Raw genomic sequence first — 227,471 nt, 5'->3', positions numbered from 1 at the left:
GCACTCAGGTGGTTCGGAGCAGCTCGGGAATCGTGGCCGGGCTCACCGCGGCGGCGCTCGCCGTGATCGGCTTCCTCACCTACCGGGCGTCGGCGTACGCGCCCGAGGGCCTGTCCGCCCCGCGGGCCGGCGCGTCCTCGCCCGCCACGGCGTCGAAGGCCCCGCGGGACAAGAACCACCCGACCGCTCTGCCCGCGGGTTCGGGTACCGGCCGGCGGGTCGTGTACTCGCTGGACGACGACCGGGTGTGGCTGGTGGACGAGGGCGAGCGGGTCAGGTACACGTTCCGGGTCAGCCCCGGTTCGGTCGATCCGCTGCCCGCGCGGTATGCCGTGACGTCACGCTCCGGGACGATCGTGGGCTCCGACGGTGTGGCCGTCGAACACGTCGTCCGCTTCGCCGGTCTGAACGGCGTCGCGATCGGCTTCAGCGCGGCGGTCGACGGGTCGGTGACGCCTCCGGACCCCGGCCGGAAGCTGGGGGGTATCCGCGAGCCGCGGGAGGCGGGGGCGGAGATGTGGACGTTCGCCACGATCGGCACGCCTGTCACGGTGATCAAGTAACACCACGACCCCGCATACCCACCCACCCGCCCCGTCGAGGCGCAGCGCTAAGGGGCGCGGGGAACTGCGCGGCCGGCCACGACCCACCCGCACCCGCTAAGCCGCCCGCCGCTCTCCCCGCCCAGCCGCCGCGGGCCCGACCGCAGGCCCAGTCACAGGCGCAGGCATCGGCGCCGGCACGGGCGGAGGCACAGACACCGCCCGCACCATCGCGTCCACCGCGAGCAACTCCCCCACGGACACCCCACCACTCCAAGAAGGAACGCGTCCCGACGCAGACGCTGACGCAGACGCAGGCATCGCGACCTCCTGAAGGGCTCCGGGAGCAGGCGTGGTTAGGTAGACCTAACCAACTACTCCGCCCATGTGAACACGCCGAAGCCCTACCCCGCAACATCTTCCCGACGCCCTGTCGGAATGTTGGGGCGAACGTACAAACGGAGCCCGCGCTCAGGCGGAGGGGCTCAGGCGGAGAGCACGCCCAGATCCACCGGGGCCCACCGCTCCCCGACGCCGGTGACCGCCACCCGCCGCACCTCGTCCGTCGTGTCCCCGGCCGCCCGGTGGATCAGCAGATGCAGCCGGTCGTCGGTCAGCTCCTCGACCTTCCCCTCGCCCCACTCCACGACGATCACGGAGTCGGACAGCGACACGTCGAGGTCGAGGTCCTCCATCTCGTCGAGCCCGCCGCCCAGGCGGTACGCGTCGACGTGGACGAGTGGCGGCCCGTCCCCGAGCGAGGGGTGCACACGGGCGATCACGAACGTCGGCGAGGTGACCGCGCCCCGGACGCCGAGCCCTTCCCCGAGCCCCCGCGTCATCGTGGTCTTGCCCGCGCCCAGTTCGCCGGTGAGCATCACGAGGTCGCCGGCCCGCAGCAGCTTGGCGAGCCTGCGGCCCAACTCCACCATCTGATCGGGCGAGTTGACGACGATCTCCGCGGTCACGACACCGGGGTCAGCCGGGTTGCGCGGTGCTGCTGGTGCTTCCATAGCCACCAACGGTAGCCCCTGCGGGCACGGCGCCCACGCGGGTGAGCAGGTCCGCGAGCCGGTCTATGACGACCTCCGGATGCTCCAGCATCACCAGGTGCCCGGCGTCCGGCACGAGCACCAGCTCGGCGTCCGGCAGCAGATCGGCGATGGACTCGCTGTGCTCGCTCGGCGTCACCAGGTCCTTGACCCCGGCCAGTACCAGCACGGGCAGATCGGCGAAGTACGCGAGCGCCTCGGTCTTGTCGTGGTCGGTGAAGGCCGGATAGAACTCGGCGACCACATCGATCGGCGTGGCCTCGATCAGCCGCTCCGCGAACCGCGCGACCGCCGGGTCGATGTCCCGGGACGCGAACGAGTACCGCTTGATGATCCCCGCGAACAGATCGGCCGTGGCCCGTCGCCCGCGCTCCACCAGCTCGGCCCGCTGCCCGAGCGCCTTCAGCACGCCGGGCAGGATCCGCCGCACCGCGTTGACGCCCGCGACGGGCAGCCCGAAGTTGACCTCGCCGAGCCGCCCGGACGACGTACCGACGAGCGCCACGCCGACGACGCGGTCGCGGATCAGGCCGGGGTACTGGTCGGCCAGGGCCATCATCGTCATGCCGCCCATCGAGTGGCCGACGAGCACGAGCGGGCCCTCGGGCGCCGCCGCGTCGATGACGGCCTTCAGGTCCCGGCCCAGCTGGTCGATGGTGAGCGGCTGGCCGTCCCGGACCTGGGCCACGCCCCGCCCGGACCGCCCGTGGCTGCGCTGGTCCCAGTGGACGGTCCGTACGACACCGCGCAGCGCGGCCCGCTGGAAGTGCCAGGAGTCCTGGCTGAGGCAGTAGCCGTGGCTGAAGACGACGGTGACGGGGGCGGGCGACTTGCGGCCGAAGAGCCGGCGGCGGCGCGGGGCCAGCGCGGTGTCGGTCTCCACCTCGTCGACCTCGTAGTACAGCTCGGTGCCGTCGTCCGCGGCGGCCTTGCCCGGCGTGCCGCGCAACGCCCCGTACGGACCGGCCGAGTCGAGGGCGAGCCGCGCCTTCCTGCGCATGCCGCGGCCGACCGTGAGCCGTTCTATGGCGACTCCGGCGGCGGCGCCCGCCGCGACGACGCCTATCGCGGCGCCGGCGACGCCTGCCCTGCGCCAGTTCGCGGGCCCGGCCGCGGAGAGCGCCGAGGCCGCGGCCGTGGCCGCGTCCACCGCTGTCTCCGCACTGCTCTCGCTCACGAACCGCTCCTCTTCGTCTGCTCCGGTTGCCGTGCCCTGCCGTGCCGTGCGCTGCCGTGCCTTGCCCTGCTGTGCTCCGCACCGCCGTTCCACGCGCCGCCGTGTTCTGCGCCGCCGTGCTCGCACTTGTGCGTTTACCCCGCTTGTTACTCGTTCACGTAGTCATCGTCATCCACGTACGCGCGCGGCACGCGGGTTCCGATGCGGGTGACGATTTCGTACGCGATCGTGCCCGCGGCCCGGGCCCAGTCCTCGGCGGTCGGCTCGCCGTGGTCGCCGGGCCCGAAGAGGACCGCGCGCTCGCCGACCCGCGGCTCGTCCCCGCCGAGGTCGACCGCGAACTGGTCCATCGCGACCCGTCCCGCGACCGTCCGCCACTTGCCGCCCACCAGGACGGGCCCGGTGCCGGAGGCGTGACGGGGGATGCCGTCCGCGTACCCGACGGGCACGAGACCGAGGGTCGTGTCGCCGTCGGTGACGTAGTGGTGCCCGTAACTGACGCCGTGGCCCGCCGGCACGTGCTTCACCAGCGCGAGCGACGCCCAGAGCGTCATCACGGGCCGCAGCCCGAGGTCGCCGGAGGTGCCCAGTTCGGGGCTGGGCGAGATGCCGTACGTGGCGATCCCGGTCCGTACGAGGTCGAAGTGGGACTCGGGCAGTGTGAGCGTGGCGGGCGAGTTGGCGATGTGCCGCACCTCCGGGCGCAGCCCCGCTGTCTCCGCGTGGGCCAGCATCTCGCGGAAGACGGTGAGCTGGGCCGCGATGGAGGGATGCCCCGGCTCGTCGGCGCAGGCGAAGTGCGACCACAGGCCGGTGACGGTGACCAGGCCGTCGGTCTCGGCCCGCCGCGCCTCGGCGACCAGTTCGGCCCAGTCGGCGGGCTGGCAGCCGTTGCGCCCGAGGCCGGTGTCGGCCTTGAGCTGGACGCGGGCGGTACGCCCCGCGGCCCGCGCGGCCTCCACCGCCTCGCGAAGGGCCCACAGCCCGCTGATCCCGAGGTCCAGGTCGGCCTCGACGGCCTCCCGCCACGGCCCGCCCGGTGTCCACAGCCAGCACATGATCCGCCCCGGCAGTCCGGCCGCGCGCAGGGCGAGGGCTTCCTCAGGGGTGGCCGTGCCCAGCCAGGTCGCTCCCGCGTCCAGGGCCGCGCGGGCGCACGGCACGGCCCCGTGTCCGTACGCGTCGGACTTGACCACCGCCATGAGGGCGGCGGCCGGCGCCTGGGCGCGCAGGGTCCGCACATTGGCCCTCAGGGCGGCCAGGTCGATCTCGGCGCGGGCACGCGCGGGTGCTGTCTCAGTCATCGCCGACCAGTGTCTCAGAGGGGTCCGACACCGCTCTCGGGCACCGGGTCCCGGCCACCCCGCTTGTCGTGTGCCGGTCTCAGGTACCCGGCTTGCGGCCCCACACGTACACACGGTCGCCCGTGGAGAGCCTGCTCCACAGGGTGCGGGCGTCCGCGAGCCGCATGTTGACGCAGCCCCGCGAGCCGGGCGGGCTGTAGACGCTGCCGTAGATGGCGTGGAAGGCCTGGCCGCCGCTGAAGAACTGGCTGTACGGCATGGGGGTGTTGTACAGCGTCGACCAGTGGTTCTTGTGCTTCCAGTAGACCTTGAACCACCCGGTCCTGGTCCGGTACCCGGCCTTGCCGCTGCGGACCGGCACGGGCCCGAACACCACCCGTTTCCCCTTCTGCACCCAGAGCAGTTGCCGACGGAGGTCGACGCAGGCGACGCGACCGGTCCGTACGGGGCATCGCCCGGCCGCGTTCGGCTTTTTCGCGGCGGACAGGAGCCGCATCCGGCCCCAGGTCACGGGCCCGGCGAACCCGCTGTCGGGCCGGATCCCCTGCTCGCTCTGAAAGGCCCGGACGGCCCGGCAGTCCGCCACCGACTGCTTCCCGTCCACGTGCCGCCGCAGCCACCGTTCGACCTGCCGTTGGTAGGGCCCGGTGTGCCGACTGCACGCCGTCGCCCCGGCCTCCCGTGCGACGGCCTCGCTCAGCGGTACGTACTCGATCAGCGCGTCGCTCCCCTCGGCGGGGCTCGGCGGCTCGACGGCGTTCTCCGCGGCGGAGGGGGTGTAGACCTGCGGGGCGAGCACCTGGTCGGGGGTGTCCGACTGCCAGGGCTGGTACGGGCCCGGGTGCACGCCGGGCACGAGTTCCTGCCGCGGTGCGGGTGCGCCCGGGGCGCCGGGGGCGGGCGGTGGTGCGGCGACGGCGCCCGGACCGGACAGCACGGCGAAGAGGGCGACCAGGGCGGTGACCGACGCGACGACGGTTCTCTTAAGGACTTTAAGGACTTTAAGGACTTTAAGGACTTTAAGGGCTCTACGGACCCTACGGACTCTCTTGCGGACCATGTGCTCAGCGAAACCCGGGAGGGTGCCGGGGCCCGGTCAGCCGCGCGGCAGGGTCGCCCGTTGTGCCGCACGCCCGCGTGCGCCCGCGCACGCAGGCGCTCAGTGCGCGACGTCCCGCCAGGCCTCGCGCACCGCCTCGGCCACGTCGTGCGCCCCCACGGGCGCGCCGTCCGCGGCGAGGCGCCCGGCCAGCCCGTGCAGGTACGCGCCCACGCTGCCGGCGTCCAGTGCGTCGAGCCCGGCGGCGAGCAGCGACCCGGTCAGCCCGGACAGCACGTCACCGCTGCCGGCGGTGGCGAGCCAGCCGGTCCCGGTGGAGTTCACCCGCACGGGTCCACCGCCCGGGGAGGCGACGAGGGTCGTGGACCCCTTCAGCAGCACGGTGGCTCCGTACCGCTCGGCAAGCTCTCGTACGGAAGCCAGCCGGGCGCTCTCGACCTCCTCGCGGGGGACGCCGAGCAGCGCGGCGACCTCTCCGGCGTGCGGGGTGAGCAGGGTGGGCGCGCGGCGGGCCCGTACGGCGTCCCGGTCGGCGAGCCGCAGCCCGTCGGCGTCGACGAGGACGGGCACGTCCGCCTTGAGCACGGCCGCGACGACGTCGCCGTCGTCACCGGCGCCGGGGCCGACGACCCACGCCTGTACGCGCCCGGCCTGCTCCGGCGAGCCGGTGGACACGAGGGTCTCGGGGAACCGTGCGATGACGGCGTCGCCGGCGGGCCCGACGTACCGTACGGCGCCGGCACCGGCCCGCAGGGCACCGGAGACGGCGAGCACGGCCGCGCCCGGATAGCGGGCGGATCCGGCGGCGATGCCCACGACCCCGCGCCGGTACTTGTCGCTCTCGGCGCCGGGTACGGGCAGCAGGGCGGCGACGTCGGCGTGCTGGAGCGCTTCGAGCTCGGGCTCGCCGGGGAGCGCGAGCCCGATGTCGACGAGTCGCACGGACCCGGCGTACGCCCTCGCGGGATCCACGAGGAGTCCCGGCTTGTGGGTCCCGAAGGTGACGGTCAGATCGGCGCGTACGGCTGCTCCGCGGACCTCGCCGGTGTCGGCCTCGACGCCGCTGGGCAGGTCGACGGCGACGACGACGGCGCGGATCTCGCCCAGCACGTCGAGGAGCGGGGCGGCGTCGGGGCGCAGGCCGCCCTTGCCGCCGATCCCGACGATGCCGTCCACGACGAGATCGGCGCGCCGCAGCGGCTCTTCCGCGGCCTCGACCCCCTTCACCACTCTCCCGCCGGCGCGACGGAGGGCGGCGAGGCCGCCGGGATGGGCGCGGTCGGGGGCGAGCAGGACGGCGACGACTCCGGCGCCGCGCTTCGCGAGCCGGGCGCCTGCGTAGAGGGCGTCGCCCCCGTTGTCCCCGCTGCCGACGAGCAGCACGACGCGCCGGCCGTAGACCCGCCCCAGCAACTCGGCGCAGGCGGCCGTGAGCCCGGCCACGGCCCGCTGCATCAGTGCCCCGTCCGGCAGCCGAGCCATCAGCTCCTGCTCGGCGGCCCTGACCGTCTCCACGCTGTAAGCAGTACGCATGCGTTCGAGTCTCCCCTACGTTGCGCTCCTCGGCTGCGGACGGCGGGTGGCTGGGTGCGCAGTTCCCCGCGCCCCTGGGTGGGTGGGGCGAGGGTCGGTTCCTCGGGGTCGGGGGCGCGTCGGGACATGCGTCCGCAGCCGGAAACGTACGGGTGTCCCACCTGAGGGACCGGTGGGTGGGAGTCGTCGTACGCTGCGGCCACACATCCCGCCACGCCCCCTGAGGCCCGCTCCCCCACGAGGCGTCACCCCTCGGCGATCACCACGGCCGACGCCACGCCCGCGTCATGGCTGAGCGAAACGTGCCAGGACTTGACCCCCAACTCCGCCGCCCGCGCAGCCACGGTCCCGGTCACCCTCAGCCGGGGCTGACCGCTGGCCTCCACATACACCTCGGCATCGGTCCACCGAAGCCCCCCCGGCGCCCCCAGCGCCTTGGCCAGCGCCTCCTTCGCGGCGAAGCGGGCGGCAAGGGAGGCAACCCCCCGCCGCTGCCCACTGCCCAGCAGCAACTCACTCTCCAGGAACAGCCGCTCGGCCATCCCCGGCGTTCGCTCCAGCGACACCGCGAACCGCTCGATCTCGGCCACATCAATACCGACCCCGATGATGCTCATCAGGGCACCTTATGGCCCCTGACCGACTGCGCCTCGGAATGCGGCGTTCACGCCGTCGAGGCCAGTTCGCACCACACGTACTTGCCGCCGTTGCCGCCGCTCGTCAGGGGGTGCCAGCCCCACGTGTCGGCACAGGACTTGACCAGGGCCAGGCCGCGGCCCTCCTCCGCCAGGTCCAGCAGGTCGCCCGCCGAGCAGGGCGGTTCCGGCGGGCCGGGGTCCGCGTCCCAGGCGCCGATCCGCAGCACGCCGGCCGACCAGCGCACGCGGAGGGCGGCGGGCCCTTTGGTGTGCCGTACGGCGTTGCCGACCAGCTCGGCGGCGAGGAGTTCAGCGACGTCGACGTGGCGGATCAGGCCGTGCATGGTCAGGATCAGGCGGAGGGTACGGCGGCTGACCGTGACCGCTCGCAGGTCGTTGGGGATGTAGAGGGAGTACTCCCAGGGCACGTCGGTCTCGATTTCAGGCATGCGTCAACTCCGGTTCGGTGGTGGGGTTTCGGAGATCTGCGTCCGATCACGGGCGGTGGGCATGCCTCAGCCGTCCCGGCAGGACGGAGTGGTGCACTTCCGGAGCCCCGGAGTGGCGCAGAGTGTGCGTCGCATCACTGACGGTAGGGGTTAATGTTTCGGTTGAGCAAGTCGCTCGCGTAATCTGACGCCGAAAGAGTCCGCACCGAGGAGCAGTTGATGACAACCAGGCGCGAACCAACGGCACGCCAGATGCGCCTGGCGGTCGAACTGCGCAGACTCCGCGAGGCGGCGGGCCTCAGCGGTCGCCAAGCAGCAGCCCTGCTGGGAGTGAGCCCCGTCCAGCTCAGCCACATCGAGTCCGGCCTCACGGGCGTGAGCGAGGAACGCCTGCGACGACTGGCGTCCCACTACGCATGCACGGACACGGATTTCATCGACGCCCTGGTCGCGATGGCCACGGACCGGACACGCGGCTGGTGGGAGGAGTACAGGGGCCGGCTTCCAGCCTCTTTCCTGGATCTGTCCGAGCTGGATCACCACAGCTCGTTCCGGCGCGACGTGGCAATCCTGTACGTGCCGGGCCCGCTGCAGACCGAGGCCTACGCCCGCGGCGTCTTTTCCTCAAGAGTCCCCGAACTCACCCAGGAAGAGATCGAGTTGCGGATCCAGCACCGCATGGCACGTCAGAACTTCACCTTCCCGTACGAGCTGGTGATCCACGAGGCAGCCCTGCGCATCAGGGTCGGCGACCGCGCCGCCACCCGGGCACAACTCGCCCAGCTCCTGGAGCTCTCCGACGCGGACCGCGTCACAGTGCGCGCCATCCCCTTCGACCTGGACGGCTTCGGCACGGCCGCCAACACCATGACGTATCTGGGTGGCCCTGTACCCAAGTTGGACACTGTGGTGCGCGATGTTCCGCACGGCTCGGCCTTCATCGATTCCGAGGCTCAACTCAGAGCCTTTCGCACGCGCTTCCGTAAAATGGAAGCCGTATCGCTGGGCTCCGAGCGGTCACGTAACTTCATCCATCAACTCGCGAAAGAGCTGTGAGGCACCCATGGACAACTGGCGGAAGTCGTCCTACTCAGGCCCCGATGACGGCAACGACTGCGTAGAGATCGCGAACTCGCGCTCCCAAGTCGCCGTCCGCGACTCAAAAGCTCCTGCCAAAGCCGCCCTCACCTTCCCGACCGAGACCTTCCTCGCCTTCGTCAACGCCCTGAAGAACGCATGACCACCCCTAGCAACTGGCGGAAGTCGTCCCACTCGGGCGAGGGCGACGGCAACGAGTGCGTGGAAATCGCCATCACCCCCACCCTCATAGCCGTCCGCGACTCCAAAACCCCGGCCAGGGCCCCCCTCACCTTCCCGGCCGGAGCCTTCGCCCCCTTCGTCGACGCCCTCAAAGGCGTCGACTACTCCACCGTCACCGACTTCGCCAAGTTGCGCGGCTGATCCACCTCGTTGCCCCGGGCGGTAGCCAGTTCGCAGGCGAACACCTGCAGCGGCACCGTCGCCACCAGCGGCTGCAGCAGCACCGGCGTCGCGGGGATCCTGATCAGGTGGTCCGCGTAGGGGACCACCGTCTCGTCCCCCTCCTCCGCGATCACGATCGTCCGCGCCCCCCGCGCCCGGATCTCCTGGATGTTGGAGACGATCTTGTCGTGGAGCACCGAACGCCCCTTCGGCGACGGCACGACCACGACCACCGGCAGGTCCTCCTCGATCAGCGCGATCGGCCCATGCTTCAACTCGCCCGCCGCGAAGCCCTCGGCGTGCATGTACGCCAGCTCCTTCAGCTTCAGCGCGCCTTCCAGGGCGACCGGATAGCCCACGTGCCGGCCCAGGAACAGCACGGTGTTCTTCGAGGCCAGGGAGCGCGCCAACTCCCGTACCGGCTCCATCGTCTCCAGGACCTGTTCGACGTCCTCCGCGATCCGGGACAGGTCGCGTACGACGGCCCGGATCTCGTCGCCCCACTTCGTGCCGCGCACCTGCCCCAGGTACAGGGCGACCAGGTAGCAGGCGACGAGCTGCGTCAGGAACGCCTTCGTGGAGGCGACCGCCACCTCAGGACCCGCGTGCGTGTAGAGGACCGCGTCCGACTCGCGCGGGATCGTCGAACCGTTCGTGTTGCAGACGGCCAGGACCTTGGCGCCCTGCTCCCGCGCGTGCCGCAGCGCCATCAGCGTGTCCATGGTCTCCCCGGACTGCGAGATGGCGATGACCAGCGTCTGCGCGTCCAGGATCGGGTCCCGGTAGCGGAACTCGCTCGCGAGCTCGACCTCGCAGGGGATCCGGGTCCAGTGCTCGATGGCGTACTTGGCGATCAGGCCCGCGTGGAAGGCCGTCCCGCAGGCCACCACCACGACCTTGTCGACCTCGCGCAGCGCGCCGGGCGCGATCCGTACCTCGTCGAGCGTCAGCGAGCCGCTCGCGTCGACACGGCCGAGCAGCGTGTCCGCGACCGCCTTCGGCTGCTCGGCGATCTCCTTGAGCATGAAGTAGTCGTAGCCGCCCTTCTCCGCGGCGGACACGTCCCAGTCGACGTGGTACGAGCGGGTCTCGGCGGGCGAACCGTCGAACCCGATGACGTGCACCCCGTCGCGCCGCAGCTCGACCACCTGATCCTGCCCCAGCTCGATCGCGGACCGGGTGTGCGCGATGAACGCGGCGACGTCCGAGGCGAGGAAGGCCTCGCCCTCACCGACGCCCACGACGAGCGGCGAGTTCCGCCGGGCGCCGACCACCACGTCCGGCTCGTCGGCGTGCGCGGCCACCAGCGTGAAGGCCCCTTCGAGCCGCCCGCACACCAGCCGCATGGCCTCCGCCAGATCGGCGCACGCGGAGAACTCCTCGGCGAGCAGATGGGCGACGACCTCGGTGTCCGTCTCGGAGGAGAGCGCGTGTCCCCGCTCGGTCAGCTCGGCCCGCAGCACGGCGAAGTTCTCGATGATGCCGTTGTGGACGACCGCGACCCGTCCAGCGTTGTCCAGGTGTGGATGCGCGTTCGTGTCCGTCGGCCCGCCGTGGGTGGCCCAGCGCGTGTGCCCGATCCCCGTCGAACCGGCCGGCAACGGCCGCTCCAGCAGCTCCTTCTCCAGGTTGGCGAGCTTGCCGGCCTTCTTCGCCGCGGCCATCCCGCCGTCCGCGAGCACCGCGATGCCCGCCGAGTCGTACCCCCGGTACTCCAGCCGCTTCAGTCCGGCGACCACCACATCGAGCGCCGACTGCGACCCCACGTAACCCACGATTCCGCACATGGCCGCAGCCTAAATGCCGCCGCCCGCCCCACCGGGGCACCGCGTGCCCGATATCGGAAATTCCCGCGCCGTGAGCCGGTTACCGCTCCCCGCGCTCGATGCGGTCGATCGCGTCCTGCACCATCCCCAGGTACTCGGCCTCCTCGCAGCGCGGCTTGCTGCCCATCCGGTAGAGGTCGACGCAGTCGTAGAGGTACTCCCCCAGGTCCTCGTCCGGCAGATCGAGCGCCAGCTCGCTGCACACCTGCCCCGCCACGTCGGCCGGACCGGGCCGGCCTCGGCGCCCGGTTCCTGCCCCCACCAGGCCACGCACTCGGAAACGTACGGTCATGACGACCATCCCCATCACCGGCGTCCCGGAAGGCGGCTCGCTCCCGGGTGGGCGGCACGCTATGCCCGCACGCCGTGCCGGTCCAGGGTCCGGACGCGCCCGGATGCGGGCCCGGCGTGACGGACTCCACCCGACGCTTCGTTCAAACTCCCGTAACAATGGACTGTGATCTCATCGGTCCCACCGTTGCCGCGGAGCGCCCACCGGCCCAGGCCGGAGGCGACTCCCTACGTCGACCTCACCCGCGCCCAGTGGAGCGCGCTGCGTGAGAAGACACCTCTTCCGCTGACCGCCGAGGAGGTGGAGAGACTGCGGGGTCTCGGCGACGTCATCGACCTCGACGAGGTACGGGACATCTATCTGCCGCTGTCCCGGCTCCTCAACCTCTACGTGGGCGCGACCGACGGCCTGCGCGGCGCCCTGAACACCTTCCTCGGCGAGAAGGGGTCGCAGTCCGGTACGCCGTTCGTGATAGGCGTGGCGGGCTCGGTCGCCGTCGGCAAGTCCACCGTCGCCCGCCTCCTCCAGGCCCTGCTGTCCCGCTGGCCGGAGCATCCGCGCGTCGAGCGGGTCACCACGGACGGTTTCCTGCTGCCCACGAAGGAACTGCAGGCCCGCGGGCTGATGTCCAGGAAGGGGTTCCCGGAGTCGTACGACCGCCGGGCGCTGACCCGGTTCGTCGCCGACATCAAGGCGGGCAAGGACGAGGTGACGGCCCCGGTCTACTCCCACCTCATCTACGACATCGTCCCGGACGAACGCCTCACCGTCCGCCGCCCGGACATCCTGATCGTCGAGGGCCTGAACGTCCTGCAGCCCGCCCTGCCCGGCAAGGACGGCCGCACCCGCGTCGGCCTCGCCGACTACTTCGACTTCAGCGTGTACGTGGACGCGCGCGCCGAGGACGTCGAGCGCTGGTACCTGAACCGCTTCCGCCGGCTGCGCGAGACGGCGTTCCAGAACCCGTCCTCGTACTTCCGCAAGTACACCCAGGTCTCCGAGGAGGAGGCCCTCGACTACGCCCGTACTACCTGGCGGACCGTCAACAAGGTCAACCTCCTGGAGAACGTGGCCCCGACCCGGGGGCGCGCCACCCTCGTGGTCCGCAAGGGCCAGGACCACAAGGTCCAGAAGCTCAGCCTGCGCAAGCTCTGACCGTCACCCGGCCGCCGTCCCACGGTGACCGCCGCCGCCCGCCGTCAACCGCCCGACTACCCTGCCTCCATGCTGCACCTACGCCTGATCACCCCGTCCGACCGGACCGAGGCGGTGATCCGCCTGATCGGGGCGACCGTCGGTACGACCCATCTGGCGGTCGTACCGGGCGCCGCCCGCGATCCCGCCGGCGACCTCGTCATGGTCGACGTGGCCCGCGAGGCGGGCGACGAACTGATCGGCGGGCTGTGCGAGCTGAAGATCGACACGGATGGCTCGATCGCCGTCGAGGACATCGACCTGTCGCTGTCGAAGCGGGCGGACCAGGCGGAGGAGGACGCACCCGGCGAGGGCGCCGACGCGGTCCTGTGGGAGCAGCTGACGGAGGCGACCCACGAGGAGTCGACGCTCTCGGTCACCTACCTGGCCTTCATCACGCTCGCCACGATGATCGCGGCCTGCGGTGTGGTCCTCGACAACGCGATCCTGATCGTGGGCGCGATGGCGGTGGGCCCGGAGTTCGGCCCGCTGGCGGGGTTCAGCACGGCGGTCGTCCGCCGCCGCCCGCGCCTGGCACTGCGCTCGCTCATCGCACTGCTCGTGGGCTTCGCGGTGGCGATGGCGGTGACCGTGCTGTTCAGCCTGCTGATGGACGGCCTGGGTCTGTTCACCGAGGACATGCTGGAGGGCGACCGGCCCAACACGGCCTTCGTCTACGCCCCCGACCCGTTCTCGTTCGTCGTGGCGGTCCTCGCGGGCATCGCCGGCACGCTCTCCCTGACCTCGGCCAAGTCGGGCCTGCTGGTGGGGGTGGCGATCTCCGTCACGACGGTCCCGGCCGCCGCCAACGCGGCGGTCGCCCTCAGCTACGGAGACACGTCCCAGACGATCGGCTCCACCAACCAACTGCTCCTGAACCTGGCAGGCATCACCCTGGCAGGCACCCTCACCCTCCTGACCCAGAAACACCTCTGGAAAAGCCAGAAAGGCCGCTCCCCAGCCCCCTGAGGGGCGCGGGGAACGGCGCAATCTTTTGTCTTTCAGGGGCGCGGGGAACGGCGCAAGCTTTTAGCTTGCAAGGGGCGCGGGGAACGGCGCAATCTTTTGGCTTTCAAGGGGCGCGGGGAACGGCGCAACCACCCACACCGCACCCGCAATCGCACCCGCACCCGCACCCCCACCCCCACCTCACCCCAGCGCGGACTTCACCGCATCAGCAAGCCGCCCCGCCACAGACCGAGCCTGATCGATATCAGCCGCCTCGACCATGACCCGCACAAGCGGCTCGGTCCCGGACGGCCGCAACAGCACCCGCCCCGTGGCCCCCAGCTCCCGCTCGGCCTCCGCCACGGCGGACGCGAGCTCCGCGGACGTGGACACCCGCGACCGATCGACATCGGGCACATTGATGAGCACCTGCGGCAACCGCTCCATCACGGACGCGAGATCCCGCAACGTACGCCCGGTCTGCGCGACCCGGGCCGCGAGCAGCAGCCCCGTCAGCGTCCCGTCGCCGGTTGTCGCGTGATCCAGGATGATCACGTGCCCCGACTGCTCGCCGCCGAGCGCGTAGTCGTGGCTCTTCATCTCCTCCAGCACATACCGGTCACCCACCCCGGTCTGCACGAGGGACACCCCTTCACGCTCCATGGCCAGCTTGAACCCGAGGTTCGACATGACCGTGGCGACGACGGTGTCGGACCGCAGCTCGGACCGCTCCCGCATCGCGAGCGCGAGGACGGCCAGGATCTGGTCCCCGTCGACCTCCGCACCGGTGTGGTCCACGGCGAGGCACCGGTCCGCGTCACCGTCGTGCGCGATGCCGAGGTCGGCGCCGTGCTCGAGGACGGCGGCCTTCAGCAGACCGAGATGCGTGGAGCCGCAGCCGTCGTTGATGTTGAGGCCGTCGGGCTCGGCGCCGATCGTGACGATCTCGGCGCCCGCGCGCGTGAAGGCCTCGGGCGAGACCCGCGCGGCAGCGCCGTGCGCCTCGTCGAGGACGACCTTGAGCCCGTCCAGCCGGTTCGGAACGGCGGCGAGGAGGTGGGCGGCGTACTTCTCGAAGCCCTCCTCGTACGAGCGGACGCGGCCGACGCCGGAGCCGGTCGGCCGGTCCCAGGGCGCGCCGGTCCGGTGCTCCTCGTAGACGGACTCGATCCGGTCCTCCAGCTCGTCGGCGAGCTTGTGCCCGCCGCGGGCGAAGAACTTGACTCCGTTGTCCGGCATGGCGTTGTGGCTCGCGGAGAGCATCACACCGAGGTCGGCACCGAGCGCACCCGTGAGATACGCCACCGCGGGGGTCGGCAGGACGCCGACGCGCAGCACGTCCACACCGGCGCTGGCGAGGCCCGCGACCACGGCGGCCTCCAGGAACTCCCCGGACGCACGCGGGTCCCGTCCGACCACCGCCGTCGGCCGGTGGCCTTCGAAGGTTCCCGCTTCGGCCAGTACGTGCGCCGCCGCCACGGAGAGGCCGAGCGTGAGCTCCGCCGTCAGATCCGCGTTGGCGACACCGCGTACGCCGTCCGTCCCGAAGAGTCGTCCCACTGGTGTCCTCCGAACTTGCTCAGGCTGTGATCAGGCTTTGATCAGCTCTGATGAGAATGTGCGGCTCAGCATGCGAGGGTCCGGCTCCGACCCATGTCAGGTATATCCCCCGGGCCTGTCTGTCTCCCACACCTGTTCCGAGGCCATGGCCGAAAGGCCGTACCGCGCGGCCGTACCGCCCGGCCGCGCGGTATACGCGTACCCCGCACCTTGTGACACACGGGCGGCCCCACAGGTTGTGCCACAGATCGTGATGTGTGCGCAGATCCTGACGTGTGCGCAGATCGCGATAAACGAACGCCCCGGCGGCACAGAACGTGCCGCCGGGGCGATTCGTGCGGAACAGCGCGCGAAATCGAGCGAGATTTAGCGCTTGCTGTACTGCGGAGCCTTACGGGCCTTCTTGAGACCGGCCTTCTTGCGCTCGACCGCACGGTCGTCACGCTTGAGGTAACCGGCCTTCTTGAGGGCGCCGCGGTTGTTGTCCACGTCGGCCTCGTTCAGCGCGCGGGCCACGCCGAGGCGCAGGGCACCGGCCTGACCGGAGACGCCGCCACCCGAGATACGGGCGACCACGTCGTAGCGGCCGTCGAGCTCGAGCACCTTGAAGGGCTCGTTGACTTCCTGCTGGTGCACCTTGTTCGGGAAGTAGTCCTCGAGCGTGCGCCCGTTGACCTTCCACTTGCCGGTGCCCGGGACGATCCGGACGCGGGCGATGGCGTTCTTGCGACGGCCCAGGCCTGCGGCCGGCTGCGGGTCGCCGAAGCGGCCTGCGAGCGACTCCGAGGTGTACTCGCCCTCGACGGCGGGGGCCTCGGACTCGGTGGTGTAGCTCTCTACGTCAACAGCCTCGGTCTCTTCGACCGGCTGCTCAACGGTGGTCTCGGCCACGGTTCTCCTCAGATTCTGTTCAGTCTTAGGGGGGTGGTGGCCGGAACTACTGCGCGACCTGGGTGATCTCGAACGGCACCGGCTGCTGTGCAGCGTGCGGGTGCTGGTCGCCCGAGTAGATCTTCAGCTTCGAGAGCACCTGACGGCCCAGGGTGTTCTTGGGGATCATGCCCTTGATGGCCTTCTCGACAGCCTTCTCGGGGTTCTTCGCCAGCAGCTCGTCGTAACGGACGGAGCGCAGACCACCCGGGTAACCGGAGTGGCGGTACGCCAGCTTCTGGGTCTTCTTGTTGCCGGAGAGGTGCACCTTGTCGGCGTTGATGATGATGACGAAGTCACCAGCGTCGACGTGCGGGGCGTAAATCGGCTTGTGCTTGCCCCGCAGAATGTTCGCGGCAGTGGTGGCCAGACGACCCAGGACGACATCCTGGGCGTCGATGACGTACCACTGGCGAGTGATGTCGCCGGGCTTGGGGCTGAACGTACGCACGGTCATGCCTTCGCTTCTTCAGTGAGTGGGTCCTGACAATGGGCCACCACGGACGATGTACGACAGCCCTGGCGGACCTCGGGACGCAACCGAGTCCTGCCGCTGGTCATCGGCCCGGTGGACCGGTGTAAGGGCCCCTCACGTGAGAATGAGCAAGCCAATACACATAACGAACCGCAAGAATACCTTCGGTGGCCCGTACGGGTCAAAACGCGTGCCGGAGGGCGTCCGCTCGGCGGGTCCGAGCCCGCCCGGCACCCGCCCGGCACCTCTGAGATGCCCCCTTGCTCTCACTTTGCTCTCTTTCGGGCTTGACATATCCGTGCTTCGAGTGCTGTGGGAGAGGACCAGCGGATCCCTTGTCCCCTTGTCCCGTCTAAGATGCGGCCCATGAGCTTTGGGCAGGGGGGACCCCAGTGGGGTTCCGGGGGATCGGGTTCTCAGCCGCCGCAGTGGAGCAGTCGGTCTCCCGACTGGGCGGCGCTGGCCGAGGCGTCCGAAACACGCAACCGGCGTCGCAGGTGGATGCTGGTCGGCGGCGGCGCCCTGGCCACCATCGCCGTGGGCGCGGCCGTCGCGGTGGCCGTGGTCTCGGCGGACGGCAAGGACCCGGCGGCGAACAAACCCGCCTCCGAGCTGCCCGCCTCCGCGGACATCCCGTCGGACAGCGCCGGGACCGGCCCGTCCTTCGAGGCGACCTCCGCGCCGCCGCCGCTGGACCCGAAGGACTTCATATCCGATGTGAAGAAGGACACCGCGACGCTCGCGCCGGGCATCCTCTTCCCGGGCACCCAGCTGACGATGGGCGAGACGGTCTACAAGAAGGGCGCGACGGCGTCCACGAAGAACTGCGCGTCGGCCGCCCAGGGCACGCTCGGCAAGGTCCTCACCGACAACGACTGCACCCGCCTCATGCGCGTCACGTACGCGAAGGACGGGGTGGCCGTCACCGTCGGTGTGGCGGTCTTCGACAACGAGGCCAAGGCACTCAGGGCGAAGACCGACGCCGACAAGCAGAGCGTCGTCCAGTCCCTCCCCGGTAAGGGCGTCCCCGTCTTCTGCCGCTCGGCGATCTGCCGCTCGACGACCAACTCGTACGGCCGCTACGCCTACTTCACGGTCGCCGGCTTCACCAACGGCAAGGACGTGACGGAGAAGGACGCCAAGGTCTTCACCACAGGCGACGACCTGGCCGAATTCACCTTCCGCCAAATCCGCCGCAGAGGCGAGGCCCAGGCCTCAGCCGCAGCCAACCAGTAACCCCCGCCCCCGCCCCGAGGGGCGCGGGGAACGGCGCAATCTTTTGCCCTTGCCCTCAGGAGCGCAAGGAACGACGCAGTCTCTCGCCCCCACCCTCCAGGGGCGCGGGGAACAGCGCAATCTTTCGCCTTTTCTCTTGAAGGACAAGGCTCCGGACAGCGACGCTCGGATCTGCGGGCGATGCGCCGACCGCCGATGGCGCTATGCCAACCCATGCGCCATCCGCGACCGGCCCGAAGTACGGACTCGCGACCGCCAGGGTTTGGCCGTGTTCGCCGCGGGTGTGCCGGAGGTGCTCACCTGATGCCGCCGGGGACGGTGTGGATGATCTCGGCCTGGTCGCGCTTGGTGTAGGCGTCCCAGTAGTGCTCGGCGATGGTCTCGGGCTCGGTGCCGGGACCGCTGCCGATGTACACCCCGATCGCCACGTGCGCGGCGTGCACCCCCCGCTCGGCGAGGTCGATGCCCAGGGCCATGGCGTAGTTGCGCAGCGCCGCCGCCGCGACGCCGATGCTGCCGAACGCGCCGCCGCTCGGCCGGATGGAGGAGGCGCCCGTGGTGAACAGCAGGGTGCCACTGCGGCGTTCGAGCATGGCGGGCAGCACCTGACGGACCGCGGCGACCGCTCCGTACAGGTAGTAGTCGAGTTGCTTGTGGAGGTCCTGCGCCGTGGCGTCGACGGCGGCGGCGCCGGCGAAGGCGGGGTCGGCGGGCGAGTACTCCAGTACGTCGACGGCCCCGAACCGGTCGGTGACCGCGGCGAGCGCCGACTGCAGCGAGTCGGGACGCGTCACGTCCGCGGCGAAGCCTGCGGCCTCGATGCCGTCCTCGGCGAGCTGTGCGGCGAGCGCGTCGAGCTTGTCCTGGGTCCGGGAGACCAGGGCGACCTGGAAACCCTCCCTTCCGAAGCGGCGGGCGATGGACAGGCCCAGGCCGGGGCCTGCCCCGATGACGGCGATGACGGGCATGGGTGGTGCTCCTGTGGTCGGACGGGCTGGACGGATGAGGGGCACCTCCCGCCCCGACAGCGGCCAGGACGGAAAGTCGAGGCTTGCCTCATGTTCTGGAGCGTAGCAGAGAATATGAGGCACCCCTCCGGTTGGTAGCCTGAGCGACATGGCCATCGACCCCCTGTCCGCCTCCGCCGGGAACCCGGCCCCCGACCGCCCCCTGCGGCGCGACGCGCAGCGCAATCGCGACGCCCTGCTCAGCGCGGCCCGCTCCTGCTTCGCCGAGCAGGGCATGGAGGCACCCCTGGAGCAGGTGGCCAAGCGGGCCGGCCTGGCCATCGGCACGCTGTACCGGCACTTCCCCACCCGGCTGGACCTGGTGCAGGCGACCTTCGCCGGGAAGCTGGCCGTCTGGCGGGAGGCGGCCGAGAAGGCCGTCACCATGGATGACGCCTGGGCGGGGCTGTGCCACTTCCTGGAGACCATGTGCGAACTCCAGTCACAGGACCGGGGGTTCAACGACCTGGCCTCCATACGGCTGCCGGAGAGCGCCTGCCTGGCGGGCGCCCAGACCCGCATCCGCGAACTCGGTGTACACATCGTCGAGCGTGCGCAGGAGCAGGGCAGCCTGCGCCCCGACCTCACCCCCGAGGACCTTGCCTTCGTCATCTGGTCGCACAGCCGCGTCACCGAGGCCACCCACGCCATCGCCCCGGACGCCTGGCGTCGCCACCTCTACCTTCTGCTCGACGGCTTCCGAACCGACCGCGCCCACCCGCTACCGGCGCCGCCGCTCACAGAGGAGCAGCTGTACCGCGCCATGACCAGCCTCGGAGGAAACGGGGCCTGCGGCGCCTGACCGCCGGCATGCGTCGTTGTTCCAAGGCGCCGCGGGGAACCCCCTCCCGGCGACCAGGCCGAGCCGGTACCCCTCCGTCCCCGCGACGCAGAGTTCGCGGAGGCGTTCGGTGACCTCCGCGTGCACCGGCGACACGACGTGCGTCTCGAAGGCCGCGTGCCGGTCTCCCTGCCGGCCATGCTGGTGGCCGCCCCCGCGGACCGGGCGGGCCACAAGCGGGTCTCGCGGCGCGGGCCGGTCGACGGCGGATCCGGCGTGCAGCAGACGCCAGCCCGCCGACCAGGCGCGGGGGCGGTTTTCGATCCGCTGCTCCGCAACCAGGCGAGGGCGGACGTGGAGGGGCTGAGGTCGACCACCGGGATGCCGGAGAGCTGGGCCAAGGTAAGGCGGTTCTGGCTCGCCAAGGGGTGATCGGCACAGAAGCAGGCCACTCGCGGCTCGGTGGCCAGGTGGCGCAGTTCGATGTCATCCGTCGTCTAACCTGCCGCGATAACGCGCACGTTATCAACCAGCAGGCATCATGCACCCCTTGGATCGATGACATGCCTGCGCGGGTCATGTGATATTCAACGGGCCGTCACTTGATCTCCCTCCCGACCAAGGGCCCCGAAAGGCACAGCATGAGCTTGCGGAAGATGCCGTCGGGCGCGGGCCTCCTGTGCATCGCATCAGACGTCCAGTCGAGCAAGTACCTCAACGTCAACGGAACTTTCACCTCGCCCTGATGTGGGCAACCGCGCTTCCGCGTCCGAGCCATGGACACCCAGAGCTGCGTCCCGGACAAGGCCCACCCTGCGGCAGCCCCGACCGGCCCACCAGTGACGGAACTCAAAGATCACCGGTCCTGAATCGACTTCTGCTACCTGCTCGCCGCGAGTGCAAGCCATTGACCGCCTCGCACAACACCGAATCCAAACTCCATCAGGGAGAAGACAGTGCGCAAAACCGTACTCGGCTTGCTCGTGGCACTGGCAGCGGTGCTCGCGGTAGCACCGCTCGCCAATGCCAACGCCGACCAGACCCAGACCACCGCCTGCTGCGGAGGAGGCCCCGGCCACCCGTAAAGGGCGTCCGCCGGTGAAAGAGCTCCCTTGGATCCCCTTTCAACACGGAGATGCGATGCGCAAAACCGCACTCGCACTAGGAGAAGACATGAACAGCATTCGGCGGATCTTCAGCATGGGAACGGCCGCGCTCGTGCTCGGGGCCGGGCTCCTGGCCGGTTCTTCCGGTGCGGCGCAGGCGGCGCCGTCGGACTGCGTGGGAGGCGCGAAGGGTTTCACCGACATCCCGGACAGTCTCAGCGGTCGCGGTGTGGGAGGCGCGGGAGCCGTGATAGCCAACTTCGGCGGCACCCCGTGGGCCGTCGCCTCGTACCAGATGCACACCGGCAACGTCGGCGGTACATCAATGGGTTGGGGCGTCTTGAGCACCAGCTCCAGCACTTGGGGCCCCGGTGCCGTCGGATGGGTCTGGATGGATGTCACCAACGACAACAAGGTTTCGTGGATCCAGTGCGGCCCGTTCACAACGAGCGCGAGCGGCGCCAGGATCACGACCCCGGCCTACCCGACCAGCAACTCGGCGAGTCGGGCCTTCCGTGTCTGCGCACAGGTGACCAGCCCCTCTCCCGTCAGCGGCATCACCTGCACCCCCTGGTGGTAGCCACCCGCTCTTGGGAACAAGACCCGTCCGCAAGCCCGCTTGACCGGACGTCCAATCTCGAATCCTTCCGTCAGACGGGAGCGGGGCCGGTCTGTCCGGTCCTGCGCCCGGCCAACGGAGGTGGTGTTGTCGAGGGCATCGGTGTGGCGGCTGCCGACAGGCCGACTCGATCACCGCCCACAACTCGTCACTGACCTCCCGCACCCCCACCACCGTGCCGCACGAAGATCATTTTGCAAGGACCCCTCAGGGGCGCGGGGAACGGCGCAGTCTTTCGCCCTTTGCCCTCAGGGGCGCGGGGAACTGCGCGGCCAGCACCCACCGACCCGCACCCCACGACCCGCCCCCGCCCGGACCTCACCCCCGCAACCGCAACCGCACCGGCACCAACGCCGACTCAAGCTGCGTACGAAGAGTCATCTTCGACACCCCCTCCGTCCGCTCCTCGAACCGGATCGGAATCTCCACCGCGCTGTGCCCGGCCCGTACGGCCTTGTACTTCAGCTCGACCTGGAAGCTGTACCCCGCGCTGTCCAGCGACCGCAGGTCCACATCCTCCAGGGCCCGCGCGGACCACAGGTTGAACCCCGCCGTGATGTCCCGGATCTTCGTGCCGAGCACGGTCCGCGCGTACCGGTTCGCGAACCGCGACAGCAGCACCCGATGCGCGCCCCAGTCCTCGTCGAGCGAACCCCCCTCGACGTACCGGCTCCCGATGACCAGCCCGACCCCCGAGGCCACGGCGGTACCCAGCATCCGCGGCACCGCCTCCACGGGGTGGCTCCCGTCGGCGTCCATCTGCACCACGTACGCGGCGCCCTCGTCGACCGCCGCGGTCATGCCCGCCACGTACGCGCGCCCGAGGCCGTCCTTCTCCGTGCGGTGCAGCACGCTCATCCGGTGCCGCCCGTCCGCGTTGTACTTCTCGGCCAGCTCCTCGGCGATCCGTCCGGTGCCGTCCGGACTGGAGTCGTCCACCACCTTCAGGTGCAGCCCGTTCAGCGGCAGTTGAAGCACCGCCTCCGCCATTCTCGGCAGATTGGCGGCCTCGTTGTACGTGGGCATCACGATCGTGACGCGCACGTCCACGTCGTCGAATGTCTCGTACGTCATGTCCTTACCCCTCCCCACCGGGCGCGGGTCTGCCCAGCGCCCGGAACTCCCAGCCCGCCGCGGCCCAGGTGGCCCCGTCGAGCGTCCCCCGGCCGTCCACGATCCGTGGACGGGAGACCAAGGTGCGGGCCCGCTCGGGAGCGAGCTCGCGGAACTGCGGCCATTCGGTCAGGTGCAGCACGAGATCGGCTCCGCGCAGCGCCTCCTCGGCCGACAGCGCGTACCCGAGCAGCGGGAACGCCTTGCGGGCGTTGTCCATCGCCTCGGGGTCGTAGACCGTGACATCGGCGCCGTCGAGACGCAAGCGCGCGGACACGTTCAGCGCGGGGGAGTCACGGATGTCGTCGGAGTCCGGCTTGAAGGCGGCGCCCAGCACGGCGATCCGCGCCCCGAGGACCGAGCCTCCGCACAGTTCGCGGGCCAGCTCGACCACCCGGTCGCGGCGCCGCATGTTGATCGCGTCGACCTCGCGCAGGAACGCCAGGGACACCCCCAGCTCGTCGGCGCGGTGCGCGAAGGCCCGGATGTCCTTGGGCAGGCAGCCCCCGCCGAAGCCGACGCCGGCCCGCAGGAACTTCTTCCCGATCCGGTCGTCGTGGCCGATCGCCTCCGCCAGTACGGAGACGTCGCCGCCCGTGGCCTCGCACACCTCCGCCATGGCGTTGATGAACGAGATCTTGGTGGCGAGGAACGCGTTCGCGGCCGTCTTGACCAGCTCGGCGGTCGGGAAGTCCGCGGTGACGACCGGGGTCCCGGCGCCGATGACGGGCGCGTACACCTCGCGCAGCAACGTCTCGGCCCGCTCGGATCCGATGCCGAGGACCAGCCGGTCCGGGCGCAGGGTGTCCTCGACGGCGAAGCCCTCGCGCAGGAACTCCGGGTTCCAGGCGATCTCCACGCCGGTGTGGGTGTCCGCGAGCCGCCGGGCCGTGCCCACGGGCACGGTCGACTTGCCCACCAGGAGCGCGCCCTCGCCCGCGTACCGTGCCAGTGACGCGAACGCCGCGTCCACGTACCGCAGGTCGGCACCCTCGGAGTCCTTGCGCTGCGGGGTGCCCACGCAGAGGAAGTGCACCTCGCCGAAGGCCGCGGCCTCCTCGTAGGACGTGGTGAACCGCAGGCGTCCGCTCGCGGTGTGCCGGGCGAGCAGCTCCGGCAGTACGGGTTCGTGGAACGGCACCCGCCCCGCCTGCAGCGCGGCGACCTTGTCGGGGTCGACGTCGACCCCGAGCACCTCGTGGCCGAGTTCCGCCATACAGGCGGCGTGGGTGGCACCGAGGTAGCCGGTGCCGATGACAGTGAGCCGCATGGCACTGCCTTTCGTACGGAAGAGTCAGCTGGTGGACCCAGCGCGGAAAAGCGGAAAAGCGAACTGGGGACAGGGGACAGCCCGGTTCAGGACGTCTTGATCCAGATGCGGTAGGTCCCCGTGCCGCTGGAGTTGCGCCACGGCACGTCGGCGAGCAGCCGGTAGTGCGGGTTGCCCCTGACGGCCCCGGCGATGACGTCGTCGACCCGCGGGTTGGTGATCCCGTCCAGGACGATCAGGTCGAACTCGCCGTCGCGCAGCGCCGCGCGATAGGCCTCGTCACCGGTGTAGTACGTGCCCTTCTTCGCCTTGTACTCCATGCCGAAGACGCTCTGCCACTGACTGTGGTCGGTCTTCTCGCGCAGGTAGTAGACGGGCACCTCGGGCGTGGAGCTGAGGTAATGGCCCTCGGAGTCCACGTGGGACTGGATGGTGCGGATCATCTTCGACGAGTCCGGCCAGACGCCGAAACGCCAGTCCGCCTGCGAGATGCCCAGGCACAGCACGGCCGTCCACAGCATGATGCCGAGCTGGGGGTAGCGGAAGTGCGCGCCGACGAGGCGGGTGACCCCGACCCCGGCCATCGGGGCGGCGAAGAGCAGCCCGAAGCCGACGTGCTTGAACAGGGAGACCACGGTGCCCAGATGGATCTGGTACGCCGAGGCCAGGACGGCCGTGCCGCACAGGAGCAGCCCCATCAGGGCGCGCCAGCGCCAGCCGGGGTTGCCGAGCCGCTGCGCCAGCGGCGATTCGTTCATGCGGCTGCGCCGGACGTACGAGATCGCGCCGCCGACCGCCGCCAGGAACATCAGCCCGCCCCACTCGGCGGAGCGCTGCAGCAGGAATGCCGCGCTGTCGGTGCCGTGCGCACGGTTGGTGGTGGTCTGCTGGATGCCCGCGAGCAGATCGGTGGTGTAGATCCCGATCCCGGCCAGCGCGCCCATGCCGAGGCCGAGCAGCAGCATCCGCAGGACGGCCGACCTGGCACCGCGGTAGGGCCAGGCGGTCAGCAGCGCCAGCACGACGAGGGTCGGCAGGTAGAGCGCGGCGGCGTACTTCACCCCGACCGCGAGGACCGCGACGGGTGCGGCGAGCAGGACCGCGTAGGCCGGCGCCCGGTTCGTGCGGACGACGATCCAGACGGCGAGGGCCAGCAGGAACAGGGCAGCCGCGTCGTAGGTCGCGAAGAAACCCATGACAACGGTCGACTGGACCACCGAGAAGAGCGCGGCGGCGGCGAGCGCGGCCCGCTCGTTGAACATCCGCCGCGAGAACGAGTACAGCAGGCCGGTGGTGAAGAGCATGAGAACCAGGCTGAGCACACGCGCGCCGGTGAGCCCGAACCAGCCGTCCACCACTGCCGCGAGCACCGGGTAGAGCTGGGGCGATCCCGAGAAGTACGCGGCGTAGTCGATGGGCAGCGGGGTGCCGTTGAGCAGGTGGTCGAGCTCGGCGTGCCCGGCCGCCAGATACAGCGCCTCGTCCTGGAACGCCGTGTTGGACAGCCGCAGCGACAGCACCGTCTGGATCAGCAGGATGCACAGCAGCACGGCCCGGCTGACCCAGGCCCGCCGCCGGCTCGCCGCCATGTCCCAGCCCGCCTCGGGCGTGACGGGGATGTGGTACGAGGGCTCGGCGGGGGTCGCCTCGACGGTGTGCAGCGCGTACGTCGGCTGGTCCTCGCGCTGCCGCTGCTCGGGAATCCCCGGCGCGTACCGCTGCTGGTCCCGCTCCTGCTCCTGCGGGTAGGCCGTCCGCGTGCCGTAGCCCTGCGCGGGCCGCCCGTTGGAGTTGAACCAGGAGGACGGGTCCCGCTCCCCGTAGGGATCCCCGTACGGGTCGCCGTACTGCTCCCCGAACTGGTCCCCGTACTGCTGGTCGCCGTATGCACGCTCGCCGTGCGACCGCTCGCCGTACGGATCCTGCGGCTGCGACGGGTGCTGGTTCTGGCTGCGATTCATCACGGCTTCCGAACGTCGAAGCCGAACAGATCGTCGGCGGCCAGTCGCTTGAACTCCTTGAGGGCCAGCGGGCTGACCTTCAGCCGCCAGTCGGCGCGCTTCTTGTGGTCGAACCACACGAACCCGAGCATGTCGTCGTCCGCCTCGACCCCGGCGAACAAGTTCCGGACGTCGGCCCGGCGGCGCTCGCCCGGCTCGGCGGCCGTCTCCAGGATCAGCGTCGGCTTCTTCGTGAATGTCCGGATCTCGTCCAGGGTCGGCCCGAAGACGCTCTGGTAGGCGTTGTCCTCCTCATGCGTGAAGTAGCCGATCACGCCCACCCAGTCGACATAGCCGTCGCCCGGGTAGTACGGCTCCAGCTCGACGCTCTTGACCGGGTTGACGATGTTGGGCGACCAGGCCCAGATCACGTTGGAGGCGCCGGCGTCCGTGAACGTGTCGTGGATGTGCTTCCACGCGGCCACGTACTGCTTGGGCGTGACGTTCCTGGTGCCCCACTTCTCCCAGTGGCCGTTCATCTCGTCGGCGAAGGAGATCACGACGGGCAGGTTCAGCCTGCGCACCGAGGCGGCGTACTTCTTGAGGTACGCGTCCTTCTCGCCCGCCGCGATGTCGGCGAGCGTGATGTCGAACGGCTCCCAGGAGACCAGGGTCAGCGCGCCCTCGTCCCAGGCGTTGCGCACACCCGCGGCGTCGAAGCCGTCGCCCCAGGCCGCGTAGTACTCGATGAGGTTCGGCTTCTTGCCGGTCATCGCGGTGTAGGTGTCGACGCCCTTCATCGAGTTCGGCGCCCCGTCGACGGCCGCGCCGAAGTACTTCTTCCCGGGCTTGAGCAGGGGTGTCACGTCGTAGGGGATGTCGGCGTCCGCGCCCGGTGAGTCGTCGCCCGCGCCTTGCGAGCCGCCGCCCTCGGACGCCGCCGACGTACCGGAGTCGTCCAGCAGGGAGCAGCCGCTCAGCGTGAACAGCGCGGACAGGGCCAGCGCACCGGCCGCCGCGGTGGTACGTACACGTGTCAGGAACATCAGACGGCGCTCTCCGCTCGGGGCTGCACCAGAACACGGCCCACGACGAGGGCGTAGAAGAGTCCGGTGGAAAGGATGAGGGCGAAGTCGGGGGCGTTCATCGTGAACAGCCGCCACACCGCGGCGCCCACCCAGATCGCGGCGGTGCCGCCGCCCCAGACCCACATGCCGATCCAGAAGCGGCGGGTCTTGTTCTTCTTCGCGCCGGCGGATCCGGTGGGCTGCCAGCCCATGCGGTTCTTGCGCAGGATGTCGTAGATCGCGAAGAAGTGCGCCCAGCCGTACATCATGCGGGCCGCCCACGCCTCCAGGCGGTAGGGGGCCTTGTGCCACATCGGGAAGATGATCGTGGTGTAGACGATGCTCGGCAGCACCAGGAGCAGATGCTCGACCTTCAGCTTGTCCGGCATCATCAGCAGCAGCACGATGGGGATCACGGGCGCCGCGAACGTGAACAGCGCCGTGTGGATGTAGTAGAAGAAGCCCGACATGTAGCAGAGCCGGCTGGAGAACTTGATCTTCCGCTGCCAGAACTTCCTGCTGCCCAGCAGGCTCATCGACCCCGAGCACCAGCGGTACTGCTGGTTGAAGAAGGCGCCCGCGCTGTCCGGGCACACACCCGTGGACACGGCGACGGGAATGTACCGCAGGTCCCAGCCGAGGCCGCGCAGATCGAAGCCCGTGTGGACGTCCTCGGAGTGCTCGATCAGCGTCGTACCGCCGTTGTCGTTCAGGGCCGCCCGCCGGTAGATGGCGCACGAGCCGACGCAGATCGCGCCGTCGCTGCCCTGCCGGGAGACCTGCACGGAGCGGTAGAACAGCTCCTGCACCGCGCCCGCGCCGCGCTCGATCCAGTTCTGCGAGTCGAGGACGCGGAAGTACTGCGGCGACTGGACGATCCCGGTCCTCGGGTTCTCGTCCATGTACGGCAGCATCTCTTCGAGCAGGTCCGCGCGCGGCGTGAAGTCGGCGTCGAGGATGAGGATGAACTCCCCGTCCGACTGCTCGAAGCCGAAGTGCATGTTGCCGGCCTTCTTGAACCAGCCGCGGTTCTCCCGGGTCCCGTAGCGGAAACCGAAATCGTGGGCCATCGCCTCAAGGTCGGCGCTCGCGCCGTCGTCGAGCACGAAGGGCACACAGACCCCGGGGTAGCGGTCGGCCATCGCCCGCACATGGGTCCAGGTGTTGTGCAGGACCTCGATGGGCTCGCCGCACACCGGCAGGAAGACGTCCACGGACGGGTAGGTCCCGGGCCGCCAGTTCGCCACCAGCGACCGGTGGTGCTTGATGTCGAAGTCCCTGGTGAACCCGTTCACCCGCAGCGAGATCAGGTAGTAGATCACCGTGAAGACCAGCAGCGGCGTGTAGATCCACAGCACGGGAGTCGACTGCGCGAGCTTGAACTGGCTCATGATCAGGCAGCAGAAACTGATCAGCGAGCTGATCGTCAGGATCCACAGACGCCGTCTGGCGTAGGAGTACTTCTCCCTCTCCGTCGGCGGCAGAGGCAGCAGCCCGAGCGATGCCTGACCGCCGCGCCCCGCTCTCCGTCTCCCGGTCTGGCGCGTGCCGCGCCGCCCCCCGGTCCGCACAGGACCTACTGATGTCATGAAAAAACCTGCCCCCGGGCATGCAGAAGCCCGATGATCCCCGCCCCTTGCCCGGCCACCCCATTCGAACTACTGGCCGGGCCGCGAAATCATAACCGAGTTTCATGAGCTACGTAAGATTCGCGTGAGGAAGTAAGTCAGACATGACGCCTTACGTCCGTTATAAGGATGCATGATCCGCGTTACATGTGGATGTCCTCCAGCCACATGAGAGACATCGAAGACATACCGCGCCTCAGCAGCAGACCGCCCCCGGCAGGGTCCGCCGGTTGCGCGCCTCCTTGTTCCGCGCGGCCAGCAGCTCGTCGGCGGGGTAGCCCACCTCTTCGAGGGTCAGCCCGTGCGGGCGCACCACGTGCACGGCGGAGTCCCGCACCCCCGCGGCCAGCACCTTCGCCGGCCAGTCGGCGCCCCGGTGCCCGTCCCCCACGAACAGCAGCGCGCCGATCAGTGAACGCACCATGTTGTGGCAGAAGGCGTCGGCCCGCACGGTGGCGGTGATCACCCCGTCGCTCCCCCGCTCAAGACGCAGCTCCTGGAGCGTACGGATGGTCGTCGCGCCCTCCCGCTTCTTGCAGTAGGCGGCGAAGTCGTACTCGCCGAGCAGCCCCCGGGCCGCCTCGTTCATGGCGTCGACGTCGAGCGGCCAGTCGTGCCACAGCACATGGCCGCGCAGCAGCGGGTCGACCCCGCCGGGGTTGTCGGTGACGCGATACGCGTATCGCCGCCACATCGCCGAGAACCGCGCGTTGAACCCGCTCGGCGCCTCGCTCAGGGCCCAGATCCGCACGTCCTTCGGCAGCCGCCCGGCCATCCGCTTGAGCAGCTTCTCCTGATGCTCGGCCCACACCTCCTCGGGCAGATCGACATGCGCCACCTGCCCGCGGGCGTGCACGCCGGCATCGGTCCGCCCGGCCACGGTCAGCTCGTAGTTCGTGCCGCCCGACCGCGTGACGGTCCGCAGCGCGTCCTCGATCTCCCCCTGCACGGTCCTGCGACCGCTGGCCTGCTTGGCCCAGCCGGAGAACTCGCTCCCGTCGTACGAGACGTCCATCCGGACACGGACATGACCGGCCGCTACTTCGTCACTCACCTGGAAATCCTCTCAGGAACACGAAAGCGGGCCCGCTCCCAGAAGGAACGGACCCACTCAAGCACGCCGCCGAAGGGGCGCGGGGAACTGCGCGACGCTTACGCGTCCTTGGACTCCTCGGCGGCCTCGTCGGCCGGCTTGGCGTCCTCGACGGCCTCGTCCTTGGGCGCGTCGTCCTTCTTCAGGGTGTCTTCCTTGACGGCACGCTTCGTCGCCGCCTCGGCCTCACCGGTGGCCTGCTGGGCCACGGTCAGGGCCTCCACCAGCTCGATGACGGCCATGGGCGCGTTGTCGCCACGACGGTTACCGATCTTGGTGATACGGGTGTAGCCACCCGGGCGGTTCTCGTAGCGCGGGCCGATCTCGGTGAAGAGCGTGTGCACGATGCTCTTGTCCGTGATGACCGACAGCACCTGACGGCGGTTGTGAAGGTCGCCCTTCTTCGCCTTGGTGACCAGACGCTCGGCGTAGGGCCGCAGGCGGCGGGCCTTCGCCTCGGTGGTCGTGATCTTGCCGTGCTCGAAGAGCGACTTCGCGAGGTTCGCGAGAAGCAGCTTCTCGTGCGCGGCGCTGCCGCCCATACGGGCACCCTTGGTGGGCTTCGGCATGATGTTTCTCCTAGGTGTCTGCCCCGGCCGTATCAGGTACCGAGGTCAGTATCCGAGCAGACGGTTGTCTGTCGAAGATCCAGGGCGGCCTCGAAGAGGCGCCCTGGAAGGGGCGCGGGGAACTGCGCGGCCGGCCACAGCGCACCCGCACCCTGAAACCGGCAGTCAGCCCCGAGCTGTCAGTACTGCTCGGTCTCGACGAAGCCCGCGTCCGCGTCGTCGTCCGCACCGAACGCGTCGGCCGCGGCGGTGGGGTCGAACCCGGGAGGCGAGTCCTTGAGCGCGAGACCCATGCCGGCCAGCTTCGCCTTGACCTCGTCGATCGACTTCGCACCGAAGTTGCGGATGTCGAGCAGGTCGGCCTCGGAGCGGGCGACGAGCTCACCCACGGAGTGGATGCCCTCACGCTTGAGGCAGTTGTACGACCGAACGGTGAGCTCGAGCTCCTCGATCGGCAGGGCGAGATCGGCGGCGAGGGCGGCGTCCGTCGGGGACGGGCCCATGTCGATGCCCTCGGCGTCGATGTTGAGCTCGCGCGCCAGACCGAACAGCTCGACCAGGGTCTTACCGGCCGACGCCATGGCGTCACGGGGACGCATGGCCTGCTTGGTCTCGACGTCGACGATCAGCTTGTCGAAGTCGGTGCGCTGCTCGACACGAGTCGCCTCGACCTTGTACGTGACCTTGAGAACGGGCGAGTAGATCGAGTCGACCGGGATGCGCCCGATCTCCTGACCGACCTGCTTGTTCTGCACGGCGGAGACGTAACCGCGACCGCGCTCGACGGTCAGCTCCATCTCCAGCTTGCCCTTGCCGTTGAGCGTGGCGAGGACGAGGTCGGGGTTGTGCACCTCGACACCGGCGGGCGGGGCGATGTCGGCGGCGGTGACGAGACCGGGTCCCTGCTTGCGCAGGTACATGACGACGGGCTCGTCGTGCTCGCTGGAGACGACCAGCTGCTTGATGTTGAGGATGAGGTCGGTTACGTCCTCCTTGACACCCGGCACGGTGGTGAACTCGTGCAGGACGCCGTCGATCCGGATGCTGGTGACAGCGGCACCGGGGATCGAGGAGAGGAGCGTGCGGCGGAGGGAGTTGCCGAGGGTGTAGCCGAAGCCCGGCTCCAGCGGCTCGATCACGAACCGGGAGCGGAATTCGTCGACGACCTCTTCGGTCAGCGACGGACGCTGAGCAATAAGCATGGTGCGATCCTTCAGTCAGGGGCATCCGCTATTTGACGCCCTACTGGTACTGCAAGGGTACGGGCGGCACGCCTCCGAAGAGCCGTACCGCCCGAACCCAGGAAAAACTAAGACAACCGTGCGTCAGACGCGACGGCGCTTGGGCGGACGGCAGCCGTTGTGCGGCGTGGGCGTCACGTCCTGGATCGAGCCGACCTCGAGGCCGGTCGCCTGCAGCGAACGGATGGCGGTCTCACGACCGGAACCCGGACCCTTGACGAAGACGTCGACCTTGCGCATGCCGTGCTCCTGCGCGCGGCGGGCGGCCGACTCGGCGGCCATCTGCGCGGCGAAGGGGGTGGACTTGCGCGAGCCCTTGAAGCCGACGTGGCCGGCGGAGGCCCAGGAGATCACGTTGCCCGAGGGGTCCGTGATCGAGACGATGGTGTTGTTGAACGTGCTCTTGATGTGGGCGTGCCCATGAGCGACGTTCTTCTTTTCCTTGCGGCGCACCTTCTTGGCAGCGCCCTGACGACCCTTGGGGGGCATCTATAACTCCTACGGGGAGGTGGTCGGTCCTACAGCGAAGACCGCTGATGAAGCGTTGTCCGCTGAGGACTACTTCTTGCCCGGCTTCTTCTTGCCGGCGATGGCGCGACGCGGGCCCTTGCGGGTACGGGCGTTCGTGCTGGTGCGCTGGCCGTGGACGGGCAGGCCACGACGGTGGCGCAGACCCTGGTAGCAGCCGATCTCGACCTTGCGGCGGATGTCGGCCTGAACCTCACGGCGGAGGTCACCCTCGGTCTTGAAGTTGTTGTCCACGTACTCGCGGATCCGGACCAGCTCCTCCTCGGAGAGGTCACGGACGCGGGTGTTGGGGTTGACGCCGGTGTCGGCCAGCGTCTTCTGCGAGAGGGTCCGGCCGATGCCGAACACGTAGGTGAGGGCAACCTCCACGCGCTTTTCGCGCGGGATGTCAACACCGGAAACGCGTGCCATTCAATGGCTCCAGTTGTCGTTCGGAGGTCTTCCACAGAACCGGTTCCCGCCCGCCGTCCTCTTCTTCGGCGCGAGCCTCGAAGATTCGGTACGGATCGGGTCCCCGGCCTCCGACCGGGGGTGTCGGATCACTGTGAACAGTGGATCCGGGCTCTGCGTATGAACATGTACGTGCGTCGCGCGAAGTTCTGCGGGTGCAGAAGGTGCGGTCGTGCGTCAGCCCTGGCGCTGCTTGTGGCGCGGGTTTTCGCAGATGACCATGACCCGGCCGTGACGGCGGATCACCCTGCACTTGTCGCAGATCTTCTTGACGCTCGGCTTGACCTTCATGGTGAGGTTCTCCGGGTCAGTGCCACCACCCCGCGGAAGCGGGGTACAGGCAAGATCTACTTGTAGCGGTAGACGATCCGGCCACGCGTCAGGTCGTACGGAGACAACTCCACCACGACCCTGTCGTCAGGGAGGATGCGGATGTAGTGCATGCGCATCTTGCCGCTGATGTGTGCCAGGACCTGGTGGCCGTTCTGGAGCTCAACCTTGAACATGGCGTTCGGAAGAGACTCGACGACAGTGCCCTCGATCTCGATGGCACCTTGCTTCTTGGCCACGCTTCGCCTTTCGAATCGACTACCTTGATCGACTCCGCACTTACCACATGCAGGCATGCGGATGCACGAGAGCCGACGAGTCAGTCTACGCCAGGCCCCCCGGAAAGACGAATCGAAAAAGTCTGCCCCACGAACAAGATCCCTAAGCCGAGACGCGCCCCTCCAGGGGCGCGGGGAACGGCGCAATCTTTAGGGGCGCAGCCCCAAGGGGCGCGGGGAACGGCGCAGTCTTTTGACTTTCGGGTGCGCAGCCCCCAGGAGCCCCCAGGAGCCCCCAGGAGCCGCGGGGAACGGCGCGAGGCCGCTACGCCAGCGGATCAGGCGCGGCAGTGACCCCGTACTCGGCGAGCTTCGCCCTACCCCCGTCGGGAGACGTAAGCACAAGCGGTCCCGCCTCGGTCAGCGCGACAGAGTGCTCCCAGTGCGAAGACCACGTGCCGTCCGTCGTGATGACGGTCCAGTCATCGGCCAGCACCTCCGTCCGCGGCGTCCCCAGCGAAACCATCGGCTCGATGGCGAGGCAGAACCCGGGCACCAGCTTCGGCCCCTTGCCCCGCCGCCGCTCGACGTAGTTCAGCAGATGCGGATCCATGTGCATCTCGGTCCCGATGCCGTGGCCGCCGTAGTCCTCGACGATCCCGTACTTGCCGCCACCGGGCTTCGGCTGGCGCCGGATGTACGTCTCGATGGCCCGGGAGACGTCGACGAGCCGGTTCCCCAGCTTCATCGCCGCGATCCCGGCCCACATCGACTCCTCGGTCACCCGGGACAGCTCAAGCAGCTCCGGAGCATGCCCGGAACCCACGAACGCCGTGTACGCCGCGTCCCCGTGCCAACCGTCGACGATCGCGCCGGCGTCGATCGAGATGATGTCCCCGTCCTTCAGGACGACCTCATCGGTCGGGATGCCGTGCACGACGACCTCGTTCACCGAGGTGCAGATCGTGGCGGGGAAGCCGCCGTAGCCCAGGAAGTTCGACTTCGCGCCGTGTTCGTCGAGCACCTTGCGGGCGACCTGGTCGAGATCCCGGGTCGTGGCACCGGGCACCGCGGCTTCCCGCGTCGCGCTGTGGACGGCGGCGACGACCAGGCCCGCCTCACGCATCTTGGCGATCTGCTCGGGGGTCTTGATCTGCACCATGGTGGCCCGCGCTCTCCGTCTTCTCTGCCTACTGGATTACCTGCACAACAGTACGGCCGCGGCGCCCAGCGAGGGCACCGCGGCCGAACCGGTCGGGACGACTACTTGTCGCCGTCGCCCCGGCTGTCCTTCTTGCCCTCGGCCTGACCCTTGAGGGCGTCCATCGCGCGCTTGGTGACCTCGTACACCTTGCCGAGCGCCGAGATCGTCACCACGAGGCCCTGGGCCCCGTAGTAGTCGATGATCGGCTCGGTCTGGGTGTGGTAGACCTCCAGGCGCTTGCGGACGGTCTCCTCGGTGTCGTCGTCCCGCTGGTACAGCTCGCCGCCGCAGACGTCGCAGACGCCTTCCTTCTTCGGCGGGCTGTACGTCACGTGGAAGACGTGGCTCGAATCGTTGCGGCAGATGCGGCGGCCGGCGATGCGCTTGACCACCTCGTCCTCGGGGACCTCCAGGTCGAGCACCCCGTCGAGTTCCACACCATCGGCCTTGAGTGCCTGGTCCAGTGCCTCGGCCTGCGAGACGTTCCGCGGGAAGCCGTCGAGCAGGAAGCCGTTCACGGCGTCCGGCTGCTCCATGCGGTCCTTGGCCATCGCGATGGTGACCTCGTCCGGCACGAGGTTGCCCTCGTCCATGTACGACTTCGCGAGTTTGCCCAGGTCGGTCTGCTGGCTGATGTTCGCACGGAAGAGGTCGCCCGTGGAGATGTGCGGGATCGACAGGTTCTTGGCGAGGAACGCGGCCTGCGTTCCCTTGCCCGCCCCGGGCGGCCCGACGAGGACGATTCGCATCAGCGGAGGAACCCTTCGTAATTGCGCTGCTGGAGCTGGCTCTCGATCTGCTTCACCGTCTCAAGACCGACACCCACGATGATCAGGATGCTGGTGCCACCGAACGGGAAGTTCTGGTTTGCCCCGAAACCAACCAACGCCATCGTCGGTACGAGAGCGATCAGGCCCAGATACAGCGAACCCGGCCAGGTGATCCGGTTGAGTACGTATCCCAGGTACTCAGCGGTCGGCCGACCGGCCCGGATGCCCGGGATGAAGCCACCATACTTCTTCATGTTGTCCGCGACTTCTTCGGGGTTGAAGGAGATGGCCACGTAGAAGAAGGCGAAGAACACGATCAGCAGGAAGTAGGTGGCGATGTAGATCGGGTGGTCGCCCTTGGTGAGGTTCTGCTCGATCCAGGTCTTCCAACCCGAGGTCCCACCCGCGAACTGGGCCACCAGCGCCGGGATGTAGAGCAGCGACGAGGCAAAGATCACAGGGATGATGCCCGCCTGGTTCACCTTCAGCGGGATGTACGTGGACGTGCCGCCGTAGGACCTGCGGCCGATCATCCGCTTCGCGTACTGGACCGGGATCCGTCGCTGGGCCTGCTCGACGAAGACCACCAGGCCGACCATGACGAGGCCGACCGCGATGACGGTGCCGAACTCGATCCAGCCCTCCGCCAGGGTGCCCTGCTTCTTGATGGCCCACAGCGCCGACGGGAACGTGGCGGCGATCGAGATGAACATGAGGATCGACATGCCGTTGCCGATGCCGCGGTCGGTGATGAGCTCACCGAGCCACATGACGACGGCCGTACCGGCGGTCATCGTGATGACCATCGTGATGGTGACGAAGATCGACTGGTCCGGCACGATCTGCTCGGCGACCGGGCAGCTGGTGAAGAGCGCGCCGCTGCGGGCGGTGGCCACCAGGCCGGTGCCCTGCAGGATGGCCAGCGCGACCGTCAGGTAACGCGTGTACTGCGTGATCTTCGCCGTACCTGCCTGACCCTCCTTCTTGAGGGCTTCCAGGCGCGGGATCACCACGGTCAGCAGCTGCAGAATGATGCTCGCCGTGATGTACGGCATGATGCCCAGTGCGAAGATCGTGATCTGCAGCAGAGCGCCACCGCTGAACATGTTGACCAGACCGAACAGGCCTTGGTTCTGGCTCGCGTTGTCGATACAGATCTGGACGTTCTTGTAGTCGACACCGGGGATCGGGATGTGCGTGCCCACCCGATAAACCACGATGATGCCGAGCGTGAAGAGCAGCTTCTTGCGCAGGTCGGGCGTCTTGAACGCCCGGGCGAACGCGGTGAGCACGGTGCCTCCTGCGACCCCCGCGCAAGTGCGCCAGAGGTGACGGTCTTGAGGTTCGACGAATAAGTAACGGACAGCTAACTAACAGTCAGAAGCCACCTGGAGTTCCCTGGCGGCACACCGGGCGAAAATTAGCAGCGCAGGCCACCTTACCGGCGACACCGCTTCCCTAGGAACGACCAACCGGGGATGCCCCTTTTGTGGGGCATCCCCGGTCGGGATCGCTCAAGTCATCGAATCGCCTGAAGTGATCAGATCAGCTCGGTGACGGTACCGCCGGCGGCGGTGATCTTCTCCTTGGCGGAGCCGGAGACGGCGTCGACCGTCACCTGCAGTGCCACGGAGATCTCGCCCTGGCCGAGGACCTTGACGAGGCTGTTCTTGCGAACCGCACCCTTGGCGACGAGCTCCTCGACGGTGACTTCGCCACCTTCGGGGAACAGCGCGCCCAGCTTGTCGAGGTTCACGACCTGGTACTCGGTCTTGAACGGGTTCCGGAAGCCCTTGAGCTTCGGGAGACGCATGTGGAGGGGCATCTGGCCACCCTCGAAGCGCTCCGGAACCTGGTAACGGGCCTTGGTGCCCTTGGTACCACGACCGGCCGTCTTACCCTTGGACGCTTCACCACGACCGACTCGCGTCTTCGCGGTCTTGGCGCCCGGGGCGGGACGGAGGTTGTGGATCTTGAGCGGGTTGTTCTCCGCCATGATCAGTCGACCTCCTCAACCGTCACGAGGTGGCGGACGGTGTGCACCATTCCGCGGAACTCGGGGCGGTCCTCCTTGACGACCACATCGTTGATCCGCTTGAGGCCAAGCGAACGAAGGGTGTCACGGTGGTTCTGCTTGCTGCCGATGTACGACTTCGTCTGCGTGATCTTGAGCTGAGCCATGATTACGCACCCGCTCCCGCACGTGCACGCAGGAGAGCCGCGGGGGCGACGTCCTCAAGGGGCAGACCGCGGCGGGCCGCGATCTCCTCGGGACGCTGCAGGCCCTTGAGGGCCGCCACGGTCGCGTGCACGATGTTGATCGCGTTGGACGAGCCGAGCGACTTCGACAGGATGTCGTGAACGCCGGCGCACTCCAGGACAGCACGCACCGGGCCACCGGCGATAACGCCGGTACCGGGGGAAGCAGGCTTGAGCAGGACGACGCCCGCGGCCTTCTCGCCCGTGATCGGGTGCGGGATGGTGCCCTGGATACGGGGGACCTTGAAGAAGTGCTTCTTGGCCTCTTCAACACCCTTGGCGATCGCGGCCGGCACCTCCTTGGCCTTGCCGTAACCGACACCCACGGTGCCGTCACCATCGCCCACCACGACCAGCGCGGTGAAGCTGAAGCGACGACCACCCTTCACGACCTTGGCGACACGGTTGATCGCGACGACACGCTCGACGTACGCGGTCTTCTCGGCGGCTGCGCCACCGTCACGGCCCTTCCGGTCCCGCCGCTCGCCGCCACCGGCACCGCTCCCGCGGCGCTGGGGTCCAGCCATTGGAATTACCTCTCTCTGTTTCCGCTAGCTCCGGAACCAGGACTCAGAACTTGAGTCCGGCTTCGCGGGCGGCGTCCGCCAGAGCGGCAATGCGCCCGGCGTATCGGTTTCCACCGCGGTCGAATACGACAGTCTCGACACCGGCGGCCTTGGCGCGCTCGGCGACCAGGGCGCCGACCGACTTGGCCTGCTCGGACTTGTCGTTCTCGCCGCCGCGGATGGTCGTGTCCAGGGTGGACGCCGACGCGAGGGTGTGACCCTTAACGTCGTCGATCACCTGGGCCACGATGTGGCGGTTCGAGCGCGTCACGACCAGGCGAGGCCGCTCAGCCGTACCGGAGACGTGCTTCCGGATGCGGATGTGACGTCGCTTGATGGCAGCACGCTTGTAAGCGTCGCCCTTAGCAATCTTGACACCGTATGCCATGGCTTACTTACCCGCCTTTCCGACCTTGCGCCGGACGACTTCGCCCTCGTACTTGACGCCCTTGGCCTTGTACGGGTCGGGCTTGCGCAGCTTGCGGATGTTGGCCGCAACCTCGCCGACCTTCTGCTTGTCGATTCCCTCGACCGAGAAGTGCGTCGGGTTCTCGACCTTGAACGAGATGCCCTCGGGCGCCTCGACCGTGATCGAGTGGCTGTAGCCGAGCGAGAACTCCAGGTTGGAGCCCTTCGCCAGGACGCGGTAACCGACACCGCTGATTTCGAGCTTCTTCACGTAACCCGCGGTCACGCCGGTGATCATGTTCGCCACCAGCGTGCGGGACAGGCCGTGGAGGGCCTTGTTCTGACGCTCGTCGTTCGGGCGGGTGACATTGAGAATGCCGTCCTCACCCTTCGCGATCTCGATCGGCGCCGCGACGGTGTGGGAGAGGGTGCCCTTGGGACCCTTCACCTGAACCGTACGGCCGTCGATGGTGACGTCCACGCCGGCGGGAACCGTGATGGGGAGCTTGCCAATACGCGACATAGCTGTTTCCTCCGTTCCCTTCCGCTACCAGACGTAGGCGAGAACTTCTCCGCCTACGCCCTTCTTGCCGGCCTGCTTGTCGGTGAGGAGACCGTGCGACGTGGAGATGATCGCCACGCCGAGGCCACCGAGCACCTTGGGCAGGGAGGTGGACTTCGCGTACACACGCAGACCCGGCTTCGAGATCCGCTTGATGCCCGCGATGGAGCGCTCACGGTTCGGGCCGAACTTCAGCTCGAGGACGAGCTTCTTGCCGACTTCGGCGTCCTCGACCTTCCAGCCGGTGATGAAGCCCTCCTGCTGGAGGATCTCCGCGATGTGCGACTTGATCTTGCTGTGGGGCATCGCGACATCGTCGTGGTACGCCGAGTTCGCGTTACGCAGACGGGTAAGCATGTCTGCGATGGGATCAGTCATGGTCATGAATTGGCCTTCGGCCTCTCTCGCCGGGGTTTCCTGTATGCGCCATCCCTCTCCCCACTCAGTGGCGGGACGGGTGCGGTGCGGGGACCTACGGCGTAGTAAGCGTTAACTAGTGGGCTGTACCCACATGCGTTCGGGCGGCAGACGCCCAACCCTCCCAGCCTAAGCCATGGAGGGGAGAGCCTCTGCCAACCCACTGCTTACCGAGAGCGTCCGGTCGTCCCTGTTGAGGGGACTACCAGGAGCTCTTGGTCACGCCCGGGAGCTCTCCACGGTGAGCCATCTCACGAAGGCACACGCGGCAGAGGCCGAACTTGCGGTACACGGAGTGCGGACGGCCGCAGCGCTGGCAGCGCGTGTAGCCACGTACACCGAACTTGGGCTTACGAGCAGCCTTGGCAATCAGAGCCTTCTTCGCCATCTCGCTTACGCCTCCTTGAAGGGGAAGCCGAGGTGACGGAGAAGGGCACGGCCTTCGGCGTCGTTGGTCGCCGTGGTCACCACGGTGATGTCCATACCCCGGACGCGGTCGATCTTGTCCTGGTCGATCTCGTGGAACATGACCTGCTCGGTGAGACCGAAGGTGTAGTTGCCACGACCGTCGAACTGCTTGGGAGACAGACCACGGAAGTCGCGGATACGCGGCAGCGCGAGCGACAGGGTGCGGTCCAGGAACTCCCACATGCGGTCGCCACGAAGCGTGACGTGGGCACCGATCGGCTGACCCTCACGCAGCTTGAACTGCGCGATGGACTTGCGGGCCTTGGTGACGGCCGGCTTCTGACCGGTGATCGTGGTGAGGTCGCGGATGGCGCCCTCGATCAGCTTGGAGTCGCGGGCGGCGTCGCCCACACCCATGTTGACCACGATCTTGACGAGGCCCGGGGTCTGCATGACGTTCTCGTACGAGAACTCTTCCTGCAGCTTGCCCGCGATCTCCTCGCGGTACTTCGTCTTGAGACGCGGAGTGGTGGTGGTAGCCATCAGATGTCCTCACCCGTCCGCTTGGCAACGCGGATCTTGTTGCCCTCGTCGTCGAAGCGGAAACCGACGCGCGTGACGACCTTGTTCCCGTCCTTCTCCACGACCAGCTGGACGTTGGAGACGTGGATGGGAGCCTCGGTCGTGACGATGCCACCGGCCTGCGAACCGCGAGCGGTGGGACCGGCCTTCGTGTGCTTCTTGACCCGGTTGACACCCTCGACCAGGACGCGCTCGTCGCGCGGGTAAGCGGCAATGACCTTGCCCTGCTTGCCCTTGTCCTTACCGGTGATGACCTGAACCAGGTCGCCCTTCTTGATCTTCATGCTTACAGCACCTCCGGCGCGAGCGAGATGATCTTCATGAACTTCTTCTCGCGCAGCTCACGGCCGACAGGGCCGAAGATACGGGTGCCACGAGGGTCGCCGTCGTTCTTCAGAATGACGGCGGCGTTCTCGTCGAAGCGGATGTACGAGCCGTCGGGACGGCGACGCTCCTTGACGGTGCGAACGATGACCGCCTTGATGACGTCACCCTTCTTCACATTGCCGCCGGGGATCGCGTCCTTGACGGTGGCGACGATGACGTCACCGATGCCCGCGTAGCGGCGACCGGAGCCACCGAGCACACGGATGCAAAGGATTTCCTTCGCACCAGTGTTGTCGGCGACACGCAGTCGCGACTCCTGCTGGATCACGTCTATCTCCTGATTGTCTGCCGGTTCCCGGCAGGGGCTCCTTGACGGAAACCCCTGCCGAGCCTGGCGGAACCAACCTGAGGGAAACCCCCCAGGTACTTACTACTTGGCCTTCTCGAGGATCTCGACGATGCGCCAGCGCTTCGTCGCAGACAGCGGACGGGTCTCCATGATGACAACCCGGTCGCCGACGCCGGCGGCGTTCTGCTCGTCGTGGGCCTTGAGCTTGTTCGTACGGCGGATGACCTTGCCGTACAGAGCGTGCTTGACGCGGTCCTCGACAGCGACGACAACGGTCTTGTCCATCTTGTCGCTGACGACGAGACCCTCACGGGTCTTGCGGAAGCCGCGGCTCGTCTTGGTCTCTTCGGTCACGTTGTTCTCGCTCATCAGGCGCTCTCCACCGTCTCGATGCCCAGCTCGCGCTCACGCATGAGGGTGTAGATCCGCGCGATGTCCTTGCGGACGGCCTTGAGCCGACCGTGGTTTTCGAGCTGACCGGTCGCCGCCTGGAAGCGGAGGTTGAACAGCTCTTCCTTGGCTTCGCGGAGCTTCGCGAGAAGCTCCTCGTCACCCAGTTCGCGCAGCTCGGACGCCTTGGTACCGGCCGACATCACGCTTCACCTGCCTCGCGCTTGACGATCCGGCACTTCATCGGCAGCTTGTGGGCTGCGCGAGTGAGGGCCTCACGGGCGATCTTCTCGTTGGGGTAGGACAGCTCGAACATGACCCGACCCGGGTGCACGTTCGCGATCCACCACTCGGGGGATCCCTTACCGGAACCCATGCGGGTCTCGGCGGGCTTCTTGGTCAGCGGGCGGTCCGGGTAGATGTTGATCCAGACCTTGCCGCCACGCTTGATGTGGCGGGTCATCGCGATACGAGCCGCCTCGATCTGGCGGTTCGTGACATACGCCGGCGTGAGGGCCTGAATGCCGTACTCGCCGAACGAAACCTGCGTACCGCCCTTGGCCTGACCACGGCGCTTCGGGTGGTGCTGCTTGCGGTGCTTGACCCTACGAGGGATCAGCATGTCGGTCAGGCCTCCGTTCCGGTGCTCTCGGCCGGAGCGGCAGCGGCGGCGGGAGCGTCGGCCTTGGGGGCCTCGGCAGCCGGCGCGGACTGCTGCTGCGGCTTGCGGCCACGGCCGCCACGCTCGCCACCACGGCCGCCACGGGCCGGGCGGTCGCCGCCGCCACCGGCTCCACCACGGGCCGGGCGGTTACCCGCACGGGCCGCGGCGTTCTCGGCGCGGACCTCGGCGATGTTCTTGACATCGCCCTTGTAGATCCAGACCTTCACACCGATACGGCCGAAGGTCGTCTTGGCCTCGAAGAAGCCGTAGTCGACGTTCGCACGGAGCGTGTGCAGGGGCACACGGCCCTCGCGGTAGAACTCCGAGCGGGACATCTCGGCGCCGCCGAGACGGCCACCACACTGGATCTTGATGCCCTTGGCGCCGGCCTTCATCGTGCCCTGCATGCTCTTGCGCATGGCACGACGGAAGGAGACGCGGGAGGACAGCTGCTCGGCGACGGCCTGGGCCACCAGCTGAGCGTCCGTCTCCGGGCTCTTGACCTCAAGGATGTTCAGCTGGACCTGCTTGCCGGTCAGCTTCTCCAGGTCACCGCGGATGCGGTCGGCCTCGGCGCCACGGCGGCCGATGACGATGCCCGGGCGCGCGGTGTGGATGTCCACACGGACGCGGTCACGGGTGCGCTCGATCTCCACCTTCGAGATGCCGGCGCGCTCCATGCCGGACGTCATCATCCGACGGATGGCGACGTCTTCCTTGACGTAGTCCTTGTACAGCTTGTCGGCGTACCAGCGGGACTTGAAGTCCGTGGTGATGCCGAGCCGGAACCCATGCGGGTTAACCTTCTGGCCCATTACCGGGTTCCTTCCTTGCTGCTGACGACCACGGTGATGTGGCTGGTCCGCTTGCGGATCCGGTAGGCGCGGCCCTGGGCGCGCGGACGGAACCGCTTCAGGGTCGGACCCTCGTCGACATACGCCTCGGAGATGACGAGGCTGTCGGCGTCGGTGTGGTCGTAGTTGTGTGCGGCGTTGGCGATGGCGCTGTCAAGCACCTTGCCGACGGGCACGCTCGCGGCCTGCGGGGCGAAACGCAGGACCGCCTGAGCCTCCGTGGCATCCATGCCACGGATAAGGTCCACCACACGGCGGGCCTTCATGGGCGTGACGCGGATGTACCGCGCCTGGGCCCTGGCTTCCATGGTTGTCCTTCCAGTGTCTGTCATGGTCGATTCCACCCCGCGTTAGCGGCGCTTCGACTTCCGGTCGTCCTTGACGTGACCCCGGAAGGTGCGCGTCGGCGAGAACTCGCCGAGCTTGTGGCCGACCATCGACTCGGTGACAAACACCGGAATGTGGGTCTTGCCGTTGTGCACCGCGATCGTGTGGCCGAGCATGGCCGGGATGATCATCGAGCGACGGGACCAGGTCTTGATGACGTTCTTGGAACCGGCTTCGTTCTGTACGTCCACCTTCTTGATCAGGTGGTCGTCGACGAAGGGCCCCTTCTTGAGACTGCGCGGCATCTAAACCCGCTCCTAGCGCTTCTTGTTCGTCTTGCGGCGGCGGACGATGTACTTGTTCGAAGCCTTCTTCGGCGAACGAGTACGACCCTCCTTCTGACCCCACGGCGAGACCGGGTGACGTCCACCGGAGGTCTTGCCTTCACCACCACCGTGCGGGTGGTCAACCGGGTTCATCGCCACACCGCGAACGGTCGGGCGGACGCCCAGCCAGCGCTTGCGGCCGGCCTTGCCCCAGTTGATGTTCGACTGCTCGGCGTTGCCGACCTCGCCGACGGTGGCGCGGCAGCGCACGTCGACCAGGCGGATCTCTCCGGACGGCATGCGCAGGTGGGCCATCTGGCCCTCCTTCGCGAGCAGCTGCACGGAGGCACCGGCGGAGCGGGCGAACTTGGCACCGCCACCGGGACGGAGCTCGATCGCGTGGATCGTGGTTCCGACCGGGATGTTGCGGAGGGCCAGGTTGTTGCCCGGCTTGATGTCGGCCCCGGGACCGTTCTCGACGCGGTCGCCCTGCGACAGGTTGCGAGGGGCGAGGATGTAGCGCTTCTCGCCGTCCGCGTAGTGCAGCAGCGCGATGCGCGCGGTGCGGTTGGGGTCGTACTCGATGTGCGCGACCTTCGCCGGCACGCCGTCCTTGTCGTGCCGACGGAAGTCGATCACGCGGTAGGCGCGCTTGTGTCCGCCACCCTGGTGGCGAACGGTCACACGACCGGCGTTGTTACGGCCGCCCTTGCTGTGCAGGGGGCGGACCAGCGACTTCTCCGGCGTGGACCGCGTGACCTCGACGAAGTCGGCGACGCTGGAGCCACGACGCCCCGGCGTAGTCGGCTTGTACTTGCGGATTCCCATTTCTCAGTCCTCGTCCGATATTCGGACCAGGGCGCTCCGTTAGGAGGCCTGGCCGAAGATGTCGATACGGTCGCCCTCAGCGAGGGTCACGATGGCGCGCTTGGTGTCAGCACGCTTGCCGAAGCCGCTCTTGGTCCGCTTGCGCTTTCCCTGGCGGTTGATCGTGTTGACCCCGGTGACCTTGACCGAGAAGACCGCCTGGACGGCCTGCTTGATCTGGGTCTTGTTGGCGCCCGGCGCGACGACGAAGGTGTACTTGCCCTCGTCGAGCAGCGCGTAGCTCTTCTCGGAGACGACCGGCTTGATGAGGACGTCACGGGGGTCCGTGAAGCTCTTGCTCAGCGGTGTCTCGACGGTGTTCTTGCCCTCGGCCTCGTGGCGCTTCGCCTTGGCGATGCGCGCGGCCTTGGCGGCCTTGGCCGCCTTGGGGGCGATGCTCGGGTGACGCGTAGCCATCAGGCTTCGCTCCCTTCGGTGTCAGAGGCCTGAGGGCCGGACACGAAGGACTCGAAAGCGGCCTGGGTGAAGACCACGTCGTCCGAGACGAGAACGTCGTACGTGTTCAGCTGGCCCGGCTCCAGGATGTGGACCTGGGGCAGGTTGCGCGCGGAGAGCAGCGCGGCCTCGTCGGCACGGTCGATGACCAGGAGCAGGTTCTTGCGCTCCGAGATCTTGCCGAGCAGGACCTTCGCGGCCTTGGTGGAGGGGGTCTCGCCCTCGATCACGCCGGAGACGACGTGGATGCGAGCGTTGCGGGCCCGGTCGGTGAGGGCGTGGCGCAGGGCCGCCGCCTTCATCTTCTTCGGGGTCCGCTGCGAGTAGTCACGCGGCTGCGGGCCGTGGACGACGCCACCACCGGCGAACTGCGGGGCGCGGGTCGAGCCCTGGCGCGCACGGCCGGTGCCCTTCTGACGGTAAGGCTTCTTACCGCCACCACGAACCTCGCCGCGGGTCTTGGTCTTGTGCGTGCCCTGGCGGGCAGCGGCCAGCTGGGCGACTACGACCTGGTGAAGCAGCGGGATGCTGATCTTCTCGACGTCGAAGATCTCCGCGGGGAGCTCGACCGTCCCGGTCTTGTCGCCTGCCGGCGAAATGATGTCAACAGTGCTCATCGGTACCTCAGGCCCCCTTGGCCGCGGTGCGGACCAGGACGAGGCCGCCGTTCGGACCGGGGACCGCGCCCTTGATGAGCAGCAGACCCTTCTCCGCGTCAACGGCGTGGACGGTCAGGTTCTGGGTGGTGACGCGCTCGTTGCCCATGCGACCCGCCATGCGGAGGCCCTTGAACACACGGCCCGGGGTGGCGCAGCCACCGATGGAGCCGGGCGAGCGGTGCTTGCGCTGGGTGCCGTGACCGGCGCCGAGTCCCTTGAAGTTGTGACGCTTCATGACACCGGCGAAGCCCTTGCCCTTGCTCTTGCCGGTCACGTCCACCTTGACGCCGGACTCGAAGGTCTCAGCGGTGATCTCCTGGCCGAGGACGTACTCGCTGGCGTCAGCGGTACGGATCTCGACGAGGTGACGGCGGGGAGTGACGTCGGCCTTGGCGAAGTGGCCCTTGAGGGGCTTGTTCACCTTGCGCGGGTCGATCTCGCCGAAGGCGATCTGGACCGACTCGTAGCCGTCGACGTCATTCGTACGGACCTGGGTCACGACATTGGGGCTGGCCTTGACGACGGTGACCGGAACAACACGGTTGTTCTCGTCCCACACCTGCGTCATGCCGAGCTTCTCGCCCAGGATGCCCTTGATCTGCTTAGCCATTCTCAGACCACATCCCTTAGAGCTTGATCTCGATGTCGACACCGGCCGGGAGGTCGAGTCGCATCAAAGAGTCAACGGTCTTGGGGGTCGGGTCGAGAATGTCGATCAGGCGCTTGTGCGTGCGCATCTCGAAGTGCTCGCGCGAGTCCTTGTACTTGTGCGGCGACTTGATGACGCAGTACACGTTCTTCTCAGTGGGCAGCGGCACCGGGCCCGCGACCGACGCACCAGTGCGCGTCACCGTCTCGACGATCTTCTTCGCCGAGGAATCGATGACCTCGTGGTCGTAGGCCTTGAGCCGGATGCGGATCTTCTGTCCCGCCATGGCTACTCAGTAGTCCTTTGTCTAGTGAAACGCTCTGCAACCCGGGGGTTCGCGTCCTGTCTCCGACCCACGCGGTCGGGTGTGTCGCATCCTCGGCACGTGGATATCCGCTAACGGATTTCCCTACCAGGGACACGGCCCATCCCAAAGACGACCGCAGGACCGGGGGCCGAACACCCACCGGGTGCCTGGTCTGCACCCCGCTGACACTTCCCGGAAGATTCCCGTACGTCCGCTCCAGCGCTGCCCTCGGGCAGTTGGAGCGACGAGTACTGTGGGACTCGCTTCCGGTCCTCCCGGCGGGAGGCGCGCAGCATCGGCACTCAACCGAGCAACCCCGACAGTCTGCCATACGGGGTATCGACCTGGCCAATCGAGCCCCAGAGGATACCCCCGGGGGGACGCAGGTCAAACTCTTCGGGTCGCCCCGACCGCCCCGTCGCCCAGCCTCTCGGCTTCGGGGCCCGCCGGCCAACGCCGCCCGAAACGCGCCTCACAGCGTCCGTACACAATTTCCCTGCCGCACTCCTGCCGTTCGTCGAGGCTGGCTAGCTTTCGCCTCGCCCGGTCCGGTACAGGAGAGGCACATCCATGAGCACCCCGATCCACCGCACCTCGCCCCGCCGGTCCGCGAGCGTGGTGGCGTCGGCCCAGCAGCGTCGCGAAGGAAGCCGGACCGGGGGGACCGGAGAGGCCCGGAGAACCGGGGGGTCCGCGAGTACGTCCTTACGCTCGACGGAGCGTGACCTCCTGGAGCTGCAGTCCCGGGCCGGAAACCGGGCCGCGACCGCGGCGGTGCAGGGCGCCCGGGACAACGCCGAAGGCAGCCCGGCCGCCGCGAAGAAGAAAAAGAACTACCGCGACCGGATCTCCGCGCTCCTCGACAGGTTCAAGAAGAACCTCGAACCCATCGACACCTTCATCAAGGGTTTCCAGACCCCCACCAACGCGGCCTTCACCCAGCAGGCGGCCGTCGCGGCCAACGAGGGGCTCAAGCACTCCGCCGCCGCGTCGGGGGCCTCCGCCGCGTCGGGGAACCTGCTCACGGAGGCCGCCGGCACCGTGGTCAGCGGCATGGACGCGTACAAGAACATGAAGACCGCCCGGACGCACGAGACCGGGGCCAAGCACCACACGGCGAAGAAGAAGGCCAGGACCAAGGGGACCGACGCGGTCGTCGGTGCCACCAGTTCGGGCAGCTACAGCGCCGCCATCGCCAAGGAAGTGACCAAGGTCCAGAAGGCGGCGGACGCCGCGGTGGCGTCCGAGGCGAGCGGTATCGCCAGTGCTTCCATCGGCGGCATCAAGGGCATGCGGGCCGCCTTCCGTGCCAAGGGGGCAGCCGGCAAGTACCGGCAGATCAAGAAGCTGGGAGACCCCCATGCCGTTCACGCGGGGTCGCTGGCCAGGCTGAACGAATCACGGGAGCAGGCCAACTGGGCGGCGGCGGAGGCCTACGTCGCGCTGGACGCCTACTGGCGCCACGACGACCCGGGACGGCTGGAACTCGTCTCCGAGGCCATCGACGCCGCCTGGGAGGCGATGGGCGAGGCCCGTGACGCCGCCGAGACCCTCCAGCGCGCCGAACAGGACGTGGAGAAGCTGAGCACGGTCCAGGGTTACGCGAAGAAGAAGCAGCTCACCAAGATCGGCAAGGAGACGGTCGGCGGCGCGGTGGGCGAGTCCACCAAGGCGGCGGCCGGCGTCGTGACGGCGGTCGCGGCGGGCACCGCCGGGCTGGCGACCAACCCGGTCGGCTGGGGCCTCGCCGGAGCCGGCGCCGGCCTCGTCCTCGGCGTCACCCTGTACAAGGCGCTCCGCGCCGCCACGAAGCGCTACGAAGAGGCCCACCACCCCGAGCGCTGGACCCCGCAGGGCGAGACCCCGGCGGAGGCCGCCTCCCGCAAGGAGTCGCTGCAGCACGCCATGAAGTTCTGGAAGAAGGTGTCGAGGGGCGAACGCCAGGCCATGGCCCGCGAGGTCTACGCCCTGGCGGCGGGACCCGCCATCTCCAAGAGCACCACGGACGAGATGCGGGAGTCCGCGAGGGCACTGCTCGTCGCCCTCAAATCCGGCCCCGGCAAGCACAACCTGACGCCGGAGGCATGGGCCGAGAGCCTCAACGACCCGTCGAAGACCGCGGGTTGGATCCAGGAGATAGCGGAGCAACTGGCCTCGGGATGATGCCGCCCCGCCCGGCACAGCAAAGGGGCCCGTACGACCGAAGTCGTACGGGCCCCTTCAGGAGCTCTGCGTTCTCTGCGGAGCTACCAGGCGTTCAAGCCCAACCAGCAGCCGAGACTACTTGTTGATCTTGGTGACCTGGCCGGCGCCGACGGTCCGGCCACCCTCACGGATGGCGAACTTGAGGCCCTCTTCCATGGCGACGGGCTGGATGAGCTCAACGGTCATCTCAGTGTTGTCGCCCGGCATGACCATCTCGGTGCCCTCGGGGAGGGTCACCACACCAGTCACGTCCGTCGTGCGGAAGTAGAACTGGGGACGGTAGTTGTTGAAGAACGGCGTGTGACGGCCGCCCTCGTCCTTGGACAGGATGTACGCCTGCGCCTCGAACGAGGTGTGGGGCGTGACCGAGCCCGGCTTGATGATGACCTGGCCGCGCTCGACGTCCTCGCGCTTGATGCCACGGAGGAGCAGACCGACGTTCTCACCGGCCTGGCCCTCGTCGAGCAGCTTGCGGAACATCTCGATGCCGGTGACCGTGGTGGTGGTCTTCTCGGTCTTGATGCCGACGATGTCGACGGTCTCGTTGACCTTGAGGACACCACGCTCGATACGACCGGTGACGACGGTGCCACGACCGGTGATCGTGAAGACGTCCTCGATCGGCATCAGGAACGGCTTGTCGACGTCACGCTCGGGCTGCGGGATCGACTCGTCGACGGCCTTCATCAGGTCGAGGACGGACTTGCCCCACTCGGCGTCGCCCTCAAGAGCCTTGAGCGCCGAGACCTTGACGACCGGAAGGTCGTCGCCCGGGAACTCGTACTCGGAGAGGAGCTCACGGACCTCGAGCTCGACGAGCTCCAGGATCTCCTCGTCGTCCACCATGTCGGCCTTGTTCAGCGCGACGACGATGTACGGAACGCCGACCTGGCGGGCCAGGAGCACGTGCTCCTTGGTCTGCGGCATCGGGCCGTCCGTGGCGGCGACAACGAGGATGGCGCCGTCCATCTGCGCCGCACCCGTGATCATGTTCTTGATGTAGTCCGCGTGACCGGGGCAGTCGACGTGGGCGTAGTGACGCGTCTCGGTCTGGTACTCGACGTGCGCGATCGAGATCGTGATACCGCGCTGGCGCTCTTCGGGAGCCTTGTCGATCTGGTCGAAGGCCGAGGCCTCGTTCAGGTCCGGGTACGCGTCGTGCAGCACCTTGGTAATGGCGGCCGTGAGGGTCGTCTTACCGTGGTCGATGTGACCGATGGTGCCGATGTTGACGTGCGGCTTAGTCCGCTCGAACTTTGCCTTCGCCACTGAATCCTCCTGCGGAGTGGTTCTGGTACGCCTTACTCATCGGCGCCAGGGTGATCTTTGCTGGGATGCCGCCCACCCGGGTCCTCGCCGGTCCGGGACGATCCCTCGTCCCCTGCCGGTCCGCGACCCTGGCGGTCGGTGTCAAGCCTAAAGCGTGCAAACGGTGTGTGTTACTCGCCCTTGGCCTTCGCGATGATCTCCTCGGCGACGTTCCTGGGAACCTCGGCGTAGGAGTCGAACTGCATCGAGTAGCTTGCGCGACCCGAGGTCTTGCTGCGGAGGTCGCCGACGTAGCCGAACATCTCCGAGAGGGGCACGAGGCCCTTCACGACGCGGGCACCGGCACGCTCCTCCATGGCCTGGATCTGGCCACGGCGGGAGTTGATGTCGCCGATGACCTCGCCCATGTAGTCCTCGGGCGTGGTGACCTCGACGGCCATCATCGGCTCGAGGAGCACGGGGCTGGCCTTGCGGGCAGCCTCCTTGAAGGCCTGCGAACCGGCGATCTTGAACGCCAGCTCGGAGGAGTCGACCTCGTGGTAGGCACCGTCGAGAAGCGTGATGCGGACACCCGTCATCTCGTACCCGGCGAGGATGCCGAACTGCATGGCCTCCTGCGCACCGGCGTCCACCGACGGGATGTACTCCCGCGGGATACGGCCACCGGTCACCTTGTTCACGAACTCGTACGCCGGGCCGTCGGCCTCGGTGATGGGCTCGATCGCGATCTGCACCTTGGCGAACTGACCGGTACCACCGGTCTGCTTCTTGTGGGTGTAGTCCACGCGCTCGACGGCCTTACGGATCGTCTCACGGTAGGCGACCTGCGGCTTACCGACGTTGGCCTCGACCTTGAACTCACGGCGCATACGGTCGACCAGCACCTCGAGGTGCAGCTCGCCCATACCACCGATGATGGTCTGGCCGGTCTCCTCGTCCGAGTGAACCTGGAAGGAGGGGTCCTCCTCCGCGAGACGCTGGATGGCTACACCCAGCTTCTCCTGGTCACCCTTGGACTTGGGCTCGATGGCGACCTGGATGACCGGCGCCGGGAAGTCCATGGACTCCAGGATGACCGGCTGCTTGTCGTCCGAGAGCGTCTCACCGGTGGTGGTCTGCTTCAGGCCCATCACGGCGACGATGTCGCCGGCGCCCACCGCCTCGATCTCCTCACGCTTGTTCGCGTGCATGCGGTAGATCTTGCCGATGCGCTCCTTCTTGCCCTTGACGGAGTTCAGCACGGCGGTGCCGGACTCCAGGCGGCCCGAGTACACCCGGACGAAGGTGAGCTTGCCCAGGTGCGGGTCGCTCATGATCTTGAACGCGAGGGCGGACAGCGGCTCGTCCACGGACGGCTTGCGCTTCACGACGACCTCGGGGTCCTTCACGTCGTGGCCTTCGATGGCCTCGACGTCAAGCGGGGTCGGGAGGTAGCGCACGACCGCGTCGAGCAGGGGCTGGACGCCCTTGTTCTTGAACGCGGTGCCACAGAACACCGGGGTGACCGTGGTGTCGCTGGACTTGCCGGACGCGATGGTGATGCGACGGATCGCGGCGTACAGCTGCTCCTCGGAAGGCTCTTCGCCCTCCAGGTACAGCTCCATGATCTCTTCGTCGTTCTCCGCGACGGCCTCGATCAGCTTGCCGCGGTACTCCTCGGCAGCCTCGGCGTGCGTGGCCGGGATGTCGACGACGTCGTACATCTCGCCCTTGGCGGCCTCGGCGGACCAGACGAACGCCTTCATGGTGACGAGGTCGACGACACCCTTGAAGTCCGCCTCGGCGCCGATCGGAAGCTGCATGACCAGCGGCTGCGCACCGAGGCGGTCCGAGATCATGTCGACGCAGCGGTGGAACTCCGCGCCGGTGCGGTCGAGCTTGTTGACGAAGCAGATGCGCGGCACGCCGTAGCGGTCGGCCTGACGCCACACCGTCTCGGACTGCGGCTCAACGCCGGCGACACCGTCGAACACCGTGACGGCACCGTCGAGGACGCGGAGCGAACGCTCCACCTCGACCGTGAAGTCGACGTGCCCGGGGGTGTCGATGATGTTGATGGTGTAGTCGTTGTCGTCGAGCGGCCAGTGACAGGTGGTCGCAGCAGAGGTGATCGTGATGCCACGCTCCTGCTCCTGCTCCATCCAGTCCATGGTCGCAGCGCCGTCGTGGACCTCACCGATCTTGTAGCTGACGCCGGTGTAGAAGAGGATCCGCTCGGTGGTGGTCGTCTTGCCCGCGTCGATATGGGCCATGATCCCGATGTTGCGGACCCTGGCCAGGTCAAGTGAAGTGGTAGCCATAAGGCTTCGGTCTTCTCTCGGTCTCGATGGGGGTAGCGACTACCAGCGGTAGTGCGCGAAGGCCTTGTTGGACTCGGCCATCTTGTGGGTGTCCTCGCGCTTCTTCACAGCGGCACCAAGGCCGTTGGAGGCGTCGAGAAGCTCGTTCAGCAGACGCTCGGTCATGGTCTTCTCGCGACGGGCGCGGGAGTAACCGACGAGCCAGCGCAGCGCGAGCGTGCTGGCGCGACCGGGCTTGACCTCGATCGGGACCTGGTACGTCGCACCGCCGACTCGGCGGGACTTGACCTCAAGGGTCGGCTTGATGTTCTCCAGAGCGCGCTTGAGCGTGATGACCGGGTCGTTGCCGGTCTTCTCGCGCAGGCCCTCCATGGCGCCGTAGACGATGCGCTCGGCGGTGGAGCGCTTGCCGTTCAGCAGCACCTTGTTGATCAGGGAGGTCACCAGAGGGGAACCGTAGACCGGGTCGATGATGACCGGGCGCTTCGGGGCGGGGCCCTTACGAGGCATTTCTACTTCTCCTTCTTGGCGCCGTAGCGGCTGCGGGCCTGCTTGCGGTTCTTGACACCCTGGGTGTCGAGGGAACCGCGGATGATCTTGTAGCGAACACCGGGCAGGTCCTTCACACGGCCGCCGCGCACGAGCACGATCGAGTGCTCCTGCAGGTTGTGTCCCTCACCCGGAATGTAAGCAGTGACCTCGATCCCGCTGGTCAGACGCACACGCGCGACCTTACGCAGGGCCGAGTTCGGCTTCTTCGGGGTGGTCGTGAACACACGCGTGCAGACGCCGCGACGCTGGGGCGAACCCTCGAGTGCGGGCGTCTTGTTCTTCTCGACCTTGTCCTGCCGGCCCTTCCGGACCAGCTGCTGGATCGTAGGCACTACTTCTCCGGTTTCTGTGTGCCGAATGGTGAAGCTAACCTGGAACACCGCCGACCCACGCGGTCGGGTGTGTCGAACACTGCGGATTCCCGCCGCGAGGCGGGAGGGGCGCAGATTGCGGTGGCCGGTGACGACTCCCCTAGTGCGGTTGAAGGCACGCACGGGAGCCAGGGCACACCCCAGGCACAAGGTCTGAGCGTACCTACCTCATAGGCTGCGGTCAAAACAAATGGACCGCACTGACATCCCTGAGCGGATCATGCCAAGCCGCAGCCTCCTCGGCGATCTCCGTCAGGACGTCACCAGGGCCACGAACAGCAAGGTCACCAGCAGCGCCCAGCCCACCGTGGACAGCCAGCCGAAGACCAGTCCCGTGAGCGCGAGACCTTCGCCACGCTCACCGGTGTGCCGCATCTCGGAGCGGGCGCTGTGGCCGAGGATCACCGCGGGAATCCCGGTCAGCCCGCCGGTCACCAGGCACAGCACCCCGCAGATGGCCGCCCCGACGGCCTTCTCGTTCGTCTTCGGCGGCACGGAGACGGGCAGGAACGTCCGTGGCACGGGCCCAGAGACCGCCGGAAGCGCTACGGGCCCCTGCGGGAGGTCGGACACCAGCAGGGCCAGCTCACCCACCGTACGGGCGGCGTAGGCCCGCGCCACCCGCTTCTCGAACTCGGGCTGCTGCATGCGCCCCTCGCCGAACCCGGCTCTGAGGACGTCCACGGCCCGCTCCCGGTCGGCGGTGGACGCGAGCATCGCATGGCCTGCGGCGGCCTGCTGATCCTGCCAGGGACGGGGCTGATTCCACCCCTGCCCCGGCTGCCACGGCGACGGCGGGTACGACATGGAAGCACCTCCCCCGGACGAACTGGCTCTCCATCATGCTTCAACGCGGCATTTCCGGCACAGGTTCCCGCACCACTGGTTCCCGCCCCACTCAAGCCAGGAATTCCCGACGGCACGAGGAGGGGACGGCTGGGGGCGGCCGGCCCCGGAACGCCGAAGGGCGGCCACCCCGGAAGGTGGCCGCCCTCTGACTCGATCAGGTGCCTTTTCAGGCGACCCGCCTACTGGTTGTACGGACCGTAGTCGTAGTCCTCCAGGGGAACGGCCTGGCCGGAGCCCGTGCCGAACGGCGAGTAGTCGATGTCGTCGTAGCCGACGGCCGAGTACATCGCGGCCTTGGCCTCCTCGGTCGGCTCGACCCGGATGTTGCGGTAGCGGGACAGACCCGTACCGGCCGGGATGAGCTTACCGATGATGACGTTCTCCTTGAGGCCGATCAGGGAGTCGGACTTGGCGTTGATCGCCGCGTCCGTCAGAACCCTGGTCGTCTCCTGGAAGGACGCCGCCGACAGCCACGACTCGGTGGCGAGCGAGGCCTTGGTGATACCCATCAGCTGCGGACGGCCGGAGGCCGGGTGGCCGCCTTCCTGCACCACACGACGGTTCTCGGTCTCGAACTTCGACCGCTCGACGAGCTCGCCGGGCAGCAGCTCCGCGTCGCCCGACTCGATGATCGTCACACGGCGCAGCATCTGCCGGATGATGATCTCGATGTGCTTGTCGTGGATCGACACGCCCTGCGAGTTGTAGACCCGCTGGACCTCTCCGACCAGGTGGACCTGGACGGCACGCTGACCCAGGATGCGCAGCACGTCGTGCGGGTTGGTGGCACCCACGGTGAGCTTCTGGCCCACCTCGACGTGCTCGCCCTCGCTGACCAGGAGTCGGGCACGCTTCGAGATCGGGAACGCCGTCTCGTCGCTGCCGTCGTCCGGGGTGACGACGAGCTTCTTGGTCTTCTCGGTCTCCTCGATCCGCACGCGGCCGGAGGCCTCGGAGATCGGGGCGACACCCTTGGGCGTACGAGCCTCGAAGAGCTCGACGACACGGGGCAGACCCTGGGTGATGTCGTCACCGGCCACACCACCGGTGTGGAAGGTACGCATCGTCAGCTGCGTGCCGGGCTCACCGATGGACTGGGCGGCGATAATGCCGACCGCCTCACCGATGTCGACCAGCTTGCCGGTGGCCAGCGAACGGCCGTAGCACATGGCGCAGGTACCGACGGCGGACTCGCAGGTCAGGACCGAGCGGGTCTTGACCTCCTTGATGCCGTGCTTGACGAGCTCGTCGATGAGGACGTCGCCGAGGTCGGTGTTGGCCGGGGCCAGCACCCGCCCGTCGACGGTGATGTCCTCGGCCAGCGCACGTGCGTACACGCTGGTCTCGACGTTCTCCGCCTTGCGCAGGACGCCGTCGGCGCCGACCTCGGCGATCTCCAGGCGCAGACCGCGGTCGGTGCCGCAGTCCTCCTCGCGGATGATGACGTCCTGCGAGACGTCCACCAGACGACGGGTGAGGTAACCCGAGTCGGCGGTACGCAGGGCGGTGTCCGCCAGACCCTTACGGGCACCGTGCGTGGAGATGAAGTACTCCAGCACGGACAGGCCCTCACGGAAGGACGCCTTGATGGGACGAGGGATCGTCTCGTTCTTGGCGTTCGACACCAGACCACGCATACCCGCGATCTGACGCATCTGCATCATGTTTCCGCGAGCACCGGAGTTCACCATCATGGAGACCGGGTTGGTCTTCGGGAAGTTCGCGTTCATCGCCTCGGCAACCTCGTTGGTCGCCTTGGTCCAGATCGCGATGAGCTCCTGCGTGCGCTCGTCCTTGGTGATCAGACCGCGCTCGTACTGCTTCTGGACCTTCTCGTCCTGGTCCTCGTAACCCTTGACGATCGCGCGCTTCGCGTCGGGAACGACGATGTCGGAGATGGCCACGGTGACGCCGGAACGGGTCGCCCAGAAGAAGCCGGCAGCCTTCAGGTTGTCGAGCGTCGCCGCCACGATGACCTTGGGGTACCGCTCGGCGAGGTCGTTGACGATCTCGGAGAGCTGCTTCTTGCCGACCTCGTAGTCGACGAAGGGGTAGTCCTCGGGCAGCAGCTCGTTGAAGAGCGCGCGGCCCAGGGTGGTGTTCAGGCGGAAGGTGTCACCCTGCTGCCACTCCGGCTCGCCCTCCTCGCGGGCCGGCGGGGTCCAGCCGCGCGGCGGGATGGTGCCCACCGGGAAGCGGATGTCCACGCGCGACTGCAGCGAGAGCTCGCCGGCGTCGAACGCCATGGTCGCCTCGGCCGAGGAGCCGAAGGACCGGCCCTCGCCCTTGACGTTCCGCAGCTCGCCGTCGGTGGTGAGGAAGAACAGACCGAGGACCATGTCCTGGGTCGGCATCGTCACCGGACGGCCGTCGGCGGGCTTGAGGATGTTGTTCGAGGACAGCATCAGGATGCGGGCCTCGGCCTGCGCCTCCGCGGAGAGCGGCAGGTGCACGGCCATCTGGTCACCGTCGAAGTCCGCGTTGAACGCGGTGCAGACGAGCGGGTGGATCTGGATGGCCTTGCCCTCGACCAGCTGCGGCTCGAAGGCCTGGATGCCGAGGCGGTGCAGGGTGGGCGCACGGTTCAGCAGAACCGGGTGCTCGGCGATGACCTCTTCGAGGACGTCGTACACGACCGTGCGGCCGCGCTCCACCATGCGCTTCGCCGACTTGATGTTCTGCGCGTGGTTCAGGTCCACCAGGCGCTTCATCACGAACGGCTTGAAGAGCTCCAGCGCCATCGCCTTCGGCAGACCGCACTGGTGCAGCTTGAGCTGCGGACCGACGACGATCACGGAACGCGCGGAGTAGTCCACGCGCTTGCCGAGGAGGTTCTGACGGAAACGACCCTGCTTGCCCTTGAGCATGTCGCTCAGGGACTTCAGCGGGCGGTTGCCGGGACCGGTGACCGGGCGACCACGACGACCGTTGTCGAAGAGGGCGTCCACGGCCTCCTGGAGCATGCGCTTCTCGTTGTTCACGATGATCTCGGGCGCGCCGAGGTCGAGAAGCCGCTTCAGACGGTTGTTGCGGTTGATCACACGGCGGTACAGGTCGTTCAGGTCGGAGGTCGCGAAGCGGCCGCCGTCCAGCTGCACCATCGGGCGAAGGTCCGGCGGGATGACCGGGACGCAGTCGAGGACCATGCCCTTGGGGCTGTTGGAGGTCTGCAGGAACGCAGACACGACCTTCAGCCGCTTCAGCGCACGGGTCTTCTTCTGGCCCTTGCCGGTACGGATGATCTCGCGGAGGCGCTCGGCCTCCTCGTCGAGGTCGAAGGACTCCAGGCGCTTCTGCAGCGCCGCGGCACCCATCGAACCGTCGAAGTACGTACCGAAGCGGTCGCGCAGCTCGCGGTAGAGCAGCTCGTCACCTTCGAGGTCCTGGACCTTGAGGTTCTTGAAGCGGGTCCACACCTCGTCGAGACGGTCGATCTCGCGCTGCGCACGGTCGCGCAGCTGCTTCATCTCGCGCTCGGCGCCTTCGCGCACCTTGCGGCGCACGTCGGCCTTGGCACCCTCGGCCTCGAGCTCGGCCAGGTCGGTCTCGAGCTTCTTGGCGCGGGCCTCCAGGTCGGAGTCGCGACGGTTCTCGACCTGCTGACGCTCGACGGAGACGTGCGCCTCCAGCGAGGGCAGGTCACGCGTACGACGCTCGTCGTCCACGTACGTGATCATGTACGCCGCGAAGTAGATGACCTTTTCGAGGTCCTTCGGGGCGAGGTCGAGCAGGTAGCCAAGACGCGACGGAACGCCCTTGAAGTACCAGATGTGGGTGACGGGAGCGGCCAGCTCGATGTGGCCCATCCGCTCACGACGCACCTTGGCGCGAGTGACCTCGACGCCGCAGCGCTCGCAGATGATGCCCTTGAAGCGGACGCGCTTGTACTTGCCGCAGTAGCACTCCCAGTCCCGGGTCGGACCGAAGATCTTCTCGCAGAAGAGTCCGTCCTTTTCGGGCTTGAGGGTGCGGTAGTTGATGGTCTCCGGCTTCTTGACCTCACCGTGGGACCACTGACGAATGTCGTCAGCGGTAGCAAGGCCGATCCGCAGCTCGTCGAAGAAGTTGACGTCGAGCACTTGTCGTCAATCCCTCTTTCGGGGTCGATTCTTCACTGGTCTGACTGGGGTCCGGGGTTGGTTAGCCGGGGCTCGTGTTCAGCGAGCCCCGGCCAGACCCGTCAGACCTCTTCGACGCTGCTCGGCTCGCGCCGGGACAGGTCGATACCGAGCTCCTCCGCGGCGCGGAAGACGTCCTCGTCCGTGTCGCGCATCTCGATGGACATGCCGTCCGAGGACAGCACCTCCACGTTGAGGCAGAGCGACTGCATTTCCTTGATGAGCACCTTGAAGGACTCGGGAATGCCGGGCTCAGGAATGTTCTCGCCCTTGACGATGGCCTCGTAGACCTTCACGCGGCCGGTCACGTCGTCGGACTTGATGGTCAGCAGCTCCTGGAGGGCGTAGGCGGCGCCGTAAGCCTCCAGCGCCCACACCTCCATCTCGCCGAATCGCTGGCCACCGAACTGGGCCTTACCACCCAGCGGCTGCTGGGTGATCATCGAGTACGGACCGGTCGAACGGGCGTGCAGCTTGTCGTCGACCAGGTGGTGGAGCTTGAGGATGTACATGTAGCCGACCGAGACCGGCTCCGGGAACGGCTCGCCGGAGCGGCCGTCGAACAGCGGCGCCTTACCGGTCGGGAGCACCATGCGGGAGCCGTCGCGGTTCGGGATCGTGTGCTGCAGCAGACCGGCCAGCTCGTCCTCACGCGCACCGTCGAAGACGGGGGTGGCGACGTTGGTACCGGGCTCCACCTTGTCGGCCTCGATGGCCTGGAGGCGCTGCGCCCACTCCTCGCCGAGCCCGGAGACGTCCCAGCCGCGGCTGGCGAGCCAGCCGAGGTGGATCTCCAGGACCTGTCCCGGGTTCATTCGGGACGGGACACCCAGCGGGTTGAGGATGATGTCGACCGGCGTGCCGTCCTCAAGGAAGGGCATGTCCTCGATCGGAAGGATCTTGGAGATGACACCCTTGTTGCCGTGCCGGCCGGCGAGCTTGTCGCCGTCCGTGATCTTGCGCTTCTGCGCCACGTAGACACGAACCAGCTGGTTCACGCCCGGCGGCAGCTCGTCGCCCTCTTCACGGTCGAAGACGCGGACGCCGATGACCTTGCCGATCTCGCCGTGCGGCACCTTCAGCGAGGTGTCGCGCACCTCGCGCGCCTTCTCGCCGAAGATCGCGCGGAGCAGGCGCTCCTCCGGGGTCAGCTCGGTCTCACCCTTGGGCGTGACCTTGCCGACCAGGATGTCGCCGGCGACGACCTCGGCACCGATACGGATGATGCCGCGCTCGTCGAGGTCGGCGAGGACCTCCTCGGAGACGTTCGGGATGTCCCGGGTGATCTCCTCGGGGCCGAGCTTGGTGTCACGGGCGTCGACCTCGTGCTCCTCGATGTGGATCGAGGAGAGGACGTCGTCCTGTACGAGGCGCTGCGACAGGATGATCGCGTCCTCGTAGTTGTGACCCTCCCAGGGCATGAAGGCGACGAGCAGGTTCTTGCCCAGCGCCATCTCGCCTTCCTGGGTGGCCGGGCCGTCGGCGAGCACCTGGTGCTCGATGACCCGGTCGCCCTCGTTGACGACGACCTTCTGGTTGACCGAGGTCCCCTGGTTGGAGCGGGAGAACTTGGCCACCCGGTAGGTGGTGTAGGTGCCGTCGTCGTTGGCCACCGTGACGTAGTCCGCGGAGACCTCCTGGACCACACCCGACTTCTCGGCCTTGATGACGTCACCGGCGTCGACGGCGCAGCGGTACTCCATGCCCGTACCGACGAGGGGGGCCTCGGCGGTGATCAGCGGCACGGCCTGGCGCATCATGTTCGCGCCCATGAGGGCACGGTTGGCGTCGTCGTGCTCCAGGAAGGGGATCATCGCGGTCGCGACGGACACCATCTGGCGCGGCGAGACGTCCATGTAGTCGACGTCGTCACCGGGGACGTAGTCGACCTCTCCGCCACGGCGGCGGACCAGGACACGGGCCTCGTTGAACCGCATGTCGTCGTTGAGCACGGCGTTGGCCTGCGCGATGACGAAGCGGTCCTCCTCGTCGGCGGTCAGGTAGTCGACCTCGTCGGTGACGACACCGTCGGTGACCCGGCGGTACGGCGTCTCGACGAAGCCGAACGCGTTGACCCGGCCGTAGGAGGCGAGCGAGCCGATCAGGCCGATGTTCGGGCCTTCGGGGGTCTCGATCGGACACATGCGGCCGTAGTGCGAGGGGTGCACGTCACGGACCTCGAAGCCGGCCCGCTCGCGGGAGAGACCACCCGGACCAAGAGCCGACAGACGGCGCTTGTGGGTGAGACCCGAGAGCGGGTTGTTCTGGTCCATGAACTGCGACAGCTGGCTGGTGCCGAAGAACTCCTTGATGGAGGCGACGACCGGCCGGATGTTGATCAGGGTCTGCGGCGTGATCGCCTCGACGTCCTGGGTCGTCATGCGCTCGCGGACGACTCGCTCCATACGCGCCAGACCCGTACGGACCTGGTTCTGGATGAGCTCGCCCACGTTGCGCAGACGGCGGTTGCCGAAGTGGTCGATGTCGTCGGTCTCGACGACGATCGAGGTGCCGTTGTTCCCGACGGTCTCGGTCTCACCGGCGTGCAGCTTCACCAGGTACTTGATCGACGAGATGATGTCCTCGACGGTCAGGATCCCGGCGTCGAGCGGCGCTTCGCCGCCCAGCTTCTTGTTGACCTTGTAGCGGCCGACCTTCGCGAGGTCGTAGCGCTTGGGGTTGAAGTAGAGGTTCTCAAGCAGCGTCTGCGCGGCCTCACGGGTCGGCGGCTCGCCCGGACGCAGCTTGCGGTAGATGTCGAGCAGCGCGTCGTCCTGGCCCTGGGTGTGGTCCTTCTCCAGGGTGGCGCGCATGGATTCGTACTCGCCGAACTCCTCAAGGATCTGCTCGGTCGTCCAACCGAGAGCCTTGAGCAGGACGGTGACGGACTGCTTGCGCTTGCGGTCGATGCGGACACCGACCATGTCGCGCTTGTCGATCTCCATCTCCAGCCAGGCACCCCGGGACGGGATGACCTTCGCGGAGAAGATGTCCTTGTCGGACGTCTTGTCGATGGAGGAGTCGAAGTAGACACCCGGCGAACGGACCAGCTGCGACACCACGACACGCTCGGTGCCGTTGATGACGAAGGTGCCCTTGTTCGTCATGAGCGGGAAATCACCCATGAAGACGGTCTGGGACTTGATCTCGCCGGTCTCGTTGTTGGTGAACTCGGCGGTGACGAAGAGCGGTGCGGCGAACGTGAAGTCGCGCTCCTTGCACTCGTCGATCGAGTTCTTGGGAGGCTCGAAGCGGTGGTCGCGGAACGTCAGGGACATCGACCCGGAGAAGTCCTCGATCGGGGAGATCTCCTCGAAGATCTCCTCCAGACCGGACTTCGTGGGGACGTCCTGTCCACTGTCCAGAGCCGCCTCGACACGAGCCTTCCACGCGTCGTTGCCGAGCAGCCAGTCAAAGCTTTCGGTTTGCAGCGCAAGAAGGTTCGGAACCTCAAGGGGCTCCTTGATCTTTGCAAAGGAGATGCGCAGCGGGGCGGTGCTGGCGCCGTTGTTCGTATTCGCGGTCGAGGCAGTGCGCGAGGCGGCCAAGAGGGGGTCCTTCCGAGGGCTCGGACTCACTACGCGCGTACCGGTCCCAAGCGGGGCACCAGGAGGGACGTCTTCCGAACCGGCCGAATACGACCAGGTCAGAGTCTGTTCCATCCACGGTGCTCAAGCGAGGGTATGCCCCTGGTGACGGGCAGGAGGCAGCTAACAGGCAGCGCAAAGGGTCAGTGTAGCCACTAGGCCCACTGATGTCCAGTGCGGGTTTTTGAAGACCCTCGTTGTTCTCAACCCCTGCTGCAAGCCACGCCCTCGATGCACATCGATACTGCCCTCTTCGCCGCCGATCCATGCCTCGGATCCGGATCGTTGTGACGACGCGTCCTGAGAATTGCGCGCTGCGTGCGGTTCGTCAAGGCCCCCCAAGCCCGAACCAGGTGCTGCCACCGTCACTTGCGACCTGTCTTGCAGCCCGTCACGGGCGGCCGGAGGCACGAACGAAGATCACCATACTCGTCGCGACCTACAGCGCAAGGCAGTCGCCGCACGGCCCCCTCGAACGCCGAAGAGCGACCACCCAGATGGGTGATCGCTCTTCGGTGCGTCAGCGTTACACCGCTACGGAAGCGGCTTCACGCGGCCCGCGGGAGCCCTTGCGGACTCGTCGGGTCACTTGACCTCGACGGAGGCGCCGGCGCCCTTGAGGGACTCGGCGGCCTTCTCGGCGGCAGCCTTGTCGACCTTCTCCAGGACGGGCTTCGGAGCGCCGTCGACGAGGTCCTTGGCCTCCTTCAGACCCAGCGAGGTGAGCTCACGCACGACCTTGATGACCTGGATCTTCTTCTCGCCGGCACCCGTGAGGATGACGTCGAACTCGTCCTGCTCGGCCTCGGCCTCGGCCGGGGCGGCAGCGGCGGCGGGGCCGGCGGCGACCGCGGCGGCGGCGGTGACGTCGAACTTCTCCTCGAAGGCCTTCACGAACTCGGAGAGCTCGATGAGGGTGAGGGTCTCGAACTGCGCGAGCAGCTCTTCCTGGGACAGCTTCGCCATGATGGCGTCCTTCCACTAATTCGGCAGGTGCCGGGATGTACTGGTGAGGCGGGCGTACGTTCGGCCCGCTGCGACCGTCGCCTCAAGCGGCGGTCATTGCGCGAGCCGAGTTACTCGGCACCGCCCTGCTCTTCGAGCTTGACGCGAAGCGCCTCCGCGGTGCGGACGAACTTCGAGGGAAGCGCCTGGAAGAGCTGCGCAGCCTGGGTCTGCTTGCCCTTCATGGCGCCCGCCAGCTTGGCGAGCAGAACCTCGCGGGACTCAAGGTCCGCAAGCTTCTTGATCTCGTCGGCGGACAGCGCCTTGCCGTCAAGGACACCGCCCTTGATGACGAGGTTCGGGTTGTCCTTGGCGAAGTCACGAAGACCCTTCGCCGACGTCACCGGGTCACCGGAGATGAAGGCAACCGCTGTCGGACCGTTGAACAGGTCGTCGAGCGTGGAGATCCCGGCCTCGTTGGCCGCGATCTTGGTCAGCGTGTTCTTCACCACGGCGTACTGGGCGTCTTCACCGAGCGAACGACGCAGCGTCTTGAGCTGCGCCACGGTGAGACCCCGGTACTCGGTCAGCACAGCGGCGTTCGAGCTACGGAACTGGTCCGCGAGCTCGGCTACCGCGGCAGCCTTGTCGGGCCTTGCCATAAGCGTGGCCTCCTTCCGGGTGATGAGGACCGCTCAGAAGGAGACTGGGAAAACGAAACGCCCCGGCGCAGGCGCACGGGGCGTGGCTCTACCAGACTGAAATCCGTACGAAGTACGGGACTGTCCGGGAGCTCATCCACAGTCACCTACGCGGGTCGTCCGCAATTCAGCGGATCCTTCGGTCACCGCGTCCTCTGACGAGAGCACGGCAACGACCAGCGGTCTTTGGCTTCTGTGGAAGATTACGTGAACGGGGCACTGTCAAGCAAATCCGCGCCCTCGGGGCCCTCAGCCCTCCAGGTCGCCCATCATCTCGGCCAGGTCCATGACGTCCTTGGCCGGCGGGGCCTTGACGGTCACGGGCTTGTTGTAGTCGAGGAAGGTGATGGTCATGTCGAGCTTGCCCTTGTCGGCGTCGCCCTGCATACGGAACTGCTTGGTGTGGTCCTCGCCGTCGACCCACATGTCCATCGTGAGCGCGTCCAGGCCCAGCTTCTCGTACTGCTCCAGGCTCTTCTCCCGCTTCTCGCGGGTGGCCTTGCTCTCGCCCTTGAGGGACTTGCGGAACTCGTCGAGGGTGACCGTTCCCTTGTAGTGGGTGGTCTCGACGCCCTCGACCTTCTCGGTGCCGACCTTCTTCACGTCCTTGGACCCGGTGAGGAAGGTGGACTCCTGCGCCGGGTTCTTGTCGGCCGTCCCGGCGCCCGGGGCCCCGCCGCCGCCCAGCGCGTCGTCACCCAGCGTGGACATGTCGAACTTGATCCAGCTCTTGCCGTCCATCTCCTTGGCCGCCGCGGCGCCCCCGCCGATGTACATCGCCTTGTCGACCAGACGGATCTCGGCGTTGCCGTCCTTCCCCTGGTCGAGGGCGGTCATCTTCATGCTCATGGCGAGGTCGGGCTCCATGCGCATCTGGGCCTCGGCCTTGACGCGCCCCTCCTCCGGGGTCCTGCCGGACATCCGGTAGCTGAGGGAGGTGATGTCCTCCGTCTTCTTCGCCGCCTTGGCGACGGCCGCGGCGGGCGTCATCTCGGGGGACTCCTCGTCCGCCTTGGAACAGCCGACCGCACCCCCGCCCAGGACGAGCGCGGCGACGACCGCGCCCGTCGCCCGATGACGTACTGATGTGCGCACGGAAAGCGTCATGGTTCCCCCCAAGGAACAGATATGCGACTCACAGACAAGCCGCGAGCGTATCCCAGCGGGGTTCGAACAGTCCTGCTAGTTGTGGGTGACCTGTGTGACGCCTGTGACAGCTGTGACTGCTGTGACTGCCGGGAGGGGCAGAACCGGGGTAGGGGTGGCGGAGGCAGGCGGACGGCGAAGGGCTCAGTCCGTCGGCCCGCTCCGCATCAGGTCCTTGAAGTCCGCGGTGTCACCCGCCGCCGGCTCCTCGGCGGCGACCTCGACGCCGTAGTCGCTGTAGTACGCCGTCGAGGACATCGAGCCGGTCGCCAGCTCGCCCTTCTCGGCCTTCTTGACCAGCAGGTCCTTGTCGTTCACCCAGATGTCGATGGTCTCGGTGGTCACCCCCGCCTGCTCCAACTGGCTCTTCAGCTCGGCCAGTTGACTCGCGGAGAGCGACGAGCTGCGGCCGGCGAGCTCCGCGACCTCGACCGTGCCCGAGTAGTGCGTGGTGTCCTCGCCCCGCACCTTCTCCTCGCCGACCTTCTCGACGTCCCCGGAGGCCAGCAGCAGCTTCACCGACTGGTTCGGCGTGGTGTTCTGCATCTGGTCCTTCATGTACACCCCCGACCCGCCGGCGAGCTTCGCCAGGTCGTCGTAGCCGTACTTGATCCAGTGCTTGCCGCCGGACTGCTCGGCGAACTTGTCGCCCATCTTCGCGTAGTAGGCGTCCGGCAGATAGCGGGCCTCCATGGAGGTGGTGCCCAGCTGACGCATCTGGTCGGCCATCGTGCCGCCGGTGTACGTGATCATCAGGTTGCCGGTGAGCCCGTCGGCCCAGCCCAGGACGCCGTCCGCCTCCATCGACATCATCGTGCCCATGGTCGTGGTGGACTCGACCTTGGCGGAGTCCGCGCCGTCGGTGCTCTTCGCCACGGAGCGAAGGGCCACCACCGCGTCCGTCCGGGTCCCGGCCTCGCCGGTCTTCTCGCTGTCCGCCGCCGAGCCCTTGCCGTCCCCTCCGGAATCGCCGTCGGAGTCCGGGCCACTACAGGCCGCGGCTCCCGTCAGAACGGCGGCCACCGCTATCGAGACGGCCACCCGGCGCACGATCGAGCTCATCATTCGTCCCCCTATGCGATTCCTGTGCCTCGCACGCTAGCGCAGGCCACCGACATCCGACCCGGAAACGGACACCGGCCGCCGCGCATCGGACCCGCGCCCCGTACCCCTGCCCCGCATCTCGGACCCCGTATCCCCTACCCCGGACACAGAGACGGGCCCCGCGACCTCGAAAGGTTGCGGGGCCCGTCCTGAAATCGCGTCTGCGACGTGGCTACCGGTGAGCGTCAGGCTCAGACGGCGGCCGGGTCCTCCTCCACGAGGAGGTTGCGGGTGCGGTTCGAGTCCAGCGTGATGCCGGGGCCGATCGTGGTGCTGATCGTGGCCTTCTTGATGTAGCGACCCTTGGCGGCCGACGGCTTCAGACGAAGGATCTCGTCGAGCGCGGCGCCGTAGTTCTCCACCAGCTGCGTGTCGTCGAACGACACCTTGCCGATGATGAAGTGGAGGTTCGAGTGCTTGTCGACGCGGAACTCGATCTTGCCGCCCTTGATCTCGGTCACGGCCTTGGCCACGTCCGGGGTCACGGTGCCCGTCTTCGGGTTCGGCATCAGACCACGCGGGCCGAGGACACGGCCCAGGCGGCCGACCTTGCCCATGAGGTCCGGGGTGGCGACGACGGCGTCGAAGTCCAGACGCCCCTTCGCCACCTCGTCGATGAGTTCGTCGGAACCGACGATGTCGGCGCCGGCGGCAGTCGCGGCCTCGGCACGGTCACCGGTCGCGAAGACCAGGACCCGGGCGGTCTTGCCGGTGCCGTGCGGGAGGTTCACGGTGCCGCGGACCATCTGGTCGGCCTTGCGCGGGTCGACACCCAGACGGAAGGCGACCTCGACGGTGCCGTCGAACTTGGAGGTGGAGGTCTCCTTGGCGAGACGGACGGCTTCGAGCGGGGCGTACTGCTTCTCCCGGTCGACCTTGGCGTCCGCAGCGCGGAGAGACTTGCTGCGCTTGCTCACTACTGCTCCTGTGTGCTCTGAGGAGTCGTGGTAGGGGCCGAGCAGGCCCTGCCACGGTGTTCTGCGAAGGTGGGGATCAGCCCTCGACCGTGATGCCCATGGAACGGGCGGTGCCGGCGATGATCTTCGACGCGGCGTCCAGGTCGTTGGCGTTGAGGTCGGCCAGCTTGGTGGTGGCGATCTCGCGGACCTGGGCCTGGCTGATCTTGGCGACCTTGGTCTTGTGGGGCTCGCCGGAGCCCTTCTCGACACCAGCGGCCTTGAGGATCATCTTCGCGGCCGGCGGGGTCTTGGTGATGAAGGTGAAGGAGCGGTCTTCGTAGACCGTGATCTCCACCGGGATGACCCAGCCGCGCTGCGACTCGGTCGCCGCGTTGTAGGCCTTGCAGAACTCCATGATGTTGACGCCGTGCTGGCCCAGCGCGGGGCCGACCGGCGGCGCCGGGTTGGCCGCACCGGCCTGGATCTGGAGCTTGATAAGCCCCGTGACCTTCTTCTTCTTGGGAGGCATTGCTCTCTCCGGGTCCTAGTGAGAGTTTCCGGCCATCCATTCCGGATCATCCGGATGGAGGCATACCGCACAACGATAACGGGTATCGGTGCGCAGCCTGAAACCGAGCAGGTCAGACCGGCTACGAGAGCCTGTCTGACCTGGACGGAAGCGTACGGTCCGAAAGAACGTCAGTTCTTCTGGATCTGGTCGAAGCTGAGCTCCACCGGAGTCTCGCGGCCGAAGATCTCGACGAGGCCCTTGACCTTCTTCGAGTCGGCGTTGATCTCGTTGATGGTCGCCTGCAGCGTCGCGAACGGGCCGTCGGTGACGGTGACCGAGTCGCCCACCTCGAAGTCCAGCACCTGGACCTCGAGCTTGCGGGACGGCGCCGGCTTGCCCTCGGCCTCGGCGGCCTCGCGGGCGGCCTTCTCCTCGGCCTCGGGGGCGAGCATCTTGACGATCTCGTCCAGCGTCAGCGGGTACGGGTCGTAGGCGTTGCCCACGAAGCCGGTGACGCCGGGGGTGTTGCGGACGACACCCCAGGACTCGTTCGTCAGATCCATGCGCACCAGCACGTAGCCGGGGAGCTTGTTCTGCTTGATGGTCTTGCGCTCGCCGTTCTTGATCTGCGCGACCTCTTCTTGCGGCACCTCGGCCGCGAAGATGAAGTCCTCGACGTTCAGCGAGACGGCACGCTGTTCGAGGTTGGTCTTCACGCGGTTCTCGTAACCGGCGTACGTGTGGATGACGTACCACTCGCCGGGCAGCGTGCGAAGTTCCTCACGAAGGGCGGTGACGGGGTCGACCGGCTCGGCCTCCTCCGCCTCCTCCTCGTCGGCCTCGGCGCTCTCGTCGGTCGCGTCCACGTCCGTGTCGGCGTCCTCGTCGACGGAGGCGGTGTCGTCCTCGTCGGACTCGTCCTCGACGTGCAGCGCGGCCTCTTCGGCGGGCTCGCCCGCCGCGGCGTCGGCAGCCTCGACCTGGTCCTCGACGTCCGCGCCCTCGACGATGTCGAGCTCGTCCTCGCGGGACTCGACCGACTCGACGGCATCGTTCAGGTTCGGGTCAGACACGGTGGCTGCTTCTTCCTGGATCATGGGGGTGGAACACGCGAAAGCGGGCGCCGGATACGGCGCCCTTCGCGCTTGGCCTAGCCGAAGACGTACTTGGCGGCCTTGTCGAGTCCGAAGTCAATCACAGTCACCAGACCGATCATGATGACAACGAACACAATCACCACAGTGGTGTACGTCGTCAGCTGATTGCGGGTCGGCCAGACAACCTTGCGGAGCTCCGCGACGATCTGGCGGTAGAAGAGGGCGAGGCGCTTCAGCGGGCCCTTCTTGGCACGCTTACCGCCCTTGCGGCCCTTCTTCTGGGACTCCGGCGCCTCATCCTGGGCATCAGGCATGTCGATGGAGCCCACGGCGTCCGTCACGCGTCCTCACCTGATTCCGGGTCGTGGCCGTGCCGCGCCCGGTGTGAGCCGCACGACGATGCAATGCAGTACGTACATGTGCACACATCCTGGTGAAAGGAGTGTGTAGCAGGGCCGGAGGGACTTGAACCCCCAACCGCTGGTTTTGGAGACCAGTGCTCTACCAATTGAGCTACGACCCTCTGCTTCCCTCACAACGTACCGCATCCGCCCGGGTGCTCGGTGTGCACCGGATGGGTGCGGCCGGTGAAGGCCAACGAGGTGAGAGTGTACGTGGTCGGCGGCCGGGCGTCGAACAGAAAGTGTCCGTAAGGACTTTGTGCGTGCCCGGCCCCGGGTTCGTCCCGCGTTGCCCAGTCTGTGAAACCAGTGTGCCGGGGACGTTTCCGGTCTGAAACGATGGGCCCATGAGCGCTGCAATCCCTCCCACCGAGCGCCGGGTCTCCGCCCGAGTCGGCGCGATCTCCGAGTCCGCCACCCTCGCCGTGGACGCCAAGGCCAAGGCCCTCAAGGCCGCCGGACGTCCGGTGATCGGCTTCGGCGCCGGTGAGCCCGACTTCCCGACCCCGGACTACGTCGTCGAGGCCGCCATCGAGGCATGCAAGAACCCGAAGTACCACCGCTACACGCCGGCCGGCGGCCTTCCCGAGCTGAAGGCGGCGATCGTCGCCAAGACGCTGCGTGACTCCCACTACGAGGTGGACGCCTCCCAGGTCCTGGTGACCAACGGCGGCAAGCAGGCCATCTACCAGGCGTTCGCCGCGATCCTCGACCCGGGCGACGAGGTCATCGTCCCGGCCCCCTACTGGACGACGTACCCCGAGTCGATCCGTCTCGCCGGCGGTGTCCCGGTGGAGGTCGTCGCGGACGAGACCACCGGCTACCGCGTCTCGGTCGAGCAGCTGGAGGCGGCCCGTACGGAGCGGACCAAGGTCGTCCTCTTCGTGTCCCCCTCGAACCCGACCGGCGCCGTCTACAGCGCCGAGGACACCGAGGCCATCGGCCGCTGGGCCATAGAGCACGGCCTGTGGGTGATGACGGACGAGATCTACGAGCACCTGGTCTACGGGGACGCGAAGTTCACCTCGCTGCCGGCAGTACTTCCTGAGCTGCGCGACAAGTGCATCGTGGTCAACGGCGTGGCGAAGACGTACGCGATGACCGGCTGGCGGGTCGGGTGGGTGATCGGCCCCAAGGACGTCGTCAAGGCGGCGACCAACCTGCAGTCCCACGCCACGTCGAACGTGTCGAACGTGGCCCAGGCCGCCGCGATCGCCGCCGTCTCGGGCGACCTGACGGCCGTCGCCGAGATGCGCGAGGCCTTCGACCGCCGCCGTCGGACGATCGTGCGCATGCTCAACGAGATCGAGGGCGTGCTCTGCCCGGAGCCCGAGGGCGCGTTCTACGCGTACCCCTCGGTGAAGGCGCTCCTCGGCAAGGAGATCCGCGGCAGGCGCCCGCAGACCTCCGTCGAGCTGGCCGCCCTGATCCTGGAGGAGGCCGAGGTCGCGGTCGTCCCGGGTGAGGCCTTCGGCACGCCGGGTTATCTGCGGCTGTCGTACGCGCTGGGTGACGAGGACCTCGTCGAGGGCGTCTCGCGGATCCAGAAGCTCCTGGCGGAGGCCAAGGCCTGATTCCGCGCGGCACAGTAGGTACTGCGAGCATCGCGGGCCGTCTCCCTCCGGGGAGGCGGCCCGTTTCTTCGTGCGAGCAAGACCACGTTCAGGGAAAGCGCTACCGATACGGCGCCGGCGTGCGGCAGGATCCTTGAATGGAGCACGTACGTAAGGTCTCTGAGCTGCCCAAGGCTCATCTGCACCTGCACTTCACCGGTTCGATGCGGCACACCACCCTCCTGGAACTGGCCGACAAGCACGGGATCCATCTGCCCGACGCGCTGACGAGCGGCGAGCCGCCCAAGCTGCGGGCGACGGACGAGCGCGGCTGGTTCCGCTTCCAGCGGCTGTACGACGCGGCACGGTCGTGCCTCAGAGATCCCGAGGACATCCAGCGGCTCGTGCGCGAGGCCGCCGAGGAGGACCTCAGGGACGGCTCGGGGTGGCTGGAGATCCAGGTCGACCCCACGTCGTACGCGCCGCGGCTGGGCGGTCTGATCCCCGCGCTGGAGATCATCCTGGACGCGGTGGACACGGCCTCGCGCGAGACCGGGCTCGGGATGCGGGTCCTGGTCGCCGCGAACCGGATGAAACACCCCCTGGACGCCCGCACGCTGGCCCGGCTGGCCGTGCGGTACGCGGACCGGGGCATCGTCGGGTTCGGGCTCTCCAACGACGAGCGGCGGGGCATGGCACGCGACTTCGACCGGGCCTTCGCGATCGCCCGGGAGGGCGGGCTGCTGGCCGCGCCGCACGGCGGTGAGCTGACGGGCCCCGCGTCCGTCCGCGACTGCCTGGACGACCTGCACGCCTCGCGGATCGGACACGGGGTGCGGGCCGCCGAGGACCCCCGGCTGCTGAAGCGGCTGGCGGACCGCGGCATCACCTGCGAGGTCTGCCCGGCCTCGAACGTCGCCCTCGGGGTCTACGAGAAGCCGGAGGACGTCCCCCTGCGCACGCTCTTCGAGGCGGGCGTTCCCATGGCGCTCGGCGCGGACGACCCGCTGCTGTTCGGCTCCCGGCTGGCCGCCCAGTACGACATCGCGCGCCTCCACCACGGCTTCACGGACGCCGAACTGGCCGAGCTGGCACGGCAGTCGGTACGCGCCTCGGCGGCCCCGCCCGACATCAAGGAGAAGCTGCTGTCCGGGGCCGACGACTGGCTGACCGCCCCGGTCGCCTGAAGCGGACGCGGGGCGGGGGCGGGGCGGCGGCCTCGGAACCTCAGAGGCTGACGCCCACCGTCACCGGTTCGTTGACGAGCGTGATCCCGAAGGCGTCGTGGACTCCGGCGACGACCTCGCGGGCGAGCGCGAGAAGGTCCTCGGTGGTGGCCCCGCCCCGGTTGGTGAGGGCCAGGGTGTGCTTGGTGGAGATACGGGCGGGACCGGTGCCGTACCCCTTGGTGAAGCCCGACCTGTCGATCAGCCAGGCCGCCGAGGTCTTGGTGTGCCCGTCGCCCGCGGGGTAGGCGGGCGGGATCACACCGTCGCCCAGCTTCTCCGCCACGCGCGCGTGGAACACGGCGAACTCCTCGTGCGTGAGGATCGGGTTGGTGAAGAACGAGCCGGCCGACCAAGTGTCGTGGTCCTCGGGGTCGAGCACCATGCCCTTTCCGGAACGCAGTTTCAGGACGGTCTCGCGGGCCGCGTCCACGGGCACGCGGTCGCCGGGCCCGACACCGAGCATGCGGGCCGTCTCGGCGTACCTCAGCGGCGCGGACAGCCCGGCGGCGTCCTCCAGCTCGAAACGCACCCGGAGCACGACGAACCGCTCGGGATCGCTCTTGAAACGACTGTGCCGGTACGAGAAGCCGCACTCGGCGTTCGACATGGTGACCGTTTCGCGACTCCGGCGGTCATAGGCGATCACCTCGGTGATCGTCGACGACACTTCCTGGCCGTACGCGCCCACGTTCTGGATCGGTGTCGCTCCCGCGGAGCCCGGGATTCCGGCGAGGCACTCGATGCCCGCGAGCCGGGCCTCGACGGTACGGGCGACCGCGTCGGTCCACACCTCCCCGGCCGCCAGCTCCAGCCGCGTACCGTCCAGCTCGAAGCCGCGGGTGGCGATGCGCAGGGCGGTGCCCGGGAAGCCCTCGTCGCCGATGACCAGGTTGGATCCGCCGCCGATCAGAAGCAGCGGCGTACCTGAGTCGTCGGCCTCGCGGACGGCGGCGATCACCTCGTCGTCGGTGGTCGCGGTGATCAGCCGGGCGGCGGGACCGCCGAGCCGGAAGGTGGTCAGCGGGGCGAGGGCGGTGTCGTGGAGTTCCTGCACGTGCCCAGAGTACGAGAACGGCCCCGCCGGTCCGGGCGGGGCCGCTCACAGGGGCCGTTCACAGGGGGCGCGGGCACCTCCGTCGATGTCGCGTCGTCCGTGCGGGCCGGTGGGGTCCCTGTCGCGCGGTCCCCCGCCGGCCCGTGGACGCAGGCTCTCAGTGCGACACCGTCTCCCGTACGGGTGCGGGCGCCTTCGCGACCTCCTCGGGGCCGCCGGTCTCGGGCCGCCGGCGCGGGATGTACAGCGCCGCGAGCCCCGCCACGGCCACCGCCGCGGAGCCGACCCACAGCGCGGGCCTGATGCCGTCCACGAAGGTCTGTGCGCTCTCGTAGCCGCCCTGCGCGGAGAAGATCGAGGCCATCACGGCGATACCGAGCGCCCCGCCGACCTCGCGCAGCGCGTTGTTGGCGCCGGACGCGATGCCCTGCTCCTGCGCCCGGACGCTGGACATGACCAGGCTGGAGGCGGGGGCGAAGAAGAGGGACATCCCGATGCCGCTGATGATCAGCGCGGGCAGCTGGGCGGCGTACGACGTGTCCGCCTCGACCACGACGGCGAACCATCCGAGGCCGACGGCCTGCAGGAACAGGCCCGCCGCGACGACGGGACGTCCGCCGACGCGGTCCGACAGGTAGCCGGCGACCGGCGCGACGAGCATCGGCATTCCGGTCCACGGCAGCATGCGCAGGCCCGCCTCGGTGGGCGAGTAGCCGAGCACGCCCTGCATGTACTGGCTGAGCAGGAAGATCGAGCCGAACATCCCGAGGAACATCAGCAGGCTCGCCGCGTTGATTCCGGCGAAGGCGCGACTACGGAAGAGGCGCATCGGCAGCATCGGGTTCTCGGCCCGCATGCCGTGGACGACGAAGCCGGTGAGCAGGGCCGTACCCCCGAACAGGGCGAGCAGCACCACGCCGTCGCTCCAGCCGACGACAGGGGCGCGGACCAGCCCGTACACGATTCCGAAGAGGCCGCCGCTGGCGAGCAGGGTGCCGCGGATGTCCAGCGGGGCGCCGGAGCCGAACGACTCCGCAAGGCGCAGCCGGGCGAGCGGCAGCAGGGCGAGACCCAGCGGGACGTTCAGCCAGAAGATCCACTGCCAGGACAGGTGTTCGGTGAGGCTGCCTCCGATGAGCGGCCCCGAGGCGACCGCGAGACCGTTGACGGCTCCCCATATCCCGTACGCCATCCCGCGCTTGGCGACCGGCACGGCGGCCGTCAGCAGGGTCAGGGTGAGCGGCATCATGATGGCCGCGCCGACGCCCTGGACCGCGCGGGCGGCGATCAGCGAGTCGATGCCGGGCGCCATGGCCGCGGCGGCGGAGGCTCCGGTGAAGACGGTGATGCCGACGAGGAAGAGCCGCCGCCGGCCGAACCGGTCGCCCAGGGCCGCGCCGAACATCAGCAGCACGGCGAAGGTGAGCGTGTAGGCGCTCACGGTCCATTCCAGGTCGTCGAGCGCTCCCCCGAAGTCCTCGCGGATCGAGGGCAGAGCGGTGGTGACGACGAGGTTGTCGAGGGCCGCCATGAATCCGGCGACGCTGGTGATGACGAGGGCCCAGACGGCTCCCCCGCGACGTTCGGTCTGCTGTGACATCGCTCCCCCAGCGGGTTATCGCTAGTTTTGGTTAGTTATTGATGACTAACTTTTGTGCTCATGAAAAAGCGCCGTCTCCGCCGCCTTCTGCTTCGATGTCGCGTTGCGCGTTGCGCGTTCCGCGTTCCGCGTCGGTGTTCCGTTTCGGGGTCCCGCTTCAGTGTTCGAGCCGGCCCTTGGCCCGGGCCGACGGGTACAGCCCTTCCCATACGCGGTGCTCGGCCGGGAAACCCATGGCCACCAGGCAGTTGATGAGCATCCCGTAGGCCAGGAAGTCGGTGGTCTGGTCGACGTCGGCACCGAGCGGCAGGTGGACGGTCTCCCACAGTCGCATCCAGCCGGCCCGCACCGCCTCGCCGAGCTCGTGGTCGCCGGCCTGCTCGGCCGCCGCCACCGCGACATACATCTGCATCTGCATGAGCAGCCGCTCGGGCTCCTCGGCGATGACCCTGGTGTACGCGTCCGCCATGGAGTGCAGGGCCGCTTCGCCGGACAGCCCCTCGGACGCCGCCTCGAACGCGCGGACGGTGTCCTCCAGGCAACGTTCGGCGGCTGCGAGGAAGATCGCCTTCTTGCCCGGGAAGAGCCGGAAGAGGTACGGCTGCGAGACCCCCACGCGCTTGGCGATCGCCTCGGTGGACGTGCCGTAGTAGCCGCCCCGGGCGAACTCGCTCATCGCCGCGCGAACGACGCTCTCGCGCCGTTCCTCTGCGCTCATCCTGACCATGCGAGGAAGTTAGTACTCAATCACTAACTAAGTCAAGGGGGTGGCTCGGTCGGGAGACCGCAGAGGGCGTGACGGGGGAGGAGGCGTGAGGGGGGAGGGGGCGAAGTAAGGGGCGCCCGCAATTGGCGGGCGCCCCTTACTCGTAATCCCGCGGTCCGTCAGGCCAGGCGTACGACCGCCCGGGACATGCCCAGCACCTTCTGGCCCGCGCTCATCGCGACGAGGTCGACGCGCACGGTGTTGTCGTCGAGCTTGACGGCGACCTTGCCGCTGACCTCGATCGTGGCACCCTGGTCGTCGTTCGGGACCGCGACAGGCTTGGTGAAGCGGACTCCGTACTCGACGACCGCGCCCGGGTCGCCGACCCAGTCGGTGACGACCCGGATCGCCTCGGCCATGGTGAACATGCCGTGCGCGATGACGTCCGGGAGGCCCACCTCCTTGGCGAACTTCTCGTTCCAGTGGATCGGGTTGAAGTCCCCCGAAGCGCCCGCGTACTGCACGAGCGTGGCGCGGGTCACTCCGAAGGTCTGGGCCGGCAGCTCGGTGCCGACCTCGACGTCGTCGTACGCGATCTTCGCGGTCATCGGTTCACGCCTCCTCGGCCGCACGGGACACGAGCTTGGTCCAGGCGGTCACCACGTGCTCGCCGGCCTCGTCGCGGACCTCGCCGCGAATGTCCAGGATGTCGTTGCCCGCCATCGACTTGATCGCCTCGATGGTGGACGTGACCGTGAGCCGGTCCCCCGCGCGCACCGGGCGCCGGTGGACGAACTTCTGGTCGCCGTGCACGACCCGGCTGTAGTCGAGACCCAGTTGCGGGTCCTGGATGACCTGTCCCGCGGCCTTGAAAGTGATCGCGAACACGAAGGTCGGCGGCGCGATCACATCGGGGTGGCCAAGAGCCTTGGCGGCGTCCGGGTCTGTGTAGGCGGGATTTGGATCTCCCACCGCTTCCGCGAATTCGCGGATCTTCTCCCGGCCGACCTCGTACGGGTCGGTGGGCGGGTAGGACCGCCCTACGAAGGACTGGTCGAGCGCCATCGGCTCGGCACCTCCTGGTTCGCACTGGTCGCAGCTTGATGTAACGACGCGAGGCCGCCCCCCATTACAGGGGACGGCCTCGTGAACGAGCCTTTTTTATCGCGTTTCGCGGTGCGCAGTGTGCGAGTTGCAACGCGGGCAGTGCTTCTTCATCTCCATGCGATCCGGGTTGTTACGCCGGTTCTTCTTGGTGATGTAGTTCCGCTCCTTGCACTCCACGCAGGCCAGCGTGATCTTCGGGCGGACGTCGGTGGCAGCCACGTGAGTGCTCCTTGCCGGACGGATGGGACATGGATTAACGCATAGAAGAGTAACCGATCGAAGGACCGACCCCGCAATCGGCTACCGTCAGTAGCGGTGACCGGACTTGAACCGGTGACACAGCGATTATGAGCCGCTTGCTCTACCGACTGAGCTACACCGCTTTGATGTGATCAGTTCCCGTCTTTCGACGGGAACTTCCCACACCAGAGCCCCAATACGGAATCGAACCGTAGACCTTCTCCTTACCATGGAGACGCTCTACCGACTGAGCTATTGGGGCGAGCGATGAAGACATTACACGCTCGGCAGCCGATCGCCCAAATCCGTTTCGTGGCCCCTGCCCCGGCCCGTTCCCGGGTCCTCACCGGCTGTTCCAGCGGCCTCTCAGGCACCACGGACCACGCCGGTACGACTATTCCGCTCCTCCTCGATGCGCGCCGATCGTCACCCTAGGCTCGACTCACGCTGCGTGATCTTGTGCCTCTCCTGCGCAGCCGCCGAGCCCCAGGAGCGCGATGCCAGACAGCCAGCCGCAGCCGCACCACTCCTCGTCGTCGTCCTCGTCGTCGGGCTCGTCTTCCTCGTCGTCGGGCTCGTCGGGTTCCTCGGGCTCGTCCGGCCGGGCCGACGGGGCCGACCTTCTGCTCTGCGGTGCGCGGCTCACCGACGGCCGGCTCGTGGACGTACGGCTGTCCGACGGACGCATCGAGGCGGTCGGCACGGCGGGCAGCCTCACCGCGCACACCGCGCGCGTGGACCTCTCCGGGCATCTGCTCCTGCCGGCTCCGGCCGAGCCCCACGCCCACGGCGACACGGCGTTGTCGGCCGACGGCGAGGGCCCGGTCTCGTACGAGGGTCAGGAGGTCCAGCGCCGTACGACCGAGGCCGCTCTCCTGCAGCTCGGGCACGGGGCGACCGCCGTCCGCTCCCACGTGCGCGTGGGCGATGTGCAGGGGCTGGGCTCGATGGCGGCGGTGCTTCAGGCGCGGCGCGCGCTGCGGGGGCTCGTCGAACTGACGGTCGTGGCGATGCCCCGGGTGCTCACCGGGCTAGCCGGGGCCGACGGACTGGCGATGCTGCGGGACGCGGTGAAGATGGGCGCCTCCGTAGTGGGCGGTTGTCCGGATCTGGACCCGGATCCGACGGGATATGTGGAGGCGGTCCTGGAGGTCGCCTCGGAACAGGGCTGCCCGGTCGATCTGCATACGGACGGTGACGATCCGGCCCGGCTCGGGCGGCTCGCGGCGATGGCGGGCGGGTTGCGGCCCGGGGTGACGCTCGGCCCCTGCGGAGGACTGAGCAGGCTGCCGTCCGAGGTGGCCTCGCGATCGGCCGAGCAGCTCGCCGCGGCCGGGGTGACCGTCGTCTGCCTGCCTCAGGGCGGCTGTTCGGGCGTGGAGCGGCGCGGCACGGCTCCGGTACGGCTGCTGCGGGCGGCCGGGGTACGGGTCGCGGCCGGGAGCGGCGCGCTGCGGGACCTGTCGAACCCCGTGGGACGCGGGGACCCGTTGGAGGCGGCGTATCTGCTGGCCTCGCAGTACGGGCTGCGGTCCGCGGACGCGTACGACGCGGTGAGTTCGTCGGCACGGGCGGTGCTGGGGCTGCCCGAGGTGCGCGTGGAGGCCGGTTTCCCGGCGGAGCTGCTCGCGGTGCGCGGCGACCGGCTCGACGGCGCGCTGTCGCTGGCGTACAGCCGGATCGTGGTGCACCGGGGGCGCGTGGTGGCGCGGACGAGCGCGGTGCGGGAGTACTGCGACACGGCGGTGGCCGTGGCACTGGACCTGCCGCGCCAGGGGCGGACGGGGCGGTCGTGAGCGGTCAGCGGTCAGCGGTCAGCGGTCAGCGGTCAGCGGTCAGCGGTCAGCGGTGAACGGTGATCCATGGGTCGCGGGGCGCGGGGTACGGGTGAGGTGCGCGGAACGCGCGCGTGGAGGTCGTCGACCTCCACGCGCGCGTGCGTGCATGCATGGCGTCTGGTGTTGTGCGGCGGACGCCGTGACCGGCGAACGGCGTGTCAGAAGCCGCCCAGCAGACCGCTGGTGAACGGGTTGCCCCGCCCGCCGAACTGTCCCGCGGGCAGCTTCGTGGCGCCGGCCGGCGCGCTGATGTCCCCGGCTTCGCCGAACTTGACGACCAGCGGGACCTTGGCGCCCTTCGGGTCGTCCGCCAGGGTGGCGAGGTCGACGGAGACGCGGGTCAGGTCACCGTTCTTCAGGGAGAAGTTGACGGCGACCTTCTTGTCCGGAGCGTCCTTCAGGTCCTCCTCGGTGGGCAGTTCGGCGCCCGCCGGGAGTTCGTCCGCCAGCGGCCGCAGCTTGTCGAGGATGCCGGTGAGCAGGTCGCGGAACGAGGCCTTGGCGACGATCCGTTCGACGCCGTCGCTGCCTCCCTTGTCGCTGAAGGTGACTTCGCGGGCGACGACCGAGCGCACGGCCTTGAGGATCTTCTGCTGGGTCCTGCTGTCGATCTCGTCGGCCGGATCGGCCTCGCCGGCCTTGCCCTTGCCGGCCTTGTCGCCCTTGCCGGTGGTGTCCTTCGCGGCGCGGTCGAGTTCGTGGTTGTCGATCTTGATCCACTTGCCCTCAAGGACGGGCCTGAGCTCCTTCTCACTCTCGGGGAGCTCGTCGGCGGTCGGCAGGGGGAAACCCATCGCCTCGCCGAACGCCTTCATGTCGGCCCGGTAGTACGTGTAGTCGCCGACGAGACGGTACTCGGCCAGGACACCGTCGGGCCCCGAGACGGACATCCCCGTACCGACGAGATCCTTCTCCCCCGAGTCGGCGAGCGGCTTGCGCGACTCGACGGACACCTTGACCCGTACTCCGGCGAACAGTTTCGCGAGTTCGGGCGGCATCTCCTCGCCGGGCTCCTCCTCGCCGGCCAGCTTCACGAGTGCTGAGGGCTTGGCGTCGAGCCCCAACTCGAAGGCGAGCGACTTCTTTTCGCCGAGCCCCTCGACGGCTTGGTCCACCTTCTGGCCGGCGGTGAGGTTCTCCACCGTGCCGCAGGCGGCCACTGCGGAGAACAGGACGGTGGTGAAGCCGACCGCGGTGAGCGTCCTGCGTATGGCAGGGCTCTTGCGGGCGGCGGGGCTCATGCGTGTGGCGGTGATGACGGTCTCCTTATGACGCCCGACGGCGTCCCCCTCGTACAGCGTGATCTCTCAAGAGACTCACGAGTTATCCACAGGGTTGTGCGGCGAGTGTCTCCATCCGGGCGTACGGTCGGAAACATGCGCATTGTTATCGCTGGAGGTCATGGTCAGATCGCGTTGCGGCTTGAGCGGCTGCTCTCCGCGCGCGGTGACGAGGTCGCGGGGATCATCCGCCGAGCCGAACAGAGTGACGATCTGCGGGCGGCCGGCGCCGAGCCGGTGGTATGCGATCTGGAGTCGGCCTCGGAGGAGGAGGTCTCCGCGCATCTGCGGGGTGCGGACGCCGCGATCTTCGCGGCGGGCGCGGGCCCGGGCAGCGAGGTGGCCCGCAAGGAGACCGTGGACAAGGGAGCCGCCGTGCTCTTCGCGGACGCGGCGGCCCGGGCGGGGGTCCGGCGCCACGTGGTCGTCTCCTCGATGGGTGCGGATCCGGGGCACCCCGGGGACGAGGTCTTCGACGCGTACCTGCGCGCGAAGGGCGAGGCGGACGCGTACGTACGCGCGCATCGCGGCCTGGACTGGACGATTCTGCGCCCCGGAATGCTGACGAACGACGCGGGCACGGGCCTCGTCCGCCTGGAGGCCGCGACGGGCCGCGGGCCTGTCCCGCGCGACGACGTCGCCGCGGTCCTCGCGGAACTGGTGGACACTCCGGCGACGGCGGGCCTGACCCTGGAGCTGATCAGCGGTTCCACACCGGTGTCGGTGGCGGTCAAGTCGGTGGCGGGCAACTGACCGGGGCCGCCGCCGAGTGCCTGACCGGGACCTGACGGCGAGGCCGCACGGATCGCGAGGCCGTGACGCCGCGGGGTCGCGGGGTCGCGGGGTCGCGGGGTCGTGACGCCGCGGGCTCGCGGGCTCGCTGTATCGCGGGGACACAAGGCCGCAAGGCCGTGAAGACGCGTGAGTCAGAAGAGGGGGAGTTGGCCGGGGAAGTCCGCCACGGCGTATCCGTCCAGCGCCGGCTGTGCGGCGCCGAGCTCCGCCTGCCTGCGCGAGCCGGGGCAGGACACCAGTTCCTCGCTCCCCCGGGCCCCGGCCGGGTCGTGCCGGGCGAACCGCCCCGCGACGACGGCGATCTCGCGACGGCACTCGGGGCAGATCCGGCGACGGGAGGACATGGGTCCAGGGTACGGAGGGAACGCGGAGTACCGCCGCTGGGGCGCTCCGCGTTGCCACATGAAGAAACCCTCTCTGAAATGCGTACTCGCATTTCAGAGAGGGTTTCTTCTCTCAGCGTGGCGGCGCCAGGATTCGAACCTGGGAAGGCTGAGCCGGCAGATTTACAGTCTGCTCCCTTTGGCCGCTCGGGCACACCGCCGGGGTTGCTGCCATTCGAACCGTCTTTCGGCGGCGCTCCGTGGCAACGACGTAAACGATACCCGATGCCCGGGGGTGCTTCGCCACACGATTGATCGGTGCTCGGAGGGGAGGGGGTGGCTAGGCTTATGCGGATGCGGCCCGGGACCGAAGCGGGTTCGGTGGCCGCCACTACGCACCCCGATACAAGGAGCCACAGGACATGGCCGACTCCAGTTTCGACATCGTCTCGAAGGTCGAGCGGCAGGAGGTCGACAACGCCCTCAACCAGACCGCCAAGGAGATCTCGCAGCGCTACGACTTCAAGAACGTGGGCGCCTCCATCTCCTGGTCCGGCGAGAAGATCCTCATGGAGGCGAACTCCGAGGACCGGGTCAAGGCCATCCTCGACGTCTTCCAGTCCAAGCTGGTCAAGCGCGGTATCTCACTGAAGGCGCTGGACGCCGGTGAGCCGCAGCTCTCCGGCAAGGAGTACAAGATCTTCTCTTCGATCGAGGAGGGCATCTCCCAGGACAACGCGAAGAAGGTCGCGAAGATCATTCGCGACGAGGGCCCCAAGGGCGTGAAGGCGCAGGTGCAGGGCGACGAGCTGCGGGTCAGCTCGAAGAGCCGTGACGACCTCCAGGCCGTGCAGGCCCTGCTCAAGGGCAAGGACTTCGACTTCGCACTGCAGTACGTCAACTACCGGTGACACACCGGTCGTCCCGCGGACGCCGGCCGCGCGTACGAGAAAGGGTGGGCACCTCGGGTGCCCACCCTTCCCGCCTGCTGGCCGCGGTCTCGGAGGCGCGCGCTCAGTCGCGCGAGTTGCCGAACAGGATGCGGTAGCCGATCAGCAGGACCAGCGCGCCGCCGATCGCGGCGGCCCAGGTGGCTCCGTCGTAGAAGTCCTTGGAGATCGGGTGGTCCAGCCAGCGGGCGGATATCCAGCCGCCGATGAACGCGCCCGCGACGCCGATCAGTGTCGTGCCGACGAAGCCGCCCGGATCGCGTCCCGGCAGCAGGAACTTGGCGATGGCTCCGGCCAGCAGCCCCAGAATGATCCAGCTGATGATGCCCATGCCGTGAACCTGCCCCTTCGTGCTGTACCCGTGCTGTGATCCTGCTCGCACAACGCTGTGGTCATACCGATCTCGGCTGTTTCTTGTCGTTCTGCGTTTCGCTCTACTGTTCGTCCCCTGTTACCAGGGAGGACGTCCGCGCGACGGTGGCCGGTTGCACTGATCAGTAGGGTGCGGTTCATGACACAGTCCGATCCCTCCCGGCCAGGTCCGTCCGGGGCCGGATCCACGCTCGAGCTGCGGCGAACGCTCGGCGTCGGGGATGCCGTGGTCATCGGCCTCGGCTCGATGATCGGTGCGGGAATCTTCGCCGCGCTGGGGCCCGCGGCACGGGCCGCGGGATCCGGACTGCTCCTCGCTCTCGGGATCGCCGCCGTGGTCGCCTACTGCAACGCGACCGCCTCGGCACGCCTGGCCGCCCGCTATCCCGCGTCGGGTGGCACGTATGTGTACGGCCGTGAGCGGCTCGGCGAGTTCTGGGGATATCTGGCGGGCTGGTCGTTCGTCGTGGGCAAGACCTCCTCGTGTGCGGCGATGGCGCTCACCGTGGGCACGTACGTGTGGCCGGGGCAGGCGCACGCGGCTGTCGGGGCGGTGGTGGCCCTCACCGCGGTGAACTACGGCGGGGTGCAGAAGTCCGCGTGGCTGACGCGGTTGATCGTCGCGGTGGTCCTCGCGGTCCTCGCTTCCGTCGTGGTCGTCTGCCTGACCTCCGGGGGCTCCGATGCAGGGCGGCTCGGGGTGGGTGTGTCCGGGGGTGTCGGAGGGGTGCTTCAGGCGGCCGGACTGCTGTTCTTCGCCTTCGCCGGTTACGCGCGGATCGCGACCCTCGGCGAGGAGGTGCGGAATCCGGCGCGCACCATTCCGCGAGCGATCCCGCTCGCTCTGGGTATCGCGCTGGTCGTGTACGCGGCTGTCGCGGTGGCTGCCGTCTCCGTGCTGGGGACGACGGGGCTCGGGCAGGCGACGACTCCGCTCGCCGACGCGGTACGCGCCGCCGGGGCACCGGGGCTCGTCCCGGTGGTACGGGTGGGCGCCGCGGTGGCCGCCCTCGGCTCCCTTCTCGCGCTGATCCTGGGGGTGTCGCGGACCACGCTGGCCATGGCCCGTGACCGGCATCTGCCGGGTGGGCTGGCCGCCGTGCATCCGCGCTTCCGGGTGCCCCATCGGGCGGAGCTCGCCGTCGGAGCGGTGGTCGCGGTGCTGGCCGCGACGGTGGATGTGCGGGGTGCGATCGGCTTCTCCTCCTTCGGGGTGCTGGTGTACTACGCGATCGCCAACGCCTCGGCGTGGACGCTGAGTTCGACGGCCGTGTCGCGGGCCCTGCCCGTGGTGGGGCTGGCGGGGTGCCTGACGCTGGCTTTCGCCCTGCCGTGGATGTCCGTGGCCGTGGGGGCCGCTGTGCTGGGAGCCGGGGCGGTCTCGTACGGGGTGCGGTGGCGGCTTCGCGCGCGTTGAGCCCTCGCGACCGCGGCTGTGGGGGCTGGGCGGGCAGTTCCCCCGCCCCCTTGCGCCCCTTGCGCCCCTTGAGGATCGGTGCCGGAGGCCGGGAGCCGGTCGCTACGACGCTCGGGCCGCCCCTGTCCGTATGCGGAAGTCGTCCCAGGGCGCCAGGTCCGCGTCGTCGTTCTGTTCGTCGTACCAGCCGGTGCCCTGCAGCCAGGCGTCGAGCCAGACCGTGAGGGTGGGGGCGTCCACGTACCAGGCGTGGTCGGCGTCGTCGGCGTTCGGCTCGAACAGGAGCACCGGGGCGTCGGGCGCACGGCAGTCCACGCACGCGTACATGCCGCAGCCCCAGTGGGATATCGGCAGGATGCCCTCGGGCCAGGGCCAGTCGGGGTCCTTTCGGCCGCTCTCGCGATGGGCGAGGTACTGCGCGACGACCGCCGGCTCTCCCGAGGGCGGACTGTCGAGCAGGGGCAGCAGACCGTACTCCGGGCCGAACCCTCCGTCCCCTATCCGCAGATAGAGCGCGGCGAGCAGCGGCGGGACGGAGAAGCCGAGCGCGGACTCGGCACGGGCCAGCGTGGCGGCGTCCACGGGCTCGGGGAGCGAGGGCCAGCCCCACGGCCGGGAGTTGCGCGCCTCCGCGAGGACCCGTCCCAGCAACTGCTCGTTCTCGGTCATGTGTTCATGATGCAGCGCGGCACTGACATTCGGGCCAGCCTGTGGACAACCCTCGGACGACCGGCTCACGGAACGGACTGCCGTCGATGTTCCGAAGGCGCGGGCGCCCTACCTGACCGACGACGTGAACGGCTGGTCCGTGCGCACGATCTCACGTCCCAGGGGGAACAGCGAGACCGGGATCAGCTTGAAGTTGGCGATGCCCAGGGGGATGCCGATGATCGTGACGCACTGGATGAGGCCCGTGACGATGTGCGCGAGGGCCAGCCACCAGCCGGCCAGGACCAGCCAGAGGATGTTGACGATGAAGGACGGCGCCCCCGCGTCACGGCGCTCGACCGTCGTCCGGCCGAACGGCCACAGCGCGTAGGCCCCGATACGGAACGCGGCGACGCCGAACGGAATCCCGATGATGGTGATGCACAGCAGCACGCCCGCCAGCAGGTAGCCGAGGAACAGCCAGAAGCCGCTCAGGACGAGCCAGATGATGTTGAGGATTGTCTTCACTGGTGGCGACCTGCCATCTGTTCGAGCCGGGCGATGCGCTCCGCCATGGGCGGGTGCGTCGAGAACATTTTGGAGAGTCCCTGGCCCGGGCGGAAGGGGTTGGCGATCATCATGTGGCTCGCGGTCTCGATGCGCGGCTCCGGGGGCAGCGGCAGCTGTTTCGTGCCCGCCTCCAGCTTGCGCAGGGCGCTCGCGAGGGCCAGCGGGTCGCCGGTGAGCTGGGCACCGGACGCGTCCGCCTCGTACTCGCGGGAGCGGCTGATGGCGAGCTGGATGACCGACGCGGCCAGCGGGCCGAGGATCATGATCATCAGCATGCCGAGGAGGCCGGGGCCGTCGTCGTCGTTGGAGCGGCCGATCGGGATCAGCCAGGCGAAGTTGACCAGGAACATGATGACGGAGGCCAGGGCGCCCGCGACGGACGAGATGAGGATGTCGCGGTTGTAGACGTGGCTCAGTTCGTGGCCGATGACGCCGCGCAGCTCCCGCTCGTTCAGGATGCGCAGGATGCCCTCGGTGCAGCACACGGCGGCGTTGCGCGGGTTGCGGCCCGTGGCGAACGCGTTCGGTGCTTCCGTCGGGGAGATGTACAGGCGGGGCATGGGCTGGCGGGCCTGGGTGGAGAGCTCGCGGACCATTCTGTAGAGCGCTGGGGCCTCGAACTCGCTCACCGGGCGCGCGCGCATCGCGCGTAGAGCCAGCTTGTCGCTGTTCCAGTACGCGTACGCGTTCGTGCCGATCGCGATGAGCAGTGCGACGACGAGACCCGTACGCCCGAAGAAACTGCCGATGACGATGATGAGTGCGGACAGTCCCCCGAGGAGTACGGCGGTCCTGAGCCCGTTGTGCCGGCGGTGCACGGTACGCCCTCCAAATCGTGCGGCAGGGGAACCCTTGCTTGTCGATCTCTGACGTCACTGGTTTCGTGACTCCACGGTCCAGTGGACCCTCCCTCACTGGTCAACGCCAGGCGGGGAGCACTAGTTCCCTTGTGCGCACCGGCTCGCGCGTCGGCTGTCCGGGTGATGTCCGGGTGGCGCGGCGGAGCCTCGTACGCGCGCGTGCGGGCTTGCGGCCCTTCACGCGCGCGTGGGGCGTCGGGGACGGTGTCAGAAGAGGCCGGTGTCCGAGAAGCGCAGGATGAGCTGAGGTGCCCCGGAGAGCGCGACGCCCAGGACGGCGGTCAGGGCGATCGCCGCGGTGAGGGGGGCCGGGACGCGGTGCGACTCGGGTTCTCCCTCGGGGGCGCGGAACAGCAGGGCCGTCCACTGCAGGTAGTAGAAGAGCGCGATCACGACATTGACGGCCATGACCACGGCGAGCCAGCCGAGGCCCGCCTCGACGGCCGCCGAGAAGACGGTGACCTTCGCGAAGAGGCCGATGATCCCCGGCGGCAGACCGGCCAGGCAGAGCAGGAAGAAGCCGAGGACGAGCGCGGCGAGGGGGCGGGAGGCGTACAGGCCGCGGTAGTCGCTGATGCGGTTCAGCGGCTTCGTACGGGCCACCAGGGCGGCCACCGCGAAGGCTCCGAGGTTCACCGCGGCGTACATCAGGGCGTACGCGAGGGTGGAGCCGATGGCCTTCTCGGCGTCATCGGAGTACGCGGCGGCGGCGATCGGCACCAGGAGGTAGCCGGCCTGTCCCACGGAGGACCAGGCGAGGAGCCGTACCGCGCTGTACGCGCGCGTGGCCCGCTGCCGCAGGGCGCCGACGTTGCCGATGGTCATGGTGAGGGCGGCGAGGGCGGCCAGGGCCGGGCCCCAGACGTCGGCGTACGACGGGAGGGCGATCACGGTGACGAGGATCAGGCCGGAGAAGCCGACCGCCTTGCCGACGACCGACAGGTAGGCGGCGACCGGCAGCGGGGCTCCTACGTAGGTGTCGGGTACCCAGAAGTGGAAGGGTACGGCGGCCGTCTTGAAGGCGAAGCCGACGAGGGTGAGGACGACGCCCGCCTGGGCGAGCGTGTGCAGCTGGGGATCGACTTTCTCGATCTTGGCGGCGATCTCCGTGAGGTACAGGGTGCCTGTCGAGGCGTAGACGAAGCTGACGCCCATCAGGCTCACGGCGGTCGCGGTGACCGAGGACAGGAAGAACTTCAGGGCCGCTTCGGAGGACTTCCGGTCACCGTGCTTGATGCCGACGAGGGCGAAGGCGGGCAGGGAGGCGACCTCCAGGGCGACGATCAGCGTGGCGAGATCGCGCGAGGCGGGCAGCAGGGCGGCGCCGGCGGCCGAGGAGAGCAGCAGGAACCAGAACTCCCCCTCGGGAAGCGCCTTGTCGGAGTCCTTGACGGCGTCCCTGCCGACATCCTTGCCTACGTCCCTGCCGACGTTCTTGCCCGCGTCCTTCAGGGTGGTCATCGACAGGAGGGCGGCGAGGAGCGCGCCGCCGAGGACGAGGAACTGGACGACCAGCGTGAACCGGTCCGCCGTGTAGCTGCACACGTCCGCGGCGCCCGTCAGGCAGAACGTGGAGCGGTCACCGTCCAGGAGGGGCAGCAGGGCGAGCGCGGCGAGGGCGAGCCCCGCGACGGAGACCCAGCCGAGCAGCTCCTTCCTCCTGCCGTCCACGAAGAGGTCGGCCACGAGTACGGCGAGTGCGACGACCGCCACGACGGTGGGCGGCGCGATCGCGATCCAGTCGACGGACTGGACCAGGGACTGCGCCTGGTCCTGGGCCTGGGGGCTCATCGGGTGCCTCCTGAGAGGAGCTGCTGCACGGCCGGGTCGGTCAGGCCGAGGAGGGCCTTGGGCCAGAGCCCGGCGACGACGGTGAGGACGACGAGCGGGGTCCAGGCGGCGAACTCGTACGTCCGGACGTCGGCCAGCTCCGGGCTCTCCCCCGGTGAGCCCTGCGCGTGCTCCGAGTGCTGCGAGGTGTCGCCCATGCAGACCCGGCGGACCACGACGAGCATGTACGCGGCCGTGAGCAGGGTGCCGAACGCGGCGATCGCCATGAACGTCAGGAACGCGGGCCTGCTGAGACCGTCCGCCGGGTCGAACGCGCCGAACAGCGCGAGCATCTCGCCCCAGAACCCGGCGAGGCCTGGCAGCCCGAGCGAGGCGACGGCGGCGAAGGCGAGCAGGCCGCCGAGGCGCGGGGCCCTGCCGTAGAGCGCCGCCCCGTTCGTCCGGGCGAGGGTGTCGAGGTCGGTGGTGCCCGTGCGGTCCTTGAGCGCCCCGACGAGGAAGAAGAGCAGGCCGGTGATGAGGCCGTGGGCGATGTTTGCGAACAGCGCGCCGTTCACGCCGGTCGGCGTCATCGACGCGATGCCGAGGAGCACGAAGCCCATGTGGCCGACCGAGGAGTACGCGATGAGGCGTTTGAGGTCGCCCTTCGCGCCCCGCCTGGCGAGCGCCAGGCAGGCCAGCGAACCGTAGATGATCCCGACGACCGCGAAGGCCGCGAGATACGGGGCGAAGGTGTTCATGCCGTCCGGCGTGATCGGCAGCAGGATCCGGACGAACCCGTACGTGCCCATCTTCAGCAGGACTCCGGCCAGCAGGACCGAACCGACGGTCGGGGCGGCGGTGTGCGCGTCCGGCAGCCAGCTGTGGAGCGGCCACATCGGTGTCTTGACCGCGAGCCCGATCCCGATCGCCAGAACGGCGATGACCTGCACCGATGGGGTCAGCGCGGGGTGATTGTCAGTGGCGAGTGCCACCATGTCGAAAGTGCCCGCCCTGATTCCGATCAGGAGCAGGCCCAGCAGCATGATCACGGAACCGAGCAGTGTGTAGAGGATGAACTTCCAAGCGGCCTGGGTTCGTTGCTCACCGCCCCAGCGGGCGATGAGGAAGTACATCGGGATGAGCACCATCTCGAACGCGAGGAAGAACAGCAGCAGGTCGAGGACGGCGAAGGTCGCGAGGGTGCCGGACTCCAGCACGAGCACGAGCGCCACGAATGCCTTCGGGGACGGGCCCGACGGCATTTTGAAGTAGGAGTACAGCGCGCACAGGAAGGTCAGCAGCGCGGTCAGCACGAGGAGGGGGAGGGAGATGCCGTCGATGCCGAGGTGGATCCGCACGTCGAGTGCGGGGATCCAGCTGATGTCCGTCGTGGCCTGCATCCGCTGTGCCTTGACCGGAGTGTCGTGGTCGAAGCCGAGCGCCAGGACGATCGCGGCGATGAGTACGGCGCCGGTGACGGTCGTGCCGTGCCGCAGTACGGCCTGCTCGGGCGACTTCCCCTTCAGCCCGGGCGGGGCCGGCAGGAGAGCCGCGACGGCCCCGATGAGCGGGGCGACGACCATGAACGCCAGAAGAAACTGCATCACGGACTCGTTGATATCGATCACGCCTGCTCACGCTCCCGCGGTGGCGACGAGGAGGGCGGCGACCACCAGGACGACGGTGCCGGCGAGCAGCGCGCTCACATAGGTCTGCAGATTGCCGGTCTGGGAGCGCCGCACGGCAGCGCCCAGCCAGCGGGGCACGGCGCCCGCGCCGCGCACGTAGGTGTCGACGACCTCGCGGTCGAGGAACCGGACGAGGGTGGCCGCGGCCTGGACCGGGCGGACGAAGAGCGCCGCGTACACCGCGTCGAGGTGGAAGCCGACGGCCGCGTGGCGGTGCAACGGGCCGAGCAGCAGGCGTCCGGGATCCGCCGGGTCGGGCGCCGAGGCCACGTCCCCGTACGCGGGTGTGTGGCTGGCGATGGCCTCGGCCTCGACCAGGCCGCCGTCGGCGTCCGGGTGGGCCGCGACCGCGCCGAGCGGGACACGGCCGGCCATGGCGGTGGTGTGCCGCCACGCGCCGTAGGTGACGATGCCGCCGACCAGGGCGACCCCCGTCCCGAGGACGGCGGTGGTGAGGGTCGGGGTGAGGCTCCGGCCGTCGAACCAGTCGGGCAGCAGTCCGGTGGCGAGTCCGAAGGCGAGTGAGGGGAGGGCGAGCAGCCACAGCACGGAGTTCATGGTCACGGGCCGCTTGCCGTGGTCGGGGGCCTCGGTGCCGTGGCCGTGGAAGGCGAGCAGCCACAGGCGCATCGCGTAGGCGGCGGTGAGCAGCGCGGTCACCAGGCCGGAGACGAGGACGATCCAGCCCGCGGCTCCGGGGACGCTCTCGGCGTGGCCGACGGCGGCGTGCTCGGCGGCTCCGAGGACGGACTCCTTGGAGAAGAAGCCGCTGAAGGGCGGGATCGCGGCGAGTGCGAGGAGCGCCACGGTCATCGTCCAGTAGGCGTCGGGGACGCGGGCGCGCAGGTCCCTCATCCGGGACATGGCGGCCAGGGAGTTGGTGCCGGCGGCGTGGATGATCACGCCGGCCGCGAGGAACAGGAGCGCCTTGAAGGCGCCGTGGGCGAGGAGGTGGAAGACGGCGGCACCGCGGTCGCCGACGGCGAGGGCGCCGGTCATGTAGCCGAGCTGGCCGATCGTCGAGTACGCGAGGACCCGCTTGATGTCGTCCTGGGCGAGGGCGGCGAGGGCCGAGCCGGCCATCGTCACGGCGGCCATGACGGCGAGGACGACCAGCGCGGCGGCGGAGGCGGCGAAGACCGGGAGGAGCCGGGCGATGAAGTAGACACCGGCGGCGACCATCGTCGCGGCGTGGATCAGCGCGGAGACGGGCGTGGGACCCGCCATCGCGTCGGGGAGCCAGGTGTGGAGCGGGAACTGCGCCGACTTGCCCGCCACGCCGGCGAGGAGCAGCAGCGCGATGAGCGTGGGGTGGTCGAGTCCGCCGCTCGCGACGTTGCCGAGGATCTTCGTGATGCGGAACGAACCGGTGTCGGCCGCGAGCGCGAACAGGCCGATCAGGAAGGGGACGTCGCCGAGTTTGGTGACGAGGAAGGCCTTGATGGAGGCGGCGCGTGCTTCCGGGGTCTCCCAGTAGTGGCCCACGAGGAAGTACGAGCAGATGCCCATGATCTCCCAGCCGACCAGCAGCACCATCAGGTCGCCGGAGTAGACGACGAGCAGCATGGCGGAGGTGAAGAGGGAGACGAGAGCGGCGTACGAGGAGTAGCGCGGGTCGTTGCGCAGGTAGCCCGTCGAGTAGATCTGCACGCAGGTCGCGACCAGGCCGACGAGGATCGCGACGAGGGCGGCGAAGCCGTCGATGTGCAGGGCGAGTTCGACGGGGACCGAACCGGTCGGGGTGAGCTCGGTCGCCGCGTCCACGGCCTGTCCGCCGCCCTGGCGTACGGCGACGACCACGGCGAGTGCGAGGGCGGCGACGGAGGGCAGGACGGCGAGGGGACGGGTGAAGCCGGGGGCCGTGCGGCCCAGGAGCAGGCCGGCCGCGGCGCCCAGGAAGGGGAGGAGGGGGACGAGGACGGCGAGGGTGGTCGTGGTCACGCGGTGGCCTCAGCCTTCTCGGCCGGTTCGCTCCGGGCGGTCTCGGAGCCGTCGGAGTGGTCGTCGGGGTCGTCGTCGCCGGGCTCGGCGGTGTCGCGGAGCCTGTCGATGTCCGCGGTGCCGCGGTTGCGGTGGACGGCGAGGACGATCGCCAGGCCGATGCCGATCTCGGCGGCGGCGATGGCGATGGTGAACAGGGTCAGTGCCTGGCCGGAGTGCAGGGTGTCCTGGGCGGTCTTGCTGAGCCAGACGTCGAAGGCGACGAGGTTGAGGTTGACGGCGTTGAGCATCAGCTCGACCGACATCAGGACCAGGATCGCGTTGCGGCGGGCGAGGACTCCGTAGAGGCCGGTGCAGAAGAGGAGGGCGGAGAGTACGGCCGGGTAGGCGAGGTGCATCAGCGGGCACCTTCCTTGTCGCTGTCGCCCTGGGTGGCGGTGCTCCGTGCGGCCTCGCTCCGGGTCACGTCACTCCGGGCCGTGTCGCTGCGGGTCGCGTCGCTTCGGGGGCTCGGCGGGCGCGGAGGGGTCGTGGCGGTCGTTCGTCCGCCCGTCTCCTTCGCCACGGCCTTCGTCTTCGCCTTGCGGGAGAGGACGATCGCGCCGACCAGCGCGGCGAGCAGCAGGACCGAGAGCGCCTCGAAGGGGAGCACCCAGCTCTGGAAGAGGCTCGCGCCGGTGACCGCGGTGGAGCCGACGGCGGCGCCGTCCAGGTCGATCCAGGTCGTCCGGAAGGCGTCGACGACCACCCAGACGAGGGCGGCTGCAGCGGCGACCGCGACGGTGAGGGCGACCCAGCGGTTGCCGGAGTCGGCGTCCGGGGAGCGGCCGATGGGGGCCTTGGTGAGCATCAGACCGAAGAGGAGGAGGACGACGACGGAACCGACGTAGATGAGGACCTGCACCCAGGCGATGAACTCGGCCGTGAGGAGGAGGTATTCGACGGCGAGGCCGCCGAGGGCGACGACCAGCCACAGGGCGGCGTGCACCAGTTGCTTCGTGGTGACCGTGACGACGGCGGCGCCGAAGGTGACCAGGCCGACCAGGAGGAAGGCGATCTCGACGCCCGTCGGGGAGAGGAAGCCGTGGGTCTCGGCGGCGGCGGTCGTGGCCCGCGCCGCCGAGACGGTGGCCGCGGCGGGAGTCACGAGGCGCCTCCCCGCGGCGGGTCGGTGGGCTCGGGGGCAGCAGCGGTTCCGGCCGGCGCCTGCGCCGCTGCTTCCGCCTCCGCCTCTGCCTGGGCCTGGGCCGTGGCGAGTTTTTCGGCGGTCTTGCGGGCGGCGGCGATCTCCTTGGGCTCCTCGGCGCCGGGGTCGAGGGCCGGCGGGGCCGGGACGGTCCACATCCAGTCGCGGAGCTTGTCGCGTTCGTGGGTGAGTTCGTGGATGTCGGTCTCGGCGTACTCGAACTCGGGGGACCAGAAGAGCGCGTCGAACGGGCAGACCTCGATGCAGATACCGCAGTACATGCAGAGGGAGAAGTCGATGGCGAAGCGGTCGAGGACGTTGCGGCTGCGCTCGCGGCCACCGGGAGCGGCGGCCGGGACCGTCTCCTTGTGGGAGTCGATGTAGATGCACCAGTCCGGGCACTCGCGGGCGCACAGCATGCAGACCGTGCAGTTCTCCTCGAAGAGCCCGATGACGCCGCGGGTGCGGGGCGGGAGTTCGGGCTGGGCGTCGGGGTACTGCGCGGTGACGGTCTTCTTCGTCATCGTGCGCAGGGTGACGGCCAGGCCCTTGGCCAGGCCTGAGCCGGGAAAGGGGGACATGGTTACGCGATCACCACCTTGACGATGCCGGTGAGGGCGATCTGGGCGAGGGAGAGGGGGACGAGGAGGGTCCAGGCGAGTTTCTGGAGCTGGTCCTCGCGCAGGCGGGGATAGGTGACACGCAGCCAGATGACGACGAAGGCGAGGACGGCCGCCTTCAGCAGGGTCCAGACCCAGCCGAGGCCGTCCGCGCCCCACGGGCCGTGCCAGCCGCCCAGGAAGAGCACGGTGGTCAGGCCGCACAGGACGACGATCCCGGCGTACTCGGCGAGGAGGAACAGGGCGAAGCGCAGGCCGGTGTACTCGGTGTAGGCGCCGAAGATGATCTCCGAGTCGGCGACCGGCATGTCGAAGGGCGGGCGCTGGAGTTCGGCGAGGCCCGCCACGAAGAAGACGATCGCGCCGACGATCTGCCAGGGCAGCCACCACCACTCGAAGGCGTCGACGATGCCGGGCAGGGAGACCGTGCCGGCCGCCATGGCGACCGAGGCGGCGGTCAGCAGCATGGGGAGTTCGTAGGCGAGGAGCTGGGCGGCGGTGCGCAGGCCGCCGAGGAGGGAGAACTTGTTGGCCGAGGCCCAGCCCGCCATGAGCGAGCCGAGGACGCTGACACCCATCACGGCGAGGACGAAGAAGATGCCCGCGTCGACGACCTCGCCGACCGCGCCCGCGCCCGGGCCGATCGGGATGACGAGGAGGACCATGAGGTACGGGAGGAGGGCCACGGCGGGGGCGAGCTGGAAGATACGGCGGTCCGCGCCGGCCGGGACCACGTCTTCCTTCTGGGCGAACTTGACGCCGTCCGCGACGAGTTGGGCCCACCCGTGGAAGCCGCCCGCGTACATGGGGCCGAGGCGGCCCTGCATATGGGCCATCACCTTGTGCTCGGCCTGACCCACGAGGAGGGGGAACGTCAGGAACACGACGAAGACGACGAGGAGTCGCAGGGCGACGTCGAGCGCGTCGTTCACTGCGCGCCTCCTGAGGGGCTTTCGGAATCGTCGGGACCGCCGGGACCGCCGGTGGCGTCGGGCCCGCCGGTGCCGTCAGGACCGCCGGGGCCGTCGGTGACGTCAGGGCCGTCAGGCTCTGGCGACGGTTTTCCGGGGGGCTTCGTCGGTGGTGCGGGCTCGTCGAAGGCCGGGCGGGCCTGGTGCCACGGAGCGTCCGAACCGCGCGCCTCCGCGGGCGCCTTCGGCTCGGTGGGCGGTGTCGGGGGTGTCGGCGGTGTCGGCGGCGCGGGCTCGGGCGCAGGTGTGGCCGCCTCCGTTGAGGGCGACGGAGGCGAGGGCGGGGTCGGCGCGGTTGGCGGGGTCGGCGCGGTTGGCGTCGTTCGGGCTTGGCTCGCCGAACCGCCGGCCGCCGTGCGGGTTCGTCGCGGCGGGCGCTCACCGGAAGCACCTGCCGCTCCCGCCGTTCCTGCCGTTCCTGCCGTTCCTGCCGTTCCTGCCGTTCCTGCCGCTCCCCCCGCAGCCGCCGCGCCCCTCGCGCCCGCCGCGCGACCCGCGCCTCGGGCCGGGCGGGCGGGGGCCGGGGGGAGCTGGCCCTTGAGAGGGCCCCATTCGTTCGGGTCGGGGACGCCCGGCGGGAGCATCTGGCGGCGCTTCGGGCCGCCGTGCTCCGACTCCCCCGGCTCCTTCGCGCCCGGCCAGGCCTTCGCCACGCGGGCTGCCAGGACGAAGTCCTTGCGCAGGGGGTGTCCCTCGAAGCCCTCGGGCAGGAGGAGCGGGTCCAGGCCGGGGTGGCCCTCGAAGGCGACACCGAACATCTCGTGGGTCTCGCGTTCGTGCCAGGCGGCGCCCGCGTAGATCTCGACGGCGGAGGGGAGGACGGGTGCGGAGTGCGGAACCGTCGTGCGGACGAGGAGGCGGCGTACGGGGGCCAGCGCCACGACATGGGCCGAGACGCGGAAGCCCGCGCCCGGTTCCGTGCCGGGTTCGTCGACGGCGCTCAGCCAGTCGAAGTAGGTGCAGCCCAGGGCGTCGCGCGCGTTCTGCAGGGAGGCGAGCCAGGATGCCGGAGGCACGTCGACCGTCAGCAGTTCGTACGACTCCTCGGCCGTGGCGTCCGGGCCGAAGAGTTCCTCCACGGGGGCCGGGAGCCATCCGGTCGTCCCGGTCATCGGGCGTCCCCCGTGGCCGTATCCGTTTCCCTGTCCGAAGCCGAAGCCGAAGCTGAAGCCGAACCCGTGGCCGGCGGCCGGACGAGGTCGCTCTGCAGCGCGGCCGTGGAGGGACGGCCGGCGGAGGAGGATGCGTACCGCTCCCCCAGGGACTCCCGGGCGATCTTCTCCTGGAGCTTGAGGATGCCCTGGAGCAGCGCCTCCGGGCGGGGCGGGCAGCCCGGGACGTACACGTCGACAGGGATGATCTGGTCGACGCCCTTGGTCACGGAGTACGAGTCCCAGTACGGGCCGCCGCAGTTCGAGCAGGCGCCGAAGGAGATGACGTACTTCGGTTCGGGCATCTGCTCGTACAGGCGCTTCACGGCCGGGGCCATCTTGTCCGTGACCGTGCCGGAGACCACCATCAGGTCGGCCTGGCGCGGGCCCGGGGCGAACGGGATGACGCCGAGGCGGATGAAGTCGTGACGGGCCATCGACGCCGCGATGAACTCGATCGCGCAGCAGGCGAGGCCGAAGTTGAAGACCCAGAGCGAGTAGCGGCGGCCCCAGTTCAGGACCACCTTCATCGGCTCGGGAGCCAGCCGGGCGAGCGCGCCCAGCCGCTTCGGCTCCGGCAGCAGGACCGGCTCGGGAGCCGACGAAGCCGACGGGACCGACGGAGTCGGCCGGGCCGAGGGGGCCGACTCGGCGGAGGCGGCCTTGGGGGTCACGTCCATGTGAGGACGCCCTTCTTGTATGCGTACAGCAGACCGACGGCCAGGAAGCCGAGGAAGATGAACATCTCCACGAGCGTCGCCGCGCCGTAGCCCGGCGCGGCGAAGACCGTCGCCCAGGGGAAGAGGAAGATCGAGTCGACGGCGAAGATCACGTAGAGGAAGGCGTAGACGTAGTAGCGGACCTGGGTGTGGGCCCAGCCCTCGCCGACGGGGTCGACTCCGCACTCGTACGTCATGAGCTTCTCGGGGGTCGGGACGACGGGGCGCAGCAGGCGGCCCGCTCCGAAGGCGACGGCGACGAACAGCACGCCGACGACGGCGAGCAGTCCGACGACCGAGTACGACTGGAAATGGTCCGGCGCGACCATGGTCGGTTCCGGCACGTCCGCCCCTCGCTCCCTGGCCTCGGATGACCTTCGTAAGCCGTCGTACGCCGTCGCAAGCCGTCGGCTGACGTCGTATCCCGTCGTCTGCCGTCGCGTTCGACGATCTGTACGCACCGGAGTCTAGGGCCTGCTAAAGGGACCGTAAGCAGCCCGTCACGGTTAGGCATGGTGCGGGTGTGTTCCCGGGCCGCGGTCGAAGAGGGCCCGCGCCGCCGATGGTGGGGTTTTCCCCAGGAGACGAAGGCGGCCCACCTCATGGCGCCGCAGGCCGCGGTTCGGCAAGGTGGCGCCTATGACCGAACGCATTGCGGCCGTCGACACCCTGGGCGTCGGCCCCGACAGGCCCCCACCCCCGCGCTTCGCCTACGACCGGCACACCTGGAAGGAGATCGCGCATCTCCTGGCCAACCTGGCGACGTCCCTCGTCGGGTTCGTCTACATCGTCACCGTGCTGTTCCTCGGAGCCGGGCTGACGGTGACGGTGATCGGGCTGCCGGTGCTCGCGTTCGGGCTCCTCGGCGCGCGCCAGCTGGGGAAGTTCGAGCGGATGCGGGCCAGGGCCCTGCTCGGGGTGCGGGTGGAGGAGCCGAGTCCCCTGCCGTTTCGCGGGCGGGGCGGTTTCTTCGGCTGGCTGTGGATGGGGCTGAAGGATCCGGTCGGCTGGCGGACGGTGCTCTACGAGCTGATGCGGCTGCCGTGGAGCATCGTCACCTTCACCGTCACGCTCACGTCGTTGTTCGTGCTGTGGCCGGTGCTGCCGTTCCTCGCGCGCGGCCTCGCCAACGCCGACCGGGCCATGGTGCGCGCCCTGTTGTCGCCCTCGGACGAGCTGGAGAAGCGGATCGCCGAGCTCGAGTCGGACCGGGGGGTGGTCGTCGACACGGCCGCGGCCGACCTGCGGCGCATCGAGCGCGACCTGCACGACGGGGCGCAGGCCCGGCTGGTGAACCTCGCGATGGGGCTCGGTCTGGCGAAGGAGAAGCTGCTGGAGGGGCAGGCCGACGAGACCGTCGCCGCCATGGTCGACGAGGCGCACGGCGAGGTGAAACTGGCGTTGCAGGAACTGCGGGACCTGGCACGCGGTATCCACCCGGCGGTCCTCACCGACCGCGGTCTGGACGCCGCGCTGTCCTCGGTCGGCGCCCGCTGCACGGTGCCGGTGAAGGTGACGGCCGACCTGCCGGCCCGCCCGGCCGCGGCCATCGAGGGCATCGCGTACTTCACGGTCTCCGAGCTCCTGCAGAACGTCAGCAAGCACAGCGGTGCGCGGTCCGCCTCGGTCGACGTGTGGCGTTCGGACAACCGCCTGCTCATACAGGTCCGGGACGACGGCGGCGGCGGTGCCTCCCTCGACGGCGGTACGGGGATGGCGGGGCTCGCGGACCGGCTCGGCGCGGTGGACGGGCTGTTCGTCATCGATTCGCCGGTCGGCGGGCCGACGACGATCACGGCGGAGCTGCCGTGGCGGGACCGGACGGAGGACGCCGGGGGCCGGCCCTGACCTCAGGGCTGCCCCGCGGCCGGGCTGTCCTCCGCTGTGCGCCTCGAACGCTCCCGAACGCCCCCGAAGACGCCCCCGACCCGGGCGTCTTCGGGGGCGTACCCCTGTGCCCCCAGGTCGAGGCGTACCCGTGTGCCCCCCAGGTCGCCCCGTCACCCGGTCCCCGGTCCCCGGTCCCCGGGGTAGGGAAAACCCCCGGGCCCAGACGCCGACGCGCTCCATGGTCCACGGGGGCCGCGCGCAGCACAGTGGAGTTACACCAGCGGACGAAGCGGCTGACGAACTGCAGCGGCTGACGAACAGGAACGGACGGCGGTCATGGCCACGGAGTACGGACAGGGATACGGGTGGGACGACGGCCCCGGATTCCGGGGGGAGGGCACCACGGGGCGGTGGCACCGGCTCCCCACCGCGCTGCGGGCGCCGATCGAGGCCCGCAGCCTGCGTGAGTTCGTCTACCTGATGCTGAGCCTGCCGCTCAGCATCCTCATGTTCACCTTCGCCGTGACGATGACGTCGCTCGGCGCGGGCCTGCTGATCACCTTCCTCGGCGTCCCGGTACTCGCCGCGGGGCTCGCCGGCTGCCGCGGACTCGGCTCGCTGGAACGGGCCCGCGCCCGCGGCCTGCTGGGACTCGACGTCGCCGCGCCGGAACCTCTTCGGATGCGCAAGCAGGGCCCCATGGGGTGGATGGGGGCCACGCTGAAGAGCGGCGCGTCCTGGCGCCACCTCCTCTACACGGTCCTCCACCTCCCGTGGGCCGTCTTCGCCTTCGTCGTGGCCCTCACCCTCTGGACGACGGGCTGGACGCTGCTGACGTACCCGCTGTGGTTCTGGATCTTCCCGATGTACGGGGGCCAGGGCGGCCTGCAGCTGTACGGGGACGAGGCGCACCGGATCTACCTGGACAACCCCTTCGAGATCACCGTGACCGCGCTGGTCGGGCTGCTGCTCACCCTGGCGACGCCCTGGATCGTACGGGCGCTGACCCTGGTGGACCGGCTCCTCGTGGGCGGGCTGCTGGGCCCCTCGAAGCTGGCCACCCGCGTGGTGGAGCTGGAGTCGGACCGGGGTGTCGTGGTCGACACGGCGGCGGCCGACCTGCGGCGCATCGAGCGCGATCTGCACGACGGGGCACAGGCCCGGCTGGTGGCGCTGGCGATGGATCTGGGGCTGGCGAAGGAGAAGCTGGCGGAGGATCCGCGGGAGGCGGCGCGGATGGTGGGCGAGGCGCACGGTGAGGTGAAGACTGCCCTTCAGGAGCTGCGGGATCTCGCCCGCGGGATCCATCCCGCCGTGCTGACCGACCGCGGTCTGGACGCCGCGCTGTCCTCGGTCGCCTCCCGGTGCACCGTGCCCGTGCAGGTCGAGGTCGATCTGCCGGCCCGGCCGGCGCCCGCCATCGAGGGGATCGCGTACTTCACGGTCTCCGAGCTGCTGCAGAACATCAGCAAGCACTCGCGGGCCACGCGGGCGACGGTCGACGTCTGGCGGATCGAGAACCGGCTGATGATCCAGGTCGTCGACAACGGGGTCGGCGGGGCCGATGCCGGGGCGGGGTCCGGGCTTGCGGGGCTCGCGGGGCGGCTCGACGCGGTGGACGGGATACTCGTGGTCGATTCGCCTGCGGCGGGGCCCACTCGGGTGACCGCGGAGTTGCCCTGGCGGGCGGCCTGAGGGTTCGCTCCCTCCTGGGAGGCGGGGTTTTCTTCCCCAGGCCCACCCCTTCCCGAAACCGGGGGCTTTGCCCCCTGGGCCCCCAAAGGCAAAAGATTGCGCAGTTCCCCGCGCCCCTGAACAGGGGCGCGGGGAACTGCGCAATCGGCAACACATGCCCCGCACGCGTCCCGATGCTGGGATGCTAGGTGCTGACGTATGTGCGGGGCGTGGGACGGGCTGGGGGGCCAAAATCGTGGAGGACAGAGTGCGCGTGGTCATCGCCGAGGATTCAGTGCTGCTGCGGGAGGGCCTGACCCGGTTGCTGACCGACCGCGGGCACGAGGTGATCGCAGGTGTCGGGGACGGGGACGCCCTGATCAAGACGATCACGGAGTTCGCGGCGCAGGACGCGCTGCCGGACGTCGTCGTCGCGGACGTCCGGATGCCGCCGACCCACACCGACGAAGGTGTGAAGGCGGCCGTGCAGTTGCGCAAGCAGCACCCGGGGCTCGGCGTCCTGGTGCTGTCGCAGTACGTGGAGGAGCAGTACGCCACCGAACTGCTCGCCGGTTCCAGCACCGGAGTCGGCTATCTCCTCAAGGACCGGGTAGCCGAAGTGAGGGAGTTCGTGGACGCGGTCGTCCGCGTGGCCCGCGGCGGCACCGCCCTCGACCCCGAGGTCGTCGCGCAGCTGCTCGGGCGCAGCCGGAAGCAGGACGTCCTCGCCGGACTCACTCCACGGGAGAGGGAGGTCCTTGGACTGATGGCCGAGGGACGGACCAACTCCGCGGTCGCCCGGCAGCTCGTGGTCAGCGACGGCGCGGTCGAGAAGCACGTGAGCAACATCTTCATGAAACTGGGGCTGTCCCAGAGCGACGGGGACCACCGGCGCGTTCTCGCGGTCCTCACCTACCTGAAGTCCTGAACTGCACTGAACCGCCCGGCCCCCTGACCTCCGCGGTACAGCGTGGTCCGAGTGCGAGAACCGAGAATGTGCACGGAGCGTCTTCACAGGTAACTCCAGGGGGCGGAGCAATCGTGGCAAAACAGGATGTACGACAGTCTCGAAACGGCGTCCGTCATGAGAGCGTCCCGGGGCGGGCCCCCCTTGCCGACGTAGGGTTGGGCCCGGGGTGGAGGCCTGCGCAAGGGCCTCACCCGGACAGCCGCCTCGAAGGAGGTTCACTTCAGTGACCAGTCAGGTCAGCAGCCCAGCTGAGCAGGCCGACGGAGCCGTCGTAGGAGAACAGCGCAAACCGGCGGCCGACAAGGACGTACGCCGGCTCGATCGGGTGATCATCCGGTTCGCGGGGGACTCGGGTGACGGTATGCAGCTCACCGGAGACCGCTTCACCTCCGAGACCGCATCGTTCGGGAACGACCTTTCGACACTGCCGAACTTCCCCGCCGAGATCCGTGCGCCCGCAGGAACACTGCCGGGCGTTTCTTCTTTTCAGCTGCATTTCGCCGACCACGACATCCTCACCCCGGGCGACGCGCCCAACGTCCTGGTGGCGATGAATCCGGCCGCGCTGAAGGCGAACATCGACGACGTGCCGCGCGGCGCGGAGATCATCGTCAACACGGACGAGTTCACCAAACGGGCGATGTCGAAGGTCGGGTACGCGACCAGTCCGCTGGAGGACGGTTCGCTGGACGGCTTCTCGGTCCATCCCGTGCCGCTGACCACGCTGACCGTCGAGGCGCTCAAGTCGTTCGACCTGTCCCGCAAGGAGGCAGAGCGCAGCAAGAACATGTTCGCGCTGGGCCTGCTGTCGTGGATGTACCACCGGCCGACCGAGGGCACCGAGAAGTTCCTGCGGACCAAGTTCGCCAAGAAGCCGGACATCGCGGCGGCCAACATCGCCGCCTTCCGGGCCGGCTGGAACTTCGGCGAGACGACCGAGGACTTCGCCGTCTCCTACGAGATCGCCCCCGCCACCCAGGCCTTCCCGACGGGCACCTACCGCAACATCTCCGGGAACCTGGCGTTGTCGTACGGGCTGATCGCGGCGTCGCGGCAGGCCGACCTGCCGTTGTACCTGGGCTCGTACCCGATCACGCCCGCTTCCGACATCCTGCACGAGCTGAGCAAGCACAAGAACTTCGGCGTACGCACCTTCCAGGCCGAGGACGAGATCGCGGGGATCGGGGCGGCGCTGGGCGCGGCCTTCGGCGGGTCGCTCGCGGTGACCACGACGTCCGGTCCGGGCGTGGCCCTGAAGTCGGAGACCATCGGGCTCGCCGTCTCCCTGGAGCTGCCGCTGCTGGTGATCGACATCCAGCGCGGCGGGCCCTCGACCGGGCTGCCGACCAAGACCGAGCAGGCCGACCTGCTCCAGGCGATGTACGGGCGCAACGGCGAGGCCCCGGTCCCGATCGTGGCCCCGCGTACGCCCGCCGACTGTTTCGACACGGCCGTCGAGGCGGCCCGCATCGCGCTCGCGTACCGCACGCCGGTGCTGCTGCTCTCGGACGGCTACCTGGCCAACGGCTCGGAGCCGTGGCGGATCCCGGAGACGGACGAACTGCCCGATCTGCGGGTGCAGTTCGCGCAGGGGCCCAACCACACGCTGGCCGACGGCACCGAGGTCTTCTGGCCGTACAAGCGCGACCCCGAGACGCTGGCCCGGCCGTGGGCGATCCCGGGCACGCCCGGCCTGGAGCACCGCATCGGCGGCATCGAGAAGCAGGACGGCACGGGCAACATCAGCTACGACCCGGCCAACCACGACTTCATGGTCCGTACGCGGCAGGCGAAGATCGACGGCATCGACGTACCGGATGTGGAGGTCGACGACCTCACCGGGGACGCGCGCACGCTCGTACTGGGCTGGGGCTCGACCTACGGACCGATCACCGCGGCGGTACGCCGGCTGCGCGCGTCCGGGGAGCGCGTCGCGCAGGCCCATCTGCGCCACCTCAACCCCTTCCCGCGCAATCTCGGCGCGGTGCTGAAGCGTTACGACACCGTGGTCGTCCCCGAGATGAACCTCGGCCAGCTGGCCACGCTGGTCCGGGCGAAGTACCTGGTGGACGCCCACTCGTACAACCAGGTGAACGGCATGCCGTTCAAGGCTGAGCAACTCGCCACGGCTCTCAAGGAGGCCATCGATGGCTGAGACGACCACGGAAGGCTCGGGCACGATCGAGGCGCTCACTCTGGTGCCCAAAGCCGAGGCCAGGCAGTCCATGAAGGACTTCAAGTCCGATCAGGAAGTGCGCTGGTGCCCCGGCTGCGGTGACTACGCGATCCTCGCCGCCGTACAGGGCTTCATGCCCGAACTCGGCCTGGCGAAGGAGAACATCGTCTTCGTCTCGGGCATCGGATGCTCGTCCCGTTTCCCGTACTACATGAACACGTACGGGATGCACTCCATCCACGGCCGCGCGCCGGCCATCGCGACCGGGCTCGCCTCGTCGCGGCAGGATCTGTCGGTGTGGGTCGTCACCGGTGACGGGGACGCGCTGTCCATCGGCGGCAACCATCTGATCCACGCGCTGCGGCGGAACGTGAACCTGAAGATCCTGCTGTTCAACAACCGGATCTACGGGCTCACCAAGGGCCAGTACTCCCCGACCTCCGAGGTCGGGAAGATCACGAAGTCGACGCCGATGGGCTCGCTGGACGCGCCCTTCAACCCGGTGTCGCTGGCGATCGGCGCGGAGGCGTCGTTCGTGGCGCGGACCGTGGACTCCGACCGCAAGCACCTCACCGAGGTCCTGCGGCAGGCGGCGGCCCATCCGGGCACGGCCCTCGTCGAGATCTACCAGAACTGCAACATCTTCAACGACGGCGCCTTCGAGGTCCTCAAGGACAGGCAGCAGGCCGAGGAGGCGGTGATCCGCCTGGAGCACGGGCGGCAGATCCGCTTCGGCGCTCCGCTGGAGGACGGCCTCGGGTCCAAGGGTGTCGTGCGCGACGCGGTGACCGGCGATCTGAGGGTCGTCACCGTCACGCCGGAGAACGAGCCGCTGATCCTGGTCCACGACGCGCACTCCGCGTCGCCGACGACGGCGTTCGCGCTGTCGCGGCTCGCCGACCCCGACACGCTGCACCACACGCCGATCGGTGTGCTGCGGGCCGTGGACCGGCCGGTCTACGACACACAGATGGCCGACCAGCTCGACTCCGCCATCGAGCAGAACGGCAAGGGCGACCTGTCGGCGCTGCTCACCGGCGGGGATGCCTGGACGGTCGTCGGCTAGGCGCTCGGCCCGGGCCCGGTCGTGGTGTCTACGACCGGGCCTCGTCGTACGCCTGCCTGGCCTTCTCCACCGCGTCCATCCGCCGCTCGGTCCACAGGGCCAGGGCCAGGACCTGTTCGGCGGCCTCCCGGCCCAGGTCGGTGAGGGAGTAGTCGACGCGCGGCGGGATGACCGGCTTGGCGTCGCGGTGTACGAGGCCGTCGCGTTCCAGGGTCTGCAGGGTCTGGGTGAGCATCTTCTCGCTGACCCTGCCGATCGCCCGGCGCAGCTCGCTGAAGCGGTGCGGGCGCTCTGCGAGCTCGATCAGGACGAGGACGCCCCAGCGACTGGTGACGTGCTCCAGGACCAGGCGGTACGGGCACATCCCCTCGGCGGTGGCGTACTTGTCCACGATCGGACTCGCCGCCGAGCTGTTCGCTGTCGGGTCTTTCCCTGTCAGGCCGTTCCCTCCCGGACTCTTCCCCGCCGCTGCGCTTACCGTCATAGATGTACCTTACTTCAAGGTGGGTACTTTCCCAGAGTTAGTGCAACCCCTATGGTGAGTACACCCACCCCACAAGGAGTTGCTTCCACCATGAGCATTGTCGTCACCGGAGCCACCGGAAACCTCGGCCGACTCGTCGTCGAGGGACTGCTGGAGAAGGTCCCGGCCGACCAGGTCGTCGCCGTCGTCCGCAACGAGGAGAAGGCGGCGGACCTCGCCGCCCGCGGCGTACGCCTCGCGGTCGCCGACTACAACGCGCCCGAGACCTTCGACAGCGTCTTCTCCGCCGGCGACCGGGTGCTGCTCGTCTCCGGCAACGAGTTCGCCAAGGGCCGTGTCGCCCAGCACAAGGTCGTCCTGGCCGCCGCCAAGGCCGCCGGGGTCGCGCTCCTCGCGTACACCAGCGCCCCCGGCACCCTGACCGCCGCGCTGGCCGACGACCACCGGGGCACCGAGGCGGCGATCCTGGAGTCCGGTGTGACGTACACCCTCCTGCGCAACGGCTGGTACAACGAGAACTACACCGAGAACCTGGCCCCGGTCCTCGAACACGGCGCCGTCGTCCAGGCAGCCGGCGAGGGCCGGCTCTCCACCGCCTCCCGCGCGGACTACGCCGCCGCCGCCGTGGCCGTGCTGAGCGGTGAGGGCCACGAGAACAAGACGTACGAGCTGGGCGGCGACACCGCCTTCGGCTTCGCCGAGTACGCCGCCGCGGTGGCGCGGGCGACCGGCAAGGAGATCGTGTACAAGGCCGTCCCCGCCGAGACGTTCAAGGGCATCCTGACCGGCGCCGGCCTGCCCGCGCCGTTCGCCGAGACCCTGGCCGGCGTGGACGAGTCCATCGAGAAGGGCGAGCTGCTCGTCGAGACGGGTGACCTCTCCCGGCTGACCGGCCGTCCGACCACGCCGATCACGGAGTCGATCGCGGTGGCGCTCAAGGGCTGAGGCCCTGGGGCCCGACGCCGGTCCCGCCTGGGCCGCGCGACCCCCGCCTGTCATGACCGTATGGCGATACGGGCATGACGCGCGGGGGTTCTTGGCGCTACCTTCTTGGAGCTTGAGTGTGCTTCCGCGCTTGAGGCGAAAGAAAAGGAGAGGCCGTGCCGGTGGAGTCCGAGTCCGAGGGCAAGCGACACATAGGTCCGGACGCGGGTCCGGAGTCCAAGGGCGAACAGCGGATCGGTCTGCTGAACGGTTTCGCGGCGTACGGCATGTGGGGGCTCGTTCCCCTTTTCTGGCCGTTCCTCGAACCCGCGAGCGCCGGCGAGATCCTCGCCCACCGCATGGTCTGGTCCCTCGGCTTCGTGCTGATCGCCCTCGTGGTGATGCGGCGCTGGGCCTGGGCCCTCCCGCTCCTGCGCCAGCCGCGCAAGCTGGGCCTGATCACCGTCGCGGCGGCCGTGATCACCGTCAACTGGGGCGTCTACATCTGGGCCGTGAACAGCGGCCATGTGGTGGAGGCGTCCCTCGGTTACTTCATCAATCCCCTCGTCACCATCGCGATCGGCGTCCTGCTCCTGAAGGAACGGCTGCGGCCCGCCCAGTGGGCCGCGGTCGGCACCGGCTTCGCCGCGGTGCTCGTCCTGACCGTCGGCTACGGCCAGCCGCCGTGGATCTCCCTCTGCCTCGCCTTCTCCTTCGCCACGTACGGACTGGTCAAGAAGAAGCTCAACCTCGGTGGCCTGGAATCGCTGGCCGCGGAGACCGCCGTCCAGTTCCTGCCCGCGCTCGGCTATCTGGTGTGGCTGTCGGCCCGGGGTGACGCGACCTTCGGCGGCGAGGGCGCCGGGCACGCGGCGCTGCTGGCCGCGACCGGTGTGGTGACCGCGCTGCCGCTCGTGTGCTTCGGCGCGGCGGCGATCCGGGTGCCGCTGTCCACCCTCGGTCTGCTGCAGTATCTGGCGCCGGTGCTGCAGTTCCTGCTCGGCATCCTGTACTTCCACGAGGCGATGCCCCCGGAGCGGTGGGCCGGGTTCGCCCTGGTGTGGGCCGCGCTGTCGCTGCTGACCTGGGACGCGCTGCGCACGGCCCGCCGGTCGCGGACGGTCCTGCGGAACGCGGAGATCGCCGCGGCCTCGGCGACGGCGGAAGCGGCGGCTGCCGCTGCCGCTGCTACCGAGGAGGCCGAACAGGAACAGGCGGGCCGCCGCCAGTAATCGGTGCGGCCGTAGTCGGTGCGTCAGCAGTCGCTGCGTCAGTAATCGGTGTCCTTGCCCAGGAACAGTTCGGCGAAGCCTGCCGCGGCGGCCGGCGAACCCAGCGTCCGCCGCATCCGGGCCAGCGCGACCCCCGCACGGAACGGATCACCGGACGAGACACCGTGGTACATCTCGGACAGCCACTGCGAGAATTCCTGGTACTGCCACACCCGCCGCAGACACTTCCGCGAGTAACCGAGCAGCCCGCTGTCGTCCCCCTCGCCGTAGTGGGCGACGAGCGCGTCGCCGAGCAGCAGGGAGTCGTGGATCGCCAGGTTCATGCCCTTCGCACCGATCGGCGCGAGCAGGTGGGCCGAGTCCCCCACCAGATACAGCCGCCCGTACGCCATCGGCTGCACCACGTAGTTGTGCATGGCCAGGACCCGCTTCTCGATCAGCTCGCCCTCGACGAGCGGCGGGGCCCCGTCCGCCGCCAGCCGTTCGTGCAGCTCGGACCAGACGCGGTCGTGCGACCAGTTCTCCGGGTCGTCGCCGGGCGGGCATTCCAGGTAGTAGCGGGTGACCTGCGGGCTGCGGGCCATGTGACCGGCGAACCCGCGCGGATGGATACCGAAGACGACGCAGTCGGCGGACGGGGGCGCCTCGGCGAGCAGCGCAAGCCAGCCGACGCCGAGGTCGTGCCGGGCGATCGTGACGTGCTCCGCCGGCATGTGGCCACGGGTCACACCGCGCGCGCCGTCGCACCCCGCGACGAAGTCGCAGTCCAGCCGCACGCGTTCACCCGTCTCCGGATCCGTGTACGCGACCGAGGGCCGGTCGGTGTCCGTCCCGGCCGGCTCGACGTCACGGACGCCGAAGCGGATGTCGCCGCCGCGGACGTCCGCGTACTCCCGCACCAGGTCCGTCACCAGGAGCGGCTGCGGATAGACGTAGTGCCGCTGCCCCGACACACCCGTGTACGGGAACCGGTGGCTCTCCCCCGCGAACCGGAACTCGCACTCGGTGTGCACCACCGTGTTCCGCAGCAGCCGGTCCGCGAGGCCCCGCGCGTCCAGCGCGCGCACCGCCCACTCCTCCAGGAACCCCGCGCGCGGACGCCGCTCGATGAACTGCCTGCTCTCGTTCTCCAGCACCACGCAGTCCACGGAGGCGGCCCGCAGGATGTTGGCCAGCGTGAGCCCGGCGGGCCCGGCACCCACGACAACGACGCGGGTGCGCTGAAGGGTGACGGAGGCGGCAGGGGCGTCTGCGGTCATACGAACAGTATGACGAATTCGAGGGGGGCAGGTGGGAACGCCGGAGGGGCTGAACTGCCCAGGTTGCGCCTATAAATGGTCACCATGACCGAACCTTCCGCACTCCGGCCCACGCCCGCCCCCCTGCACTGGAAGCTCGTCGTCGACACCGCCGACCCGCACGCCCAGGCCGACTTCTGGGGCGCCGCCCTCAACTACCTGGTCGAGGACCACAGCCCGCTGATCGAGCGCCTGCTGAACGTCGGCGCCGCACCCCCCGAGCTCGTCGTCGAATCGCACGGCCGCCACGCCTGGCGGGACGCGACCGGCGTACGGCACCCGCAGGACCCGTACGAGGAGGAGAGCGGCGTGGGGCTCGGGCGGCGGCTGCTGTTCCAGCGCGTACCGGAGCCGAAGACCGTGAAGAACCGGCTGCACATCGACCTGCACGCCGAGAACGGGAAACGGGACGCGGAGGTCGCACGGCTGACCGGGCTCGGCGCGACGGTCGTCCGGGAGGTGAAGGAACCCTCGGGCACGTGGGTGGTGATGGCCGACCCGGAGGGCAATGAATTCTGCCTCCACTGACACACCGGTGGCACACCGATGGCGCGTCGGGGCCTATCCGCTATGCGAACGCCGCTGACCGGATTGTGCTCTTGACGGAGCGTCAACCTCAGCTTCACCATCAGGCACCCATTTCCGCAAGGAATCCAAGGAATCCAAAGGAATTCGGAGCCCCCCACATGAAGCTCTCCGTTCCCGGACGCGCCACGGGCGCCGCCGCCCTGGCGATCGCCGCGTTGCTCACGACGAGCGCGATAGCCGACGCCGCGCCCGCACGCGTGGCCGCCGCACCGGACATACCCGTGGCCAACGTCAAGGCCCACCTCACCCAACTGCAGTCCATCGCCACCGCCAACGGCGGCAACCGCGCCCACGGCCGCGCCGGCTACAAGGCGTCCCTCGACTACGTGAAGGCCAAGCTGGACGCGGCCGGATTCACCACGGCCATCCAGCAGTTCACCTCCTCCGGCAGCACCGGCTACAACCTGATCGCCGACTGGCCCGGCGGCGACACCAACCAGGTCGTCATGTCGGGCTCCCACCTCGACAGCGTCTCCGCGGGGCCCGGCATCAACGACAACGGCTCCGGTTCGGCGGCCGTCCTGGAGGCCGCGCTCGCCGTGTCCCGGGCTCAGTACCAGCCCACGAAGCATCTGCGGTTCGCCTGGTGGGGAGCGGAGGAGCTGGGCATGGTCGGCTCGCGCTACTACGTCAACAGCCTCACCACCGCCAACCGCGCGAAGATCAGCGGCTATCTGAACTTCGACATGATCGGGTCGCCGAACCCCGGCTACTTCGTCTACGACGACGACCCGGCCATCGAGAAGACCTTCAAGGACTACTTCGCCGGTCTCGGCGTCGCGACCGAGATCGAGACCGAGGGCGACGGCCGCTCGGACCACGCCTACTTCAAGAGCGCGGGCATCCCCGTCGGCGGCCTCTTCACCGGCGCCAGCACCCGGAAGACCGCGGCCCAGGTGACCAAGTGGGGCGGCACGGCGGGCGTGGCGTTCGACCGCTGCTACCACTCCTCGTGCGACACGACGACGAACATCAACGACACCGCCCTGAACCGCAACAGCGACGCGCTCGCGTACGCGGTGTGGGAGCTGTCGGAGTAACCGTCCCGTCAGGCGTACCGGCCGTCTCCGGGCCCGCCGCAGCAGGGCGGCGGGCCCGGGAGACGTACTGGACGATTCCGAGGCCCCGGAGGGAACCGAGCAGGTTCCGAGGGGGCGCGCGCCGCTCGCTACGCCGTGATGTCCTTCGCCGTGAAGCGCGCCCAGGCCGCCGCGCCGAACACCGCCGCGTACAGCGCCTGGAGTTCCAGGTTGCGTATCAGGTCGTCCCAGTAGACGGGGTCGCGCATGAGGTCGGCGAAGGACAGCCAGTAGTGCGAGAAGATGTACGGCTGTATCGCGTGCAGCTGGGGGATCTGGTCGAGGATCTGCACGGTGATGAGCAGTCCGACGGTCGTCGCCATCGCCGCGATCCCGCTGTTCGTGAGGGTCGAGACGAACAGCCCCAGGGCCGCGATCCCGATCAGTGAAGCGGCCACGATCAGTGCGATCAGCAGGGCCCGGCCCAGCCCCTCGCCGAAACTGATCCGGGTGCCGGAGATCGTCGTCAGCTCGCCCAGCGGGAACAGGAGCGCGCCGACGATAAGCGCCGAGGTCGCCACGACGAGGGTGGCGACGACGCAGAAGGCCAGTGTGGTCGCGTACTTGATGACCAGCAGGCGGGTACGCCCCGCCGGTGCGACCAGCAGATAGCGCAGCGTCCCGGCGTTGGCCTCCCCCGCGATCGCGTCGCCCGCGATGACGCCGACCGCCATTGGCAGGAAGAACGGCAGCGTGGCGGCCAGCGCGGTGAAGACCAGGAACAGGCCGTTGTTGGTGATCTGCGCGATGAACGCGGGCCCTCCTCCCCCGCCTCCGCCTGCGGACGACCCGTCGCTCGTCTCGATCCTGACCGCGATGCCGACCAGCACCGGCACGGCGGCGAGCACCGCGAGCAGTGCGATCGTCCGCCAACGGCGCAGCGTGGTGCCCAGTTCGTTGCCGAGCAGGCCGAGGGTCCACAGCGGGCTCGGTGCCCGTCCGGCGGCGGGCCGCCCGGTGACCGTCTTCGCCGACGGCTCGGTGGTCTCAGCCCGCGACATCGAAACCCTCCCCCGTGAGCGCCACGAACGCGTCCTCCAGCGAGGCCCGCTCGATCCCGAAGCCACGGACGCGGACGCCCGCCGTGACCAGGGCCGCGTTCACCTCGGCGAGGTCGCCGTCCGGTGGATCGGCGCTCACCCGGTCCTCGGCGACCACGACATCGCTCAGTCCCTGTTCCTTCAGCACCCGGGCCGCGTCGCCCGGATCGGGTGTGGTCACCACGAGCCGGCTGCGCGCGCCCGCCGCGAGCTCGGCCACCGGTCCCTGGGTGATCAGCCGGCCCTGCGCCATCACCGCGGCGTGCGTGCAGACCTGCTCGATCTCGTCGAGCAGGTGCGAGGAGAGGAACACGGTCGTGCCGTCCGAGGCCAGTTCACGAACCAGGGCGCGGATCTCCCGCATCCCCTGCGGGTCGAGTCCGTTGGTCGGTTCGTCCAGCACGAGGAGCTTGCGGGGCTGCAGCAGGGCCGCCGCGAGCCCGAGCCGCTGCTTCATCCCCAGCGAGTAGGCCTTCGCCTTCTTGCCGGCGGCAGCGGTCAGTCCGACCCGGTCGAGCGCCGTCGCCACGCGCGTGCGCCGGGTGCGCGGGTCGGCGGCCGGGTCGGCGGAGTCGTACCTCAGGAGGTTGTCGCGGCCGGAGAGGAAGCCGTAGAGGGCGGGGCCCTCGATGAGCGCGCCCACGTGCGGCAGCACGGTCCCCGCGGCGCGCGGCATGGGCCGGCCCAGGACGCGGGCCGTGCCGGAGGTCGGCTCGATCAGGCCCATCAGCATTCTGATGGTGGTGGTCTTCCCCGAGCCGTTCGGTCCGAGGAAGCCGAAGACGCTGCCCGCCGGGACGGCCAGGTCGAGGCCGTCGACGGCGAGTTGTCCACCGCGGTAGCGCTTGGTCAGCGCGCGGGTGGCGATCACGGTGTCGCCCGAGCCGCCCGGGTCCGCCGTGCCGCCCTGCCCCGCCGTGTCCCCGTCCGTGGTGGACCGTTCCGCCATCGACTCCCTCACTTCGCCGTGCCTCGGGGAACCCCGCCGTTCAGGGGGCCGGCAGGGCCTACTTCGCCGCGTTGGCCGCCTTGACCAGCGCGTCCTTGGTGACCGCGCCCGCGTAGACCTTGCCGTCGTCCGTGATCAGCGCGTTGACCAGGCGGGTCGAGAAGACCGTGCCCGAGCCGAACTCGCCCTTCACCTGGTCGCCCAGGGAGTCCAGGAAGCGGCTCGCGTCGCCCCCGCCGGACCCCTCCGACGGCAGGCCCTCGCCGCCGGTGTCGAAGCGGGCGATGGAGCTCCAGCCCTCGCCTATGACGTTCAGTCCCTGGAACTCCTTGCCCAGGTCCTCGCCGCCGCTCCCGGGGCGTGCCTTGTCGCCCTTGTGCTGGTGGTTCCTGCCCGCGTCGCCCCTGCCCGCCGGGCCGTCGGACTTCGGCTCGTCGCCCTCGGTGACCTTCGCGCCCTTCGGCGGGCTGAAGTCGAAGGTGGACGCGGCCGGCCTGGAGAAGTCGACCTTGGTGAAGCCCGCGTCGATGACGGCCGCGCCGCCGCTCGCGGGGGTGAGCGTGAACTTCAGCGGCAGACCGGTCTTCGCGTCCACGGCGACGGAGATCGCGCCGACCGTCGAACCGGACTGCTTCGGCTTGATCAGCAGCTTGTAGGCGTCCCGCCCGGCGATCCGGGCCGTACCGTCGACGGTCACGGACGTCGTGTCGTCCGAGGCCTTCAGTGCCTCCTGGGCCAGCTCCTTGGGCGTCGCCGGCATCCCGTCGGACCTGCCCTTCTTCCCCTTCTCCGTGGAGTCGGAGGAAGCGGCGGAGCCGTCCTTCATGTGGTACGCCTCGTTCGACGCGCTGTCGTACGCCCACACCTCGTCGCCGTTGTGGATCACGCTGTACTCGGCGGCCTTGTCGAGGAGCGAGAGCTTCTGCTTGTCCTCGCCGTCGGACGCGACCCGCAGCGTGTGCGTACCGGACGCCAGTTCCATCAGCTTGGAGGACGGGTCCGCGGACGAGCCAGAGCCGTCGCGCCCGCTGCCCGTGGCACCGCCCAGGCTGCTCTCCAGGCCGCCGAGGTCCGGCAGGCCGAGGTCCGTGCTGATCTTCACCGTGCCGGACAGCTGCTGTACGTCCGAGGCGGCGATCTTCTCGATGAGCTGCTGTGCGCTGACCTTCGGCAGGTCGGGGTCGCCGGAGCCCGCGAACGCCGGGACCAGCCCGATGGTCGCCGCCGCCACTCCCACCACCGCGACGGGGACGACGTACCGGGCGGCCTTCTGCCTGCCGCCGCGCCTGTCGTCCGCCTCGTCCTCGGTCGTGCTGTCGTCGGATCCGTACGGTGCCATGTGTGCCCTACCTCCGTTGTCGGCGGCGGCTGACCGTCCTCGCACTCGTCCACCCTGGCCGCCATTGTCACCCGAACCGCTGTGAAGTGGTGTGTCCCATCTGACCAAATCGGTCGGCCGAATGCGTCAGACCTCGGAGCCAACTCCTTGTACACCTGGGGTATGACATGGGTGGCCGGTGCCCCCGCCGACCCGTAGGGGTCGTACGAGGAGACACCGTCCGTGCGACTCGCCGAAGAGGTCCGGTTCGGGGATGGTCCGGTCAGTTGTCCGGCCCAGTTGTCCGGCTCAGTTGTCCGGCGCGTGCCGGAAGTCGAATCCCGTCGGTCGATCACGCTGCGAACGGGAGGACACGCAGGTCAGCCCGCTCGATGCACCACCGCGTCGCACAGCTCCACCAGAGCAGCCTTCGCGTCGCACTCCGGGAGCGGCGCGAGCGTGGCGCGGGCGTCCTCCGCGTACCGCACGGTGTCGCGGCGGGCCTGGTCGAGCGCGGGGTGGACGCGCAGCCTGGCCAGCGCCTCCGCGTGCCGTGCGTCGTCCGTCAGGTCGGAGGCGAGCAGGTCGGCGAGGGCGATGTCCTCGGCGAGTCCCAGCCGCTCGACGCGCTCGCGCAGGCGCAGGACGGGCATCGTGGGAATGCCCTCGCGCAGGTCGGTGCCCGGGGTCTTGCCGGACTCGTGCGAGTCGCTCGCGATGTCCAGCACGTCGTCGGCGAGCTGGAAGGCGACGCCGAGCCGCTCCCCGTACTGGGTCAGCACGTCGACGACCGTCTCGTCGGCGCCCGACATCATCGCGCCGAACCGGCCGGCCACGGCGATCAGGGAGCCAGTCTTGCCGCCGAGCACGTCCATGTAGTGGTCGACGGGGTCACGTCCGTCGCGCGGTCCGGCCGTCTCCAGGATCTGGCCCGTGACCAGCCGCTCGAACGCCTCCGCCTGGACCCGTACGGCCTCGGGGCCCAGGTCGGCCAGGATGTGCGAGGCGCGCGCGAAGAGGAAGTCGCCGGTGAGGACCGCGACCGAGTTGTCCCAGCGGCTGTTGGCGCTGGGCACCCCGCGGCGCACGTCCGCCTCGTCCATCACGTCGTCGTGGTACAGCGTGGCGAGGTGGGTCAGCTCGACGACGACCGCCGAGGGCACGATCCCCGGTGCGTACGGATCACCGAACTGGGCCGCGAGCATCACGAGCAGCGGCCGGAACCGCTTGCCGCCCGCGCGCACGAGGTGCTGCGCGGCCTCCGTGATGAACGGGACCTCGCTCTTGGTCGCTTCGAGCAGTCCCTCCTCGACAGCCGCCAATCCGGCCTGGACATCGGCTTCGAGAGCCTGGTCCCGCACGCTCAGCCCGAACGGCCCGACGACGGTCACGAGGGTCTCCTGTCTGCTGACGCTCTCAACGGCGGTCTCTGGATGCTCTGGGGGTGCTCTGTGCTGGAAGTGTTTGTCGATGTGTCGCTGCTGCCACTCAAGTCAGCGTATCCGGTCGTCTTTCGATCACGATGAGCGCCCGCCCGTCACCCGCCACCACCCTGCCGGACACCCTCCGGCTGATCCCTTTTGCACCTTCGGCCAGGTCGGGCGATACGCCCGCGCATCCGTACACCCTTCCCGGCGAGACGTCCACCCGGACATCCGAGTTCCCCTGACAGACGGAACCAAGCTCCAAGCACACGCGGAGACGCCCACGCGTGGATGTCCGCAGATTATTCCGTATCACCTTTTTTATGGACATTCGGCATTCGCGCCAGTGAATTGAGTCACGCTTATCAGGAGTGATCGTTTTATCGGGGCCACCGATTTCCCTTTGCGGAAAGCAAGTTGAACTTCGCCTTCCGTTTCGATCAAGGGATATTCGCCCGACAAGGCAGTTCAAAGCCGTCGCCGCCTGAATTCGGGGCTTGTTCACGGCATGTGCTCTCGCATACGTTCACGTCACTCCGGACGGAACGCCTAATCCTGCCGCCGCCCGGAAATCCCCGTCACCCATTCACTCGCGTACGGCAGGAGCGGGGGACCCAGGTAAGCCGCCGGTCCGGATATCGGAACGGCTAGGGGTCAAGTCGCGCACCCACGCGGCCGGGCATCTCCCGCCCGAACCCGACAGCTCACCTCGCAGGCGCCGGAGAGGAATTCGCCATGCCCGCACGAGGCAAACACCGCCGCCCCAAAAACAGCACCCTCACCCGTGGTTTCGTCGCGGCCGGGACGGGCGGAGCCGCCCTCGCGCTCCCCCTCATGGGAGCCACGGGCGCCCAGGCCGCCCCGAACGCCGCTCCGAACGCGGTCCCGCAGGTCTCGCTGGTCACCTACAAGGTGGCCCAGGGCGACACCCTGTCCAAGATCGCCAGGGAGCACACCACGGGCGACTGGAAGAAGCTGTACAAGGCCAACCGCGCGGTCATCGGCGACGACCCGGCGGTCATCCGGCCGGGCCTCCAGCTGACCGTCGGCACGAAGAACGGGCAGAGCTCGACGACGACCGCGAAGACGGCCACCGCGTCCACGGCGTCCGCCGTCACCCCGGCCTCCGCGAAGACGTACACGGACGACCTCGACGGCTGGATCAGGGAGTCGCTGGACGTCATGGCCCAGCAGGGCATCCCGGGCACCTACGACGGCATCCACCGCAACATCATCCGCGAGTCGTCGGGCAACCCGCTGGCCATGAACAACTGGGACTCCAACGCGGTCGCCGGTACCCCGTCGAAGGGTCTTCTGCAGGTCATCGACCCGACCTTCACCGCGTACCACGTGAGCGGTACGTCGCTGGACCCGTTCGACCCGGTCGCCAACATCACGGCGGCGTGCAACTACGCCGCCGCGCGCTACGGCTCGATCGACAACGTCTTCGGCGCCTACTGACCGACGCCCGAGCGGGCTCCCGTGTCGGCCGGCAGGCCGACACGGGGGCCCGTCCGGTCGGTGGAGAACATGCGCTCCAGGACCACCGCGATGCCGTCGTCCTCGTTCGACAGGGTGATCTCGTCGGCGACGGACTTGAGTTCGGGATGCGCGTTGGCCATCGCGACCCCGCGGGCCGCCCAGTCGAACATCGGGATGTCGTTCGGCATGTCCCCGAAGGCGATGGTCTGCGCCGAGGTCAGGCCCAGCCGGCCGGCGGCGAGCGCGAGACCGGTGGCCTTCGTGATGCCGCATGGCTGGAGTTCGACGGTCCCGGGCCCGGACATCGTCACGGTGGCGAGGGAACCGACCGCTCCACGGGCGGCGGACGCCAACTCGTCGTCGGAGAGCAGCGGATGACGCAGCAGCACCTTGCTGATGGGCCGGCTCCAGAGGTCGTCGCGCCGCGGCACCCGTACCGCCGGCAGCGTCGGGTGGGGCATCTCGTAACCCGGCTCGATGAGCGTCAGGCCGTCCACGCCGTCCTGGTCGACGGCCGCGTACACCTCGCCGACCTCCGCCTCGATCTTGCCGAGGGCCACCTCGGCCAGCTCGCGTTCCAGCGTGACGGACCACACCATGCGGTCCGCGCCGGCGTCGTACAACTGCGCGCCCTGTCCGCACACCGCGAGCCCCTGGCTGCCGAGTTCGTCCAGCAGCGGCCGTACGCGCGGGGCGGGCCGCCCCGTCACCACGAGGTGCCGGGCGCCTGCCCCGACCGCCATCGCCAGCGCCGCGCGCGACCGGTCCGAGAGGGTGTCGTCGCCGCGCAGCAGCGTCCCGTCCAGGTCAGTGGCGATGAGTGAATATGCAATCGGGGGGGCCATGATCAGAGAATACGGATCGAATCCCCCAGCGACTCGACGGGAACCGGACGTCGTCCGGCACCCCGACCACCCCACGCGTCGCCACGGGCCCCGGCAGACCCCTGGCGTTCAGGCCGATCCCATGACAAATCGGCCACTCCGCCGACCCGATGCGCGCCCCTTTCCCGACCGCCCGCGTGCGCCCGCGCGCTCCCGCCGAGCGCGCTCGCGCCCCGACCTCAGCGGTGCCGTGCCGCCAGATGCCGGACCAGCCGCGGCGAGGCGAACTCCGTCCCGCACACGAACCGCATCACCGGGCCGTACGAGGCCGCCGCGGGCAGCCCCGTGAAGTACAGCCCAGGCACGGAGGAGCTGAAACCGGCGCCCAGCCTCGGTGTTCCCCGGCTCACGGCCAGCCGTGTCCGCAGCTCACTGCCGAGGAAGTCCATCGCGGCGAGGTCGACGCGGTAGCCGGTGGCGGCGACGATGTGGTCGGCGGACAGTTCCTCGACGCGGCCTGCGAGAGTCCGCACGGTGAGGGCCGGCCCCCCGGCCGACTCCCCCGAGGCACGCAGGATCCGCGCCACCTCGCTCACCCGCACTTTTCCCTCGAACCGGTCGCGCAACCACCACGCGCCGAGCGGGCCGAGGACCCTGCGGACGAGGTAGTGGCGGAGTGGCGGCGGCAGATGACGGTACGGGTGGGGGTAGTAGGTGAGGGCCCACAACGACCAGGCCCGGCCGAAGGGTGACTCGGGGCGCAGCAGGGGCTGCTGCCACGGGGGCGCGCCGAAGTCGACAGACCCCTTTCCGCGCGCCACCACGCGCACCTGTGCGCCCGTCTCGGCGGCGAGCGCCGCCGTCTCCAGGGCGGACTGGCCCGCGCCGACGACGATGAGTTCCTTACCGGCGAACCGGGTCAGGTCGTGCAGTTGCGAGCTGTGCGAGACGGGTCCGGTGGGCGTCGGTCCGTCGGGCGCGGCCTCGGCCAGCTCGCGGGGCAGGTGCGCGAGTCCGGACAGGCCGGTCGCGACGACGACCGCCCGCGCGGCGAACACCTCCCCCGAGTCCAGCTTGAGTTCGAAGCCTCCCGGGCCGTTCCCGGACCCGCCCCGGGTGACGCGCCGCCGTCCGCGCCGGTCCTGCCCCGGGTCGGCCCGGCGGTCGACCGAGACGACGCGCACCCGCTCCAGGTCCGGTACGAGCCGCTGCTGGAACCACTCCCCGTACGCGACGAACGTCTCGACCGGGATGATGTCCTCGTCCGTGACGAGACGGGGCACGCCAGCCGCGTCGCAGTAGTCGACGAGGCCGTGCCCCGGCTGCGGGGCGTCGATGTTCGAGGCGGCCGGGGTCGATTTGAGGAGCATCCCCTCGGGCATGTTGGCCCGCCAGCTCACCATCGGTTCACCGAACACCCGTACCGGAATGCCGCGCGCTCTCAGATGCGCGGCGGTGGACAGGCCGAAAGGTCCGGCACCGATCACTGCCACCGGATCCATCACGAAGTCCCCTCCCCAGAAATGCACTTCGTCATTTGGTGGTCACCCCGCGCACGCCCTGCCGCGGCGGCCGTCCCGCCACATCTGGTACAGGTGCTTCGCGCCGGGCCGCACGAAGCGCGCCAGCATCGTGAAGAACGGCCGCAGGTCGTCCGCCGCCAGCCACGCCAGCTCCGTACCGCTCGCACGGTCGGGAGCGTGGGGTGTGGTGTAGCCGCTGCGGCGGTACGCGAGCAGGGCCGGCAGGTCGATGTTCTCCACGATGTAGCGCCGGCCGGCGAGCTGTTCCCCCTCCGGAACGGCCCGGCCGGTCAGATGCAGATGCATGGCACGGACGACGTCGATCCCCGCCTCGTTCTCGAAGAGCCGGAACTGGGCGCCCATCCGCGGATTGAAGTCGAGCAGTTTGTACCGGCCGTCGCGGCGGTCGAAGCGCAGGTCGAGGTCGATGACGCCGCTGAAGCCGATCTCCTTGATGAACCGCGCGGCCAGATCCGCCAGTTCGGGGTTGTCGACGACGTACGCGTTCGCCGTCATGCCCGCGTGCGGGGGCCAGGAGCGGACCTTGACGCCGGTGAACATCGCGAGCGGTACCGAGTCCGCGTCGAAGTAGGCGTGCACGATCCAGTCCTCGGCGTCCTCCCGGGGCAGATACTCCTGAAGGATCACGCCGGGCCGCTCGCCCCAGTCGCGGGCGAGCCGTAACAGGCCCTCCTGGGTGGCGATGCGGGTCGTCCCGCGCACGGCCGGCCGCGCACGGCGCACGAACGCCTCACGGTTCTTGGCCACGAGCGGGAATCTCGCCTTCGCCGCGAAGTCCTCGATCTCCCCGTACGTTTCCGGGAAGGCGGCCTCCGGGCTGGGTACGCCGTGCTCCCTGCACAGTTCGTGCAGCCCCTGCTTGCTGGCCAGGCGCCGGGGCAGCCCGGCCCGCACCGCGGGGAACAGGAAACGTCCCGTGAGCTCGGCCTGGTGCTCGGCGATCAGGACCGCGGCCTCCTCGTCGGTCGGGATGAGGACCGCGGGGCGGCCGATCCTCCGTCCGACGCGCAGCAGCCCCTCGACGAGCCGCTCCGCCCGCTCCGTCCCCGTGGTCGGCCAGACGAACGCGTGCCGCAGATGGCGCGAGACCGCGGCAGGCGTGTACTTGTCCTCGGTGATGGCGTACATCGGCACCCCCAGCCGCCCCAGGCTGCGGATCGCGCCCACACCGCCGTGATGCAGCGGATAGGCGCCGAACTTCACGATCAGGCCGGGCACTTCCCGGTCCAGGTACAACGGCACGCTGGCAGTGCTTCTGGCCACGGGTCCCCCCACGTGTCCCACACATCCCTGGACGCGGACCCACCCCGTCCGTGCCCCCCCTGAAGGAAGCTAAGCCGGAATGAACCACTCCGACCCCACCCCTAATCGGACATTGCGAACTCTTTAGACACTGCCCCCGGGCAGCGCCTCCCCGTAACGTGTGTTCCACCCACACGGAAAGCGAGGCAGCACCCCATGCCCCCCTTCGATGTCCCCGAGGGCGATCCCTTCGGTCCGCACAATCTTCCGTACGGCGTGTTCTCCCTGAACAGCTCTCCGGACGGCTCCTCGGGCAGTTCCTCGGGCGGTCCCGCGGACGGCGCCGGTCGCCGCAGTGTGGGCGTCCGGCTCGGCAACCACGTCCTGGACGCGGGGGCCGCCGCGGTGGAACTGGGCTCCCCCTACGCCGCCCTGCTCGCCCGCCCCACGCTGAACCCGCTGCTCGCGGCCGGCCGCACGGCGTGGTCGGACGTCCGGCGGGCGCTGACCGCGTGGGTGACGGTGCCCGCCCACCGCGAGACCGTCGCGCCCCTGATGCACCCGCTCTCCGACGTGACCCTGCACCTCCCCTTCGAGGTCGCCGACTACGTCGACTTCTACGCCTCCGAGAACCACGCCCGTAACGTCGGCCAGATCTTCCGGCCCGACGCCGAGGACTCCCTCACCCCCAACTGGAAGCACCTGCCCATCGGGTACCACGGCCGGTCGGGCACGGTGGTGGTCTCCGGGACCGACGTCGTCCGCCCCTCGGGCCAGCGCAAGGCCCCGGCGGACCCGGCGCCGGTCTTCGGCCCGTCCGTCCGGCTGGACATCGAGGCGGAGGTCGGCTTCGTCGTCGGCACGCCCTCCCCGATGGGCACGCCGGTGCCGCTCGGCGACTTCCGCGACCACGTCTTCGGGCTCTGCCTCCTCAACGACTGGTCCGCACGCGACCTCCAGGCCTGGGAGTACGTCCCCCTCGGCCCCTTCCTCGGCAAGTCCTTCGCCACCTCCGTGTCGGCCTGGATCACGCCGCTCGACGCGCTGGAGGACGCCCGGGTCGCGCCCCCCGGGCGCACCCACCCCCTGCTCCCCTATCTGGACGACACCTCCGAGGACGCCGCCCAGGACCCGGGCGGCTACGACCTGCGCATCTCCGTCGCCGTCAACGGGCACGTGGTGTCCGAGCCGCCGTTCTCCACGATGTACTGGACGGCCGCCCAGCAGCTCGCCCACATGACCGTGAACGGGGCCTCGCTGCGCACGGGTGACCTGTACGGCTCGGGGACCGTGAGCGGGGCCTCCCGCGGGGAGCTGGGCTCGCTCCTGGAGCTGACCTGGAACGGCCGGGACGCCCTTGAACTCCCTTCCGGCAAGCGGACGTTCCTGGAGGACGGCGATGTCGTGACGCTGACGGCGTGGGCGCCGGGGCCGCACGGGACGCGGGTGGGCCTCGGCGAGGTGACCGGCCGCATCACGCCGGGCGCGTAACCGGGCCTCTCCCGACCGGGCCCCTGCCGACCGGGCCCTCCCGGTCAGTCCCTCCCGCCAGGGCGTCCTTCAGGGACGCCCCCTACATCCACTCCTCCGGTTCCGGCTCCGGCTCCATCTCCGGCCAGTGCAGGTCGGGGTCGCCGGAGCTCCGGCGCCGCGGCTCCGGTGCGGGCGCCGCCCCGGCGTCGCTCCCGGGGCCCTTCGGCTCCACGGTGGGCCGCTCCAGGGAAGCAAGCACCCCGACCACGCCCTCCCCGTACGTCGCCAGCTTCTTCTCGCCGATGCCGCTGATGCCGCCCAGCTCCGGGACGGAGGTGGGCCACAGCGCGGCGATCTCCCGCAGGGTCGCGTCGTGGAAGATGACGTACGCCGGGACTCCCTGTTCCTTGGCCTGGCCCGCGCGCCAGGTGCGCAGGGCCTCGAAGGCGGGCTGCAGTTCGGCGGGCATCTCGGCCGCCGCTGCCGCCGCTTTCGCCTTGCGTTCGGCCCGGCCGGAACCGGAGGAGCCCGACGAGTTCGACGAGCCGCGGGACGTCGCCGGCTTCGGCTGCTCCTTGCGCATCGGCACCTCGCGCTCGCGCCGCAGCACCGTCCCGCTCGCCTCGGTCAGGACCAGCGTCCCGTACGCGCCCTCGACCGCGAGGAGGCCCTGGGCCAGCATCTGCCGGACGACACCGCGCCAGGCGCCCTCGTCCAGCTCCTCGCCGATGCCGAACACGGACAGCTGGTCGTGGTCGAACTGGATGACCTTGGCCGTCTTGCGCCCGAGCAGGATGTCGACGATCTGGATCGCCCCGAACTTCTGCCCCCGCTCGCGCTGCAGCCGCACCACGGTGGACAGCACCTTCTGGGCCGCGACCGTGCCGTCCCAGGTCTCGGGCGGCACCAGACAGGTGTCGCAGTTCCCGCACGCCTCGGCCACGTCGTCCTGGCCGAAGTAGGCGAGCAGCTGGCCGCGCCGGCACCGGGCGGTCTCGCACAGCGCGAGCATCGCTTCGAGGTGCGAGGCCGCGCGGCGGCGGAACGCCTCGTCGCCCTCGCTCGACTGGATCATCTTGCGCTGTTGTATGACGTCGTTCAGGCCGTAGGCCATCCAGGCCGTGGACGGCAGTCCGTCACGGCCGGCGCGGCCCGTCTCCTGGTAGTAGCCCTCGACGGACTTGGGCAGGTCCAGGTGGGCGACGAACCGGACGTCCGGCTTGTCGATGCCCATGCCGAAGGCGATCGTCGCGCACACCACCAGGCCGTCCTCGCGCAGGAACCGCGACTGGTGGTCGGCGCGCGTGCCCGCGTCGAGACCCGCGTGGTACGGCACCGCCGGGATGCCGTTGCGGGCGAGGAACTCGGCCGTCCTCTCGACGGAGTTGCGCGAGAGGCAGTAGACGATGCCCGCGTCGCCCGCGTGCTCCTCCTTGAGGAAGGCCAGCAGCTGCTTCTTGGGGTCGGCCTTCGGCACGATCCGGTACTGGATGTTGGGCCGGTCGAAGCTCGCCACGAAGTGGCGGGCGTCCGGCATGCCCAGGCGCTGGGTGATCTCCGTGTGCGTCGCGTGCGTGGCCGTCGCGGTCAGCGCGATGCGCGGGACGTCCGGCCAGCGCTCGCCCAGCAGCGAGAGCGAGAGGTAGTCGGGGCGGAAGTCGTGGCCCCACTGGGACACGCAGTGCGCCTCGTCGATGGCGAAGACGGAGATGTTCCCGCGCTTGAGGAGGTCGAGCGTGGACTCCAGGCGCAGCCGCTCCGGCGCGAGGTAGATCAGGTCGAGCTCGCCCGCGAGGAACTCGGCCTCGACCGTGCGCCGCTGGTCGAAGTCCTGCGTGGAGTTCATGAACCCGGCGCGCACGCCGAGCGCGCGCAGCGCGTCCACCTGGTCCTGCATCAGCGCGATGAGCGGGGAGACCACCACTCCCGTGCCGGGTCTGACCAGGGCCGGAATCTGGTAGCAGAGCGACTTTCCGCCGCCCGTGGGCATGAGGACGACCGCGTCCCCGCCGCTCACCACATGCTCGATGACGGCTTCCTGCTCGCCTCGGAAGGCCTCGTAACCGAAGACCCGGTGGAGCGTTGCGAGCACTTCGCTCTCCGCCACCTCTGTCATCACACCCGTCCCGCCCATCGTCCCGTCCCCCGTACGTCGCGCCTCGACCACTGCGTCCACGATAGGGGTCCGCACCGACAGCATCGGAGTTATCCACAGGCTGCTACGGAGTATCTGCGCGGCGTGCCTGCCGCAGCGCGCCCGGAGAACGCCGTGAGCCCCGGTTCCAGGCGGAACCGGGGCTCACGGACCGGGAGACCTCAGCGGACGAAGACGCCCGCCTGTCCCGCCAGATCCAGGAAGTACTGCGGCGCCACACCGAGCACCAGCGTGACCGCCACGCCGACCGCGATGGCCGTCATCGTCAGGGGCGACGGCACGGCGACCGTGGGTCCCTCCGGACGCGGCTCGCTGAAGAACATCAGCACGATCACGCGGATGTAGAAGAACGCCGCGATGGCCGACGAGATCACACCGACCACGACCAGCGCGCCCGCGCCGCCCTCGGCCGCCGCCTTGAACACGGCGAACTTGCCCGCGAAGCCGGAGGTCAGCGGGATGCCCGCGAAGGCCAGCAGATAGACCGCGAACACGGCCGCCACCAGCGGTGACCTGCGTCCGAGGCCGGCCCACTTGGACAGGTGCGTGGCCTCGCCGCCCGCGTCCCGGACGAGGGTGACGACCGCGAACGCGCCGATCGTCACGAACGAGTAGGCGCCCAGGTAGAAGAGCACCGACGACACACCGTCGGGTGTCATCGCGATGACACCCGCGAGGATGAACCCCGCGTGCGCGATGGACGAGTACGCGAGGAGCCGCTTGATGTCGGTCTGGGTGATCGCGACGATCGCGCCGCCCAGCATGGTGACGACGGCGACGCCCATCATCACCGGCCGCCAGTCCCAGCGCAGGCCCGGCAGGACGACGTACAGGAGCCGCAGCAGGGCGCCGAAGGCGGCCACCTTGGTCGCGGCGGCCATGAAGCCGGTCACCGGGGTCGGCGCACCCTGGTAGACGTCCGGGGTCCACATGTGGAACGGCACCGCGCCGACCTTGAACAGCAGGCCCATGACGACCATCGCGGCGCCGATGAGCAGCAGCGCGTCGTTGCCCATGGTGTCGGCGAGGGCCGGGTTCACCGTCTCGACCGTGCCGTCGACGACCTGGGAGATCGTCGCGTACGACACGGAGCCGGCGTAGCCGTAGAGCAGGGCGATGCCGAAGAGGGTGAACGCGGAGGCGAAGGCACCCAGCAGGAAGTACTTGACCGCGGCCTCCTGCGACATGATCCGCTTGCGGCGGGCCACGGCGCACAGCAGGTACAGCGGCAGCGAGAAGACCTCCAGCGCGATGAAGAGGGTCAGCAGGTCGTTCGCCGCCGGGAAGACGAGCATGCCGCCGATGGCGAAGAGCAGCAGCGGGAACACCTCGGTGGTGGTGAATCCCGCCTTGACCGCGGACTTCTCGCTGTCGCTGCCCGGTACGGAGGCGGCCTGCGCGGCGAACGAGTCGACGCGGTTGCCGTGCGCCACGGGATCGAGGCGCCGTTCGGCGAACGTGAACACGCCCAGTACGCCGGCCAGCAGGATGACGCCCTGCAGGAAGAGCGCGGGTCCGTCGACCGCGACGGCACCCATCGCGGCGATCCCGGCCTTCGTGGTGCCGTAGCCGCCCGCCGCGAGCCCGACGACCGCGGCGAAAGCGGCGGCGAGGGCGACGACGGACACGAACACCTGGACGTAGTAGCGGGAGCGGCGCGGCACGAAGGCCTCGACCAGGATCCCGACGACCGCCGCTCCGATGACGATCAGGGTGGGCGACAACTGCCCGTACTCGATGTTCGGCGCGTCGATCTTCTGGATCGGATCGGCCGCCGTTGTCCACAGGCTGTGGACGGCTGTAGCGCTCACTTGGCGGCCTCCACCTCGGGCTTGGGGTCCTTCTTGTGTACGTCGGACATGGTCTGCTTGACCGCCGGGTTGACGATGTCGGTGAGGGGCTTCGGGTAGACGCCGAGGAAGATCAGCAGGGCGATCAGCGGGGCGACCACCACCAGCTCCCGCACCTTGAGGTCGGGCATCGCCGACACCTCGGGCTTCACCGGGCCGGTCATCGTCCGCTGGTAGAGGACGAGTGTGTAGAGCGCGGCGAGGACGATGCCGAAGGTGGCGATGATCCCGATCACCGGGTAGCGCGCGAACGTACCGATCAGGACCAGGAACTCACTCACGAACGGCGCGAGTCCCGGCAGCGACAGCGTCGCCAGGCTGCCGATCAGGAAGGTGCCCGCGAGCACCGGGGCGACTTTCTGCACCCCTCCGTAGTCGGCGATCAGACGCGAGCCGCGCCGGGTGATCAGGAAGCCGGCCACCAGCATCAGCGCGGCGGTCGAGATCCCGTGGTTGACCATGTAGAGCGTCGCGCCCGACTGTCCCTGGCTGGTCATCGCGAAGATGCCCATGATGATGAACCCGAAGTGGGAGATCGACGCGTACGCCACCAGACGCTTGATGTCCCGCTGGCCGACCGCGAGCAGCGCCCCGTAGATGATGCTGATCAGGGCGAGGACGAGGATCGCGGGCGTCGCCCACTTCGAGGCCTCCGGGAAGAGCTGGAGGCAGAAGCGGAGCATCGCGAAGGTGCCGACCTTGTCGACCACCGCGGTGATCAGCACGGCGACCGGGGCGGTGGACTCCCCCATGGCGTTGGGCAGCCAGGTGTGCAGCGGCCACAGGGGCGCCTTCACCGCGAAGGCGAAGAAGAAGCCCAGGAACAGCCAGCGCTCGGTGTTGGTCGCCATGTCCAGCGAGCCGTTGGCGCGGGCCTCGGCGATCTCCTGGAGCGAGAAGTTCCCCGCGACCACGTAGAGGCCGATCACCGCGGCGAGCATGATCAGGCCGCCGGCCAGGTTGTAGAGGAGGAACTTCACGGCGGCGTACGAACGCTGGGCCGCCGCGTGTTCGTCCGAGCCCGCGTGGGCCCGGTCCCCGAAGCCGCCGATGAGGAAGTACATCGGGATGAGCATGGCTTCGAAGAAGATGTAGAAGAGGAAGACGTCGGTGGCCTCGAAGGAGATGATCACCATCGCCTCGACGCCGAGGATCAGGGCGAAGAAGCCCTGGGTCGGCCGCCACCGGCTGCTGTGCGTCTCCAGCGGGTCGGCGTCGTGCCAGCCCGCGAGGATCACGAAGGGGATGAGCAGGGCGGTCAGCGCGATCAGCGCCACCGCGATGCCGTCCACGCCCAGCTCGTACCGGACCCCGAAGTCCTTGATCCAGGAGTGGGATTCGGTGAGCTGGTAGCGGTCGCCGTCGGGGTCGAAGCGGACCAGGACGACGACGGCGAGGGCCAGGGTGGCGAGCGAGACGAGCAGCGCCAGCCATTTGGCGGCGGTGCGGCGGGCGGCCGGCACGGCGGCCGTGGCGATCGCCCCGATCGCCGGGAGGGCCGCCGTCGCTGTCAGCAGAGGAAAGGACATCGGTATCAGACCGCCCTCATCAGCAGGGTCGCGGCGATGAGGATCGCCGCACCGCCGAACATCGAGACGGCGTACGAGCGCGCGTAGCCGTTCTGCAGCTTGCGGAGCCGTCCGGACAGACCGCCCATCGAGGCCGCCGTGCCGTTGACGACCCCGTCGACCAGGGTGTGGTCGACGTACACCAGCGAGCGCGTGAGGTGCTCGCCGCCGCGCACCAGGACGACGTGGTTGAAGTCGTCCTGGAGGAGGTCGCGCCGGGCGGCCCTGGTGAGCAGGGAGCCGCGCGGGGCGACGACCGGGACGGGACGGCGCCCGTACTGGAGCCAGGCGAGGCCGACGCCGATGACGAGCACGACCATCGTGGAGAGGGTGACGGTGGTCGCGCCGATCGGCGGGTGTCCGTGCGCGTGCTCGGTGACGGGCTCCAGCCAGTGCAGGAAGCGGTCGCCGATGCCGAAGAAGCCGCCCGCGAAGACCGACCCGAAGGCCAGCACGATCATGGGGATCGTCATGGACTTCGGCGACTCGTGCGGGTGCGGTTCGGCGTGTGCGCCCTGGTTCTCGGCGGCCGGCTCCACGTCCGACTCGGCCGGGGAAGCGGTGGGCCTGTTCCGCCAGCGCTCCTCTCCGAAGAACGTCAGCAGCATCACGCGCGTCATGTAGAACGCGGTGATGGCCGCGCCCAGCAGGGCCACGCCGCCGAGGATCCAGCCCTCGGTGCCGCCCTTGGCGAAGGCGGCCTCGATGATCTTGTCCTTGGAGAAGAAGCCGGACAGGCCCGGGAAGCCGATGATGGCGAGGTAGCCGAGTCCGAACGTCACGAAGGTGACCGGCATGTGCTTGCGCAGGCCGCCGTACTTCCTCATGTCGACCTCGTCGTTCATGCCGTGCATGACCGAACCGGCGCCGAGGAAGAGCCCGGCCTTGAAGAAGCCGTGCGTCACCAGGTGCATGATCGCGAAGACGTAACCGATCGGGCCGAGGCCCGCCGCGAGGATCATGTAGCCGATCTGCGACATGGTCGAACCGGCGAGCGCCTTCTTGATGTCGTCCTTGGCGCAACCGACGATCGCACCGAAGAGCAGCGTGACCGCTCCGACGACGGTGGTGACGAGCTGGGCGTCCGGGGCGGCGTTGAAGATCTCCCCGGAACGGACGATCAGGTACACGCCCGCGGTCACCATGGTCGCGGCGTGGATGAGGGCCGAGACCGGGGTCGGGCCCTCCATCGCGTCCCCGAGCCAGGACTGCAGCGGTACCTGGGCGGACTTGCCGCACGCGGCGAGCAGCAGCATCAGGCCGATGGCCGTGAGCTTGCCCTCACCCGTCTCACCGGTGGCCTCCAGGACCGGCCCGAAGGCGAAGGTCCCGAAGGTGGTGAACATCAGCATGATGGCGATCGACAGGCCCATGTCGCCGACGCGGTTGACCAGGAAGGCCTTCTTCGCGGCGGTCGCGGCACTGGGCTTGTGCTGCCAGAAGCCGATGAGCAGGTACGAGGCGAGGCCCACGCCCTCCCAGCCGACGTACAGCAGCAGGTAGTTGTCGGCGAGGACGAGCAGCAGCATCGCCGCGAGGAACAGGTTCAGATAGCCGAAGAAGCGGCGGCGGCGCTCGTCGTGCTCCATGTACCCGATCGAGTACACGTGGATGAGTGAGCCGACGCCGGTGATCAGCAGCACGAACGTCATCGACAGCTGGTCGAGCTGGAAGGCGATGTCCGCCTGGAAGCCCTCGACGGGGATCCAGCTGAACAGGTGCTGCCCGATGGCCCGGTGCTCCTCGTCCTTGCCCAGCATGTCGGCGAAGAGGATCGCGCCGATCACGAAGGACGCGGACGCGAGGACCGTGCCGATCCAGTGGCCGACGGCATCGAGCCGCCTGCCGCCGCACAGCAGTACGGCCGCTCCGAGCAGAGGCGCCGCGACAAGCAGCGCAATCAAGTTGTCCACGATTCAGCGACCCCTTACAGCTTCATCAGGCTGGCGTCGTCGACCGAGGCCGAGTGGCGGGAACGGAACAGCGACACGATGATCGCGAGCCCGACCACGACCTCCGCGGCGGCGACGACCATCGTGAAGAAGGCGATGATCTGGCCGTCGAGATTGCCGTGCATCCGGGAGAAGGCGACGAACGCGAGGTTGCAGGCGTTGAGCATCAGCTCGATGCACATGAACACCACGATCGCGTTCCGCCTGATCAGGACGCCCGAGGCGCCGATCGTGAACAACAGGGCGGCAAGATACAGATAGTTGACGGGGTTCACTTCGCGGCCTCCTCTTCGCGGCCTTCGCGGCCGAGCCGCTCCCCGGAGCGCTGTTCGAGCGCCTTGAGGTCCTTGATGGCCTGGTCCGACACATCGCGGATCTGGCCGCGCTCGCGCAGCGTGCTGATGACGGTCAGTTCGGACGGGGTGCCGTCCGGGAGGAGACCGGCGATGTCCACCGCGTTGTGCCGGGCGTACACGCCGGGTGCGGGCAGCGGCGGGAGCTGCTTGTTCGCCCGTACGCGCTCCTCGGCCATCTCGCGCTGGGTCTTGGCCCGCTCGGTGCGCTCGCGGTGGGTGAGCACCATGGCGCCGACGGCGGCCGTGATGAGCAGGGCGCCGGTGATCTCGAAGGCGAAGACGTACTTCGTGAAGATGAGGGCGGCCAGGCCCTCCACGTTGCCGCCGGCGTTGGCCTGGGCCAGTCCCTCGAACTCGCTCAGCGACGCGTTGCCGATGCCCGCGCACAGCAGGATGCCGAAGCCGAGACCGCACAGCAGGGCCAGCCAGCGCTGGCCCTTGATGGTCTCCTTCAGGGAGTCCGCCGCGGTGACACCGACGAGCATGACCACGAAGAGGAACAGCATCATGATCGCGCCGGTGTAGACGACGACCTGCACGATGCCCAGGAAGTAGGCGCCGTTGGCGAGGTAGAACACCGCCAGGATGATCATGGTGCCGGCGAGGCAGAGCGCGCTGTGCACGGACTTCTTCATGAGGACGGTGCACAGGGCGCCGATCACGGCGACGGTCCCGAGGATCCAGAACTGGACGGCCTCGCCCGTGGAGGTCGAGTAGGCCGCCAGCGAGGTCGTGGCGTCGGCGGCCAGCGAGCCGGAGTGCGCGGCCAGGTGGGCGGTCATCGGCCGATCACCTGCTCCGAGGCGGGTTCGTCCGGACCGAAGGTGGACTCGCCCTCCTGCGGGACCTCGCCCTTGGAGACGGCGACCTGCGGCACCGTGCCCGGCGCGGCCTCCGTCACCAGCCCCCGGTAGTAGTCCTGCTCGTCCGTGCCCGGGAAGATCGAGTGCGGCGACTCGACCATGCCCTCCTCCAGACCGGCGAGCAGCTGCTCCTTGGTGTAGATGAGGTTGGCGCGGCTGCTGTCGGCCAGCTCGAACTCGTTGGTCATCGTCAGCGCGCGCGTGGGGCACGCCTCGATGCACAGGCCGCACAGGATGCAGCGGGCGTAGTTGATCTGGTAGACGCGTCCGTACCGCTCACCCGGGGAGTAGCGCTCCTCCTCGGTGTTGTCCGCGCCCTCCACATAGATGGCGTCGGCGGGACACGCCCAGGCGCACAGCTCGCAGCCGACGCACTTCTCCAGGCCGTCCGGATGCCGGTTGAGCTGGTGCCGGCCGTGGAAGCGCGGTGCGGTGGTCTTCTGCTGCTCCGGATACTGCTCGGTCAGCCGCTTCTTGAACATGGCCTTGAAGGTCACGCCGAAGCCTGCGACGGGATTCTGGAAACCGGGTTTGGTCTCCTTCTGCTCATCAGCCATCGGACGCCTCCTTTCCGTCACGAGGTCCATCGGATCCGTCACTGTCAGTATTCACGCCACCACTGACAATCAACTCCCGCTCCCGGCGCGGGCGGCGCCTGGGCACCGGCGGCAACTCCTGTCCGGGCAGCGGCGGCACGGGATATCCGCCCGCCATCGGGTCGAAGGCGGCGCTTTCGTCCAGCTCCTGGCGGGCGCTCTCGGCGTCCTTGCGTTCGCGGAACATGTCGGCGACGAACGAGAGCAGCAGCAGGACGAGGACGCCGCCGCCCACGTACAGGGCGATGTCGGCGAAGTCGTAGTTCTCGTTGCGCAGGGTCCGTACGGTCGCCACGAGCATCAGCCAGACCACGGAGACCGGGATCAGGACCTTCCAGCCGAGCTTCATCAGCTGGTCGTAGCGGACGCGGGGCAGCGTGCCGCGCAGCCAGATGAAGAAGAACAGCAGCAGCTGCACCTTGATGACGAACCACAGCATCGGCCACCAGCCGTGGTTGGCGCCCTCCCAGAAGGTGCTGATCGGCCAGGGGGCCCGCCAGCCGCCCAGGAAGAGCGTCACGGAGACCGCCGAGACGGTCACCATGTTCACGTACTCGGCGAGCATGAAGAGCGCGAACTTGATGGACGAGTACTCGGTGTTGAAGCCGCCGACCAGGTCGCCCTCGGACTCCGGCATGTCGAAGGGGGCGCGGTTGGTCTCGCCGACCATCGTCACGATGTAGATCAGGAACGACACCGGCAGCAGGACCACGAACCAGCGGTCCTCCTGCTGGGCCACGATCTCCGAGGTGGACATCGAGCCGGAGTACAGGAACACCGACGCGAACGCGGCGCCCATGGCGATCTCGTAGGAGATCATCTGCGCGCACGAGCGCAGGCCGCCGAGCAGCGGATACGTCGACCCGGAGGACCAGCCCGCGAGCACGATGCCGTAGATGCCCACCGAGGCGACCGCGAGGATGTAGAGCATCGCGATCGGCAGGTCGGTGAGCTGCATCGTGGTGCGCTGGCCGAAGATCGAGATCTCGTTGCCGGCCGGCCCGAAGGGGATCACGGCGATCGCCATGAAGGCCGGGATGGCCGCCACGATCGGCGCGAGGACGTAGACGACCTTGTCCGCGCGCTTGACGATCAGGTCTTCCTTGAGCATCAGCTTGATGCCGTCGGCGAGCGACTGGAGCATGCCCCAGGGGCCGTGCCGGTTGGGGCCGATGCGCAGCTGCATCCAGGCGACGACCTTGCGCTCCCACACGATGGAGAAGAGCACGGTGAGCATCAGGAAGGCGAAGCAGAAGACCGCCTTGATGACGACCAGCCACCACACGTCCCGGCCGAACACGGAGAGGTCCTCCGCGGCCAGGTAGACCGGCGCGGTGAGGTTCGGGGTCATGCCTCCACCTCCTTGGGGGCCTCGCCGGCGAGCGTCGCCGGTCCGATGCGGACGAGTGCGCCGGGGGCCGCGCCCGTGTCGGAGGCGACGCCTCCCCCGGCGGAGTTCAGCGGGAGCCAGACCACCCGGTCGGGCATCTGCGTGATCAGCAGCGGGAGTTCGACCGCTCCCGAGGGGCCGCTCACGGCCAGCGTGTCGCCGTCCTTGACGCCCGCCTCGGCGGCCGTGGCGGGCGACACGCGCGCGTGGGCGGCGTGCCGGGTCCCGGCGAGCGCCTCGTCGCCCTCTTGGAGGCGCCCTTGGTCGAGCAGCAGCCGGTGCCCGGCGAGCACGGCCTCCCCGGCGGCGGGCCGCGGCGAGCGGGCCGCGATCTCCACGGGTTCGGCGGCCCGCGGCCCGTCCCAGCCACCGAGCCGGTCCAGCTCGGCGCGCACGGTCCGCAGGTCGGGCAGCCCCAGGTGTACGTCCATGGCGTCGGCCAGCATCTGCAGGACGCGCGCGTCGGTGGGCGCCACCCGGCGGGTCATCTGGTCGGGCTTGAGAGCGGCCTCGAAGAGGCGTGCCCGGCCTTCCCAGTTGAGGAAGGTGCCCGCCTTCTCGGCGACCGCGGCGACCGGGAACACGACGTCCGCGTGCTCGGTGATCTCACTGGGCCGCAGCTCCAGCGAGACCAGGAAGCCCACTTCGGACAGTGCCGTACGCGCACGCGTGGGGTCGGGGAGGTCGGCGGCCTCGACGCCCGCCACGACGAGCGCGGAGAGTTCGCCGGTGGCGGCGGCCTCGATGATCTGTCCGGTGTCGCGGCCGTGCCGGTGCGGAAGGGCGGCGATCCGCCAGGCCTGGGTGATCTCGTCCCGCGCGCGCGGGTCGGTGGCCGGGCGTCCGCCGGGCAGCAGCGAGGGCATCGCCCCCGCCTCGATCGCGCCGCGTTCCCCCGCCCTGCGCGGGATCCACACCAGTTGGGCGCCGGTGGCGGTGGCGGCCCGTACGGCGGCGGTGAGCCCGCCCGCCACGGAGGCCAGCCGTTCACCGACGACGATCACGGCGCCCGGCAGGCGCAGTGCCTCGGCGGCCTTCGCCCCGTCGTCCTCCAGGCCGGCGCCGGAGGCGAGCGCGTCCAGCCAGGCGGTCTCGGTGCCGGGAGCGGCCGACAGCAGCGTGCCGCCCGCCTTCTCCAGGCCCCGGGTCGCGTGCGTGGCCAGCGAGAAGGTCCGCTGTCCGTGTCCGCGCCACGCCTTGCGCAGCCGCAGGAAGACGCCGGGCGCCTCCTCCTCGGACTCGAATCCGGCGAGCAGCACCGCGGGCGCCTTCTCCAGCGCCGTGTACGTGACCCCCGTACCGTCGAGGTCCCGGCCGCGGCCCGCGACGCGGGCGGCCAGGAAGTCGGCCTCCTCGGCGCTGTGCACGCGCGCGCGGAAGTCGATGTCGTTCGTGTCGAGGGCCACGCGCGCGAACTTGCTGTACGCGTAGGAGTCCTCGACGGTCAGCCGGCCGCCGGTGAGGACGCCGGCCCGGGAGCGGGCCGCGAGAAGTCCCCTGGCCGCCGCTTCCAGCGCCTCGGGCCAGGAGGCGGGCTCCAGCTCACCGGATTCGCCGCGTACCAGGGGCGTCGTCAGCCGGTCCCGCTGCTGCGCGTACCGGAAGCCGAACCGCCCCTTGTCGCAGATCCACTCCTCGTTGACCTCGGGGTCGTCGGCCGCGACGCGCCGCATGACCTTGCCGCGCCGGTGGTCGGTGCGGGTCGCGCAGCCGCCGGAGCAGTGCTCGCACACCGAGGGCGAGGAGACGAGGTCGAAGGGGCGCGAGCGGAATCGGTACGCCGCCGAGGTGAGCGCGCCGACCGGGCAGATCTGGATGGTGTTCCCGGAGAAGTACGACTCGAAGGGGTCGCCCTCGCCGGTGCCGACCTGCTGGAGCGCGCCCCGCTCGATCAGTTCGATCATGGGGTCGCCCGCGACCTGGTTGGAGAACCGGGTGCAGCGGGCGCACAGCACGCACCGCTCGCGGTCGAGCAGTACCTGGGTGGAGATCGGGACGGGCTTCTCGTAGGTCCGCTTCTTTCCTTCGAAGCGCGACTCGGAGTCGCCGTGCGACATGGCCTGGTTCTGCAGCGGGCACTCGCCGCCCTTGTCGCAGACGGGGCAGTCCAGCGGGTGGTTGATGAGCAGCAGCTCCATCACACCCTTCTGGGCCTTCTCGGCGACAGGAGAGGTGAGATGCGTCTTGACGACCATCCCGTCCGTGCAGGTGATCGTGCAGGAAGCCATGGGCTTGCGCTGGCCCTCGACCTCGACGATGCACTGGCGGCAGGCGCCGGCCGGGTCGAGGAGGGGGTGGTCGCAGAAGCGGGGGATCTCGATGCCGAGCTGTTCGGCGGCGCGGATGACCAGGGTGCCCTTGGGCACGCTGATCTCCACGCCGTCGATGGTCAGCGAGACGAGGTCCTCCGGCGGGACCGCCGCTTCCCCGCCTCCGGAGGGAGCGCTCGTGGTCACGGTCATGCGTTCACCTCCGTGTGCTTGTCCTTGTCGGCCCAGGCCGTCGACTTCGCGGGGTCGAAGGGGCAGCCGCGGCCCGTGATGTGCTCCTCGTACTCCGCGCGGAAGTACTTGAGGGAGGAGAAGATCGGTGAGGCGGCGCCGTCGCCGAGGGCGCAGAAGGACTTGCCGTTGATGTTGTCGGCGATGTCGTTCAGCTTGTCGAGGTCGGACATGACGCCCTTGCCGGCCTCGATGTCGCGCAGCAACTGCACGAGCCAGTACGTGCCTTCGCGGCAGGGGGTGCACTTGCCGCAGGACTCGTGGGCGTAGAACTCGGTCCACCGGGTGACGGCCCGTACGACACAGGTCGTCTCGTCGAAGCACTGGAGTGCCTTCGTGCCGAGCATGGAACCCGCGGCGCCCACTCCCTCGTAGTCGAGGGGGACGTCGAGGTGCTCGTCGGTGAACATCGGGGTCGAGGAGCCGCCCGGCGTCCAGAACTTGAGGCGGTGTCCGGCCCGGATGCCGCCGCTCATGTCGAGGAGCTGCCGCAGGGTGACGCCGAGCGGGGCCTCGTACTGGCCGGGGCTGGTGACGTGGCCGCTGAGCGAGTAGAGCGTGAAGCCCGGGGACTTCTCGCTGCCCATCGAGCGGAACCATTCCTTGCCCTTGTGGAGAATCGCGGGAACCGACGCGATCGACTCGACGTTGTTCACCACAGTGGGGCAGGCGTAAAGGCCCGCCACCGCGGGGAAGGGGGGACGGAGTCGCGGCTGCCCACGGCGGCCTTCGAGCGAGTCGAGGAGTGCGGTCTCCTCACCGCAGATGTACGCGCCCGCGCCCGCGTGCACGGTGAGCTGGAGATCGAGTCCGCTGCCCAGGATGTTCTCTCCCAGGTAGCCCGCCTCGTACGCCTCGCGCACGGCCTCGTGCAACCGCCGCAGTACGGGGACGACTTCACCCCGCAGATAGATGAACGCGTGCGAGGACCGGATCGCGTAACAGGCGATCACAATGCCCTCGATGAGGCTGTGCGGGTTCGCGAAGAGGAGCGGGATGTCCTTGCAGGTCCCGGGCTCCGATTCGTCGGCGTTGACAACTAGATAGTGAGGCTTTCCGTCACCCTGGGGAATGAACTGCCATTTCATTCCCGTCGGGAATCCCGCGCCGCCCCGGCCGCGCAGTCCGGATTCCTTCACATAGGCGATGAGGTCGTCCGGTGACATGGCGAGCGCCTTGCGCAGGCCCTCGTACCCGTCGTGCCGCCGGTAGGTGTCCAGCGTCCAGGACTTGTCCTCGTCCCAGAAGGCCGACAGCACCGGTGCGAGCACCTTCTCGGGGTCCGCGCCCGTCTCCGGCCGGGAGGCGCCCCCGTACTGAGTGGACAAGGTCATCACTCCCCCTCCTCGGCGGCGGGCCCGGCCGGGTGGTCCGGGTCGGACGCCGACGTGTCCTGCGGTGCGTCGTGCGAACTGAGGTGCTTGGACGAGGGCTGGCCGGACGGCGACGGATCGTGCGACGTCGCGTCCCGGGAGGAAGCGGGAGACCCCGACGGGCCGGACGAGCCGGGAGACCCGGCGGATCCGGGTGCTTCGGACCCGCGCGGATGCACCACGCGCGTGGTGCCCGTCTCCCCCTTGGCCAGCCGCAGGCCCACCAGCGAGGCGGGGCCCGCGCCGCCGCTCGCCTCGACCGCGCCGGGGCGCTCGTCGGGGAAGCCCGCCAGGATGCGGGCGGTGTCCTTGAACGTGCACAGGGGGGCGCCGCGGGTCGGCTCGACCTGCGTGCCCGCGCGCAGGTCGTCGACGAGACCCTTCGCGCTCGCCACGGTCTGGTTGTCGAAGAACTCCCAGTTGACCATCACGACCGGCGCGAAGTCGCAGGCCGCGTTGCACTCGATGTGCTCCAGGGTGACCTTGCCGTCGTCGGTGGTCTCGCCGTTGCCGACGCCCAGGTGCTCCTGGAGGGCTTCGAAGATCGCGTCGCCGCCCATGACCGCGCACAGCGTGTTGGTGCAGACGCCCACCTGGTAGTCGCCGCTCGGCTTGCGGCGGTACATGGAGTAGAAGGTGGCGACCGCGGTCACCTCGGCCGTGGTGAGGCCGAGCATCTCCGCGCAGAACCGCTGCCCCGTGCGCGTGACATGGCCCTCTTCCGACTGCACGAGGTGCAGCAGCGGAAGGAGCGCGGACCGGGAGTCCGGGTAGCGCGCGATGACCTCGCGCGCGTCCGCCTCGAGCCGGGCCCGTACGTCGGCCGGATAGTCGGGCGGGGGCAGCTGGGGCATCCCGAGGCCGACGCCCTGGGGCCGGGGGTTCTGCGGCTGTGTGCCCTGTGGCTGTACGCCGGGCCCGGAAGGAATGGTGGTCACCGGTCGACGCCTCCCATCACGGGGTCGATGGAGGCGACGGCCACGATGACGTCGGCGACCTGGCCGCCCTCGCACATCGCCGCCATGGCCTGCAGGTTGGTGAAGGACGGGTCCCGGTAGTGGACCCGGTAGGGGCGGGTGCCTCCGTCGGACACGGCGTGCACCCCGAGTTCCCCCTTGGGTGACTCGACGGCCGCGTACGCCTGTCCCGGCGGGACGCGGAAGCCCTCGGTCACCAGCTTGAAGTGGTGGATCAGGGCCTCCATGGAGGTGCCCATGATCTTCTTGATGTGGTCGAGCGAGTTGCCGAGGCCGTCGGGGCCGAGCGCGAGCTGGGCGGGCCAGGCGATCTTCTTGTCGGTGACCATGACCGGACCGGGCTCCAGCCGGTCCAGGCACTGCTCGACGATCGCGAGCGACTGGCGCATCTCCTCCAGCCGGATGAGGAAGCGCCCGTACGCGTCGGCGGTGTCCGTGGTCGGGACGTCGAAGTCGTACGTCTCGTAGCCGCAGTACGGCTGGGCCTTGCGCAGGTCGTGCGGGAGGCCGGCGGACCGCAGAATCGGTCCTGTGGCTCCGAGCGCCATGCAGCCGGTCAGGTCCAGGTGGCCGACGTCCTGCATACGGGCCTTGAAGATGGGGTTCCCGGTGGCGAGCTTGTCGTACTCGGGAAGGTTCTTCCGCATCTTCTTCACGAACTCGCGGATGTGGTCCACCGCGCCCGGCGGCAGGTCCTGGGCGAGCCCGCCGGGCCGGATGAACGCGTGGTTCATGCGCAGGCCGGTGATGAGTTCGTAGATGTCGAGAATGAGTTCACGATCACGGAAGCCGTAGATCATGATCGTGGTGGCGCCGAGCTCCATGCCGCCGGTGGCGATGCACACCAGGTGCGAGGAGAGCCGGTTCAGCTCCATCAGGAGCACCCGGATGATCGTCGCGCGGTCCGGGACCTGGTCCTCGATGCCGAGGAGCTTCTCGACGGCGAGACAGTACGCGGTCTCGTTGAAGAAGGACGTCAGGTAGTCCATGCGCGTCACGAAGGTGGTGCCCTGGGTCCACGTCCGGTATTCGAGGTTCTTCTCGATGCCGGTGTGCAGGTAGCCGATGCCGCAGCGGGCCTCGGTGACCGTCTCGCCCTCGATCTCCAGGATGAGCCGGAGCACACCGTGGGTGGAGGGGTGCTGGGGGCCCATGTTGACGACGATGCGCTCGTCGTCGGCCTTGGCCGCGGTCTGGACGACCTCGTCCCAGTCGCCGCCGGTGACCGTGTAGACGGTGCCCTCGGTGGTCTCCCGCGCGGATGCCGACTGTGCGTCCGCCGACTGCGCGCTCGTTGACTGCGTGCTCATGAGTACGACCTCCGCTGGTCCGGAGCCGGGATCTGGGCGCCCTTGTACTCGACGGCGATACCGCCGAGGGGATAGTCCTTGCGCTGCGGGAAGCCCTGCCAGTCGTCCGGCATCATGATCCGCGTCAGCGCCGGGTGGTCTTCGAAGACGATGCCGAAGAAGTCGTACGTCTCGCGCTCGTGCCAGTCGTTGGTCGGATAGACCGTGACCAGGGACGGGATGCGGGGGTCGCTGTCGGGGGCACTGACTTCGAGGCGGATCAGCCGGTTGTGGGTGAGCGAGCGCAGGTGGTAGACGGCGTGCAGCTCGCGGCCCTTGTCGGCCGGGTAGTGCACTCCGCTCACCCCGGTGCACAGCTCGAAGCGCAGGGCCGGGTCGTCGCGCAGGGTCCGGGCGACCTGGAGCAGATGCTCGCGCTCGATGTGGAAGGTGAGCTCGTCGCGGTCGACGATCGTCTTCTCGATCGCGTTCTCCGGGACCAGTCCCTGTTCCTCCAGGGCGCCTTCGAGTTCGTCGGCGACCTCGTCGAACCAGCCTCCGTACGGGCGGGCGGCCGGGCCGGGGAGGCGGATCGAGCGGACGAGGCCGCCGTAGCCGGAGGTGTCCCCGCCGTTGTTGGCGCCGAACATGCCGCGCTGGACGCGGATCTCCTCGCCGCCGTCGCCGCGCTGGCCCGGGAGGTTGGAGGCGCCGAGGTCCTTCTCGGGGTTGGCGCCGTTCGTGCCGTCGCCGGCCGGGCTCTTGCCGTTGCCGTTCGCGTCGCTCACCGCAGCAGCCCCTTCATCTCGATGGTGGGGAGCGCCTTGAGCGCCGCTTCCTCCGCCTCACGGGCCGCTTCCTCGGCGTTCACGCCGAGCTTGGAGGACTGGATCTTCTGGTGGAGCTTGAGGATCGCGTCCATCAGCATCTCGGGCCGCGGCGGGCAGCCCGGGAGGTAGATGTCGACGGGGACGATGTGATCGACGCCCTGCACGATCGCGTAGTTGTTGAACATGCCGCCCGAAGAGGCGCAGACCCCCATGGAGATCACCCACTTGGGGTTCGGCATCTGGTCGTAGACCTGCCTCAGCACCGGTGCCATCTTCTGGCTGACGCGCCCGGCGACGATCATCAGGTCGGCCTGCCGCGGTGAGCCGCGGAAGACCTCCATGCCGAAGCGCGCCAGGTCGTAGCGCCCCGCCCCTGTCGTCATCATCTCGATGGCGCAGCAGGCGAGGCCGAAGGTGGCGGGAAAGACGGACGACTTGCGCACCCACCCCGCGGCCTGCTCGACGGTGGTCAGCAGGAAGCCGCTCGGCAGCTTTTCTTCGAGTCCCATGCTCAATGGCTCCTCTGTCCCCTATACGGGGCTCAGTCCCATACGGGGTTCAGTCCCATTCCAGGCCGCCGCGCCGCCATACATACGCGTAGGCGACGAAGACGGTGAGCACGAAGAGCAGCATCTCCACGAGCCCGAAGACCCCGAGCGCGTCGAAGGTGACGGCCCAGGGATAGAGGAAGACGATCTCGATATCGAAAATGATGAAGAGCATCGCCGTCAGGTAGTACTTGATGGGGAACCGCCCGCCGCCCGCCGGCGTGGGGGTCGGCTCGATTCCGCACTCGTAGGCTTCGAGCTTGGCCCGGTTGTATCGCTTTGGACCGATAAGCGTGGCCATGACCACGGAGAAGATCGCAAAGCCTGCCCCGAGGGCTCCCAGTACGAGGATGGGCGCATACGCGTTCACCGCTCCTCGCTCCTCTCAGTCGGCATTGACTGCTGGCGGTTGCATCAGGCGTCGCCCCCGCTCCACTAACCCCACGACCCTCGTGCGGCGTACGGAACTCCGTGCGGCTCACACGAAGATCGCGCACATGTGAAGCAGGTCACAAGCCCAACTGCCCCGCATCCTATGCCTGCCGGTCTGTGATCTGCGACACGGGGTGCGACAACGCCTTTGTGATCTCCACCACCCGGCGAAGGATCATGAAGTCGGATGAGTGCCGATCTTCGTACGAGAAGCGTCCGAGTGATCACCAGAGGTGACATTCCCGATCGTCGCCGCTGGTCCGGGGCTTGGCGCACTATCAAGCCCGTCGAAGCCAAGGCAAATTGGCGCTGGACGGGGTCGCTTGATAGAGGAACTCGTTCACACCTCGGGGGGAGTTGGGACGTCCGTTGTGGACGGCGCGAGCACGTGCGTCCGTTCACGAGCGCGGGCCGACGCCGGCCCGACCCCGGGCCGCCCTCCGGACCGGCGCCGAGTCTCCCCACGATCCGCACGCGCAACGCGGTCGCCGGGGCTACCGTTCCGTGACGTGCGTCACATCGGTAACAGGCCGGAAACAACCGGGCTTGGCCAACCGCCTCAACGGATGGTAGGTCGGGGGCAATTCGGACGTAACTCGAAAAGGCCGTGATCACAGGCGTGCCGGACTGTGTCCGCAATGCCCGTTACGGCGTCAATAAGGGGCGTCACGACGCTGATTCGCCCGCCCATTGAACAATTGTGGCGCACCACACGTTTCTTGAAGGTATGGAGGAGCCCCTGATACCGGTTGTCCCTATGTCCCACACCGCTCACATACGAAGCCACCGGAAACCCCGGCCTCGCAGCAGTTCGGCGCTCGCGATGCGCGCCGGAGTCGCCGGTGGCGTCCTCGGCACCCTGGCAGTGGCCGGTGCCGCCGGAACGGCCAACGCGGCCGAGCCGGTGACCCAGACCATCGAGCTGCCCACCCTCACGGCAGACATGACCGCCCAGGTCGCCGAGTCCGCGGAGGTGACCCAGCAGGCCGCGGCCGACTACCAGCTGCGCGCCGAGCGGGATGCCGCCGCCCAGAAGGCCGCGAAGCAGGCCAAGTCGGACCTCGCGGACGCGAAGAAGAAGGCCGCGGCCAAGGAGAAGGCCGAGGAGGCCCGCAAGGAGGCCGCCGAGCGCGCCACCCGCTCTGCGGGCCGCACGACCCTCACCACGGCTTCCACGGCCTCCACGGCCGCCGGCAGCGACGCCGTGGCTCCCGCCAGCGGCAGCGTCGGGACCGTCATCAGCTTCCTGAAGGCTCAGGTCGGCGACGCCTACGTCATGGGCGCCTCCGGACCCGACGCGTGGGACTGCTCCAGCCTGGTCCAGGCGGCGTTCAAGCAGGTCGGTGTCGACCTGCCGCGCGTCTCCCAGGACCAGTCCGTGGCCGGCACCCCGGTCTCCCTGTCCAACATCCAGGTCGGCGACATCCTGTACTGGGGCGGCGCGGGCTCGGCGTACCACGTGGGTGTGTACATCGGCGGCGGCCAGTACCTGGACGCGGCGAACCCCTCGAAGGGCGTCGTCATCCAGGACCTGTCGGGCTACCCGGCGAGCGGTGCGGTACGCGTGCTCTGACCACCGGTCGCACGCGCTGAACGCTTTTGTGGGCCGTTCCCCGGCGGGGGAACGGCCCACAAGCGTGCGCGCGGTCAGGCCCGGGGAGCCACCTTCGTCAGGCCGTTGATGATGCGGTCCATCGCGTCGCCGCCCGTCGGGTCCGTCAGGTTGGCGAGCATCTTCAGGGTGAACTTCATCAGCATCGGGTGCGTGAGGCCGCGCTGTGCGGCGATCTTCATGACCTTCGGGTTGCCGATGAGCTTCACGAAGGCGCGGCCGAGCGTGTAGTAGCCGCCGTAGGTGTCCTTGAGGACCTTCGGGTAGCGCTGCAGGGCGAGTTCGCGCTGGGCGGGGGTCGCGCGGGCCTGCGCCTGGACGATGACGTCCGCGGCGATCTGCCCCGACTCCATGGCGTACGCGATGCCCTCGCCGTTGAAGGGGTTGACCATGCCGCCCGCGTCGCCGACCAGCAGCAGCCCCTTCGTGTAGTGGGGCTGGCGGTTGAAGGCCATCGGCAGGGCGGCCCCGCGGATCGGCATCGTCATGTTCTCCGGGGTGTAGCCCCAGTCCGCCGGCATCGAGGCGCACCAGGCCTTCAGGACCTCGCGCCAGTCCAGTTCCTTGAACGAGGACGAGGTGTTGAGGACGCCCAGGCCGACGTTGGACGTGCCGTCGCCCATGCCGAAGATCCAGCCGTAGCCCGGCAGCAGCCGGTCCTCGCCCGGCCCGCGGCGGTCCCACAGCTCCAGCCACGACTCCAGGTAGTCGTCCTCGTGGCGCGGGGACGTGAAGTACGTACGCACGGCGACGCCCATCGGGCGGTCCTCGCGGCGGTGCAGGCCCATCGCGAGGGACAGCCGCGTCGAGTTCCCGTCGGCGGCGACGACCAGGGGCGCGTGGAAGGTGACTTCGCGCTTCTCCTTGGAGTCGGCGTCGCCGAGCTTCGCGTGGACGCCGGTGATGCGGCCCGTGCGGTCGTCGACGATCGGGGCGCCGACGTTGCAGCGCTCGTACAGCCGCGCGCCCGCCTTCTGCGCCTGCCGGGCCAGCTGCTCGTCGAAGTCGTCGCGCTTGCGGACGAGTCCGTAGTCCGGGTAGGAGGCGAGTTCCGGCCAGTCCAGCTGGAGGCGGACGCCGCCGCCGATGATGCGGAGCCCCTTGTTCCGGAGCCAGCCCGCCTCCTCCGAGATGTCGATCCCCATGGAGACGAGCTGTTTGGTGGCGCGGGGCGTCAGTCCGTCGCCGCACACCTTCTCGCGCGGGAACGCGGTCTTCTCAAGAAGCAGGACATCAAGCCCGGCCTTGGCCAGGTAGTACGCCGTGGTGGAACCCGCCGGCCCGGCCCCGACGACGATCACGTCGGCGGAGTGTTCCGAGAGGGGCGAGGAGTGTTCGGAGAGGGGCTGGGACTGGGACTCGGTCACGGCGGGGTCTCCCCAGGTCTCGAAGGCTCGAAGTCTGTGAGTGCGGTCTTCGAGCGCGAAGTCTCGAAATCCGCGTGCTGACGGGCACGGGACATGGGCAGTCTATGCAGCGGTACTGATCACCTGGCTGAAGGGCTGCCCCGTGAACCGAGCTCTCCCCGTGGTACACCTGCGCGTCCCCACCGACGAGGACGCCTTCGCCTGGCACCGGGCCTTCGATCACCCCGACGTGATGGAGTTCCACGGAGGGAAATCCGCCGAACTGTCCGTCTACGAGGAGTTGACGGCCCGCCAGCGCCGGCACGACGCCGAGCACGGTTTCTGCTTCTGGACCATGCTGGACGAGGAGGGCCGGGTCATGGGCTTCACCGGCGCCCAGCCGTGGCCGTACGAGTGGGGCCCCAAGGGCGAGATCGAGATCGGCTGGCGGCTCGGCCGGGACTACTGGGGCAGGGGGTACGTGACGGCGGCGGCGCGGGCCACGCTGGAACGGGTGCGCACGACGGGCGTCAGCCAGGTGGTGGCCATGGTGAACTCCCGCAACGAACGCTCGATCGCCGTGACCAGACGCCTGGGCATGGAGCTGGCGGAGACGTTCACGTCACCGAAAACGGATCAGTTCGGGCACTGCTACCGACTGGCTCTCTGACGGGCCCGGACCACCGGCGGCCGGCCCTCCGCCGCCTCCCGGGGCCCGCCCTCCCACGCCTTCCGGCGGGGCCCGGCATGGGCTTACCCTGCCGGTACCGCTGGGGGTGACGTCTGTGCGCATACCACGCAAGACACCCGAAGTGCGCGTACCGCGGCTCGTCGGCCTGATGGCTGTGGACGCGCGCGAGACGGCCGAGGCGCGTGGAGTGCTGCTCGCCGCGCCCGACCGGCCCGACTTCGACCTGACGGTCGTCGACTACGTCGTACGCCAGTACCCGCTGCCCGGTTCCGAGGTGCCGCGCGGGACGGTCGTGACGGTGTGGTTCGACCTCGGCGAGGGTGAGGGCGGCGGGGGCGCGGGGGTACGCGAACCACGACTGCCCCCGCCGCCGTCGGGCGGCCTGCACCGCGAACTCGACCCCCCGCACGACCCCTACGCGCTCCTGAGGTGAGCGCCGGACGCCGCTCGCAGACGCCCAAGGGCTGTCCCGTAACTCCCGGCGGGCGCACGACGACAGCTACGGCACCTCGCGGCGTTGCCGGATCGCCCGAATACACCCGGTATGAGGGCGACCCGGCGCCTTGCGATGCGCCGCATCTGACGCCGCACGCTGATCCACCGGGAGTTACGGGACAGCCCTTAGCCCTGCTTGTAACCGCGGTGCAGCGCGACGATGCCGCCCGAGAGGTTGCGCCAGGCCACCTTCGACCAGCCGGCCCCGATCAGGCGTTCGGCCAGGGCGGGCTGGTCGGGCCACGCGCGGATCGACTCGGCTAGATAGACGTACGCCTCGGGGTTCGAGGAGACCGCGCGGGCCACCGGCGGCAGCGCGCGCATCAGGTACTCGGTGTAGACCGTGCGGAACGGCGTCCACGTCGGGTGCGAGAACTCGCAGATCACCACCCGTCCGCCGGGCTTCGTCACCCGGTACAGCTCCCGCAGCGCGGTGTCCGTGTCCTGCACGTTGCGCAGGCCGAAGGAGATCGTCACCGCGTCGAAGGTGTCGTCCTTGAACGGCAGCTTCGTGGCGTCGCCCGCCGTGAGCGGCAGCCAGGGGTGGTTCTTCTTGCCGACCCGGAGCATCCCGAGGGAGAAGTCGCAGGGGACGACGTACGCGCCCGTGCGCGCGAAGGGCAGCGAGGAGGTGGCGGTGCCCGCCGCGAGGTCCAGGATCTTCTGAGCGGGCCGCGCGTCGACCGCCTTCGCGACCTCCTTGCGCCACACCCGGTCCTGGCCCAGCGACAGCACGTCGTTCGTCAGGTCGTAGCGTTCCGCGACGTCGTCGAACATCGAGGCGACTTCGTGCGGCTGTTTGTTCAGGGATGCGCGGGTCACGGTCCCATTGTGGCAGTACGCATCCCGGGAACACGGCTCAGGGCAGCAGTCGCGGTCTCGCCCTCGCCGCCACGTCCTCGACCCATCCGCACAGCAGGACGAACACGCCGATGAGGAGCCAGCCGACGCCGAACATGAACCACTGGCTCTCCAGCGGCAGATATGTCTCGAAGGCGGGGACCTTCCAGAACTGGTCGATCAGCGGGACGGCGAGGATCAGCGCCAGCTCGTGCCAGAGGTAGATCGTCACCGCGCGGGCGTTGAAGATCCGCACGATCCGGTCGAGGCGCCCGAAGCGGGCCAGCCACGCGAAGTCGATCCCGAGGCGCGCCTTCGCGTACATGAGCGGCGTCACGAACCCGGCCGACCAGAACGCCTGCGCGTACGGGATGTCATCGAGGTCGTACGAGCCGGTCCCGGCCCGGTGTGTGAGGGCGTACCAGCCGCCGTACGCGAGCGCGGCGAGCGAGAGGACGACGACAGGGAACGGCTTCAGCCGCCGCAGCACCCCGTCCCGGTGCGCGAAGCCGAGGATCCAGCAGAACAGGTAGGTGGCCAGGTCGAGGAGTCCGACACCGAAGCGGTCGTCCGGCGGCTGCCGGAGGAACTGGAGCACCACGATCGGCGCGAGCGACAGGACCAGGACGGCGGCCGGGGCCGACCGGAAGACCTTCAGCAGCAGCGGCGACAGCAGGACGAACCAGAGGTACGTCCGCAGGTACCAGAGGATCTCCCAGGCCTGCTCGCCCCACGCGCTGCCCGGCGGGTCGCCGAGCGGCACGACCCAGTAGACGATCCGCCAGCCGGGCATCCAGCCGTGGATCAGCATCGCGACCACCACGAAGAAGCCCCAGAACCAGAAGGGCGGCAGGAGCCGGCGGACCCGGCTCCTGATCACCGTGAACGCGGGCCGCTCCAGGGACTTCGCCATCAGGGTGCCGGCGAGCGCGAACATGATCCCCATGGAGGGCAGGACCATGCCCGCCCAGGCCCAGCCGAAGGTGTGGTAGGTCACGACACGGACGAGGGCGAGAGCCCGCAGGGTGTCGAAGTACCGGTCACGGCCGGCGGCACGGCGCGGCTTCGGCGGGACTTCCGTGGCCGCTGCCGGAGACGGACCACCACGGCGGTGCGAGCCCATCAGCCCACCCCGGCCGGCGTACCGACCTCACCCGTGCGCTTCAGCTTCTGCCAGCGCAGCCGGCCGCCCGTGAGGGCCGTGACGCAGGAGTGGATCAGGACGAGGTACATCATCTGCCGGTACGCGAGCTGCTGCAGCGGCATCATCAGCAGATACCGGTACTTCTCCCGGTCGAGCCGGAACGCGTACGCCGCGCAGACGAGCTGCACGCCGAGGACGGCCAGCCAGGCGAGCAGCGACGCCTCGAAGTCGATGAAGATCATCGAGTAGACGGTGAACACGTCGATCAGCGGGGCGAAGACCGGCGTGACGATCTGGAAGATCACCACCAGGGGCATGCCGACCCGGCCGAAGCGGCCCGAGGGGCCCCTGTCCGTGAGGGACTTGCGGTGCTTCCACAGCGCCTGCATGGTCCCGTACGACCAGCGGTAGCGCTGGGACCACAGCTGCTTGAGGGAGCCGGGCGCCTCGGTCCAGGCCTTGGCGTGCTCCTGGTAGACGACCCGCCACCCCTCCCGGTGCAGGGCGATGGTGATGTCGGTGTCCTCGGCGAGGGTGTCCTCGCTCATCCCGCCGACCGCGAGCACGGCCTCCCGGCGGAACGCGCCGATCGCGCCCGGGATGGTGGGCATGCAGCGCAGCAGGTCGTACATACGGCGGTCGAGGTTGAAGCCCATCACGTACTCGATGTGCTGCCAGGCGCCGATGACGGTGTCGCGGTTGCCGACCTTGGCGTTGCCCGCGACCGCGCCGATGCCGGGGTCGGCGAAGGGCTGGACCAGCTGCCGTACGGTGTCCGCCTCGAAGACGGTGTCACCGTCCATCATCACGACGATGTCGTGGCTCGCGTGGCGCACGCCGTTGTTGAGTGCGGCCGGTTTGCCCGCGTTCTCCTGGCGGATGACGCGCACGTTCGGCATGCCGAGCGCCTCGGCGATCTCCTTGGTGCCGTCCGTGGAACCGTCGTCCACGACGATGATCTCGATGGGATGGGTGCTCTGCGCCAGCGACTTCAGGGTGTTGGCGATGCACTCCTTCTCGTTGTACGCGGGCACGATCACGCTGACCGGCCGGGTGACGGGTTCCCCCCAGCTGAACCGGCGCCTGTTGCGTCTGCGGTAGTGCCTGCGGGCGAGGATCAGCATCATCCCGAAGCGGCCCATGACGGCGACGCCGACGACCGCGAGCCCGGTCGCGAGCCCCGGTACGGTCCACTCGGCGACGGCGACCGCGGCGACGAGCGCCTTGCCCTCGTAGAGGGTGGTACCGGTGGCGGTGCGGTGGGCGGCCTGGAGCGCGTTGCCACCCTGGGCTCCCTGACCTTGCCGGCCCAGGCCCTCGCCCTGCCGGCCGCCGGGGGCCTCGCCGGTGCCGGGCTGCCGGCTGTCAGCGTTCTCGGCGTCCGCCAGTTGTGTGGCTCCGCTGATGGTGGTGAAGGTGTAACCCTTCGCCTTCATCTTCTTGATGTACGTGCCGAGCGCGTTCACCGTCTGCGAACGCTCGCCGCCCGCGTCGTGGAAGAGCACCGAGGCGCCCTTGTTCTTCGACGGCGTGGCCCACTTGATGATCTTCGAGACGCCGGGCCGCTTCCAGTCGTCGCTGTCGGTGTCGACGAAGACGCTGGTGTAGCCCTCGGCGCCGAGCCTCTTGTAGACGGGCCAGCTGTAGTTGTCGATGGCGTCCGTCTCCGAGGAGTACGGGGCACGGAACAGCGTCGTCGTGATGCCCGCCGCGCCCGCCAGGGCGAGCTGCGTCTGGGCCATCTCCCGCTGGATCCGGGCATCGCTCTGGTACGAGAGGTCGACGTGCGTGAAGGTGTGGATGCCGACCTCGTTGCCCTGGTCGACCAGGTCGTTCACGATCGACGGGTAGCGCGAGACCATCGAGCCGACCAGGAAGAACGTACCCGGGACGTCGTTCTCCTGAAGGATCTTCAGGATCTGGGGCGTCCACGTGGGGTTGGGGCCGTCGTCGAAGGTGAGCGCGATGGTCTTGTCCGGGACGGACCGGGACTGCGCCTCGCCGTTCCTGAAGGAGAGGATCGGACCGCCGTCGATGACGGAGTTCGGGACCTTGTTCGAACCGGCGTCGCTGCGCACGCGCTCGTCCCCGCCGACCTCCGAGCGCAGATAGCCGTCCAGCAGCATCACGCTGGTCAGCGCGAGAAGGAGCAGCAGGGCGAGGATGACACGCGGTTTCTGCAGCGCCGCTGCCTTGCCCGCGGCCCGGGTCATCCGGGAGGGGGCCCGCCGGCGGCCTCGCGAGGGCGTCGTAGTAGCCATGAGTGGGGGTCCGTTCCGGTCAGTTGGCAGCCGCGGAGGCGGACGCGGACGCCGTCGGGGCGGCGGTGGGCGCCGCGCCGGTCGCGATGCCCGAGGGCGGGGCTCCGGTGGGCCGCGCGGGCGGACTGCCGGGTCCAGAATTCCGGCCGGCGTTCGGACCGCCGGCCCCGAAGGGCAGCAGCGCGGACGGAGTGAGCGAGGGGCCCCACCCCATGAACGCCATGCCGAGGACGACCGCGTACCCGATGCAGACGACGCCGAGAAGGGTGCCGATCCGGCGCAGAAACCTGGCCCTGCGGCCGGAGTTGTCAACGAACACGGGACCGTCTTCAGGCCCGTTGCCGCGTTTGCGGCGACGGCCGCGCTCTGCGGCGCGGGATTCGATGGCAGGCTCGGAATGCATTCCCCGGATATTAGGGAGCCTTTATGTGTCCGAAACTCTGATTCCGTTGTGAGACGGCCATGAGAAATGACCGACCCTGTCCTTTACCTGAGAAAATCCGCGATCGCCGGACAGGGTTTCGTGCGGCGGGATCTCCCGTGAGACATTTCCACTTCGGAAATCACGAGAGTGGGAGCATGCGCGATGAGGACTTTCCTGAAGCCGGCTGCCGGGCTCGTCTGTGCGATAACCCTGGCCACGGCGGGGTGTTCCTCGGACAAGGACGACACCTCCGACGCGGCCGGCGCGGGCCGTCCGCAGAGCGGCGCGTCACCTTCCGAGAGCGCGTCGGGCACCACGTCGGGCACCGCCTACGCCCCGTACGTCAGCGCCACCACCGCCTCCGGCAACGACTCGGCCGGCTCCCCGTCGACGTACAACCTGGCCTTCGTCATCGCGGACGGCAGCGCCTGCACGCCGTCCTGGAACGGCACGACCGCGATCGGCGACTCGGCGGTGAAGTCCCGTATCTCGGCGCTCACCGAGTCGGGCTCGGCCGTGCGGGTCTCCTTCGGCGGGGCGTCCGGGAAGGAGCTGGCCTCGACCTGTGACAGCGCGTCGGAGCTGGCCGCCGCCTACGGGAAGGCGCTCGACGCGGCCGGGACGACGGAGGCCGACTTCGACGTCGAGGGCACGCAGTTGGCCGACTCCGACTCGGTGGCGCTGCGCTCGGAGGCGATCGCGCTGCTGCAGAAGGAGCGCGAGGACCTGTCGGTCACCTTCACGCTGCCCGTCATGCCGTCCGGTCTCGACGACGACGGCGTCGCGCTGCTGGAGTCCGCCAACGACCACGGCGTCGAGGTGTCCACGGTCAACATCATGACCATGAACTACGGCAGTTCGTACGACGACGACATGGGCGACTACGCGAAGACGTCGGCGCGGGCGGCCCACGGCCAGTTGAAGACGGTCTTCGGGCTGTCGGACTCCGGGGCGTGGAAAGGGCTCGCGCTGACGTCGATGCTGGGGGTCAACGACGTGGACAACGAGACGTTCTCCCTGGCGGACGCGGCGGAGGTGCGGGCGTTCGCGGAGGAGAAGGGGGTCGCGTGGGTGTCGATGTGGTCCACGTTCCGGGACCAGCGGTGCGGGGACGATGCCTCTGCGGATGACGCGGCGACCGACTGCAGTGGGGTCGAGCAGGAGGCGGGGGCGTTCGCGGAGGCGTTCACGGGCTGAGCGGGAACCAGAGATCGCGCCGTTCCCCGCGCCCCTTGGGGGCTGCGCCCCCTAAAGACAAAGGACTGCGCCGTTCCCCGCGCCCCTCAAGAGTGGTCGGCGTATGAGGTCAGGCGGGTGGCGAATGCGGTGACCAGGGTGCGTAGTTCCGCGGGGGACTCGATGACGAACGGGCGGTCCAGGGAGGCCAGTACCGGGGGCAGCCAGTCGAGGCGCTCCGCCCGGATCCGGACGTGCTGCCAGCCCTCGCTCCCCTCGTCCTCCTCCAGGGTGGCGACGCTCGCGGGGAGGCGGGCGCGGATCTGCTCCGTCGTTCCCTCGATCCGCAAGGACACCTCGTACCGGTACCCGGCCGTCGCGAAGCCCGTCACCACCCGCTGGGCGGGGTCGAGTCCCTCGGGTGGTTCGAACGACCCCGGCAGGGTCCGCGCGTCCGCGATGCGGTCCAGCCGGAACGTACGGTCCTCGCCGCTCACCGCGTCCCGGCCCGTGACGTACCACCGGCCCGAGTGGGCGACGATCCCGTAGGCGTGCAGCGTGCGTTCGCCGCGCCGGCCGTCGCCGCCCGTGTATCTCATCGCGACCGGCCGGCAGTGGCTCACGGCGTCGGCGAAAGTGAGCAGGACGTCGGCGTCCGGAGCGTCGAACTCACCGGGCCGATCCGTGAAGGCGAGCGATTCCAGGAGTACGTCGAGCCGACGGGCCACGTGCCGGGGCAGCACCCGCCGGATCTTCGCCGACGCCGTCTCGCTGGCCGTCTCGCTCGCCGTCCCAGCAACCGCCCCACTCGCCGTGTGTCCCGCAGCCACCAGCCCGGTCCGGCGGCCGGCGACCAGGCCGAGCAGCACGGCCAGCGCCTCGTCGTCGCTGAGCATGAGCGGTGGCAGGCGATATCCGGGGCCCAGCCGGTAGCCGCCGTAACGGCCGCGCACCGACTCCACGGGCACGTCGAGGTCGGTCAGCTGACCCACGTACCGCCGCACCGTACGTGGGTCGACGCCGAGCCGCTCGGCCAGTTCGGCCACGGACCTGGTGCCACCCGACTGCAACAGCTCCAGGAGGCTCAGTACGCGGCCGGCGGGTTTGGACATGTCCGCAGCCTAGCGGCGATACCGGGCCGGAACTGTCCTCTATCTGTCCTAGCCTGCGAAGCACCGCAGACAGCCGCTCCGACCAGGAGATCACCATGAACTTCGTCTCGATCCGCATCATCACCGGCGACGTCGCCCGGCTCGTCGCGTTCTACGAGCGGGTTACGGGCCTGACGGCGGCCTGGGCCAACGACGACTTCGCCGAGCTGGGCACCCCCAACGCCACCCTCGCGATCGCGAGCACCCGCACGGTTCCGCTGTTCGCCCCCGGCTCGGCCCGCCCCGCGGAGAACCAGAGCGTGATCACCGAGTTCCTCGTCGAGGACGTGGACGCCGTCCACAAGAACCTGACCGGGTACGTCACCGACTTCGTGACGGAGCCCACCACGATGCCCTGGGGCAACCGCTCACTCCTGCTCCGCGACCCCGACGGCAACCTCGTCAACTTCTTCACCCCGGTGACGGACGCGGCAAAGGAGAAGTTCGCGCCCATCAACTGAGCAGCCACGCTGCAAAGCACGGCTCACCCCCACCTCTTAGGGGCGCGGGGAACTGCGCACCCAGCCACGACGCACCCGCAGCCAACCCACGAGCCCAACCAGCGGAGCTACCGGCGCCGGTGCACCAACCGCCCCGCGCACACCGTCGCCACGCACACGCCGTCCTCGTCGAACACGGCAAGATCGGCCCGCCCCCTCGGCCGGATCACACGCGGCGCCGGATCAGCCAGCACGACCACATCCGTGCGCTCCGCGGCGGCCCGCAACTCGGCCGTATCCGCGTACTGGGCCGACACGGCCACCGCCCCCAGCTTCAGCAGAGCGTGCACCCGCTCCCGCGGCGTGGGGGCGTCCGGCACGACCCCCCGATGCACCAGGCCGGGCCCGAGCACCCCGGGCCACACCCGCACCCGGGCCCCCGGAAACCGCTCGCGAAGCTCCGCCAGGGACCCCGTCGCGGCGACCCGGTCACCCTCCACGGCGACGGCCCCGCCCTTGACGGAACCGGAACCGGAACCGGAGTTGGAGCCGGGACCGGGGTCGTCCCAGCCGTACCGCAGCTCGTCCGCCGCGTGAATCGTCAGCGCCACCGGACCAGAACCCCCGCTCCGCGCTCCAGGCCGCCTAGTTGGAGGCGAGCAGCTTCAGCTCGGGGTGAGCGGTCCCGCCCTCGATCGCGGTCGACGAGATGTGCGACTGGACCCGGTCGTCGACGGGGTCGTTCGCCGGGTCGTCGTGGACGACGAGGTGCTCGTACGTCGTGGCCCGCTGCGCCGGCACCCGCCCCGCCTTGCGGATCAGGTCGATGATCTCCATCCGGTTCGAGCGGTGCTTGGCGCCGGCCGAGGAGACGACGTTCTCCTCCAGCATGATCGAACCGAGGTCGTCCGCGCCGTAGTGCAGCGACAGCTGGCCGACCTCCTTGCCGGTGGTGAGCCACGAGCCCTGGATGTGGGCCACGTTGTCCATGAAGAGCCGCGCGATGGCGATCATCCGCAGGTACTCGAAGAGCGTGGCCTGCGTACGGCCCTTGAGGTGGTTGTTCTCGGGCTGGTACGTGTACGGGATGAAGGCGCGGAAGCCGCCCGTCCGGTCCTGTACGTCACGGATCATCCGCAGGTGCTCGATGCGCTCGGCGTTGGTCTCGCCGGTGCCCATCAGCATGGTGGACGTGGACTCCACTCCGAGGTTGTGCGCGATCTCCATGATCTCCAGCCAGCGCTCGCCGCTCTCCTTGAGCGGGGCGATGGCCTTACGGGGACGGGCCGGGAGCAGTTCGGCGCCCGCGCCGGCGAAGGAGTCGAGCCCGGCGGCGTGAATGCGCCGGATCGCCTCCTCGGCGCTGACCTTGGAGATCCGGGCCATGTGCTCGACCTCGCTCGCCCCCAGGCTGTGGATGACGAGCTGCGGGTACGCGGCCTTGATCGCGGAGAAGTGCTCCTCGTAGTACTCGACGCCGAAGTCGGGGTGGTGCCCGCCCTGGAACATGATCTGCGTGCCGCCCAGTTCGACGGTCTCCGCGCAGCGGCGCAGGATGTCGTCGAGGTCGCGCGTCCAGCCCTTGTCGGTGGCCTTCGGCGGGGCGTAGAACGCGCAGAACTTGCACGCCGTGACGCAGACGTTCGTGTAGTTGATGTTCCGCTCGATGATGTACGTCGCGATGTGTTCCGTACCGGCGTACCGACGGCGGCGCACGGCGTCGGCGGCGGAGCCCAGCGCGTGCAGCGGAGCGTCGCGGTAGAGGTCGAGCGCCTCTTCCGGGGTGATCCGCCCACCCTCGGCGGCACGGTCGAGGACGGACTGGAGGTCGGCCTTCTCGGTCACCGGAGCGGTCCCTTTCATAGGGGAATCAGGAAAGGCGCGAAGCGCTTCAAAACAAGGGTGGTGGTGGGAGACGGGTGGACGGACTGATCCAGCGTACGCCAGCCGATCCGGCCACCCGACGTCAGGCGGTGTACCCCGGGGTGGGGCTCGGGTCAGGCGGCGTACGCACCGATCAGCAGGCCCACGAACCCACCCGCGATCAGGAAGGGCCCGAAGGGGATCGACGTCTTGCGTCCGGCCTTGCGGGCCACGACCAGCCCCATCCCGTACAGCCCGCCGAACAGGAACCCGGCGAACGTGCCCAGCAGTACGGTCCCCCAGCCGTACCAGCCGAGGACGGCGCCGAGGCCCAGGGCGAGTTTCACGTCGCCGAAGCCCATGCCGTTCGGGCTGATGAGGAAGAGGACGAAGTAGCCGCCGCCGAGGGCCAGGGAGCCGTACAGCGCGGTCGGCCAGTACCCCGCGCGCTCGGGCACCGCCCAGGCGCCCGCGAGCAGCACGAGCGCGGCGCCCGCCAGGGACAGCGTCAGCACGTCCGGCAGGCGCTGGACGCGGAAGTCGACGACGGCGAGGAGTACGCCGAGGGGGGCGAGCAGCAGCCAGACGGCCAGTTCGGGGCGGATGCCGGTGGCCACGGCGAGGCCACCGCACACGAGAGCGGTGGCGAGGACGACGGGGAGGGTGCCGGGACCGTACGCGCGCCCCCCGCACTCCCGGCAGCGGGCCGGGCCGACCCAGCCCCCGAAGCGTCCGGCGGCGAGGGGGTGCCCGGCGGGGCACCTGTCCGCCCACGGCTCGTCGGGGTCGACGGAGAAGCGGTACGCGGGGCGGGGCACGAAGAGACCGGCGGCGCCGCCCCACAGGACGGCGCCGACGATCACCATCAGGTCGATCGGCTGAAGGCTGCTCATCGGCCGTTCATCCCGCGGCGGCGACGCCGCTGCGCCAGGTCGGCAGCAGCTCGTCGAGCAGCGCCTCGGTCCGCGGCGGCAGGCCGCGCGCGCCACTGCGGGCGACGAGGTCCGCCGCGCGCCGCTTCAGCCGGTCGCTGTCGCCGGTCGCGTGCGTGGCCCGCAGCAGCTCGTGCCACAGCCGCTCGTCGCCGGGCGCGGAGCCCAGCGCCGCGTCGAGCGCCTCGATCGCCTTCTCGGCCCGGTCCTTCTCCAGGTGGAACGCGGAGAGGGCGAGGCCGATGTCCGCGACGAGCAGCGGCAGTTGGGCGTCGATGATCTCGTGCGTGAGCCAGCCGTACCGCCCCTCGGGCCGCTCGGCGAGCAGCGGACCCCGTACGAGCACCAGCGCGTCGGTGAGCAGCCGGCCGCGCACCGCACGGCTGCCGACGCCCCGGCCCTGGGTGGCCTCGTGGTAGAGCGAGCGCAGCACGTCCAGGTCGGACACCACGGACTTGGCGAGCTTGAGCCGGCCGGTCGCGTCGGCGGCGAGCCGGGGTGTGCCGTCGGGGTCGGCGCCGAGCCAGGCGCGCAGCCGCTCGACGAGGGCGTCCCGTACGTCGTCGGTGACCCCGCGCGGCCAGAGCGCGGAGGACAGCACCCGCGGGTGCACGCCCTCGCGGTGCAGCAGCAACAGTGCCAGCGCCTCGTGGAGCAGCGCGCTGCGTTCACCGTCCGGGGTGTCGAGCCCGATGATCTCGTACGGGCCGACGAGCCGCGCGTACACCGCTGGCCGTCCCTGTTCGCTGATGTCGACGAGGAACGGCGGTGTCGGGGTGGGCCGGTCGTCGTCGTGGTCGGGGTCGGCGTCGGTGAACAGCTCGACGACGGCCCGCTGCTGGGACACCGGCAGGAGCTGCGCGTCGAGTTCGAGGCCGAGGAGCGGGGCGAGGAGCTTGCCCTCGCTGGTGATCTCCATCTCCCAGGCGGCGCCGGGCAGTTCGCCGGACCGGGTGCCGACGAGGTAGCCGATGCCGAGCCGACTGGCGTCGGCGGCGAGTTCGGCGAGCTTGACGGCGTCCTCGGCGGACGGCTCGGCGGCGAGCAGCACGAGGTGCGGGGCCCACCGGGTGTGCTGGGCCGGGCCCGTACGCCCGGTGAGCACCGAGTCGTGACCGGCGGCGCCCAGCGCGCCGCGCCGCTGCCGGGTCTCCGCCTCCATGGTCTCCACGAGCGCCTCGATGTCGTCGAGGTGGCGGAGCCGGTTGGGGGCGAGCGGGGTCAGGTCCTCGCCGAAGCCGACGAGGGTGATGGTCATGCGGTCGGACCAGCCGTTGGTGGCCAGTTCGGCGGCCACGGAGGCGAAGACGCCCGCCCGGTCCTGCTCGCGCCCGCTCAGCGAGACGATGCCGGGGACCGACTCCAGGTTGAGCAGCAGCCGCGAGTCGTCCATCGTGCCGAGGCTGACGAGTCCGGGGTACGGGGCCGCCGTGTCCACCTCCTCGTACCGCTCGGCGTCGGCGCGGGCCAGCATCCAGAACGTCGGGTCCTGCCCGAGCTGCCACGGCGCGGGCGGCCGGCCGGCCGGCTGGGCGAGCTGGAGGTGGAGATCGCCGTTGCCGCCCATCCAGGCCGCGTACACGGTCGGCAGCGGACGGGACTCCCCGGCCAGCGAGGCGGCGAGCCCGCGCAGCGACCGGTCCAGCAGGCGTACGCCCTCGGGGTCGGCCCCCACCAGCAGCGCGTCCTGCGCGTCGGCGGCGGCACCGGTGGGCGTGGGCGGCTCCATGCCGCGGCGCCCGCCGACGGCACCGAGCGCGGACTGCCACAGCGCCTGGCGGCGGCGCCTGCCGAGGGCGCCGAGGAGCCCCGCGGCGAGGAGGGGCGCGCCGAGGAGGGCCTGCGGCAGCCCGAACCCGCTGCCCTCTCCGGCGGCGGGCGCGGCATGTTCCTGCCCGTCCTGCTCGGCTCCCTGGCCGGGGCGCTGCTCGGGAAGGGTGATGTGCGCGGTGTCACGGTCCCGCGCGCCGGCCCCGCCGCCCTGCTGTCCCGCTCCCTGCTGTCCCGCCTCGTGCTGTCCGGGGCGGCCCTGTTCCCGGGCGCCGCCGGTCCTGGCGTAGTCGGAGATCTGGCGCTGGACGTCCGGGGAGACCTTCGGGGCCTCGTCGGGCATCTCGACCAGTTCGCCGCCGCGGGCGTCGCCGGGCATCTCCATGATCCAGCCGGGCCGGATGAGGCTGGCCTCGGAGAGCTTCGAACCGTCGGGCTGCGCGCGGTCCTTGTTGAGCTGGTAGATCTCCTTGTACCGGCGTCCGTCACCGAGATGGCGCTCGGCGACCTCCCAGAGGGAGTCGTGGTGGCGGCCCTCGGGCGGCTGGATCCGGTAGAACTTCGTGGCGTCCTCGGACGCGAGGCCGCCCTCCGCGTGCGCGGCGGCGTCGGCGGCCTGCTCGGCCAGTGCGGCGGCGCTCGCTGCGGTCTGCGCCTGCTGCTGTGCGATCAGCCCGCCCGGGGTCTGCTGGGCCGCCGCCGCGACGGCGGGCCGCTGGTTGCCCTCCAACTGCTGGCCCAGCTGCGACAGACCCGGCGTGAAGCTCGCCGCGGCGGCGCCGACCAGCAGCAGCGCGGCGACGAGCTGGCGGGCGAGCAGCTGGCTCGGGCCGGCGCCGGGTACGCGGTTGGGCAGTCCGACGCCGGAGAGCGCGGCCTTCATCTCGACGAGCACGCAGGCGGTGAACTGGGCCCAGGCGAGCCAGACGACGACGGTCAGCACGTTGATGAACGTGTCGACGGTGATCTCCTGCTGGAGCCACTCCGTCGACGGCGCCCCGGAGGGCAGCGGCCAGCCGATCTGCACGGCGAGCGCGCCGGGCACGCCGACGAGCAGCACGAGCAGGGCGAGCAGGGCGAGGAACGCCTTGACGAAGTCCCCCACCGAGCGGCGGCGCCGGGGCAGGGGCTGCGGCGTCCGATTCCTCGGACCCGGCGAGCTTCCCGGCGGGTTGGAAGTGGTACGTCGCGCCATGGCGGGTGTCCTGATGTCGTGTGGGGAGGGAGGGAGTACGGGGGTGTGCTGAGCCTACTTAGATCGTATTGAGCCTGTCGAAGGGTGGGGAGAAGGTGCGAGCCTCGACTGCGGCGGGTTCATCACCATCCGCTCCCGGAATCCGGCAGACCGCCCGCTCACCCCACCTCGTTCTCCGCCACAGCCCGCCCCCGGACCGTTACGTCGCCGCCGTAGAACATGCCCGTGAAGACCGGTGAGTAGGTGAGCTGGACCTCCACCTCGACCTGGTCGGCGTTCGCGGCGACGCAGTTCGTGGCCGCTATGTCGGCGCCGGTCATGCCCATCTCGCGGGCGAAGGCCTTCACGCGGGCGCCGCAGTTCTCGAAGAGGATCGGCGCGCCGCCGCCCTCGTTCTCGTACAGCGCGTCGAGGTCGACGTCCTGGGCCGCGTAACGGGCGGCCTGTTCCGCGATGTCGGCGGCCCGTTCGCGCTTGGAGATGGACAGGCCGCCGTCGATGACGAACGCCGAAAGGGAAAGGAAGACGAGCGCGAAGATGATGACCGCGCCGGCCCCCGACCCCCGGTCGTCGAGGCGCGCGCGGCGGCCCCGTGCCCACCCGTGCACCCTCTCCCCCGCACGCCCTGTGAAAGACACCCTCACGCCTTCCTCTTGAAGGGATCGAGCGGCGAGGTGAACGACGCATCGAGGCGGGTCGGTACGTCCAGACCCAGCATCGCAAGCCCCCGCACCTCGCAGCTGACCTCCACGGTGAAGAGGTCCGCGTCCTCGAAACCGGCGCTGGTCTTGGTCACCGTCACCGGACCGGCGCAGACGTCCGCCAGATCCGCGTCCGCGGCCTTCTGCGCCTCCGCCATCGCGGAACCCTGGTCGCGCTGGAGCGAACCGGAGCGGGCCGCGTCCCTGGCCGCCCCGTCGAGCGCTCCCCGCCCGTCCACCAGTTGCCCGAAGGCCACCAGCACCAGGATGAAGAGGATCATCACCGGAGCGAGGATCACCACCTCGACGGTGGACAGCCCCCGGTCTCCGAGGTCGGCGCCGCGCGAAAGCGGTCGCCTCACCACTGGGCGCATCTGGTTCTAGTTCCCGTCATCCTCGACGAACCGCTCCACCGGCCCCACCGACTGCGCGTGCACGGTCAGATCGAGCCCGGGGAACACCGACGGCACCTTCGCCGTGATCTCCACCCCGACCGTGTTCTGGTCCGGCTGGAGCAGCTTCACGTCGGGCCCGAGCACCAGCTGCGGCCCCAGCTGGGCGATATAGCTGTCCACGACGTCCCTCGCCTCACCCCGCCAGGCGCCCGGTGACTCGTCGGCCGTGGCACGGGCCTTGCGCGCCCCGGCCTGGGCCGCCGCCTGCGCCACGTGGTCGGCGAAGAAGTACAGCGCGAACTGCACCGTCGCGAAGATCATGAAGAAGAGCACCGGCGTGAGCAGCACGAACTCGATCGCGGTCATGCCGGAGTCGCCGCGGGCGGAGGCGGCCTCCACCCGGCGGCGTACCCAGCGGACCAGGCGTCGTGCGCTCACCGGCAACCCCGTGTACGTAAGAGAGAAATCGGCTGCGGAAGCCGCGGTGTCGGCGGAATCCGCAGAGTCGGCCCGGACCCGGGGCCGGCCTGATCAGCAGGTGCTGCCCGCGTCCGCGCCCTTGATGCAGTCGCCGACCTTGTTGGCACCGTCGCTGAGCGCGGCGTTGATGATCGCGGCGACCACACCGACGATCGCCACGACGACCGCCGAGATGATGACCCACTCCACCGCGGACGCACCACGGTCGAGTTCGCCGGAGCGGGCGCGCTGCACCCGGCCCTGGAGGAAGGTGATCAGGAAGTCCACCCCCGGGATCCCGGTGCTGTAGTTCCGTCCAGTCATGGTGAGTTGTCCTCTCGAAACAGTTCAAGACAGTTCAGGTCGGTGCAGGAAAAGCAGGAGTAGCAGGAGTAGCAGGAGTAGTGGTGGTTGCCGGGCTCAGACCTGGAACACGCGCATCGCCGCCGGGAAGATCAGGAAGACCAGGAATCCGGCGCACAGGAGCAGCTGCGCCACGAGCATCGACTGCGACTTCTCGCCCGCGCTGCCCTCGATCTCGGCGAGTTCGCGGTGCCGCATCGTCTCGGCGCGCGAGGCGAGCGACTCGCGCACCTTCGCGCCGTCGTCCGCGACCAGCGCCAGCGAGGCCGACAGGTCCTTCAGCTCCTCGACCCCGATCTCCTCCCCCAGCGACCCGAGCGCCTGCCACTGGCTGATGCCGGTGATCCGGGCGTCCGCGAGCGCGTTGCGGATGCGCTGCGTGGCCCAGCCGTCGGAGACCTCGGCCGCCGCCATCAGCGCCTCGGGCAGACCGCGTCCGCCCGCCAGGCTCATGGACACCAGGTCGAGGTACGCGCCGATCACGCGCCGCAGGTCACGCCGCTTCTCGGCCGCGTCCCGCCGCACTTCGAGGTCCGGCAGGAAGAAGAAGACGACCGCGAAGAGCAGGGCCAGCCAGACCGGGATGGCGGGGCTGCGGCCGAAGCCGAGTGTCCAGACCACGGCGAACATGAGCGGCCCGAAGAACACTCCCGCCGCCCCGAGCAGCACCTTCGTCGCCAGGAAGTTCTCCCAGCTCCGGTCGAGTACCGCGAGGTCGGCCCGCAGCGAGCGCTGTTCCCAGCCCTGCTGCAGATACAGCTCGGCGACGCGCTGCCCGACCCGGGCCCGTACACCGCCGAGCCGTCCGCCGTCGGCGTCCGAGGTGCGGTGCGCGGACTCGTACGCCGCTCCCCGCGCCCTCATCGCGTCGATGCGGGCGACCTGGGCGACCGCGCTGCGCCTGGTCGGCATCAGGGCGCGGACCAGGACGTAGACGCCCAGGCCCAGGACGGCGCCGACCAGGACGGGCAGGGTCAGGGTCGAGTTCATCGGCGTACCCCCTCCTCCGGTGACGAATGCGGCAGCGTCTGGGACGGCGTCGGGGACCCCGGCTGGGACCCCGGCGTCCGGGGGCGGACGAACTGGACCGCCGACTCGTCCCGCACCAGGAACCGCTCCGGCGTCTCGATGGTCGACAGCTTGCGCAGCCACCAGAAGCCGAGCGCGAACAGACCGCAGACACACGCGAGTACGAGCTGACCGACGGCCGTTCCGTACGGCTCGACGAACTCGCGGTTGAAGATGGACAGACCGAGCACGAAGGCGATCGACACGGCCACCACGATCTGCACCGAGCGGCGGGTCGAGGCACGCTGGGCCATCACGCGCTGACGCATGTCGACCTCCTCGCGCGCCGACTTGGCGAGCGCGCCCAGCACCTGGCGCAGACCCGGGCCGCGCAGCCGCGCGTTGAGGATCAGCGCGGCCACGATGATGTCGGCGGACGCGTCGTCGATCTCGTCGGCGAGCTGCTGCAGGGCTTCGGGCAGCGGCGTACGGGAGCGCAGGCGGTCGACGAGGGCGTCGAGGTGCGGGCGCAGGACCGGCGCGGCGGCGCGCGCGGAGGCGGGGATGGCCTGTTCGAGTCCGACCGCGCCCGCGATGGTGTCGCGCAGCGACTCGGTCCAGGAGGCGAGCGCCTCCACGCGCTTCATGGCGGCCTTCTCCTCGGAGGCGCCGCCGAAGAGCTTGTCCCAGAAGAAGACGAGGACGGCGGTCGCGATACCGGCGACGGCCCACCGGGTGAGCAGCAGGACGACGATCCCGGCGATGGCGGCGATCGAACCGCGCCGGCCGGCGAACCGTACGAGCTCGGAGGCCCGTTCGGAGGCCTTCTGCTTCTCGTGCTCGGGCTTGACGGGCAGCCCGCGGACCGCGGCGGCGAGCAGGGCGAGGCCGCCGCCCACCGCGATGCCGCACGCGAGCGCGTACAGGACGGTCGTGGAGAACAGCCCGCCCATGGAGCCGAGCGAGTCGAGAGCGGCCAGCGTCACGTTCGGCCGGTCCATGGTCGTGGTCATGGTCGTGGTCGTCGTCGTCATGGTCGTCGTCATGGTCGGTTCCTGCATGATCAATTCACCCCCCATCCCCTTCACCCCCAGTTCCCGCCGGGCAGGCGATAGCCGTACTGGATCAGGTCTTCGAGGCAGGAGATCGGCGCGTGCGGCAGGACCCGGCCGTCCGGTGTCTCGGCGAACACCTCGCTGGACAGGACGCGTCCGTCGACACCGTTGACCTCGCGGATCGAGGTGACCACGCGCTGGAGCCGGCCACCGGACTCGAAGTTGTTGCGCCGCTGGACGAAGACGACGAAGTTCACGGCGCCCGCGACGAGCATCTGGCTGGCCTCGATGGGCAGGCGTTCGGTGGCCTGGAGCGCGTAGGTGGAGATGCGGTTGAACACCTCGTGCGAGCTGTTGGCGTGGATCGTGGACAGCGAACCGTCGTTGCCCTGCGACATCGCGTTCAGCATGGTCACGATCTCGTCGCCGAGGACCTCACCGACGATGACGCGCGAGGGGTTCATACGCAGCGACCGCCGGACCAGTTCGGCCATCGAGATCATGCCCTGGCCCTCGGAGTTGGGCAGCCGCTCCTCGAACGCCACGACGTTCGGATGCAGGTCGGCGAAGGTGTCGAGGCCCAGCTCCAGGGCGCGCTCGACGGTGATGAGGCGTTCCTGCGGCGGGATCTCGTTGGCGAGCGCGCGCAGGAGGGTCGTCTTCCCGGCGTTGGTGGCGCCCGCGATCATGATGTTCTTACGGGCCCGTACGGCGCAGGCGAGGAAGTGCCCGACCTCGGGGGTGAGCGTGCCGTTGCCGACCAGGTCCGACATGAAGACCTTGCCCATGCGGGCGCGGCGGATGGACAGCGCGGGCCGGCGGGTGACGTCCATGACGGCGGACAGTCGCGAACCGTCCGGCAGCCGCAGGTCGAGCTGCGGGTTCGCGGAGTCGAAGGGCCGGGAGGAGAGACCCGAGTACGCGCCGAGGATCTGGATCAGCTCGATGAGCTCCTCGTCGGTCTCTGCGACCGGCTCGGCCCTGACCTCCTCGCCGTTCGCGTAGCCGACGAAGACCTGGTCGTACCCGTTGATGTCGATGTTCTCGACCTCGGGGTCGTCCAGCAGGGGCTGCAGGCGGCCGACCCCGAAGAGCGCCGCGTGCACGGCGGCGGCGTACTGCTCCTCGGTCTCGGCGTCCAGGGGCGTACGCCCGGAGTTGATCTCCGTACGGGCGTACTCCTCCAGGATCTGGGCGATGACCGCGCGGGCGTACTGCCGCTCGTCCTCGTTGGACATCGGCGTGACGCCGGAGACCTGGTCGAGGCGGCGCTGCTCGGCGATCCGGTCACCGGCCTCCTGCCGGAACCGCTTGACCAGCTGATGGTCGACAGCGGTCATCGGCCGACCCCCGTCGCCCTGTGCGTGTGCTTATGCGTGCACTTGTGCGTCTGCGTTTGCGACTGCGACTGCTTCTGCTTCTGCGTCTGCTTGTGCGTCTGCTTGTGCGCCGCGGTCATCGGCCGGCTCCGGCGGTGGGCCGGCCGCCCGGGCCGCCGCCCTGGCCGTGCGGACCACCGGCCGCCGGTACGGACCAGGCCGCGCCGAACTGCTGGTAGAGGTCCGAGGTCACCTTGCGCGCCGAGCGGATGAGCAGCGACTTGTCGAGCCGCCCGCGCTTGCGGCCGGCCAACTGGTCCGCGCCCGTGGGGTCGTCGGCGATCGTGCCGACGACCCGGGCACCGGTCTGCGCGGCCATCAGCATGTCGTCGACCTGGTGGACGATCTTGGCGGAGTCGCCGGGGTCGGTGATCAGCACGACACCGATGAGGGGTGTGCCGAGCGCCGCCGCGCCGCGCGAACCGCCGTGCAGCTTGGCGGTGAGCGCGGCGGCCCGGTCGCGCACCCGCGCGATGGCCTCCGGCTCGGTGCGCGAGACCAGCAGGACGAGCGCGGCCTGCGAGAACATCTCCACGGCCGGGGACTCGCCGCTGATCCGTCCGCAGTCGGCTATGACGTCGGCGGGCGCGTGCTCGGAGTCCGCGAGCTGCGCGAAGGCACGGCCGAGGGTGGGCCACAGCCCGGCGAGCCCGGCCGCCTGCTCGGCGTGCGCGAGCCCGACGAGCACTTCGAGACCACCGCTCAACGGCTGTACGTGGTCCCACAGTTGATCCGGTACGAGGCCGCGGCGGGCCGTCGCGGCGATGGACAGCATGCCGGTGTTGGGGTTCAGCGGTCCGCCGTGCGCCGCGGCGCTGCGGTACACGAGGTCGCCGCCGGCCGGGTCGGTCTCGGCGAGCAGCGTGCGGCGCGGCCAGACCGCCGCGAGCGCGACGGCCGTCGTGGTGACGCCGGGGGAGCCTTTGTCCGCGGCGAGAGCGATGAGGGCCATGGTGTGTGTGACTCTCCGCCGCTAGTTGCCGGGGACCTTGACGAGGGCGACCTCGTTCGCCGCGGCGGCGCGGGCCAGCGCGGCGGCATCGCTCTCGTCGACGGTCACGGTGACGCGCTGGTTGGTGCTGCTGATGGTGCTGTCGGCGCTGCCGTCCGGCACCTTGGTGACCCGGGCGTCGTCGACGATCGGGGTGCCTGCGCTGCCCGCGGAGCCGGAGGAGCCGGTCGAACCGGAGTCCGTCTTGTCGCCCGAGTTCGCGGACGTGTTGTTGCCGACCTGGTAGGCGGCCACGAGGTCACCCGGCGCGATGCCCTCCGGGTACTGGCCCTCTTTGAGGGAGAGGCCGACGATGGCCTTGCCGGCCGGGATGCTGGCCTCGGTGCCGAACATCTCGCCGATCACCAGGGTGCCCTTGTAGATCGTGGACTTGGCCTTGAGCTTCTTGAGGGTCTTGATCTGGGTCCAATGGATGTAATTGACCCCGGCGTCGTCGGCCACCAGCACCGATTTCACGTTGCCCCCGACGGACTCACCGGGCTGGATGTCGGCGGTCACCGCGACGACCTCGATACGGTCACCGGCGCGCAGCACGAGCATGGTCGCCCCGAGCGCACCCACGAGGATCAGCAGCACCGCGAGTGCGGCCAGCGCGGGTTTGCGCTCGCGAGGCGGCGAGGGAAGGCGCTCCCCCATCGTCGGCTGAACCGGCGCGGAGGAACGGTTGTTGCCCGCCCCCGTACGCTCTTGGATCTTCACGCAACCGCTCCCCGTACACCCAAGAAGGTTTTCTTCATCCAGGACACTTGGCACGCCACTCGGCGCACTTGACGTACTTCGAGCACCGGGCCCACACCGGGCATGCCGGACATCCCGCGCACACCGCCCGACCTGGTCGGACAGCCGTCGAAATGCCCCGAATAGCCATGGCCGGAACGAGTGTCAAGTCACCGCACCGTATCAGCAGCACATAAGCCCCTCAAGGCGCGACCACTACCGCGAATCCCACACGCCACGACGTTATCCACGCGCAACGCGAGGCGTTCGGTTCCCTGCTGGAGACGTGCTGGAGACGTTGCTGAACAAGGGCCCGCACTCGGGGTTCCGGACGGGGCCCCCGCTGTGCACCAGCGAATCATCCACTCCCGCCCCGCCGGATGCCGGTCACGCTGCGTCCATCATCCCTGCACGACACGCTCACGGGAGGGCTGCGGGAGCGGGCGATGATCTTGAGCCACGGGCGGACGGACGGCGAGTGTGCGGCGGGTGTGCAGCGGGTGTGCGGCGGGTGGTTCTCGGTGACAGAGGGGGCCGGGGGCGGAGGTGCACCGGGGGGGCGGAGGCGCCGGGGGCGGAGGCGCCGCCGACCGACGAACCGCACGAAGAGGTGAAGCGGGTGGCGGTCCACCTCGCCACCGCCCTCGCAAAGTCGGTCATGGCGGAGAACGCGAAGCTGAGCTCAGCTGCGCTGCGCTGACCCGGCGGGCCGAGTGTGTGCCGCCGCAGACGGCGCCACGCTTCAGACGGCGTAGCGCTTCAGGCAGCGTCGCGCCTCAGGCGGGGCCACGCAGGGCGGGCCGTCGCGTCACCGTCGGCGTGATGCCTGAGAGATCGCGTACGACGACGCTGTTGCGGTCGCGGACCGAGCGGCCGAGGGCGTACTGCGGCCACAGCCCCGCCGCGACGCGCCTGCTCCGCTCGCTCCACTCCCGCGCCGGGCCGCCGCTCGCCTTGTAGTAGTTGAGGGCGTACCCGCCCGTGTGGATCCGCAGCAGACAGAAACCACCGGGGTACTCCTTCACGGCGCCCACCTCCTGCAAGGTGACGTGCCGCGCCTGCGGCAGGACCGTGCGCTTGTTGCGGTGGGTGTGGCCCGCGTGGTGGAGGAAGACGCCGGGGGCGGCGGCGTACGCGTCGAGGATCGTCCGGGCTTGGCGGCGGTTGAGGCGTTGCCCGCTCGTCACGGGGAACGGTGAGTTGCGTACGGTCAGCGGGTGGTGCCCGAAGACCACGGTGGGCTGGTCCTTGTGCGCCCGCACATCGGCCCGGAACCAGGCGAGTTGCTCGTCGGAGAGCCCGCCGGACCCGGCCCCGTTCCCTCGCTTCTCGTACGTGTCGAGCCCGATGATCCGCAGGCCACCGAGGTCACGGGCGAAGTAGGCGGACTCGCCGCCCGGCCCGCCGTGGGCGGGAAAGGCGTCCAGGAAGGTGTCCCCGCGCCCTTCTTCCAGCCCTTGCTGATCTTGCGCCTCTTGCCGACCACGCCGGTCGTGATTCCCGCGCACGACGAAGTAGTCCTGCCCGTGCGTGCCGAACCCGTCCAGCAGGTGTCTGGCTTCGGTCAGGTCCCGCGGCGCCCCGCCGGCGGATATGTCTCCGGCGGCCAGCAGTTGGCGGGCCCCGCGCCGGTGCGCCTCCTCCACCAGGGCCCGGCCCATGATCTCCGGGTACGGGCCGAGGCCGAGGCGCTGGGAGATGCCGCGCATCAACGGGACGCCCGTCACGAGCCCGGCGGTGGTCTCGCCGAGGTGGAGGTCGTTGCAGAGGGCGATCGACAGCAGGTGGCGGCCGGGCGGGGGTTGGGGCGTGGTGAAGGAGTACGGACCGCCGTGGCTGCCGAATCCGTACAGGGAGGTCCCGACGGCGTTCCCCTTCACCAGGTGAAGCGGGGTGGGCGTGGCCGCCGATCCGTGGGAGCGGGCCTGGTAGTAGTACGTCTGGCCGGGTTCGAGGTCCGTCAGCTCCACGTGGTGGTGCGCGGTGTCGCGGCCCTCGGAGGCGGTCCGGTTCAGGTGGGCGGGGTGGGTGCCGTAGACGACCTCGCCCTCCGAACTCACACCGGTGTGCCAGGTGATGACCGCCCGGTCCTCGGTGAGGGTCACCAGTTCCAGATTGACGGCGGAGACGGCGTCAGGGGGACGGGTTGCGGAGCGGAGGGTTCGAAGGAGGGCGTGCGGGGCGGCGAGGCAGCATGGCATGCCTGTTTTGTGCCCAGGTGTGGTGAACGCGAACTTCTACGTCCCCCTACTGCTCCTGACCGTCGCCTGACGTGTCGGGGTAGGCGACGAAGGTGCCCTTGGCGGGAAGGGTGAGCACCAGTCCACGCTCGCGCAGTTCACGCGTCGCCCGGCGCGCGGTCAGGTGCGCGACCCCGTACTCCTCTGCCAGGTCACGCTCACCCGGCAGCCGCGCTCCTGGCGACAGTTCCCCGGAGCGGATGCGGGCCTCGATGTGGTCCGCCATCTGCATATAGACGTAAGCAATCTTCGTCGGGTCGATCGGCGACTGCCCTGACTCTGGTGTCATATCGAACAACGTACGACACCACTGAACTGCATGGCTCCTTGGAGCACGGCAAACCGCTATACACCTCCCAGTTGCACCCTGTACCGTGCCTGTCACATGAAACACCCCGGCGACGGCGCGACCCGTCCCGGGGCATGGCCAACGCTTAAAACTCAAGGAGCGTCAACGTGCCGGACCTTACTCTCCGCGCCCTCGCCTGGGTGCTGAACCTGTGCACCCCGCGCCCGCGAGGCCGTCACCGCCTCGGATCACTCCCACCACTCCGGTTCATCCCGGTCCCGCCGCCCCGCTTCAGCTCGGTGCGTGGCCGCCGCGCAGCGGAACAGGGCATTCACGGCGTGCCGGTGGCCGCCCGATGACGCGCGCCGCGGTGCGGATGTGCGCCCGCTGCCACCGCATGACGGCCAGGCCGGTACTGGTGCACGAGGTACACGCGGCAACGGGCCCGTGCTTCAACGTCTACGCGTGCCCGGAGTGCGCGGACCAGTATCCGCCGGTGACGGACGTACTGGAACCGGCCGGACCCCGCCGCCAAGGCGCCCGCCTCACGCTGCGGGTCTACACGGTGGACGGGCAGGGCACCGTGACCGGGGAGCGAAGCAGGGTGGAGATCCGGACGCGCGGAGGATCGGGCCCGCTGCCACCCCCACTGCCACAGACGTCGGCGTACCCACCCTGCAGATGCCCGCACTGCCGGACGCCGGAGCGTGGCGCGGCGCAGCAGAACTGAGGCACCTCGGGCCCTGGAGGCACGGGTGGGCTCATATCCGGGGGTGTATCCGGGTCCCCTGTGCACTCAGACACGATCGGGTCACTTACGCCGTCGCCTTGCCCCGATTCCTCCAGGTCCGACCGGCGGTAGAGGGAAGTTCGCGGTAGCGAAACTGTTTGCCCCACGGATACCGTCGTGGCTCTTGAATACGTCTAAATCTCACGGGGGTTCGCTGTGAAGCGCCGCACATTGCCCGTTGCCACCGCGCTCGCCGCGACCGCAGCTCTTCTGCTGACGGCGTGCGGCGGGGGCGAGGACGACAAGTCCAGCGACAACGACAAGATCGCGGGCGCCGACCAGGGCTCGAAGAAGCCGACGAAGTCGGCAGAGCCGACGGGCGCAGCCAAGGACAAGCCGGACGGCGTGGACGTGTCCCTGCCCAAGGACATGAACCTGGTCTTCGACTGGGACAAGCCGAAGGCGAAGAACGAGGCGGCGGCGATGGACGATGCCGCGAACTACATCCGCGCCATCTACCGAGGCATCGACAAACGCACAGCGAAGGACGCGGCCGTCACCACGTACTCCACTGGTGAGGGCCTGGCATACGCGAAGACACAGATCGACAGGAGGGTGGACGGTGACTGGACGGCCACCGGCACCCGGCGTCACTACCAGGCCACCACCCGGTCCACCACGAACGGCAACTCGGTAGAAGTCGCCTTCTGCGTAGATTCGAACAAGTTCTACAGCGTAGAGATCAAGACAGGGAAGGTCCTGAAGACCAAGCCCAGCATCGACGGCTTCGATTACTTCAAGATCATCATGGTCAAGTTCCCCACGGGTGACGGGCTGTGGCAGGCATCCAAGGTGCTCGTCGAGACGAAGGCGGCAAAGTGCCAGTGAACACACCACGGCGTACGCCCCTCACCGTCGGCACAGTTGTCCTCGCACTGACTCTCAGCACATTCGTTCTCGGAACACCGGCCGGCGCGACGGAGACACCGAGCAATGCCGGAAATACCAAAACGGATCAGAAAGGCGGCGGCAACGGCAAAGGCATCTACGCCGCCGCCAGCGTCCAGTACTCCGGAGCCGTGACCAAGAGCGGCGGCGCCGGAAACGTCGCCTCCGCCGACGTCAACTGGACGCCGCCGTCCTGCTGGTACGCCCCCTACATGGGCGCCAAGGACTTCAAGAAGAAGATGTCCGGCGACATCGACAAATGGCAGAACGATCCCGCCATCACGGGAACCGCGGGCTCGGCCATCGGTGAGATGCAACGCCACTACGAGGACGACTACGGCTGGACCGACACCCCCGGCTATAAGGACTACAACGTCGACAAGGACGGCGAGGGGATGTTCTGGGCCGGCGTCGAGAACCCGAACGAGCCGGACTACCTCAAGCGCACGTCGTGCAGCGAACTCCCCTTCTGGGTCGACAACGGCGAGGCCCCGCCCGCGCGGTACGAGCAGGCCATCACCCCGGAGATGCTGGCGGCCCTCGCCTACCAGCACATGGAATTGCCAGGCACCAAGGTGACACTGGCGCCCAAGGCGATCACGAAGGTGAACCTGCCTACCTGGGCATGGCTGGACGAGGCAGTATTCGAGGAGGTCCAGGCAACAGCCGCGATCAACGTGCCGGGGTTCGCCATCACCGCGACCACGACGGCGAAGCCGAAGTCGCTGACGCTCAGCCCAGGCACGGCGGACGCCACGACGATCCCCGCAAACGGCGGCTGCCCCATAGTCGACGGCAAGATCGGCGAGCCCTACGCCAAGGGCAAAGCGAAGCAGACCCCACCCTGCGGAATCACCTACCACCGCTCCTCAAACGGCGAAACAATCCCCCTCAAAGCAGCCCTCACCTGGGAAATAAGCTGGACAGGCACGGGCCAGGCAGGCGCGCAAGGCATGCCGGACGGCACGATCGAAGCGGTCCAGAACATCACGGTCGAGGAAATCCAGTCGGTCAACCGCTGACTTACGGGGGAGCGAAATGGCGGCGGACGACGCCAAGCCGAAGCAGGACAACCCCGAGCGGGAAAGACTGCAGAGGCTGAGGCGAGAGCTTGTGAAAGAACGGTCCGACCTTGTCGACGCCCTGAAGAGGGGGGCGGGGGACATCGGCAGGGGTGGCCGGGACTCCACGAAGTCATGGGTGGGCAAGACGGCCGACAAGTGGCACGGCGATGTCGTCGGCCACCGAAGGACCGTACGAGCCCGCATCGACAAGGTACTTACGGACATCCAGCGTGAGATCGACCGTATGCCGGAGAAGGTCACGCCCGAGGAAGCCGGCGCGATGAACCGCAACAGGCGAATGTACTGAAAGCGGCTGAAGGTCGGCAGCGGGTGCGCTGCGAACGGGGGACGGTGGGCATGGACAAGGATGACAACGCAAGTGGCGGGAGCGTCTTCTCGGGCATTGACCCAGACGCACTCAAGGGCACAATCGACTCCGTGCAACGGGACCAGGAGAAACTCCAGGACCGGGTGTCCTACTACAAGGCGGAACTCGCCTACTACGGCTTGGGCGCCGAGGAACTGCAGGACATCCTGCACGTGGCGAGCTGGGCCCGGGACGAACTGCCCATGCTGAAGAGGCGCTACCACCTGTCCATGAACATGGACAACGTTCCGTACACCGGCTTCAAGGGCATGGTGCAGATCAACGAGGCGAGGGTGACCCGAGCCGCCAACGCGGCGGCGGCCAGGGACGCCAAGCGCGCCACAAAACTCGCGAAGAAGGACCCCGAGGACCTTTCCCCGGAAGAACTCGACGAACTGAACACCCTCTTCGCCCTCAACCACGACCAGTACCCATTCGCCGAGAAGGTCGTAGGGGCTCTGGGAGCGCAGAAGACGCTGCAGCTCTGGTACGGGATCAGCAACTTGGGCAGCGCTCCGGGATACGGCCGCCCCTCGGAGTTCAAAAGCTCCGAAGCCCTCGTCGAGGTACAGAAGAACCTGAGCCTCACCGTTGCGGCGGCGACCAACTCCGATGCGCCGGCGATGGTGCGGTGGAAGAAGGACATGGTCGCGCTCGGCGACAACCCGATCGCGGAACCGGGCCCTCCCCCGTACGGCAGCTCGGGTGGCCCCAAAGGCTTCCTCGTCATGAGTAACCTCATGCGCTTCGGCGACTACGACGACAAGTTCCTCGAAAACTACGGAACAGCGCTGGTCAAGGAAGACAGGCAGGCTCTGGACGGCCCCGGCCCCGGCTGGGCAGCCACGGGCAGGCTCAACCACGTGGGCAACGACAAGGGCAACGACCCGCTCACGGGCTACATGAAGGCCCTGTCGAACAGCCCGGCCGCGGCAACGGTGTTCTTCACAGCAAAACAGAAGAACGAGGCTGGCAAGCCGGAATCGAACTTCAAGTACCTCTTCGAATCCCGAGAGTGGCCGAACGACAGCAGGCCGGGCGAGGAGAGCGTCACAGGCCGCAACTCATTGGGCCACGCACTAGAAGCAGCAATGACGGGCCACCGCCCGGGCGAGGAGGCGACAACAGAAAACGTAAAACACTCCCGGGCTCAAGCCGACTTGTTCTTGTCTTTGGTGAGATCGGTGTCCGAGGACCAGGACCTCCTGCTCAAGCACGAGTACTTGTCGGACAGTTTCGCGAACATCTCCGCCGAGTACATGCCTGATCTGCACCGGGCACTGACCGACGACAAGACTAACGGATACAAACTTTATCGGACCGCAAACGCTAAAATCGCCGCCAAGATCGATGAGCATGACGCTGTCCGCTTCCTGCACGCAGTAGCTCGCAATACAGAAGGGTACGACGCCCTGAACATCTCCCAGCATGCCTATTCGGCCACACTAATGGAGCAACAGAAGCAGCACCACAGCGTCCACGGCTACCCGCTGGACCTCGAAGGAAGCGTCAAGAGGATCACCTACGACACCGGCTTGTTCCAAGGCATTATTGGGCAAGGCAGGTACTTCGAGGCCAATGAGACCGGCGTTGCAGCGACTGCACGTGACAATGCATGGAAGGAAAATGCGAGCACGTGGGGAAGTTCGCTCGTAGGTAGCGCGACAGCCATCGCAACAACGTCTTTCACCGGCCCTGGCGGAGTCGTACTCGGCGGTTTGGCGGGAACGGCCGCAGATGAGGTTTTTACTGGCATTCTGGATGGGTTCGGCAACGACGGTGAAGAAAAGGAGACAGTTTACCAGAATGTAAAAGATATGGGTGACATCAAGGAATCCGCCCTACGGACGGCCCAGGAGACCACGAAGGCGGCCACAGGCTCCGAGGCTTATGAGTCCCTCGCGGGCGGCCGAGCCGGCGAGGGCTTCAAGAGCGCCAACGATCTGGTAGACGATTACCAGGCCGGGAACAGTCAGTACAAAGCGGAGGGGTGACTGGCCTTGAAGATGTCGAGCGCACGCAAATCCCTGAGAAGCCCTCTCGTTTACATTGCTATAACTGCGTCAGCGGCTGCCGCCCTGCTCGTCGCTTATCTGTTCGGAGCATTCGCAGAACGCGGGACTATTCAGGCAAATGACGTCTGCCAGAACGTACCCGATAGGCGGAAAGTGGTCAAAAAGCTAAATTCGTCACTCCCCTCAGCCGCCGATTATCGATTCGGCGAAAGACAAGTAGTGACACCGGACTCGTATTTTAAGAGTCGCTGCAATGTGTACGGAGACGAAGATGAATTGCTCCTCACCCTGGCCGCAGAAATGGGGTCTGCCAGGCCCTGGCAAGAGTGGGTTGAGGACGAAGTCCCTCGGACTTCAGGAGGCGACCGCACCAACTTCAACGCCGGCGTCAAAGGCGTCTCCAACGCGGAGGTAGCCGCAATCTGGGTCCCCTGCTACGCCAGCGAAAAAGGAAGCAAGCAGCCCTGGAACATGACCGTGTTCGCCCTGGTCCATCACCCCCTTGAGGCCTCGGACAAAGAAGCCCGCCAGACCCTCAAAGACCTGGCAACAGACTTCGCCCGCCAAGCCCACAAGGACGCGAAGTGCGACCTTCCGTCCAAGCTCCCGGGCTGAGAGGACCACCTACCACTACCGGGGAACGTCCAGACGTACGGCCCCCACCCTCCCCCGGTCAGCGCATCTCCACCGGCCCCACGACCAGCCGGGGCCAGGTACCAGGCGTCCATGCCGCCACCCACACCACCGCACTCGGCCAGAGCCAGGGCGAGCCCAGCGACGGGCACGACAGTTCGCGCCGCAGTCCTCGCGTGCCACGTGGCCACGCGGCCACGCGGCCACTATCGGTAGCTGCCCCCCCAGGGCTGGAAGTCCACGTTGCCGTGCGACGGAGCAAAGAGCGCTGCACCCGCACCGCTTCACAGCATCCACATGTGGCCCCAGACACGATCACAAGCACACCTCCTCAATTTGCCCTGATTCATCCGGATCCGCCCGACCGCGCAAGGAACTTCGCTGTAGCGAAACCGTTCGCCCCACGGATACCGTCATTGCTCTTGACTGCGTCTTTGTCTCACGGGGGTTCACGTTGAAGCGCCGCTCCTTGCCCGTTGCCGCCACGCTCGCCGCGACCGCAGTCCTACCGTCGTCCACCACCCGCGGCACCAGCGGCGACAGCGGCAAGTCCGGCGTCGGTGCCGCGGAAGCCGGTCGCCCCTCACTCGGTCACCCCACGCTCTGAAGAGAACCAGAAAAGGATCAACCAGTGGGCTTCAAGGGAATGAACGACGTCCAGGCGCCGAAACTGGCCGCCGCAGTCGACGTACTGGGAGGGACTCTTTCCATCCAGGGTGGCCTGATCAGCAACATCCTCGCGAAATGGGACGCGAAGGCGGAAGGCGTCTCCGACTTCCCCAAGAAGGCTTCCTGGGCGCAGGACGAGGCCAAGGACATCCGTCGTCGCCTGGGGCTGTCCCTGGACGACCCGGAGGCGGTTCTCACCTTCGCCGGTCTCGCCGGCGCATTGGAGACGTGGAAGGAGTTCAAGGAGGGCACCCTCAAGGACATCAAGACGCCCTTCAAGGTGCTCAAGATTCCCACCGCCATCGAAGCCTCGATGCACCTCTACCAGAGGTGGGCCCAGGGGCAGAACGTCGCGGGCGCACGCGCCGTATGGGAACTGAACAAGTACTTCGGGTCCCCCGCCGCCCGCACCGCCGCAAAGCGCGGCGAACTCCTCCAGGAGCTTCTCAAGGACCAGCGGATCCGCAACTGGTACAAGGAGCCCTGGAAGTGGCAGCAGGCGGTCCGGAACACCGCCATGCGCCTCAAGATCCCCTATGCCGCGAAGCTCTTCTCCAAGGCGCCCGGCACCGGCTTCCTCGCCACGCGTGTCTTTCTTCCGCTGGCGGTGGTGAGCGGCGTGAAGGAGATGTTCCTCCCCACACACGAAGGCGCCCAGGGCTGGGCCGACCGCGGCATGGGAGGCGTCCAGGCCGCGGGCGCCGTGGCCGTGCTGGGTGGCGCGGGCATGGCCACGGCCCTGGGAGCGTCCGCCGCCGTGGCCGCCGCGGTGCCCGTCGTGGGCTGGGTCGCTCTCGGCGTGGCCGGCGCCTACTTCCTGGGCAGTTGGGCCTGGGACAAATGGGGCGATGACATCAAGGACGGCGCCAAGCAGGCCTGGAACGCCACCAAGGAGTGGGGAAACGACATCAAGGACAAGGGTGCCGAGATCGTCGACGGCGCCAAGAGTGCCGTAACCAACCTGGTTCCCAACGCCATCCGCAAATACAGCTTCTGGTAAGCGAGCATCGGACTAACAGTCATGCAAAGCCCTGAAATCGACATGGACCTCCAGGAGTTCCGCGGAATCCTGGCCGAGGCGCTCTCCGAAGGAGGAACGCAACCTCTCCTACGGCTCACCGATGAAGAGATCGCCATCCTCGACCCCGATTCGTTGACCGAATGCGTCGCTCCCACGCCACGGATCACTCAGCTCTCCGGCCAGGAGCGCGAATGGGTCTATGCCACAGCGCTGCGTTCCCTCGTCTCGCGTGAGGCGGTCGAGGTCACCAATATCGACGAACTCGACGCCGTGCTGCGAGCGGCGTTCCCGAACTCCGGTTCCGACGGCGCCGACGCCGACTCCGGCGACGGCACGGACCCCGGTTCCGTCCCCTCCGGCGTGGACCTCGACATGCGCATCACCCCCGAGGTGAGCCTCGCCCTGACCCTGCGGCGGACCGCCGCCCGCGCACTGGCCGTCGAACAGCACACGTCGAGCGGCGTGACCCACATGCTGGTCTACATACATGCCGAGGATCTCTACCTCGTGGAGCGCGTGACGGGCGGCGGCCTGCACATGTTCACCCTCGCCAGTTCCGCCAAGGACGCTGCGGACATGGTGCAGCTCTTCATCGACCCCTTCGAGGTCGCCGACAAGGACGGCCGCGTCCAGCAGATCACTCCCGAGCAGATCAGCGACGACAACGTCGGCCGCGCTCTCGGCGAGGCCATCAACACCGCGCTCGTGGTCGGTCAGACGGTCCTTCTGGCCGACACCCCGGGCCCCCTCCTCACGACGTACGCGACCGACAAGGATCTGTGGACGGTGTACGTCGAGAAGCCGAACGCCCCGACCGGCATCGAGGCGCGTGCCGTCGGCAAGACATCACTGCACCGGGCGATCACCAAGCTGATCACTCCGGCCGTCTCCAGCTGAGGAAGGAAACATGTCCAGAGAGAGCGACTGCCGAGAGGACGTACGTCTCCTCAAGAAGTACGCGGACGAACTTGAGCGCTCGGTCGACAACGTCCAGAACCTCTGTGGCACCGACACCTGGAAGGGCCCCAAGAGCGAGCGGTTCCGCGGCGAGTGGTCCGGCCACAAGAAGCAGATCACCGACGCGGTGGCCAACGCCCGCGCCGCGATAGACAAAGCGCTCAAGCGCGTGGAGCAGGAAGAGGCGGACAAGAAGAAGACAGGGACCGGAAACTAGCGCCGTGGCCAACGCCAACCAGCAACGCACCCCCACTCACGTCTCGTCCCCCAGCCCGGTACGTCGGATCACCGCGGCGACCATCGACGCGCTCACCGCCCTGGTGTGCGGCCTCGCCGCCGGAGCCGCGATCGGCGTGAAGGTGGTCGACGGAGTCGTGGAACTCCGGCCGCAGTCACCCGCGGTGTGGGGTGCGGCGCTCGGTACGGCCCTGGGCCTCTCCTTCGTGAACCACGTCCTGCTCACCCTGGCGACCCGAGCCAGCCTGGGAAAGCTGGTGACGGGCCTGCGTGTGGTCCGGGCCCCGGACGGCGGTCGCCCCCGCTTCCTCCGCCTCATCGGCCGCTGGCTTTTCGGCTTCTACTGGACGGTCGTGTTCGTACCTATCCATCTGGCAACGGACAGCGACGTCGAACAACAGGACGCAGTGGGACTACGTATCGTGCGCCGGAAGGGCTGACCGAGGATCGCCAACGCTCTTGGCGTTCACATCACCGAACTGATCGGAACGAGATGCGTCACAGCCGAGCGATGGTCGCGGCATTGTCCATCGCGGCTCTCGCCTCCTGCACGAGCGAGAAGCCGCAGGACGGGGGTCAACCCTCCACAAGTCCCGTATGGATGAAGTTTGAAAATTCGTCCGACTTCGTGATGGGAGAGCCGGGGCCACTGGCTCTCGCGGTGGACAACAGCGAATCGGAACGAAGCAACGTCGACGTCAGCCTTTCCCTCAGCTTGGAGCACGCGCCCAAGGGTGACGTCGCCATTGAGTACCAGGACCTCGGATCTTCCCGCTGGAAGGATCTCCGCCTCTCGCCGAAGGCCACCGGCGGCAAAGAGGGCCTCACCGGCACGTTCCAGACCGCCCTGCCATCAGGTCGCAGCACCCTCAAACTTCGCCTGACTCCTGGGATGCGTCCTACGGACAGCGGTCAATCCATCGGCGTGACCGCCAGGATGAGCAAAGCACGCACGTCACTGGCCGTCGCCCGTAGCTCAGCACCGTTGACCAATTTTCAGGTCGAGGAGGATTCGGGGGCCGAGTACGTGCAGCGCGGAGGCGGTTGGTCCGAATATGACTTCTCGGTGAAGAACCACTCCGCGGTGGACTACCCGAGGATCCAGATCCTGGCTTTCCTGTGCGAAGAGGTCGAAGGCGACTGCCGAGCAGCCGAGTCGACCTCCGCCCTGTCCGTCCAGTGGAAGACAGCGGACGGCTGGAAGGACTTGGAGATTCCATCGCCCGGCCCCGCTCCGACCTCCGATGCCGTCCAGAGTCTGGAGGATGACGCGGCCCTCGTCTCCGACATCCCGCTGTCACGCGACGAAAGCAAGCCTCTGCATTTCCGGATCAAGGAAACCGGAGATCTTCGCGCGGGCTCATGGCAGGGGCAGATTCAACTCACGGCACGTCTCAAGGGAGCCAAATCCACCACTGCACTGAGCTCTGAAGGTATCGAATTCTACGTCAAATGACGTCCACCAGGGACACTGCGTCAGCCCGTCAGCCCGTCAGCCCGTCAGCCCGTCAGCCCGTCAGCCCATCAGCCCGCTACCTTGTCCAGCTTCTGAAACTGCTTTTCAATGATCTGCTTCGGCACCGCGACGAATTCATGTGCATACTGAGTTGCCGCAGAAATTCTGATCAGGGTCGCCCCTTCACGCATCACGACATATCGAATCTTCATTCCCGCCTGATACTCGAACAGGATATTGATCTCGTTGTCGGACGACGACTTGTCGGACGTGACCCGACGCACCTTGTTCGTCTGACCCGAGTACGTGAGATCGAATCCCGAAGAACAGGCTGATACAGCGGTCTTGAGGTCCTTCAATACATCCTCGGCTGCCGACCCCGACTCAGCACTTGTCAAAATGAGCTGGTAGCTCGCGTCCGGTTTCTCACTCTTGGTGATGCTCTGGCGTGCCGAGCGTTTGTCGTACGCCGAGATCTCGGGAGCAATGGCGAACGCCACAATGGGCTGACAAGCCTTCTTGTCCGCTCGTGCCGACTTGTCCGTCTTGGCACGTGATTCATCGAAGAACTTGTATCCCGGCACATCTCCCTGACTCAGCACCGCGCGGGAGATCTGCGACTTGCTCAGCGGTTCTGCCCCTGTTTCATCCCCGCACGCCGCGGCCCCGAACAACACAGCGGCAAGGGAAGTCAGCGCAACGGCTTTCCGACCAACAGCCGGTGCCATCCTGTCGGGCTTCCTTGCCTTTTCCTCGAACACACTGCCTCCGATTTTCGCCTCTACACCGAGAATTACTTGCTGTACATCACTAGCCGTTCTGGCCGGGCCAGTCCCAGGCATTGCGGCCGTCGGAAAACGGCGTGTACACCTTCTGGACCACGGCAGGGTCGCGCAGCCATTCGCCATAAGCCGTGCGCTGCGTGGGCGACATCTTCTCCGGATCCATCACGACTCCATCCTTCGTCAGGAAGTTTCGCGACGAGTCTCCCTTGATGTATTCCTTCGGGTTTCCGGTGTACGTCTCATGACTTCCGTCAACCTTCCACACGTCGACTTCCGGGATGTACCGCGCGTCGAATCCTCCATTCTTCTCGCGCAGGAGGTCGTTCGCCTGATCCTGGTAAGAGGTCTGCCAACTCGTGTCGATGGTCGCCTTTTTCACACCTGCGATCTGGTGCCGAAGCTCGGCCGGCGCATCAGCCGCGTCGACATGGACTCCCTCTTTGATCCACCCGGTGAGAATGTCCGAGCCCATCCCGTAGGCGGCGCCGATCGCGGCACCCTTGGCGCCCGCCATGCCCGCTCCGCCGGTGGCGCCCATGGCCACGCCGGTCACCTGGTCGATAAGGCCGTCGCGGAAAGCGTTGGTGTCCTCGACCCACTTGTCACGCTCGGCCCCCAACTGCTCCCCGACAGTGCGCATGTTCTCGTAGTAGAAGCGCTGCATCATCCCTTTCTGGGCCGAGATGTATCGCACCGAATCGCCCGTACGATCCTGGTTGATGTCGTTCTCCTGGGCGATCATCTTCTGGTTGTAACCCTGGAAAAGGGCTCCGATGATGCCCGCTCCCTTGGGGTCGCGGCCGGCTTCCACCGTCAACGCCCCCCACATGTCCTGGGAAAGCTCCAGCCCCGCACGCTTCTTGTCCTGACCGGCGAAGTAGGACTTGTCCGTCCACGCCTTGCCGCCGCTCCACAGATCATTGCTCACAGGTGATGTCACACTGTGCTCGACGTCTTTCCAGTAAGAGGTCATGATGCTCGTGTAAAGGGCGGACGTACCGTCGATCGGATGTACGCCCTTCATATCGCCCTTGCTGTGCTGATAGTTCTCGTAGATCAGGCGTGCGGCGTTCTTCTCCGCCAGGGCCGGGTTGTCCTTCCGCAGCGTCACACTTCCTGCCTGCAGGATGTTCAGGAAGGCCACTCCGCGCTCTTTTGGTTCATCGACTTTCCAGGGGCCGGTGGTGTAAAGCATCGACTGGACGCCGTCAGCATTGTGGTCCATCCACTCGCCGGAAGCTTCCGAGTTCCGCGAGATGGCGTCGAACAGCTGCTCATAGCCGTCCTTCCCCCATTCCCCTTCACCGATTCCACTGTTCCCGAGGAACTGGTTCTCGTTGGTCTTGGCGTCCTTCTGGAACACACGGTCCCCGAACGCCACCAGGAAGTCTTTGTCGTGCGATCCACCACGGAGCAGCGGAGTCAGGCGGTCCGGCCGGAATCCGAAGTGCTCGTCCACAGCCGAATCGTCGAACCACTTGTTCCACGCCCGCTGCTTCTCCTTGGGCGTCTTCCCCTCGAAGGCCACCTTCGTGTACGTGCCGAAGGTGTCGGCGATAGTTTTACGGTCCTTCTCCCGCTGAGCCGCGTCGTCCTTGTAGACATCACTGTTTCGGTCCCCCATCTCCTGGGACATCCACAGCAGATTCCGTGAACCGAGCACGTCGTAGAAGGACTTCACATAATCGGCATCCGATTTGTTCGCACGCAGGTCGGCGAACATTTCGGGAGTGATGTCCTCCCCGTTCTCCAGCTTTTCCTTGAACTCATCACCCAGCTTCTTCCCGTTCGCCACCGACTGCTTCGTCTGGCCGACCATGCTTTCCTTGATCCGCACCATTCCCTTGTAGCCGTGGCCGTACTTCTCGTCCTCGGCGATGGAGAGGTGGTGTCGGCGTCTGAGCATGGGGAGCTGGTTCTCGGACCAGCCGGCGATGGCGAGCAGCTCGGTCAGCGGTTCCGTTCCGACGCCGTACCGCTCGAAGCTCGACTTGATCCACGTCGCGCTGGACTTCAGCTTCTCCTGGTCCTTCTGCAGCGACTGGATCGTCTTGGCCAGCTGATCCGGGTCGATGCCGGAGAAACCGTCCTCATCGCCTGCCATGGAAATGTCCCCCCGTTTGGTTCAGTTGCTTAAGTTGTTTCAGTTTCTTCAATTGCTTCAGATTGTCCGGTGGCGGCATCGGTCCGCGCCGTCAGCGCAGGTCCAGCCGCATCATCTTCGCCTCGGACACGGTCACCTTCTCCGGCAAGGAGTCGATCCTCCGTTGCACCGCCGGGATCAGCTTGTCGATCTCCCTGATCATGCGGCCGCGGTTGCCCTCGATTTCGTCGTGCCATTTGTTGGCCGTCTTGCCGACCCAGGATTTCTTTTTGTCCCCAACATCCTGAGATGCCGTTTTAAGGCATTTTTTGAGCTCTTTGACCTCCTCGACGAGATTGCTCTTCAACGCCTCCAGTTGGGTTCGATAAGGGTTATCGACCTTCGGCTGCTCGTTCGTATCCCCCACGTGCGCCTCCAGTGCGGCATCAAGTTGCAGTTCGGAAATATTTGTCGCCTACAGGGAACCAACAATAAGGAGCTTGCAGCACCGCAAGCAAGGAGCCTTGAGCCGATGACGTGGCTACACCCATTGCGATAGCATCGGGTCCGGCGGACGGAAGGTTCGTCTGGCTATCGATACACGGGGAGGCAGTCATGACGCTAAAGGGCGCAGATACCACACGACTCCGGAGTCTTTCCACCACCTTCAAGACTCAGCACGGCAACCTCGACGACCTGATCCGTGCCATCTCCACGGGCACGAGTCACAGTGAGGAGTTCTGGAAGGGCGGCCGAGCCAACCGATTCCGGGAGGAATGGGACAAGCTGAAGCCGCAGCTGCAGAACTTTGTCACGTCGCTCGAGAATGCCCGCAAGGAGACCAGCGACGCCGCCCAGGCGAACGACACCATCAACGACTAGGTGAGCGACGGTCGTTGATGACGGGGAGTCGACCCCGCATCAGGCACACGCATTCGGGCCGGGCAACCTACGAGTTGCCCGGCCCGAATGCGTTCGCCGTCGTCCATATCCGCGGCAACAAGCGAGAATGACGCCGCTAGCCCGGCAGCACCGCCTGCGCCGGCATGGCCTCCCCGCTCTGGACGAAGAGTCCGCGGCCGGTCGGGCCGCCGCCGCTGTTCGACGAGACGCGGATATTGAACATCTCGCCGTCCGCCGTGCCCTGCGGCGAGAGCAGCAGGCCGTTGCGCGAACGCCGTGCCTGCACCACGGAACCGCGGTACTGCGAGGACAGCGTGTCGACCGCGCCCGCCATGATCAGCCCCAGGCCCCCGTCCATACCGCGGCGCAGTTCCTCCTCGAGCGCCTCGTCGAGCGGGGTGTCGTAGATCAGCTCGGCGTCGTCGACGAGGATGACGTACGGCCCCCGCGCGCTGCTCGTCAGCGCGGTGAGTTCGTCCGCCGAGCCCTCGCTGTCGAGCGAACCGAGGACACCCGGCTCGGCGGCCAGGTCCCGCAGGGGTGAACGCCTCGGCGTGATCAGGACGACCTCGGTGCCGCGGCTCAGCAGGGACATCGCCGCCACCACCAGGGTGCTTGAACGTCCCGACTTCGGCGGTCCCGAGATGACGAAGCCGGGCCCCGCCTCCTCCAGGTCCATGCCGAGCGGCGACAGTTCGTCCCCGCCGGCCGCGAAGAGGGCCCACAGGTCCGACGGCGGCACGAAGTCGGGCTGCAGCGCCATGGCCTCCGAGGCCTTGATCCGCGCGGGCAGCACGTCGACCCGGATGGGCCGCTGGTGCGGGGCCGGACGGGCCCAGGTCTGCGCCGCCAGCCGGGCGATCTCCTGCAGCGCCGCCACCTGCGCCTGGCCGCTCGGGTTCTCCGCGAGCAGCGCGATCTGGCTCTCCTGCACCCCGTCGTCGGTCCCCTTGAGGGCCCTGCCGGACGGCACCTCCTTGGGTACGTCCTTCGGCGTGATCCCCGCGAACGAGTAGTCCTGCGGGTCGGCGAGCCGCAGCACGAGCCGCTCGGCGAAGGAGCTGGAGATCTCTCCCATGAGGCCGCTCCGGTCGGTGGCGAGGACCACCTTGACCCCGACGGCGGCACCCTCGCGGAACAGCCGCTTCGCCGCCTCGACGAGACGCCCGTAGTCGAAGTTCTCGAAGGCCAGGCGGAAGGCGTCCCACCCGTCGATCAGCACGACCATCCAGGGCAGCCGGTCCTCGGGCGCCGCGGCGGCACGCTGCTCGGCCGCGCTCGACTGGCCCTTCTCCGCGAGGAACATCTGTCGTCGCGTGACCTCGTCGAGAAGACGTCCCAGCAGCCGGTCGACACGGGCCGTCTGGTCCCGGGTGACGACCGCACCGCAGTGCGGGAGGCTGGTCAGCGGGAGCAGCGCGTTGGCCCCGCAGTCGATTCCGTAGATGTGGACGTCGCTCGGTGCGCAGTTCTGCGCGAGGGCCCCCGCGATGGTCCGCAGAGCGGTCGACCGCCCGGAGCGCGGGCCGCCCGCGATCATCAGATGCTCGCCGTCGGCCAGGTCGAGCGCGAGGGCCGCGCGGGCCTGCTGGGCCGGCAGGTCGGTGAGCCCGAAGGCCACGGGGCGGACCGTGTCGGCGCCGGGTCCGGCCTCGGGCAGTGCGGGCAGCTCGGAGTTCAGGACCTGCGCGGGGATCGGCGGCAGCCACGGGCTGCGGGGCTGCGCGCAGCCGAGTTGCTGCGCCCCCGCGCCGATGGCCTCCACCAGCACGGCCAGGTCCGTGACCATCGTGCCGTCGTCGCCGTCCGCCTGGGCGGCTCGCGGCGGCGGATGCCCGTAGGCCACCCAGTCCAGGAAGTTCAGGGTGACCTGGGGTGCCGTGTCGTGGCCGGGCCGCCGTCCACCGATACGCGCGGACTGCACACCGATGAGTGACTGGGCGCCGGACCGTACGTAGCAGCGGCCCGGTGTCGCCTTCGAGATGTTGCCCGAGTCGGGGGCGTCGATGACGTCGCGCGACTCCTCCCCGTTGGTGACGCGCAGCGCGATACGAAGGTTGGTGTTGGCCCGGATGTCCTGGCTGACCACACCCGCCGGGCGCTGGGTGGCCAGCAGGAGGTGCACGCCCAGCGACCGGCCACGCCTCGCGATGTCCACCAGACCGGCGATGAAGTCGGGCAGCTCCGCGACCAGCGAGGCGAACTCGTCGATGACCAGCATGAGCCGCGGCATGGGCTCGAGGTCGGGCCGCAGCCTGCGGGCGTCGTTGTAGTCCTCGATGTCCTTGGTCTCGGCGTGGAAGAGGATCTCCTCCCGGCGCCGGAGCTCAGCGGCGAGCGAGGCGAGCGCGCGCTCCGTCAGATGGGCGTCGAGGTCGCTCACCATGCCGACGGTGTGCGGCAGCCGCGCGCAGTCCTGGAAGGCGCTGCCGCCCTTGTAGTCGATCAGTACGAAGTTGAGGGCGTCCGGGGTGTTGCCCACGGCCAGCGAGGCGATGATGGTCTGCAGCAGCTCCGACTTACCGGCGCCGGTCGTGCCGGCGATCAGAGCGTGCGGTCCGTCCCGCCGGATGTCCAGGACGAAGGGTCCGTCGGCGGCCAGTCCGATCGGTGCGGCTGTCGTCGCCCCGCCGCGCTGCCAGATCCTCGCGATGTCGGCGCCGGTGGGGTTGGGCATCTCCAGCAGATCGAGCAGGCGGGCCGCGGTGGGCAGCGCGCTGTCGGCGTCGTCACGGCTCACGTCCACCACGGGCGCCAGAGCGCGGGCCGTTCGTTCGCACCAGGCGATGGAGACCTGGTCCGCCAGTACGTCGCCGGCGGCCTCGTACCCGTACCCGCGAAGGTGAACCCTGGTGGCCGACTCCAGGGTCCAGCAGATCGCTGTGCGGCACTCCTCCGGCAGAAGGCGTTCGTCCTCGTCCACGCAGAGCGCGAAGATCCCGTGGGCCGGCCCCTCCTGGAGCAGCTGGGGCACACCGGGCACCCTGCGCAGCAGCCGGGCGCCGTCGAGGACGAGCAGTACCTGTGCGTCGGGACGGAGCGCGTTGAGGCCGCCGTTCTCCTTGGCGACCGCCTGCCGTCTGGTGAGTTCGGCGAGGAGTTCGGTGACCCTGCGCGAGATGGACTCGGCGTCGGTGCCCATCAGGGCGACGCAGTTCTGGCCCTGCTGCGGGCTCGTGTGCGGCAGCCACTGCGCCCAGCTCCAGTTCTGCTCCGCGTCGGCCGCCGAGGAGAGCACCACCAGGGAGAGGTCGCGGGGGCTGTGCAGCACGGCCGCCTGGGCGGTCATCCAGCGGGCGCTGGCCACCGCCCGCGCCCTGTCCCCCGCGATGCCGACCACTCCGAGCTCCGCGAACGGCAGGGTCAGCGGCACGTTGGTGACCACCGGAGGTTCAGGGTCCTCCGCGTCAGAGCTTGCGTTGCGGGCGTTGGCGACGTCGATCTCGGCCCGGAGGTCGCTGAAGCCGACCCGCAGGTGCATCGCGTCCGGGTCGGTGATCCGCCGCTCCCACAGGCGCCGCCGCGGGCCGGTGGCGAACAGCAGGAGCTGGCCCGGATCCGGGTAGGCCTCGCGCCTGCGGCGCTGGTCGAGCTCGCTCAGCCGCTCGACCTCGGCCTCGTGCTCGGCCTTGGCCTGCCGGTACTCCTTCATGGCCGCCCGGTACTTCTTCTTGCCGTGGCGCCGGTCGCTGACCCACTGGCCGAAGATCATGAGGGGCGACAGAAGGCAGAACAGCAGCATGTAGATCATCTTGGTGACGAAGTACATGCCCACCCCGAAGAAGAGGGGGAGGATCGCCGAGATGAGCTGGAACCGCTGCGCCTCGTCCTTCTTCGGCGGTGCGGGGACGACAAGTCGCGGGTTGGCCCGGGGCGAGGTCAGGCGCGGAGGGCGGTTGTAGGCGAGACCGCCCGCTCCCGCCGGGGAGAGGTGGGCGTCGGGCTCGCCGACCTCGGAGAGGCTGAACAGCGATTCGCCGGACTTCAGCAGGACACCGGGCTGCCACTCCCGCGGAGCGGACACCGGCTCGTCGTCCAGGAACAGTTCGGCGCCGTCGTACGGAGCGATCTCCACCCGGCCCTTGACGTCGACGCTCACGCGCGCCGCCAGCTGTGCCAGGTAGGGGTCCTCGACGGAGAGCGTGGCGGTGGGTGCGGAGCCGATCGTGCTGACCCCGGCGGAAAGCCGCGCCACTCGGCCGGCCCCGGCGCCTCCGCTGACCGTGACCTCGTACCTGCCGATGGGTTCGCCGTTGACCATGAACGGGCCGACGGACGGGTCGGTGGTGAGGCGCACGCCGTCCCGCAGCGCGCCCCCGATCCTCGCCTCCGGATCGCAGAGCCTGCCGTCCACCCACAGGCCGGCCGCGGCGGCGGGCCGCTGCCACGAGGGGGCTTGGCCGGGCAGGGGTGTCACCACCCCTTGAGCCGCGAACGACGCGGGGCCGCCCCGCACCCGGAGCCGCTCCACCGCCGCGGCGACTTCGGCCGCGGTCGTACCGTCGTCGACGTTGATGACCGCGTCCTGCGGTGCGGCTCCTTCCCGGACCACGGTCGCCCGCACTCTCATCGGGACGTGTCCCCTCCCCTTGGGATCCTGCAGGTCAAGATCTGAAAATACGCAGTCCAGAGCCTAGCTCGCACTGCTCAGCCGTTCGGGTGGCTCGTCTGTGCACATTCCGGGGAGGACTAGCCGGGCCGGCCGTTCTCCTCCACCGCCACCGCGGGAGCGAACGTGCGCAGGGCCTCGGCCAGGCGCTCGCGGTCCAGGGTCCACAGGTTGATGTGCCTGCTCGCCAGGAAGACCTCGTGATCGACGTGGGCCGCGAGCCGGCCGGTCTGCTCCCGGGTCAGCGCGGAGTTGGGCCCCGGCAGGGCGGGCGCGCCCGGGCGGCGGCGAAGACCCACGTAGCGCATGGGCGTCGGCGCGGTCGTCTCCTGCTGCCACAGCACCACCGCTTCGACATCCGCCCAGGGGACGAAGGCGGTCTGGCTCGCGTATCTGGCGGGGGCACCCCCCAGGGTCACTCCGCTCTCGTCGACGCGGAACGCGACGAGCCGCTTCGCCCACGCACCGCTGAGCAGCTGAAAAGGCGTCCAGGTGTACGGGACTTCGTACGCTGACGCCGACGTCGAATCTGCAGACATGCTGATCATCGCAATCGCTCGGGTCCGCCGGTCCTCCGAGGCGCCGGGAGCGTCGTGAGTGCCGGCTGTCGGAGACACAGTAGTAATCGCCGGGGCGGGCGGGACGCGCGGGGAGGCAGGGAAGTGGGAAGACGGGAAGGCGGGGAGGGGACGGGCGGTTGATCGGACCCGCCCCGCCCGCCCCCGGCCCGACCGCTACCCGACCTTCGACATCCGGGCCACCGGATCCCCCGCCTTCGCGTTGTCCGTCTCGTAGCGCAGGTCGTCGCCGACGGGGATCAGCCGGACCTCGTGGCGGCCCGTCGTGCACTCGGACGTGGTGGACGGCTTGGCCACGCTCGTAGCGATCAGCCGGCCGGCCGTCACCTTCTTGAGGTAGAGGTCGGTGTCGCAGGTACCGCCGATGAGGTCGGTCTGGCGGAACGTGCCGAGCCGCTCGCCCTTCTCGGCCTGGCGGACCGTGACCCGGAACGTGCCCATGGGGAGCTTGCCGTCGAGGGCGAAGCCGTCGCCCTCCCAGGTGCCGAGGTACGACGTGGGTACCGTGCTGCCCCCGCCGTCGGTGGGACCGCCGTCGGTGGGGACGGTGCTGGGGGTGGTGCTGGCCGCGGGCGGCCGGTCGGCCGCCCCCGAGTCGTCGTTGCCGTCCGCGCCGGTACCCGGCAGCAAGTCGAACACGAACACCGAGCCGAACGTCACCGCCGCCAGCGCCCCGGCCACCGCGAGGGCGACCGTGCAACTCAGCTTCCGGCCCCGGCCGCCCGCCCCCGGAGCGGAGGTCGCGGCCACACTGACGGACACCTTGCCCGGGACGGCGTCGGGGACAGGGACAGGGACGGGGTGGCGGTCGGAGTCGAGGGCTGGAGCGTACGGCGAGTACGGGGAGGGTGGAAGGGAGGGGGAGGGAGAGAGCGAGGAGTAGGACGCGTAGGAGGGGTCCGGCGGGCCGAAGACCCCTTGTGGCCCCTCCCCCGGAGCCGCACCCGCAGCCCCAGCCCCAGCCCCAGCCCCAGGCGGATTCCCCTCCCCCGCAGTCGCCGGGGGACTCCCCACCGAAGGGCTGCTGAACCCCACCACCCCCGACGGCGTCGCCTCCGCCGCCCCGTCCGCCACCTCCAGGTTCAGCAGGCGTACGGCGCTGCGGCTGACCTGTTCCACCAGGGGGCCCGGCAGCCATCCCGCCGCCACCAGCCGGGCCGTGCCCTCCGGGGCCAGTGCGCCGACGAGGGCCTCCGGGGACGGGCGCGCGGCCGGGTCCTTGGCGAGGCACCCCGCCACCGTCTCCCGCAACTCGCCGGAGAGCGCGCCCAGTTGCGGCTCCTCGTGGACCACCTTGTAGAGCAGGGCGGCCGAGGAGTCGCCGGGGAACGGGGACGAGCCCGTCGCCGCGTACGCCATTACCGCGCCGAGCGAGAAGACGTCGGCCGCGCCGGTGACGCCCTTGCCGAGGATCTGCTCGGGTGCCATGTAGCCGGGCGAGCCGATGGAGGCGCCCGTCGCGGTGAGGGACGCCGTGCCGTCGGTCGCGCGGGCGATGCCGAAGTCGATGAGCAGGGGTCCGTCGAGGGTCAGCAGCACGTTCGACGGCTTGACGTCGCGGTGGACCAGGCCCAGGCCGTGCACCGCCGCCAGCGCCTCGGCGAGGCCGGCGCCGAGGACGCGTACCGAGTGGTCCGCGAGGGCGCCCGTGTCGGTGACCGCGGCGGTCAGCGTGGGGCCCGCGGCGTAACCGGTCGCCACCCACGGGACCGGGGCGTCCGGGTCGGCGTCGAGGACCGGGGCCGTGTACGCGCCGCCCACCCGCCGTGCCGCCTCCACCTCGCGGCGGAACCGGGCGCGGAACTCGTCGTCGAGCGCGAAGTGCGGGTGCACGATCTTGACCGCGACGGTACGGCCGCCCGCGCTGCGGCCCAGGTACACGCGGCCCATCCCGCCGGAGCCGAGCCGGCCGAGCAGCCGGTAGGGCCCCACGGTGGTGGGTTCACCGACATCGAGCGGCCTCATGCGCCGCACCTCCCCGTCCCCTGTGGGCCCACAGCCCCATGGACCCGTAGCCGCATGAACTCGTGGCCCCGTAGACCCGTGTGCGTATGTCTGTCGTCCCCCGGACGGCCCCTACGCACTCCACCAGCAGGGTAGTGCCGCGCGCCCCGCGGACCCGGGGCCGGGCGGCTCAGGGCTCCAGCAGCTCGACCCGCACGTCCGCCGCGAAGCCGGTCGTCGGTCCCACTCGGCGCGCGAACTCCGTGACCGCCTCCAGCTGCGGTGCGCCGAAGCGGAAGTCGAGCGTCGTGAAGTAGCGCTCCAGGACGTCCTCGTCGAAGGCCTCCCAGCGGGCCGCCTGCTCGGCGACCTTGCCGACCTCCTCCAGGGACAGGTCGCGGGAGGCGAGGAACGCCTCGTGCACCTTGCGCGTGAGGGCCGGTTCGCGCTCCAGGTAGTCGCGGCGGGCGGCCCAGACCGCGAAGACGAAGGGCAGGCCCGTCCACTCCTTCCAGAGGGCGCCGAGGTCGTGCACCTGGAGGCCGTAGCGCGGGCCGTCCAGCAGGTTGGCGCGCAGGGCGGCGTCGCCGATCAGCACCGCCGCGTCGGCCTCCTGCATCATCAGGCTGAGGTCGGGCGGGCAGGTGTAGTAGGACGGCTCGACCCCGTACCGCTCCGACAGGAGGAGCTGCGCGAGGCGTACGGACGTACGCGAGGTCGAGCCGAGGGCGACCCGGGCGCCGTCCAGCTCTTCCAGGGGGACCTGGGAGACGATCACGCAGGACATCACGGGGCCGTCGCAGCCGACCGCGATGTCGGGGAAGGCGACCAGCTCGTCGGCGTGCTTGAGGAACTCGACGAGGGTGATGGGCCCGATGTCGAGATCGCCCCGTACGAGCTTCTCGCTGAGCTTCTCCGGGGTGTCCTTGGTGAGCTCGAAGTCGAGCAGCGTGCCCGTTCTCGCGAGCCCCCAGTACAGGGGCAGGCAGTTCAGGAACTGGATGTGGCCGACGCGCGGCCGTGAGCGGCGGGCGTCGGGACGCCCCTCGGGAGACTCAGGAGAATTGTCCACATCGCGAGGCTAACCCCCATGCGGTACGGTGCAGGATCCAGGGTGTCCGAGCGGGGTCCGAAACCGCTTCCGCCTTCCGTGTCAACCCCTGTGACACCGAGTGATACCGCTACGTCAGCCCCTCCGGGAAGACCGCCAAACTTCCGGGTGACGTGATCTTGCCCTCTATTGCTTTCGGCTGCCCTCCTGGGTAAGGTCGTCCGCAAGTTGCAGTTTGGTTTCCCTTGCAGTACAGAGCCTGCGGAGCATGTGACCGCGGGCTCTCGTCGTTTTCAGACGAATGCAGTTGTTTACAAGGTTTTGTTCACAAGCTTTTGTTTACACCTTGCAGGTTCTGGAGCAGGGCAACCCTTTGGGCCCAAGGAGGGCTTATGGCTACCGGAACCGTGAAGTGGTTCAACGCCGAAAAGGGCTTTGGTTTCATTGCCCAGGAAGGCGGCGGCCCGGACGTCTTCGTCCACTACTCCGCGATCAACGCGAGCGGATTCCGCTCCCTCGAAGAGAACCAGGCGGTTACCTTCGACGTGACCCAGGGTCCGAAGGGCCCGCAGGCGGAGAACGTCACCCCCGTCTGATCCTTCGGCTGAGTCCGGACTCCCCGAGCCCGGCACTCTGATCCGGAACCTAGAAGCAAGACCCAAGGAGCCCCACACCGTCAGGTGCAGGGGCTCCTGCCTTTTCTCGCGTCCCTTTGCCCGCGCTTTCCGTCTCGGCTACTCGCTGCCGAGTGCCCCGTCGTACATCGTCTCGATCTCTCCGGCGAACTCCCGGGTCACCACCGCCCGACGCAGCTTCATCGTCGGGGTCAGATGGCCGGCCGTCTCCGTGAAGTTGAGGGGCAGCACGGTGAAGCGGCGAATCGATTCCGCGCGGGAGACCAGGCGGTTCGCGTCGTCGATCGCCCGCTGGAGGACGGTGAGCAGGTCGGGGTCGCCGACCAGCGTGGCCGTCGGGACCTCCGTCCTGCCGGTCATCCGGCACCAGTGGGCCATGCCCTCGCCGTCCAGGGTGACCAGCGCGGTGACGTACGGGCGGTTGTCGCCGACGACGACGCACTGGCTGATGAGGGGATGGGCGCGGAGCCAGTCCTCCAGCGGTGCCGGGGCGACGTTCTTGCCGCTGGTGGTGATCAGGATGTCCCTCTTGCGGCCGGTGATCGTGAGGTAGCCGTCGTCGTCCAGCTCGCCGATGTCGCCGGTGGCGAACCAGCCGTCCTGGGCGGCCGGGACCACTCCGCCCGCCTGCGGGTCCCAGTAGCCGCGGAACACCTGGTTCCCGTTCAGCAGGACCTCGCCGTCCTGGGCTATCCGCACCCGGGTGCCGGGCAGCGGCCAGCCCACCGTGCCCAGGCGCGGCCGGTGCGGGTAGGTGAGGGTCGCCGCGGCCGTCGACTCGGTGAGGCCGTAGCCCTCGTACACCTGGATGCCGGCGCCCGCGTAGAAGGAGGCGAGGCGGCGGCCGAGCGGGGACCCGCCGCAGACCACCTGGCGGACCTTGCCGCCGAGGGCCGCGCGGATACGGCGGTAGACGAGGGGGTCGTAGACGGCGCGGGCCGCCCTGAGTTTCGCGCTCGGTCCGGAGCCCGTGCCGTGCTGCTGGGCCTCCAGCGCCTCCCCGTAGCGGCGGGCCACCCGGGCGGCACGGTCGAAGGAGGCGGCGCGGCCCATCCTCTCGGCGGTCGCGCGCCCGCTGTTGTAGACCTTCTCCAGCACGTACGGGATGGCCAGCAGGAAGGTCGGGCTGAAGCCTGCGAGGTCGGTCAGCAGCTCCTCCGTACGGATGCTCGGCGCGTGGCCCAGGCGTACCCGGGCCCGCATGCACGCGACGGCGACCATCCGGCCGAAGACGTGCGAGAGCGGGAGGTAGAGGAGGGTGGAGGCGGGCTCCTTGAAGGTGGACTTGAAGACGGGGTGGAGCAGTTCGACGGCGTTGTCGACCTCGGCGAAGAAGTTGCCGTGCGTCAGCGCGCAGCCCTTGGGGCGTCCGGTGGTGCCGGAGGTGTACATGACCGTCGCGAGCGAGTCGGGGCCGAGGACCCCGCGGCGGACGGCGACCTCCTGGTCGGGGACGCCCCGGCCCAGCTCGGCGAGCCGGTCCGTGTGCCCCTTCTCGAAGATCCACACGTGTTGGACGTCGGGCAGCCGGTCGCGTTCGGGGCCGAGTGCGGCGGCCTGCGACACATGCTCGACGGCGATCGCCACCGCGCCCGAGTCCTGGAGGATCCAGCGCGTCTGGAAGACGGACGAGGTCGGATAGACGGGGACGGTCACCAGGCCCGCGGCCCACGCGGCGAAGTCCAGCAGCGTCCACTCGTACGTCGTACGCGCCATGATCGCGAGCCGGTCGCCCGGCATCAGGCCCTCGGCGATCAGCCCCTTGGCGACCGCGAGCACCTGCTCGGCGAACTCGGCGGCCGTGACATCCTGCCAGCTGCCGTCGGGGCCCTTGCGGCTGAGCACCGGGGCGTTCGGCACCTGGTCCGCGTTGTCGAACGGGATGTCCGCGAGCGAGCCGTGTGTCACGGGGAGGATCAGCGGCGGGACCGCGACCTCTCGTACGACCCCGTCCAGCCGCCTGATCTCGGGTTCCGGCAGGGCGGGGTGGGATCGGGAAGAGGGATCGCGGGACACGGACGGCTCCTTACTCTCGTACTTCTCCCATTACGGACCCGTGAGGGGGCAGGTTCACCCGGGAAACCGGGGGGCTTGTGTGCACAAGAGTGAGAGGTTCGTGCGCGTTCGGACGGTTGTTCATCTTCTGCCGAGGATGTGGGCATGGATGGGTGCCGCATCCGGGCCCCCGGGGCGGGGTACGGCGCCGGGCGCGCCCGGCGGCGGACCCGCATCTGTCAGGGGCGTTCGAGGATCGCCGTCACGCCCTGGCCGCCCGCCGCGCAGATCGAGATCAGGCCGCGGCCGGGCCCCTCCCGCTCCGCGAGCAGCTTCGCCAGGGTCGCCACGATCCTCGCCCCGGTGGCCGCGAAGGGGTGGCCGGTGGCCAGTGACGAGCCCGCCACGTTGAGGCGGTTCCGGTCGACCTGGCCGAGCCCCTGCTTCTCCCAGGCCGCCAGGGTGGCGAGCACCTGGGACGCGAACGCCTCGTGCACCTCGACGAAGTCGAAGTCGCCGAGGCCGAGCCCGGCCCGCTCAAGCATGCGCGGCACCGCGTGGGCGGGCGCCATGAGCAGCCCGTCCTCCCCGCCGGCTCCCCCTCCGACCACGTCTCCCGCCACGAAGTCGACGGCCGCCGTCTCGTACGCCGTCAGATATGCGAGGGGGGTCAGGCCGCGCCCGGACGCCCACGCGTCGCTCGCGAGGAGCACGGTGGCCGCGCCGTCGGTCAGGGGCGTCGAATTGCCCGCCGTCATGGTGGGGTCGGGGCCGTCGACGCCGAACACGGGCTTCAGTGACGCCAGTTCGGCGACCGTCGAGCCGGGGCGGAGGTTCTGGTCGCGCGCCAGTCCCCGGAAGGGTACGACGAGGTCGTCGAAGAAGCCGCGTTCGTAGGCGGCGGCGAGCCGCTGGTGGCTGGCCGCCGCCAGTTCGTCCTGCGCCTCGCGGGTGACGGCCCAGGTCCGGGCGGTGACCGCCGCGTGCTCCCCCATCGACAAACCGGTACGCGGCTCCGCGTTACGCGGGATCTCCGGGACGAGGTGGCCGGGGCGGACGCGGGCGAGCGCCTTCAGCCGGGCGCCCGCCGACTTCGCGCGCCGGACCTCCAGGAGGATGCGCCGCAGCTGGTCGTTGACGCCGAGCGGGGCGTCGCTGGCCGTGTCCGCGCCGCCCGCGACGGCGGACTCGGTCTGCCCGAGGGTGATTTTGTTGGCCGCCGCGATCACGGCCTGGAGGCCGGTGCCGCAGGCCTGCTGGATGTCGTACGCGGGGGTGCGGGCGTCGAGCCGCGAGCCGAGCACGGTCTCGCGCGCGAGGTTGAAGTCGCGGCTGTGCTTGAGAACGGCTCCGGCGACCAACTCCCCCACCGCGCCCGGCCCTTCGAGCCCGAAACGCTCCACGAGGCCGTCGAGGGCCGCGGTCAGCATCTCCTGGTTGGAGGCGGTGGCGTACAGGCCGTCGGAGCGGGCGAAGGGGATGCGCGTACCGCCGACGACCGCGACGCGGCGCGGCTGTGGCATCCGGAAGGGCCCGGCGGCGGGCGCGGATCCCGCGACGGGGGCGGGCTCGGCGGCGGCAGCGGATCCGACGGTGGGGGCGGGCTCGGCGGGGGCGAGGGGTTCGGCGGCGCGGGGCGGCCGGGGTGCGCGGCTGGGTTCGGCGGGGCTCATCTCGACCTGCTCCCTCACGGTGACGTAGCATTACCTCGGGTAACCTTACTCCAGAGTAAGCAGGAGGGGCGCCCGCGCGAGCCTGCGCCCGTGCCCTTTCGGCCGAGCGCGTCCGACGAGCTGGGAGCTGGACCATGGCCGACCGCTATCTGAGTTTCACCGGCACCGCGCCCGGCCGCCTCCTGACCCGGCGGCTCGGCCTGCCCCAACCGGCGCGGCTACGGCGGTGGAGCGCCGAACAGCCCACCCTGCAGGGCCGGTTGCTGCACCTCACGGCAGGCAAGTCCGACCTGGACCTGGCCCCCGTGCTGGCCCTCGCGGGGCTGGACCTGGACCTCGTACCGGCCGGCTCGGCCCTGGACCTGGGCACGGAGAACCCGGTCGCCGTCGTGCTCGACGCCACCGGTGTCCATGACGTCGACTCGCTCGCCGAGGTGCACGCGGCGCTCCACCCCGTCGTCCGGTCCGTCGCCGGGAGCGGGCGGATCGTGGTGCTCGGGTCGCCCCCGGACCCCGCCGACCACCACCGGGCCGCCGTGCAGCAGGGCCTCGAAGGGTTCGTACGGTCGCTCGGCAAGGAGATCGGGCGGGGCAGGACCGTGAATCTCGTACGGCTCACGGACGCGCGCGCGGCGGAGTCGACGTTCCGTTTCCTCCTCTCGCCCCGGTCGGCGTACGTCAGCGGGCAGGTGATCGAGGTCGGCGACGGTGGGGGTACGGATGCGGGTGCGGGCTCCGGCGTCGTGGGGGCGCCCGCGGACTGGGGCAGGCCGCTCGCCGGGCGGACCGCCCTGATCACCGGGGCCGCGCGCGGGATCGGCGAGGCCGTCGCCGCGACGCTCGCGCGGGACGGGGCGCGGGTGGTGTGCCTGGACGTGCCCGCCGCCGGGGCCGACCTGGACGCGGTCGCCGCACGGCTCGGCGGGGTCGCCCTCGCGCTGGACATCACGGCGGACGACGCGGGGGCGCGGATCGCCGACGCGCTGCCCGAGGGGCTGGACGTCCTCGTCCACAACGCGGGGATCACGCGGGACCGGCGGCTGGTCAACATGCCTGCCGAGCGGTGGAGTTCGGTGCTCGACGTCAACCTCGCCAGCGTGCTGCGCACGACCGACGCGCTGCTGTCCGGCGGCACGCTGCGGCCGGGCGGGCGGGTCGTGGCGACCGCGTCCATCGCCGGGATCGCGGGCAACGCGGGCCAGACGAACTACGCCGCTTCCAAGGCGGGGATCGTGGGGCTCGTACGGTCCCTCGGGCCGCGGGCGCTGTCGGAGTACGGGGTGACGGTGAACGCCGTCGCGCCCGGCTTCATCGAGACGCGGATGACGGCGGCGGTGCCGTTGTTCATCCGTGAGGCGGGGCGGCGGATGAACTCGCTCGCGCAGGGTGGGCTGCCGGTGGATGTCGCCGAGACGACGGCGTGGTTCGCGAGTCCGGGGTCGGGGGCGGTCAACGGGCAGGTGGTGCGGGTGTGCGGGCAGAGTCTTCTGGGTGCGTGAGCGGTCCCCTGGGGGCGGGCGGTTGCGGCCGGGGTGCGCCGTTCCCCGCGCCCCTGGAAGGCAGAAGCCAAAGACTGCGTCATTCCCCGCGCCCCTGAAGGCAAAGGGGGCGGGGTTGTTGTGGAGGAGAGTTGGAGATGGGTGACCTGGTGGATGTCGTGAACAGTGGGATCCGTACGCGTACCCTCGGCCGGTCGCCGTCCCTGTGGCCCCTGCTGGCCCGGGGAGCGGTGCTCTTCCCCTTCAAGCGGCCCCGGGCCGGAGTCACCGCGGTCCGTATCCGGCTGGTCCTCCCCGGTGTCCGGGTCGATCTGGCCAGACTCGCCGCGTACGAGCGGGCCTGCGGATTCGGGGTCGGGGCGGACGAGTTGCCGCCGACGTATCCGCATGTGCTCGGCTTCCCGGCGGCCATGCGGCTGATGAGCGCGCGGACGTTCCCGCTGCCGCTGCTCGGCCTGGTGCACACGTCTGTCGGGATCACTCAGCGCAAGGCGCTCACGGCCACCGGGGAGTACGAACTCGCCGTGTGCGTCGATGACTTGATACCCCACCGGCGCGGCACCGAGGCCGTCGTCGTGACCGAGGTGCGGGCGGCCGGGGAACTCGTCTGGGAGTCACGCAGTACGTATCTGGCACGGCACGCCGTCGCGGGCCGGCCGCCCGGGCAGACCGCCGCGGCGGAGCCCGAGCCGCTGCCCGTACTCGCCGGGTGGCAGCTCGCGGAGGATGTCGGGCGCCGGTACGGAGCCGCGTCCGGAGACCGCAATCCGATCCATCTGCACCCCCTGACCGCCCGGATGTTCGGCTTCCCCCGGACCGTCGCACACGGCATGTGGACGGTGGCGCGCTGCCTCGCCGAGCGCGGTACCCCGCAAGCGGCCCGTATACGGGCGGAGTTCAAAGCGCCGGTGCTGCTGCCGGGGAGGGTGTCGTACGGCGCGAGGAGCAGCCGTTTCGAGCTGCGCGGGGCCGGCGACGGCGGCCGGCTGCATCTGACGGGGGAAGTACTGCCGCTCACCTGAAGAGGGCGGCACCCTGCACAGGATCCTTGATGTCAGGGGTCTCGTGAATATGCGTTGAGGACTATGCAGTCAGGGTCGCGGCCCGGGCGTCCCGGCGCTCTCCGGGGCCTCCGCCCACGGCTGCCCCTCCATCAGGTTGCCGAGGCCCGCCCACGCGAAGTTCATCAGGGTCGCGGCGGCCTGCCGGGCGGAGGTTCCGGGGGTGGCGTTGGCCCAGGCGGCGAGGGATTCCGCGGCGCCGACGAGGGCTTCCGCGAGGCCCGCGACCTCGCGCTCGGCCAGCGAGGGGTTCCGGTGGGCCTCCCGCGCCGCGACCACGATCAGCTGGGTGACGAACGCGACGATCTCCTCGCGCATCGCGGTGATCTCGGCGGCGAAGGGCTCCCCGTGCGTACGCGCCTGACGGTGCAGCACCGCCCAGCCGTCCGGGTTCTGCGCGGTGTGCGTGAAGAACGCCCGCAGGCCTTCCCAGAGTTGGCGGTCGGCGGGCAGGCCGGGACGGACTCCGGCGCGCACCGCCGCGGTCAGGGCGGCGGCCTCCCGCCGGATGCACGCGGTGAAGAGGTCTTCCTTGCTGTTCAGATACAGGTAGACCAACGGCTTGGAGACGCCCGCCAGATCGGCGATCTCGTCCATCGAGGCGGCCCGGTAGCCCCGCTGCCCGAAGGTCCGTACGGCCGCGTCCAGCATCTGCTGTTCGCGCACGGCACGGGGCATCCGCTTGCTCTTCACTGCACCCATACAGGAAAGAGTATGTTCTGCCGGCGGCTACGCCGGGGCGAGGTGCGCCCGCCGTGGGGTCCTGATGCGGCGGGCCGTCGTCTTCAGGCCGTCCGGCTCCGGGCGCCGGACACCTCGCCCGCCACCTCGGTCGACGACTTGGCCGACGCCTCGGTCGACGTCTTGAGCGGTGCCGCGTCCGCCGCGTCGTCCTCCTGGTTGCGGTTCGCCTCCAGGTTGGACTTCATGCGGTCGACGCGCTCGACGACCTGGATCGAGGCGCGGTCGCGCTCCTTGCGCAGGACCACGAAGCTGATGGGCGCCGAGACGACCAGGGCCAGCATGACGACCCACATGCCGTTGGAGTCGCCGAGGCCGCGCGGCGCGACGCCAAAGTGGACGAGGCCCCAGACGACCACGAGGCAGCCCACGAAGATCCCCAGGCGCATCAGTGTGTAGCGGAGCATCTCAATCCACTCTTCCCGTTCCGAACGTTCCCAAAGGGCACCGTCCAGTGAAGCACGGGCGTGCCACGATCTTGTAGGGGGGTGCGGGGGTGTGCGCGGGCCTCAGTCGAGGCGGCCCAGGGGCAGCAGCATCGTGATGTCGTCCCGGTCGTCGCCCGGCGCCACCCTGATCGCGTCCGGTACGCGGCCGACCTCCTTGTAGCCGCACGATCCGTAGAACCGCTCCAGGCCCTCGCCGCCCCGGCAGGTGAGCCGTATCGCCTCTATGCCGTCGAGACCCCGGGCGGCGTCGGCGGCGGCCGTGAGCAGGTCGCGGCCGTAGCCCTTGCCCTGGTGCCCCGGATGCACCATCACCGTGTACAGCCACAGCCAGTGCGCCATCAGGCGGTGGGTGTTGTGGGCGAGGAAGGCGGTCGCGGCGACGGTGCCGTCCTCGTCGCGCCCGACCAGCAGCCGGGTGCGGCCCTCGGCCATCGCGGTGAAGTGCTTCACGAGCTCCGGCCGTACGGTCTCGCGCGAGACGGGCGGTACGAAGCCGACGGAGCCGCCCGCGTTGGACACGTCGGCCCAGAGGTCGAGTATTCCGTCGCGGAGGGTGAGGTCGACGGAGGGGTCGAGCTCGAACGTAAGGGCCATGCGGCCAGGCTAATCATTACCCCGGCCGTGACTCAAGTGGCTCCTGAAACGCTTTCCCTCGCCCCCGCCGCCCCTGCCCTCCCCCACCGTCACCGTATGGGGGCTCCGCCCCCGCGCCCCCATACGCGCAGTTCCCCGCGCCCCCAGGTGCCTGGGGGCGCGGGGAACTGCGCAATCCTCGGGGCGGAGCCCAGGAGACTCAGAACCGCATCGGCTGCGGCGCCTCCCGCCGCCCCGCATCCGCACCCTCGTACTCCCGAAGGATCTCGTACCGGGTGTTCCGCTCCACCGGCCGGAACCCCGCGTCGCGGATCAGGTCGAGCAGATCCTCCCGCGTCAGCTTGTTCGGCGTGCCGTAGTTGTCGGCGTCATGCGTGATCTTGTACTCGACGACCGACCCGTCCATGTCGTCCGCCCCGTGCTGCAGCGCGAGCTGCGCGGTCTGGACGCCGTGCATGACCCAGAAGACCTTGACGTGCGGCACGTTGTCGAAGAGCAGCCGGGAGACCGCGAAGGTCTTCAAGGCCTCCGCGCCGGTCGCCATCTGCGTACGGGCCTGCAGCCGGTTGCGTACCTTCCCGTCCTTCATGTCCACGAAGTCGTGCTGGTAGCGCAGCGGGATGAAGACCTGGAAGCCGCCGGTCTCGTCCTGCAGCTCACGCAGGCGCAGGACGTGGTCCACCCGGTGGCGGGGCTCCTCGATGTGCCCGTACAGCATCGTGCACGGGGTCTTCAGACCCTTCTCGTGCGCGAGGCGGTGGATGCGCGACCAGTCCTCCCAGTGGGTGCGGTGGTCGACGATGTGCTGCCGGACCTCCCAGTCGAAGATCTCCGCGCCGCCGCCGGTGAGGGATTCGAGCCCCGCGTCGATCAGCTCGTCGAGGATCTCGGAGGCGCTGAGCCCGGAGATCGTCTCGAAGTGGTGGATCTCGGTGGCGGTGAAGGCCTTCAGGGAGACGTTCGGGAGGGCCTTCTTCAGTTCGCTGAGCGAGCGCGGGTAGTAGCGCCACGGCAGGTTCGGGTGGAGCCCGTTGACGATGTGCAGCTCGGTGAGGTTCTCGCCCTCCATCGCCTTGGCGAGCTTCACCGCCTCCTCGATGCGCATCGTGTACGCGTCCTTCTCGCCCGGCTTGCGCTGGAACGAGCAGTAGGCGCACGACGCGGTGCACACGTTCGTCATGTTGAGGTGACGGTTGACGTTGAAGTGGACGACGTCACCGTTCTTGCGGGTGCGCACCTCGTGGGCGAGCCCGCCCAGCCAGGCCAGGTCGTCCGACTCGTAGAGCGCGATGCCGTCCTCGCGGGTCAGCCGCTCACCGGCCCGGACCTTGTCCTCCAGCTCGCGCTTGAGCCCGACGTCCATGCGTGTACCTCTCCTCGTGACCTGCGTGACCTGCGACAAGCTCTGCCAACCGTACTCCCGGGCCCGGACTACTCCTCCTCGGGCAGCTCGCCCACCCGGTTCTCCCACTTCGTGGAGAGCACGATGGTGGTACGGGTCCTGGAGACGCCCTTGGTCCCGGACAGCCGGCGGATGGTCCGCTCCAGGCCGTCCACGTCGGACGCCCGGACCTTGAGCATGTAGGAGTCGTCGCCGGCGATGAACCAGCAGTCCTCGATCTCGCCGAGGTCCTTCATCCGGCGAGCCACGTCCTCGTGGTCGGCGGCGTCGGACAGTGAGATGCCGATGAGGGCGATGACACCGAGTCCGAGCGAGGCCGAGTCGACCGTCGCGCGGTAGCCGGTGATGACACCGGCCGCCTCCAGCCGGTTGATGCGGTCGGTGACGCTGGGCCCCGAGAGTCCGACGAGGCGTCCCAGCTCCGCGTAGGAGGCCCGGCCGTTCTCCCTGAGAGCCTGGATGAGCTGCCTGTCCACCGCGTCCATGCGATCGATAGCCTTCCGCTGAAAGTTCCTGAAGTGATGGGTGCCTACTGCCGCGTTGCGGGTTGCTCTGGTACCGCTGTGCTCAGGTGGTGCGGGAGCCGCCGCCGAGTTCGCCCTCCCAGCGGCGGTAGAGCGTGTGCCCGACGCCCGCCGCGTCCAGCACGCGCCCGGCGACGAAGTCCACCAGGTCCTGGATGTGCGTGGCCCCCGCGTAGAACGCCGGGGAGGCCGGCAGCACGGTCGCGCCCGCGTCGTCGAGGGTCACCAGGTGCCGCAGGGTCTGCCCGTTCAGCGGGGTCTCCCGGACGGCGACGACCAGCCTGCGCCTCTCCTTCAGGACGACGCTCGCGGCGCGCTGCAGCAGGTCCTTGGAGAGGCCGAGCGCCACCCCGGCGACGCACGCCGTGGACGCGGGCACGACGAGCATGCCCTTGGAGGGGTACGAGCCGGAGGAGGGGCCCGCAGCCAGGTCCCCCGCGCTCCAGTGCCGTACGGCGTCGACGTCCACCGCGAACGTGCCGGGCTTGCCGTCGGCCCCCCGGCCGAGCCACTCCCGCAGATCGTCCTGCCAGTGGGCGTCCCGGAAACCGATCCCGGTCTCGTCGAGCAGCGTGAGCCGCGAGGCCCGCGAGACGACGAGGTCGACGCTCTCACCGGCCGCGAGGAGGGCACGCAGCACGGCGGCGGCATACGGCGTTCCGGACGCACCCGAGACCCCCACGATCCAAGGCCGACGCTCTGTTTCTCCTGCGTTCACACCTTGAGCCTACCGGCGCGACGCCACTGACTCAGGACCGGTGGCGCGGGGGCGGGTGCCGAAGCGTGCCGTCGCTCAGACCGTGAGCCCCCGCACCAGCAGGTCCAGCAGCGCGCACACGAACAGCGCGATGCCGATGAAACCGTTGACCTGGAAGAACGCCCGGTTCAGGCGGGACAGGTCCGTCGGGCGGACGATCGTGTGCTCGTACAGGAACGCGACCGCCACGATCAGCAGGCCCAGCCAGAAGAAGACCTCCGCGTCGGTGGCCAGCGCGTACCAGACCAGCAGGCCGGTCGTCACGGCGTGGCAGCCGCGCGCGCCCCAGATCGCGGCCGGGACACCGAAGCGCGCCGGTACCGACTTCACGCCGACCTCGCGGTCCGTGCGCACGTCCTGGCAGGCGTAGATCAGGTCGAAGCCGCCGATCCAGATGCCGACCGCGAGGCCGAGGATCACCGCGTCCCAGGACCACTCGCCGGTGATCGCCAGCCAGCCGCCGATCGGGCCCATCGCCTGGGCGAGAGCCAGGATGGCCTGCGGGAAGTTCGTGAACCGCTTGCCGTACGGGTAGACCACCATCGGGATCACCGCGACGGGGGCCAGCGCCAGGCAGAGCGGGTTGAGCAGGGCCGCCGCGCCGAGGAAGAACACCAGGGCCACCAGCGCACCCGTCCAGGCGTGCTTCACCGACATCGCGCCGGTGACCAGCTCACGCTGGGCCGTACGCGGATTGCGGGCGTCGATCTCCCGGTCGATGATCCGGTTCACGGCCATCGCGAAGGTCCGCAGCCCGACCATCGCCACGGTGACGAGGAGCAGCCGGCCCCACTGGATGCTGCCGTCCGTCAGGAACATCGCCGTCAGCGCCGCGATGTACGCGAACGGCAGCGCGAAGACGGAGTGCTCGATCATGACGAGCCGCAGGAACGCCTTCGTGCGCCCGGGCTGCGGGATCGCCGCTGATGCGCTGCTCACGAGAGTCCGTACTCCTTCCAGCGGCGGTCGACCTTCGCCGCCGTATCCGGGTCCGAGAGGACCATCTCGGGCCAGCCGCCGTCGCGCGTGTAGCCCTCCTCGGGCCACTTCCGCGTGGCGTCGATGCCCGCCTTGCCGCCCCAGAACTGCTGGTACGAGGCGTGGTCGAGGTGGTCGACCGGGCCCTCGACCACGGTGAGGTCGCGGGAGTAGTCGGTGTTGCCCAGCGCGCGCCACGCGACCTCGTGCAGATCGTGGACGTCGCAGTCGGAGTCGACGATCACGATCAGTTTGGTCAGGGACATCATGTGGGCGCCCCAGACGGCGTGCATCACCTTCTGGGCGTGCTTCGGGTACTTCTTGTCGATCGCGACGATCGCGCAGTTGTGGAAGCCGCCCGCCTCGGGGAGGTGGTAGTCCACGATGTCCGGCACGATGATCTTGAGGAGGGGGAGGAAGAACCTCTCCGTCGCGCGGCCCAGCGGACCGTCCTCCGTCGGCGGCCGGCCGACCACGATCGACTGGATCAGCGGGCGCTTGCGCATCGTGACGCAGTCGATGGTCAGCGCCGGGAACGGCTCCTGCGGCGTGTAGAAGCCGGTGTGGTCGCCGAAGGGGCCCTCGGGGAGCATCTCGCCCGGCTCCAGCCAGCCCTCGATGACGACCTCGGCCTGCGCGGGCACCTGGAGCGGCACCGTCTTGCAGTCGACCATCTCGATCCGCTTGCCCTGGAGGAACCCGGCGAAGAGGTACTCGTCGATGTCGCCGGGCAGCGGCGCGGTGGAGGCGTACGTCACGGCCGGCGGGCAGCCGAAGGCGATCGCGACCGGCAGCCGCTCGCCGCGGCGCGCGGCCACCGCGTAGTGGTTGCGGCTGTCCTTGTGGATCTGCCAGTGCATGCCGATGGTGCGCTTGTCGTGGCGCTGCAGCCGGTAGAGACCGAGGTTGCGGATCCCGGACTCGGGGTCCTTGGTGTGGGTGAGCCCGAGGTTGAAGAAGGACCCGCCGTCCTGCGGCCAGGTGAAGAGCGCGGGCAGGGCGTCCAGGTCGACGTCGTCGCCGGTGAGCACGACCTCCTGCACAGGGGCGTTGTCGGACTTCACCTTCTTCGGCGGTACGTGCGTCATGGCGCCGAGCTTCCCGAAGGCCTCGCGCACCCCCATGAAGCCCTGCGGCAGCTCGGGTTTCAGCAGTCCGCCGATCTTCTCGCTGATCTCGGCGTACGACTTCAGGCCGAGCGCCTTGAGCAGGCGGCGGTCCGTTCCGAAGACGTTCATCGCCAGCGGCATCGCCGATCCGCGTACGTTCTCGAAAAGCAGCGCGGGGCCGCCCGCCTTCTGGACGCGGTCGACGATCTCCCCGACCTCCAGGTACGGGTCCACCTCGGCCTTGATGCGCTGGAGGTCGCCCTCGCGCTCCAGCGCCCGGAGCAGGGAGCGAAGATCGTCGTAAGCCATGCGTTCCAGTATCGGCTACTCGATACGCTGGCTCTGTAAGGGGGGCGCCCGACCGGCCCCGACGGCCACGAATGCTTCTGTACGCATCTCCACAGCAGGGGGAACCACCGCATGCTTCGGGTGCTGATGATCCTGGTGCCGCTGGCACTCAGCATCTACGCCTTCATCGACTGCATCACCACCGATGAGAAGGACGTCCGTTACATCCCGAAGCCCCTCTGGGCGATCCTCGTACTGCTGTTCCCGCTGGTCGGCTCCATCTCGTGGCTGATCGTCGGCCGGGTCCGCACCCCGCGCGGCGCCTCGTCGTCCCGCCGGGGCGGCTGGGTCGCGCCCGACGACAACCCGGACTTCCTCAAGTCCCTCAGGGACGAGAAGAAGGACGACACCAAGGACAACAAGGACGACAAGAACGACAAGGGCGACAAGAAGGACGACGGCGGCGGCGAGGGTCCTGAGGACGCCGCTCCGCCGAAGTCCTGACGGTCCGCCGGGGGCGGGCGGCGCACGGCGCGGGATCAGCTCCCGGCGGATCCGGCCAGCCGGCAGAACGCCTGCGTGGTACGCGGAGCGGTTGCTGTCGAAGTTCTTCCACTGTGCCGCCGCCCGCCCGCCGCCGCCATGAAGCGGCCTACCGGTCCCGGGGTGGGGCCGGCCCCACCCCGGGAGTGCGGCTCACACCTGACATACCGTCACTTCGCGGAGGGCGTCGGTGTCGGCATCTGTTTCTCGGACGGCGCCGTGGTGGGTGCCGCACCGGCTGACGGCGAGTCCGACGGCGCGTTGCCGGGGACGGCCGCGGACGGCCCCGTCGACGCGTCGGGGCCCGTGACCGGGGGCTTCCTGCTCTCCTCGGTCGGCTTGCCGGCAGGGGACTCGCTCCGCCCGGTCGACGGCCTCTGCGACGGGGTGGGCGAGGCCGGAGGACCGCTCGTGGACGGCGGAGCGAGGGGGACCATCGGGGACACGGGCCGGTCGGGTGCCGCCAGCCGGACCGGCAGCACGACGAGAGCCGTGACCGCGCACAGCAGACCGGCCCCGGCCGCGGCACGGAGCACCCGGCGGCGGGCGGCGCCGCGCCGGATCGCCTCGAACCGGCCCGGGGGCGGGCCGAGGTAGTCGGAGGCGGGCCGCAGGATGACGGCGAGCGGGTCGTCGGGGTCGAAGTCCGGGCCGTCGTCAGAGTGTGTGATCAACGCTTCTCCTCAGATGGGCGCGGAGCAGTTCGCGGGCCGCGTGGAGATCGGCCTTGACGGTTCCTTCCTTGCGCCCGGTCAGCGCGGACACCTCCCGGATCGGCATGTCGGCGTAGTAGTGCAGCAGGATCGGAACGCGCAGCCGCTCCGGAAGCGACTGTACGAGCAGGCGCACCGACGGGTCGCTCTGTTCGGTCTCCGGGCGGACGGCGGCCTCGGCCGTCGCACGGCGCACCGCCCTGCGTTCGCGCTCCATTTTGCGCCAGTGGTCCCGGACGATGTTGGCGGCGGTCACGTAGAGGAAGCCGCGGGGTTCGGCCACGGAGGTCCAGCGGGCCCAGAGCCGGGTGAACGCCTCCGAGGCGATCTCGTGGGCGGTCTCGTCGTCGTCGACCAGCCGGCGGCACCAGCCGGCCAGGCGCGGGTAGAGGGCGGCGAACAGCGCGGACGCTGCCTCCTCGCGGGACCGTTTCAACGCTCTCCAGGTCGTGACGACATCTGTGGGGCCGCCCGTCGGGGCCGGCCCCCGGGGGGTCTCGGGTGCCTCGTGGGGAAGGATCCCGGACCGGCGGCATACGGTTCCGTCGGTCCGGAATCCAGGACGTGCGGGGCGCCGGGTCAGGGGCTCCCGCTCCCGCCGCTCAGCTCGGCGAAGACGATCACGCTGTCGCGGTAGCCGTCACCGCTGCGGGGGCCGCCGCAGGTGATGAGCCGCAGTTCGGGCCGGCCCACGTCGCCGTACACGTCGTCCGTCGGGAACTTCGCCTGCGGGACCGTCCGTACGGCGCTGACGGTGAACTGCGCCGCCGTGCCGTTCGCCAGCCGCGCCTCGATCCGGTCGCCCCGGCGCAGCCGCTTGAGATCGCGGAAGACACCGTCCCCGTACGAGCCGACCGTGACGTGTCCGAGGATCACCGACGGGCCCTTCTGGCCGGGCGTCGGCGAGTGGCCGTACCAGCCCGCCCGGTCGTCGGCCTCGATCGGAGGCACCTCCACGCTGCCGTCCGGGGCCAGCCCCAGCTTCATCACCGGGGTGTCGACCTCGATGGCCGGGATGCGCAGCCCGACGGGCACCGAACGCGCGAGGGCACGCACGTTCTTCCCGGTGGCGGTGGACCGCGGGGGCGGTGACGAGCTCTCGCCGCCGCGGTCGGGGGCGGCCCCGTCCCGCACGCCGCCCCCTCCCCCGCCGCAGCCCACGAGCAGGGTGGCCATCGCCGCGGTGACGAAGGCGCGCCTGGACGGCGGCAGGGTCACGCCCCGGTCGCCCGTCGGCGGCGTACGACGTAGACCGCCGCACCGCTCAGCGCGAACGCGGCGGCGCCCGTGCCGATCAGGGCGCCGTCGCCACCGGACGACGAACCGGTCGGCACCTCACCGGTGTCGGGCGCGCCGCTCGGTACGACGGAGACCTCGGCGTCCGAGGGCGCCTGGGTCGGCGCGGCGCTCGACCCGGTGGCCGGGGTCTTGCTCTCGGCCGGGGCCGGGGCCGTGGTCGGTTCGGCGCTCGGCTTCTCCGAGGCGGGGACGGGGCTCGGGGACGACGCGTCGGCGAACGCGGGCACCGTGCTCGCCAGCACGGCGGTGCACGCCAGTGCCAGGGCGCTGAGGACAGTTCGGCGCATGGGGGCTCTCTCTCGTCGGTCCGTCCGCACGGTGGTACGGCGGACGGCTGCGTTACGGATGGTGAGCGGAGAGACGAGGCAGCGGCGGACCGGGTTGTAAAGAGAAGGCAAAGTCCTTCGACGGCACGCATCCGGAGTCACCGACACCCCGGCCGATGCCCCGACGAGCGATGCCACCGATGTCGCCGGACACCCGTGCGGCCCAGGTCGATCCCCCTAGGCTTGGCCGGCGATCGGCAGGGCCGGCCGGGGGAGGTGGATGCCGTGTGCGACGACCGGTCGGGCCCGGTCGGACTCCGTCGGCGGTGTCGACAGTTCCGTAAGCCCGCGGACATCGATCGGTCCACTCCGAAGCAACGGCCCCTGACCCGGCCATGGTTGATACACCTCACCTCTACGAGAACCGGACCAGAGGGGTCCCAGGGGGAGATGCGGTGCGCAGAGGGCTGCACGGCCGAGGGGCGTTGTTCGACACGGAGCCGCCCGGCCTCGCTCCACGGCTCGTCGGCCTGCGCCCGTTCCAGCACGGGTCCAGTCCCTGCGAACACCCGACGGAGATCCCCTTCGTGGTGTTCGCCGGGGCCCGCGGGCTCGGCAAGAGCGCGGTGCTGGCGGAGCTGCGGGCCGCGTACGAGGGCCGGACGCCCCTCGCGCTGATCGACTGCGAGGCGGACCTGTTCGCGGGACCTCCCGAGGGGCTGCCGCACGAGGTCTGGTCGCCCGTGGCACAGGCGCTGGTGACGCTCGCCGAGCAGCTCGCGCAGCCGGTGGCCGACGCGGGGCGGATCCCCTTCCCACGACTCGCGGCGGGCCTGCTGGCCGTGGCGGCGGGCGGCTGGCACGACCGGGACGTGCCCCGCGTCCGCCGGGAGGCCGAACGGATCCTGCTGCTGAACGACACGGGATCCCGGACCGGCGGACCCGCGGGGGCACGGGCACCCGCGGGATCCTGGGCCGGCGGACACAGGAGCCGCTGGGTCGGCCGGGTCTCGGCCCGCCTCACCGACCCGCTCTCCGGCCCACTCCCCGGTACGGGCCCGGTGGTCGAGCCGGTCGTCGAGGCCGCCCTGGAGGCGTTCTCCGAGGGGGTCTCGCCCACCCACCGCCGGCTGCGCAAGGCCGCCGCCTGGTACCGCGACCACCCGAACGCCGAGGGCAGCCCCAAGCGCGGACTCCTGCTGCTCTCCGGCCACTTCAGGACGGGCGGCGATGCCCGCACCCACGCCGAGGGCCATCTCGTACGGGCCCTGCTGGCCGATCTCGACGACGCGTACGGCGGGTCGCTGCCGCGCGGGCACCGGGCCGGGCGTCCGGTGGTCCTCATCGACAACGCGCAGACCGCGCCCGGCATCGGGCTGATCGCGGCGGTGCTGCGGGACCGGGCCGACGGCATCGCCGACCGGGTGGCCTTCTTCGCCGGTCTGCGCGGCCACGGTCATCCGGCCCTGCGCAACGCGACCCGCAGCCCCCTGTCCCAGCTGGCCCGCACGAGCGGCTGGCAGCCCGGTGGCACGGCCTCGTCCCGGGCGCTGCTCGTCCCGCTGTCACCGCTGTCCCGCGACGACACCCCGCGCGTCGTCGAGGCGGCCTGCCGGGGTCTGGCCGTACCGTCCCGGCTGCCGGGCGCCGCCCACCGGCTGACCCGCGGCAGTCCGCTCGGTACGACGCTGTTCGCCGAGTCCGCCCGGCAGAACCTGCCCCGGGGCGCCGGCACACCCGGCGAACTCCTCACCGCGGACCTCGTACCGCACGAGGCACAGGAGACGTGCGGGGCGCACGAGACACACGAGGCGTGCGGGACGCGTGGTGGGCGGCCCGCCTACCGTGAGCTTCTCGACCGGCTGGTGCCGGCCGGCCGCCGGGACGAGCTGGCGCTGCTGGCCGTGGCCCACGACCGCGAGTCGGCGTTCGCGCTGGCCGCGGCCCGGCTCCCCGGCGACTTCGGCGCGGTGGGGGTCCTGGCCCTGGAGGCACGGCTCGCCGAGGAGGGCCTGCCCACGGTCCCCGGCCAGTTCGTCGGCGACCCGTTCCTGCGGGCGCTGCTGCTCCTCGGTCTGCACCGCAGGGAACCGGACCACGGCACCTGGAAGGCCGCCCACCGCACGCTCGTCGCCCACTACACGGACCTCCCGGCCGCGCCGGACCGCCCGAGGGAAGACGCCGGGGAAGGCGCCGGTCCGGGGGCGGCGGAGCAGCGGACGCTCTACCGGCTCCAGCACGAACTCGCCCTCGGCGCCGCCGAACCGGCCGTCACGTATCTCCGCGACACCTTCGCCCGCCACTGCATGAAGGCGTGGCTGCGGGCACTGGTCTTCCTCGCGTCGGCGCCGTACCACCCCGCGCCCACCCCGGACGGCTACGGCTGCGCCGCGTACGACGCCCGCGCCCGGGTCGCGCTCGGCCGCGTCGGCGCCGGCCCGCCACCGCCGGAGGGCGCGGACACCGCGCTGCATCTGCGGATACGCCGGCTCCTGTACGGGGTCTGGCAGGTCACCGACCCGCTGGCGCTGCCCGATCCGGTCGTCGCCGAGCGGCTGCGGTCCGAGCTGGGGCAGCTGTCGAGGCTGCGGACCACGGACGTGGAGCCGCTGCTGCGGGCGTCCGTGCACTGGCCCGAGGACGCCCTGTCCGGCCGCCCCCTCCGCCTCGGCCGGACCGCGGGACGGGCCCCGGACCTGTTCTAGACCTGCCCTGGACCTGCCCCAGACCTGACCTACACCCCGGCGTAGGAGTGCTTGCCGGTGACGAAGATGTTCACGCCGTAGTAGTTGAACAGCCAGCAGGCGAAGGCGGCGAGCGCGATGTACGCGGCCTTGCGGCCCTTCCAGCCGGCCGTGGCACGGGCGTGCAGATAGCAGGCGTAGGCGACCCAGGTGATGAACGACCAGGTCTCCTTGGGGTCCCAGCCCCAGTAGCGGCCCCACGCGTCGCCCGCCCAGATGGCACCGGCGATGATCGTGAACGTCCACAGCGGGAAGACGGCGGCGTTCACCCGGTACGAGAACTTGTCGAGCGACGCCGAGGCGGGCAGCCGCTCCAGCACGGAGGTGGCGAACCGGCCGGGCTTGCCGCCGGTCGCGAGCTTGTTCTCGTAGCTGTCCTTGAAGAGGTACAGGATCGTGCCGACCGCGCCCACGTAGAAGACCGCGCCGCAGAAGATCGCCGTGGAGACGTGGATGTACAGCCAGTACGAGTGGAGCGCCGGCACCAGCTGGTCGCTCGCCGTGTAGAGGACGGTGACGGCGAGGCCGAGGTCCAGCAGGACCGTGGTGGTCAGGAAGAGGCCCATCCAGCGGACGTTCTTCTTCATCGCCAGCAGCGCGAGATACACACCGACGGCGACGGTGGAGAAGGTGATGTTGAACTCGTACATGTTGCCCCACGGCGCCCGCTGCACCGACAGGGCGCGGGCGAGTACGCCGCCGAACGCGATGAGGAAGGCGAGCACGGTGAGGGAGATGGCGATCCGGCCGTACAGGTCGCCCTGCTCGTCACCGCCGTGCGCGCCGGGCCCGTCCGGCACGTCCCGCGCGCCCGCCGCGGCCCGTGTGACGACCTTGGGCCGCTCCAGCACGGCGGTGCCGCCCGCGTTCTGCACGGTGACCGCCGGTGCGGCCGGCTTCGTGCCGGTCCGCTCGGCGGTCAGCGCGGCGGCCGTACGGCCGACCTTGCTGCGGCTGCCGAGGAGCCATTCGGCGATGTACGCGAAGAAGGCCAGTGTGTAGACGGCCATCGCGGAGTAGATCAGCGTGTTGCTGACGTTCGCGAGGTGCTCGTTGGTCGCGGCGGCCAGGTCGGTCGCGGCGGAGAGGTCGGTTGCGGCGGCGAGAGTCACTTCGTCTCAGCCCCTTCGGCAGGTACGGCGGGAGGTTCGGGGGTGGGGTGCTCGTTCTCGGGCTGATCCGGTGTGTCCTTCTCCGGTCGGTCCGGGGTGTCGGGTGCGCCGGGCGCCAGGTCGTACAGATGGCCCGCGAGGACGCCCAGCTCCTCGGGGACCTTGGCGGACTCGCTGCGGCCGAGGCCCGCCATCTCGACGACCGTGACCCCGTCGGGGCCGGTCACGGCCCGCACCCACACCCGGCGGCGCTGGATGAAGAGGGAGGCGGCGAGGCCGAAGATCGCGCCGAAGGCACCGGCGAGGGCCCAGCCCGCGCCGGGCTGCCGGGTGACCTGGAAGTTCGCCCACTCCTTGACCCCCTTCTCGAAGGTGATCGAGCCGGCGCCGTTCGGCAGCTGCATGGTCTCGCCCGGCTTCAGGTTCTCCCGCAGCTGCTTGCCCTTGGAGTCCTTGAACTCCTTCATGTTCTTCTTTTCGAGCTGGTACACGCTCTGCGGCAGGCCCGCGTCGACGCCGAGGTCGCCGTGGTACGCCGCGAGGTTGAGCACGGGGTTCAGCAGCGCCGGGAACTGCGAGACCACCGCGGTGCCCTCGCCGCCGTACGCGGGGAGGAAGAACGCCTGGAAGCCGAGCTGTTCCCGCTTGCCGTCGGCGTCCTTGTAGCCGTCCATGACCTTGATCGCGCCGGTCGAGGTGACGTTCGAGTCGAGCGGCAGCAGCGGCACGGCCTGCCGGTAGACGATGTCGCCCTTGCCGTCCCGGACGGTGACGACGGGCGCGTAGCCGTGGGCGGTGAGGTAGACCTTCGAGTCGTCGATGTCGAGCGGCTCGTTGACCTTGACGGTCTTCTTCTGTTCCTTGCCGTCCGCGCCCACGCTGTAGTCGACCTTCGCCTGGTACGTACGCGGCGTGCCCTTGTTGGGACCCGTCTGCTCGTACGTGCCCTCGAAGTCCTCCAGGACGAAGCTGAACGGCTCCAGGTCGTCCGTGTCGAAGAGGCTGCCGGACTTGAAGTCGTCGTACTGCGTGAGGGTGTTGGCGAACCCGTCGCCCTCGACGATCAGTTTGTTGCCCTCGGACTTGAAGAGCTGGCCCCAGGCGAAGGCGACCAGCATCACGATCAGCGCGATGTGGAAGGCGAGGTTGCCGACCTCGCGGAGGTAGCCCTTCTCGGCGGCGACCGCGTCCCCGTCGAGGTGCGCGCGGAAGCGCCGCTTCTTCAGCAGCTTCAGCGCCTCCTCCCGGACCTCCTCGGGCGCGGCCCCGGTCCGCCACGTCGTGTACGCGGGCAGCCGGGTCAGCAGGCGCGGGGCGCGCGGCGGCCGGCCGCGCAGCTGGCCGACGAACTGCCAGGTGCGGGGCACGATGCAGCCGATGAGGGAGACGAAGAGCAGGATGTAGATCGCGGAGAACCAGGCGGAGCTGTAGACGTGGAACAGCCCGAGCTTCTCGTAGAGGGGCCCGATCGTGGTGTGCCGGGCCAGGAAGTCGGCGACCTTCGTCTCGTCGGTCCCGGACTGCGGGATCAGCGAGCCGGGGATCGCGCCGAGGGACAGCAGGAAGAGCAGGAGCAGCGCGACCCGCATCGAGGTCAGCTGCCGCCAGATCCAACGGGCCCAGCCGATGACCTCGCGGCCGGTCCACGCGAGCCAGCCCGTGGCGCCCGGCGTGCGCGTACCGCCGAAGGAGCCGGGCACGACCGTGTCCCGGGGCGCGGTGGACAACTGGGCCCCGGCGGCACCGAGATCGCCGGCGTCCCGCGTCGCGGCGTCCCCCGTACCGTTCCTGTCGGCCCGGTCGCCGTTCTCGCCCTCGGTCCGCACGTCGGTGTCCCGTGTCGTGCCCATGAATTCAGATCCCTACCGTGAAGCCGTCGGACCAGCCCTGCATCTCCTGCACGATGCCGTCCCACGCGCCGGTCAGCAGGAGCAGACCGGTCGCGATCATCATTCCGCCGCCGATGCGCATGACCCACACATAGTGGCGCTTGACCCAGCCGAAGGCGCCGAGCGCCTTGCGGAAGGCGACGGCGGCGACGACGAAGGGCACGCCGAGCCCGACGCAGTACGCGACCGTCAGTACGGCCCCGCGACCGGCGCTCGCCTGGTCGGAGGAGAGCGCCAGCACGGAGGCGAGCGTCGGTCCGATGCACGGCGTCCAGCCGATCCCGAAGAGCGCGCCCAGCAGCGGGGCCCCGACCAGGCCGGCGACCGGCCGCTTGTGGAAGCGGAACTCGCGCTGGGTCAGCCAGGGCATCATCCCCAGGAAGAACACCCCCATGAGGATCATGAGGACGCCGAGCACCTGGGACATCGTGTCCTTGTGCTCCTGGAGGGTCGAGCCGAAGTAGCCGAAGAGGGCGCCGCCGGAGACGAAGACGGCGGTGAAGCCGAGCACGAACAGCGAGGCCCCGGCGACCATCCGGCCGCGTCGCGCCTCGGCGAGGTCGGTGCCGCTGACGCCGGTGACGTACGACAGATAGCCCGGCACGAGCGGCAGTACGCACGGGGAGAAGAAGGAGACGAGCCCGCCGAGCAGGGCGATCGGGATGGCGAGCACCAGCGCCCCGTCGAGGACGGTCCGGTTGAGGTCGGTGCCGGCGGCCACGAGAAGAGACACGAGCGGTCACTTCTCCGCGAGGATCGGCTTGAGCATCTTGCGCAGATTGTCCTCGCTGAGCGCGGACAGCGACCGGGAGGCGACCTTCCCGTCCCGGTCGAGGACGAGCGTGGAGGGGATCGTCTGCGGGTTGAGCGTGCCCTTCTCGAACCGGAGCATCAGCTTGCCCGTCGGGTCGTACAGGCTCGGGTACTCGACGCCGTGCGCCTTCTCGAAGGCGCGGGCCGGGGTGGTGCTGGTGTCCCGGGTATTGATGCCGACGAACTGCACGCCCTGGTCCTTGAGGTCCTCGGAGACCTTGACGAAGTTCTTGGCCTCCAGGCGGCAGGGGCCGCACCAGGAGCCCCAGACGTTCAGTACGACGATCTTGCCCTGGTAGTCGGCGACGTCGAGCTGCTTGCCGTCGATGGTCTTGCCCGACAGCTCGGGCGCCTGTGCGCGGCTGCCCTTGTCGACCGTGGCGATGCCGTCGGAGCCGGTGACGAAACCGGTGTCACCCGACCCGCCGGACTTGCCCCCGGATCCGCACGCGGACAGGAGCAGCGCCGCGGCGACGGCCGCTCCGGTCAGTACGGCGGCACGGCTACGGGTCCGGTCGGTGCGCTGGACGGCACGGCTGGCGGCACTCATGTGAAAAGTTTCGCATGTCCGTTCCGGGGATCTTGCGCACCCCCCTCGCGGGGTTCAGGCGGCCTTGTCCTGGCCGAGGAACGCCTTCCAGCCGCCGGTCGGTTCCTCCCCGACGCCCAGGGTCCGCAGCTTCTCCAGGACGGCCTTGTCCTGCGCGTCGAGCCAGTCCACGAACTGGCGGAACGACACCAGGCGTACGTCCTTCTTGCCCGCGATGTGCTTCAGCGCGTTCTCGACGGCGTCCATGTAGATGCCGCCGTTCCATTCCTCGAAGTGGTTGCCGATGAAGAAGGGCGCGCGGTTGGTCTCGTAGGTACGCGTGAAGCCCGCTATGTACGAGTCGGTCGCCTGCTTGCGCCAGGCCGGGTAGTTGGCGGGCGGGGCCTGGGTGGAGTTGACCGACTGGTTCGCGAGGATGTTGTAGTCCATGGAGAGGACCTCGAAGGTGTGCCCGGGGAAGGGCATCGCCTGGAGCGGCAGGTCCCAGACGCCCTCCTTCTTGTCCGGCCAGACCTGGGTGCCGCCGGGCGAGGAGGCGTCGTAGCGCCAGCCGAGCTCGCGGGCGGTGGGCAGCAGGTTGTCCTGGCCCTTCAGACAGGGGGTGCGTCCGCCGACGAGTTCCTTCTCGTAGTCGAAGGGCAGCGAGGGCACCTCCTGCTCGCTCCAGCCGGTGTTCGTGCGCCACTCCTTGACGAACGCCTTCGCCTGGTCGATCTCGCTGCGCCACTGGGCGGGCGTCCAGTTCTCGACGGTGCCGGTGCCACCGCAGAAGTGGCCGTTGAAGTGGGTGCCGATCTCGTGGCCGTCGAGCCAGGCCCGCCGGAGGTTCTTCAGCGTGGACTTGATGTGGCCGTCCGTCAGATAACCGATGTCGGACGCGCCCGGCGGGTTGTTCGGCGGGCGGTACGTGCGCTTTTTCGACTCGGGCAGGAGATAGAGCCCGGAGAGAAAGAACGTCATTCGCGCGTCGTGCTCTTCGGAGAGCTTCAGAAAACGCTCGAAGAGGCCGTTGCCGACGTCTCCCGCGCCGTCCCAGGAAAAGACGACGAACTGTGGCGGGGTTTCACCGGGTTGCAGAGGCACGGGCTTCTCGGGCTGCTTGGGCTGCTTGCCGGTGAAGGAGGTGGAGCCGTCACCGAGGGGACGGGCGGGACGGCCGCCACCCTTGTCACCAGGCTTTGCGGAATCGCTGACGTGGGGGGAGCCGCCTCCGACAGCGGTGCCGCAGCCGGCGATCCCCATGGCCGCCGCGGCGGTGGCCCCGGCTCCGATCCCCAGCATTCCCCTTCGGCTGATGTCGCGCATTTCCGTCCCCATTCGTCGTGCTCGGCGCCCAAGCAATCTGGACACAGAGTTAGAGGGGACGACGAAGAGGGGGGTTCCCGCGCAGGCCCGGATATTTCGCCACCCACGAAATGGCGAACCTGTGACGAACGCGGCGGAACCGCTCCGGGGGCCGAGGTCTGACGGGCTCGCGGCACGAGGGGGCGGGGTACGGGTTTGGACAGCCGACCCGGCGAGAGGGGACGCTTTTGCGCCGTTCCCCGCGCCCCTGAGTGGCCAGGGGCGCGGGGAACTGCGCACCCCACACCCACTCACCCGCACGACACGAGCAAGGAACCGTCCCACTGACCCCAGGGGCGCGGGGAACTGCGCACCCCGCTCCCACTCACCCGCACGGTGCAAGCAAGGAACCCGCCCGGCGGAGCCGAGAGACTACGCGCCGAACGCCTTCGACTGCCCCTTCACCGGCTTCGCTCCGGCAAGGAGATGCGCGGGCACCAGATCCCGCGCAGGCTCCGTATAGCCCACGGACACGATCTTGTCCCCCCGATACGTGAACGTCGTCAACGACGCCAACGTGCACTGCCGCTTCCGCGGGTCGTGCCACAACCGCCGCCGCTCCACGAAGGACCGCACGATCCAGATCGGCAGCTGGTGGCTGACGCACACGGCCTCATGCCCCCGAGCCGCGTCCCGGGCCGCGTCCAGCGCCCCCATCATCCGGACGACCTGCTCCAGATACGGCTCGCCCCAGGACGGCTTGAACGGGTTGACCAGGTGCTTCCAGTTCTCGGGGTTGCGCAGCGCCCCGTCCCCGACCCCGAAGGTCTTGCCCTGGAAGACGTTCTCCGCCTCGATCAGCCGCGCGTCGGTCGCGACGTCGAGCCCGTGCGCCTCGGCGAGCGGCGCGGCCGTCTCGCGGGCCCGCTCCAGCGGCGAGGAGACGACGTGGGTGATGTCACGCGGAGCGAGATGCTCGGCGACCCGCTCGGCCATCCGCTGTCCGAGCTCGGACAGGTGATACCCGGGCAGCCGCCCGTAGAGCAGCCCGTCCGGGTTCTCGACCTCGCCGTGCCGCATCACATGTACGACGGTGATGTCACTCATACTGCCGTGGCCTCCGCTGCTGCCCGTGCCGCCGCCGGAAGGGCGTCGGCGATCCGCTGTACCGCCCGGTCGTCGTGCGCCGTCGACACGAACCAGGACTCGAACGACGACGGCGGCAGGTAGACGCCCTGCGCCAGCATCGAGTGGAAGAAGGCGTTGAAGCGGTACGACTCCTGCGTCTTCGCGTCCTCGTAATCGCGTACGTCTTCCCCGGTGAAGAAGACGGAGAACATGGTGGACGCGTTCTGCAGGGTGTGCACCACACCTTCCTTGGTGAGGGCGTCCGTGACGAGCGTACGGATCTGCGCGGAGACCGCGTCGAGCCGGGTGTACGCGGCGTCGTCGAGCAGCCGCAGCTGGGCGAGGCCCGCGGCGGTCGCGACCGGGTTCCCGGACAGCGTGCCGGCCTGGTAGACGGGACCGACGGGCGCGAGGTACGCCATCACGTCCGCCCGCCCGCCGAAGGCCGCGGCCGGGAAACCGCCACCCATGACCTTGCCGAAGGTCATGAGGTCGGGCGCGACCCCGTCCACCCCGTACCAGCCGGCCCGGCTCGTACGGAAGCCGGTCATGACCTCGTCGGAGATGTACAGGGCGCCGTCCGCCGCGCAGGCGTCCTTGAGTCCCTGGTTGAAGCCGGGCAGCGGCGGCACGACACCCATGTTGCCGGGCGAGGCCTCGGTGATCACACAGGCGATCTCGCCGGGGTGCGCGGCGAAGGCCGCCCGCACGGCGTCGAGGTCGTTGTACGGCAGGACGATGGTGTCCCCGGCCTGGGCCCCGGTGACGCCCGGCGTGTCGGGCAGCGCGAACGTGGCCAGGCCACTGCCCGCGGCGGCCAGCAGTGCGTCGACGTGCCCGTGATAGCAGCCGGCGAACTTCACGACCTTGGCGCGCCCGGTGAACCCGCGCGCGAGACGGATGGCGGACATGGTCGCCTCGGTGCCGCTGGACACCAGGCGGACCTGCTCGACGGGGGCGACGCGGGCGACGATCTCCTCGGCGAGCGCGACCTCGCCCTCCCCCGGCGTACCGAAGGAGGTGCCGCGGGAGACGGCCGCCCGGACCGCCTCGATGACCTCGGGGTGGGAATGGCCGAGGATCATCGGCCCCCAGGAACAAACGAGGTCGACGTACTCCCTCCCGTCGGCATCGGTCAGGTATGGACCGTTACCGGACACCATGAACCGGGGCGTACCGCCCACGGCGCGGAACGCGCGGACGGGAGAGTTCACGCCGCCGGGCGTCACGGCCGCCGCACGGTCGAAAAGAGTCTGCGAAACTGGGGCTTCGTACGGATAGCTCACACGGACCATGGTGTCAGAGGCTGCGAAGATCCTGCGGACAGGTGTTTCAACGCACGTTTCGGCGTGCGGCCGTGGGGGAGGTCACTGTCACGATGATCGGGTTGCGTGGCGGGGGTCGCGCACCCTAGAAAAGCAGTCGGGTGGAGATATGCATCGCGGTGGCGGACTGGGCGAGGGGACCGATGACCTCGGTCCTCGGCGTGCCCGGCGGGGGAAGCACCGGCGCGAGGCGGAAGCTGCCGAGGCACGGCAGACTCAAGGGTCACAGAGCGAACCTGAGCGGATCGAGCCGTCCGCGCGTATGGACGGTATGGACTACACGGACCGCGGGGCAGACCAGCTCAGGCCAGGAAGCAGCGGGAATGGTGGCCGGGTGGGGGTGACCTACAAATACTTCGGGGCTCCGGACGGCGCGACCGCCGCCCGCGTCCCCATCTCCATGCGCCCGGAGGAGCTCGGCGGCGACGAGCTCGGTATGAACGGCATGTTCACGAAGATCAAGCCGGAGACGATGGCCGCGATGGTCCTCACCGGTATCGAGGGCATACCCCTGCACAAGGTGCCCCCGCTCGAACTGGTCGTCCTCCACCCGGACTACGCCGTCGTCAGGCTTCCCATGACGGTCGTGGACCCGCTGCGCGGCATAGGTGAGGAGGCCGTGGGCGCGGCGGCCTTCATCTGGTCGACGGTCCCGGACCGCGGCGGTCCCCGCGACGCGTACAACGTCTACCAACTCCTGCACGAATGGCAGGACTTCAGCCACCGCCTCCACGAGGCGGGCCACCAGCCGTACTGCCTGGTGTGGCCGTAGCCCGGGATTTCGCGGATCCGGGCGGGGCCCTTAGGCCGTCATGAGGAGTTCGTGCCGGACGACACGGCTCCGCCTCCCGTACGGCACGGAAAGTGCCGTACGGGAGGCGGAGTCGTACATGTGCGCTAGGGCACGGGAGTGATCCCGTGCCGATCCGTCACGCGCGGCGCGAGCGACGTGCGCGGGAGGCCGCGTACACAGCCCCGGCGCCCAGGACGATCACCACAGCGGCGCCACCGGCGATCGGGCCGACCGGCGTGCCGGCTCCCGTCTCCGCCAGCGGTCGCGTGCTGTCGCTGGGCGTCGGCTTCGGAGTGGCGGACGGCTTCGACGACAGCGGCGGCACGTCCGCCGTCGTGGGAGGCGTCGTGGCCGGCTTGGGGGTGGTCGGCGGAGTGGTCTCCTCCGCGGGCGGCTTGCTGCCCTCGGGAGTCGACGGGGTCGACTCCGGCTTGGTGGGGGTCGGGGTCGGGGTGGGCGACTCCGGCGGGCTGTCGGCACACGCCTTCTCGCCGCCGTTCCACGCCGCTATGAGGTGGTACGGAGTGTTGACGCCGTCGGGCTGGTAGGGGGCGGGGCCGTGCCCCTCCCCCGTCTTGCCGTCGTAGGCGATGTCGTCGCCGTACAGATCGATCTGGCCGAAGCAGTCCGGCTGCTTCACGGACAGCTTCTGCCAGGTCTGCTTCGCGCCGTCGCCGGCCACGTCCGCGGCGGTGAGGTAGACGGTGGCCTTGTCCACCATGGTCTGACGACCGGAGGTCTGCCAGTTCGGCCCCTCGGTGGTGTATTCGGCGAGGGAGACCGGGTACTTGCAGCCGTCGCCGACCTTCTCTCCGGGGGCCAGCCGGACCTCGACGGACCCGGGGACGGTGTCCCAGGAGCGGAATCCGCCCTGCGAGGTCCAGTCCGCGCCCACGACACCTCCGTCGGCGCCGACGATGCGGTACTGGACGGTGGCCGACCGGCACGTCCCGCCGGGCGTGGCGCTTGCGGCGCCCGCCCCGAACAGGGGTACGACGGCAGCGGCGAGGAAGGCGGAGGCTGCGAGGGCAGCGGGTCTTTTGAGTTGTTGCGAACGCGACAAGGTGAACCTCTGCGGATAGGGCCGTGTGGGAGGTGGCTGAGCGCGCCTGACCAACGGGGGCGACGCAACGAAAGCGTGCGCGACTGAGTCACTTGCGCCACTTCACTCGCTTCAGACACAGCGGAGGGAAGTGATCCGAATTCTTGCTCGCTTTCACAACTCCCGTCAATCTTCCACGACTTCACCATGATTCGAATTCATCACGATTGCCGGTCCTCCGGCCGAAAAGAGACGACGCACGGAGCGGGCGCGACCGACCACGCCGCACCCGCACCCGCGCCCGCCCACACCCCCCTAAGCGGCCGGCGCCACCGCGCTGATCGCCGGCGTCCGCAGCACCCGCCACGCCGTGACGAGGCTCGTCCCCATCGTCACCGCCACGGCCACCGCCACGACCCCGAGCCAGATCCCGAGCCCCCGCTCCGGCAGGACCGCGTCCGTGCGGACCGTGGTGAAGGAGACGATCCCGGCCAGCGCGGCCCCCGTACCGAGGACGACGCCCGTCACCGTCAGGACCAGGGACTCGATGCCCACCATGCCGAGCACCTGCCCCGGAGTCGCCCCCGCGAGCCGCTGCTGCCCGAACTCCTTGCGCCGGTAGGTGGTGGCCGCGTACAGGGAGTTGATCAGCATGACGCAGGAGAAGACCACGATGATTCCGACGACCGTGAGGTTGAGCGTTTCGAGGTTCTTCGCGTCGACGGACTTGGGGACGCCCGCCGCGTGGATCGCGTCGTTCTCGACGCCCTGCATGGAGAGCGTCGCGGTGGCCATGCCGATGAAGAGGGTCAACGGCACCATGACACCCGGCAGTTCGGCGACCCGTACCCGCAGGCCGCGTACGGCGGGGTAGCCGCTCGGCCCCGTCAGCGGCAGCCGGCCGAGCAGCGCCCGCAGCAGCCCCGGCGACAGGAGCGCGAGGCCGACCGAGAGCAGGATCGCGCCGTACGCGGGCGGCGCCATCAGCGCGGCGTCGGTCGAGGACAGGACGAAGGTGGTGCCGATCGACAGGGCGCCGAGGACCAGGGACCCGAGGACGAGGAACCTGCGCCCCCTGCTCCGGGACCGGGGCCGGCCGCCGGCCGCCCGCCGCACCGCGAGGAACGCCGCCCCCGCCGCCGCGAGCACCGTGATGTCGAGTCCTGAGTACAGGGCGATGGGTCCGAAGGTGTGGTCGACGGACTCGGCGACCTGCCCGCTGTCCTGGAAGACGTCCAGCAGGACCCGCCCGCCGAGCATCGCGGGGCCGATCGCGAGCAGCGCGCCCACCAGGGCGACGGCCACCGCCTCCCCGACGACCATCCGCTTGAGCTGTGCGGGCGTGGCCCCGGAGCAGCGCAGCAGCTCGATCTCGGCGGAGCGCTGGCGCACGTTCACCGTGAGGGTGGAGGCGACCGCGAAGAACACCAGGAGGGTGCCGTAGCCGCCGACGACGCCCGCCGCGGTGGACAGGGTCTCCGAGCTGACGGAGTCCACGCCGGGCGCCCCCGCCGTGTCGTGCATCGAGTTGAACGTCATGATGATCGCCGCGCCCAGGAAGGCGGACAGCAGGGTCGCGGCGAAGCGGCCGGGGCGCTGCCGCACGGAACGCGTCGCCAGGGTGAGCATGGTGAACATCGCGCTCACGCCCCCGCCATCACGTCGTCGCCGAGGTGCGCGAGGCGCTCGGCCACCGCGTCCACGGTCGGCCGGCGCATCTCGCCCGCGAGCCGGCCGTCCGCGAGGAACAGCACCGAGTCGGCGTACGAGGCGGCGACCGGGTCGTGGGTCACCATGACGACCGTACGGCCGTGGACCCGTACCGCGTCCTGGAGGAGCCGCAGGACGTCCCGCGCGCCGCGGGTGTCCAGGGCGCCGGTCGGCTCGTCCGCGAAGATGACGCTCGGCTCGGTCACCAGGGCGCGGGCGATGGCGACGCGCTGGCGCTGGCCGCCGGAGAGCTGGTCGGGCCGGTGGCCGAGGCGGTCGCCGAGACCGACGGCGGTCAGGGTCTCCCGCACCCGGTCCCGGTGCACGCGGCGCCGGGCGAGCTTCAGCGGCAGGACCGTGTTCTGCGCCACGGTGAGCGTGTCGAGGAGGTTGTACTGCTGGAAGACGAAGCCGATCCGGTTGCGCCGGAACTTCGTCAGTTCGGTCTCGGTGCCGCCGGTCATCTCGGCACCGTCGACCATCACGATGCCGCTGTCGGGCCGGTCGAGCCCCGCCGCGCACTGCAGCAGCGTGGACTTGCCGGAGCCCGAGGGGCCCATCACCGCGGTGAAGGTGCCGCTCGCCAGGCTGAGCGTCACCTCGTCCAGCGCGGTCACGGAGCTGTCGTCGCTCCCGTACGTCTTGCTGACCTTGACCAGCCGCAGGGCCATCTCGGCGGCACCCGCGCCGTGGCCGCCCTTGCCGCCTTTGCCACCCTTGCCGCCCTTGCCGCCCTCGCTGTGCGTACGTCGGTCGGTGGTACGTCGGTCGGTGGTACGTCGATCGGTGCCGGTTCGGCGAAACATCGTCATCAGCCTCCGTCGGGCACGGTCCGCGCCCCGTGTCGGGCACTGCCTGTGCCCCGCCGAAGACGCTACGGAGCAGGGGAGACGGGCACATTGGCCCCAGAACCCGTATCGGGGGGTGTACTCAGCGACACCCTCGATCCCGTACGGCAGCGGAGGCTCAGCCCGATCCGCCGGGTCAGCCAGGTCAGCCAGTGACGGTGACCGTGAAGCCCGTCACCGAGCCGCCGCCCTCCCGGCGCCCGGCGAACGGCTCTCCCCCGTGGGCGGTGGCCACCTCGCGGACGATCGAGAGGCCGAGCCCGGAACCGGGCAGGCTCCGCGCGTCCGGCGCGCGGTAGAAGCGGTCGAAGACCCGGTCGAGATCCTCCTGGGCGATACCGGGCCCCCGGTCCAGGACCTCGACCCGGACGGTGTCACGGTCGGCGCGCGTCACGACGAGCTCGATCGGCCCGCTGCCGCCCCGGTCGAACTTCGCCGCGTTGTCCACCAGGTTGGACATCGCCCGCTGCAGCGCCGCGGGCCGCCCGTCGGCCACCGTGTCCCCCGAGACCCGTACGGTCACGGCCCGTCCCGTGCGCCGGCGCGCCGCCACCGCCACGTCGTCCGCGAGGTCGCCGAGGGCCACCCGCCGCTGCGGCTCGGTGCCGGACTGGCCGGCCGCCAGCGCGACCAGCTCGTTGACCAGGTCGGTCAGCTCGCGGGACTCCTGCGCGAGGTCGTCGACCAGCTCCTCGCGGACGGCGGGCGGCAGTTCGTCCATCCGGCGCAGTATCGAGATGTTCGTGCGCAGCGAGGTCAGGGGCGTACGCAGCTCGTGTCCCGCGTCCTGGACCAGGCGCCGCTGGTCGTCCTCGGACTGCGCGAGCCGGCCCAGCATGCGGTCGAAGGACCGGCCGAGCCGGGCCACCTCGTCGTACCCGGCGACCGGCACCTGGATGGCGAGCCGCCCGGTGCGCGCCACGTCCTCGGCGGCCCCCGCGAGCCGTACGAGCCGCGAGGTGATGCGCCGGGCCAGCCACCAGCCGAAGAGCCCGGCGGCGATCACCACGGCGCCCACCAGCAGCACGGTCCGCTGCTGGAGGTCGCGCAGCAGGTCCTCCGTACCGCTGAACTCCTGCGCCACCTGTACGGCGCCCCGCCCGCCGCCGAGCGAGACGGTCGCGACGCGGTAGACGTCGTCGCCGACGTCGACGTCCCGGTGCTCCACCAGCCGCCCGGCGGTCCGCGCCGCCGCGACGGGACGGTCGGCGGCGTCCACGGGCAGCGGCGTACGGCCCCGGTCGACGACCGCTCCGTCCGGTCCCAGGACCTGGACGACCGTGCCGCCGGGCCGCACGAGTTCGCCGCGCGGGCCGCCGTCGGGGCGGGTGGTGGCGAAGTCGGCGGTCTCCAGCGGCTTGCGGCGCACCTCGTCGAGCAGATCCTGTACGACGCCCTCGAACACGGTCTGCTGGTCCACGCGCACGAGCCGGGCGGCGGCGTCGTACGACAGGAACCCGACGAGGACGGTGACGGCCGCGGCGACGGCGGCGAACGACACCGTGAAGGTGGTCCGCAGCGACGACAGCCTGGCCCGCGCCACCCACCTCCCGAGCCGGCCCGCCCGGCCGGTCCGCACGCCCGTGGGCCGCACTCAGTCCTCCCTCAGCACGTACCCCACGCCCCGCACGGTGTGGATCACCGAGGGCACGGCGGCCGAACCGGGCGCACCGGCCACCCCTGCCGCCCCGGCCGCCCCGGGCTCGTCGAGCTTGCGCCGCAGGTAGCCGACATACACGGCGAGGTTCTTGGAACCCGGCCCGAAGTCGTATCCCCAGATGCGGTCGTAGATGGTGGTGTGGTCGAGGACGATGCCCGCGTTGCGGACGAGCAACTCCAGCAGGTCGAACTCGGTGCGCGTCAGCTCGATCTCCCGCGTGCCCCGCCAGACCCGCCGGGCCTGCGGATCGAGGCGCAGACCCGCGGCGGCGATCTGGCCGGCGGGCGCGCGCTGCGGTTCGCTGGGGGGTACGTCGTCGGGGGCGCCCGTGCGCCGGAGCAGGGCCCGGAGCCGGGCGAAGACCTCCTCGACGTCGAAGGGCTTTACCACGTAGTCGTCGGCGCCGGCATCAAGGCCGGCGATGCGGTCCGCGGTCTCGACCAGAGCGGTGAGCATCAGGATGGGGGTGCGGTTGCCCTCGGCACGCAGGACGCGACAGACCTGGAGGCCGTCGATGCCGGGCATCATCACATCGAGAACGAGCACGTCGGGAGGGGTGCGGTGGGCCTGTGCGAGCGCCTGGACACCGTCGGCGACGGCGGTGACCTCGTATCCCTCCAGGCTCAGGGCCCGTTCCAGGGCATGGCGGATCGCGCGGTCGTCCTCGGCGAGCAGCAGATTGTGGGGCACGGGACCAGTCTGCCAAGCACTTCTGTACGTACTACCTGATGAAGGGGTGTTGGGGCCGGGCCTCTTACCCGGCTCTCACCCCGCCGGGACCGGTGGCTTACCTCGCCCAGCCACTGTGTCCTCCGTGCCAAGGGCGAGCGCCGCGACGGGGAGGGCCACGCACCGATGAAGCGCACTGGACGCACGGAGCGTACGGAACGCAGGAAGATCGTGTTCCTGCTGCACAACGCGTACGCCATCGGGGGCACCGTCCGTACGACGCTCAATCTCGCGGCGGCGCTCGCCGACCACCACGACGTGGAGATCGTGTCGATGCGGCGGCACCGGGACGAGCCGCGGTTCACCATCGACCCGCGGATCACGGTCGTACCGCTGGTCGACGAACGGGACGGCAGCGCGGACCCCGCCGACCCCGAGTACGCGCTCGCGGCGACGGACTTCCCGGCCACCGACAAGCGGTACGAGCAGTACACGCGCCTCACCGACCGGCGGGCCGCCGCGTACCTGGCCGGCTGCGACGCCGACGTGATCGTCGGCACCCGGCCCGGCATCAACGTCTACGTCTCCCTCTTCGCACCGCGCCGGGCCCTGCGCATCGCCCAGGAGCACCTGCGCCACGACTCGCACTCCAAGCGGCTGCGGGGCGTGCTGGCACGGCACTACCGTCGGCTGGACGCGGTCGTGACGACCACGGAGGCGGACGCGGAGGTGTACCGGCAGCGGATGACCCTGCCGGGGGTGCGGATCGCGGCGGTGCCGAACATCGTGCCGGCGCCCGAGGGCATCACCCGCGACAGGACGACGAAGGTGGTGGCCGCGGCGGGGCGGCTGGTCGCCGGCAAACGCTTCGACCTGCTGATAGAGGCGTTCTCGGCGGTCGCCTCGAAGGAGCCGGACTGGCGGCTGCGGATCTACGGCGGCGGCGCGCAGCGCGACCACCTCCAGGACCTGGTCGACGGCCTCGGGCTTTCGGGGCATGTACGCCTCATGGGGCCGCGTACGCCCATCGAGGCGGAGTTCGCGAAGGCGGCGATGGTGGTGTCGGCCTCGGACGCGGAGTCGTTCGGGATGACGCTGGTCGAGGCGATGCGCTGCGGGGTGCCGGTGATCAGCACGGACTGTCCGCTGGGACCCGCGGAGATCATCACCGAGGGGGTCGACGGGCGGCTGGTCCCGGTGGGCGACTCCCGCGCGCTGGCCGAGGCGATGCTCGACCTGATCACGGACGAGCCGCTGCGCGCCGCCATGGGCGAGGCGGCGCTGGCGGGCTCGCACCGCTACGACGCGGAGCCGATCGTGGCCCGCTACGAGGACCTGTTCACGGAACTCACGTCCACGCGGAGGCGCCGGGCGTGGGCCCGCTCACGTGCCCGCGCCGCAGCCTGGACCCGCCGCCAAACCCGCAAACTCCGCCCCACCCCCCACCCGAAACCCGGCCCCGCCCCCACCCCGTAGGGGCGCGGGAAACGGCCCCCGCAGGGGCGCGGGGAACGGCGCAAGCTTTGGCCGTAGCTCTTGGCTTCTAGGGGCGCGGGGAACGGCGCAGTCTTTGGCTTTTAGCTCGTAGGGGCGCGGGGAACGGCGCAACCCACCCCCGCCGCCCCCTCAGGGCACCCGCAACGCAGCGAGCTGCTCCGCGAACGGCACCACCTCGAACCCACCGACCTGCACAGCCTCCCCCGACCCCACCGCCCCCGCGGCCACAGCGGACCCCGCGGACCCCGCACCCCCCGCAGTCGCAGACATCAACGCCCCCAACTCCCCGGCGGCCCTCCCGATCCGCTGGGCCAGCCCTTCCGCCCCCCAGTCCTCCGAAGCCGCGTACACCGCGGTAGGCACCACCACCGCCCGCAGGTACGCGAACAGCGGCCGCATCGCGTGCTCCAGCACCAGCGAGTGCCGGGCCGACCCCCCGGTCGCGGCGACCAGCACCGGCTTACCCGCCAGCGCGTCCCGGTCCAGCACGTCGAAGAACGACTTGAACAGCCCGCTGTACGAGGCGGAGAAGACCGGCGTCACCACGATCAGCCCGTCCGTCCCCGCCACCGCGGCCAACGCCGCCCCGAGCGCCGGCCCCGGGAACCCGGTGGTCAGGTTGTGCGCGATCTCCACCGCGAGATCCCGCAGCTCGACCACCTGAACCTCGACCCCGGCCCCCGTCCCGGCATCGGCACCGGCCGAGACCGCCGCCGCAAGCCGGTCCCCCAGCAACCGCGTGGACGACGGAACACTCAGCCCCGCCGACACGACGACCAGCTTCTTCATGACGTGCTCACCTCCTGGCCGGCCTCGGCCACCTCGGCCACCTCGGCCACCTCGGTCGCCGCCGCGGCGACCCGCGCCGCGTGCGTGGGCGCGTCCGGCACCCCGGCCGCCCGCCTCTTGGCGAACTCCTCCCGCAGCACGGGCACGACCTCCTCGCCCAGCATGTCGATCTGCTCCAGCACGGTCTTCAGCGGCAGCCCCGCATGGTCCACGAGGAACAACTGCCGCTGGTAGTCACCGGCGTAGTCCCGGAAGGACAGCGTCTTCTCGATGACCTGCTCGGGCGAACCGACCGTGAGCGGCGTCTGCTCGGTGAAGTCCTCCAGCGACGGCCCGTGCCCGTACACCGGCGCGTTGTCGAAGTACGGCCGGAACTCCCGTACCGCGTCCTGCGAGTTGCGCCGCATGAACACCTGCCCGCCGAGCCCGACGATCGCCTGCTCGGGCGTGCCGTGCCCGTAGTGCGCGTACCTCGACCGGTACAGCTCGACCATCTGCTTGGTGTGGTCGGCCGGCCAGAAGATGTTGTTGTGGAAGAACCCGTCGCCGTAGTACGCGGCCTGCTCGGCGATCTCCGGCGAGCGGATCGAGCCGTGCCAGACGAACGGCGGCACGCCGTCCAACGGCCGCGGCGTCGAGGTGAACGACTGCAGCGGCGTACGGAACTTGCCCTCCCAGGTCACCGACTCCTCGCGCCACAGCCGGTACAGCAGGGCGTAGTTCTCGACGGCGAGGTTGATGCCCTGGCGGATGTCCTTGCCGAACCAGGGGTAGACCGGGCCGGTGTTGCCGCGCCCCATCATCAGGTCCACGCGCCCGTCCGCGAGGTGCTGGAGCATCGCGAAGTCCTCGGCGATCTTCACCGGGTCGTTGGTGGTGATGAGGGTGGTGGAGGTGGAGAGGATGAGGTTCTCGGTGCGGGCGGCGACCCAGCCGAGCATGGTGGTCGGCGACGACGGCACGAACGGGGGGTTGTGGTGCTCGCCGGTCGCGAAGACGTCGAGCCCGACCTCCTCGGCCTTCTGCGCGATGGCGACCATGGCCTTGATCCGCTCATGCTCGGACGGGGTCCGGCCCGTGGTGGGGTCCGGCGTGACATCGCCGACGGTGAAGATCCCGAACTGCATGGCTACCTCATCCTCCAACTTGTTGACGATTCAACTATACCCACAAACACACCCCCCACCCCCGCTATTCCCCGCACCCCTGAACAGGGGCGCGGGGAACGGCGCAATCGTTTAGCCCCCTCCAGAGCCGCACCAGAACGACGCACCCCTCCACCCCCCTTCAGGGGCGCGGGGAACGGCGCAGTCCTTTCCCCCCCAGAGCCGCACCAGACAGCGCAACCTTCCCCCCCTCCCCCAGGGGCGCGGGGAACGGCGCAGTCCTTTCACCCCCCCAGAGCCGCACCAGACAGCGCAACCTCCCCCTCTCCCCCAGGGGCGCGGGGAACGGCGCATCGTTTAGCCGCCCCCTCACCGCCGCCACCCCCAGGCGCCGCCCCACACCCCCTATCCTGGCCGGAAGAGCAATCGACCCAGTCGAACGCAATCGACCGCACGAGCGAGCGAGCGGCGCCAGCAGTCCGCCCCGCCCGCCCCTCCGCCAAGGAGCACCCATGACCGCCCCCGCACCCGCCACCCCCACCGCGCCCGCCGCCGCGTCCCGTATCGCCGTCGTCACCGGCGCGAGCAGCGGAATCGGCGCGGCGACGGCCCGGCAACTGGCGACCGCGGGCTACCGGGTGGTCCTCACGGCCCGCCGCAAGGACCGCATCGAGGCGCTCGCGGAGGAGATCGGCGCGGCGGGCGGCGAGGCGATGGCCTACGCGCTGGACGTCACCGACCGTGCGGCGGTCGACGAGTTCGCGACAGCCTTCAAGAAGATCGGCGTCCTGATCAACAACGCGGGCGGCGCACTCGGCGCCGACCCGGTCGCGTCCGGCGACCCCGCGGAGTGGCGCCAGATGTACGAGACGAACGTCATCGGGACCCTGAACGTCACCCAGGCCCTCCTCCCGGCGCTGACCGCGTCCGGCGACGGCACGGTGGTCGTCGTCTCCTCGACCGCGGGCCACGGCACCTACGAGGGCGGCGCCGGCTACGTGGCCGCCAAGCACGCCGAGCACGTCCTCGCCGAGACCCTCCGCCTGGAGATCGTCGGCACCCCGGTCCGGGTCATCGAGATCGCGCCCGGCATGGTGCGGACCGACGAGTTCGCCCTGACCCGCTTCGGCGGCGACACCGAGAAGGCGGCGAAGGTCTACGCCGGGGTGGCCGAGCCCCTCACCGCCGAGGACGTGGCCGAGACGATCACCTGGACGGTCACGCGCCCCTCGCACGTCAACATCGACCTGCTGGTCGTACGCCCCCGCGCCCAGGCCTCCAACACGAAGGTCCACCGGGAGCTGTAGGCACCGCAGTGCGGCAGAAAAGACAAAATCCATGCCGGGTGAATGCACCCGGCATGGATTGTCGCTCGGCGGCATGACGCATTCACGCGTCGCCCACCCGTCACCCCTTCACCCCTTCACCCCTTCACACAAACAACCTGCTTGAGCTTCGCCACCACCTCGACCAGATCCCGCTGCTGGTCGATGACCTGCTCGATCGGCTTGTACGCGGCCGGGATCTCGTCCACGACGCCGGAATCCTTACGGCACTCCACGCCCCGCGTCTGCTCCTCCAGGTCCTTGACCGTGAAGCGCCGCTTGGCCGCGTTGCGGCTCATCCGCCGGCCCGCGCCGTGTGAGGCGGAGTTGAACGCCTTCTCGTTGCCGAGCCCTTTCACGATGTACGAACCGGCGCCCATCGAGCCCGGGATGATCCCGTACTCGCCGGAGCCCGCGCGGATGGCGCCCTTGCGGGTGACCAGCAGGTCCACGCCCTCGTACCGCTCTTCGCTCACGTAGTTGTGGTGGCAGGAGATCTCCGGCTCGAAGGTCACCTTCGCCTTCTTGAACTCCCGGCGGACGACGTCCTTCGAGATCGCCATCATGATCGCGCGATTGTGCTTCGCGTACTCCTGCGCCCAGAAGAGATCGTGCCGGTACGCCGCCATCTGCGGGGTGTCCGCGATGAATACGGCGAGGTCGCGGTCGATCAGCCCCTGGTTGTGCGAGAGCTTCTGCGCGATACCGATGTGATGCTCGGCGAGTTCCTTGCCGATGTTCCGGGAACCGGAATGCAGCATGATCCAGACCGAGTCGTCCGAGTCGAGGCAGAACTCCCAGAAGTGGTTTCCGCCACCCAGAGTGCCCATCTGCTTGGTGGCCCGCCCCTGACGGAACTTCACCGCCTCCGCGACGCCGTCGAACCGCCCCCAGAAATCGTCCCACCCGGCGGTGGCAAGACCATGGAAGCCGCCCGGATCGACCGGGCTGTCATGCATGCCCCGCCCGACCGGAATCGCCTGCTCCACCTTCGTCCGCAGCCGGGACAGGTCGCCCGGCAGGTCGTTGGCCGTCAGGGACGTCTTGACCGCGGACATACCGCAGCCGATGTCCACGCCGACCGCCGCAGGGCACACCGCACCCCGCATCGCGATGACCGATCCGACCGTCGCGCCCTTGCCGTAGTGCACGTCCGGCATGACGGCAAGGCCCTTGATCCAGGGGAGCGTGGAGACGTTGCGGAGCTGCTGCATCGCCCCTTCCTCCACCGACGCCGGGTCCGCCCACATCCGGATCGGAACCTTCGCCCCCGGCATCTCCACGTACGACATATCGTCCTCATTCCCCCGGAAAACCAACAGAAGTCCCACATCGCAAAACCGGCGCCAAGGCCAACGTTTGGGACAACGGACCGGCGTCCACGGCAGTGCGTGCGATACACATTGTCTCCAGGGGCCACCCCCGTGCGGCAACCGAATAACCACAGGACACCCTGGTCGTGAGCACAGTCGATCGACCCGTCGAGAGGAGCCCCACCGTGCAGCGGAAGGCGTACGTACCCGGCGTCGCCGCGCTCCTCGCGGCGTTGCTGGCCGGTTGCACCGGCGGATCGCCGGACAGCGACGGCCAGGACGACCCGAAGCCGGGCGGCCCGACGTCGACGGCCGCCGCGGCACAGCCCGGCAAGTACCGCACCCTCCCCGAGCCCTGCGGCGCGGTGTCGCAGAGCACCCTGGACTC

The 227,471-nt window shown here is 69.4% G+C and carries 221 protein-coding genes, 4 tRNA genes and 1 riboswitch (1 of these 226 running past the window's edge); of the genes, 54 read left to right on the top strand and 171 right to left on the bottom strand.

What is annotated here, in order from left to right; translation table 11 throughout:
• Nucleotides 1–8: 8 nt before the first annotated feature.
• A complete protein-coding gene (locus tag K3769_RS26015) occupies nt 9–563 on the top strand; it encodes a hypothetical protein (protein WP_267028720.1) in 555 nt (184 codons plus the stop codon).
• 464 nt (nt 564–1,027) lie between these two features.
• On the opposite strand, the gene tsaE is transcribed toward K3769_RS26015, so the two are convergent.
• The 7 genes from tsaE to K3769_RS25980 all read right to left on the bottom strand — a co-directional run bounded on the left by tsaE (nt 1,028) and on the right by K3769_RS25980 (nt 7,755).
• Nucleotides 1,028–1,555, bottom strand: a complete 528-nt coding sequence (gene tsaE, locus K3769_RS26010; protein WP_267028719.1) for a tRNA (adenosine(37)-N6)-threonylcarbamoyltransferase complex ATPase subunit type 1 TsaE — start codon at nt 1,553–1,555, stop codon at nt 1,028–1,030.
• The gene (locus K3769_RS26005) at nt 1,521–2,771 is read right to left on the bottom strand and encodes an alpha/beta fold hydrolase (RefSeq protein WP_267028718.1); all 1,251 of its coding nucleotides are present in this window, start codon (nt 2,769–2,771) and stop codon (nt 1,521–1,523) included. The genes tsaE and K3769_RS26005 overlap by 35 nt, the downstream gene beginning before the upstream one ends.
• A gap of 146 nt (nt 2,772–2,917) precedes the next feature.
• Nucleotides 2,918–4,075, bottom strand: coding sequence for an alanine racemase (gene alr, locus K3769_RS26000; protein ID WP_267028717.1), 1,158 nt, complete (start codon nt 4,073–4,075; stop codon nt 2,918–2,920).
• Between the two features lie 79 nt (nt 4,076–4,154).
• Nucleotides 4,155–5,135: a L,D-transpeptidase family protein gene (locus K3769_RS25995; RefSeq protein WP_267028716.1), complete on the bottom strand. Its 981-nt coding sequence runs from the start codon at nt 5,133–5,135 to the stop codon at nt 4,155–4,157.
• A 99-nt stretch (nt 5,136–5,234) separates the two neighbouring features.
• The gene (locus K3769_RS25990; RefSeq protein WP_267028715.1) at nt 5,235–6,668 is read right to left on the bottom strand and encodes an NAD(P)H-hydrate dehydratase; all 1,434 of its coding nucleotides are present in this window, start codon (nt 6,666–6,668) and stop codon (nt 5,235–5,237) included.
• 245 nt (nt 6,669–6,913) lie between these two features.
• Nucleotides 6,914–7,285: a holo-ACP synthase gene (locus K3769_RS25985; RefSeq protein WP_267028714.1), complete on the bottom strand. Its 372-nt coding sequence runs from the start codon at nt 7,283–7,285 to the stop codon at nt 6,914–6,916.
• A gap of 47 nt (nt 7,286–7,332) precedes the next feature.
• A complete protein-coding gene (locus tag K3769_RS25980; RefSeq protein ID WP_267028713.1) occupies nt 7,333–7,755 on the bottom strand; it encodes an ATP-binding protein in 423 nt (140 codons plus the stop codon).
• Nucleotides 7,756–7,974: 219 nt separating this feature from the next.
• Between K3769_RS25980 and K3769_RS25975 the strand changes: the two genes are divergently transcribed.
• From K3769_RS25975 to K3769_RS25965, 3 genes are read left to right on the top strand one after another with little or no spacing between them, the layout of a single operon-like run.
• The gene (locus tag K3769_RS25975; RefSeq protein WP_267028712.1) at nt 7,975–8,811 is read left to right on the top strand and encodes a helix-turn-helix domain-containing protein; all 837 of its coding nucleotides are present in this window, start codon (nt 7,975–7,977) and stop codon (nt 8,809–8,811) included.
• A 7-nt stretch (nt 8,812–8,818) separates the two neighbouring features.
• On the top strand, nt 8,819–8,995 hold the full coding sequence (locus K3769_RS25970) for a DUF397 domain-containing protein (RefSeq protein ID WP_267028711.1): 177 nt from the start codon (nt 8,819–8,821) through the stop codon (nt 8,993–8,995).
• Nucleotides 8,992–9,216 (top strand): DUF397 domain-containing protein, encoded by a 225-nt coding sequence (locus K3769_RS25965; RefSeq protein ID WP_267028710.1) that lies wholly within the window; start codon nt 8,992–8,994, stop codon nt 9,214–9,216. Before K3769_RS25970 ends, K3769_RS25965 begins: the two co-directional genes overlap by 4 nt.
• Here K3769_RS25965 and glmS read toward each other — a convergent pair.
• Together glmS and K3769_RS25955 are read right to left on the bottom strand one after the other, a co-directional pair.
• Nucleotides 9,177–11,024, bottom strand: a complete 1,848-nt coding sequence (gene glmS, locus K3769_RS25960; RefSeq protein ID WP_267028709.1) for a glutamine--fructose-6-phosphate transaminase (isomerizing) — start codon at nt 11,022–11,024, stop codon at nt 9,177–9,179. The two genes, K3769_RS25965 and glmS, sit on opposite strands and share 40 nt — an antisense overlap.
• Nucleotides 11,025–11,103: 79 nt before the next feature.
• The gene (locus K3769_RS25955; RefSeq protein ID WP_267028708.1) at nt 11,104–11,355 is read right to left on the bottom strand and encodes a hypothetical protein; all 252 of its coding nucleotides are present in this window, start codon (nt 11,353–11,355) and stop codon (nt 11,104–11,106) included.
• A gap of 165 nt (nt 11,356–11,520) precedes the next feature.
• Here K3769_RS25955 and coaA point away from each other — a divergent pair, with 165 nt between their 5' ends.
• On the top strand, nt 11,521–12,510 hold the full coding sequence (gene coaA / locus K3769_RS25950; protein ID WP_267028707.1) for a type I pantothenate kinase: 990 nt from the start codon (nt 11,521–11,523) through the stop codon (nt 12,508–12,510).
• A 69-nt stretch (nt 12,511–12,579) separates the two neighbouring features.
• Nucleotides 12,580–13,518, top strand: a complete 939-nt coding sequence (locus K3769_RS25945) for a DUF389 domain-containing protein (RefSeq protein ID WP_267028706.1) — start codon at nt 12,580–12,582, stop codon at nt 13,516–13,518.
• Nucleotides 13,519–13,698: 180 nt separating this feature from the next.
• On the opposite strand, the gene glmM is transcribed toward K3769_RS25945, so the two are convergent.
• The 3 genes from glmM to rplM form a co-directional block, all read right to left on the bottom strand.
• Nucleotides 13,699–15,057 carry a phosphoglucosamine mutase gene (glmM, locus tag K3769_RS25940; RefSeq protein ID WP_267028705.1) on the bottom strand — a complete coding sequence of 453 codons (1,359 nt, stop codon included), beginning with the start codon at nt 15,055–15,057 and terminating at the stop codon, nt 13,699–13,701.
• A gap of 366 nt (nt 15,058–15,423) precedes the next feature.
• Complete coding sequence (rpsI, locus tag K3769_RS25935; RefSeq protein WP_267028704.1) at nt 15,424–15,948, bottom strand: 30S ribosomal protein S9; 525 nt, start codon at nt 15,946–15,948, stop codon at nt 15,424–15,426.
• Nucleotides 15,949–15,994: 46 nt separating this feature from the next.
• On the bottom strand, nt 15,995–16,438 hold the full coding sequence (gene rplM / locus K3769_RS25930) for a 50S ribosomal protein L13 (RefSeq protein WP_267031543.1): 444 nt from the start codon (nt 16,436–16,438) through the stop codon (nt 15,995–15,997).
• A 390-nt stretch (nt 16,439–16,828) separates the two neighbouring features.
• Here rplM and K3769_RS25925 point away from each other — a divergent pair, with 390 nt between their 5' ends.
• Nucleotides 16,829–17,698 (top strand): hypothetical protein, encoded by an 870-nt coding sequence (locus K3769_RS25925; protein ID WP_267028703.1) that lies wholly within the window; start codon nt 16,829–16,831, stop codon nt 17,696–17,698.
• A 296-nt stretch (nt 17,699–17,994) separates the two neighbouring features.
• Here K3769_RS25925 and K3769_RS25920 read toward each other — a convergent pair whose 3' ends face one another.
• On the bottom strand, nt 17,995–18,666 hold the full coding sequence (locus K3769_RS25920) for an SDR family NAD(P)-dependent oxidoreductase (RefSeq protein ID WP_267028702.1): 672 nt from the start codon (nt 18,664–18,666) through the stop codon (nt 17,995–17,997).
• 148 nt (nt 18,667–18,814) lie between these two features.
• Here K3769_RS25920 and K3769_RS25915 point away from each other — a divergent pair, with 148 nt between their 5' ends.
• The 4 genes from K3769_RS25915 (at nt 18,815) to K3769_RS25900 (ending at nt 21,172) form a co-directional block, all read left to right on the top strand.
• Nucleotides 18,815–19,507 carry a TetR/AcrR family transcriptional regulator gene (locus K3769_RS25915; RefSeq protein WP_267028701.1) on the top strand — a complete coding sequence of 231 codons (693 nt, stop codon included), beginning with the start codon at nt 18,815–18,817 and terminating at the stop codon, nt 19,505–19,507.
• Nucleotides 19,508–19,627: 120 nt separating this feature from the next.
• On the top strand, nt 19,628–19,918 hold the full coding sequence (locus K3769_RS25910) for a hypothetical protein (protein WP_267028700.1): 291 nt from the start codon (nt 19,628–19,630) through the stop codon (nt 19,916–19,918).
• A 524-nt stretch (nt 19,919–20,442) separates the two neighbouring features.
• Entirely contained in the window at nt 20,443–20,571 is a 129-nt protein-coding gene (locus tag K3769_RS25905; protein ID WP_267028699.1) for a hypothetical protein, read from the top strand.
• A gap of 88 nt (nt 20,572–20,659) precedes the next feature.
• Nucleotides 20,660–21,172 carry a hypothetical protein gene (locus tag K3769_RS25900; RefSeq protein ID WP_267028698.1) on the top strand — a complete coding sequence of 171 codons (513 nt, stop codon included), beginning with the start codon at nt 20,660–20,662 and terminating at the stop codon, nt 21,170–21,172.
• Between the two features lie 357 nt (nt 21,173–21,529).
• Here the strand turns inward: K3769_RS25900 and K3769_RS25895 are convergent, their stop codons facing one another.
• From K3769_RS25895 to rpsJ, 36 genes are all read right to left on the bottom strand, one after another.
• The gene (locus K3769_RS25895) at nt 21,530–22,285 is read right to left on the bottom strand and encodes a polyprenol monophosphomannose synthase (RefSeq protein ID WP_267028697.1); all 756 of its coding nucleotides are present in this window, start codon (nt 22,283–22,285) and stop codon (nt 21,530–21,532) included.
• 4 nt (nt 22,286–22,289) lie between these two features.
• On the bottom strand, nt 22,290–23,594 hold the full coding sequence (locus tag K3769_RS25890) for a UDP-glucose dehydrogenase family protein (RefSeq protein ID WP_267028696.1): 1,305 nt from the start codon (nt 23,592–23,594) through the stop codon (nt 22,290–22,292).
• 86 nt (nt 23,595–23,680) lie between these two features.
• Nucleotides 23,681–25,555 carry an ArnT family glycosyltransferase gene (locus K3769_RS25885; RefSeq protein ID WP_267028695.1) on the bottom strand — a complete coding sequence of 625 codons (1,875 nt, stop codon included), beginning with the start codon at nt 25,553–25,555 and terminating at the stop codon, nt 23,681–23,683.
• Nucleotides 25,555–26,580: a glycoside hydrolase family 26 protein gene (locus K3769_RS25880; RefSeq protein ID WP_267028694.1), complete on the bottom strand. Its 1,026-nt coding sequence runs from the start codon at nt 26,578–26,580 to the stop codon at nt 25,555–25,557. The genes K3769_RS25885 and K3769_RS25880 overlap by 1 nt, the downstream gene beginning before the upstream one ends.
• Nucleotides 26,580–27,995 carry a glycosyltransferase family 2 protein gene (locus tag K3769_RS25875; protein ID WP_267031542.1) on the bottom strand — a complete coding sequence of 472 codons (1,416 nt, stop codon included), beginning with the start codon at nt 27,993–27,995 and terminating at the stop codon, nt 26,580–26,582. The genes K3769_RS25880 and K3769_RS25875 overlap by 1 nt, the downstream gene beginning before the upstream one ends.
• 430 nt (nt 27,996–28,425) lie before the next feature.
• Entirely contained in the window at nt 28,426–29,283 is an 858-nt protein-coding gene (gene truA / locus K3769_RS25870) for a tRNA pseudouridine(38-40) synthase TruA (RefSeq protein ID WP_267028693.1), read from the bottom strand.
• 98 nt (nt 29,284–29,381) lie between these two features.
• Nucleotides 29,382–29,891, bottom strand: coding sequence for a 50S ribosomal protein L17 (rplQ, locus tag K3769_RS25865; RefSeq protein WP_267028692.1), 510 nt, complete (start codon nt 29,889–29,891; stop codon nt 29,382–29,384).
• 179 nt (nt 29,892–30,070) lie between these two features.
• Entirely contained in the window at nt 30,071–31,093 is a 1,023-nt protein-coding gene (locus K3769_RS25860) for a DNA-directed RNA polymerase subunit alpha (protein WP_003966937.1), read from the bottom strand.
• Between the two features lie 123 nt (nt 31,094–31,216).
• The gene (gene rpsK, locus K3769_RS25855) at nt 31,217–31,621 is read right to left on the bottom strand and encodes a 30S ribosomal protein S11 (protein ID WP_003956432.1); all 405 of its coding nucleotides are present in this window, start codon (nt 31,619–31,621) and stop codon (nt 31,217–31,219) included.
• Between the two features lie 69 nt (nt 31,622–31,690).
• Nucleotides 31,691–32,071: a 30S ribosomal protein S13 gene (rpsM, locus tag K3769_RS25850; protein WP_107022207.1), complete on the bottom strand. Its 381-nt coding sequence runs from the start codon at nt 32,069–32,071 to the stop codon at nt 31,691–31,693.
• Nucleotides 32,072–32,287: 216 nt separating this feature from the next.
• Entirely contained in the window at nt 32,288–32,401 is a 114-nt protein-coding gene (rpmJ, locus tag K3769_RS25845) for a 50S ribosomal protein L36 (protein ID WP_003998809.1), read from the bottom strand.
• A gap of 56 nt (nt 32,402–32,457) precedes the next feature.
• The gene (gene infA / locus K3769_RS25840) at nt 32,458–32,679 is read right to left on the bottom strand and encodes a translation initiation factor IF-1 (protein ID WP_003948620.1); all 222 of its coding nucleotides are present in this window, start codon (nt 32,677–32,679) and stop codon (nt 32,458–32,460) included.
• Between the two features lie 304 nt (nt 32,680–32,983).
• Nucleotides 32,984–33,820 (bottom strand): type I methionyl aminopeptidase, encoded by an 837-nt coding sequence (gene map / locus K3769_RS25835; protein WP_267028691.1) that lies wholly within the window; start codon nt 33,818–33,820, stop codon nt 32,984–32,986.
• Between the two features lie 101 nt (nt 33,821–33,921).
• Complete coding sequence (locus tag K3769_RS25830; protein ID WP_267028690.1) at nt 33,922–34,611, bottom strand: adenylate kinase; 690 nt, start codon at nt 34,609–34,611, stop codon at nt 33,922–33,924.
• Nucleotides 34,611–35,924, bottom strand: coding sequence for a preprotein translocase subunit SecY (gene secY, locus K3769_RS25825; RefSeq protein ID WP_267028689.1), 1,314 nt, complete (start codon nt 35,922–35,924; stop codon nt 34,611–34,613). The genes K3769_RS25830 and secY overlap by 1 nt, the downstream gene beginning before the upstream one ends.
• 248 nt (nt 35,925–36,172) lie before the next feature.
• Entirely contained in the window at nt 36,173–36,628 is a 456-nt protein-coding gene (rplO, locus tag K3769_RS25820) for a 50S ribosomal protein L15 (protein ID WP_267028688.1), read from the bottom strand.
• 2 nt (nt 36,629–36,630) lie between these two features.
• Entirely contained in the window at nt 36,631–36,813 is a 183-nt protein-coding gene (gene rpmD / locus K3769_RS25815; RefSeq protein WP_033319647.1) for a 50S ribosomal protein L30, read from the bottom strand.
• A gap of 2 nt (nt 36,814–36,815) precedes the next feature.
• Nucleotides 36,816–37,418, bottom strand: a complete 603-nt coding sequence (gene rpsE / locus K3769_RS25810) for a 30S ribosomal protein S5 (protein ID WP_055513610.1) — start codon at nt 37,416–37,418, stop codon at nt 36,816–36,818.
• A gap of 43 nt (nt 37,419–37,461) precedes the next feature.
• Entirely contained in the window at nt 37,462–37,845 is a 384-nt protein-coding gene (rplR, locus tag K3769_RS25805) for a 50S ribosomal protein L18 (RefSeq protein WP_267028687.1), read from the bottom strand.
• Between the two features lie 3 nt (nt 37,846–37,848).
• Nucleotides 37,849–38,388, bottom strand: a complete 540-nt coding sequence (rplF, locus tag K3769_RS25800) for a 50S ribosomal protein L6 (RefSeq protein WP_267028686.1) — start codon at nt 38,386–38,388, stop codon at nt 37,849–37,851.
• 24 nt (nt 38,389–38,412) lie between these two features.
• Entirely contained in the window at nt 38,413–38,811 is a 399-nt protein-coding gene (rpsH, locus tag K3769_RS25795) for a 30S ribosomal protein S8 (RefSeq protein ID WP_055614920.1), read from the bottom strand.
• Nucleotides 38,812–39,046: 235 nt separating this feature from the next.
• Entirely contained in the window at nt 39,047–39,232 is a 186-nt protein-coding gene (locus tag K3769_RS25790) for a type Z 30S ribosomal protein S14 (RefSeq protein ID WP_003948630.1), read from the bottom strand.
• Between the two features lie 5 nt (nt 39,233–39,237).
• Nucleotides 39,238–39,795 (bottom strand): 50S ribosomal protein L5, encoded by a 558-nt coding sequence (rplE, locus tag K3769_RS25785; protein WP_149511970.1) that lies wholly within the window; start codon nt 39,793–39,795, stop codon nt 39,238–39,240.
• Nucleotides 39,795–40,118, bottom strand: coding sequence for a 50S ribosomal protein L24 (rplX, locus tag K3769_RS25780; protein ID WP_189776123.1), 324 nt, complete (start codon nt 40,116–40,118; stop codon nt 39,795–39,797). The genes rplE and rplX overlap by 1 nt, the downstream gene beginning before the upstream one ends.
• Nucleotides 40,119–40,120: 2 nt before the next feature.
• Nucleotides 40,121–40,489, bottom strand: coding sequence for a 50S ribosomal protein L14 (rplN, locus tag K3769_RS25775; protein ID WP_003992364.1), 369 nt, complete (start codon nt 40,487–40,489; stop codon nt 40,121–40,123).
• 102 nt (nt 40,490–40,591) lie between these two features.
• Nucleotides 40,592–40,879, bottom strand: coding sequence for a 30S ribosomal protein S17 (rpsQ, locus tag K3769_RS25770; protein ID WP_107022197.1), 288 nt, complete (start codon nt 40,877–40,879; stop codon nt 40,592–40,594).
• On the bottom strand, nt 40,879–41,103 hold the full coding sequence (rpmC, locus tag K3769_RS25765) for a 50S ribosomal protein L29 (protein WP_003998824.1): 225 nt from the start codon (nt 41,101–41,103) through the stop codon (nt 40,879–40,881). Before rpmC ends, rpsQ begins: the two co-directional genes overlap by 1 nt.
• Entirely contained in the window at nt 41,103–41,522 is a 420-nt protein-coding gene (rplP, locus tag K3769_RS25760; protein WP_010986348.1) for a 50S ribosomal protein L16, read from the bottom strand. The genes rpmC and rplP overlap by 1 nt, the downstream gene beginning before the upstream one ends.
• 5 nt (nt 41,523–41,527) lie before the next feature.
• Nucleotides 41,528–42,379, bottom strand: a complete 852-nt coding sequence (rpsC, locus tag K3769_RS25755) for a 30S ribosomal protein S3 (protein WP_107022196.1) — start codon at nt 42,377–42,379, stop codon at nt 41,528–41,530.
• A complete protein-coding gene (gene rplV / locus K3769_RS25750) occupies nt 42,379–42,726 on the bottom strand; it encodes a 50S ribosomal protein L22 (protein ID WP_030619142.1) in 348 nt (115 codons plus the stop codon). Before rplV ends, rpsC begins: the two co-directional genes overlap by 1 nt.
• A 42-nt stretch (nt 42,727–42,768) precedes the next feature.
• Complete coding sequence (gene rpsS, locus K3769_RS25745; RefSeq protein WP_006376029.1) at nt 42,769–43,050, bottom strand: 30S ribosomal protein S19; 282 nt, start codon at nt 43,048–43,050, stop codon at nt 42,769–42,771.
• 12 nt (nt 43,051–43,062) lie between these two features.
• Nucleotides 43,063–43,899, bottom strand: a complete 837-nt coding sequence (rplB, locus tag K3769_RS25740; RefSeq protein WP_028805741.1) for a 50S ribosomal protein L2 — start codon at nt 43,897–43,899, stop codon at nt 43,063–43,065.
• A gap of 39 nt (nt 43,900–43,938) precedes the next feature.
• Complete coding sequence (rplW, locus tag K3769_RS25735) at nt 43,939–44,355, bottom strand: 50S ribosomal protein L23 (RefSeq protein WP_107022195.1); 417 nt, start codon at nt 44,353–44,355, stop codon at nt 43,939–43,941.
• Nucleotides 44,355–45,011, bottom strand: a complete 657-nt coding sequence (rplD, locus tag K3769_RS25730; RefSeq protein ID WP_267028685.1) for a 50S ribosomal protein L4 — start codon at nt 45,009–45,011, stop codon at nt 44,355–44,357. Before rplD ends, rplW begins: the two co-directional genes overlap by 1 nt.
• A gap of 7 nt (nt 45,012–45,018) precedes the next feature.
• The gene (gene rplC, locus K3769_RS25725; RefSeq protein ID WP_267028684.1) at nt 45,019–45,663 is read right to left on the bottom strand and encodes a 50S ribosomal protein L3; all 645 of its coding nucleotides are present in this window, start codon (nt 45,661–45,663) and stop codon (nt 45,019–45,021) included.
• A gap of 16 nt (nt 45,664–45,679) precedes the next feature.
• A complete protein-coding gene (gene rpsJ / locus K3769_RS25720) occupies nt 45,680–45,988 on the bottom strand; it encodes a 30S ribosomal protein S10 (protein WP_003948644.1) in 309 nt (102 codons plus the stop codon).
• Nucleotides 45,989–46,579: 591 nt separating this feature from the next.
• Here rpsJ and K3769_RS25715 point away from each other — a divergent pair.
• Nucleotides 46,580–48,172 carry a hypothetical protein gene (locus tag K3769_RS25715; protein ID WP_267028683.1) on the top strand — a complete coding sequence of 531 codons (1,593 nt, stop codon included), beginning with the start codon at nt 46,580–46,582 and terminating at the stop codon, nt 48,170–48,172.
• Nucleotides 48,173–48,289: 117 nt separating this feature from the next.
• Here the strand turns inward: K3769_RS25715 and tuf are convergent, their stop codons facing one another.
• From tuf to K3769_RS25635, 16 genes are all read right to left on the bottom strand, one after another.
• Entirely contained in the window at nt 48,290–49,483 is a 1,194-nt protein-coding gene (gene tuf / locus K3769_RS25710; RefSeq protein ID WP_107020991.1) for an elongation factor Tu, read from the bottom strand.
• Between the two features lie 170 nt (nt 49,484–49,653).
• A complete protein-coding gene (gene fusA, locus K3769_RS25705) occupies nt 49,654–51,783 on the bottom strand; it encodes an elongation factor G (RefSeq protein ID WP_267028682.1) in 2,130 nt (709 codons plus the stop codon).
• Nucleotides 51,784–51,822: 39 nt separating this feature from the next.
• Complete coding sequence (gene rpsG, locus K3769_RS25700; RefSeq protein ID WP_081218873.1) at nt 51,823–52,293, bottom strand: 30S ribosomal protein S7; 471 nt, start codon at nt 52,291–52,293, stop codon at nt 51,823–51,825.
• Nucleotides 52,294–52,295: 2 nt separating this feature from the next.
• A complete protein-coding gene (gene rpsL / locus K3769_RS25695) occupies nt 52,296–52,667 on the bottom strand; it encodes a 30S ribosomal protein S12 (RefSeq protein ID WP_003948652.1) in 372 nt (123 codons plus the stop codon).
• A 291-nt stretch (nt 52,668–52,958) separates the two neighbouring features.
• The gene (locus tag K3769_RS25690) at nt 52,959–53,513 is read right to left on the bottom strand and encodes a DUF1707 and DUF4190 domain-containing protein (RefSeq protein WP_267028681.1); all 555 of its coding nucleotides are present in this window, start codon (nt 53,511–53,513) and stop codon (nt 52,959–52,961) included.
• Between the two features lie 221 nt (nt 53,514–53,734).
• On the bottom strand, nt 53,735–57,634 hold the full coding sequence (locus K3769_RS25685; protein WP_210882027.1) for a DNA-directed RNA polymerase subunit beta': 3,900 nt from the start codon (nt 57,632–57,634) through the stop codon (nt 53,735–53,737).
• A 101-nt stretch (nt 57,635–57,735) separates the two neighbouring features.
• On the bottom strand, nt 57,736–61,221 hold the full coding sequence (rpoB, locus tag K3769_RS25680; protein WP_210882026.1) for a DNA-directed RNA polymerase subunit beta: 3,486 nt from the start codon (nt 61,219–61,221) through the stop codon (nt 57,736–57,738).
• A gap of 624 nt (nt 61,222–61,845) precedes the next feature.
• A complete protein-coding gene (gene rplL / locus K3769_RS25675; protein ID WP_267028680.1) occupies nt 61,846–62,226 on the bottom strand; it encodes a 50S ribosomal protein L7/L12 in 381 nt (126 codons plus the stop codon).
• 110 nt (nt 62,227–62,336) lie between these two features.
• On the bottom strand, nt 62,337–62,867 hold the full coding sequence (gene rplJ / locus K3769_RS25670) for a 50S ribosomal protein L10 (RefSeq protein WP_055610505.1): 531 nt from the start codon (nt 62,865–62,867) through the stop codon (nt 62,337–62,339).
• Nucleotides 62,868–63,155: 288 nt separating this feature from the next.
• The gene (locus K3769_RS25665) at nt 63,156–64,001 is read right to left on the bottom strand and encodes an SCO4651 family lipoprotein (RefSeq protein ID WP_267028679.1); all 846 of its coding nucleotides are present in this window, start codon (nt 63,999–64,001) and stop codon (nt 63,156–63,158) included.
• A 195-nt stretch (nt 64,002–64,196) separates the two neighbouring features.
• Nucleotides 64,197–65,117: an SCO4651 family lipoprotein gene (locus K3769_RS25660; protein WP_267028678.1), complete on the bottom strand. Its 921-nt coding sequence runs from the start codon at nt 65,115–65,117 to the stop codon at nt 64,197–64,199.
• A 230-nt stretch (nt 65,118–65,347) separates the two neighbouring features.
• The gene (rplA, locus tag K3769_RS25655; RefSeq protein WP_267028677.1) at nt 65,348–66,073 is read right to left on the bottom strand and encodes a 50S ribosomal protein L1; all 726 of its coding nucleotides are present in this window, start codon (nt 66,071–66,073) and stop codon (nt 65,348–65,350) included.
• 76 nt (nt 66,074–66,149) lie between these two features.
• Nucleotides 66,150–66,584 carry a 50S ribosomal protein L11 gene (gene rplK / locus K3769_RS25650; RefSeq protein ID WP_267028676.1) on the bottom strand — a complete coding sequence of 145 codons (435 nt, stop codon included), beginning with the start codon at nt 66,582–66,584 and terminating at the stop codon, nt 66,150–66,152.
• 170 nt (nt 66,585–66,754) lie between these two features.
• The gene (nusG, locus tag K3769_RS25645) at nt 66,755–67,639 is read right to left on the bottom strand and encodes a transcription termination/antitermination protein NusG (protein ID WP_267028675.1); all 885 of its coding nucleotides are present in this window, start codon (nt 67,637–67,639) and stop codon (nt 66,755–66,757) included.
• A 77-nt stretch (nt 67,640–67,716) separates the two neighbouring features.
• Nucleotides 67,717–68,004, bottom strand: coding sequence for a preprotein translocase subunit SecE (gene secE / locus K3769_RS25640; RefSeq protein ID WP_055610500.1), 288 nt, complete (start codon nt 68,002–68,004; stop codon nt 67,717–67,719).
• Nucleotides 68,005–68,113: 109 nt separating this feature from the next.
• Nucleotides 68,114–68,186 (bottom strand) — tRNA-Trp (locus tag K3769_RS25635).
• 225 nt (nt 68,187–68,411) lie between these two features.
• Between K3769_RS25635 and K3769_RS25630 the strand changes: the two genes are divergently transcribed.
• Nucleotides 68,412–69,638, top strand: coding sequence for a pyridoxal phosphate-dependent aminotransferase (locus K3769_RS25630; protein WP_267028674.1), 1,227 nt, complete (start codon nt 68,412–68,414; stop codon nt 69,636–69,638).
• Nucleotides 69,639–69,775: 137 nt separating this feature from the next.
• On the top strand, nt 69,776–70,804 hold the full coding sequence (locus K3769_RS25625; RefSeq protein WP_267028673.1) for an adenosine deaminase: 1,029 nt from the start codon (nt 69,776–69,778) through the stop codon (nt 70,802–70,804).
• Between the two features lie 40 nt (nt 70,805–70,844).
• On the opposite strand, the gene K3769_RS25620 is transcribed toward K3769_RS25625, so the two are convergent.
• The 8 genes from K3769_RS25620 to K3769_RS25585 all read right to left on the bottom strand — a co-directional run bounded on the left by K3769_RS25620 (nt 70,845) and on the right by K3769_RS25585 (nt 75,815).
• Nucleotides 70,845–71,900 (bottom strand): UDP-N-acetylmuramate dehydrogenase, encoded by a 1,056-nt coding sequence (locus K3769_RS25620; RefSeq protein WP_267028672.1) that lies wholly within the window; start codon nt 71,898–71,900, stop codon nt 70,845–70,847.
• Between the two features lie 157 nt (nt 71,901–72,057).
• A complete protein-coding gene (locus K3769_RS25615; RefSeq protein ID WP_267028671.1) occupies nt 72,058–73,500 on the bottom strand; it encodes an MFS transporter in 1,443 nt (480 codons plus the stop codon).
• A gap of 157 nt (nt 73,501–73,657) precedes the next feature.
• Complete coding sequence (locus K3769_RS25610; RefSeq protein WP_267028670.1) at nt 73,658–74,227, bottom strand: TetR/AcrR family transcriptional regulator; 570 nt, start codon at nt 74,225–74,227, stop codon at nt 73,658–73,660.
• A gap of 158 nt (nt 74,228–74,385) precedes the next feature.
• Nucleotides 74,386–74,814: a MaoC family dehydratase gene (locus tag K3769_RS25605; RefSeq protein ID WP_267028669.1), complete on the bottom strand. Its 429-nt coding sequence runs from the start codon at nt 74,812–74,814 to the stop codon at nt 74,386–74,388.
• Between the two features lie 4 nt (nt 74,815–74,818).
• Complete coding sequence (locus K3769_RS25600) at nt 74,819–75,271, bottom strand: MaoC family dehydratase N-terminal domain-containing protein (protein ID WP_267028668.1); 453 nt, start codon at nt 75,269–75,271, stop codon at nt 74,819–74,821.
• A 96-nt stretch (nt 75,272–75,367) separates the two neighbouring features.
• Nucleotides 75,368–75,532, bottom strand: a complete 165-nt coding sequence (gene rpmG, locus K3769_RS25595; protein WP_007265873.1) for a 50S ribosomal protein L33 — start codon at nt 75,530–75,532, stop codon at nt 75,368–75,370.
• Between the two features lie 91 nt (nt 75,533–75,623).
• Nucleotides 75,624–75,696: transfer RNA gene (locus K3769_RS25590), tRNA-Met, on the bottom strand.
• Between the two features lie 46 nt (nt 75,697–75,742).
• A tRNA-Thr gene (locus K3769_RS25585) sits at nt 75,743–75,815 on the bottom strand.
• Between the two features lie 235 nt (nt 75,816–76,050).
• Between K3769_RS25585 and K3769_RS25580 the strand changes: the two genes are divergently transcribed.
• Nucleotides 76,051–77,349 (top strand): amidohydrolase family protein, encoded by a 1,299-nt coding sequence (locus tag K3769_RS25580; RefSeq protein ID WP_267028667.1) that lies wholly within the window; start codon nt 76,051–76,053, stop codon nt 77,347–77,349.
• Between the two features lie 200 nt (nt 77,350–77,549).
• On the opposite strand, the gene K3769_RS25575 is transcribed toward K3769_RS25580, so the two are convergent.
• Nucleotides 77,550–78,632 (bottom strand): hypothetical protein, encoded by a 1,083-nt coding sequence (locus K3769_RS25575; RefSeq protein ID WP_267028666.1) that lies wholly within the window; start codon nt 78,630–78,632, stop codon nt 77,550–77,552.
• A gap of 135 nt (nt 78,633–78,767) precedes the next feature.
• On the opposite strand from K3769_RS25575, the gene K3769_RS25570 reads away from it, so the two are divergent.
• Nucleotides 78,768–79,424, top strand: coding sequence for an NAD(P)H-binding protein (locus tag K3769_RS25570; RefSeq protein WP_267028665.1), 657 nt, complete (start codon nt 78,768–78,770; stop codon nt 79,422–79,424).
• Between the two features lie 173 nt (nt 79,425–79,597).
• On the opposite strand, the gene K3769_RS25565 is transcribed toward K3769_RS25570, so the two are convergent.
• Both K3769_RS25565 and K3769_RS25560 read right to left on the bottom strand, forming a co-directional pair.
• Nucleotides 79,598–79,810 (bottom strand): hypothetical protein, encoded by a 213-nt coding sequence (locus tag K3769_RS25565; protein ID WP_267028664.1) that lies wholly within the window; start codon nt 79,808–79,810, stop codon nt 79,598–79,600.
• A 118-nt stretch (nt 79,811–79,928) separates the two neighbouring features.
• Nucleotides 79,929–80,010: transfer RNA gene (locus K3769_RS25560), tRNA-Tyr, on the bottom strand.
• 201 nt (nt 80,011–80,211) lie between these two features.
• Between K3769_RS25560 and K3769_RS25555 the strand changes: the two genes are divergently transcribed.
• Nucleotides 80,212–80,700, top strand: coding sequence for a YajQ family cyclic di-GMP-binding protein (locus K3769_RS25555; protein ID WP_267028663.1), 489 nt, complete (start codon nt 80,212–80,214; stop codon nt 80,698–80,700).
• Between the two features lie 103 nt (nt 80,701–80,803).
• Here K3769_RS25555 and K3769_RS25550 read toward each other — a convergent pair whose 3' ends face one another.
• Nucleotides 80,804–81,070, bottom strand: coding sequence for a GlsB/YeaQ/YmgE family stress response membrane protein (locus K3769_RS25550; protein ID WP_267028662.1), 267 nt, complete (start codon nt 81,068–81,070; stop codon nt 80,804–80,806).
• Nucleotides 81,071–81,250: 180 nt separating this feature from the next.
• Between K3769_RS25550 and K3769_RS25545 the strand changes: the two genes are divergently transcribed.
• Nucleotides 81,251–82,528, top strand: coding sequence for an APC family permease (locus tag K3769_RS25545; protein ID WP_267028661.1), 1,278 nt, complete (start codon nt 81,251–81,253; stop codon nt 82,526–82,528).
• 102 nt (nt 82,529–82,630) lie between these two features.
• Here K3769_RS25545 and K3769_RS25540 read toward each other — a convergent pair whose 3' ends face one another.
• From K3769_RS25540 to K3769_RS25480, 13 genes are all read right to left on the bottom strand, one after another.
• Nucleotides 82,631–83,197, bottom strand: coding sequence for an SMI1/KNR4 family protein (locus tag K3769_RS25540; RefSeq protein ID WP_267028660.1), 567 nt, complete (start codon nt 83,195–83,197; stop codon nt 82,631–82,633).
• Nucleotides 83,198–83,305: 108 nt separating this feature from the next.
• A complete protein-coding gene (locus K3769_RS25535; protein WP_267028659.1) occupies nt 83,306–83,704 on the bottom strand; it encodes a YccF domain-containing protein in 399 nt (132 codons plus the stop codon).
• Complete coding sequence (htpX, locus tag K3769_RS25530) at nt 83,701–84,564, bottom strand: zinc metalloprotease HtpX (RefSeq protein ID WP_267028658.1); 864 nt, start codon at nt 84,562–84,564, stop codon at nt 83,701–83,703. The genes K3769_RS25535 and htpX overlap by 4 nt, the downstream gene beginning before the upstream one ends.
• A gap of 249 nt (nt 84,565–84,813) precedes the next feature.
• Nucleotides 84,814–86,397 (bottom strand): NADH-quinone oxidoreductase subunit N, encoded by a 1,584-nt coding sequence (locus tag K3769_RS25525; RefSeq protein ID WP_267028657.1) that lies wholly within the window; start codon nt 86,395–86,397, stop codon nt 84,814–84,816.
• Entirely contained in the window at nt 86,394–88,007 is a 1,614-nt protein-coding gene (locus tag K3769_RS25520) for an NADH-quinone oxidoreductase subunit M (protein WP_267028656.1), read from the bottom strand. The genes K3769_RS25525 and K3769_RS25520 overlap by 4 nt, the downstream gene beginning before the upstream one ends.
• A 6-nt stretch (nt 88,008–88,013) precedes the next feature.
• Nucleotides 88,014–90,008 carry an NADH-quinone oxidoreductase subunit 5 family protein gene (locus K3769_RS25515; protein ID WP_267028655.1) on the bottom strand — a complete coding sequence of 665 codons (1,995 nt, stop codon included), beginning with the start codon at nt 90,006–90,008 and terminating at the stop codon, nt 88,014–88,016.
• The gene (nuoK, locus tag K3769_RS25510) at nt 90,005–90,406 is read right to left on the bottom strand and encodes an NADH-quinone oxidoreductase subunit NuoK (RefSeq protein WP_267028654.1); all 402 of its coding nucleotides are present in this window, start codon (nt 90,404–90,406) and stop codon (nt 90,005–90,007) included. The genes K3769_RS25515 and nuoK (K3769_RS25510) overlap by 4 nt, the downstream gene beginning before the upstream one ends.
• Nucleotides 90,406–91,155: an NADH-quinone oxidoreductase subunit J family protein gene (locus K3769_RS25505; RefSeq protein ID WP_267028653.1), complete on the bottom strand. Its 750-nt coding sequence runs from the start codon at nt 91,153–91,155 to the stop codon at nt 90,406–90,408. The genes nuoK (K3769_RS25510) and K3769_RS25505 overlap by 1 nt, the downstream gene beginning before the upstream one ends.
• Nucleotides 91,152–91,775, bottom strand: a complete 624-nt coding sequence (locus K3769_RS25500; RefSeq protein WP_267028652.1) for a NuoI/complex I 23 kDa subunit family protein — start codon at nt 91,773–91,775, stop codon at nt 91,152–91,154. Before K3769_RS25500 ends, K3769_RS25505 begins: the two co-directional genes overlap by 4 nt.
• Before the next feature lie 2 nt (nt 91,776–91,777).
• Entirely contained in the window at nt 91,778–92,746 is a 969-nt protein-coding gene (locus tag K3769_RS25495) for a complex I subunit 1/NuoH family protein (RefSeq protein WP_267028651.1), read from the bottom strand.
• Nucleotides 92,743–93,897, bottom strand: a complete 1,155-nt coding sequence (locus K3769_RS25490) for an NADH-quinone oxidoreductase subunit C (RefSeq protein ID WP_267028650.1) — start codon at nt 93,895–93,897, stop codon at nt 92,743–92,745. The genes K3769_RS25495 and K3769_RS25490 overlap by 4 nt, the downstream gene beginning before the upstream one ends.
• Complete coding sequence (locus tag K3769_RS25485; RefSeq protein ID WP_267028649.1) at nt 93,894–94,616, bottom strand: NADH-quinone oxidoreductase subunit B; 723 nt, start codon at nt 94,614–94,616, stop codon at nt 93,894–93,896. The genes K3769_RS25490 and K3769_RS25485 overlap by 4 nt, the downstream gene beginning before the upstream one ends.
• Nucleotides 94,607–94,984 (bottom strand): NADH-quinone oxidoreductase subunit A, encoded by a 378-nt coding sequence (locus tag K3769_RS25480; protein WP_267031541.1) that lies wholly within the window; start codon nt 94,982–94,984, stop codon nt 94,607–94,609. Before K3769_RS25480 ends, K3769_RS25485 begins: the two co-directional genes overlap by 10 nt.
• Before the next feature lie 310 nt (nt 94,985–95,294).
• Here K3769_RS25480 and K3769_RS25475 point away from each other — a divergent pair, with 310 nt between their 5' ends.
• The 5 genes from K3769_RS25475 to K3769_RS25455 all read left to right on the top strand — a co-directional run bounded on the left by K3769_RS25475 (nt 95,295) and on the right by K3769_RS25455 (nt 102,371).
• A complete protein-coding gene (locus tag K3769_RS25475) occupies nt 95,295–96,503 on the top strand; it encodes a sensor histidine kinase (protein ID WP_267028648.1) in 1,209 nt (402 codons plus the stop codon).
• A gap of 318 nt (nt 96,504–96,821) precedes the next feature.
• Nucleotides 96,822–98,180 (top strand): sensor histidine kinase, encoded by a 1,359-nt coding sequence (locus tag K3769_RS25470; protein WP_267028647.1) that lies wholly within the window; start codon nt 96,822–96,824, stop codon nt 98,178–98,180.
• Nucleotides 98,181–98,415: 235 nt separating this feature from the next.
• The gene (locus tag K3769_RS25465) at nt 98,416–99,087 is read left to right on the top strand and encodes a response regulator transcription factor (protein WP_267028646.1); all 672 of its coding nucleotides are present in this window, start codon (nt 98,416–98,418) and stop codon (nt 99,085–99,087) included.
• A gap of 265 nt (nt 99,088–99,352) precedes the next feature.
• Entirely contained in the window at nt 99,353–101,284 is a 1,932-nt protein-coding gene (locus tag K3769_RS25460) for a 2-oxoacid:acceptor oxidoreductase subunit alpha (protein ID WP_267028645.1), read from the top strand.
• Complete coding sequence (locus tag K3769_RS25455; RefSeq protein ID WP_267028644.1) at nt 101,277–102,371, top strand: 2-oxoacid:ferredoxin oxidoreductase subunit beta; 1,095 nt, start codon at nt 101,277–101,279, stop codon at nt 102,369–102,371. The genes K3769_RS25460 and K3769_RS25455 overlap by 8 nt, the downstream gene beginning before the upstream one ends.
• Before the next feature lie 28 nt (nt 102,372–102,399).
• Here the strand turns inward: K3769_RS25455 and K3769_RS25450 are convergent, their stop codons facing one another.
• Nucleotides 102,400–102,735, bottom strand: coding sequence for a winged helix-turn-helix transcriptional regulator (locus K3769_RS25450; protein WP_267031540.1), 336 nt, complete (start codon nt 102,733–102,735; stop codon nt 102,400–102,402).
• 210 nt (nt 102,736–102,945) lie between these two features.
• On the opposite strand from K3769_RS25450, the gene K3769_RS25445 reads away from it, so the two are divergent.
• A complete protein-coding gene (locus tag K3769_RS25445; protein WP_267028643.1) occupies nt 102,946–103,800 on the top strand; it encodes an NAD(P)H-binding protein in 855 nt (284 codons plus the stop codon).
• Nucleotides 103,801–103,991: 191 nt separating this feature from the next.
• Nucleotides 103,992–105,011 carry an EamA family transporter RarD gene (rarD, locus tag K3769_RS25440; protein WP_267031539.1) on the top strand — a complete coding sequence of 340 codons (1,020 nt, stop codon included), beginning with the start codon at nt 103,992–103,994 and terminating at the stop codon, nt 105,009–105,011.
• 38 nt (nt 105,012–105,049) lie between these two features.
• Here rarD and K3769_RS25435 read toward each other — a convergent pair whose 3' ends face one another.
• Nucleotides 105,050–106,270: a 4-hydroxybenzoate 3-monooxygenase gene (locus K3769_RS25435; RefSeq protein ID WP_267028642.1), complete on the bottom strand. Its 1,221-nt coding sequence runs from the start codon at nt 106,268–106,270 to the stop codon at nt 105,050–105,052.
• Nucleotides 106,271–106,354: 84 nt separating this feature from the next.
• Between K3769_RS25435 and K3769_RS25430 the strand changes: the two genes are divergently transcribed.
• Nucleotides 106,355–106,837, top strand: a complete 483-nt coding sequence (locus tag K3769_RS25430; RefSeq protein WP_267028641.1) for a VOC family protein — start codon at nt 106,355–106,357, stop codon at nt 106,835–106,837.
• Nucleotides 106,838–106,995: 158 nt separating this feature from the next.
• Nucleotides 106,996–107,937 carry a M28 family metallopeptidase gene (locus K3769_RS25425; RefSeq protein ID WP_267028640.1) on the top strand — a complete coding sequence of 314 codons (942 nt, stop codon included), beginning with the start codon at nt 106,996–106,998 and terminating at the stop codon, nt 107,935–107,937.
• A 128-nt stretch (nt 107,938–108,065) separates the two neighbouring features.
• On the opposite strand, the gene K3769_RS25420 is transcribed toward K3769_RS25425, so the two are convergent.
• The 4 genes from K3769_RS25420 to K3769_RS25405 form a co-directional block, all read right to left on the bottom strand.
• Nucleotides 108,066–108,977: an ABC transporter permease gene (locus tag K3769_RS25420; protein WP_267028639.1), complete on the bottom strand. Its 912-nt coding sequence runs from the start codon at nt 108,975–108,977 to the stop codon at nt 108,066–108,068.
• Complete coding sequence (locus K3769_RS25415; RefSeq protein ID WP_267028638.1) at nt 108,964–109,965, bottom strand: ABC transporter ATP-binding protein; 1,002 nt, start codon at nt 109,963–109,965, stop codon at nt 108,964–108,966. Before K3769_RS25415 ends, K3769_RS25420 begins: the two co-directional genes overlap by 14 nt.
• A gap of 58 nt (nt 109,966–110,023) precedes the next feature.
• A complete protein-coding gene (locus K3769_RS25410) occupies nt 110,024–111,304 on the bottom strand; it encodes a LolA family protein (RefSeq protein WP_267028637.1) in 1,281 nt (426 codons plus the stop codon).
• Nucleotides 111,305–111,663: 359 nt separating this feature from the next.
• Nucleotides 111,664–112,674 (bottom strand): polyprenyl synthetase family protein, encoded by a 1,011-nt coding sequence (locus tag K3769_RS25405; RefSeq protein WP_267028636.1) that lies wholly within the window; start codon nt 112,672–112,674, stop codon nt 111,664–111,666.
• 602 nt (nt 112,675–113,276) lie between these two features.
• A riboswitch (cyclic di-AMP (ydaO/yuaA leader) is annotated at nt 113,277–113,438 on the top strand.
• 4 nt (nt 113,439–113,442) lie between these two features.
• Between K3769_RS25405 and K3769_RS25400 the strand changes: the two genes are divergently transcribed.
• Nucleotides 113,443–114,168: a transglycosylase SLT domain-containing protein gene (locus K3769_RS25400; protein WP_267028635.1), complete on the top strand. Its 726-nt coding sequence runs from the start codon at nt 113,443–113,445 to the stop codon at nt 114,166–114,168.
• Here K3769_RS25400 and K3769_RS25395 read toward each other — a convergent pair.
• The 3 genes from K3769_RS25395 to K3769_RS25385 form a co-directional block, all read right to left on the bottom strand.
• Nucleotides 114,162–115,034, bottom strand: coding sequence for an HAD family hydrolase (locus tag K3769_RS25395; protein ID WP_267028634.1), 873 nt, complete (start codon nt 115,032–115,034; stop codon nt 114,162–114,164). The two genes, K3769_RS25400 and K3769_RS25395, sit on opposite strands and share 7 nt — an antisense overlap.
• Before the next feature lie 218 nt (nt 115,035–115,252).
• The gene (locus K3769_RS25390) at nt 115,253–116,518 is read right to left on the bottom strand and encodes an FAD-dependent oxidoreductase (RefSeq protein ID WP_267028633.1); all 1,266 of its coding nucleotides are present in this window, start codon (nt 116,516–116,518) and stop codon (nt 115,253–115,255) included.
• Between the two features lie 39 nt (nt 116,519–116,557).
• Nucleotides 116,558–117,820, bottom strand: coding sequence for a carboxylate--amine ligase (locus tag K3769_RS25385; RefSeq protein ID WP_267028632.1), 1,263 nt, complete (start codon nt 117,818–117,820; stop codon nt 116,558–116,560).
• 195 nt (nt 117,821–118,015) lie between these two features.
• On the opposite strand from K3769_RS25385, the gene fahA reads away from it, so the two are divergent.
• Nucleotides 118,016–119,290, top strand: coding sequence for a fumarylacetoacetase (gene fahA, locus K3769_RS25380; RefSeq protein ID WP_267028631.1), 1,275 nt, complete (start codon nt 118,016–118,018; stop codon nt 119,288–119,290).
• Between the two features lie 82 nt (nt 119,291–119,372).
• Here fahA and recQ read toward each other — a convergent pair whose 3' ends face one another.
• The 15 genes from recQ to K3769_RS25305 form a co-directional block, all read right to left on the bottom strand.
• On the bottom strand, nt 119,373–121,406 hold the full coding sequence (gene recQ, locus K3769_RS25375) for a DNA helicase RecQ (protein WP_267031538.1): 2,034 nt from the start codon (nt 121,404–121,406) through the stop codon (nt 119,373–119,375).
• 182 nt (nt 121,407–121,588) lie between these two features.
• A complete protein-coding gene (gene nuoN / locus K3769_RS25370; protein WP_267028630.1) occupies nt 121,589–123,238 on the bottom strand; it encodes an NADH-quinone oxidoreductase subunit NuoN in 1,650 nt (549 codons plus the stop codon).
• Nucleotides 123,235–124,806: an NADH-quinone oxidoreductase subunit M gene (locus K3769_RS25365; protein ID WP_267028629.1), complete on the bottom strand. Its 1,572-nt coding sequence runs from the start codon at nt 124,804–124,806 to the stop codon at nt 123,235–123,237. Before K3769_RS25365 ends, nuoN begins: the two co-directional genes overlap by 4 nt.
• Nucleotides 124,807–124,811: 5 nt before the next feature.
• The gene (gene nuoL, locus K3769_RS25360; protein WP_267028628.1) at nt 124,812–126,758 is read right to left on the bottom strand and encodes an NADH-quinone oxidoreductase subunit L; all 1,947 of its coding nucleotides are present in this window, start codon (nt 126,756–126,758) and stop codon (nt 124,812–124,814) included.
• 14 nt (nt 126,759–126,772) lie between these two features.
• Entirely contained in the window at nt 126,773–127,072 is a 300-nt protein-coding gene (nuoK, locus tag K3769_RS25355; protein ID WP_069171239.1) for an NADH-quinone oxidoreductase subunit NuoK, read from the bottom strand.
• A complete protein-coding gene (locus K3769_RS25350) occupies nt 127,069–127,935 on the bottom strand; it encodes an NADH-quinone oxidoreductase subunit J (protein ID WP_267028627.1) in 867 nt (288 codons plus the stop codon). The genes nuoK (K3769_RS25355) and K3769_RS25350 overlap by 4 nt, the downstream gene beginning before the upstream one ends.
• Nucleotides 127,932–128,573, bottom strand: coding sequence for an NADH-quinone oxidoreductase subunit NuoI (nuoI, locus tag K3769_RS25345; protein WP_267028626.1), 642 nt, complete (start codon nt 128,571–128,573; stop codon nt 127,932–127,934). Before nuoI ends, K3769_RS25350 begins: the two co-directional genes overlap by 4 nt.
• Entirely contained in the window at nt 128,566–129,963 is a 1,398-nt protein-coding gene (nuoH, locus tag K3769_RS25340; protein WP_267028625.1) for an NADH-quinone oxidoreductase subunit NuoH, read from the bottom strand. The genes nuoI and nuoH overlap by 8 nt, the downstream gene beginning before the upstream one ends.
• Nucleotides 129,960–132,464 carry an NADH-quinone oxidoreductase subunit G gene (locus tag K3769_RS25335; protein ID WP_267028624.1) on the bottom strand — a complete coding sequence of 835 codons (2,505 nt, stop codon included), beginning with the start codon at nt 132,462–132,464 and terminating at the stop codon, nt 129,960–129,962. The genes nuoH and K3769_RS25335 overlap by 4 nt, the downstream gene beginning before the upstream one ends.
• Nucleotides 132,461–133,837, bottom strand: a complete 1,377-nt coding sequence (nuoF, locus tag K3769_RS25330; protein ID WP_267028623.1) for an NADH-quinone oxidoreductase subunit NuoF — start codon at nt 133,835–133,837, stop codon at nt 132,461–132,463. The genes K3769_RS25335 and nuoF overlap by 4 nt, the downstream gene beginning before the upstream one ends.
• Nucleotides 133,837–134,730 (bottom strand): NADH-quinone oxidoreductase subunit NuoE, encoded by an 894-nt coding sequence (gene nuoE / locus K3769_RS25325; protein WP_267031537.1) that lies wholly within the window; start codon nt 134,728–134,730, stop codon nt 133,837–133,839. The genes nuoF and nuoE overlap by 1 nt, the downstream gene beginning before the upstream one ends.
• Nucleotides 134,731–134,810: 80 nt before the next feature.
• Nucleotides 134,811–136,163 (bottom strand): NADH-quinone oxidoreductase subunit D, encoded by a 1,353-nt coding sequence (locus K3769_RS25320; RefSeq protein ID WP_267028622.1) that lies wholly within the window; start codon nt 136,161–136,163, stop codon nt 134,811–134,813.
• Nucleotides 136,160–136,930 carry an NADH-quinone oxidoreductase subunit C gene (locus K3769_RS25315; protein WP_267028621.1) on the bottom strand — a complete coding sequence of 257 codons (771 nt, stop codon included), beginning with the start codon at nt 136,928–136,930 and terminating at the stop codon, nt 136,160–136,162. The genes K3769_RS25320 and K3769_RS25315 overlap by 4 nt, the downstream gene beginning before the upstream one ends.
• A complete protein-coding gene (locus K3769_RS25310) occupies nt 136,927–137,481 on the bottom strand; it encodes a NuoB/complex I 20 kDa subunit family protein (protein ID WP_018528252.1) in 555 nt (184 codons plus the stop codon). The genes K3769_RS25315 and K3769_RS25310 overlap by 4 nt, the downstream gene beginning before the upstream one ends.
• 49 nt (nt 137,482–137,530) lie before the next feature.
• Entirely contained in the window at nt 137,531–137,890 is a 360-nt protein-coding gene (locus tag K3769_RS25305; RefSeq protein ID WP_033319564.1) for an NADH-quinone oxidoreductase subunit A, read from the bottom strand.
• A 789-nt stretch (nt 137,891–138,679) separates the two neighbouring features.
• On the opposite strand from K3769_RS25305, the gene K3769_RS25300 reads away from it, so the two are divergent.
• Nucleotides 138,680–139,525, top strand: coding sequence for a C40 family peptidase (locus K3769_RS25300; protein ID WP_267028620.1), 846 nt, complete (start codon nt 138,680–138,682; stop codon nt 139,523–139,525).
• Between the two features lie 74 nt (nt 139,526–139,599).
• On the opposite strand, the gene K3769_RS25295 is transcribed toward K3769_RS25300, so the two are convergent.
• On the bottom strand, nt 139,600–140,931 hold the full coding sequence (locus tag K3769_RS25295; RefSeq protein ID WP_267028619.1) for a geranylgeranyl reductase family protein: 1,332 nt from the start codon (nt 140,929–140,931) through the stop codon (nt 139,600–139,602).
• Between the two features lie 142 nt (nt 140,932–141,073).
• Between K3769_RS25295 and K3769_RS25290 the strand changes: the two genes are divergently transcribed.
• The gene (locus K3769_RS25290; protein ID WP_267028618.1) at nt 141,074–141,580 is read left to right on the top strand and encodes a GNAT family N-acetyltransferase; all 507 of its coding nucleotides are present in this window, start codon (nt 141,074–141,076) and stop codon (nt 141,578–141,580) included.
• 115 nt (nt 141,581–141,695) lie between these two features.
• Nucleotides 141,696–142,034, top strand: coding sequence for a PASTA domain-containing protein (locus K3769_RS25285; protein WP_267028617.1), 339 nt, complete (start codon nt 141,696–141,698; stop codon nt 142,032–142,034).
• 188 nt (nt 142,035–142,222) lie between these two features.
• Here the strand turns inward: K3769_RS25285 and K3769_RS25280 are convergent, their stop codons facing one another.
• Genes K3769_RS25280 through K3769_RS25265 form a run of 4 tightly spaced genes read right to left on the bottom strand, consistent with a single transcriptional unit; the run spans nt 142,223 to nt 146,660 of the window.
• Nucleotides 142,223–142,918 (bottom strand): demethylmenaquinone methyltransferase, encoded by a 696-nt coding sequence (locus K3769_RS25280; protein ID WP_267028616.1) that lies wholly within the window; start codon nt 142,916–142,918, stop codon nt 142,223–142,225.
• Between the two features lie 37 nt (nt 142,919–142,955).
• Nucleotides 142,956–144,059: an acyltransferase family protein gene (locus K3769_RS25275; RefSeq protein WP_267028615.1), complete on the bottom strand. Its 1,104-nt coding sequence runs from the start codon at nt 144,057–144,059 to the stop codon at nt 142,956–142,958.
• Nucleotides 144,059–146,341 (bottom strand): bifunctional polysaccharide deacetylase/glycosyltransferase family 2 protein, encoded by a 2,283-nt coding sequence (locus K3769_RS25270; protein ID WP_267028614.1) that lies wholly within the window; start codon nt 146,339–146,341, stop codon nt 144,059–144,061. Before K3769_RS25270 ends, K3769_RS25275 begins: the two co-directional genes overlap by 1 nt.
• A 19-nt stretch (nt 146,342–146,360) precedes the next feature.
• On the bottom strand, nt 146,361–146,660 hold the full coding sequence (locus K3769_RS25265) for a hypothetical protein (RefSeq protein WP_308216404.1): 300 nt from the start codon (nt 146,658–146,660) through the stop codon (nt 146,361–146,363).
• A gap of 267 nt (nt 146,661–146,927) precedes the next feature.
• Here K3769_RS25265 and K3769_RS25260 point away from each other — a divergent pair, with 267 nt between their 5' ends.
• On the top strand, nt 146,928–147,962 hold the full coding sequence (locus K3769_RS25260) for a chitinase (protein WP_267028612.1): 1,035 nt from the start codon (nt 146,928–146,930) through the stop codon (nt 147,960–147,962).
• 86 nt (nt 147,963–148,048) lie between these two features.
• Here K3769_RS25260 and K3769_RS25255 read toward each other — a convergent pair whose 3' ends face one another.
• The gene (locus K3769_RS25255) at nt 148,049–149,053 is read right to left on the bottom strand and encodes a helix-turn-helix transcriptional regulator (RefSeq protein WP_267028611.1); all 1,005 of its coding nucleotides are present in this window, start codon (nt 149,051–149,053) and stop codon (nt 148,049–148,051) included.
• A 95-nt stretch (nt 149,054–149,148) separates the two neighbouring features.
• Between K3769_RS25255 and K3769_RS25250 the strand changes: the two genes are divergently transcribed.
• Nucleotides 149,149–149,553: a VOC family protein gene (locus tag K3769_RS25250; protein WP_267028610.1), complete on the top strand. Its 405-nt coding sequence runs from the start codon at nt 149,149–149,151 to the stop codon at nt 149,551–149,553.
• A 107-nt stretch (nt 149,554–149,660) separates the two neighbouring features.
• Here K3769_RS25250 and K3769_RS25245 read toward each other — a convergent pair whose 3' ends face one another.
• The 15 genes from K3769_RS25245 to K3769_RS25175 form a co-directional block, all read right to left on the bottom strand.
• Nucleotides 149,661–150,143 (bottom strand): imidazolonepropionase-like domain-containing protein, encoded by a 483-nt coding sequence (locus K3769_RS25245; protein ID WP_267028609.1) that lies wholly within the window; start codon nt 150,141–150,143, stop codon nt 149,661–149,663.
• Between the two features lie 34 nt (nt 150,144–150,177).
• Nucleotides 150,178–151,377: a cyclic dehypoxanthinyl futalosine synthase gene (gene mqnC / locus K3769_RS25240; protein ID WP_248778739.1), complete on the bottom strand. Its 1,200-nt coding sequence runs from the start codon at nt 151,375–151,377 to the stop codon at nt 150,178–150,180.
• Nucleotides 151,378–151,529: 152 nt separating this feature from the next.
• A complete protein-coding gene (locus K3769_RS25235; RefSeq protein ID WP_267028608.1) occupies nt 151,530–152,288 on the bottom strand; it encodes a prepilin peptidase in 759 nt (252 codons plus the stop codon).
• A 7-nt stretch (nt 152,289–152,295) separates the two neighbouring features.
• Entirely contained in the window at nt 152,296–155,292 is a 2,997-nt protein-coding gene (locus K3769_RS25230; RefSeq protein WP_267028607.1) for a BTAD domain-containing putative transcriptional regulator, read from the bottom strand.
• Nucleotides 155,293–155,450: 158 nt separating this feature from the next.
• The gene (locus K3769_RS25225; RefSeq protein WP_267028606.1) at nt 155,451–155,930 is read right to left on the bottom strand and encodes a TadE/TadG family type IV pilus assembly protein; all 480 of its coding nucleotides are present in this window, start codon (nt 155,928–155,930) and stop codon (nt 155,451–155,453) included.
• 2 nt (nt 155,931–155,932) lie between these two features.
• Nucleotides 155,933–156,367 carry a TadE/TadG family type IV pilus assembly protein gene (locus K3769_RS25220; protein WP_372515027.1) on the bottom strand — a complete coding sequence of 145 codons (435 nt, stop codon included), beginning with the start codon at nt 156,365–156,367 and terminating at the stop codon, nt 155,933–155,935.
• Between the two features lie 6 nt (nt 156,368–156,373).
• Entirely contained in the window at nt 156,374–156,754 is a 381-nt protein-coding gene (locus tag K3769_RS25215; RefSeq protein ID WP_267031536.1) for a TadE family protein, read from the bottom strand.
• Between the two features lie 165 nt (nt 156,755–156,919).
• Nucleotides 156,920–157,171: a hypothetical protein gene (locus K3769_RS25210; RefSeq protein ID WP_267028604.1), complete on the bottom strand. Its 252-nt coding sequence runs from the start codon at nt 157,169–157,171 to the stop codon at nt 156,920–156,922.
• Between the two features lie 96 nt (nt 157,172–157,267).
• The gene (locus K3769_RS25205; RefSeq protein ID WP_267028603.1) at nt 157,268–158,200 is read right to left on the bottom strand and encodes a type II secretion system F family protein; all 933 of its coding nucleotides are present in this window, start codon (nt 158,198–158,200) and stop codon (nt 157,268–157,270) included.
• On the bottom strand, nt 158,197–159,219 hold the full coding sequence (locus tag K3769_RS25200; RefSeq protein ID WP_372515169.1) for a type II secretion system F family protein: 1,023 nt from the start codon (nt 159,217–159,219) through the stop codon (nt 158,197–158,199). Before K3769_RS25200 ends, K3769_RS25205 begins: the two co-directional genes overlap by 4 nt.
• An 83-nt stretch (nt 159,220–159,302) precedes the next feature.
• The gene (locus tag K3769_RS25195; protein WP_267028602.1) at nt 159,303–160,613 is read right to left on the bottom strand and encodes a TadA family conjugal transfer-associated ATPase; all 1,311 of its coding nucleotides are present in this window, start codon (nt 160,611–160,613) and stop codon (nt 159,303–159,305) included.
• A gap of 115 nt (nt 160,614–160,728) precedes the next feature.
• Nucleotides 160,729–161,604, bottom strand: a complete 876-nt coding sequence (locus K3769_RS25190) for a hypothetical protein (protein WP_267028601.1) — start codon at nt 161,602–161,604, stop codon at nt 160,729–160,731.
• A 21-nt stretch (nt 161,605–161,625) separates the two neighbouring features.
• Nucleotides 161,626–162,363 carry a hypothetical protein gene (locus K3769_RS25185; RefSeq protein ID WP_267028600.1) on the bottom strand — a complete coding sequence of 246 codons (738 nt, stop codon included), beginning with the start codon at nt 162,361–162,363 and terminating at the stop codon, nt 161,626–161,628.
• Nucleotides 162,364–163,157: 794 nt separating this feature from the next.
• On the bottom strand, nt 163,158–164,582 hold the full coding sequence (locus K3769_RS25180) for a purple acid phosphatase family protein (protein ID WP_267028599.1): 1,425 nt from the start codon (nt 164,580–164,582) through the stop codon (nt 163,158–163,160).
• Between the two features lie 46 nt (nt 164,583–164,628).
• Nucleotides 164,629–164,910, bottom strand: a complete 282-nt coding sequence (locus K3769_RS25175; protein ID WP_267028598.1) for a winged helix-turn-helix domain-containing protein — start codon at nt 164,908–164,910, stop codon at nt 164,629–164,631.
• A gap of 946 nt (nt 164,911–165,856) precedes the next feature.
• On the opposite strand from K3769_RS25175, the gene K3769_RS25170 reads away from it, so the two are divergent.
• The 10 genes from K3769_RS25170 to K3769_RS25125 all read left to right on the top strand — a co-directional run bounded on the left by K3769_RS25170 (nt 165,857) and on the right by K3769_RS25125 (nt 175,007).
• Nucleotides 165,857–166,528, top strand: a complete 672-nt coding sequence (locus tag K3769_RS25170; protein ID WP_267028597.1) for a hypothetical protein — start codon at nt 165,857–165,859, stop codon at nt 166,526–166,528.
• Entirely contained in the window at nt 166,525–167,610 is a 1,086-nt protein-coding gene (locus K3769_RS25165) for a hypothetical protein (RefSeq protein ID WP_372515168.1), read from the top strand. The genes K3769_RS25170 and K3769_RS25165 overlap by 4 nt, the downstream gene beginning before the upstream one ends.
• A gap of 16 nt (nt 167,611–167,626) precedes the next feature.
• Complete coding sequence (locus K3769_RS25160) at nt 167,627–167,959, top strand: hypothetical protein (protein ID WP_267028595.1); 333 nt, start codon at nt 167,627–167,629, stop codon at nt 167,957–167,959.
• Nucleotides 167,960–168,009: 50 nt separating this feature from the next.
• Nucleotides 168,010–170,013, top strand: coding sequence for a hypothetical protein (locus K3769_RS25155; RefSeq protein ID WP_267028594.1), 2,004 nt, complete (start codon nt 168,010–168,012; stop codon nt 170,011–170,013).
• A 12-nt stretch (nt 170,014–170,025) separates the two neighbouring features.
• Nucleotides 170,026–170,649: a hypothetical protein gene (locus tag K3769_RS25150; RefSeq protein ID WP_267031534.1), complete on the top strand. Its 624-nt coding sequence runs from the start codon at nt 170,026–170,028 to the stop codon at nt 170,647–170,649.
• Nucleotides 170,650–171,298: 649 nt separating this feature from the next.
• Nucleotides 171,299–172,336: a hypothetical protein gene (locus tag K3769_RS25145; RefSeq protein WP_267028593.1), complete on the top strand. Its 1,038-nt coding sequence runs from the start codon at nt 171,299–171,301 to the stop codon at nt 172,334–172,336.
• Between the two features lie 21 nt (nt 172,337–172,357).
• The gene (locus K3769_RS25140) at nt 172,358–173,254 is read left to right on the top strand and encodes a hypothetical protein (protein ID WP_267028592.1); all 897 of its coding nucleotides are present in this window, start codon (nt 172,358–172,360) and stop codon (nt 173,252–173,254) included.
• A 10-nt stretch (nt 173,255–173,264) separates the two neighbouring features.
• A complete protein-coding gene (locus K3769_RS25135) occupies nt 173,265–173,531 on the top strand; it encodes a hypothetical protein (RefSeq protein WP_267028591.1) in 267 nt (88 codons plus the stop codon).
• Between the two features lie 4 nt (nt 173,532–173,535).
• Nucleotides 173,536–173,991 (top strand): RDD family protein, encoded by a 456-nt coding sequence (locus K3769_RS25130; RefSeq protein ID WP_267028590.1) that lies wholly within the window; start codon nt 173,536–173,538, stop codon nt 173,989–173,991.
• Between the two features lie 71 nt (nt 173,992–174,062).
• Nucleotides 174,063–175,007: a hypothetical protein gene (locus K3769_RS25125; RefSeq protein WP_267028589.1), complete on the top strand. Its 945-nt coding sequence runs from the start codon at nt 174,063–174,065 to the stop codon at nt 175,005–175,007.
• A 68-nt stretch (nt 175,008–175,075) separates the two neighbouring features.
• On the opposite strand, the gene K3769_RS25120 is transcribed toward K3769_RS25125, so the two are convergent.
• The 3 genes from K3769_RS25120 to K3769_RS25110 form a co-directional block, all read right to left on the bottom strand.
• A complete protein-coding gene (locus tag K3769_RS25120) occupies nt 175,076–175,735 on the bottom strand; it encodes a hypothetical protein (protein WP_267028588.1) in 660 nt (219 codons plus the stop codon).
• Nucleotides 175,736–175,817: 82 nt separating this feature from the next.
• A complete protein-coding gene (locus K3769_RS25115; RefSeq protein ID WP_267028587.1) occupies nt 175,818–177,896 on the bottom strand; it encodes a hypothetical protein in 2,079 nt (692 codons plus the stop codon).
• 91 nt (nt 177,897–177,987) lie between these two features.
• Nucleotides 177,988–178,302, bottom strand: coding sequence for a hypothetical protein (locus K3769_RS25110; RefSeq protein ID WP_267028586.1), 315 nt, complete (start codon nt 178,300–178,302; stop codon nt 177,988–177,990).
• 188 nt (nt 178,303–178,490) lie between these two features.
• On the opposite strand from K3769_RS25110, the gene K3769_RS25105 reads away from it, so the two are divergent.
• Nucleotides 178,491–178,757 (top strand): WXG100 family type VII secretion target, encoded by a 267-nt coding sequence (locus tag K3769_RS25105; RefSeq protein ID WP_107020882.1) that lies wholly within the window; start codon nt 178,491–178,493, stop codon nt 178,755–178,757.
• Between the two features lie 136 nt (nt 178,758–178,893).
• On the opposite strand, the gene K3769_RS25100 is transcribed toward K3769_RS25105, so the two are convergent.
• The 4 genes from K3769_RS25100 to K3769_RS25085 all read right to left on the bottom strand — a co-directional run bounded on the left by K3769_RS25100 (nt 178,894) and on the right by K3769_RS25085 (nt 186,981).
• A complete protein-coding gene (locus K3769_RS25100) occupies nt 178,894–183,348 on the bottom strand; it encodes a type VII secretion EssC family protein (protein WP_267028585.1) in 4,455 nt (1,484 codons plus the stop codon).
• Nucleotides 183,349–183,467: 119 nt separating this feature from the next.
• Complete coding sequence (locus tag K3769_RS25095; RefSeq protein ID WP_267028584.1) at nt 183,468–183,926, bottom strand: hypothetical protein; 459 nt, start codon at nt 183,924–183,926, stop codon at nt 183,468–183,470.
• A 195-nt stretch (nt 183,927–184,121) separates the two neighbouring features.
• Entirely contained in the window at nt 184,122–185,930 is a 1,809-nt protein-coding gene (locus tag K3769_RS25090) for a serine/threonine-protein kinase (RefSeq protein WP_267028583.1), read from the bottom strand.
• Between the two features lie 169 nt (nt 185,931–186,099).
• On the bottom strand, nt 186,100–186,981 hold the full coding sequence (locus K3769_RS25085; protein ID WP_267028582.1) for a menaquinone biosynthetic enzyme MqnA/MqnD family protein: 882 nt from the start codon (nt 186,979–186,981) through the stop codon (nt 186,100–186,102).
• A gap of 371 nt (nt 186,982–187,352) precedes the next feature.
• Between K3769_RS25085 and K3769_RS25080 the strand changes: the two genes are divergently transcribed.
• Nucleotides 187,353–187,556, top strand: coding sequence for a cold-shock protein (locus K3769_RS25080; RefSeq protein WP_033319512.1), 204 nt, complete (start codon nt 187,353–187,355; stop codon nt 187,554–187,556).
• Between the two features lie 138 nt (nt 187,557–187,694).
• Here K3769_RS25080 and K3769_RS25075 read toward each other — a convergent pair whose 3' ends face one another.
• Together K3769_RS25075 and K3769_RS25070 are read right to left on the bottom strand one after the other, a co-directional pair.
• Nucleotides 187,695–189,611, bottom strand: coding sequence for an AMP-dependent synthetase/ligase (locus K3769_RS25075; RefSeq protein ID WP_267028581.1), 1,917 nt, complete (start codon nt 189,609–189,611; stop codon nt 187,695–187,697).
• 218 nt (nt 189,612–189,829) lie between these two features.
• Nucleotides 189,830–191,113, bottom strand: a complete 1,284-nt coding sequence (locus tag K3769_RS25070; RefSeq protein WP_267031533.1) for an acetyl-CoA C-acetyltransferase — start codon at nt 191,111–191,113, stop codon at nt 189,830–189,832.
• 284 nt (nt 191,114–191,397) lie between these two features.
• On the opposite strand from K3769_RS25070, the gene K3769_RS25065 reads away from it, so the two are divergent.
• Both K3769_RS25065 and K3769_RS25060 read left to right on the top strand, forming a co-directional pair.
• Nucleotides 191,398–192,762 (top strand): 3-oxoacyl-ACP reductase, encoded by a 1,365-nt coding sequence (locus tag K3769_RS25065; protein WP_267028580.1) that lies wholly within the window; start codon nt 191,398–191,400, stop codon nt 192,760–192,762.
• A 137-nt stretch (nt 192,763–192,899) separates the two neighbouring features.
• Entirely contained in the window at nt 192,900–193,784 is an 885-nt protein-coding gene (locus K3769_RS25060; protein WP_267028579.1) for a MaoC/PaaZ C-terminal domain-containing protein, read from the top strand.
• A gap of 69 nt (nt 193,785–193,853) precedes the next feature.
• On the opposite strand, the gene K3769_RS25055 is transcribed toward K3769_RS25060, so the two are convergent.
• The 8 genes from K3769_RS25055 to K3769_RS25020 all read right to left on the bottom strand — a co-directional run bounded on the left by K3769_RS25055 (nt 193,854) and on the right by K3769_RS25020 (nt 200,686).
• Nucleotides 193,854–194,525 (bottom strand): TetR/AcrR family transcriptional regulator, encoded by a 672-nt coding sequence (locus tag K3769_RS25055; RefSeq protein WP_267028578.1) that lies wholly within the window; start codon nt 194,523–194,525, stop codon nt 193,854–193,856.
• An 83-nt stretch (nt 194,526–194,608) separates the two neighbouring features.
• Nucleotides 194,609–194,971 carry a DUF4229 domain-containing protein gene (locus K3769_RS25050; RefSeq protein WP_267028577.1) on the bottom strand — a complete coding sequence of 121 codons (363 nt, stop codon included), beginning with the start codon at nt 194,969–194,971 and terminating at the stop codon, nt 194,609–194,611.
• 102 nt (nt 194,972–195,073) lie between these two features.
• A complete protein-coding gene (locus tag K3769_RS25045; protein ID WP_267028576.1) occupies nt 195,074–195,607 on the bottom strand; it encodes a GNAT family N-acetyltransferase in 534 nt (177 codons plus the stop codon).
• A gap of 199 nt (nt 195,608–195,806) precedes the next feature.
• Complete coding sequence (gene mqnE / locus K3769_RS25040) at nt 195,807–196,970, bottom strand: aminofutalosine synthase MqnE (RefSeq protein ID WP_267028575.1); 1,164 nt, start codon at nt 196,968–196,970, stop codon at nt 195,807–195,809.
• A gap of 68 nt (nt 196,971–197,038) precedes the next feature.
• Nucleotides 197,039–197,494 carry an Lrp/AsnC family transcriptional regulator gene (locus K3769_RS25035; RefSeq protein ID WP_107020870.1) on the bottom strand — a complete coding sequence of 152 codons (456 nt, stop codon included), beginning with the start codon at nt 197,492–197,494 and terminating at the stop codon, nt 197,039–197,041.
• 82 nt (nt 197,495–197,576) lie between these two features.
• Nucleotides 197,577–198,251 carry a UbiX family flavin prenyltransferase gene (locus K3769_RS25030; RefSeq protein WP_267028574.1) on the bottom strand — a complete coding sequence of 225 codons (675 nt, stop codon included), beginning with the start codon at nt 198,249–198,251 and terminating at the stop codon, nt 197,577–197,579.
• A 75-nt stretch (nt 198,252–198,326) separates the two neighbouring features.
• The gene (mqnP, locus tag K3769_RS25025; RefSeq protein ID WP_267028573.1) at nt 198,327–199,229 is read right to left on the bottom strand and encodes a menaquinone biosynthesis prenyltransferase MqnP; all 903 of its coding nucleotides are present in this window, start codon (nt 199,227–199,229) and stop codon (nt 198,327–198,329) included.
• Nucleotides 199,226–200,686: a menaquinone biosynthesis decarboxylase gene (locus K3769_RS25020; protein WP_107020863.1), complete on the bottom strand. Its 1,461-nt coding sequence runs from the start codon at nt 200,684–200,686 to the stop codon at nt 199,226–199,228. Before K3769_RS25020 ends, mqnP begins: the two co-directional genes overlap by 4 nt.
• Nucleotides 200,687–200,797: 111 nt before the next feature.
• On the opposite strand from K3769_RS25020, the gene K3769_RS25015 reads away from it, so the two are divergent.
• Nucleotides 200,798–201,169, top strand: coding sequence for a PLD nuclease N-terminal domain-containing protein (locus K3769_RS25015; RefSeq protein WP_267028572.1), 372 nt, complete (start codon nt 200,798–200,800; stop codon nt 201,167–201,169).
• A 209-nt stretch (nt 201,170–201,378) separates the two neighbouring features.
• Here the strand turns inward: K3769_RS25015 and K3769_RS25010 are convergent, their stop codons facing one another.
• The 4 genes from K3769_RS25010 to K3769_RS24995 all read right to left on the bottom strand — a co-directional run bounded on the left by K3769_RS25010 (nt 201,379) and on the right by K3769_RS24995 (nt 203,507).
• On the bottom strand, nt 201,379–201,882 hold the full coding sequence (locus K3769_RS25010) for a hypothetical protein (RefSeq protein WP_267028571.1): 504 nt from the start codon (nt 201,880–201,882) through the stop codon (nt 201,379–201,381).
• Nucleotides 201,866–202,357 carry an RNA polymerase sigma factor gene (locus tag K3769_RS25005; RefSeq protein ID WP_267028570.1) on the bottom strand — a complete coding sequence of 164 codons (492 nt, stop codon included), beginning with the start codon at nt 202,355–202,357 and terminating at the stop codon, nt 201,866–201,868. Before K3769_RS25005 ends, K3769_RS25010 begins: the two co-directional genes overlap by 17 nt.
• 143 nt (nt 202,358–202,500) lie before the next feature.
• Nucleotides 202,501–203,097, bottom strand: coding sequence for a class F sortase (locus K3769_RS25000; protein ID WP_267031532.1), 597 nt, complete (start codon nt 203,095–203,097; stop codon nt 202,501–202,503).
• A 38-nt stretch (nt 203,098–203,135) separates the two neighbouring features.
• On the bottom strand, nt 203,136–203,507 hold the full coding sequence (locus K3769_RS24995; RefSeq protein ID WP_267028569.1) for a superantigen-like protein SSL4: 372 nt from the start codon (nt 203,505–203,507) through the stop codon (nt 203,136–203,138).
• A gap of 434 nt (nt 203,508–203,941) precedes the next feature.
• Here K3769_RS24995 and K3769_RS24990 point away from each other — a divergent pair, with 434 nt between their 5' ends.
• The gene (locus tag K3769_RS24990) at nt 203,942–206,191 is read left to right on the top strand and encodes a hypothetical protein (RefSeq protein WP_267028568.1); all 2,250 of its coding nucleotides are present in this window, start codon (nt 203,942–203,944) and stop codon (nt 206,189–206,191) included.
• A gap of 29 nt (nt 206,192–206,220) precedes the next feature.
• Here the strand turns inward: K3769_RS24990 and ccsB are convergent, their stop codons facing one another.
• The 7 genes from ccsB to hemL all read right to left on the bottom strand — a co-directional run bounded on the left by ccsB (nt 206,221) and on the right by hemL (nt 214,301).
• The gene (gene ccsB, locus K3769_RS24985) at nt 206,221–207,342 is read right to left on the bottom strand and encodes a c-type cytochrome biogenesis protein CcsB (RefSeq protein ID WP_267028567.1); all 1,122 of its coding nucleotides are present in this window, start codon (nt 207,340–207,342) and stop codon (nt 206,221–206,223) included.
• The gene (resB, locus tag K3769_RS24980; RefSeq protein WP_267028566.1) at nt 207,339–209,192 is read right to left on the bottom strand and encodes a cytochrome c biogenesis protein ResB; all 1,854 of its coding nucleotides are present in this window, start codon (nt 209,190–209,192) and stop codon (nt 207,339–207,341) included. The genes ccsB and resB overlap by 4 nt, the downstream gene beginning before the upstream one ends.
• 4 nt (nt 209,193–209,196) lie before the next feature.
• A complete protein-coding gene (locus K3769_RS24975; RefSeq protein WP_267028565.1) occupies nt 209,197–209,964 on the bottom strand; it encodes a cytochrome c biogenesis CcdA family protein in 768 nt (255 codons plus the stop codon).
• 6 nt (nt 209,965–209,970) lie between these two features.
• On the bottom strand, nt 209,971–210,594 hold the full coding sequence (locus K3769_RS24970; RefSeq protein WP_267028564.1) for a TlpA family protein disulfide reductase: 624 nt from the start codon (nt 210,592–210,594) through the stop codon (nt 209,971–209,973).
• 54 nt (nt 210,595–210,648) lie between these two features.
• Nucleotides 210,649–211,899, bottom strand: a complete 1,251-nt coding sequence (locus tag K3769_RS24965) for a polysaccharide deacetylase family protein (RefSeq protein WP_267028563.1) — start codon at nt 211,897–211,899, stop codon at nt 210,649–210,651.
• Nucleotides 211,900–212,310: 411 nt separating this feature from the next.
• Nucleotides 212,311–212,985 carry a histidine phosphatase family protein gene (locus K3769_RS24960; RefSeq protein WP_267028562.1) on the bottom strand — a complete coding sequence of 225 codons (675 nt, stop codon included), beginning with the start codon at nt 212,983–212,985 and terminating at the stop codon, nt 212,311–212,313.
• On the bottom strand, nt 212,982–214,301 hold the full coding sequence (hemL, locus tag K3769_RS24955; RefSeq protein ID WP_267028561.1) for a glutamate-1-semialdehyde 2,1-aminomutase: 1,320 nt from the start codon (nt 214,299–214,301) through the stop codon (nt 212,982–212,984). Before hemL ends, K3769_RS24960 begins: the two co-directional genes overlap by 4 nt.
• Before the next feature lie 139 nt (nt 214,302–214,440).
• Here hemL and K3769_RS24950 point away from each other — a divergent pair, with 139 nt between their 5' ends.
• Nucleotides 214,441–215,103 carry a hypothetical protein gene (locus K3769_RS24950; RefSeq protein ID WP_267028560.1) on the top strand — a complete coding sequence of 221 codons (663 nt, stop codon included), beginning with the start codon at nt 214,441–214,443 and terminating at the stop codon, nt 215,101–215,103.
• Between the two features lie 157 nt (nt 215,104–215,260).
• Here the strand turns inward: K3769_RS24950 and K3769_RS24945 are convergent, their stop codons facing one another.
• From K3769_RS24945 to K3769_RS24925, 5 genes are all read right to left on the bottom strand, one after another.
• Nucleotides 215,261–216,187, bottom strand: coding sequence for a hypothetical protein (locus tag K3769_RS24945; RefSeq protein ID WP_267028559.1), 927 nt, complete (start codon nt 216,185–216,187; stop codon nt 215,261–215,263).
• Nucleotides 216,188–216,481: 294 nt separating this feature from the next.
• Nucleotides 216,482–217,795, bottom strand: coding sequence for an FtsX-like permease family protein (locus K3769_RS24940; RefSeq protein WP_267031531.1), 1,314 nt, complete (start codon nt 217,793–217,795; stop codon nt 216,482–216,484).
• A gap of 14 nt (nt 217,796–217,809) precedes the next feature.
• Nucleotides 217,810–218,547: an ABC transporter ATP-binding protein gene (locus tag K3769_RS24935; protein WP_267031530.1), complete on the bottom strand. Its 738-nt coding sequence runs from the start codon at nt 218,545–218,547 to the stop codon at nt 217,810–217,812.
• A gap of 322 nt (nt 218,548–218,869) precedes the next feature.
• Nucleotides 218,870–220,318: a sensor histidine kinase gene (locus K3769_RS24930; protein WP_267028558.1), complete on the bottom strand. Its 1,449-nt coding sequence runs from the start codon at nt 220,316–220,318 to the stop codon at nt 218,870–218,872.
• Complete coding sequence (locus K3769_RS24925; RefSeq protein ID WP_267028557.1) at nt 220,319–221,074, bottom strand: response regulator transcription factor; 756 nt, start codon at nt 221,072–221,074, stop codon at nt 220,319–220,321.
• A gap of 165 nt (nt 221,075–221,239) precedes the next feature.
• Here K3769_RS24925 and K3769_RS24920 point away from each other — a divergent pair, with 165 nt between their 5' ends.
• Nucleotides 221,240–222,529 carry a glycosyltransferase family 4 protein gene (locus tag K3769_RS24920; RefSeq protein WP_267028556.1) on the top strand — a complete coding sequence of 430 codons (1,290 nt, stop codon included), beginning with the start codon at nt 221,240–221,242 and terminating at the stop codon, nt 222,527–222,529.
• Nucleotides 222,530–222,679: 150 nt separating this feature from the next.
• Here K3769_RS24920 and K3769_RS24915 read toward each other — a convergent pair whose 3' ends face one another.
• Nucleotides 222,680–223,339 (bottom strand): CE1759 family FMN reductase, encoded by a 660-nt coding sequence (locus tag K3769_RS24915; RefSeq protein WP_267028555.1) that lies wholly within the window; start codon nt 223,337–223,339, stop codon nt 222,680–222,682.
• On the bottom strand, nt 223,336–224,466 hold the full coding sequence (locus tag K3769_RS24910; RefSeq protein WP_267028554.1) for an LLM class flavin-dependent oxidoreductase: 1,131 nt from the start codon (nt 224,464–224,466) through the stop codon (nt 223,336–223,338). The genes K3769_RS24915 and K3769_RS24910 overlap by 4 nt, the downstream gene beginning before the upstream one ends.
• Nucleotides 224,467–224,957: 491 nt before the next feature.
• Between K3769_RS24910 and K3769_RS24905 the strand changes: the two genes are divergently transcribed.
• Nucleotides 224,958–225,752 (top strand): SDR family NAD(P)-dependent oxidoreductase, encoded by a 795-nt coding sequence (locus K3769_RS24905; RefSeq protein WP_267028553.1) that lies wholly within the window; start codon nt 224,958–224,960, stop codon nt 225,750–225,752.
• A gap of 116 nt (nt 225,753–225,868) precedes the next feature.
• On the opposite strand, the gene K3769_RS24900 is transcribed toward K3769_RS24905, so the two are convergent.
• Nucleotides 225,869–227,062, bottom strand: coding sequence for an RtcB family protein (locus tag K3769_RS24900; RefSeq protein ID WP_267028552.1), 1,194 nt, complete (start codon nt 227,060–227,062; stop codon nt 225,869–225,871).
• Between the two features lie 206 nt (nt 227,063–227,268).
• Here K3769_RS24900 and K3769_RS24895 point away from each other — a divergent pair, with 206 nt between their 5' ends.
• On the top strand, nt 227,269–227,471 hold the 5' end (the start) of the coding sequence (locus K3769_RS24895; RefSeq protein ID WP_267031529.1) for a DUF3558 domain-containing protein. 691 nt of this gene lie beyond the right edge of the window; only the first 203 of its 894 coding nucleotides appear in the window; it begins with the start codon at nt 227,269–227,271; the stop codon falls past the right edge of the window.

Origin of the sequence: Streptomyces ortus (assembly GCF_026341275.1) — a bacterium.
GTDB lineage: Bacteria > Actinomycetota > Actinomycetes > Streptomycetales > Streptomycetaceae > Streptomyces > Streptomyces ortus.
Note: the sequence above shows the minus strand (reverse complement) of the source record. Positions and strands in the feature narration are given on the sequence as shown.

Coding starts and splice junctions, on each gene's coding strand:
- K3769_RS25570 (WP_267028665.1), top strand. CDS start 78,768: ATGCGCATTGTTATCGCTGGAGGTCATGGTCAGATCGCGTTGCGGCTT.
- rplL (WP_267028680.1), bottom strand. CDS start 62,226: ATGGCGAAGCTGTCCCAGGAAGAGCTGCTCGCGCAGTTCGAGACCCTC.
- K3769_RS25625 (WP_267028673.1), top strand. CDS start 69,776: ATGGAGCACGTACGTAAGGTCTCTGAGCTGCCCAAGGCTCATCTGCAC.
- K3769_RS24965 (WP_267028563.1), bottom strand. CDS start 211,899: ATGCGCGACATCAGCCGAAGGGGAATGCTGGGGATCGGAGCCGGGGCC.
- rpsK (WP_003956432.1), bottom strand. CDS start 31,621: ATGCCCCCCAAGGGTCGTCAGGGCGCTGCCAAGAAGGTGCGCCGCAAG.
- rplD (WP_267028685.1), bottom strand. CDS start 45,011: ATGAGCACTGTTGACATCATTTCGCCGGCAGGCGACAAGACCGGGACG.
- K3769_RS25890 (WP_267028696.1), bottom strand. CDS start 23,594: ATGCGGCTCACTGTCATCGGCACCGGCTACCTCGGTGCCACCCACGCC.
- K3769_RS25790 (WP_003948630.1), bottom strand. CDS start 39,232: ATGGCGAAGAAGGCTCTGATTGCCAAGGCTGCTCGTAAGCCCAAGTTC.
- rpsG (WP_081218873.1), bottom strand. CDS start 52,293: ATGCCTCGTAAGGGCCCCGCCCCGAAGCGCCCGGTCATCATCGACCCG.
- K3769_RS25195 (WP_267028602.1), bottom strand. CDS start 160,613: ATGACCGCTGTCGACCATCAGCTGGTCAAGCGGTTCCGGCAGGAGGCC.
- K3769_RS25310 (WP_018528252.1), bottom strand. CDS start 137,481: ATGGGACTCGAAGAAAAGCTGCCGAGCGGCTTCCTGCTGACCACCGTC.
- K3769_RS25610 (WP_267028670.1), bottom strand. CDS start 74,227: ATGGTCAGGATGAGCGCAGAGGAACGGCGCGAGAGCGTCGTTCGCGCG.
- K3769_RS25410 (WP_267028637.1), bottom strand. CDS start 111,304: ATGGCACCGTACGGATCCGACGACAGCACGACCGAGGACGAGGCGGAC.
- K3769_RS25430 (WP_267028641.1), top strand. CDS start 106,355: ATGACCGAACCTTCCGCACTCCGGCCCACGCCCGCCCCCCTGCACTGG.
- K3769_RS25230 (WP_267028607.1), bottom strand. CDS start 155,292: ATGGCGCGACGTACCACTTCCAACCCGCCGGGAAGCTCGCCGGGTCCG.
- K3769_RS25880 (WP_267028694.1), bottom strand. CDS start 26,580: ATGTTCCTGACACGTGTACGTACCACCGCGGCGGCCGGTGCGCTGGCC.
- K3769_RS25605 (WP_267028669.1), bottom strand. CDS start 74,814: ATGACCGCGAAGATCGCGTACGACGACGTCGAGGTCGGCACCGAGCTG.
- alr (WP_267028717.1), bottom strand. CDS start 4,075: ATGACTGAGACAGCACCCGCGCGTGCCCGCGCCGAGATCGACCTGGCC.
- recQ (WP_267031538.1), bottom strand. CDS start 121,406: ATGGGCGGGACGGGTGTGATGACAGAGGTGGCGGAGAGCGAAGTGCTC.
- K3769_RS25995 (WP_267028716.1), bottom strand. CDS start 5,135: ATGGTCCGCAAGAGAGTCCGTAGGGTCCGTAGAGCCCTTAAAGTCCTT.
- K3769_RS25600 (WP_267028668.1), bottom strand. CDS start 75,271: ATGGCGCTCGACCAGTCCTTCGTAGGGCGGTCCTACCCGCCCACCGAC.
- rplB (WP_028805741.1), bottom strand. CDS start 43,899: ATGGGAATCCGCAAGTACAAGCCGACTACGCCGGGGCGTCGTGGCTCC.
- nuoI (WP_267028626.1), bottom strand. CDS start 128,573: ATGGCTGATGAGCAGAAGGAGACCAAACCCGGTTTCCAGAATCCCGTC.
- K3769_RS25260 (WP_267028612.1), top strand. CDS start 146,928: ATGAGGACTTTCCTGAAGCCGGCTGCCGGGCTCGTCTGTGCGATAACC.
- K3769_RS25525 (WP_267028657.1), bottom strand. CDS start 86,397: ATGAGCCCCCAGGCCCAGGACCAGGCGCAGTCCCTGGTCCAGTCCGTC.
- K3769_RS25920 (WP_267028702.1), bottom strand. CDS start 18,666: ATGCCCGTCATCGCCGTCATCGGGGCAGGCCCCGGCCTGGGCCTGTCC.
- K3769_RS25155 (WP_267028594.1), top strand. CDS start 168,010: ATGGACAAGGATGACAACGCAAGTGGCGGGAGCGTCTTCTCGGGCATT.
- rplJ (WP_055610505.1), bottom strand. CDS start 62,867: ATGGCAAGGCCCGACAAGGCTGCCGCGGTAGCCGAGCTCGCGGACCAG.
- K3769_RS25975 (WP_267028712.1), top strand. CDS start 7,975: ATGACAACCAGGCGCGAACCAACGGCACGCCAGATGCGCCTGGCGGTC.
- fusA (WP_267028682.1), bottom strand. CDS start 51,783: ATGGCTACCACTTCACTTGACCTGGCCAGGGTCCGCAACATCGGGATC.
- K3769_RS25445 (WP_267028643.1), top strand. CDS start 102,946: ATGAGCATTGTCGTCACCGGAGCCACCGGAAACCTCGGCCGACTCGTC.
- rpmD (WP_033319647.1), bottom strand. CDS start 36,813: ATGGCTCAGCTCAAGATCACGCAGACGAAGTCGTACATCGGCAGCAAG.
- K3769_RS25135 (WP_267028591.1), top strand. CDS start 173,265: ATGTCCAGAGAGAGCGACTGCCGAGAGGACGTACGTCTCCTCAAGAAG.
- K3769_RS25080 (WP_033319512.1), top strand. CDS start 187,353: ATGGCTACCGGAACCGTGAAGTGGTTCAACGCCGAAAAGGGCTTTGGT.
- K3769_RS25175 (WP_267028598.1), bottom strand. CDS start 164,910: ATGACACCAGAGTCAGGGCAGTCGCCGATCGACCCGACGAAGATTGCT.
- K3769_RS25120 (WP_267028588.1), bottom strand. CDS start 175,735: ATGGCACCGGCTGTTGGTCGGAAAGCCGTTGCGCTGACTTCCCTTGCC.
- K3769_RS25955 (WP_267028708.1), bottom strand. CDS start 11,355: ATGACCGTACGTTTCCGAGTGCGTGGCCTGGTGGGGGCAGGAACCGGG.
- rpsH (WP_055614920.1), bottom strand. CDS start 38,811: ATGACCATGACTGATCCCATCGCAGACATGCTTACCCGTCTGCGTAAC.
- K3769_RS25255 (WP_267028611.1), bottom strand. CDS start 149,053: ATGTCCAAACCCGCCGGCCGCGTACTGAGCCTCCTGGAGCTGTTGCAG.
- K3769_RS25235 (WP_267028608.1), bottom strand. CDS start 152,288: ATGAGCAGCCTTCAGCCGATCGACCTGATGGTGATCGTCGGCGCCGTC.
- K3769_RS25125 (WP_267028589.1), top strand. CDS start 174,063: ATGGTCGCGGCATTGTCCATCGCGGCTCTCGCCTCCTGCACGAGCGAG.
- K3769_RS25300 (WP_267028620.1), top strand. CDS start 138,680: ATGGAGGAGCCCCTGATACCGGTTGTCCCTATGTCCCACACCGCTCAC.
- K3769_RS25000 (WP_267031532.1), bottom strand. CDS start 203,097: ATGGCCACCCTGCTCGTGGGCTGCGGCGGGGGAGGGGGCGGCGTGCGG.
- K3769_RS25160 (WP_267028595.1), top strand. CDS start 167,627: ATGGCGGCGGACGACGCCAAGCCGAAGCAGGACAACCCCGAGCGGGAA.
- K3769_RS24920 (WP_267028556.1), top strand. CDS start 221,240: ATGAAGCGCACTGGACGCACGGAGCGTACGGAACGCAGGAAGATCGTG.
- K3769_RS25915 (WP_267028701.1), top strand. CDS start 18,815: ATGGCCATCGACCCCCTGTCCGCCTCCGCCGGGAACCCGGCCCCCGAC.
- nuoF (WP_267028623.1), bottom strand. CDS start 133,837: ATGACCTTGTCCACTCAGTACGGGGGCGCCTCCCGGCCGGAGACGGGC.
- K3769_RS25200 (WP_372515169.1), bottom strand. CDS start 159,219: ATGGACCGGCCGAACGTGACGCTGGCCGCTCTCGACTCGCTCGGCTCC.
- K3769_RS25470 (WP_267028647.1), top strand. CDS start 96,822: ATGGCCACGGAGTACGGACAGGGATACGGGTGGGACGACGGCCCCGGA.
- K3769_RS25925 (WP_267028703.1), top strand. CDS start 16,829: ATGAGCTTTGGGCAGGGGGGACCCCAGTGGGGTTCCGGGGGATCGGGT.
- K3769_RS24970 (WP_267028564.1), bottom strand. CDS start 210,594: ATGAGTGCCGCCAGCCGTGCCGTCCAGCGCACCGACCGGACCCGTAGC.
- K3769_RS25970 (WP_267028711.1), top strand. CDS start 8,819: ATGGACAACTGGCGGAAGTCGTCCTACTCAGGCCCCGATGACGGCAAC.
- K3769_RS25480 (WP_267031541.1), bottom strand. CDS start 94,984: ATGGTCGCGCCGGACCATTTCCAGTCGTACTCGGTCGTCGGACTGCTC.
- K3769_RS25550 (WP_267028662.1), bottom strand. CDS start 81,070: ATGGGCATCATCAGCTGGATCATTCTGGGGCTGCTGGCCGGAGCCATC.
- K3769_RS25575 (WP_267028666.1), bottom strand. CDS start 78,632: ATGAGCCCCGCCGCCCGCAAGAGCCCTGCCATACGCAGGACGCTCACC.
- K3769_RS25945 (WP_267028706.1), top strand. CDS start 12,580: ATGCTGCACCTACGCCTGATCACCCCGTCCGACCGGACCGAGGCGGTG.
- K3769_RS25660 (WP_267028678.1), bottom strand. CDS start 65,117: ATGATGAGCTCGATCGTGCGCCGGGTGGCCGTCTCGATAGCGGTGGCC.
- rpmJ (WP_003998809.1), bottom strand. CDS start 32,401: ATGAAGGTCAAGCCGAGCGTCAAGAAGATCTGCGACAAGTGCAGGGTG.
- K3769_RS24915 (WP_267028555.1), bottom strand. CDS start 223,339: ATGAAGAAGCTGGTCGTCGTGTCGGCGGGGCTGAGTGTTCCGTCGTCC.
- K3769_RS25275 (WP_267028615.1), bottom strand. CDS start 144,059: ATGGGCTCGCACCGCCGTGGTGGTCCGTCTCCGGCAGCGGCCACGGAA.
- K3769_RS24940 (WP_267031531.1), bottom strand. CDS start 217,795: ATGCTCACCCTGGCGACGCGTTCCGTGCGGCAGCGCCCCGGCCGCTTC.
- K3769_RS25715 (WP_267028683.1), top strand. CDS start 46,580: ATGAGCACCCCGATCCACCGCACCTCGCCCCGCCGGTCCGCGAGCGTG.
- K3769_RS24935 (WP_267031530.1), bottom strand. CDS start 218,547: ATGGCCCTGCGGCTGGTCAAGGTCAGCAAGACGTACGGGAGCGACGAC.
- K3769_RS25020 (WP_107020863.1), bottom strand. CDS start 200,686: ATGGCTTACGACGATCTTCGCTCCCTGCTCCGGGCGCTGGAGCGCGAG.
- K3769_RS25215 (WP_267031536.1), bottom strand. CDS start 156,754: ATGACCGCGATCGAGTTCGTGCTGCTCACGCCGGTGCTCTTCTTCATG.
- mqnE (WP_267028575.1), bottom strand. CDS start 196,970: ATGGACGTCGGGCTCAAGCGCGAGCTGGAGGACAAGGTCCGGGCCGGT.
- K3769_RS25055 (WP_267028578.1), bottom strand. CDS start 194,525: ATGGGTGCAGTGAAGAGCAAGCGGATGCCCCGTGCCGTGCGCGAACAG.
- K3769_RS25220 (WP_372515027.1), bottom strand. CDS start 156,367: ATGCGCCCAGTGGTGAGGCGACCGCTTTCGCGCGGCGCCGACCTCGGA.
- K3769_RS25050 (WP_267028577.1), bottom strand. CDS start 194,971: ATGCTCCGCTACACACTGATGCGCCTGGGGATCTTCGTGGGCTGCCTC.
- nuoE (WP_267031537.1), bottom strand. CDS start 134,730: ATGCCCCAGCTGCCCCCGCCCGACTATCCGGCCGACGTACGGGCCCGG.
- K3769_RS25365 (WP_267028629.1), bottom strand. CDS start 124,806: ATGTCCTTTCCTCTGCTGACAGCGACGGCGGCCCTCCCGGCGATCGGG.
- K3769_RS25400 (WP_267028635.1), top strand. CDS start 113,443: ATGCCCGCACGAGGCAAACACCGCCGCCCCAAAAACAGCACCCTCACC.
- K3769_RS25900 (WP_267028698.1), top strand. CDS start 20,660: ATGAACAGCATTCGGCGGATCTTCAGCATGGGAACGGCCGCGCTCGTG.
- fahA (WP_267028631.1), top strand. CDS start 118,016: ATGCCCCCCTTCGATGTCCCCGAGGGCGATCCCTTCGGTCCGCACAAT.
- K3769_RS24950 (WP_267028560.1), top strand. CDS start 214,441: ATGCATCGCGGTGGCGGACTGGGCGAGGGGACCGATGACCTCGGTCCT.
- K3769_RS25015 (WP_267028572.1), top strand. CDS start 200,798: ATGCTTCGGGTGCTGATGATCCTGGTGCCGCTGGCACTCAGCATCTAC.
- rplF (WP_267028686.1), bottom strand. CDS start 38,388: ATGTCGCGTATTGGCAAGCTCCCCATCACGGTTCCCGCCGGCGTGGAC.
- nuoK (WP_267028654.1), bottom strand. CDS start 90,406: ATGCACCTCGCCTACCCGGCCGTACTCTCCGCCCTCCTCTTCTGCACC.
- K3769_RS25475 (WP_267028648.1), top strand. CDS start 95,295: ATGACCGAACGCATTGCGGCCGTCGACACCCTGGGCGTCGGCCCCGAC.
- tsaE (WP_267028719.1), bottom strand. CDS start 1,555: ATGGAAGCACCAGCAGCACCGCGCAACCCGGCTGACCCCGGTGTCGTG.
- rplC (WP_267028684.1), bottom strand. CDS start 45,663: ATGGCTAAGCAGATCAAGGGCATCCTGGGCGAGAAGCTCGGCATGACG.
- K3769_RS25065 (WP_267028580.1), top strand. CDS start 191,398: ATGGCCGACCGCTATCTGAGTTTCACCGGCACCGCGCCCGGCCGCCTC.
- K3769_RS25250 (WP_267028610.1), top strand. CDS start 149,149: ATGAACTTCGTCTCGATCCGCATCATCACCGGCGACGTCGCCCGGCTC.
- K3769_RS25425 (WP_267028640.1), top strand. CDS start 106,996: ATGAAGCTCTCCGTTCCCGGACGCGCCACGGGCGCCGCCGCCCTGGCG.
- K3769_RS25580 (WP_267028667.1), top strand. CDS start 76,051: ATGCCAGACAGCCAGCCGCAGCCGCACCACTCCTCGTCGTCGTCCTCG.
- hemL (WP_267028561.1), bottom strand. CDS start 214,301: ATGGTCCGTGTGAGCTATCCGTACGAAGCCCCAGTTTCGCAGACTCTT.
- K3769_RS24905 (WP_267028553.1), top strand. CDS start 224,958: ATGACCGCCCCCGCACCCGCCACCCCCACCGCGCCCGCCGCCGCGTCC.
- K3769_RS25395 (WP_267028634.1), bottom strand. CDS start 115,034: ATGGCCCCCCCGATTGCATATTCACTCATCGCCACTGACCTGGACGGG.
- K3769_RS24960 (WP_267028562.1), bottom strand. CDS start 212,985: ATGAGTGACATCACCGTCGTACATGTGATGCGGCACGGCGAGGTCGAG.
- map (WP_267028691.1), bottom strand. CDS start 33,820: ATGGTGCAGATCAAGACCCCCGAGCAGATCGCCAAGATGCGTGAGGCG.
- K3769_RS25070 (WP_267031533.1), bottom strand. CDS start 191,113: ATGCCACAGCCGCGCCGCGTCGCGGTCGTCGGCGGTACGCGCATCCCC.
- glmS (WP_267028709.1), bottom strand. CDS start 11,024: ATGTGCGGAATCGTGGGTTACGTGGGGTCGCAGTCGGCGCTCGATGTG.
- K3769_RS24995 (WP_267028569.1), bottom strand. CDS start 203,507: ATGCGCCGAACTGTCCTCAGCGCCCTGGCACTGGCGTGCACCGCCGTG.
- rpsC (WP_107022196.1), bottom strand. CDS start 42,379: ATGGGCCAGAAGGTTAACCCGCATGGGTTCCGGCTCGGCATCACCACG.
- K3769_RS25150 (WP_267031534.1), top strand. CDS start 170,026: ATGTCGAGCGCACGCAAATCCCTGAGAAGCCCTCTCGTTTACATTGCT.
- rpsM (WP_107022207.1), bottom strand. CDS start 32,071: ATGGCACGCGTTTCCGGTGTTGACATCCCGCGCGAAAAGCGCGTGGAG.
- K3769_RS25210 (WP_267028604.1), bottom strand. CDS start 157,171: ATGACTGGACGGAACTACAGCACCGGGATCCCGGGGGTGGACTTCCTG.
- K3769_RS25450 (WP_267031540.1), bottom strand. CDS start 102,735: ATGTGCCCGTACCGCCTGGTCCTGGAGCACGTCACCAGTCGCTGGGGC.
- K3769_RS25100 (WP_267028585.1), bottom strand. CDS start 183,348: ATGAGAGTGCGGGCGACCGTGGTCCGGGAAGGAGCCGCACCGCAGGAC.
- K3769_RS25545 (WP_267028661.1), top strand. CDS start 81,251: ATGACACAGTCCGATCCCTCCCGGCCAGGTCCGTCCGGGGCCGGATCC.
- K3769_RS25415 (WP_267028638.1), bottom strand. CDS start 109,965: ATGGCGGAACGGTCCACCACGGACGGGGACACGGCGGGGCAGGGCGGC.
- rpsE (WP_055513610.1), bottom strand. CDS start 37,418: ATGGCTGGACCCCAGCGCCGCGGGAGCGGTGCCGGTGGCGGCGAGCGG.
- rplE (WP_149511970.1), bottom strand. CDS start 39,795: ATGGCTACCACCACCACTCCGCGTCTCAAGACGAAGTACCGCGAGGAG.
- rplR (WP_267028687.1), bottom strand. CDS start 37,845: ATGGCATACGGTGTCAAGATTGCTAAGGGCGACGCTTACAAGCGTGCT.
- rplQ (WP_267028692.1), bottom strand. CDS start 29,891: ATGCCGAAGCCCACCAAGGGTGCCCGTATGGGCGGCAGCGCCGCGCAC.
- K3769_RS25420 (WP_267028639.1), bottom strand. CDS start 108,977: ATGTCGCGGGCTGAGACCACCGAGCCGTCGGCGAAGACGGTCACCGGG.
- K3769_RS25090 (WP_267028583.1), bottom strand. CDS start 185,930: ATGAGGCCGCTCGATGTCGGTGAACCCACCACCGTGGGGCCCTACCGG.
- nuoH (WP_267028625.1), bottom strand. CDS start 129,963: ATGACCCCGAACCTCACCGCGCCGGTCTACCTGGCCGCGGAGGACCTC.
- K3769_RS25830 (WP_267028690.1), bottom strand. CDS start 34,611: ATGCGAATCGTCCTCGTCGGGCCGCCCGGGGCGGGCAAGGGAACGCAG.
- K3769_RS25180 (WP_267028599.1), bottom strand. CDS start 164,582: ATGCCATGCTGCCTCGCCGCCCCGCACGCCCTCCTTCGAACCCTCCGC.
- K3769_RS25690 (WP_267028681.1), bottom strand. CDS start 53,513: ATGTCGTACCCGCCGTCGCCGTGGCAGCCGGGGCAGGGGTGGAATCAG.
- K3769_RS24910 (WP_267028554.1), bottom strand. CDS start 224,466: ATGCAGTTCGGGATCTTCACCGTCGGCGATGTCACGCCGGACCCCACC.
- K3769_RS25980 (WP_267028713.1), bottom strand. CDS start 7,755: ATGCCTGAAATCGAGACCGACGTGCCCTGGGAGTACTCCCTCTACATC.
- K3769_RS25490 (WP_267028650.1), bottom strand. CDS start 93,897: ATGACCGGGACGACCGGATGGCTCCCGGCCCCCGTGGAGGAACTCTTC.
- rplV (WP_030619142.1), bottom strand. CDS start 42,726: ATGGAAGCCAGGGCCCAGGCGCGGTACATCCGCGTCACGCCCATGAAG.
- K3769_RS25270 (WP_267028614.1), bottom strand. CDS start 146,341: ATGGCTACTACGACGCCCTCGCGAGGCCGCCGGCGGGCCCCCTCCCGG.
- K3769_RS25140 (WP_267028592.1), top strand. CDS start 172,358: ATGCAAAGCCCTGAAATCGACATGGACCTCCAGGAGTTCCGCGGAATC.
- rplK (WP_267028676.1), bottom strand. CDS start 66,584: ATGCCTCCCAAGAAGAAGAAGGTCACGGGGCTTATCAAGCTCCAGATC.
- K3769_RS25565 (WP_267028664.1), bottom strand. CDS start 79,810: ATGTCCTCCCGTCGCCGGATCTGCCCCGAGTGCCGTCGCGAGATCGCC.
- K3769_RS25105 (WP_107020882.1), top strand. CDS start 178,491: ATGACGCTAAAGGGCGCAGATACCACACGACTCCGGAGTCTTTCCACC.
- K3769_RS25985 (WP_267028714.1), bottom strand. CDS start 7,285: ATGAGCATCATCGGGGTCGGTATTGATGTGGCCGAGATCGAGCGGTTC.
- K3769_RS25095 (WP_267028584.1), bottom strand. CDS start 183,926: ATGTCTGCAGATTCGACGTCGGCGTCAGCGTACGAAGTCCCGTACACC.
- K3769_RS25630 (WP_267028674.1), top strand. CDS start 68,412: ATGAGCGCTGCAATCCCTCCCACCGAGCGCCGGGTCTCCGCCCGAGTC.
- K3769_RS25485 (WP_267028649.1), bottom strand. CDS start 94,616: ATGGACGTGACCCCCAAGGCCGCCTCCGCCGAGTCGGCCCCCTCGGCC.
- K3769_RS25060 (WP_267028579.1), top strand. CDS start 192,900: ATGGGTGACCTGGTGGATGTCGTGAACAGTGGGATCCGTACGCGTACC.
- rplW (WP_107022195.1), bottom strand. CDS start 44,355: ATGGCTACGCGTCACCCGAGCATCGCCCCCAAGGCGGCCAAGGCCGCC.
- K3769_RS25320 (WP_267028622.1), bottom strand. CDS start 136,163: ATGAGCACGCAGTCAACGAGCGCGCAGTCGGCGGACGCACAGTCGGCA.
- K3769_RS25895 (WP_267028697.1), bottom strand. CDS start 22,285: ATGACGTACGAGACATTCGACGACGTGGACGTGCGCGTCACGATCGTG.
- rpsQ (WP_107022197.1), bottom strand. CDS start 40,879: ATGAGCGAGAACAACGTGACCGAAGAGACCAAGACGAGCCGCGGCTTC.
- rplX (WP_189776123.1), bottom strand. CDS start 40,118: ATGAAGATCAAGAAGGGCGACCTGGTTCAGGTCATCACCGGTAAGGAC.
- K3769_RS25965 (WP_267028710.1), top strand. CDS start 8,992: ATGACCACCCCTAGCAACTGGCGGAAGTCGTCCCACTCGGGCGAGGGC.
- K3769_RS25860 (WP_003966937.1), bottom strand. CDS start 31,093: ATGCTTATTGCTCAGCGTCCGTCGCTGACCGAAGAGGTCGTCGACGAA.
- K3769_RS25615 (WP_267028671.1), bottom strand. CDS start 73,500: ATGTCACAGCAGACCGAACGTCGCGGGGGAGCCGTCTGGGCCCTCGTC.
- K3769_RS25115 (WP_267028587.1), bottom strand. CDS start 177,896: ATGGCAGGCGATGAGGACGGTTTCTCCGGCATCGACCCGGATCAGCTG.
- K3769_RS25540 (WP_267028660.1), bottom strand. CDS start 83,197: ATGACCGAGAACGAGCAGTTGCTGGGACGGGTCCTCGCGGAGGCGCGC.
- resB (WP_267028566.1), bottom strand. CDS start 209,192: ATGGGCACGACACGGGACACCGACGTGCGGACCGAGGGCGAGAACGGC.
- K3769_RS25045 (WP_267028576.1), bottom strand. CDS start 195,607: ATGGCCCTTACGTTCGAGCTCGACCCCTCCGTCGACCTCACCCTCCGC.
- rpsS (WP_006376029.1), bottom strand. CDS start 43,050: ATGCCGCGCAGTCTCAAGAAGGGGCCCTTCGTCGACGACCACCTGATC.
- K3769_RS24900 (WP_267028552.1), bottom strand. CDS start 227,062: ATGTCGTACGTGGAGATGCCGGGGGCGAAGGTTCCGATCCGGATGTGG.
- K3769_RS25990 (WP_267028715.1), bottom strand. CDS start 6,668: ATGCGTACTGCTTACAGCGTGGAGACGGTCAGGGCCGCCGAGCAGGAG.
- rpmC (WP_003998824.1), bottom strand. CDS start 41,103: ATGTCGGCCGGTACCAAGGCGTCCGAGCTGCGCGAACTGGGTGACGAG.
- K3769_RS25335 (WP_267028624.1), bottom strand. CDS start 132,464: ATGACCGTGACCACGAGCGCTCCCTCCGGAGGCGGGGAAGCGGCGGTC.
- rplO (WP_267028688.1), bottom strand. CDS start 36,628: ATGGCGGAGAACAACCCGCTCAAGATCCACAACCTCCGTCCCGCCCCG.
- K3769_RS25350 (WP_267028627.1), bottom strand. CDS start 127,935: ATGACCGCCCACCTGGCCGCGCACTCCGGCTCGCTGGCCGCCGACGCC.
- K3769_RS25885 (WP_267028695.1), bottom strand. CDS start 25,555: ATGAATCGCAGCCAGAACCAGCACCCGTCGCAGCCGCAGGATCCGTAC.
- K3769_RS25455 (WP_267028644.1), top strand. CDS start 101,277: ATGGCTGAGACGACCACGGAAGGCTCGGGCACGATCGAGGCGCTCACT.
- K3769_RS25190 (WP_267028601.1), bottom strand. CDS start 161,604: ATGGCCCTCATCGCTCTCGCCGCGGACAAAGGCTCCCCCGGCGTCACC.
- K3769_RS25555 (WP_267028663.1), top strand. CDS start 80,212: ATGGCCGACTCCAGTTTCGACATCGTCTCGAAGGTCGAGCGGCAGGAG.
- K3769_RS25435 (WP_267028642.1), bottom strand. CDS start 106,270: ATGACCGCAGACGCCCCTGCCGCCTCCGTCACCCTTCAGCGCACCCGC.
- rpsJ (WP_003948644.1), bottom strand. CDS start 45,988: ATGGCGGGACAGAAGATCCGCATCCGGCTCAAGGCCTACGACCACGAG.
- K3769_RS25205 (WP_267028603.1), bottom strand. CDS start 158,200: ATGAACTCGACCCTGACCCTGCCCGTCCTGGTCGGCGCCGTCCTGGGC.
- rplP (WP_010986348.1), bottom strand. CDS start 41,522: ATGCTGATCCCTCGTAGGGTCAAGCACCGCAAGCAGCACCACCCGAAG.
- K3769_RS25500 (WP_267028652.1), bottom strand. CDS start 91,775: ATGTCCCCCTTTCCCGGCTCAGGCCTGGCCAAGGGCCTGGCCGTCACC.
- K3769_RS25035 (WP_107020870.1), bottom strand. CDS start 197,494: ATGGACGCGGTGGACAGGCAGCTCATCCAGGCTCTCAGGGAGAACGGC.